The organism is Anabaena sp. 54, from assembly GCF_017355725.1.
Classification (GTDB): domain Bacteria; phylum Cyanobacteriota; class Cyanobacteriia; order Cyanobacteriales; family Nostocaceae; genus Dolichospermum; species Dolichospermum heterosporum.
In genome coordinates this window covers 1-230686 of sequence record NZ_JAAVWA010000003.1, presented here as the reverse complement: position 1 = coordinate 230686, position 230686 = coordinate 1, and the positions used below count along the sequence as shown (strand labels likewise).

At 38.0% G+C, this 230686-nt stretch carries 216 protein-coding genes, 4 tRNA genes and 4 pseudogenes; 117 read left to right on the top strand and 107 right to left on the bottom strand.

Going from position 1 to position 230686, the window contains the following annotated elements:
- Positions 1 to 13: 13 nt before the first annotated feature.
- Positions 14 to 1684 (top strand): energy transducer TonB, encoded by a 1671-nt coding sequence (locus tag HEQ36_RS05615; protein ID WP_168634862.1) that lies wholly within the window; start codon positions 14 to 16, stop codon positions 1682 to 1684.
- A 98-nt stretch (positions 1685 to 1782) separates the two neighbouring features.
- Positions 1783 to 2346 (top strand): YbjN domain-containing protein, encoded by a 564-nt coding sequence (locus HEQ36_RS05610; protein ID WP_168634861.1) that lies wholly within the window; start codon positions 1783 to 1785, stop codon positions 2344 to 2346.
- Between the two features lie 329 nt (positions 2347 to 2675).
- Here the strand turns inward: HEQ36_RS05610 and HEQ36_RS05605 are convergent, their stop codons facing one another.
- From HEQ36_RS05605 to plsX, 4 genes are all read right to left on the bottom strand, one after another.
- The gene (locus HEQ36_RS05605; protein WP_168634860.1) at positions 2676 to 3779 is read right to left on the bottom strand and encodes a fatty acid desaturase; all 1104 of its coding nucleotides are present in this window, start codon (positions 3777 to 3779) and stop codon (positions 2676 to 2678) included.
- Between the two features lie 156 nt (positions 3780 to 3935).
- On the bottom strand, positions 3936 to 4817 hold the full coding sequence (gene fabD, locus HEQ36_RS05600) for an ACP S-malonyltransferase (RefSeq protein WP_168634859.1): 882 nt from the start codon (positions 4815 to 4817) through the stop codon (positions 3936 to 3938).
- 140 nt (positions 4818 to 4957) lie between these two features.
- Positions 4958 to 5959, bottom strand: coding sequence for a beta-ketoacyl-ACP synthase III (locus HEQ36_RS05595; protein WP_168634858.1), 1002 nt, complete (start codon positions 5957 to 5959; stop codon positions 4958 to 4960).
- Between the two features lie 218 nt (positions 5960 to 6177).
- Positions 6178 to 7203: a phosphate acyltransferase PlsX gene (gene plsX / locus HEQ36_RS05590; protein WP_168634857.1), complete on the bottom strand. Its 1026-nt coding sequence runs from the start codon at positions 7201 to 7203 to the stop codon at positions 6178 to 6180.
- A 316-nt stretch (positions 7204 to 7519) separates the two neighbouring features.
- Between plsX and gntT the strand changes: the two genes are divergently transcribed.
- Positions 7520 to 8881, top strand: a complete 1362-nt coding sequence (gntT, locus tag HEQ36_RS05585) for a guanitoxin biosynthesis MATE family efflux transporter GntT (protein WP_168634856.1) — start codon at positions 7520 to 7522, stop codon at positions 8879 to 8881.
- 85 nt (positions 8882 to 8966) lie between these two features.
- Here the strand turns inward: gntT and HEQ36_RS05580 are convergent, their stop codons facing one another.
- On the bottom strand, positions 8967 to 10439 hold the full coding sequence (locus tag HEQ36_RS05580; protein ID WP_168634855.1) for a leucyl aminopeptidase: 1473 nt from the start codon (positions 10437 to 10439) through the stop codon (positions 8967 to 8969).
- 175 nt (positions 10440 to 10614) lie between these two features.
- On the opposite strand from HEQ36_RS05580, the gene HEQ36_RS05575 reads away from it, so the two are divergent.
- The 8 genes from HEQ36_RS05575 to HEQ36_RS05540 all read left to right on the top strand — a co-directional run bounded on the left by HEQ36_RS05575 (position 10615) and on the right by HEQ36_RS05540 (position 16573).
- The gene (locus HEQ36_RS05575; protein WP_039199261.1) at positions 10615 to 11115 is read left to right on the top strand and encodes a thioesterase family protein; all 501 of its coding nucleotides are present in this window, start codon (positions 10615 to 10617) and stop codon (positions 11113 to 11115) included.
- A gap of 53 nt (positions 11116 to 11168) precedes the next feature.
- On the top strand, positions 11169 to 11777 hold the full coding sequence (locus HEQ36_RS05570) for a hypothetical protein (RefSeq protein ID WP_053541216.1): 609 nt from the start codon (positions 11169 to 11171) through the stop codon (positions 11775 to 11777).
- A 457-nt stretch (positions 11778 to 12234) separates the two neighbouring features.
- On the top strand, positions 12235 to 12984 hold the full coding sequence (locus HEQ36_RS05565; protein WP_190384176.1) for a cobalt-precorrin-6A reductase: 750 nt from the start codon (positions 12235 to 12237) through the stop codon (positions 12982 to 12984).
- Between the two features lie 29 nt (positions 12985 to 13013).
- Positions 13014 to 13703, top strand: coding sequence for a Uma2 family endonuclease (locus HEQ36_RS05560; protein ID WP_168634854.1), 690 nt, complete (start codon positions 13014 to 13016; stop codon positions 13701 to 13703).
- Between the two features lie 159 nt (positions 13704 to 13862).
- Complete coding sequence (locus tag HEQ36_RS05555; protein WP_168634853.1) at positions 13863 to 14015, top strand: hypothetical protein; 153 nt, start codon at positions 13863 to 13865, stop codon at positions 14013 to 14015.
- Positions 14016 to 14171: 156 nt separating this feature from the next.
- On the top strand, positions 14172 to 14396 hold the full coding sequence (locus HEQ36_RS05550; RefSeq protein WP_027402256.1) for an alfin: 225 nt from the start codon (positions 14172 to 14174) through the stop codon (positions 14394 to 14396).
- A gap of 130 nt (positions 14397 to 14526) precedes the next feature.
- The gene (locus tag HEQ36_RS05545) at positions 14527 to 15372 is read left to right on the top strand and encodes a DNA adenine methylase (RefSeq protein WP_027402257.1); all 846 of its coding nucleotides are present in this window, start codon (positions 14527 to 14529) and stop codon (positions 15370 to 15372) included.
- Positions 15365 to 16573 (top strand): translation elongation factor, encoded by a 1209-nt coding sequence (locus tag HEQ36_RS05540; protein ID WP_081424169.1) that lies wholly within the window; start codon positions 15365 to 15367, stop codon positions 16571 to 16573. Before HEQ36_RS05545 ends, HEQ36_RS05540 begins: the two co-directional genes overlap by 8 nt.
- A gap of 454 nt (positions 16574 to 17027) precedes the next feature.
- Here HEQ36_RS05540 and HEQ36_RS05535 read toward each other — a convergent pair whose 3' ends face one another.
- Positions 17028 to 19949 (bottom strand): tetratricopeptide repeat protein, encoded by a 2922-nt coding sequence (locus HEQ36_RS05535; protein WP_053538554.1) that lies wholly within the window; start codon positions 19947 to 19949, stop codon positions 17028 to 17030.
- A gap of 13 nt (positions 19950 to 19962) precedes the next feature.
- Positions 19963 to 20622, bottom strand: a complete 660-nt coding sequence (locus tag HEQ36_RS05530; RefSeq protein WP_168634851.1) for a hypothetical protein — start codon at positions 20620 to 20622, stop codon at positions 19963 to 19965.
- Between the two features lie 1070 nt (positions 20623 to 21692).
- Between HEQ36_RS05530 and dnaX the strand changes: the two genes are divergently transcribed.
- Positions 21693 to 24026, top strand: a complete 2334-nt coding sequence (dnaX, locus tag HEQ36_RS05525; RefSeq protein WP_168634850.1) for a DNA polymerase III subunit gamma/tau — start codon at positions 21693 to 21695, stop codon at positions 24024 to 24026.
- 400 nt (positions 24027 to 24426) lie between these two features.
- Here dnaX and HEQ36_RS05520 read toward each other — a convergent pair whose 3' ends face one another.
- Complete coding sequence (locus HEQ36_RS05520) at positions 24427 to 26469, bottom strand: flavin-dependent dehydrogenase (protein WP_290706947.1); 2043 nt, start codon at positions 26467 to 26469, stop codon at positions 24427 to 24429.
- A gap of 809 nt (positions 26470 to 27278) precedes the next feature.
- Here HEQ36_RS05520 and HEQ36_RS05515 point away from each other — a divergent pair.
- The 3 genes from HEQ36_RS05515 to HEQ36_RS05505 all read left to right on the top strand — a co-directional run bounded on the left by HEQ36_RS05515 (position 27279) and on the right by HEQ36_RS05505 (position 36131).
- A complete protein-coding gene (locus tag HEQ36_RS05515; protein WP_039200269.1) occupies positions 27279 to 27512 on the top strand; it encodes a hypothetical protein in 234 nt (77 codons plus the stop codon).
- A gap of 544 nt (positions 27513 to 28056) precedes the next feature.
- Positions 28057 to 35328: a choice-of-anchor I family protein gene (locus tag HEQ36_RS05510; protein WP_290706944.1), complete on the top strand. Its 7272-nt coding sequence runs from the start codon at positions 28057 to 28059 to the stop codon at positions 35326 to 35328.
- A 392-nt stretch (positions 35329 to 35720) separates the two neighbouring features.
- Entirely contained in the window at positions 35721 to 36131 is a 411-nt protein-coding gene (locus tag HEQ36_RS05505; RefSeq protein ID WP_053538561.1) for a hypothetical protein, read from the top strand.
- Between the two features lie 258 nt (positions 36132 to 36389).
- Here the strand turns inward: HEQ36_RS05505 and rsmI are convergent, their stop codons facing one another.
- Positions 36390 to 37244, bottom strand: coding sequence for a 16S rRNA (cytidine(1402)-2'-O)-methyltransferase (gene rsmI, locus HEQ36_RS05500; protein ID WP_168634847.1), 855 nt, complete (start codon positions 37242 to 37244; stop codon positions 36390 to 36392).
- Between the two features lie 372 nt (positions 37245 to 37616).
- Between rsmI and HEQ36_RS05495 the strand changes: the two genes are divergently transcribed.
- The 3 genes from HEQ36_RS05495 to rpsU all read left to right on the top strand — a co-directional run bounded on the left by HEQ36_RS05495 (position 37617) and on the right by rpsU (position 40790).
- On the top strand, positions 37617 to 38465 hold the full coding sequence (locus HEQ36_RS05495) for a sugar kinase (RefSeq protein WP_168634846.1): 849 nt from the start codon (positions 37617 to 37619) through the stop codon (positions 38463 to 38465).
- A 735-nt stretch (positions 38466 to 39200) separates the two neighbouring features.
- A complete protein-coding gene (locus tag HEQ36_RS05490) occupies positions 39201 to 40052 on the top strand; it encodes an inositol monophosphatase family protein (protein ID WP_053538564.1) in 852 nt (283 codons plus the stop codon).
- 540 nt (positions 40053 to 40592) lie between these two features.
- Positions 40593 to 40790 (top strand): 30S ribosomal protein S21, encoded by a 198-nt coding sequence (gene rpsU / locus HEQ36_RS05485; protein ID WP_015078697.1) that lies wholly within the window; start codon positions 40593 to 40595, stop codon positions 40788 to 40790.
- 406 nt (positions 40791 to 41196) lie between these two features.
- Here rpsU and HEQ36_RS05480 read toward each other — a convergent pair whose 3' ends face one another.
- Complete coding sequence (locus tag HEQ36_RS05480; RefSeq protein ID WP_168634845.1) at positions 41197 to 43884, bottom strand: DNA methyltransferase; 2688 nt, start codon at positions 43882 to 43884, stop codon at positions 41197 to 41199.
- A gap of 390 nt (positions 43885 to 44274) precedes the next feature.
- Between HEQ36_RS05480 and HEQ36_RS05475 the strand changes: the two genes are divergently transcribed.
- Entirely contained in the window at positions 44275 to 45015 is a 741-nt protein-coding gene (locus HEQ36_RS05475; protein ID WP_053538565.1) for an SIMPL domain-containing protein, read from the top strand.
- A gap of 146 nt (positions 45016 to 45161) precedes the next feature.
- Here HEQ36_RS05475 and HEQ36_RS05470 read toward each other — a convergent pair whose 3' ends face one another.
- Positions 45162 to 45524, bottom strand: a complete 363-nt coding sequence (locus tag HEQ36_RS05470; protein WP_039200306.1) for a single-stranded DNA-binding protein — start codon at positions 45522 to 45524, stop codon at positions 45162 to 45164.
- A gap of 462 nt (positions 45525 to 45986) precedes the next feature.
- On the opposite strand from HEQ36_RS05470, the gene HEQ36_RS05465 reads away from it, so the two are divergent.
- The gene (locus HEQ36_RS05465) at positions 45987 to 46994 is read left to right on the top strand and encodes a rod shape-determining protein (protein ID WP_027402272.1); all 1008 of its coding nucleotides are present in this window, start codon (positions 45987 to 45989) and stop codon (positions 46992 to 46994) included.
- Between the two features lie 494 nt (positions 46995 to 47488).
- Here the strand turns inward: HEQ36_RS05465 and HEQ36_RS05460 are convergent, their stop codons facing one another.
- Positions 47489 to 47644, bottom strand: coding sequence for a hypothetical protein (locus HEQ36_RS05460; RefSeq protein WP_168634844.1), 156 nt, complete (start codon positions 47642 to 47644; stop codon positions 47489 to 47491).
- Between the two features lie 10 nt (positions 47645 to 47654).
- Here HEQ36_RS05460 and mreC point away from each other — a divergent pair, with 10 nt between their 5' ends.
- The 3 genes from mreC (at position 47655) to HEQ36_RS05445 (ending at position 51606) form a co-directional block, all read left to right on the top strand.
- Positions 47655 to 48443 (top strand): rod shape-determining protein MreC, encoded by a 789-nt coding sequence (gene mreC, locus HEQ36_RS05455; RefSeq protein WP_053538566.1) that lies wholly within the window; start codon positions 47655 to 47657, stop codon positions 48441 to 48443.
- Between the two features lie 836 nt (positions 48444 to 49279).
- On the top strand, positions 49280 to 49801 hold the full coding sequence (locus tag HEQ36_RS05450; protein ID WP_027402274.1) for an NYN domain-containing protein: 522 nt from the start codon (positions 49280 to 49282) through the stop codon (positions 49799 to 49801).
- 212 nt (positions 49802 to 50013) lie between these two features.
- Entirely contained in the window at positions 50014 to 51606 is a 1593-nt protein-coding gene (locus tag HEQ36_RS05445) for a 2-isopropylmalate synthase (protein ID WP_027402275.1), read from the top strand.
- A gap of 233 nt (positions 51607 to 51839) precedes the next feature.
- On the opposite strand, the gene HEQ36_RS05440 is transcribed toward HEQ36_RS05445, so the two are convergent.
- Complete coding sequence (locus HEQ36_RS05440) at positions 51840 to 52262, bottom strand: DUF29 family protein (protein ID WP_027402276.1); 423 nt, start codon at positions 52260 to 52262, stop codon at positions 51840 to 51842.
- Between the two features lie 174 nt (positions 52263 to 52436).
- Here HEQ36_RS05440 and HEQ36_RS05435 point away from each other — a divergent pair, with 174 nt between their 5' ends.
- Positions 52437 to 53849: a cation:proton antiporter gene (locus HEQ36_RS05435; RefSeq protein ID WP_039202542.1), complete on the top strand. Its 1413-nt coding sequence runs from the start codon at positions 52437 to 52439 to the stop codon at positions 53847 to 53849.
- A gap of 239 nt (positions 53850 to 54088) precedes the next feature.
- On the opposite strand, the gene HEQ36_RS05430 is transcribed toward HEQ36_RS05435, so the two are convergent.
- Positions 54089 to 54235, bottom strand: a complete 147-nt coding sequence (locus HEQ36_RS05430) for a hypothetical protein (protein WP_257120684.1) — start codon at positions 54233 to 54235, stop codon at positions 54089 to 54091.
- Positions 54236 to 54269: 34 nt separating this feature from the next.
- Here HEQ36_RS05430 and HEQ36_RS05425 point away from each other — a divergent pair, with 34 nt between their 5' ends.
- From HEQ36_RS05425 to murI, 3 genes are all read left to right on the top strand, one after another.
- The gene (locus tag HEQ36_RS05425) at positions 54270 to 56108 is read left to right on the top strand and encodes an N-acetylmuramoyl-L-alanine amidase (RefSeq protein WP_168634843.1); all 1839 of its coding nucleotides are present in this window, start codon (positions 54270 to 54272) and stop codon (positions 56106 to 56108) included.
- Positions 56109 to 56349: 241 nt separating this feature from the next.
- Positions 56350 to 58215, top strand: a complete 1866-nt coding sequence (locus HEQ36_RS05420; protein WP_053538568.1) for an N-acetylmuramoyl-L-alanine amidase — start codon at positions 56350 to 56352, stop codon at positions 58213 to 58215.
- 396 nt (positions 58216 to 58611) lie between these two features.
- Positions 58612 to 59457: a glutamate racemase gene (gene murI, locus HEQ36_RS05415; protein ID WP_053538569.1), complete on the top strand. Its 846-nt coding sequence runs from the start codon at positions 58612 to 58614 to the stop codon at positions 59455 to 59457.
- Between the two features lie 350 nt (positions 59458 to 59807).
- Here murI and HEQ36_RS05410 read toward each other — a convergent pair whose 3' ends face one another.
- Positions 59808 to 60005, bottom strand: coding sequence for a hypothetical protein (locus tag HEQ36_RS05410; RefSeq protein WP_053538570.1), 198 nt, complete (start codon positions 60003 to 60005; stop codon positions 59808 to 59810).
- An 834-nt stretch (positions 60006 to 60839) separates the two neighbouring features.
- On the opposite strand from HEQ36_RS05410, the gene sds reads away from it, so the two are divergent.
- Positions 60840 to 61811, top strand: coding sequence for a solanesyl diphosphate synthase (gene sds / locus HEQ36_RS05405; protein ID WP_053538571.1), 972 nt, complete (start codon positions 60840 to 60842; stop codon positions 61809 to 61811).
- 186 nt (positions 61812 to 61997) lie between these two features.
- Here the strand turns inward: sds and HEQ36_RS05400 are convergent, their stop codons facing one another.
- Positions 61998 to 62471 carry a hypothetical protein gene (locus HEQ36_RS05400; protein WP_053538572.1) on the bottom strand — a complete coding sequence of 158 codons (474 nt, stop codon included), beginning with the start codon at positions 62469 to 62471 and terminating at the stop codon, positions 61998 to 62000.
- Between the two features lie 213 nt (positions 62472 to 62684).
- On the opposite strand from HEQ36_RS05400, the gene hetZ reads away from it, so the two are divergent.
- The 5 genes from hetZ to gmk all read left to right on the top strand — a co-directional run bounded on the left by hetZ (position 62685) and on the right by gmk (position 69188).
- Positions 62685 to 63872, top strand: coding sequence for a heterocyst differentiation protein HetZ (hetZ, locus tag HEQ36_RS05395; protein ID WP_053538573.1), 1188 nt, complete (start codon positions 62685 to 62687; stop codon positions 63870 to 63872).
- Between the two features lie 194 nt (positions 63873 to 64066).
- Positions 64067 to 64843, top strand: coding sequence for a PatU (locus tag HEQ36_RS05390; protein ID WP_234413338.1), 777 nt, complete (start codon positions 64067 to 64069; stop codon positions 64841 to 64843).
- A gap of 345 nt (positions 64844 to 65188) precedes the next feature.
- Complete coding sequence (locus HEQ36_RS05385; protein ID WP_205748383.1) at positions 65189 to 67510, top strand: DUF3488 and DUF4129 domain-containing transglutaminase family protein; 2322 nt, start codon at positions 65189 to 65191, stop codon at positions 67508 to 67510.
- Positions 67511 to 68059: 549 nt separating this feature from the next.
- Entirely contained in the window at positions 68060 to 68326 is a 267-nt protein-coding gene (gene remA, locus HEQ36_RS05380) for an extracellular matrix/biofilm regulator RemA (protein ID WP_015080662.1), read from the top strand.
- A 265-nt stretch (positions 68327 to 68591) separates the two neighbouring features.
- A complete protein-coding gene (gmk, locus tag HEQ36_RS05375; protein ID WP_053538575.1) occupies positions 68592 to 69188 on the top strand; it encodes a guanylate kinase in 597 nt (198 codons plus the stop codon).
- A 145-nt stretch (positions 69189 to 69333) separates the two neighbouring features.
- Here the strand turns inward: gmk and HEQ36_RS05370 are convergent, their stop codons facing one another.
- The 3 genes from HEQ36_RS05370 to HEQ36_RS05360 all read right to left on the bottom strand — a co-directional run bounded on the left by HEQ36_RS05370 (position 69334) and on the right by HEQ36_RS05360 (position 70645).
- A complete protein-coding gene (locus HEQ36_RS05370; protein WP_039203683.1) occupies positions 69334 to 69798 on the bottom strand; it encodes a photosystem I reaction center subunit XI in 465 nt (154 codons plus the stop codon).
- Between the two features lie 166 nt (positions 69799 to 69964).
- Positions 69965 to 70111, bottom strand: a complete 147-nt coding sequence (psaJ, locus tag HEQ36_RS05365; RefSeq protein ID WP_039203682.1) for a photosystem I reaction center subunit IX — start codon at positions 70109 to 70111, stop codon at positions 69965 to 69967.
- A gap of 39 nt (positions 70112 to 70150) precedes the next feature.
- The gene (locus HEQ36_RS05360; RefSeq protein ID WP_053538576.1) at positions 70151 to 70645 is read right to left on the bottom strand and encodes a Photosystem I reaction center subunit III; all 495 of its coding nucleotides are present in this window, start codon (positions 70643 to 70645) and stop codon (positions 70151 to 70153) included.
- Positions 70646 to 71107: 462 nt separating this feature from the next.
- Here HEQ36_RS05360 and tsaD point away from each other — a divergent pair, with 462 nt between their 5' ends.
- Complete coding sequence (gene tsaD, locus HEQ36_RS05355; protein ID WP_053538577.1) at positions 71108 to 72151, top strand: tRNA (adenosine(37)-N6)-threonylcarbamoyltransferase complex transferase subunit TsaD; 1044 nt, start codon at positions 71108 to 71110, stop codon at positions 72149 to 72151.
- 62 nt (positions 72152 to 72213) lie between these two features.
- Here tsaD and HEQ36_RS05350 read toward each other — a convergent pair whose 3' ends face one another.
- Both HEQ36_RS05350 and HEQ36_RS05345 read right to left on the bottom strand, forming a co-directional pair.
- Positions 72214 to 73104 carry an alpha/beta hydrolase gene (locus HEQ36_RS05350; protein WP_039203158.1) on the bottom strand — a complete coding sequence of 297 codons (891 nt, stop codon included), beginning with the start codon at positions 73102 to 73104 and terminating at the stop codon, positions 72214 to 72216.
- A 199-nt stretch (positions 73105 to 73303) separates the two neighbouring features.
- On the bottom strand, positions 73304 to 74023 hold the full coding sequence (locus HEQ36_RS05345; protein ID WP_027402292.1) for a hypothetical protein: 720 nt from the start codon (positions 74021 to 74023) through the stop codon (positions 73304 to 73306).
- A gap of 393 nt (positions 74024 to 74416) precedes the next feature.
- On the opposite strand from HEQ36_RS05345, the gene HEQ36_RS05340 reads away from it, so the two are divergent.
- The 3 genes from HEQ36_RS05340 to HEQ36_RS05330 all read left to right on the top strand — a co-directional run bounded on the left by HEQ36_RS05340 (position 74417) and on the right by HEQ36_RS05330 (position 76254).
- A complete protein-coding gene (locus tag HEQ36_RS05340; protein WP_039203157.1) occupies positions 74417 to 74944 on the top strand; it encodes a GNAT family N-acetyltransferase in 528 nt (175 codons plus the stop codon).
- A gap of 164 nt (positions 74945 to 75108) precedes the next feature.
- Positions 75109 to 75182, top strand: a tRNA-Pro gene (locus tag HEQ36_RS05335).
- Positions 75183 to 75804: 622 nt separating this feature from the next.
- Positions 75805 to 76254, top strand: a complete 450-nt coding sequence (locus HEQ36_RS05330; RefSeq protein WP_168634842.1) for a thioesterase family protein — start codon at positions 75805 to 75807, stop codon at positions 76252 to 76254.
- 7 nt (positions 76255 to 76261) lie between these two features.
- Here the strand turns inward: HEQ36_RS05330 and HEQ36_RS05325 are convergent, their stop codons facing one another.
- From HEQ36_RS05325 to menA, 3 genes are read right to left on the bottom strand one after another with little or no spacing between them, the layout of a single operon-like run.
- Entirely contained in the window at positions 76262 to 77587 is a 1326-nt protein-coding gene (locus HEQ36_RS05325) for a 2-succinylbenzoate--CoA ligase (protein ID WP_168634841.1), read from the bottom strand.
- Positions 77572 to 78540: an o-succinylbenzoate synthase gene (locus HEQ36_RS05320; RefSeq protein WP_290706927.1), complete on the bottom strand. Its 969-nt coding sequence runs from the start codon at positions 78538 to 78540 to the stop codon at positions 77572 to 77574. Before HEQ36_RS05320 ends, HEQ36_RS05325 begins: the two co-directional genes overlap by 16 nt.
- 60 nt (positions 78541 to 78600) lie before the next feature.
- Positions 78601 to 79500 carry a 2-carboxy-1,4-naphthoquinone phytyltransferase gene (gene menA / locus HEQ36_RS05315; RefSeq protein WP_168634839.1) on the bottom strand — a complete coding sequence of 300 codons (900 nt, stop codon included), beginning with the start codon at positions 79498 to 79500 and terminating at the stop codon, positions 78601 to 78603.
- A 104-nt stretch (positions 79501 to 79604) separates the two neighbouring features.
- On the opposite strand from menA, the gene HEQ36_RS05310 reads away from it, so the two are divergent.
- Both HEQ36_RS05310 and HEQ36_RS05305 read left to right on the top strand, forming a co-directional pair.
- Complete coding sequence (locus HEQ36_RS05310; RefSeq protein WP_168204480.1) at positions 79605 to 79766, top strand: hypothetical protein; 162 nt, start codon at positions 79605 to 79607, stop codon at positions 79764 to 79766.
- A 79-nt stretch (positions 79767 to 79845) separates the two neighbouring features.
- Complete coding sequence (locus HEQ36_RS05305; protein WP_168634838.1) at positions 79846 to 81261, top strand: isochorismate synthase MenF; 1416 nt, start codon at positions 79846 to 79848, stop codon at positions 81259 to 81261.
- Between the two features lie 186 nt (positions 81262 to 81447).
- On the opposite strand, the gene HEQ36_RS05300 is transcribed toward HEQ36_RS05305, so the two are convergent.
- Both HEQ36_RS05300 and HEQ36_RS05295 read right to left on the bottom strand, forming a co-directional pair.
- Positions 81448 to 82773 carry a glutamate-5-semialdehyde dehydrogenase gene (locus HEQ36_RS05300; protein WP_205748382.1) on the bottom strand — a complete coding sequence of 442 codons (1326 nt, stop codon included), beginning with the start codon at positions 82771 to 82773 and terminating at the stop codon, positions 81448 to 81450.
- A 100-nt stretch (positions 82774 to 82873) separates the two neighbouring features.
- Positions 82874 to 83140 (bottom strand): hypothetical protein, encoded by a 267-nt coding sequence (locus HEQ36_RS05295; RefSeq protein WP_015080750.1) that lies wholly within the window; start codon positions 83138 to 83140, stop codon positions 82874 to 82876.
- Positions 83141 to 84434: 1294 nt separating this feature from the next.
- On the opposite strand from HEQ36_RS05295, the gene gvpA (HEQ36_RS05290) reads away from it, so the two are divergent.
- From gvpA (HEQ36_RS05290) to HEQ36_RS05230, 13 genes are all read left to right on the top strand, one after another.
- The gene (gvpA, locus tag HEQ36_RS05290; RefSeq protein ID WP_015080752.1) at positions 84435 to 84650 is read left to right on the top strand and encodes a gas vesicle structural protein GvpA; all 216 of its coding nucleotides are present in this window, start codon (positions 84435 to 84437) and stop codon (positions 84648 to 84650) included.
- Between the two features lie 105 nt (positions 84651 to 84755).
- Positions 84756 to 84971: a gas vesicle structural protein GvpA gene (gvpA, locus tag HEQ36_RS05285; RefSeq protein ID WP_015080752.1), complete on the top strand. Its 216-nt coding sequence runs from the start codon at positions 84756 to 84758 to the stop codon at positions 84969 to 84971.
- Between the two features lie 101 nt (positions 84972 to 85072).
- A complete protein-coding gene (gene gvpA / locus HEQ36_RS05280) occupies positions 85073 to 85288 on the top strand; it encodes a gas vesicle structural protein GvpA (protein WP_015080752.1) in 216 nt (71 codons plus the stop codon).
- A 101-nt stretch (positions 85289 to 85389) separates the two neighbouring features.
- Complete coding sequence (gvpA, locus tag HEQ36_RS05275; RefSeq protein WP_015080752.1) at positions 85390 to 85605, top strand: gas vesicle structural protein GvpA; 216 nt, start codon at positions 85390 to 85392, stop codon at positions 85603 to 85605.
- 105 nt (positions 85606 to 85710) lie between these two features.
- A complete protein-coding gene (gene gvpA / locus HEQ36_RS05270; RefSeq protein ID WP_015080752.1) occupies positions 85711 to 85926 on the top strand; it encodes a gas vesicle structural protein GvpA in 216 nt (71 codons plus the stop codon).
- A 105-nt stretch (positions 85927 to 86031) separates the two neighbouring features.
- Positions 86032 to 86247, top strand: coding sequence for a gas vesicle structural protein GvpA (gene gvpA / locus HEQ36_RS05265; RefSeq protein ID WP_015080752.1), 216 nt, complete (start codon positions 86032 to 86034; stop codon positions 86245 to 86247).
- A gap of 105 nt (positions 86248 to 86352) precedes the next feature.
- The gene (gene gvpA, locus HEQ36_RS05260) at positions 86353 to 86568 is read left to right on the top strand and encodes a gas vesicle structural protein GvpA (protein ID WP_015080752.1); all 216 of its coding nucleotides are present in this window, start codon (positions 86353 to 86355) and stop codon (positions 86566 to 86568) included.
- Positions 86569 to 86758: 190 nt separating this feature from the next.
- On the top strand, positions 86759 to 87340 hold the full coding sequence (gene gvpC, locus HEQ36_RS05255; protein WP_168634837.1) for a gas vesicle protein GvpC: 582 nt from the start codon (positions 86759 to 86761) through the stop codon (positions 87338 to 87340).
- Positions 87341 to 87637: 297 nt separating this feature from the next.
- Positions 87638 to 88645, top strand: a complete 1008-nt coding sequence (gvpN, locus tag HEQ36_RS05250) for a gas vesicle protein GvpN (protein WP_168634836.1) — start codon at positions 87638 to 87640, stop codon at positions 88643 to 88645.
- A 204-nt stretch (positions 88646 to 88849) separates the two neighbouring features.
- A complete protein-coding gene (gene gvpJ, locus HEQ36_RS05245; RefSeq protein WP_290706916.1) occupies positions 88850 to 89533 on the top strand; it encodes a gas vesicle protein in 684 nt (227 codons plus the stop codon).
- A 95-nt stretch (positions 89534 to 89628) separates the two neighbouring features.
- Entirely contained in the window at positions 89629 to 90096 is a 468-nt protein-coding gene (locus tag HEQ36_RS05240; protein ID WP_039203149.1) for a gas vesicle protein K, read from the top strand.
- Positions 90097 to 90142: 46 nt separating this feature from the next.
- On the top strand, positions 90143 to 90880 hold the full coding sequence (locus HEQ36_RS05235) for a GvpL/GvpF family gas vesicle protein (protein WP_168634835.1): 738 nt from the start codon (positions 90143 to 90145) through the stop codon (positions 90878 to 90880).
- A gap of 11 nt (positions 90881 to 90891) precedes the next feature.
- Positions 90892 to 91251, top strand: coding sequence for a gas vesicle protein GvpG (locus tag HEQ36_RS05230; RefSeq protein ID WP_053538588.1), 360 nt, complete (start codon positions 90892 to 90894; stop codon positions 91249 to 91251).
- 396 nt (positions 91252 to 91647) lie between these two features.
- On the opposite strand, the gene HEQ36_RS05225 is transcribed toward HEQ36_RS05230, so the two are convergent.
- A complete protein-coding gene (locus HEQ36_RS05225) occupies positions 91648 to 92058 on the bottom strand; it encodes a gas vesicle protein (protein WP_325064569.1) in 411 nt (136 codons plus the stop codon).
- Between the two features lie 55 nt (positions 92059 to 92113).
- Between HEQ36_RS05225 and HEQ36_RS05220 the strand changes: the two genes are divergently transcribed.
- The 8 genes from HEQ36_RS05220 (at position 92114) to HEQ36_RS05190 (ending at position 102723) form a co-directional block, all read left to right on the top strand.
- Positions 92114 to 92794 (top strand): GvpL/GvpF family gas vesicle protein, encoded by a 681-nt coding sequence (locus HEQ36_RS05220; protein WP_053538589.1) that lies wholly within the window; start codon positions 92114 to 92116, stop codon positions 92792 to 92794.
- 236 nt (positions 92795 to 93030) lie between these two features.
- A complete protein-coding gene (locus tag HEQ36_RS25990; RefSeq protein ID WP_367272398.1) occupies positions 93031 to 93147 on the top strand; it encodes a transposase in 117 nt (38 codons plus the stop codon).
- A 170-nt stretch (positions 93148 to 93317) separates the two neighbouring features.
- Complete coding sequence (locus HEQ36_RS05215; RefSeq protein ID WP_205748381.1) at positions 93318 to 95195, top strand: ArsA family ATPase; 1878 nt, start codon at positions 93318 to 93320, stop codon at positions 95193 to 95195.
- 58 nt (positions 95196 to 95253) lie between these two features.
- The gene (locus HEQ36_RS05210) at positions 95254 to 97107 is read left to right on the top strand and encodes an AAA family ATPase (RefSeq protein WP_168634834.1); all 1854 of its coding nucleotides are present in this window, start codon (positions 95254 to 95256) and stop codon (positions 97105 to 97107) included.
- A gap of 284 nt (positions 97108 to 97391) precedes the next feature.
- Positions 97392 to 98033: an FGGY-family carbohydrate kinase gene (locus HEQ36_RS05205; RefSeq protein WP_053538592.1), complete on the top strand. Its 642-nt coding sequence runs from the start codon at positions 97392 to 97394 to the stop codon at positions 98031 to 98033.
- A gap of 69 nt (positions 98034 to 98102) precedes the next feature.
- Positions 98103 to 101981 (top strand): hypothetical protein, encoded by a 3879-nt coding sequence (locus HEQ36_RS05200; RefSeq protein ID WP_053538593.1) that lies wholly within the window; start codon positions 98103 to 98105, stop codon positions 101979 to 101981.
- Positions 101982 to 102169: 188 nt separating this feature from the next.
- Complete coding sequence (locus HEQ36_RS05195) at positions 102170 to 102394, top strand: DUF433 domain-containing protein (RefSeq protein ID WP_053538594.1); 225 nt, start codon at positions 102170 to 102172, stop codon at positions 102392 to 102394.
- Positions 102391 to 102723, top strand: a complete 333-nt coding sequence (locus tag HEQ36_RS05190; RefSeq protein ID WP_053538595.1) for a DUF5615 family PIN-like protein — start codon at positions 102391 to 102393, stop codon at positions 102721 to 102723. Before HEQ36_RS05195 ends, HEQ36_RS05190 begins: the two co-directional genes overlap by 4 nt.
- A gap of 61 nt (positions 102724 to 102784) precedes the next feature.
- Here HEQ36_RS05190 and HEQ36_RS05185 read toward each other — a convergent pair whose 3' ends face one another.
- The 4 genes and pseudogenes from HEQ36_RS05185 to HEQ36_RS05170 all read right to left on the bottom strand — a co-directional run bounded on the left by HEQ36_RS05185 (position 102785) and on the right by HEQ36_RS05170 (position 106424).
- Complete coding sequence (locus HEQ36_RS05185; RefSeq protein ID WP_053538596.1) at positions 102785 to 104323, bottom strand: NAD(P)/FAD-dependent oxidoreductase; 1539 nt, start codon at positions 104321 to 104323, stop codon at positions 102785 to 102787.
- Between the two features lie 317 nt (positions 104324 to 104640).
- Positions 104641 to 105005, bottom strand: a pseudogene (locus HEQ36_RS05180) (ISNCY family transposase); the annotation flags it as partial.
- A gap of 29 nt (positions 105006 to 105034) precedes the next feature.
- On the bottom strand, positions 105035 to 105835 hold the full coding sequence (gene mazG, locus HEQ36_RS05175; protein ID WP_168634833.1) for a nucleoside triphosphate pyrophosphohydrolase: 801 nt from the start codon (positions 105833 to 105835) through the stop codon (positions 105035 to 105037).
- Positions 105836 to 105839: 4 nt separating this feature from the next.
- The gene (locus tag HEQ36_RS05170) at positions 105840 to 106424 is read right to left on the bottom strand and encodes a metal-binding protein (RefSeq protein WP_168634832.1); all 585 of its coding nucleotides are present in this window, start codon (positions 106422 to 106424) and stop codon (positions 105840 to 105842) included.
- 156 nt (positions 106425 to 106580) lie between these two features.
- Here HEQ36_RS05170 and HEQ36_RS05165 point away from each other — a divergent pair.
- Positions 106581 to 106653: transfer RNA gene (locus tag HEQ36_RS05165), tRNA-Val, on the top strand.
- Positions 106654 to 107000: 347 nt separating this feature from the next.
- Complete coding sequence (locus tag HEQ36_RS05160) at positions 107001 to 107177, top strand: hypothetical protein (protein ID WP_199308373.1); 177 nt, start codon at positions 107001 to 107003, stop codon at positions 107175 to 107177.
- Between the two features lie 57 nt (positions 107178 to 107234).
- Here HEQ36_RS05160 and HEQ36_RS05155 read toward each other — a convergent pair whose 3' ends face one another.
- The 4 genes from HEQ36_RS05155 to cas8a1 form a co-directional block, all read right to left on the bottom strand.
- Complete coding sequence (locus HEQ36_RS05155; protein WP_053538600.1) at positions 107235 to 107819, bottom strand: Uma2 family endonuclease; 585 nt, start codon at positions 107817 to 107819, stop codon at positions 107235 to 107237.
- Positions 107820 to 107928: 109 nt separating this feature from the next.
- The gene (locus tag HEQ36_RS05150) at positions 107929 to 108876 is read right to left on the bottom strand and encodes a Fic family protein (RefSeq protein ID WP_168635494.1); all 948 of its coding nucleotides are present in this window, start codon (positions 108874 to 108876) and stop codon (positions 107929 to 107931) included.
- Between the two features lie 461 nt (positions 108877 to 109337).
- Positions 109338 to 109823: a CRISPR-associated protein Cas5 gene (gene cas5 / locus HEQ36_RS05145; RefSeq protein ID WP_233455364.1), complete on the bottom strand. Its 486-nt coding sequence runs from the start codon at positions 109821 to 109823 to the stop codon at positions 109338 to 109340.
- Positions 109820 to 110638, bottom strand: a complete 819-nt coding sequence (gene cas8a1 / locus HEQ36_RS05140; RefSeq protein ID WP_053538601.1) for a CRISPR-associated protein Cas8a1/Csx13 — start codon at positions 110636 to 110638, stop codon at positions 109820 to 109822. Before cas8a1 ends, cas5 begins: the two co-directional genes overlap by 4 nt.
- 344 nt (positions 110639 to 110982) lie before the next feature.
- On the opposite strand from cas8a1, the gene HEQ36_RS05135 reads away from it, so the two are divergent.
- Entirely contained in the window at positions 110983 to 111153 is a 171-nt protein-coding gene (locus HEQ36_RS05135; protein ID WP_053538602.1) for a ssl1498 family light-harvesting-like protein, read from the top strand.
- Between the two features lie 337 nt (positions 111154 to 111490).
- Here the strand turns inward: HEQ36_RS05135 and HEQ36_RS05130 are convergent, their stop codons facing one another.
- From HEQ36_RS05130 to pgsA, 3 genes are read right to left on the bottom strand one after another with little or no spacing between them, the layout of a single operon-like run.
- Positions 111491 to 111616, bottom strand: coding sequence for a hypothetical protein (locus HEQ36_RS05130; protein WP_257720897.1), 126 nt, complete (start codon positions 111614 to 111616; stop codon positions 111491 to 111493).
- 4 nt (positions 111617 to 111620) lie between these two features.
- Positions 111621 to 112898, bottom strand: coding sequence for an AAA family ATPase (locus tag HEQ36_RS05125; protein WP_168634830.1), 1278 nt, complete (start codon positions 112896 to 112898; stop codon positions 111621 to 111623).
- Positions 112899 to 112919: 21 nt separating this feature from the next.
- The gene (pgsA, locus tag HEQ36_RS05120) at positions 112920 to 113432 is read right to left on the bottom strand and encodes a CDP-diacylglycerol--glycerol-3-phosphate 3-phosphatidyltransferase (protein WP_027402315.1); all 513 of its coding nucleotides are present in this window, start codon (positions 113430 to 113432) and stop codon (positions 112920 to 112922) included.
- 268 nt (positions 113433 to 113700) lie between these two features.
- On the opposite strand from pgsA, the gene HEQ36_RS25985 reads away from it, so the two are divergent.
- From HEQ36_RS25985 to HEQ36_RS05105, 3 genes are all read left to right on the top strand, one after another.
- A complete protein-coding gene (locus tag HEQ36_RS25985; protein WP_053541223.1) occupies positions 113701 to 113901 on the top strand; it encodes a hypothetical protein in 201 nt (66 codons plus the stop codon).
- Positions 113902 to 114128: 227 nt separating this feature from the next.
- Positions 114129 to 115103: a tRNA epoxyqueuosine(34) reductase QueG gene (gene queG, locus HEQ36_RS05110; RefSeq protein ID WP_168634829.1), complete on the top strand. Its 975-nt coding sequence runs from the start codon at positions 114129 to 114131 to the stop codon at positions 115101 to 115103.
- The gene (locus HEQ36_RS05105) at positions 115078 to 115713 is read left to right on the top strand and encodes an HAD-IA family hydrolase (RefSeq protein WP_053538604.1); all 636 of its coding nucleotides are present in this window, start codon (positions 115078 to 115080) and stop codon (positions 115711 to 115713) included. The genes queG and HEQ36_RS05105 overlap by 26 nt, the downstream gene beginning before the upstream one ends.
- Before the next feature lie 512 nt (positions 115714 to 116225).
- Here HEQ36_RS05105 and recA read toward each other — a convergent pair.
- Entirely contained in the window at positions 116226 to 117302 is a 1077-nt protein-coding gene (gene recA / locus HEQ36_RS05100; protein ID WP_053538605.1) for a recombinase RecA, read from the bottom strand.
- 245 nt (positions 117303 to 117547) lie between these two features.
- On the opposite strand from recA, the gene HEQ36_RS05095 reads away from it, so the two are divergent.
- Together HEQ36_RS05095 and HEQ36_RS05090 are read left to right on the top strand one after the other, a co-directional pair.
- On the top strand, positions 117548 to 117913 hold the full coding sequence (locus tag HEQ36_RS05095; protein WP_168634828.1) for a DUF1818 family protein: 366 nt from the start codon (positions 117548 to 117550) through the stop codon (positions 117911 to 117913).
- Between the two features lie 122 nt (positions 117914 to 118035).
- Positions 118036 to 118109 (top strand) — tRNA-Pro (locus HEQ36_RS05090).
- Positions 118110 to 118795: 686 nt separating this feature from the next.
- On the opposite strand, the gene rpiA is transcribed toward HEQ36_RS05090, so the two are convergent.
- The 4 genes from rpiA to HEQ36_RS05070 all read right to left on the bottom strand — a co-directional run bounded on the left by rpiA (position 118796) and on the right by HEQ36_RS05070 (position 122086).
- Positions 118796 to 119506: a ribose-5-phosphate isomerase RpiA gene (rpiA, locus tag HEQ36_RS05085; protein ID WP_027402347.1), complete on the bottom strand. Its 711-nt coding sequence runs from the start codon at positions 119504 to 119506 to the stop codon at positions 118796 to 118798.
- Positions 119507 to 119670: 164 nt separating this feature from the next.
- On the bottom strand, positions 119671 to 120132 hold the full coding sequence (locus HEQ36_RS05080) for a tetratricopeptide repeat protein (RefSeq protein WP_053538607.1): 462 nt from the start codon (positions 120130 to 120132) through the stop codon (positions 119671 to 119673).
- A gap of 4 nt (positions 120133 to 120136) precedes the next feature.
- A complete protein-coding gene (locus HEQ36_RS05075) occupies positions 120137 to 121078 on the bottom strand; it encodes a homogentisate phytyltransferase (RefSeq protein ID WP_168634827.1) in 942 nt (313 codons plus the stop codon).
- A 165-nt stretch (positions 121079 to 121243) separates the two neighbouring features.
- Positions 121244 to 122086: a methyltransferase domain-containing protein gene (locus tag HEQ36_RS05070; RefSeq protein WP_041458679.1), complete on the bottom strand. Its 843-nt coding sequence runs from the start codon at positions 122084 to 122086 to the stop codon at positions 121244 to 121246.
- Between the two features lie 282 nt (positions 122087 to 122368).
- On the opposite strand from HEQ36_RS05070, the gene HEQ36_RS05065 reads away from it, so the two are divergent.
- Together HEQ36_RS05065 and HEQ36_RS05060 are read left to right on the top strand one after the other, a co-directional pair.
- Positions 122369 to 123724 (top strand): TrkH family potassium uptake protein, encoded by a 1356-nt coding sequence (locus HEQ36_RS05065; protein ID WP_027402351.1) that lies wholly within the window; start codon positions 122369 to 122371, stop codon positions 123722 to 123724.
- Between the two features lie 194 nt (positions 123725 to 123918).
- On the top strand, positions 123919 to 124614 hold the full coding sequence (locus HEQ36_RS05060) for a TrkA family potassium uptake protein (protein ID WP_027402359.1): 696 nt from the start codon (positions 123919 to 123921) through the stop codon (positions 124612 to 124614).
- 130 nt (positions 124615 to 124744) lie between these two features.
- Here the strand turns inward: HEQ36_RS05060 and HEQ36_RS05055 are convergent, their stop codons facing one another.
- Together HEQ36_RS05055 and queA are read right to left on the bottom strand one after the other, a co-directional pair.
- Positions 124745 to 125809: a tetratricopeptide repeat protein gene (locus tag HEQ36_RS05055; RefSeq protein WP_053538611.1), complete on the bottom strand. Its 1065-nt coding sequence runs from the start codon at positions 125807 to 125809 to the stop codon at positions 124745 to 124747.
- Between the two features lie 277 nt (positions 125810 to 126086).
- Complete coding sequence (gene queA, locus HEQ36_RS05050; RefSeq protein WP_053538612.1) at positions 126087 to 127223, bottom strand: tRNA preQ1(34) S-adenosylmethionine ribosyltransferase-isomerase QueA; 1137 nt, start codon at positions 127221 to 127223, stop codon at positions 126087 to 126089.
- A gap of 274 nt (positions 127224 to 127497) precedes the next feature.
- Here queA and HEQ36_RS05045 point away from each other — a divergent pair, with 274 nt between their 5' ends.
- On the top strand, positions 127498 to 127887 hold the full coding sequence (locus tag HEQ36_RS05045) for a hypothetical protein (protein WP_027402361.1): 390 nt from the start codon (positions 127498 to 127500) through the stop codon (positions 127885 to 127887).
- Between the two features lie 52 nt (positions 127888 to 127939).
- Here HEQ36_RS05045 and HEQ36_RS05040 read toward each other — a convergent pair whose 3' ends face one another.
- A complete protein-coding gene (locus HEQ36_RS05040) occupies positions 127940 to 128380 on the bottom strand; it encodes a YraN family protein (RefSeq protein ID WP_168634826.1) in 441 nt (146 codons plus the stop codon).
- 14 nt (positions 128381 to 128394) lie between these two features.
- On the opposite strand from HEQ36_RS05040, the gene HEQ36_RS05035 reads away from it, so the two are divergent.
- A complete protein-coding gene (locus tag HEQ36_RS05035; protein ID WP_168634825.1) occupies positions 128395 to 128898 on the top strand; it encodes a pentapeptide repeat-containing protein in 504 nt (167 codons plus the stop codon).
- Between the two features lie 56 nt (positions 128899 to 128954).
- On the opposite strand, the gene HEQ36_RS05030 is transcribed toward HEQ36_RS05035, so the two are convergent.
- Positions 128955 to 129566 carry a Uma2 family endonuclease gene (locus HEQ36_RS05030; RefSeq protein ID WP_168634824.1) on the bottom strand — a complete coding sequence of 204 codons (612 nt, stop codon included), beginning with the start codon at positions 129564 to 129566 and terminating at the stop codon, positions 128955 to 128957.
- A gap of 329 nt (positions 129567 to 129895) precedes the next feature.
- On the opposite strand from HEQ36_RS05030, the gene HEQ36_RS05025 reads away from it, so the two are divergent.
- Together HEQ36_RS05025 and HEQ36_RS05020 are read left to right on the top strand one after the other, a co-directional pair.
- A complete protein-coding gene (locus HEQ36_RS05025) occupies positions 129896 to 130786 on the top strand; it encodes a DUF4922 domain-containing protein (protein ID WP_168634823.1) in 891 nt (296 codons plus the stop codon).
- 74 nt (positions 130787 to 130860) lie between these two features.
- Complete coding sequence (locus HEQ36_RS05020; protein WP_053538615.1) at positions 130861 to 132219, top strand: cysteine desulfurase-like protein; 1359 nt, start codon at positions 130861 to 130863, stop codon at positions 132217 to 132219.
- 90 nt (positions 132220 to 132309) lie between these two features.
- Here HEQ36_RS05020 and HEQ36_RS05015 read toward each other — a convergent pair whose 3' ends face one another.
- Positions 132310 to 134583 carry a bifunctional (p)ppGpp synthetase/guanosine-3',5'-bis(diphosphate) 3'-pyrophosphohydrolase gene (locus HEQ36_RS05015; protein WP_168634822.1) on the bottom strand — a complete coding sequence of 758 codons (2274 nt, stop codon included), beginning with the start codon at positions 134581 to 134583 and terminating at the stop codon, positions 132310 to 132312.
- A gap of 291 nt (positions 134584 to 134874) precedes the next feature.
- On the opposite strand from HEQ36_RS05015, the gene patD reads away from it, so the two are divergent.
- Positions 134875 to 135231, top strand: coding sequence for a heterocyst frequency control protein PatD (gene patD / locus HEQ36_RS05010; protein ID WP_168634821.1), 357 nt, complete (start codon positions 134875 to 134877; stop codon positions 135229 to 135231).
- A 310-nt stretch (positions 135232 to 135541) separates the two neighbouring features.
- The gene (locus HEQ36_RS05005) at positions 135542 to 135724 is read left to right on the top strand and encodes a hypothetical protein (protein ID WP_168634703.1); all 183 of its coding nucleotides are present in this window, start codon (positions 135542 to 135544) and stop codon (positions 135722 to 135724) included.
- 156 nt (positions 135725 to 135880) lie between these two features.
- Here HEQ36_RS05005 and HEQ36_RS05000 read toward each other — a convergent pair whose 3' ends face one another.
- On the bottom strand, positions 135881 to 136768 hold the full coding sequence (locus HEQ36_RS05000) for an IS982 family transposase (RefSeq protein ID WP_168634808.1): 888 nt from the start codon (positions 136766 to 136768) through the stop codon (positions 135881 to 135883).
- Positions 136769 to 137064: 296 nt separating this feature from the next.
- On the opposite strand from HEQ36_RS05000, the gene HEQ36_RS04995 reads away from it, so the two are divergent.
- From HEQ36_RS04995 to trxA, 3 genes are all read left to right on the top strand, one after another.
- Positions 137065 to 137811 (top strand): tetratricopeptide repeat protein, encoded by a 747-nt coding sequence (locus HEQ36_RS04995; RefSeq protein WP_168634820.1) that lies wholly within the window; start codon positions 137065 to 137067, stop codon positions 137809 to 137811.
- Between the two features lie 290 nt (positions 137812 to 138101).
- Positions 138102 to 139349 (top strand): hypothetical protein, encoded by a 1248-nt coding sequence (locus HEQ36_RS04990; RefSeq protein ID WP_168634819.1) that lies wholly within the window; start codon positions 138102 to 138104, stop codon positions 139347 to 139349.
- Between the two features lie 167 nt (positions 139350 to 139516).
- On the top strand, positions 139517 to 139846 hold the full coding sequence (gene trxA / locus HEQ36_RS04985; protein WP_168634818.1) for a thioredoxin: 330 nt from the start codon (positions 139517 to 139519) through the stop codon (positions 139844 to 139846).
- A 12-nt stretch (positions 139847 to 139858) separates the two neighbouring features.
- On the opposite strand, the gene HEQ36_RS04980 is transcribed toward trxA, so the two are convergent.
- From HEQ36_RS04980 to serS, 12 genes are all read right to left on the bottom strand, one after another.
- On the bottom strand, positions 139859 to 141358 hold the full coding sequence (locus tag HEQ36_RS04980; RefSeq protein ID WP_168634817.1) for a family 10 glycosylhydrolase: 1500 nt from the start codon (positions 141356 to 141358) through the stop codon (positions 139859 to 139861).
- Positions 141359 to 141390: 32 nt separating this feature from the next.
- Entirely contained in the window at positions 141391 to 141570 is a 180-nt protein-coding gene (locus HEQ36_RS04975; RefSeq protein WP_053538620.1) for a hypothetical protein, read from the bottom strand.
- Between the two features lie 75 nt (positions 141571 to 141645).
- Positions 141646 to 141810, bottom strand: a complete 165-nt coding sequence (locus tag HEQ36_RS04970; RefSeq protein ID WP_168634702.1) for a hypothetical protein — start codon at positions 141808 to 141810, stop codon at positions 141646 to 141648.
- A 409-nt stretch (positions 141811 to 142219) separates the two neighbouring features.
- Complete coding sequence (locus tag HEQ36_RS04965; protein ID WP_168634816.1) at positions 142220 to 142621, bottom strand: PIN domain-containing protein; 402 nt, start codon at positions 142619 to 142621, stop codon at positions 142220 to 142222.
- Positions 142609 to 142830, bottom strand: a complete 222-nt coding sequence (locus HEQ36_RS04960) for a hypothetical protein (protein WP_053538623.1) — start codon at positions 142828 to 142830, stop codon at positions 142609 to 142611. The genes HEQ36_RS04965 and HEQ36_RS04960 overlap by 13 nt, the downstream gene beginning before the upstream one ends.
- A 334-nt stretch (positions 142831 to 143164) precedes the next feature.
- Positions 143165 to 143566: a type II toxin-antitoxin system VapC family toxin gene (locus HEQ36_RS04955; protein ID WP_168634815.1), complete on the bottom strand. Its 402-nt coding sequence runs from the start codon at positions 143564 to 143566 to the stop codon at positions 143165 to 143167.
- Complete coding sequence (locus HEQ36_RS04950) at positions 143567 to 143794, bottom strand: antitoxin (protein WP_168634814.1); 228 nt, start codon at positions 143792 to 143794, stop codon at positions 143567 to 143569.
- Positions 143795 to 144070: 276 nt separating this feature from the next.
- Positions 144071 to 144292 carry a type II toxin-antitoxin system HicB family antitoxin gene (locus HEQ36_RS04945; RefSeq protein ID WP_148759970.1) on the bottom strand — a complete coding sequence of 74 codons (222 nt, stop codon included), beginning with the start codon at positions 144290 to 144292 and terminating at the stop codon, positions 144071 to 144073.
- A 240-nt stretch (positions 144293 to 144532) separates the two neighbouring features.
- The gene (locus tag HEQ36_RS04940) at positions 144533 to 144700 is read right to left on the bottom strand and encodes a hypothetical protein (protein ID WP_168466228.1); all 168 of its coding nucleotides are present in this window, start codon (positions 144698 to 144700) and stop codon (positions 144533 to 144535) included.
- Positions 144701 to 144703: 3 nt separating this feature from the next.
- Positions 144704 to 145177, bottom strand: coding sequence for a type II toxin-antitoxin system VapC family toxin (locus tag HEQ36_RS04935; RefSeq protein ID WP_168634813.1), 474 nt, complete (start codon positions 145175 to 145177; stop codon positions 144704 to 144706).
- 698 nt (positions 145178 to 145875) lie between these two features.
- A complete protein-coding gene (locus tag HEQ36_RS04930) occupies positions 145876 to 146793 on the bottom strand; it encodes a hypothetical protein (RefSeq protein WP_053538626.1) in 918 nt (305 codons plus the stop codon).
- A 144-nt stretch (positions 146794 to 146937) separates the two neighbouring features.
- Positions 146938 to 148218, bottom strand: coding sequence for a serine--tRNA ligase (gene serS, locus HEQ36_RS04925; RefSeq protein ID WP_053538627.1), 1281 nt, complete (start codon positions 148216 to 148218; stop codon positions 146938 to 146940).
- A 219-nt stretch (positions 148219 to 148437) separates the two neighbouring features.
- Here serS and HEQ36_RS04920 point away from each other — a divergent pair, with 219 nt between their 5' ends.
- Positions 148438 to 149022, top strand: coding sequence for a Uma2 family endonuclease (locus HEQ36_RS04920; protein WP_053538628.1), 585 nt, complete (start codon positions 148438 to 148440; stop codon positions 149020 to 149022).
- A gap of 20 nt (positions 149023 to 149042) precedes the next feature.
- On the opposite strand, the gene HEQ36_RS04915 is transcribed toward HEQ36_RS04920, so the two are convergent.
- Positions 149043 to 149615 (bottom strand): DUF3611 family protein, encoded by a 573-nt coding sequence (locus HEQ36_RS04915; RefSeq protein WP_053538629.1) that lies wholly within the window; start codon positions 149613 to 149615, stop codon positions 149043 to 149045.
- Positions 149616 to 149736: 121 nt separating this feature from the next.
- Between HEQ36_RS04915 and HEQ36_RS04910 the strand changes: the two genes are divergently transcribed.
- The gene (locus tag HEQ36_RS04910; protein ID WP_053538630.1) at positions 149737 to 150270 is read left to right on the top strand and encodes a cofactor assembly of complex C subunit B; all 534 of its coding nucleotides are present in this window, start codon (positions 149737 to 149739) and stop codon (positions 150268 to 150270) included.
- 429 nt (positions 150271 to 150699) lie between these two features.
- Here the strand turns inward: HEQ36_RS04910 and HEQ36_RS04905 are convergent, their stop codons facing one another.
- Entirely contained in the window at positions 150700 to 151023 is a 324-nt protein-coding gene (locus tag HEQ36_RS04905) for a DUF3155 domain-containing protein (RefSeq protein WP_053541224.1), read from the bottom strand.
- Between the two features lie 367 nt (positions 151024 to 151390).
- Here HEQ36_RS04905 and HEQ36_RS04900 point away from each other — a divergent pair, with 367 nt between their 5' ends.
- Positions 151391 to 152746: a sensor histidine kinase KdpD gene (locus HEQ36_RS04900; protein ID WP_168634812.1), complete on the top strand. Its 1356-nt coding sequence runs from the start codon at positions 151391 to 151393 to the stop codon at positions 152744 to 152746.
- Between the two features lie 494 nt (positions 152747 to 153240).
- On the opposite strand, the gene HEQ36_RS04895 is transcribed toward HEQ36_RS04900, so the two are convergent.
- The 4 genes from HEQ36_RS04895 to HEQ36_RS04880 form a co-directional block, all read right to left on the bottom strand.
- Entirely contained in the window at positions 153241 to 153924 is a 684-nt protein-coding gene (locus HEQ36_RS04895) for a conjugal transfer protein TrbI (RefSeq protein WP_168634811.1), read from the bottom strand.
- A gap of 1653 nt (positions 153925 to 155577) precedes the next feature.
- Positions 155578 to 156981: a UDP-N-acetylmuramoyl-L-alanine--D-glutamate ligase gene (gene murD / locus HEQ36_RS04890; protein WP_168634810.1), complete on the bottom strand. Its 1404-nt coding sequence runs from the start codon at positions 156979 to 156981 to the stop codon at positions 155578 to 155580.
- Positions 156982 to 157061: 80 nt separating this feature from the next.
- Positions 157062 to 159212 (bottom strand): glycine--tRNA ligase subunit beta, encoded by a 2151-nt coding sequence (gene glyS, locus HEQ36_RS04885; RefSeq protein WP_168634809.1) that lies wholly within the window; start codon positions 159210 to 159212, stop codon positions 157062 to 157064.
- A gap of 633 nt (positions 159213 to 159845) precedes the next feature.
- Positions 159846 to 160733 carry an IS982 family transposase gene (locus HEQ36_RS04880; protein WP_168634808.1) on the bottom strand — a complete coding sequence of 296 codons (888 nt, stop codon included), beginning with the start codon at positions 160731 to 160733 and terminating at the stop codon, positions 159846 to 159848.
- A 525-nt stretch (positions 160734 to 161258) separates the two neighbouring features.
- Between HEQ36_RS04880 and HEQ36_RS04875 the strand changes: the two genes are divergently transcribed.
- The 3 genes from HEQ36_RS04875 to HEQ36_RS04865 all read left to right on the top strand — a co-directional run bounded on the left by HEQ36_RS04875 (position 161259) and on the right by HEQ36_RS04865 (position 164603).
- A complete protein-coding gene (locus tag HEQ36_RS04875) occupies positions 161259 to 161516 on the top strand; it encodes a type IV pilin-like G/H family protein (protein WP_325064583.1) in 258 nt (85 codons plus the stop codon).
- A 181-nt stretch (positions 161517 to 161697) separates the two neighbouring features.
- Positions 161698 to 162249 (top strand): type IV pilin-like G/H family protein, encoded by a 552-nt coding sequence (locus tag HEQ36_RS04870; RefSeq protein WP_168634806.1) that lies wholly within the window; start codon positions 161698 to 161700, stop codon positions 162247 to 162249.
- Positions 162250 to 162380: 131 nt separating this feature from the next.
- Positions 162381 to 164603 (top strand): O-linked N-acetylglucosamine transferase, SPINDLY family protein, encoded by a 2223-nt coding sequence (locus HEQ36_RS04865; RefSeq protein WP_168634805.1) that lies wholly within the window; start codon positions 162381 to 162383, stop codon positions 164601 to 164603.
- Positions 164604 to 164670: 67 nt separating this feature from the next.
- Here HEQ36_RS04865 and HEQ36_RS04860 read toward each other — a convergent pair whose 3' ends face one another.
- The 8 genes and pseudogenes from HEQ36_RS04860 to HEQ36_RS04825 all read right to left on the bottom strand — a co-directional run.
- Positions 164671 to 165330 carry a methyltransferase domain-containing protein gene (locus HEQ36_RS04860; RefSeq protein WP_290707030.1) on the bottom strand — a complete coding sequence of 220 codons (660 nt, stop codon included), beginning with the start codon at positions 165328 to 165330 and terminating at the stop codon, positions 164671 to 164673.
- 141 nt (positions 165331 to 165471) lie between these two features.
- On the bottom strand, positions 165472 to 171402 hold the full coding sequence (locus tag HEQ36_RS04855) for an FkbM family methyltransferase (RefSeq protein WP_168634804.1): 5931 nt from the start codon (positions 171400 to 171402) through the stop codon (positions 165472 to 165474).
- 332 nt (positions 171403 to 171734) lie between these two features.
- A complete protein-coding gene (locus tag HEQ36_RS04850) occupies positions 171735 to 172343 on the bottom strand; it encodes a hypothetical protein (RefSeq protein WP_168634803.1) in 609 nt (202 codons plus the stop codon).
- A gap of 169 nt (positions 172344 to 172512) precedes the next feature.
- Complete coding sequence (locus HEQ36_RS04845; RefSeq protein WP_168634802.1) at positions 172513 to 172905, bottom strand: M48 family metallopeptidase; 393 nt, start codon at positions 172903 to 172905, stop codon at positions 172513 to 172515.
- 429 nt (positions 172906 to 173334) lie between these two features.
- Positions 173335 to 174243 (bottom strand): annotated as a pseudogene (locus HEQ36_RS04840) (alpha-amylase family glycosyl hydrolase); the annotation flags it as partial.
- Between the two features lie 164 nt (positions 174244 to 174407).
- A complete protein-coding gene (locus tag HEQ36_RS04835; protein ID WP_290602942.1) occupies positions 174408 to 175394 on the bottom strand; it encodes an ISH3 family transposase in 987 nt (328 codons plus the stop codon).
- 393 nt (positions 175395 to 175787) lie between these two features.
- Positions 175788 to 175985, bottom strand: a pseudogene (locus HEQ36_RS04830) (alpha-amylase); the annotation flags it as partial.
- A gap of 430 nt (positions 175986 to 176415) precedes the next feature.
- Positions 176416 to 176796 (bottom strand): annotated as a pseudogene (locus HEQ36_RS04825) (alpha-amylase family glycosyl hydrolase); the annotation flags it as partial.
- A 257-nt stretch (positions 176797 to 177053) separates the two neighbouring features.
- Between HEQ36_RS04825 and smc the strand changes: the two are divergent.
- The 5 genes from smc (at position 177054) to HEQ36_RS04800 (ending at position 182592) form a co-directional block, all read left to right on the top strand.
- Complete coding sequence (smc, locus tag HEQ36_RS04820) at positions 177054 to 180683, top strand: chromosome segregation protein SMC (RefSeq protein WP_168634800.1); 3630 nt, start codon at positions 177054 to 177056, stop codon at positions 180681 to 180683.
- Between the two features lie 104 nt (positions 180684 to 180787).
- Positions 180788 to 181321, top strand: a complete 534-nt coding sequence (locus tag HEQ36_RS04815; RefSeq protein WP_168634799.1) for a HEPN family nuclease — start codon at positions 180788 to 180790, stop codon at positions 181319 to 181321.
- 92 nt (positions 181322 to 181413) lie between these two features.
- Positions 181414 to 181767: a hypothetical protein gene (locus HEQ36_RS04810; protein ID WP_168634798.1), complete on the top strand. Its 354-nt coding sequence runs from the start codon at positions 181414 to 181416 to the stop codon at positions 181765 to 181767.
- Positions 181768 to 181966: 199 nt separating this feature from the next.
- Positions 181967 to 182188: a hypothetical protein gene (locus HEQ36_RS04805; protein WP_015080101.1), complete on the top strand. Its 222-nt coding sequence runs from the start codon at positions 181967 to 181969 to the stop codon at positions 182186 to 182188.
- Positions 182188 to 182592, top strand: a complete 405-nt coding sequence (locus tag HEQ36_RS04800) for a type II toxin-antitoxin system VapC family toxin (protein WP_168634797.1) — start codon at positions 182188 to 182190, stop codon at positions 182590 to 182592. Before HEQ36_RS04805 ends, HEQ36_RS04800 begins: the two co-directional genes overlap by 1 nt.
- 172 nt (positions 182593 to 182764) lie before the next feature.
- On the opposite strand, the gene HEQ36_RS04795 is transcribed toward HEQ36_RS04800, so the two are convergent.
- Positions 182765 to 182953 carry a hypothetical protein gene (locus HEQ36_RS04795; RefSeq protein ID WP_168634796.1) on the bottom strand — a complete coding sequence of 63 codons (189 nt, stop codon included), beginning with the start codon at positions 182951 to 182953 and terminating at the stop codon, positions 182765 to 182767.
- Between HEQ36_RS04795 and HEQ36_RS04790 the strand changes: the two genes are divergently transcribed.
- From HEQ36_RS04790 to HEQ36_RS04765, 6 genes are all read left to right on the top strand, one after another.
- A complete protein-coding gene (locus HEQ36_RS04790) occupies positions 182948 to 183199 on the top strand; it encodes a UPF0175 family protein (RefSeq protein ID WP_168634795.1) in 252 nt (83 codons plus the stop codon). The two genes, HEQ36_RS04795 and HEQ36_RS04790, sit on opposite strands and share 6 nt — an antisense overlap.
- Positions 183196 to 183708, top strand: coding sequence for a DUF3368 domain-containing protein (locus HEQ36_RS04785; protein ID WP_168634794.1), 513 nt, complete (start codon positions 183196 to 183198; stop codon positions 183706 to 183708). Before HEQ36_RS04790 ends, HEQ36_RS04785 begins: the two co-directional genes overlap by 4 nt.
- Before the next feature lie 227 nt (positions 183709 to 183935).
- The gene (locus HEQ36_RS04780; RefSeq protein ID WP_168634793.1) at positions 183936 to 184268 is read left to right on the top strand and encodes a DUF6883 domain-containing protein; all 333 of its coding nucleotides are present in this window, start codon (positions 183936 to 183938) and stop codon (positions 184266 to 184268) included.
- A 17-nt stretch (positions 184269 to 184285) separates the two neighbouring features.
- Positions 184286 to 184531: a DUF4926 domain-containing protein gene (locus HEQ36_RS04775; protein ID WP_168635490.1), complete on the top strand. Its 246-nt coding sequence runs from the start codon at positions 184286 to 184288 to the stop codon at positions 184529 to 184531.
- 781 nt (positions 184532 to 185312) lie between these two features.
- Positions 185313 to 185549 (top strand): DUF433 domain-containing protein, encoded by a 237-nt coding sequence (locus HEQ36_RS04770; protein WP_015080100.1) that lies wholly within the window; start codon positions 185313 to 185315, stop codon positions 185547 to 185549.
- Positions 185546 to 185896, top strand: coding sequence for a DUF5615 family PIN-like protein (locus tag HEQ36_RS04765; protein ID WP_168634792.1), 351 nt, complete (start codon positions 185546 to 185548; stop codon positions 185894 to 185896). Before HEQ36_RS04770 ends, HEQ36_RS04765 begins: the two co-directional genes overlap by 4 nt.
- A gap of 250 nt (positions 185897 to 186146) precedes the next feature.
- Here HEQ36_RS04765 and HEQ36_RS04760 read toward each other — a convergent pair whose 3' ends face one another.
- The 4 genes from HEQ36_RS04760 to HEQ36_RS04745 form a co-directional block, all read right to left on the bottom strand.
- Entirely contained in the window at positions 186147 to 186326 is a 180-nt protein-coding gene (locus HEQ36_RS04760; protein WP_168634791.1) for a hypothetical protein, read from the bottom strand.
- Between the two features lie 230 nt (positions 186327 to 186556).
- Positions 186557 to 186961 (bottom strand): type II toxin-antitoxin system VapC family toxin, encoded by a 405-nt coding sequence (locus tag HEQ36_RS04755; RefSeq protein WP_015080096.1) that lies wholly within the window; start codon positions 186959 to 186961, stop codon positions 186557 to 186559.
- Between the two features lie 7 nt (positions 186962 to 186968).
- Positions 186969 to 187265: a hypothetical protein gene (locus HEQ36_RS04750; RefSeq protein WP_027402408.1), complete on the bottom strand. Its 297-nt coding sequence runs from the start codon at positions 187263 to 187265 to the stop codon at positions 186969 to 186971.
- A gap of 127 nt (positions 187266 to 187392) precedes the next feature.
- On the bottom strand, positions 187393 to 187659 hold the full coding sequence (locus tag HEQ36_RS04745) for a hypothetical protein (protein WP_168634790.1): 267 nt from the start codon (positions 187657 to 187659) through the stop codon (positions 187393 to 187395).
- Positions 187660 to 187671: 12 nt separating this feature from the next.
- Here HEQ36_RS04745 and HEQ36_RS04740 point away from each other — a divergent pair, with 12 nt between their 5' ends.
- The 7 genes from HEQ36_RS04740 to HEQ36_RS04710 all read left to right on the top strand — a co-directional run bounded on the left by HEQ36_RS04740 (position 187672) and on the right by HEQ36_RS04710 (position 192718).
- Entirely contained in the window at positions 187672 to 188721 is a 1050-nt protein-coding gene (locus HEQ36_RS04740; protein ID WP_053538655.1) for an ATP/GTP-binding protein, read from the top strand.
- A gap of 2 nt (positions 188722 to 188723) precedes the next feature.
- Positions 188724 to 189233: a hypothetical protein gene (locus tag HEQ36_RS04735; protein WP_168634789.1), complete on the top strand. Its 510-nt coding sequence runs from the start codon at positions 188724 to 188726 to the stop codon at positions 189231 to 189233.
- A gap of 400 nt (positions 189234 to 189633) precedes the next feature.
- A complete protein-coding gene (locus HEQ36_RS04730; RefSeq protein WP_053538656.1) occupies positions 189634 to 190842 on the top strand; it encodes an AAA family ATPase in 1209 nt (402 codons plus the stop codon).
- Complete coding sequence (locus tag HEQ36_RS04725) at positions 190836 to 191471, top strand: DUF4276 family protein (RefSeq protein ID WP_168634788.1); 636 nt, start codon at positions 190836 to 190838, stop codon at positions 191469 to 191471. Before HEQ36_RS04730 ends, HEQ36_RS04725 begins: the two co-directional genes overlap by 7 nt.
- A gap of 314 nt (positions 191472 to 191785) precedes the next feature.
- The gene (locus tag HEQ36_RS04720) at positions 191786 to 192007 is read left to right on the top strand and encodes a hypothetical protein (protein ID WP_015080101.1); all 222 of its coding nucleotides are present in this window, start codon (positions 191786 to 191788) and stop codon (positions 192005 to 192007) included.
- Entirely contained in the window at positions 192007 to 192417 is a 411-nt protein-coding gene (locus HEQ36_RS04715; protein ID WP_053538659.1) for a type II toxin-antitoxin system VapC family toxin, read from the top strand. The genes HEQ36_RS04720 and HEQ36_RS04715 overlap by 1 nt, the downstream gene beginning before the upstream one ends.
- 139 nt (positions 192418 to 192556) lie before the next feature.
- The gene (locus tag HEQ36_RS04710) at positions 192557 to 192718 is read left to right on the top strand and encodes a hypothetical protein (protein WP_233455362.1); all 162 of its coding nucleotides are present in this window, start codon (positions 192557 to 192559) and stop codon (positions 192716 to 192718) included.
- Between the two features lie 99 nt (positions 192719 to 192817).
- Here HEQ36_RS04710 and HEQ36_RS04705 read toward each other — a convergent pair whose 3' ends face one another.
- The gene (locus HEQ36_RS04705; RefSeq protein ID WP_053538660.1) at positions 192818 to 193684 is read right to left on the bottom strand and encodes a DUF2382 domain-containing protein; all 867 of its coding nucleotides are present in this window, start codon (positions 193682 to 193684) and stop codon (positions 192818 to 192820) included.
- Positions 193685 to 194153: 469 nt separating this feature from the next.
- On the opposite strand from HEQ36_RS04705, the gene HEQ36_RS04700 reads away from it, so the two are divergent.
- Positions 194154 to 195143 (top strand): PRC-barrel domain-containing protein, encoded by a 990-nt coding sequence (locus HEQ36_RS04700; protein ID WP_168634787.1) that lies wholly within the window; start codon positions 194154 to 194156, stop codon positions 195141 to 195143.
- 79 nt (positions 195144 to 195222) lie between these two features.
- On the opposite strand, the gene HEQ36_RS04695 is transcribed toward HEQ36_RS04700, so the two are convergent.
- From HEQ36_RS04695 to alr, 5 genes are all read right to left on the bottom strand, one after another.
- Positions 195223 to 196716 carry a hypothetical protein gene (locus HEQ36_RS04695; protein ID WP_168634786.1) on the bottom strand — a complete coding sequence of 498 codons (1494 nt, stop codon included), beginning with the start codon at positions 196714 to 196716 and terminating at the stop codon, positions 195223 to 195225.
- A 10-nt stretch (positions 196717 to 196726) separates the two neighbouring features.
- Positions 196727 to 198118, bottom strand: a complete 1392-nt coding sequence (locus HEQ36_RS04690; RefSeq protein ID WP_205748379.1) for an AAA family ATPase — start codon at positions 198116 to 198118, stop codon at positions 196727 to 196729.
- Positions 198119 to 198121: 3 nt separating this feature from the next.
- Complete coding sequence (locus tag HEQ36_RS04685) at positions 198122 to 198553, bottom strand: HEPN domain-containing protein (protein WP_168634785.1); 432 nt, start codon at positions 198551 to 198553, stop codon at positions 198122 to 198124.
- 324 nt (positions 198554 to 198877) lie between these two features.
- Positions 198878 to 198959 (bottom strand) — tRNA-Leu (locus HEQ36_RS04680).
- Positions 198960 to 199069: 110 nt separating this feature from the next.
- Positions 199070 to 200257, bottom strand: coding sequence for an alanine racemase (gene alr, locus HEQ36_RS04675; RefSeq protein WP_168634784.1), 1188 nt, complete (start codon positions 200255 to 200257; stop codon positions 199070 to 199072).
- Between the two features lie 490 nt (positions 200258 to 200747).
- Here alr and HEQ36_RS04670 point away from each other — a divergent pair, with 490 nt between their 5' ends.
- The 3 genes from HEQ36_RS04670 (at position 200748) to HEQ36_RS04660 (ending at position 203531) form a co-directional block, all read left to right on the top strand.
- Complete coding sequence (locus HEQ36_RS04670; protein ID WP_039203468.1) at positions 200748 to 201245, top strand: HNH endonuclease; 498 nt, start codon at positions 200748 to 200750, stop codon at positions 201243 to 201245.
- Between the two features lie 786 nt (positions 201246 to 202031).
- The gene (locus HEQ36_RS04665; RefSeq protein WP_053538665.1) at positions 202032 to 203315 is read left to right on the top strand and encodes a bifunctional oligoribonuclease/PAP phosphatase NrnA; all 1284 of its coding nucleotides are present in this window, start codon (positions 202032 to 202034) and stop codon (positions 203313 to 203315) included.
- 15 nt (positions 203316 to 203330) lie between these two features.
- Positions 203331 to 203531: a hypothetical protein gene (locus HEQ36_RS04660; protein ID WP_168634701.1), complete on the top strand. Its 201-nt coding sequence runs from the start codon at positions 203331 to 203333 to the stop codon at positions 203529 to 203531.
- Positions 203532 to 203957: 426 nt separating this feature from the next.
- Here HEQ36_RS04660 and HEQ36_RS04655 read toward each other — a convergent pair whose 3' ends face one another.
- The 9 genes from HEQ36_RS04655 to HEQ36_RS04615 all read right to left on the bottom strand — a co-directional run bounded on the left by HEQ36_RS04655 (position 203958) and on the right by HEQ36_RS04615 (position 207669).
- Positions 203958 to 204299 carry a hypothetical protein gene (locus tag HEQ36_RS04655; RefSeq protein WP_053538666.1) on the bottom strand — a complete coding sequence of 114 codons (342 nt, stop codon included), beginning with the start codon at positions 204297 to 204299 and terminating at the stop codon, positions 203958 to 203960.
- Between the two features lie 23 nt (positions 204300 to 204322).
- The gene (locus HEQ36_RS04650; protein ID WP_081424179.1) at positions 204323 to 204709 is read right to left on the bottom strand and encodes a papain fold toxin domain-containing protein; all 387 of its coding nucleotides are present in this window, start codon (positions 204707 to 204709) and stop codon (positions 204323 to 204325) included.
- Positions 204710 to 205027: 318 nt separating this feature from the next.
- Positions 205028 to 205246: a type II toxin-antitoxin system HicA family toxin gene (locus HEQ36_RS04645; RefSeq protein WP_053538668.1), complete on the bottom strand. Its 219-nt coding sequence runs from the start codon at positions 205244 to 205246 to the stop codon at positions 205028 to 205030.
- Positions 205247 to 205465, bottom strand: coding sequence for a type II toxin-antitoxin system HicB family antitoxin (locus tag HEQ36_RS04640; RefSeq protein WP_053538669.1), 219 nt, complete (start codon positions 205463 to 205465; stop codon positions 205247 to 205249). It abuts the gene before it with no gap.
- A 50-nt stretch (positions 205466 to 205515) separates the two neighbouring features.
- Positions 205516 to 205779: a type II toxin-antitoxin system ParD family antitoxin gene (locus HEQ36_RS04635; RefSeq protein WP_053538670.1), complete on the bottom strand. Its 264-nt coding sequence runs from the start codon at positions 205777 to 205779 to the stop codon at positions 205516 to 205518.
- A 586-nt stretch (positions 205780 to 206365) separates the two neighbouring features.
- Positions 206366 to 206923 (bottom strand): hypothetical protein, encoded by a 558-nt coding sequence (locus HEQ36_RS04630; RefSeq protein ID WP_053538671.1) that lies wholly within the window; start codon positions 206921 to 206923, stop codon positions 206366 to 206368.
- Positions 206923 to 207342, bottom strand: a complete 420-nt coding sequence (locus HEQ36_RS04625) for a hypothetical protein (RefSeq protein ID WP_233455361.1) — start codon at positions 207340 to 207342, stop codon at positions 206923 to 206925. The genes HEQ36_RS04630 and HEQ36_RS04625 overlap by 1 nt, the downstream gene beginning before the upstream one ends.
- Entirely contained in the window at positions 207323 to 207466 is a 144-nt protein-coding gene (locus tag HEQ36_RS04620) for a type II toxin-antitoxin system PemK/MazF family toxin (RefSeq protein WP_233455360.1), read from the bottom strand. The genes HEQ36_RS04625 and HEQ36_RS04620 overlap by 20 nt, the downstream gene beginning before the upstream one ends.
- Positions 207448 to 207669, bottom strand: a complete 222-nt coding sequence (locus HEQ36_RS04615; protein WP_053538672.1) for a ribbon-helix-helix domain-containing protein — start codon at positions 207667 to 207669, stop codon at positions 207448 to 207450. Before HEQ36_RS04615 ends, HEQ36_RS04620 begins: the two co-directional genes overlap by 19 nt.
- Positions 207670 to 208277: 608 nt before the next feature.
- Between HEQ36_RS04615 and HEQ36_RS04610 the strand changes: the two genes are divergently transcribed.
- Entirely contained in the window at positions 208278 to 208589 is a 312-nt protein-coding gene (locus tag HEQ36_RS04610; protein WP_053541228.1) for a hypothetical protein, read from the top strand.
- On the top strand, positions 208583 to 208957 hold the full coding sequence (locus tag HEQ36_RS04605) for a type II toxin-antitoxin system PemK/MazF family toxin (protein ID WP_053538673.1): 375 nt from the start codon (positions 208583 to 208585) through the stop codon (positions 208955 to 208957). Before HEQ36_RS04610 ends, HEQ36_RS04605 begins: the two co-directional genes overlap by 7 nt.
- 270 nt (positions 208958 to 209227) lie before the next feature.
- Here HEQ36_RS04605 and HEQ36_RS04600 read toward each other — a convergent pair whose 3' ends face one another.
- The 7 genes from HEQ36_RS04600 to HEQ36_RS04570 form a co-directional block, all read right to left on the bottom strand.
- Positions 209228 to 209821, bottom strand: coding sequence for a Uma2 family endonuclease (locus tag HEQ36_RS04600; RefSeq protein WP_053538674.1), 594 nt, complete (start codon positions 209819 to 209821; stop codon positions 209228 to 209230).
- A gap of 256 nt (positions 209822 to 210077) precedes the next feature.
- Complete coding sequence (locus tag HEQ36_RS04595; protein WP_053538675.1) at positions 210078 to 211205, bottom strand: hypothetical protein; 1128 nt, start codon at positions 211203 to 211205, stop codon at positions 210078 to 210080.
- 9 nt (positions 211206 to 211214) lie between these two features.
- Complete coding sequence (locus HEQ36_RS04590) at positions 211215 to 212384, bottom strand: hypothetical protein (protein ID WP_053538676.1); 1170 nt, start codon at positions 212382 to 212384, stop codon at positions 211215 to 211217.
- Between the two features lie 182 nt (positions 212385 to 212566).
- Complete coding sequence (locus HEQ36_RS04585; RefSeq protein WP_168634783.1) at positions 212567 to 212731, bottom strand: hypothetical protein; 165 nt, start codon at positions 212729 to 212731, stop codon at positions 212567 to 212569.
- 1066 nt (positions 212732 to 213797) lie between these two features.
- Positions 213798 to 214772, bottom strand: a complete 975-nt coding sequence (locus HEQ36_RS04580) for a protein rep (protein ID WP_168634782.1) — start codon at positions 214770 to 214772, stop codon at positions 213798 to 213800.
- A gap of 62 nt (positions 214773 to 214834) precedes the next feature.
- Positions 214835 to 215224, bottom strand: coding sequence for a GxxExxY protein (locus tag HEQ36_RS04575; protein WP_148765473.1), 390 nt, complete (start codon positions 215222 to 215224; stop codon positions 214835 to 214837).
- An 87-nt stretch (positions 215225 to 215311) separates the two neighbouring features.
- On the bottom strand, positions 215312 to 217525 hold the full coding sequence (locus HEQ36_RS04570) for a phosphoketolase (RefSeq protein WP_168634781.1): 2214 nt from the start codon (positions 217523 to 217525) through the stop codon (positions 215312 to 215314).
- 309 nt (positions 217526 to 217834) lie between these two features.
- Between HEQ36_RS04570 and HEQ36_RS04565 the strand changes: the two genes are divergently transcribed.
- From HEQ36_RS04565 to folP, 8 genes are all read left to right on the top strand, one after another.
- On the top strand, positions 217835 to 219217 hold the full coding sequence (locus HEQ36_RS04565; protein ID WP_168634780.1) for a cytochrome P450: 1383 nt from the start codon (positions 217835 to 217837) through the stop codon (positions 219215 to 219217).
- A gap of 280 nt (positions 219218 to 219497) precedes the next feature.
- Complete coding sequence (gene crtO / locus HEQ36_RS04560; protein ID WP_168634779.1) at positions 219498 to 221192, top strand: beta-carotene ketolase CrtO; 1695 nt, start codon at positions 219498 to 219500, stop codon at positions 221190 to 221192.
- Between the two features lie 166 nt (positions 221193 to 221358).
- On the top strand, positions 221359 to 222642 hold the full coding sequence (locus tag HEQ36_RS04555) for an AAA family ATPase (protein WP_168634778.1): 1284 nt from the start codon (positions 221359 to 221361) through the stop codon (positions 222640 to 222642).
- Positions 222643 to 222647: 5 nt separating this feature from the next.
- Positions 222648 to 223085 (top strand): hypothetical protein, encoded by a 438-nt coding sequence (locus tag HEQ36_RS04550; RefSeq protein WP_168634777.1) that lies wholly within the window; start codon positions 222648 to 222650, stop codon positions 223083 to 223085.
- A 118-nt stretch (positions 223086 to 223203) separates the two neighbouring features.
- Entirely contained in the window at positions 223204 to 223608 is a 405-nt protein-coding gene (locus HEQ36_RS04545; protein ID WP_168634776.1) for a hypothetical protein, read from the top strand.
- Between the two features lie 6 nt (positions 223609 to 223614).
- A complete protein-coding gene (locus tag HEQ36_RS04540) occupies positions 223615 to 224040 on the top strand; it encodes an HNH endonuclease signature motif containing protein (RefSeq protein ID WP_053538682.1) in 426 nt (141 codons plus the stop codon).
- 179 nt (positions 224041 to 224219) lie between these two features.
- Positions 224220 to 224945 carry a triose-phosphate isomerase gene (gene tpiA, locus HEQ36_RS04535; RefSeq protein ID WP_168635488.1) on the top strand — a complete coding sequence of 242 codons (726 nt, stop codon included), beginning with the start codon at positions 224220 to 224222 and terminating at the stop codon, positions 224943 to 224945.
- A 47-nt stretch (positions 224946 to 224992) separates the two neighbouring features.
- Positions 224993 to 225850: a dihydropteroate synthase gene (gene folP, locus HEQ36_RS04530; RefSeq protein ID WP_168634775.1), complete on the top strand. Its 858-nt coding sequence runs from the start codon at positions 224993 to 224995 to the stop codon at positions 225848 to 225850.
- A gap of 55 nt (positions 225851 to 225905) precedes the next feature.
- On the opposite strand, the gene HEQ36_RS04525 is transcribed toward folP, so the two are convergent.
- From HEQ36_RS04525 to hisB, 5 genes are all read right to left on the bottom strand, one after another.
- Positions 225906 to 226784 carry an SPFH domain-containing protein gene (locus HEQ36_RS04525; RefSeq protein ID WP_168634774.1) on the bottom strand — a complete coding sequence of 293 codons (879 nt, stop codon included), beginning with the start codon at positions 226782 to 226784 and terminating at the stop codon, positions 225906 to 225908.
- Positions 226785 to 227043: 259 nt separating this feature from the next.
- Positions 227044 to 228480 (bottom strand): polysaccharide biosynthesis/export family protein, encoded by a 1437-nt coding sequence (locus HEQ36_RS04520; protein WP_168634773.1) that lies wholly within the window; start codon positions 228478 to 228480, stop codon positions 227044 to 227046.
- Positions 228473 to 228754: a hypothetical protein gene (locus tag HEQ36_RS04515; protein WP_168465998.1), complete on the bottom strand. Its 282-nt coding sequence runs from the start codon at positions 228752 to 228754 to the stop codon at positions 228473 to 228475. The genes HEQ36_RS04520 and HEQ36_RS04515 overlap by 8 nt, the downstream gene beginning before the upstream one ends.
- Before the next feature lie 119 nt (positions 228755 to 228873).
- The gene (locus HEQ36_RS04510) at positions 228874 to 229857 is read right to left on the bottom strand and encodes an ABC transporter ATP-binding protein (RefSeq protein ID WP_039201786.1); all 984 of its coding nucleotides are present in this window, start codon (positions 229855 to 229857) and stop codon (positions 228874 to 228876) included.
- Between the two features lie 65 nt (positions 229858 to 229922).
- A complete protein-coding gene (hisB, locus tag HEQ36_RS04505; RefSeq protein WP_168634772.1) occupies positions 229923 to 230528 on the bottom strand; it encodes an imidazoleglycerol-phosphate dehydratase HisB in 606 nt (201 codons plus the stop codon).
- Positions 230529 to 230686: the final 158 nt, after the last annotated feature.

Here is a 230686-nt window from a genome sequence, read left to right as displayed (position 1 = left end):
CTAATCATAAAATATGAGTTTATCAGGCATTACTATAGAACAGCGCGAAAAAGAGGCTGAAGCCTTAAAGACTTTCCTGATCTTTAGTTTTATTGGCTCACTAGCATTACATACTGGACTATTAGCTTTAGCTATTAATAAGTTTTTCTTCAAAGTACCTGAAGTTACAAATGAACCAATTGAAGTAACAATTTTGGAAACTCTCCCTCAGAAAATAATCCAACCACCAGTAGAGATCAAATCCCTAGCAAAAATAAATTCTGGTGGTGGAAATGAAGGCGGCGAAGTTTCTATACCAACAAAAACAACCATTAGTAAAATCAAGTCTTCTGTTGCCCCTGTAAGCACACAGCCTCAACCAAAAACCACTAATAACCTGATTAGTAAACAATCCCCAATACTCACGCCTCCTAAAAGTGCAATCATCCCAAATTCTCTAAAAAATAACTCTATAGAAAATACAACTCCTGAACCGACAATAGCAACAATCCCAACAGAAACCAAACCAATCCAAAAATTAGATGAAACTTCAAATACCCTAGCGTCTACTGAACCTCAAGCGGAAACAAAACCTACGGAAATCCCATTATTAAAGTCAGAAATTCAACCTAATATTAGTTCTAATAATATCCCCAGCAACTCCACGAATTTTACACCTGTTTCGCAGAATAGAAAGATTTTCAGTAATTTAGGTAATCAGCGCTGGAGAGATATTTTAGGTAAAGATTCCGGTAATGGTGTGGGAAGCAATTCCGATAATAGTGTGGGAAGCAATTCCGGTAATGGTGTGGGAAATAATTCCGGTAATGGTATTGGAAATAGTTCTGGTAATGGTATTGGAAATAGTTCCGGTAATGGTGTAGGAAACAATTCTGGTAATGGTGTAGAAAACACAGCAAAGCCAGAAAATAAACCAGTAGCTACCGCACCCAAACCTCCCATCGAAAATAGTTCTAAATTGAATCGTGCGGATTGTCTACAGTGTCAAATTAAGTATCCAGAGAGAGCCAGACGGCGGGGTGCAGAAGGAAATCCAGAAGTTTCTATTGATACTGATGATAAGGGTAATGTTACGAGAGTGCGGTTAATCCGTTCCAGTGGTGATAGTGAACTGGATGAAGCTGCTCAAAAAGCTGCTCAAGAGTGGAAATTAACACCCACAGAAGCAGGAAGAGAAGGAGTAAGAGCCTCGGTTAACTTTGCTATTAAAGGATCACAGCGTCACCGTAAACTTCAAGAACGCCAAATAGAAAAACAGCGAGAAGCCATTAATAAAAAACCGGAACAAGAAGCTGCTGCTTCCACTTCGATAGAATCACGTCAACGCAATCGCAGAAAAACGAATGTTATTATTACCGATATTCCATCCGAAAATATAACTAGACAGAGACAAGAATCTGCACCCTCCAAAAGTAAACCAGTTTCACTACCCCGTCAGTCTATTGAACCTGAACAACCCAAGCAAACAGAAGAATCTCCAGCCCGTCGCCGTTCAGTTCAGCCCGTAAAATCTGACACGAGTAATCAATCGGACGAAGGTAGAACCGAAAGAATACAAAAAAGTCAGAGACGCTTAACAGAAGTCCTCCGTCGTCGTCAAAAGTCTGCTGATTCACCACCAGCAGAATCTCCCGCACCACTAGAACCTGCGACTACATCACCAACTGAGTCTAAAAGTCAATAGTGCTAAGATTAGCACCCGACAACAGATTTTTAGTGTGAAACTTGGGTAAGTCCTATGCCAAAAAGCGTTACTCTAGATGATAAAGTTCAAAAATAATTATGACACCGGAAGACATAGCGGGTACGTTAACAGAGTTATTTAGTGCTGAAGTTGTAAAATCTATCGCTCCTGGTTCTTGGCAAGTAGAAACTGCTGATTTTCGGTTGTTGGTGCTGCTTTCAGAAGATAATACCTGGTTGCGGATATTATTGCCAATTATGCCTTTACAAGAAGCTGCAGCCTTTATGACACAGTTTCTAGAGGCTAATTTTGATGATACTCAGGAAACACGATATGCTGTTTATGATGATGTAATTTGGGGAGTATTTCAACATAATAGTGGCACTTTGACTAATGGAGATTTTGCTAATGCGATCGCTCGTCTGATTTCATTATATCAAGCTGGTGTTCATGATGTTTTCAATAATTTAGTAGAAACTCGTATCCGCGAAATTATTAAAGCCGCAAAACAACAGGGACAATCCTTAGAAGCCACTATGCAAAATCTAGACCGTTTTTATGCCGAAGGATTATTAGGAGATATTGACCAAAATGCTCAGGGAAGAGAAAAAGTTTTGGCAGCTTGGCAAAGACAATTAGAACGTCTTTGGATGGAGATGTAATCGAGTTGACGGGGAAAGTCTCTACATTACTTCTCCATAGGTTCTGATTGAATTTGAGGCGTTGCTGAATCGAGGTATGAAATTCCCAAATTGAACCTTTAAAACTCAAACCTCAGTGCGTCTTTGCGCCTTTGCGTGAAACTAAAATTCATACCCTTAATCAGCAACGCCGAATTTGACTATATAAGTAGTGAGACATAATTAATTACACAATGTCATTGCGTAAGCGTTGCGTGGCGTTAGCCATATGGAACGAAGTGAAATGAAGCAATTGCAAGGGTTGTGATTGCTTCCCTTCGCTCGCAATGACTGTAAATATTTTTGTCCAATTACTTATCGCTGAGATTTATCCCTAAGATTGGACAGTTTACAAATTTATTTCCAGACCAATCTGTGAAAGTATGATCATTTTTGTAATGTCTGGGTGTTTCCATCATTAATTCCCAGGCTTTTCCCGCATTTAATAAGTTAAATCTTTCAGGGTAATATGTTTGTAATAGTTCTTGCACCATTGGCGCATAATCTGAATTTATGCCGGGGAAAATGTGATGTTCTGTATGGTAAGAAAAGTTTAAATGTAAGACATCAAATAGTTTCGGAACTCGAATAGAGAGACTATTAATGAGAGGATCATTTACATTGGTCATGCGGCACAACATATGATTGGTATAGATATAAAATATCAGCCCCGCATAGCCTATCCAAATAGGCAAGAAGTAGCTAAGAAGTAGTTTAATGGGGTGGAACTCCAGGTAACTTAAGATGGTGGTATGGATGGCGATAATCATGAGTAATTCTACAGCGATCGCCCGTTGTTCTTTCCCACTAACTGTAAAAGCCACTACAGGATACTTAGACTTACCATTATTGAATAATAAAACTGAGGTCAAATTCCGAAATGTGTGGACGCCCCAAGCATGACTCATTCCTATAAACAATAAAATAGGATTTACCTCAGATGACGGCACAAAAGCATTCTGAATCCATTTACCCCAATTTTTAGGTTGATTATCTAAATAATTACGATCTGGATCTTCCAAAGAATTTGTTTTATTATGATGTTCTCGATTGTGTACTGCTTTCCATAAAGTTGGCGGCATCCATAACATTGTGAATCCCAATAAGCTAATTATTTGTCTCAACCAAGGATTCGTAACTGTGCGGCTGTGAAGGAAATTGTGGGTACTAAAAAGCAAAACAATCACACTATTAGCCATCACTAATGCTAATGGTAAATACAGCCAAAGAAAATACCAATTCCAGTCATCAAGATGATTGGCAATTCCCCAACCTAAAATCATAATTGCTAGATTAATTAAGAGAATCCAGAGTTTATTGATATCAGGTAAAAATGCTTCTGTCGGCAGTAAAGGACGCAACTTTTTAGCATACTCTGCTTGCGTCATCCAAGCTTTTTGTTCAAGTGTATTCATGAATATTTTTAGTTTTGTTTGCAGGTTGATTAAGACTTTGCGAAAATATTTCATCCGACGTAAAGTCTAAAGGTTGTAAATTTACAAAGGGCAACCAATGAGGAGAGAAAAATTCATCAATTCCAGACTTTTGCAGCAATTTGGTGTTTTCTTCACCTATTCAGGTAACTCAGCAGCATTACGAATATTTTGTAAAATTAAACTAGGTGCAGTTCGTTTAACTAACCCAGTTAATACGTTTCCAGGACCAATTTCTACAACTTTCTCAATGCCATCTTCTACTAATTGCAAACAAATTTCTCGCCAGCGGACAGAACCAGTCATTTGTTGGGAAAGACGCTGTTTTAAAGTTTCCGCTGCCACTGCTGGAATTGGATCTACATTAGATGAAACTGGAACATTTGCTGACTGAAAAATCACTGAATCCAGAACTTCTTGAAATTCCATTGCGGCTGCTTTCATTAAATGGGAATGAAATGCACCCGAAACCTTTAAGGGGATGGCCCGTTTAGCTTTAACTTGTGAAATGACAGTCTGTACAGCGTCTGGAGTTCCAGAAATAACAACTTGGAGAGGACTGTTATCATTTGCTAAAACTACATCAGGTGTGGCGCTAATAACTTTTTCTAATTCTTCTCGGTCAAAGTTCATTAATGCTGCCATCATTCCCCCAGCAGCACTATCCATTAATTCTGCCCGTCGTTTTACCAAGTGTAATCCAGCCGACCATTCAAAGACACCAGCGACATAAAGGGCTATATATTCGCCTAAACTATGACCTGTAACTACGTCTGGTTGCTGTCCTTTTTCCCGCAAAATATCAGCAATAATACTTTCGATTACATATAAACTAGGCTGGGTATAAAGTGTTCTTGATAAGGTGTCAATATCACTTTGACATATATCTATTACAGACCAACCCAAAATTTCCTCAGCTTGAATAAATTTTTCTTCGGCAGATGGTAGAGTTAACAAGTCTATTCCCATTCCCAATGCTTGAGAACCTTGTCCGGGAAACACCCATGCAGTTTTAGTCATTTGTTATTAGTCGGTGGTCAGTTGTTAGTTGTTAGTTGTTAGTTGTTAGTTATTAGTTGTTAGTTGTTAGTTGTCAGTTGTCATTGATTATTAGTATTAATTTTCTACTTTTGACTTTTGACTTTTGACTTTTGAATTATCTATCTTCCCCATTGAAAAATGGCTGCCCCCCAGGAAAGACCTGCACCAAAACCAGATGTGGCAATGATATCATTAGGTTTAATTTTCCCGGCTCGCACTGCTTCATCTAAAGCCAGGGGGATAGATGCAGCGGAGGTGTTACCATAGTCGGCGACATTGCTGATAATTTTATGTTTGGGAATCTCTAAGCGTTCAGCAACGGAATTGATAATCCTTTGATTTGCTTGATGTAATACTAGCCAATCTATATTTTCAACTTTGAGATTAGCTGCAAATAGGGCTTTGTCTATCACTTCTGGAACTTTTTGCACAGCGAAGCGGTAGACTTCTTTACCGTTCATGGTAATAGGATGATATTTGCCTGTAGATACGTGAATATCTGGCGCTAATTCTGTGCTAGAGGCGTTATAGGCTAGGTTGAGACAATTGTTTTGAGAACCGTCGCTTTTGAGGCAAAATCCTAATAGGCGATCGCTTTTATTAGCCTGTAATACCACCGCCCCAGCCCCATCACCAAATAACACACAACTGCGTCTATCTTGCCAATCTACCCATCGAGAGAGGATATCAGCCCCAATTAAGAGTACATTTTGATAAACACCTGTTCTGAGGTATTGGGCGGCTGTGACTAAACCAAAGACAAAGCCAGAACAGGCAGCAGTTAAGTCAAAGGCAACTGCTTTGGTAGCACCTAATTCACCTTGAACACGGCAAGCACTTCCAAACAGGTCATCAGGAGTGGATGTGGCTAATAAAATTAAATCTATGTCTGCTGCTGTGATCCCGGCGGCAGTAATAGCCTGCCGACTAGCCGCAGTGGCTAATGATGTCAGTGAGTCAGGGGGCAATGCTAACCGTCTTTGACGAATTCCTGTTCTTGAGGCAATCCACTCATCTGATGTTTCTACCAGTTGAGTTAATTCTTGGTTATGTAAACAAGTTGCTGGGACTGCTGAACCACTACCTGTAATCGCTATACCACTGTTGAAAAAATTTGGCACTTCTTTTTTCCTCAATTGTCAAGTGTCATTTCTAAATTGTCAGTTGTCTTGTTTGTAAGCATTAATAACGAGTACCAATGACAATCCCAATTTTAGATTTGAGATCAAGAATTTCAGATTTATAAAAGTATTTATGAATCTAAAATCCGCAATCTAAAATTGGATGACAAATGACAAATAGTTGTTAACGTAGTATCTCCACGTTGAAGAAATAATAGCTAACTACTTTCATTTTGGAGAATTTGATATTGGGATTGGAGTCTTTCTAGCACCTGATTATCTACGGCTTCTTTAGCCATGCGAATGGCACTAAAAATAGATGGTGCTTGGGAACTACCATGACCAATAAAACAAATACCGCTGACACCCAGAAGCAAAGCTCCTCCGTGTTCAGCATGATCCATGCGTTGTTTAACGCGCTTCAGATTAGGTTTTAAAATCGCTGTACCGATTTGACCGTGTATCCCTTGGGGTAATTCTTCTCGAAGAATTTGTAGAATTACGCCCCCAACTGCTTCGGCAAATTTTAATAAAATATTACCCACAAAGCCGTCGCAAACAATCACATCAAATTCACCAGATAATACATCACGCCCTTCAGCATTACCAGTAAAATTAATTTGAGTATTTTCCCGTAACAATTGGTGGGCGCGGAGAGCTACTTCGTTACCTTTAGTATCTTCTTCGCCAATATTCAATAAACCTATCTTGGGATTGTCGGTTCCCAAAACATACTGACTGTAAATTGAACCCATAACTGCAAACTGCTCTAAAAATTTAGGGCGACAGTCTACATTAGCACCAACATCCAGGATCATTACTGGCTTGCCGGCTTTGATGGTGGGGAATACTGTGCCAATTGCTGGGCGGTCAATTCCCGGTAATCTGCCTAATCGCAGCAAAGCTGATGCCATAGCTGCCCCAGAGTGTCCAGCAGAAAATACAGCATCTGCCTGTTGATTTTTGACTAAATCCATCGCTATGTTGATGGAAGATTTCCGCTTGCGTCTAACTGCGTTGAGAGGATCTTCATCCATAGCGATCGTTTCCTCGGCAGGAACAATCTCCAAATCCGCCATAGTTGTCTTTGGCGGCATTACAGCCTCGATTTGTTGGGGATCTCCAACCAGTAATATTTTTACACCCAATTCTTCTCGCGCCCGCAGTGCGCCGGCGACGATTTCAGCGGGTGCATGATCTCCCCCCATTGCGTCAATTGCGATCCTTACACCAGTCGATCCCATTGCTCAGAGCTTATAGAAACCTTACAAATTTTATCAGATTGCAATACTTAAAAATTCAGAATTCTCAAAAAAGCATAAGAAAATCTATTTTTTCTGCAACTAAGAGAATTCAGGAGCTTGCATTAATTGAAATATAACGATACCTAATTAAGCATATAGGTATTTTGAATAGGACTGAGAACGGTCAGGTTAAAGCTTTTTTATGCTCTTTTACCGTTCACCGGAAAATATGTGAATGAACTACCCCTTGCTAATTACTATAAAGGCGTTTTCTAGATGATAATAAACTGAAATTATAGCAGACCAAACAACAAAAATGAGATTTACATTTACAGTCCCCAGTAACTACAATTTTTTAGGCAGATTTTACCGACTGGCAAGCATCAGCGTGCTTGCAAATATGATGGTTCCTTTGGCTGGTTTGGTAGATATTGCTTTTTTAGGGCATTTAACAGATATTCGACATTTAGCAGGAGTAATTTTAGCCACTATTCTGTTTGATTATCTTTATCGAGTCTTAAAATTCATGCGTTCTAGCACTAATGCTATTACTGCTCAAGCTGTTGGTCAAAATGATGATAAAGCCGTAATTTTAGCTGGTTTACGGAGTGGTTTAATTGCTTTACTAGTGGGGTTAATTATTGTTTTATTGCAATATCCTTTACAAAAAATTGGTTTTTTCATTTTGAGTGGTTCTTCAGATATTGAATCTGCTGGAGTTGATTATTTTTATGCGCGAATTTGGGGCGCACCTGCTGTCCTCCTCAATTTTGTTTTATTTGGTTGGTTTTTAGGTAGAGAAATGAATTGGGTGATGCTATTAATGTCAATTGTCGGTAATGGTTCTAATGTATTGTTAGATTATTTGATGATTTCTAAATGGGGTTGGGCAAGTGTAGGGGCAGGTTTAGCAACAGCATTAAGCCAGTATTTAGCTTTAATCGTGGGTTTAATATGGATGTTTTTTACTATTCCTTGGCAAGCTGTACCAGCAGCCATTCAAGAATTATTTGATTGGGTAGCTTTAAAGGAAACTTTTGCATTAAAAGGTAATATTTTGATTCGGTTTTTAGTATTAGTTTCTGTCTATTCTATTTTTACTAATTTAAGTGCAACCATGGGAACAACTGTTTTAGCGCAAAATGGTTTATTACTCCAAATTGCTCTTTTGAGTCAGTTTACAATTCAAGGGGTAGGAGTAACAATGCAAACCCTGACAGCGAATTTTAAAAGCAAAGGCAATACTCAACAGATCATCCCTTTATTAATAGTTTCTTTAGTGACTAGTGTGGTGATTGCATTAGGTTTTGCCGGGACATCTATTTTCTTCCCTGATCAGGTATTTGGATTATTAACTAATCACACAGAAGTGAATCAAGAGATTAATCAATATACCATTTGGTTACTGCCTATTTTAGTAGTTACTGCTATTACTTTTATGCTAGAAGGTTATTTTATTGGCTTAAAGGAAAGTGCAACTTTACGGAATGCGGTATTATTATCTTTTATAGTAGGTTTTATGCCCTTACTAATTGCAGCTTGGTATTTTCATAATAATCATTTATTGTGGTCTACTTTATTGTCTTACATGACAAGTAATATGATTTTATTAGGTGTATCTGTACCCCAAACATTTAAAGATAAAAGTTCAGAAAATCAGCCATTAATTTCCAGTTGATATAAGACTCCCATTTGTTTTTTCAGATCCCCGACTTCTCGAAGAAGTCGGGGATCTTGTCTTGTCCAGATTAGAGGAAATTAAATTAACTCAAAACCCAGCTAACCAGTGTTCTCACACCAAAACCAGTTGCACCGGCACCATTGTAGCCATGTTCCTTATCAGCCCAAACTGGTCCGGCAATATCTAAATGCGCCCAAGGGGTATCTTTAACAAACTGTTTGAGGAACAAAGCCGCAGTAATAGAACCGCCATAACGGGGTCCGGTATTTTTCATGTCGGCAATACCAGATTTAAGTCCGTCAAAATATTTGTCTTCCATTGGCATCCGCCAAATTTTCTCACCAGCACTATCAGCGGCTGTTTGCAGTTGGGAAGCTACCGCATCATCTGGTGTAAATAAACCAGCGATATCTTCGCCCAAAGCCACCACACAAGCACCTGTAAGGGTAGCTAAATCAACGATCGCATCTACACCCAATTTATCAGCATAAACCAAGGCATCAGCCAAGGTTAACCGCCCTTCAGCATCGGTGTTATTAACTTCGATTGTTTTGCCATTTGATGCAGTTAAGATGTCTCCAGGGTGCATAGCCTTACCGCTAATCATGTTTTCAGTAACGGCGGAGATAAAGTGAACTTCTACATCTGGTTTTAACTGCCCAATGGCTTTGGCTGCACCTAAAGTTGCGGCTGCACCACCCATATCCATTTTCATGGTTTCAATGCCGCTACCAGCCCCTTTAATGTTCAATCCACCGGAATCAAAAGTTACACCTTTTCCGATAATTGCCAGTTTCCGCTTAGGTGTACCGGCTGGTTTATAGATGAGGTGAATGAATTTTGGTGGTAAATCAGAAGCTTGGGCAACTCCCAAAAATGCTCCCATACCGAGGTTTTCACATTCTTCCTGTTCGAGAATTTCCAGTTCTAACCCGTATTCGTGAGCGATCGCTTGAGCAGTTTCTGCCATAGTAATAGATGTAACCGCATTCGCTGGGGCTGCTACCAACTGTCTTGCCAAAATCACACCAGAAACAATTTGATTAGCACGGGTAATAGCCGCCTCTTGTCCAGCTAAACCAAGTAAATCAATGGTTTCGATCTGGGGATTTTTATCTTCTGGCTCGGATTTAAAGCGAATATCTTGGTAAAGTGCCAATTCTATGCCCTCAGTTAGTGCTTGGGCTGTGGTGGCTGGGTCATTATTCCACAGTGGTAAACTGATGCCCAAAGTCTTGGTTTTTTGCTTTTTGGCGGTTTTGGCTATAGTCGCGGCTACACGGCGTAAACTGTCTAATTTTAGTGCGTCTGGTTTCCCTAAACCAACCACAATCACCTTCTTCACTGGACCAGTCCCACCTAAACGAATGACAACGGTGCTATTTGCCTTACCTGTAAACTCTTCCTCGGCAATTACTTCTTTTAAAATTCCCGCAAATTTATCATTTAAGTTGACCAGATCACCAGTTAACTCCACTGCATCTTCAAATAGACCAAAGGCTAAAGTATCACCAGTCCAATCTAATAATCCTGTATTTGTAAGTTGAATCGTCATTTTTGTAATTTCTGTCTATCTTGCTTCATGTACCAGTATTGCTCAAATTTTCCGAATCATGGGCGTTTCACGCAACGTCTTGACAATCTGGTAAGATGAAAAATAGTTGACAAATATCCAATTTACAAAGTTTTATCGGTTTTTTAGCCATCCGTTGCTTGTAAAAATTATTCCTATGCCTAAAGAAATCAATCAGCCCCAATTACCACCCACCAGCGCTATTGACAGTGTGACTAATGTTGCATTTGAAAATTGGTTTGAATATCCAGTTCGGGCCCAACCTCACCACACTGATTACGCAGGTATAGTTTGGCATGGTACTTATTTAACATGGATGGAAGAAGCACGGGTAGAATGCTTACGCTCTATAGGCATTGAATTTGCTGATTTAGTAGCTTTAGGTTGTGATTTACCTGTTGTAGAATTGTCAATTCGTTATCATCAGTCGGTGAAATTAGGAATGCCAGTCCTAGTAAGAACACGGATGGCTGAGGTAACGGGAGTGCGAATGAACTGGGACTACACCCTTGTTTCTCCTGATGGTCAGGATTTATATATTACTGCTCTGGTAACGTTAGTAGCTTTGGATCGAGAAAAAGGTAAAATTATGCGTCAGTTACCACCCGCGTTTCAAGATGCTTTGGCGAAAATTTCCGGTTCTCGGAAGATTAGGTAATGGAAACTGGGAACTATAATAAAAAAACTTTTCCAGCAACCCATAGTCTTAATATGTCTAAATCAGTAAAAATATCTGATCATTTAACACAAAAGGTTCGAGAAAAAGAGAAAGAGAAAGAGGAACAACTAATTAATGAACTTAGACTTTTATTAAAAACCTTGATTTATCAGGAAGAAGTTACAATTAAAGCCATCATAGATTGTCTTTATGATGTTGGTTCAACTAATTTTATAAATCATAAGCTGCATTTTGGAACTCTCAATAAGACTCTAAAATTTATGACTAAAATGTCGAAGCCAGTATTTAAAATCCTGGCTTGGCAATGGTTTAATAAAAATTGTCCTGAGTTAATTACTAAATGGCTGGAAAGTAAGGTGACATTTGCCAGAGTGGAAGAAACGAAGATAGAGGTGATGGTAGATAATGAAAATCTCAGTTTAGCTTCTATGTCTCAACTTCCAGAAGAAAATCAAGCTAATCAGGTAAAACATCTGCATTTCCAGGTGAAATTGTTAACAGGTATTTTAGTTGTAGTTTTAACTATCTTTTCCGGTAGTTTTATTTGGTTGAATTATTCATTAAAGTTATCGCATTTGCAAACTGTAGAAAAACTCCAAAATCAAGTTAAAATCCTAGAATCTGGTGTCAATAGACATTAGTAAGTAGGTGGGTGTTAAAAATTGTCGTTGGGGCAAGGGAACAGGGAACTCTTAACAGGGAACAGGGAACAGGAAGAGAGTTTTGAGTGATTTTACTTTTCTTCACATACCTTTAAATTTTTCTGTTCACCTACTTAATTAAAAATGAATAAACATACAGCACTTTGTAGTGTTATGAAGTACAAGAACCCCACCCCCAACCCCCTCCCCGCAAGCGATGAGGGGGCTAAGATGTACCTTATATGATTAGAAATCGCTGTAATTTGTCTGTACACGATAGCCACGCAACCAAGGATGGGACTAGTACCGCAAAGCGGAAGTCAAAAGTCAAAATGAAGACAGTATAGGCTTTTAGAGGATTTAGAATGGTTGGTTTATTTACGCCGTTTTGTACTAGGATGTATTTCATTCAAGTGCAAACTTCGTAGAAATCTAAAATCCAAAATCCAAAATTGATATGTTGCGGGTTTTAATTCTCGGTGGAATTGGTGATGCAGTGGAATTGGCTGCTAAGGTAGCAAATATTCCTGGTATTGAGGCGATCGCTTCTTTAGCCGGTCGAACTCGTAAACCTGCTAATCTTGTTGGTAATGTGCGGATTGGCGGTTTTGGTGGTGTCCCAGGATTGGTTGGTTATTTGCGAGAAATGCAAATTGATATATTAATTGATGCTACTCATCCTTTCGCTAATCAGATTTCTGAAAATGCCGCCGCAGCGACACAGGAAATAGGTATTCCGCGATTAATGGTAATTCGTCCACCTTGGGAAAAATTAGGAGATGATTGCTGGTTAGAAGTAGAAAATAATCTCGCTGCTGCTGCTGTGTTAGCAAATCAAGCTAAACGAGTATTTTTAACAATTGGTAGACAAGAAATTGCGACTTTTGCAAATTCACAGGGAATTTGGTTTTTAATGCGGATGATTGATCCACCAAATACTGATGTTATCATTCCACCTGGATTAATTTTATGCGATCGCGGTCCCTTTACTTTAGAAAACGAACAGGAAATTTTACTCAAATATAATATAGATACCATTGTTAGTAAAAATAGCGGTGGTAGTGCCACCTATCCCAAAATTATCGCTGCTAGGAAACTCGGAATTAAGGTTGTGATGGTAAATCGTCCACCTGTACCCCCAGGAGAACAAGTTCCAGACGTGGATAGTGCGTGCAAATGGTTGTTTGACAAGTTGGATATTTTATAAAATTAAGGTAATTAATGGAGGGACGCAACATGGTGATTAAGAAACCAGATATTAACAATACTCAAAATCTGATTTTACCTTTAGAAAGTGGCGATCGCCTATCACGCCACGAATTTGAACGTCGTTATACAGAAAGTCTCCATGTTAAAAAAGCCGAATTAATCGAAGGAGTAGTTTACGTGGCATCACCCTTACGCTTTCAACGTCATGCAGAACCCCATGCAAAACTGGTAATTTGGTTAGGGAATTATCAAATTGCTACACCCGGTGTCAAGTTAGGTATTGAACCCACAATTAGATTAGATCAAGATAACGAACCCCAACCCGATGGAATTCTATTCATTGATCAAAGTTTAGGAGGAAAGTCCCGCATTACAGCAGATGACTATATTGAAGGTTCACCAGAATTAGTTGCCGAAATTGCTGCTAGTAGTGCAGCTTATGATTTGCATGATAAAAAAAAGGCTTATCGTCGCAACGGTATTCAAGAATATATTGTTTGGCAAAGTTTAGAAAAAAAACTAAATTGGTTTCAATTACATGAAAGTGAATATATCTCTCTTGAACCCGATGCTAATGGTGTTATCAAAAGTCAAGTTATGCCAGGTTTATGGTTAGCAGTGCCAGCATTATTGTCAGGTGACATGACTCAGGTTTTAGCAGTTTTACAAGCCGGATTAAATTCACCTGAACACGCGGAATTTTTACAAAATAGATAATTGGTGATTGGGAATATAGCAGATTGTAAATTAATGAGGCTTCCGTGAGCGTCAACCGATAATATTCGATGGCAGAAAGTGTTAGTAAAAGCTTTACGATCTTGGGATATATGGAATACAAGTAACACTTACGAACGAGGAAATTATTTATTTTTTAATATGCCTTTATACTCAAATAATACTGAATGGCAATTAATTGATGTGAGTGACAATGAAACTGAATTTCATATTTTAGGTGTTTTACCTGGATTGATTCAACTACCTTACCCTCCATCACATAAATCAACAGCTACTAGTGTGTTAATTCTGTGAATCCTTTACCCGTAAGACTTCTGGCAAGTTCCGTGTCAGAAATATTTGCGGATTTAAGGTTTCAGGCTTTCAGGGATTCTTTTTTCTATCACACTTTCTGCATGAAGGAAATTTCTGGTTTGTCTGTCAAAATTAACACACTAAACAGCTACTCCTGTGATTAATTATCAACCTACTGTTGAAGAAAGATATGATTGGACACTTGAATTTGCTAGACGACTTGATGCTTGGTTAGCTGCTATTATTTTATATGCTGTTAGCTTATATCAACAAGAAGATAAACTTCAAGTTTTTAATATAATAAATTCGATGGACTCCATATCTGATGTATGTATTGATTGGGAATTTGATCAACATGAATGTCAATTAAACTGGGAATAATCCAATAATTCTCAAAAATCCAGATTTTTCCAAAAAATATAGTATAATCTGGATTCTAGACGAAAATATCAATTATATAGTACAATAGTATCAATAAGCTATTGTCACTTAATAATTTACAGGTCATAAAATGGTATCAGTTAATCCGTTAGTCAAACCCTTTGTAAAGTGGGCAGGAGGAAAAAGACAGCTTGTGCCGACAATTCTAGCCAATCACCTGCCTAAAAATTATAATCTTCAAACCTACTACGAGCCTTTTATTGGTGGTGGTGCGCTTTTGTTTAGTTTGCAACCTAAAAAAGCTGTCATTAATGACAGTAATGCTGAATTGATAAATTGTTACAAAATAATTAAAAATTCTTTAGATGAACTAATTGAGGATTTAAAAAATCACAAAAATAATGAATATTATTATTATGATATTAGAGACTGGGATCGAGAAAAGAATTTCAAGTCTAAAACAGAAGTTCAACGAGCATCCAGGATTATTTTCTTAAATAAAACTTGTTATAATGGGTTGTTTAGAGTTAATTCTCAAGGTCAATTTAATGTACCTTTTGGCAAATATAAAAATCCAAATATTTTAGATATAGCTGTTTTAAAAGCAGTTAATAAATATTTAAATGAAAATCAAGTTAGAATATTAAACTCTGATTTTCAAGAAGCTGTTAAAGATGCCAAACGAGGAGATTTTATATATCTCGATCCTCCTTATGATCCAGTTTCCGAAACTGCTTCTTTTACTGGCTACGATGTTAACGGTTTCAATAAACAGGAACAGAGAAGATTAAAAGAGGTATTTGATGATCTAAACAGTAGGGGTTGTCATATTTTACTAAGTAATGCTTGTACAGAATTTATCGAAGACCTCTATAAAGATTATCTGCACACAAAAATCTCAGCTATAAGAGCGATAAATTGTAATGGTAAAAAAAGAGGTAAAGTGGATGAGATTTTAGTAAAAAACTATGAGTGATAAAAATACTAAAAATGATATTGCTTGGGAAGCACTATTTGAAAAATACTCTATTTTGGAAAAAATAAATGAAATAGGATACTTTGAGATAGAGTCCAATAGTATTAATGAATTCAGAGAAAGTAGGTTAATGGCAAAGTTTGATCATTATCATACTTTGCCTAAAATCTTTAAACAACATAAGCTGTCTATATTACCTATTTCCAGAAATAAATATATAATAGGCAGATTTGATACTTATTTAAATGTTGATTATGACGCTTGTTTAGAACCTACTCCTGTTGATTTTCCTTCCAGTATAGAAAGTATAGATTATTGTAATCTCTTTTCAGAAAGTGCAGCTTTAAGTTGTGCTTTCAATATAGATATTATAGATGATTTAATTAATAGTAATGGAGAAGTTTTTAAACAAACTGTTTATGGTCGAATGTCTACAGGTAAGTTTAATTTTTTTATAAAAGATAAAGTAGATAATAAACAGTATCAAATTGAAGTTGATAACTCTCAGTGTGAAATAGATGCAGGGTTTGAGAGTGAAAATTATTTTGTATTAGTGGAAGCTAAATTATATGATGTGGATAATTTTTTAATTAGGCAGCTTTATTATCCATATCAACTATGGTCTAATAAAATTAGAACAAAAGAGGTAATTCCAGTTTTAATGACTTACTCTAATTCTAGTAATATATTTAGCTTCTTTATATACAAATTTGAGAATTTATTAGATTACAATTCTATAAAGTTAGTAGAGCAAAAAAATTATGTTATAGCACCCGAAATAATAACTCATGATGATGTATCTGAAGTATTTAAATCTATTACGATAGCCCCTGAACCAACAGATATTCCATTTCCACAAGCAAATACATTTGCAAGAATTATAGATTTACTAACAATTTTGTTAAATAAAGAGCTTACAAAGGAAGAGATTACAGCAAATTATCAATTTAATCAACGACAGACTACTTATTATACTGATGCTGCTAGATATCTTGGATTTGTTGAAAAATATAAAGACATAAATACTAAAGAAATCAACTTTAAGTTAAGTGATGAAAGCACAGATTATTTAAAAAAAAGGCATAAAATAAAAATATTATATTTTATTAGAAAAATTTTACAATATCAGGTTTTTTATAAAACTTCTAGCACAGTTAGACGATGGATAGCATGGATATTAAGTATGATTTCTGATGAGTAAATTAGATATAGAGGTGTAAGATAATAGCCTATCCCTCTTAAAGTTTAAATCCCACATTCCGCACCCCCCAGTGTCACAATCGGTAATTTCGGATTTTTGAATACCTTTGATGATAATTTTGATACAAAATCGTCGAAATCTTAGGTGGCGAACTGCTTGCAGCAGCGCTTCGCTATCGCCAATCTCAAATCCCCAAACGACCATTTTTCGTTGTGTGACAGTTTAGGGTGCGGAAGGTCGGTTAAATATATAAGAGGGATAATTAAAAGACATTACCAATGATGATCATTATCATTAATTGGGAACTTTATTTCTTGGCAGTCCCTTAACAGCGAAACCTAACAAAATCCTTGATAATGTTGGGTTTCGTTCCTCAACCCAACCTACCGTATAATTACTTTTTAGGCTTAACCGAGCAGTATTACCTTAACAGTCAACTGTTAACAATCATCTCTTAATAACTCAGAAAATCCTGAGAAATAGCAAAGGTTTCGCTAATGATTTCTGATGCTAATTGATTCCTATATCGCGCTTCGCTATCAGATTTAAGTAGAGGATAGTCCTGATGACCATTAGAAGATGATTGAGATTGTAAATAAATTCCCATAGCTACACTGGGTAGATAGCTAATATTATAATTTGCCACCTTTGCAGAGGCTACCGAAACAAAAGACAGCTTAAATAAACTGTGCAAAGGTAACTTGTATAGGTCACGGTGAGGAATTAAAATGATTGTCTCTACCCCTTCCAATTCTTGAATAATTGTGGAAATATTCAAGATATTTTGCAACTCTAACAGTTTGGATAGTGTTGCTGACTGTTGCCAATCTGCTAACCATTGTTCAAACTCAATTAAGCGTCTTACTCCCTCTGGAATTGCTTCTATATCTTGGATAGGTGTAAAAAGTAAAATGGGAGATGGGGCTTGATCTTTGATAATGAATGTGTGCAAAGCGGCTGGACTAATATGCCAATAAATTATAGCTGTGGAGGGATTCAGTAATTTTTGAATACCGTGATAATTCCCCGACTGAAGTTGATAATTTAAATCAGGTATTAACCACTGTAAACAATTATTTTTACCCTGTTCAGCGATTTCCCAAGCTTCTACTAGGTCTCCTGTATTTACAGCCAAATCAACTGCTAGTTGTCCTAAACCTATGAATTTTAGTAACAGTTGTTTTTTATTTTCATCAGAACGGGTGGGCTGAGTGAGTAATTGTTGTAATAGTTCAATTCCCCATTTTTGTAGTTCTTGTGCGGTTGTTGTTTCTCCTAAGCAGACAAGGACTTTGGCGAGAAGTTGCAAAATTTCTAAATGGAATTCGGGAAAATCTTCTGGTGTTAGGGTGGATAGTGCCAATTGGTATTCAGACATGGCATGATGCCAATAATCCCGATGTGCAGTTTCTTTTTTGCCTTGCTCGTAATAAGTATTACCAACAGCTATATGTAATCTTCCCCAACCTTCTGGATGAGTATCGGGGCGAAGATATTTTAAACCTTCTTGATAACTGGCTAATTTGCCTTCATAACCGCCTAAGTTCAGGTTGGGATTGGCGGCAGAAATGCTACTAACGATAATTAGTGATGATTGTTGGGGGGTGAGATGACCAGCAGCCGCCCCTCTTCCTAGCCAAGCTTCCCAATAGTCTAGTTTCATTTCCAAGGCACTGTCATAGCAGGAAATGGCTTGAGGGAAACGATCTAGGTAAAATAGGGCTACAGCTTGGTTATACCATGCCGGATGGAAATCGGGTTTGATGGCGATCGCTTGTTGATAGGAGGCGATCGCATCTTCCCGACAACCTAAGTTTTCAAAGGACACACCCCGGTTATACCAAGCTAAATAAAATTCTGGTTGCACAGCCAGAGCTTGATCCCAAGACTCAATCGCTTCTGACCATTGTTTTAAACTAAATAGCACTACCCCCCGGTCTATCCATACTTCATGATAGTTGGGTTCGAGATGGAGAGCTTGGTCGTAACTAGCGATCGCCTCTGCATATTGCTCAACCACAGCTAAAGCTATACCTCGGTAATACCAAGTTTCCGCATCTTGGGGTTCTAAATTCAAGGCTTGATCATAACTATCAATGGCTTCCCCGATCAAACCTAACTTGAGTAATGCCAAGCCTCTGCTAGACCAAGCTGGTTGGTAATTTGGTTGAATAGCGATCGCTTGATCAAAAGAAGCAATAGCCGCATCAAAGTCTCCCAACTCACCGAGAATACCGCCTCGGTTATACCAAACCTTATAGAAATCGGGTTTGAGAGCCAGTGTTTGGTTATAAGCAGCGATCGCCTCTGTAAACCGTTGCAAATAAAACAGTGTCAGCCCCTGATTAAACCAATATTCATAAGCTTGAGGTTGGATTTGACTAGCTCGTTCATACAAATACAAAGCCGCTAATAACTTTCCAGCCTTAGCTTGCTGTAACCCTTCATAAAATAAACTTTCTGCCGGATTAGTAACAACCACTTGTGATCTAGATTGCTGCACAATCTGACCATCACGAATTGCCAATTCCGACGCTAACCGCTGAACAAGATCGTTACTTTGCTCTAACCGCACCACCAACTCATCGAAAGTGGATGCTAACTGCGGTTCTAAATTTACCCAAGGCTCGTGCCAGCTTTTCTCCATTCGAGATTCTGGATCGGCAATTACATCCTCAACATTCTGGGAAAATTCCTGAATTTTATGCTCATAACTCTGATAGTCATTTTCCGTCTTGGCAGTATTGTCAAAAATATCTTCAGCCAAAGACTCATGACTTAACTCTAGAGACTCACCAGTGAATAGATCCTCAACCATTGGGGATTGTGGATGACTCAGAGGTTCCATTTCCTGATATTGCCAGATTTGCTCCCCAAATTGGCGCAGCAATTCTTGACCAGGAGTATCTAACTCCTCCTGTGTAGGGATGGAAATTTCCCACTCCTGTGACTCTTGCGTACTTTCATACTCCTGATTAAGATTGCGCCGCAATAGCTGCATCCCAATGTCATAGGACAAGTTACTAACCTCTCCCATACTCAACTCACCCAGTTTCACCATCCGCTCCGCTAACTGAAGATTCGGTGCGGGAGAAGCTAATAATTTGTCTCCAAATATCAACAGCCAATCTATCCAACGGTCAACAGTAATACGCGGTTCCATCCGCTGTAAATACTTGAATGCCCATTGTTGTCCTCGCGCTTGATGTACTCCTTCTAGGAGTTCGTTAAATAAGGACTCTAGATCCGCATTCGTAAGTTCTGGTGGTTGATCTGCCACCAGATTGCCTTGACTAGACTTGGGATCACTTATCCCAAGACTGCCAAAGGGGTACTGTAAAAATCTGTTAAGCCACTGCAAGAGCCACCTGAACATCTGCCAATTTTTATTATACAGAAGGTTCCTTTGCTTCATTATACTGATTAACCAATACCTGAATAATCTCTTCGGGATTTTGTGTTTCCACTCCTAGTTGTTGGGAGATTTGCTCACATAGGTTCTCATCCTGTTGTAACATCATCAACAGTTCATCTAGGGTAACAGTTTTGTATTCCCCTTCGGATAAATTTTCCTCTGTGTTGGCAGATACTAAGGGATTACTCTCCACTACATCAGGACCGTCATATTCCCAAATTGGTTCTCCTGGATTAAGTGTTAAGACTTTCATGCCTATATCGTAGGACAGATTACTGATTTCCCCAACTCCTAGTTCACCAAGTTGGACTAATCTGGCTGCTAATTCATTATGAGGTTTAGCAGATGCTAATAATCTGTCTCCAAAACGGATTAACCATTCTAACCACTGTTCCGTACTAACACGATGTTCAAGACTATGTAACCATTTTTGCGCCCAAGCTTGTCCCTTGACCTGATGAACCCCTTCTAGTAGTTCTGTAAATAGAAATTCTAAATCTGTATCACTTAGGGGTGGAGCTACTTGTGTGGGGACTTCCTCTCGACTGAGGGTGAGATTTTGTTTACCACCAAACAAGTGCCGAAAAATTTTTTTGAGCCATTGAATTAGCCGCTTGAACATTTGATGCACCATTGATGTTGCCTATTAAAATTTTAGCTTAAACAGTAGAAGCCTCTCACCTACCCGATAGGGAGGTGATGAGATGAATACAATACGCGCGAGTTAAGAATTGACCAACGAGCAAAATTGAGCATAGCGAAATCAGCAATGTTGGTCGATGTTAGCGCAGCGGCACGAAGTGCGGAACGAACACTTTTTTTGTTTTTCTCCAAATATCTGATACAATTCTAGGTGATAGGTGTAACCCAAATTAAATGCTAAAAAGCAGCCTATTACAAAAGTTAAAAATTATCTCCACAAGTCCCTAGGGCATAGGGCTTTAAAGCTCAGTTAATGTCTTCAAAGAAGAGTCCCTGAGAAGCCCACACTCACCTGAGAGGGAGTGTGTGGAGTATGTCACCTGTGGGAGTGACTAAGTAGGTGAACGGAAAAAACCGTAGACGCGGAGCGGCTTCTCGAAGAGTAATATGTAACGAAAAGTAAAGTTGCCCAAAACCTCTTCCCTTGTCATAACGACAATTTTTAACGCCAACCTACTTATACTCAAAACGGTTAAAACTTGGACTTTTTTATAACACAAAGAACAAGTTTAAAGCCTCTCCCTAACCCTCTCCTAAGAGGAGAGGGAAAAGGAATAACATTTAATACTGGAGAGGTTTGGAGGGGGGTTCCATCTTTCTTTAAACTATGAACCGTTTGTAGTATAGTACACAACAGCGTAAGAGACTGTAAATAAAAAATTTTAGATTTTAGATTAAAAAACTTGCTACAAGACCCGTCCTTTAGAGTAAGCCACAAAATAAATGATCCTGTTTTGTCATGCTGAGTGTAGCGTTCGCGGAGCGTGGCGTTAGCCATAGCGAAACGAAGCATCTCTTGAGATTCTTCACTACACTTCGTTTCGTAACGCCTCTGGCACGCTGGGCGAACAGAATGACATTGGGCATTTCTTTTTGTGGAGTTCTCTTAGGGTGAAGTTAATCCAAAATCCAAAATTGTCAATCCAAAATCGAATGCCATGAGTTGTTAGAATGGTAAAACCCTAAAATTTACCTGGGATATACGGATTTAAACCTGTCTCCATGTCTTACGAACCACTGCACCATAAGTATCGGCCAAAGAGCTTCGCTGAACTAGTGGGTCAAGAGGCGATCGCTACTACCCTAACAAACGCCATTCTCTCAGCGAAAATCGCCCCTGCCTATTTGTTCACTGGCCCCAGAGGTACAGGAAAAACTTCCAGTGCGAGAATTCTCGCCAAATCTCTCAATTGTCTCCAAGGCAACCAGCCAACCCCTCAACCCTGCGGCGTTTGTGAAATCTGTCAGGGTATTACTAAAGGCTATTCTACTGATGTTATTGAAATTGACGCTGCTAGTAATACTGGTGTTGATAATATCCGGGAACTGATTGAACGGGCGCAGTTTGCCCCGATGCAGTGCCGTTATAAAGTATATGTGATTGATGAATGTCTAACAGGAGATTCTTTAATTCTCACTAATACCGGACTTGTTCGCATTGACAACCCGAATATTAAAGGACAAAAAGTTCTTAGTTACAATGAATCCTCTAAAAAATGGGAATTTAAAAAAGTTGTCCGTTGGTTAGATCAAGGGGAAAAGCAAACTTTAGTTATCAAAACAACTCACAGAGAAATTAAGTGTACAAGTAATCATTTAATCAGGACTGATCAGGGATGGATAGCAGCCAAAGACGTAAAAGAAGGAATGAAGATACTATCCCCTGTGAATGTGGATGCGGCACGCTCATTTACAAATTTGGAAAAGGTAGAATCTGTTCACCTCGCTGGAGTTGAGCGAGTTTATGATCTGGAAGTTGAGGATAATCATAACTTTGTAGCTAATGGATTACTAGTACATAACTGTCATATGCTAAGTACCGCAGCGTTTAATGCGTTACTTAAAACCCTAGAAGAACCACCCAAGCACGTTGTTTTTGTTCTGGCGACAACAGACCCACAAAGGGTATTACCAACAATTATTTCTCGTTGTCAAAGGTTTGATTTTCGACGGATTCAGTTAGAGGCAATGGTAAAACATTTAACACATATTGCCGATAAAGAAAGTATTAATATTTCCCATAATTCCCTGACTTTAGTGGGACAAATTGCCCAAGGGGGATTAAGAGATGCAGAAAGTTTATTAGATCAATTAGCTTTAGTCGCTGGGGAAGTGACACCGGATAAAGTTTGGGATTTGGTGGGTTCAGTCAGCGAAAAAGACCTATTTGGATTGTTAGAAGCGATCGCTCAAGATCAAGCAGAAATAGTCCTAGACACTACCCGGAAAATCCTCGATAGAGGACGAGAACCCCTAATTATTCTCCAAAATCTCGCCGCTTTTTATCGAGATTTTCTCATCGCTAAAACTGCCCCCAATCGTCAAGATTTAGTGGCTTGTACTCAGTCAACTTGGACATCATTAGTTGAATTTGCCCAAAAATTTGACATCAGTACCATCTTGCTAGGACAACAACACCTGAGAACAGCCGAAGTCCAACTAAAAAACACCACTCAACCCCGGTTATGGTTAGAAGTAACATTACTGGGATTATTACCCAGTGCCAATATTCAAATCCCAACTGCAAATATCCCGCCAAGAATCAATACAACCGCAACCCCAACCTATCCACCCGTTGCTGCACCACCAGCATATCCACCCACAAATCATAATCCATCTGTTAATTTCGCACCACCAACATCAGAACCTCTACCTCCACCACCACCTACCAACTATCAAACAGCAGCAGTACAACCACCAGGAGAAGGTTCACAATACGATTTAACTCAACTTTGGCAACAAGTTCGTGGACATATTCAACAGTTACCCACACAAGCATTACTGGGTCAAATGTGCCATTTAATGGAATTTAATGGTCATACTGCCCGTGTAGGTGTAAAAGCGGTTTGGTATGACAAAGTGAAATCTTATTTACCTATTATCACCACAGCCTTTAGACAAACTTTCCAGCAAGAAATTCAAGTTACTTTAGAAAAAGCTACCACTGCAAACGCCACATCTACCAGAAGAAATCCACCACCACAAACTTCTCCTCCAGTTCAACAACCACCCCAACAAACATATCAACAAACACCAGAACCACAACCCACACCACAACCAGTAGCTACAGTATCCACGCCATCACCTACACCAGTCCAAATTGAGCCTGTTGTTACCAATACAGCACCAGTACAAACTCTTTCTCCGCCACCGGTGTCACCATCTCCATCAAATTGGGATCATGATGGAGTCGTTAAAGCTGCGGAAAGTTTAGCCAAATTCTTTTCGGGAGAAATTATTCGGATGACAGATGACAGTTTCCAACTATCGGACTCTGTTAGTTCCGCAGAAACACCGGAGATATATGAATCCTATGTTGATGATGAATATAATTAAATAAGGAATGTGAATTAAATAAGGTGCAAAAGTAGGGTGTGTTAGCGACAGCGTAACACACCATTCCAGGTTACATCAGAATTGCAGGTTATTAAATTTGCGTTCCTAAGAGAACTCCACAAAAAAATGATCCAATTTTGTGGGATGGGCATCCTTGCCCGTCCTTGATGATTAGCGGGCAATTCGTCCCGCACCACAAGAAATTTTGGGATATTTTTTTGATTGGAAGTCTCTAATAAACCTGTGCTGCATGAGTTGTCATTGCGAGTGAAAGGAAGCAATCTCTTGACAACCGATAAACCACCTAACGCAAAAATCTCTCAAACCCTTATTCCTCTGTGTCCTCTGCGCCTCCGTGGTTCGTTAATCAGGATAATTTATTTCTTGGAAGTCCCTAAAACTAACGCAACACTGGCGGTAATCGTGGTCTACCAGTAGAAATTGCATAGTTAATTACTAACAATTGTAACCATAATCCTGGAAAGCGATTTTCTAACCAAGATTGATTCCATTTTAGGAATTTTGGAAACCATGTCCCCAAAATCAGACTGACTAAAGCATGACGAGCAAAGCTAACATAATTACCCAGCCAACGTAATAAATCTCGCCAACCAGCTAATTGCCAAATCCACAATAATAAAGCCGGATTTTTCAGGGCTGCTTTCAAAGCTAGACGGTTAAAAGTGAACCAATCACAACGATCTTTAATGAAATTATCTGTAACTTCCGGGGTTTCATCTGTTAATAACCCAAAGAAAGTATTCAGCATCGCATTTATCATTTGGGGGGCGATAAATTTGCCCGTGGGAACCATCATTCCCTTAGAAAACAACCACATTACCGCCACATTACTTTGGTAAGCCCGAATTTTATTTAAGTGTTGCTGACTTAATAAATCATGTTTGAGCGCGATATTTAACAGAGTAGTTAATCGGTCTAAATTGCGGACTAAAGAACCAAAACCAGTAAAAACTAGAGGAGACTGCAAAGAAGCAGCATCACCAATGGAAATTAATCTATCAACTGCAATAGTGCGATCGCTGCTATCTACACTAAAATGTCCCGGTATATAGCCAAAAGTGGGTTTCCTCCACACTAATTTATCCAAATCACAACGCCGATACTCTGGCAAAATTGTGAAAAAATCCTCATACATTTCCAACAGAGAACCAGGATTTTGCTCATTCACCTCATGATAGTGAAACAGATAAATCGTCAACTCTTCCCCAACCCCAGGAAACAACTCCCAAATCAATTGTCGTCCCCTAGAAATATCCCCATGACTATAGAGAACATCCCCATATTCAGAATCCCAAACCCCAGGTTCAAAGCCCTTTTCAATCACCGCTCCCACCGTTGGACACACACTATCAAAAGCCCGACCACCATTTAATTGCCAAGCAATCGGTGAAGCCGTTCCCATTGCATCTATCAACAACCTTCCACTCACTTGCCGTTCATTTCCAGTAGGCAAATGTTTGACATTAATAGCAACTTGTGTAGAACTAATATTCACCTGGGAAAACTCCGTTTCGTCCCAAATATCACCACCAGCAGCTTGAAGTTTTTGTCCACATAATGCCAGTAACCTTTCTGAATCTAAAGCTATATTCAGAACAGTAGGAGTATGGAGAACAGGCGATTTTAACTTAACAGGATTATTCCCATCAAAAAACTTATTAAAACCGTCCTTATACTCCCTAGAAATAATTTCTGCTAATTCAGCATTTGTTAACAAACCCAAATTGATTAAACTTTGGATCTCATCACGAGAAATATTCCATTCTCTGTTCATTTTACCAAAAGGTAATCTTTCCACCAATAGCACCTTATAGCCCAATTTAGCCATGACTGCGGCATGAATTGACCCCAAAGCACCACCAATATAAATTAGGTCATACTCAGGACTAGCAGCAGGAGAAAGAACAGGTGATGTTTCCTGGCTATTCCCTTGATAAAATACCACTTGACGGGGCTTTTGCGGATTTCTTACCCCTTCGCGCCACCGTTGTTCCCACCAGTAAGCCCGGTTGAGGTGATATTCCCCATTAGACATTTTCTGAAAATACTTAACAGTTAAGGGATAATAAGGTTCTAGCTCTGCGAAAATTGAATTTTGGGCATCAATGACAGGTAGTTCCGGGTAGCAATTAGGAAAGCGACCTCTAATTTCCTGTGTCAGAGATTGGAGAATACCTCTCTCCCCTGGAAAAGGTTCATCTCCCCAACGGAATACCTTGAGATAAGTTGTTCGCTGCACCGACCACACAAATATAGACAGTTCTACATCACCAGAAGTGGTACTTTGAACCGCGCCTCTCAACCGCAAACCATCTGGGGTAATTAATTTTTGCCCATTTTCAACAACAAAATCTGTTTGTAGCCATTTGCTAACGGATACTGTATCGGGCGTAGGAATTTCTAAATAAAGAAGTTCTTGCATATTTTTCTGATATCTCCTATCAATCTACTCAGTTAGACAGATTAAAAAAAGGCAGAAACTAGGTTAGAATCTGCGCTGATTAACTTCATAAAGATCCCATAAAGAATTTTAGTCAGTAACCCAGCCCTAAAGGGACTGGGCTTGTAAGAGAAATCAAGCAAGCCGTACTGACCAGACCACCCTGAGTTTACTCTCATGGTAGCCGTTATTTGAGTCACGACACCCACCGAATGCGTTGCCCCTTCGGGGTTCAGCAGTCGCTCATGGGGGAAACCCCCAAGACCGCGCTGCTTCACTAGTTCCCTGCTCTGTCATTTGCAATTAAACAGTTTTAAGGTCACTGAAACAGTGTTGCAAGTCTAAAAAGCTCTTATAACAGGTCGTTCGCGCCAGCGTGCCGGAGGCATCTAGCTAACATTACCCCAGAAATGGGAGTTGGTTTCCAGATTCCAATCAAAAATCTGGTTTCAATTTTAATATCCACAGCGGTTAAAATCGCTCGTGTCGCTTCCCTCTCAGCCCTAAAAGGACTGAGTTTCCCACTTACCGCGAGATCTTATAATTTATCAAGTATAAGGACTCAGGATACATAAGGTTTGAGATGGAAGGAAACAGGGAACAGGGAACAGGGGAGAAATTCCATTCTCTATTCTTCAATTTCTTTCTCCTAAACTCCTGATAGCGTGGCGTGGCGTTAGCCATACTCCTGACTCCTGACTGGGCGCAAGCCCTGCGCCCCTACATCCTGACTCCTGACCCCTGAATTCTTATGTTTATTGTTCATATTGTAAATTTCCTAAACCCACGCCATGAATTATCCTATCCCAGACAGTCCCCAAGAAATATCTGCACTCAGAAAACAGCCAGTTGATGAAGAACTAGTTGCTGCGGTAATTGCTGGTGTAGTTAGAGTTGTTCGCGCCCAGGGTCAGTCCTTAGATCAATTAACGACCCAAGTATTAGCGGATGATCAAATGTTAGATAGACAACAAAGACGCTGGTTAAGTCAGTTGGTTACTCAAGCATGGGAAAACTTTCCTTAATACCTACAATATATACTTGAGAAGGTCATAACTAATTGGTTGCTTGCTCCAGTATTAATACTTATTTTTTAGCGCTTTCTACAGAATGCTACGCAAACAAGTTACGTAAAGGTAAGCTATCGTTCCACCTTCAGATATGATCTATTGTGGGAATCAATACCTTGTCCATTTCCTGCTTTGTTGGGTTAAGCGACAGCGCAACCCAACGCATTTGTTGGGTTTTATGCTAATTGCTCCGCGAACGTTTACGTTCCACAACCCAACCTACAAATCAAGGCTTTTTCTAATTTGGACAAGGTATTAGGGAATAAGACCAAATTGATAGAACAAAAATTACTGAAAGTTAGAAAACACAGGGTTAACACATAAGCTGTTATTCTAGTTTTTTAAATTTTCCTTAACCTTTAATTATTTATTCCTTAAATAAATTGGGATAGATTCTCTTTATAGTCAAAAACTTACCCATTTTTTTAGAGATCAAAAAGACTAAAATCTCCGTTGCAGACTAAGTAACAACAAACCTCTAATTGTCAATACAAAAATTATGAATTCAATTCAACTTAACCATATCGGTACTATTAAATTAAGCGGCGCAGAAATTTCTGATTTTGACCCCATATCTCAACGCCTGTTTGTGACTGGAGAATCTGCGAATAAACCTGTTCTCCAAGTAGTGGATGTTTCTGATGCAAATAACCCCACTCAAGTTACTAACATTGATCTTTCTAGCTTAGGTGCAGGAATTCAAAGTGTAGCCGTCAGAAAAGGCATAGGAACTGGAAATAGCATTGTGGCGATCGCTATTTCTGCAAATATAAGTACCGACCCTGGTAAAATTGCTTTTTATGACGCTGTAACTCTCACTAAAATTTCCGAAGTAACAGTAGGTGCTTTACCTGACATGATCACTTTCACTGCGGATGGTAGCAAATTACTTGTCACCAACGAAGGAGAACCCAGTGAAAATTATGCCATTGATCCAGAAGGTTCAATTAGTATTATTGATGTTTCTGGAAACATTGCCAGTTTAGATAACAGTAAAGTTACAACTGCAAATTTCACGGCATTTAATGGGCAAAAAGAAACTTTAACAGCCGCCGGAGTCAGACTTTTTGGGCTTAATGCCACCGTTGCTCAAGATTTAGAACCAGAGTATATTGCAGTTTCTCCCGATGGCAAAACTGCATTTGTTACCCTACAAGAAAATAATGCCTTTGCAGTTCTAGACATTGCTACTGCTAGTATTACTAAAATTGTTCCATTAGGTTTTAAAGATCATAATTTACCAGGAAATGGTCTTGATGCTAGTGATAGAGATGTTAATGGTACTTCTAGTGGTGGAGGTAAAATTAATATTCAAAATTGGCCAATTTTCGGGATGTATCAACCCGATGCAATTAGCTCTTTTCAAATTGCTGATAAGACCTATTATATCACAGCCAATGAAGGAGATGCGCGGATTCGTCCTACAGCAAATGGTACTTTTGGTAATGAAGGATCACTATTTAACGAAGAAGCAAGAGTTTCTAGTTTAAATCTTGATCCTACAGCTTTTCCTAATGCTACTGAGTTGAAAAAACCGGAAAATTTAGGACGTTTAACCGTTACCAATAAACTAGGAGATACCGACGGAGACGGAGACTTTGATAAACTCTATGCTTACGGCACTCGTTCCTTCTCAATTTGGGATGATCAAGGTAAATTAGTATATGACAGTGGCGACCAAATTGAACAAATTCTCAAACAACAAACGCCTACATTCTTTAATGCTAATAATGGTTCAGCCACTGAATTTGATACTCGTTCCGATAATAAAGGACCTGAACCAGAAAGTGCAATTGTTGGCGTAATTAATGGTATTCTTTATGGATTCGTTGGCTTAGAACGGGCTGGCGGTGGGGTGATGGTATATAATCTTAGCAACCCCACTGCACCTCAATTTGTTCAGTATATTAGAACCGAAGGTGATGTCTCTCCTGAAGGCTTAAAATTTATCTCTGCCGAAAATAGTCCCAATTTTCGTCCCATGCTGGCAGTTTCTAATGAAGTTAGTAATACCGTTAGCTTTTATGAAATAGCTTCCCAACCAAAGTTAACGACTTATGAATTTCAAAATCTACCCAAATTAGGCACAACTTCCACCGGACAAGATATACTTTTGGGCGGTTTTTCTGGATTGTATTTCCAAGGTGTAGCAGATAATGGCAATCTCAAATTTGTTACTAATACAGATCGTGGTCCCAATGGTGAACCCACTGGTCAAAATAGACCGTTTTTATTACCCAATTTTCAACCAGAAATAGTCAGTTTTGAACTCAATCAAACGACTAATCAAATCACAATTACCAAAAGAACTGGGTTATTTCGTGAAGATGGTACAACTCCATTAACTGGACTTCCCAATGTCCAAGCTGGGGCTGGTGGAACAGCTTACACTGATGAAATTGGCGTTGATTTAAATGGTCAAATCTTACCTAATGATACTTTAGGGGCTGATGTCGAAGGTATCGTGATTGCACCAAATGGCAACTATTGGCTGGTGGATGAATATCGTCCCGGAATTTACCATTTTGATGTCAATGGGAAGTTACTTGATCGTTTTGTTCCCCAAGGAACAGCAGCAGCCACAGAACCAGATCAACCCGCAGGAACTTTTGGAACTGAGGTATTACCAGCAGTTTATGCCCAAAGACGGGCAAATCGCGGCTTTGAAGCAATAGCACTAGAAGGTAACAAACTATATGCTTTTATTCAAAGTCCAATTGATAATCCCGATAATGGCACTGATACAACCTCCAGAAATTCCCGTAATTTGCGAATTTTGGAATTTGACATAGTTTCTAAACAGGTAACTGGTGAATATCTCTATCTCTTGGATGATATTACAGGCAGTGGTAATGCCAAAACTGATAAAATCGGTGATGCTGTTGCCTTGGGTAATGGTAAATTTGCCGTTGTAGAAAGAGATGATAGAAGTGATAATACTTCCAATAAACTTATCTATCAAATAGATTTAACAACAGCGACTAATATCAATAATCCTGCTAACTTTACTTTGCCAAGTGCTAAGACTATTGAACAATTAAGCCCGGCTGAATTAACTACCGCTGGAATTATTGCTGCTAACAAAACTTTAATTGTTAATGCAGCACAAGTAGGTTACACCGGAGTTGAAAAATTAGAAGGTTTGGCATTAGTTGCCCCCAATATTCTGGCTTTGATTAATGATAATGATTTTAATGTTGCTGGCACAACAATTCCTGAAAAATTAGGCATTATTGAACTAGCAAATAATCTACCTGTTACTATTAGTGGTACTTCTGGAAACGATGTATTATTAGCATCTGCCAGCGGTTATACTCTCCTGGGTTTAGCAGGTAATGACTCCATTGATGGTGTCACAGGAACAGGTGACAATATCCTAGATGGTGGTGAAGGTGATGATGAAATCTTTGCTAAGGAAAATGATACGGCTTTAGGTGGTTCAGGCAATGATCAAATATTCTCCGATGGTCAAGGTAATAATATTTTATCAGGTGGTGAAGGCAATGATCAAATATTCCCTGATCGCAATGACAAAGTATTTGGTGATACTGGTAATGATATCATCTTCTCTGGTCTTGGTGGTAACACCTTAACAGGTGGTGATGGTCAAGATACCTTTTGGTTAGCTAATGCTGCATATCTGCAAAGTCCCAACATAATTACCGATTTTAATCCAGCACAAGATTTATTAAACGTTAATGTTGATGGGTTTAAGGACATAAATCAACTTACACTTTCACCCCAGGGAGATTACACCTTAATTAGTGCGAATAGTAATCCCTTAGCTATTCTGAAGAATTATGAATTACCACAGTTTGCTATCACCTCAGCTTCAGCAACAGAAGGAAATATCATAATTTTCACTGTCACTCGGACAGGAAATAATTCATCTTCACAAAGTGTAACTGTAACTACCTCTATTGCTACAGGTGATACAGCCAGTGATACTGACTTGACTGCAAAAACAGCAACTTTGACTTTTGCACCGGGAGAGACTACTACAACCTTTGCTGTCCAAACAACTCCAGATGTCCTGTTTGAAGGAAATGAGACATTTACTGTCAGTTTAAGCAATCCTACAAATGTATCAATCATTAGTTCTACAAACGCCACAGCCCAGGGAACTATTACTAATGATGACGCTGCACCCATATTTAGCATTGCTACCGCTGAGGCATCAGAAGGAAATGCTATTAACTTTACTGTAACTCGGACAGGAGATGCCCAGGCTCAACAAAGTGTGACTGTAGTTACCTCTATTGCTACAGGTGATACAGCCAGTGATACGGACTTGACTGCAAAAACGGAAACTCTGACTTTTGCACAGGGAGAAACTACTAAAATCTTTGCTGTCCAAACAACTCCAGATGTCCTATTTGAAGACCAAGAAACTTTTACTGCTAGTTTAAGCAATGCTACCAATGGTGCAATCATTAGTTCCACAAATGCCACAGCCAAAGGAACAATTAATAATGATGATGCTGCACCCATATTTAGTATTGCTGCTGCTCAGGCATTAGAAGGAAGTGCAATTAATTTCACTTTGACCCGCACTGGAGATGCTCAAGCTAACCAAACTGTTACCGTATCTACCTCTATTGAGGCACAAAATACAGCAACTGCCAGTGACTTTAGTGGAAATACTCAAACTCTCACATTTGCACAGGGAGAAACGACTAAAACCTTCACAGTTGCCACAATTCAAGATTCCCTTGTGGAAGACAATGAGACTTTCACTGTTAGTTTAAGCAGTCCTACCAATGGTGCAATTATTAGTTCTACAAATGGAATAGCTTTGGGAACTATTACTGACGATGATACACCAGCGGAATTTAGAATTTCGGCGGCTGAAGCGTTGGAAGGAAATGCCATCAATTTCACTGTGACTCGTTCGAGAGATAATCTGATTGCTCAAAGTGTAACTGTAGCCACTTCTATTGCGACAGATGATACAGCTAGTGCAAATGACTTAACTGCAAAAACGGAAACTCTGACATTTGCCACAGGAGAAACTAGCAAAACTTTCACTGTCCAAACAACTCAAGATAGCCTATTTGAAGGCAATGAGACTTTTACTGTTAGTTTAAGCAATCCTAATAATGGTGCGGTTGTCAGTTCTACCAACGCTACAGCGAAGGGAACAATTAATAATGATGACGCTGCACCCATATTTAGTATTGCTGCTGCTTCAGCAACAGAAGGAAGTGCAGTTAATTTCACTGTCACCCGCACAGGAGATGCTCAATCTAACCAAAGTGTCACTGTAGCCACTTCTATTGCGACAGATGATACAGCTAGTGCAAATGACTTAACTGCAAAAACGGAAACTCTGACATTTGCCACAGGAGAAACTAGCAAAACTTTCACTGTCCAAACAACTCAAGATAGCCTATTTGAAGGCAATGAGACTTTTACTGTTAGTTTAAGCAATCCTAATAATGGTGCGGTTGTCAGTTCTACCAACGCTACAGCGAAGGGAACAATTAATAATGATGACGCTGCACCCATATTTAGTATTGCTGCTGCTTCAGCAACAGAAGGAAGTGCAGTTAATTTCACTGTTACCCGCACAGGAGATGCTCAGGCTAACCAAAGTGTCACTGTAGCTACTTCTATTGCGACAGATGATACAGCTAGTGCCAGTGATTTGACTGCAAATACTCAAACAGAAACTCTCACATTTGCCACAGGTGAAACTAGCAAAACCTTTACTGTTCAAACAACTCAAGATAGCCTATTTGAAGGCAATGAGACTTTTACTGTTAGTTTGAGTAATCCTACAAATAGTGCAGTTATCAGTCCTAATAATGGTACAGCGAAAGGGACTATTAATAATGATGATGCTGCACCTATAAACCAAGCTCCCACAAATATTACTCTACAAAATCCAATTACAACCCTTTCTGAAGGGACAAGTACCACAACTAGGCTCAAAGTAGCTGATATTGTTATTACGGATGATGGACTAGGAAGCAATACTATCTCTTTAACAGGTGTAGATGCTGCTAGTTTTGAGGTAGAAGGAACAGTTCTTTACATCAAAAAAGACACAAAGTTGGACTATGAAACCAAGAACAGTTATGGTGTAACAGTCAATGTTGATGATACCACCGTAGGTAATACTCCTGATGTTTTTACCAACTTCACTCTCACGGTAACAGATGTAAATTATGCTCCCGAAGTCAAACCAAATCAAATCTTTAGCTACACTGAAAACAAAACAGCAAATTTCCAAGTAGGAACTGTTTTGGCTACGGATGACATAGCTGTAACAGGTTTTGCGATCGCCAGTGGAAATGATTCTGGTTTCTTTAACATTAATAATCAAGGTATAATCACCCTGACGGACAAGGGAGTGACCAGTGCAGCCAATGACTTTGAACGCAGTCCTAATAGTTTTACATTAGGGATTATTGCTAAAGATGCAGCAGAGGCTACTTCCCAGGTTACGAATGTGACTATTAATGTTACCAATGACCCAACGGATGATAACAAAAAACCAAATCTGCAAAGCTTCACCCAAAGTGGACAAGAAGATCAAATAATAAGTTTTGGTATTGGAGACTTCAAAGACAAGGGTAAATACGGAGACGAAGACAATAATGATTTAATGGCAATTAAGGTAGTAAGTTTACCAACCGCTGGAAGCCTAACCTTTGTGAACGGTCAACAAGTGACTAAAAATCAAGAGATATTAGTTAATGACCTAGCTAATCTGCGATATAATCCCGTTGTTAATGCTAATGGTAATGTTGCCACATTGACAGTAGCAGCGATTGATAATGGTACTCCAAAAGTAGAATCTGATCCTGCTACAATCACAATCAATCTGACTCCGGTAAATGATCCTCCCGTTGCAAAAAATGATCAATTATCTGTCAGTCAAGGAAGTGCGGGAACTATCAACCCTTTAAACAATGATAGTGACCCTGAAGGAGATAGTTTAAAGCTCACCGGCAAAACCGACGGTAAATATGGCAAAGTAGATATCAATGGCAATAATTTGACCTATACGCTGTTAGATGGCAATTATTTGGGCAATGATGTCTTTAGTTACACTGTCTCTGATGGTAGTCTTTCCGCAAGTGCTGATGTTAGGGTGACGGTTACGGGTAAAGCTACAACTGCCACAGTAGCACCAACTCAGCTAATCTCAATTGCTCCTGTTGATAAACTGATTCCCAAGGAAGCAGGTACATTAACTGGTATTGTTGATAAATTGGGCTACGAATTTCCTAATAACTACAACCCATCCCTTGTCAAAAACTCCCTGCAAAATGCCCTAAATCAGACCACCGCAGCTTTTAATAATCTGTTCGGTCTCTATGAGGTGGATGATGTAACGGGGTCTGTAAATGGCATTAAACCCGGGGAAATCGGTTATGCGAAAGCCGCTTTGAGTAAGGTAGTAGATAACTTTATTGTGCGGGTAGGGGGTTCAAGTAGTGGTGCTGCGAGTGATGTCATTGTCAGTGGTGGTAAAATCTATTCTCCCTTTGTAATTGCTAATGGTGGTAACTTCTCCGGTAATCTCCAAGCAGCAATTAATGCTTTCTTTGCTGCGAACCCTAATAATAGCCCAGCTACCGCCCAAAATTACACGACTTTACCTGTAGCCTATTTTAGCTTTGGGGTAGCTAACCCGGACGGTGCGGCTCATTTAAGAAGTTTTGGGAATAATACCTTTGGTTTTGAAGATTTACCTGCGGGTGTGGGGGTAAGTGACTACGATTTTAATGATGCGGTTTTCTCCTTTGGAGCGATAGCGTAAGCACTATTTGATTCTCCGGGTAGGGGTAAGAGACTTCCAATTAAAAAAATATCCCAAAATTTCTTGTGGTGCGGGCATACTTCGACAAGCTCAGTACGAGTCTTGCCCGCTAATCATCAAGGATGGGCAAGAGGCAAGAGTGAAGAGGGTTTGGGCGATTTTACGTTTCTTTACGCAGTTTGGTTTTATTGTGTTCACCTAATTATTCGCATATTCACAATTATTGTCTTTTGTCAAGCAGCACAACAATACCATTTTCTACAACCTTTATCTTGTCTGTTTTTCAGCCATGTTAAGTAAAGATGTGGGTAATGGATAGGTGGAGAGGGGGTAAAATAGTAAAATGACAGGTGTTGCTGTTATTGTCCATAAAACAACTATCACCAAAATATATGACAACCAACCCACCAATTCTCACTTATACTCTGGAAGAAATATTATCTCGTTTGGATCAAAAGATAGAGAAGCAATTTACCGAAGTTAACCAAAAAATGGATCGGCAATTTGCTGAAGTCAATCAAAAAATGGAGAAGCAATTTGCTGAAGTCAATCAAAAACTAGAAATTATTGATGGTAGACTAAATAAACTGGAAATTGGACAGGCAGAATTATCAGGGGAAATTAAAACCCTAGATGGAAAACTATCAGGGGAAATTAAAACCCTAGAAGAAAAAGTTATTGGTATTGATAAAAGACTAGATAACCAAGAATTTATTAATCGTGGAGTTCTAGTAGCAGTGATTATCGCCTTAATCAGTGGAGTAGTCAAACTATTCGGTTTCTTCCCCACTGGTAAAATCTGAAAACCTTAACGGAATAAAATAGTTCCCTGGGAGGTTAGTGTAGCTTTTATTACAAAAAGCCAGTAAAAAGGTGACAGCCAAATATTAGGGTGTGTTAGCGACTAGTAACGCACCATTGGTAAAGACTTTGGGTGTAGTATAGCGATCGCTATATAATATAGTAACGCACCATTTTAAATCATTATCCTGTACATCCTTTCATCCTGGATATCCTGATTCAGTTTGTCCTATTCTAGATCCTGATCATCGTCTCTGTACTTAGCTGCTAAGTTCAATTGTCAAAGCTAGTTGATAGAGATAGCGACGAGATAAACCCGTATCCTTTGCTATCTCACGACTAGCTTGAGAACGAGAAATACCCTGTTTAATCATTGATAATAGTTCGTTTTTTAATTCGGTTTCTGTGAGTTGAGGCTTACTAGGTGGATTTCCAGCTACTAAAAGAGTATATTCTCCCTGGGGTTCTTTGTCTTGGTAATGGGTAATCCCCTCGGCAATTGTTCCCCGCCAAAATTCTTCGTATAATTTCGTCAGTTCTCGTGCTATAACTAGAGAGCGATCGCTTCCCAAGATTGCCCCCAAATCTACTAAAGTATCCCGCAACCGGTGAGGTGATTCATAAAAAACCAAAGTTCGAGATTCACCTTGCAAAGATTCCAAATATTTCTGGCGTTGTTGACTTTTAGCTGGTAAAAAACCATCAAAAATAAACCTATCTGTGGGTAATCCAGCCGCACTCAAAGCCGTAATTACAGCACTTGCACCGGGGATAGGAACAACAGTAATCCCCTCATCAATACAAGCCTTAATTAACTCATATCCTGGGTCAGAAATTCCTGGCATTCCCGCATCACTTACCAAAGCGATCGCTTTTCCAAATTGTAAATGCTCTAATAATTCAGGAATACGACTATTACTATTATGTTCATGGTAACTAACTTGGGGAGTTTTCACTTGAAAATGTTGTAATAATCTGCCTGTGTGGCGTGTATCTTCCGCCGCAATTATATCCACTGCTTGTAAAATTCTCACCGCTCTAAAAGTCATATCTTCTAGATTACCAATGGGTGTAGCGACAATATAAAGTGTTCCTGGTTTTGGTTCAGTTTGCATATTAATTTTGAACACGGATTCAACGGATTAAGGGATTTCACAGATTAGATAATCTTGCATATAATTTAACTTGTTGGTGAATTTTCTTCACTTTTCCAAAAGTATTATTTAACAAGATCTCTAAATTTTCTGGTCAAGGTTCAGTTTGCATATTAATTTTGAACACGGATTCAACGGATTAAGGGATTTCACAGATTAGATAATCTTGCATATAATTTAACTTGTTGGTGAATTTTCTTCACTTTTCCAAAAGTATTATTTAACAAAATCTCTAAACTTTCTGGTCAAGGATCAATATCAGGAAAATTAACATTATATACATCTTTAATTATACATGATATCATCTAGTGAAAATTCAAATGCAAATTAGCAATGAGCAAATCTGGCTTATTTGTCGGTTTAATTACCTTAGATTTCATTTATCTCGCGGATTCTCCCCCCCAAAATAATCAAAAATTAGTTGCCACTGACTATACTATAGCAGCAGGGGGACCCGCAACAAACGCCGCCGTCACCTTCAGTCATTTAAACAACCAATCTACAGTTTTAGGTGTATTGGGTTCGCACCAGATCACACAGCTAATTTGTAGCGATTTAGAGAATTACCAAATTGCAATTATTGACTTAGACCCCTACAGGAAAACACCGCCACCTGTCTCTTCAATTATTGTTACCCAAGGTACAGGTGAAAGAGCGGTAATTTCTATTAATGCCGTTAAAACTCAGGCAAATATTACTTCTATCCCTGCCAATATTTTACAAGATATTGATATTGTATTAATTGACGGACATCAAATGGAGGTCAGCAAAATTATTGCCCAAACTGCTAATATTCAGAATATTCCAGTTGTTATTGATGGTGGTAGCTGGAAACCAGGATTTGCAGAAATATTACCCTTTGTCAATTATGCTATTTGTTCTGCTAATTTCTATCCACCTAACTGCAAAAATCAGGAAGACGTTTTTGCCTATTTGCAAAATTTTAACATTCCTTATATTGCCATTACTGAAGGGGAAAACCCCATTCAATACTTAACTCGTGATCAGTCTGGTGTAGTTAATGTGCCAAAAATACAGCCCGTTGATACACTGGGCGCAGGAGACATTTTTCACGGTGCTTTCTGTCACTACATCCTGGAAACGAATTTTATAGAAGCATTAGCACTAGCTGGAAATACTGCTGCGGAGGCGTGTAAACATTTTGGTACGCGAACTTGGTGAAATTTAAACGTCTAAGTCTAATGCTTAGAGGATGTTTGAAAAGTCTTTAATGTATAAATAAACCCCTCTGGTAAACCTCTCCCCGATGCGGGGAGAGGCTTTGAAACCCCCATTCCCTCCTAGGGACTTCCAAATAAAAAAATACTCAACCACCTAACGCAAAAATCTCTCAAACCCTTATTCCTCTGTGTCCTCTGCGCCTCTGTGGTTCGTTAATCAGGATAATTTATTTCTTGGAAGTCCCCTAGAGAAGGGGGGTTAGGTTTCTGGAGATTATCGGTTTCATCTAATACTTTTCAAACAACCTCTTAGAGGGTGTTTGAAAAGTCATGATTGCTGTATCAAATGTTTTACCCCTCCCTAACCCTCCTCTTATAAAGGCTATCGTGTACACACAAGTTAAATTACCCCCCTTAATCCCCCCTTATCAAGCCCCTTATCAAGGGGGGAAACCGGAATCTTGTCCCCTCCCCAAAGCATCGGGGAGGGTTAGGGTGGGGTAATTTGAGGAATAATAGACATCTCCGAAAATTAAATGTGCGTCGTTTGAAACCCTTGTAGAGACGTTCCATGGAACGTCTCTACAATCTTTACCGGAGAAGTCTAATGGTGATTCGATAACTTGTGTGTACACCGTAGCCTTATAACTGGTATAACTGATGGATATAGACTGAAACTCTCTATAGAATCTCCGCGTCTAAAGACCCGGAGAGTGTCAACCAAATTTGTCCCCAAATGAAAGACTTATCTGAAATATTAACAATTGCACGGAAGGTAGGTTGGGGTGCGGCCAGTCTCCTGAGTTCTTATTATCACGGTACTGCTGACGCACCAAATTTAGATATCCAGTATAAAGACAGCGAACCCGTTACAGTGGCAGACTTAGCCGTTAGTGAATATATCTTGTCACAGTTACAAGCTGCTTTAGGTAATGAAGACTTTGGATATATCAGCGAAGAAACTCATAAATCACAACAGGGAAAAAATCCTGCTGAGTGGGTATGGATTATTGATCCATTAGATGGAACAAGAGATTTTATCAACAAAACCGGAGAATATGCAATTCATATTGCCTTAATTCAAGGAACACAGACAATGTTAGCCGTCGTGGCAGTTCCAGAGGCACAAAAGTTATATTATGCTACTAGAGGTAGTGGAACTTTTATCGAAACTGCAACAGGTTCTTTGCCTGTGCGACTGAACTCCCGTAAAAATATCCAGGATCTAATTTTGGTGGTTAGTCGCTCACACCGCAACGATAGGTTAGAATATCTATTACAGCACCTGCCCTATCAAAATCAAAAAGCAATTGGTAGCGTCGGTTGCAAAATTGCCGCGATACTTGAACAGCAAGCAGATGTTTACATTTCCCTTTCCGGTAAATCCGCACCTAAAGACTGGGATATGGCTGCTCCTGAACTAATCTTGACAGAAGCAGGTGGTAATTTTACCCACTTTGACTGCACGCCATTAGAATATAACACTGGCGACATTCATCAATGGGGGGAATTACTAGCGAGTAATTATCAAAATCATGAGGTACTGTGTCAAGAAGCGCAAAGCATTCTCACACGGTTTACAAAATGAACGCGGTAGCGTTGGGAGCTTCGCGTCTTCAGACCGAAGGGGAAAACGCACAGGGGCTAATTGATTGCCTTCAATATTAGTGATATACTCAAAACGGCTAGAAGCCGGACTTTTTTATCATACAAAGAACAAGTTCAAAGCCTCTCCAGTATTAAATATTATTCCTTTTCCCTCTCCTCTTAGGAGAGTGTCAACGAAACAGTATTTGTCGTGGAGAATTTCCTGACAATGCTGGTGGTTTTGTTGGGAAAATTTGTTCGTTATGGGTTAATATTCTCATGTAGTGCTATACTTGGGGATATCAAAGATTATTTTCGGTTGAGTAAGTCGTTTGAAGATTTTTTTAAATACGTCTCTCCGAATCTAACTCTCTACACTCTCTGGTTTGGGAGTAGTAGTAGCGGCGATCGCTACTAAGTCCAGTAAAAAAAAATTAAAATCTAGAGTATCCAGCAGATACAGTCTCCCGCTAAGCGCTGCTGGAGTATTTTATTTTGACTTTAGTTCTCAAATATTGAATTAAACTACGGAGGAACAGGAATGACACAAGTGGTCTTAGGTGAAAATGAAGGGATTGAATCAGCACTACGAAGATTCAAGCGGGAAGTTTCCAAAGCAGGAATTTTCCAAGATATGCGGAAAAAGCGTCACTTTGAGACACCTTTAGAAAAAGAAAAGCGCAAAGCCATAGCCAGACACAAGCAACGTCGCCAACAACGTTCTCGCTTCAAGCGCTAAATTTTTAGTCATATTGGCTGAAACTGGGAAATCCTGACAGGATTTCCTTTTAGAGAACTCCACAAAAAGTCTCACTACTTAATTGGACAAAAATATTTAGGCGTTGCTGATTTTAGGGATAAAAATAATTTTGCATACGTTCAAGACTCTTGTAGAGACGTTCCATGGAACGTCTCTACCTCCAAAAATCATACGCCAATTCAGCAACGCCAATATTTACAGTCATTGCGAGGGAAGGGAAGCAATCACAACCCTTGCGAACTGCTTGCAGCAGCGCTTCGCTATCGCTTCATTTCACTTCGTTCGATATGGCTAACGCCACGCTTCGCTAACGCAATGACATTGTGTAATTAATTCTGTCTCACTACTTATTTGCCCTTCATTTACCTAAAATGTGCTTTGTATTCTAATTTGGTGAACCCGGTCCAATAATTTTGATTCCCTGTTTTTCTTTTTCGGCTAATTCTAAATTTAATATCAGCAGTTTTTCTAAAATATCATCATTGGCTTGAAAGTTATAAGCTGACATTACCAGTTTATCTAATTGTTGATGCAGTTTATAAAGTTGGCTGCTGGGTTCGTTGAAGAATTTATTATATAATGTGGTGATTCCCCATTGTTTTGTTTCCATTTGTTGAGTGCGATATTGATGTAGTTCTTCTGTTTTGGTGCGGATTTGTTGGACTATTTTTATATCTGCTGTTTGCGGAAATGGGAAGGTTTCAAAACAAGTGTTGTGAGTATAACGTGTTGTCTCTCCAAGAGTTGAACTTTGCGCTTTTACCCAAAGACGATGTACGTTAGATGTGAGAATTCCTAATATATAAAAGTCATCTGATGCTACAACTTTGGTAGAGTTATTAGGTAGCCAGTTTGACAATGAAGGTACAAAAATAAACCATTTTGAGTGAGCAGGAACAGCGAAATAAATTTTTAGAGAAATCAATGCTTGTCTCATTGCTGCATGAGTACGTTTAAACCTCCACCACTTTTCTCTTAAAACAGCTTCACGGTTATTTTCTCTTTCTGGTTTTACAGTAACTCTAACGTGTTCAAAAGGTAGAATATAATCACTAGCTTCCTCTAAACTCATATTTTCAAAGTCAATAACCCACCTACTGGGTTTTCCATTTGGAGCTTTAGTTAAGTCTCCTGCATCTAAAAATAGCTTAATTACTAATTCGTTTTTAGAATTAGATTTTATCCAGCATTGAGCTTGATTTTCTGTGATTATAAATCCCTTTGCATTCGGCTTAACTCCTTCAAAACATCGATCAAGGTTTGATTTTAATTTAACAGCTATTGAAATATCAACGGTTGAGCTTAGAGAGGAACTAATTTGTTTAACTACCTGATTATTTAAATGAAATTTAGATGGTTTTTCATAACACCAATTCACAATACTAACATAAACTTGTGCTTCTCCAGACCAATTTTGAGTTGGAATTGCTTCATGAATATAACCACCGTTTCTAGTGATATAGTCTAAAGAAGCATATCTACTATTTCCCTGACTAATAGAATTAGTACCAACTAAACCTGCTCTACCTTTTCCATTAAGAAATTCATGAGCTAAACGAAACCAATAACCACAAAAATCTACCTGTGATTTAACTTCTGAAAACTTGCTAAAAATACGTTCCGCATATTCATCTCCTAAATCTAAACGAATTCGATTACCACCTAAAAATGGCGGATTTCCAATAATAGCATCAGCTTTTACCCATTCACTAAATAAAGCATCTTGACAAACAATATTATTATCTAAAGTATCCAAAGGTAAAGCAGGTTCAGTTAATTGTAAATTATCAATCGCAATCTTCCGCGCAATCATCAAAGTCACCCGCGCTAATTCCACCGCAAAGGGATTTGTGTCCATTCCATAAAATTGTAAAGGTGTCACCAAACCCATTTGCAATTGTTTATCTGGAGATTTACGCAAAGATTGAATTTTCTCTAATAGCAAGATTTCAATTCTTTTCAATTCCTGATATGCGATATAAAGAAAATTACCCGAACCACAAGCAGGATCTAAAACTCGATAACTTTGTAATTCTATTTGTAGTTTGGAAAGTTCCTTAATTGTCCCAGCTTCCTCAATTCTCTCTTCCCAATAACGGCTAATTGTGGGACGGACAATTTTCATAATATCCACTTCAGAAGTATAATGGATTCCCCTCGCGTGACGTTCTTCCTTATATATACTCCCTTCAAATAAATTCCCAAAAATAGCCGGACGGACTTTACTCCAATTTTCTCGCGCAGACACATCTAAAAAATTTAATTCTTCCCTCGTTAATTCAATTGCATCAATTCGAGAAAATAAACCCCCGTTAAAATAATCTACTCCTTGATAACGTCCCGCTGGGGTTTTTCCGGGTTGATTCATTTCCCGAAATAAACCACCCAAAACATCATAGGAACTTCCCCCTTTCATACAATCTTGGACACAAGAAACAAACATATCACGGGGTAGCAGTTGTCTATCTTCCGCAAACATCGCTAAAACACATTGCAAAATAAACCGCTGTGCTGTTAACTTTTCAATTCCCCTATTTTCTAATTCTAATAATAATTCACCCATGCGACGGGCAGCTTTAACAGTAACTTCTACTTGGTTATTTTGGAATACAGGGGTTTTTTGCCCTAATTCCATAAATGCCAATGCTCCTGACCGTTCTGGCAGTTGTTCAAGAGTAATTTTATCTACAGGTGTATCTAATTGAATATCAAAATCAAAGATCCAAAATTCATCAAAATTACATAAAATCACATATTTAGGACGATTTGGGACTAACCTAGTCCAATAATCAAAAGCTTGGGAATAATGTTTATTTAAATCTTCTCCCCGTTTTTTCATTTCTATTAAAACGCGAGGTTTCCAAACTAAATCAGCAAAGCCAGTTTTTCCGGTTTTACTACTTTTTTTAATTGCTTCTTCGTAAGTCGCACCCGCTTCTAATGCACCTTCATGTCCAAAGGCTCGAAAAAATCGGTCGAGAAATGTTTGTGCTTCTTTGCGTTCTTGTCCGGTGATATGTTGGTGACAAAATTGCACGAATTTAGATAGGGTTTCTGGTGTTGATGATGTCATGGTTGTTTCTGAACAATAATAAGATCCCCGACTTCCATAAGATCCCCGACTTCTTTAAGAAGTCGGGGATCTCAACTTCTCGATATTTACAAAAATATCACTCAATCTCTCAATTGAGTCGCGCAAAAAAGAAGATGTGGGGGTTGACAATTGATTTTAAATTTGTTATCATAAATTTGATAAGGAAGAACTATCATAAAATAATTGCGGTTGGAAGGAAACCCAACACATAATTTTTACCGTTACAAAAAATGTAACCAGGTTCGATATAAGTTTAAGCAGTGTGAAACTATAAGTATGGAAATTACACCTTCGGTGTGAAAATATTTTGGTGGCTGTTAATAACAGTTACCCCAGAATTAATAGGTTTTTAGAGGAGTGTTAAGGAAGATGTCTATCACTGTTTTATCTAATTATCGGTTTCCAACCCGGAATTTTGGGAAAATATTATCTTTGAGTATATTTCTCAGTGCGATTTTTATGTTACCTGCATCAGCACAAGAAAAATTATGGCGAACTTTAACCGTGAGTGGAAGGGGAGTAGAAACAATTTCGACAACTTTATCTCAAGTTAGTTTGGGTGTAGAAGTTCAAGGAAAAACGGCGGAAGATGCCCAAAAAGAAGCGGCACGCAGATCATCGGCTGTGGTGGCTTTATTAAAAAAACGCAATGTTGAAAAATTGACAACTACAGGAATTCGCCTCAACCCAGTATATAGCTACAGTAATAATGTTCAACGCATTACTGGTTATGCTGCTAGTAATACAGTGAGCTTCCGCATTCCTACAGATAAAGCCGGAACTTTATTGGATGATGCGGTGAAAGTTGGAGCGACACAAATTAATGGTATAAGTTTTATTGCTAGTGATGAGGCGATCGCCAGCGCCCAAAAACAAGCCTTAAAAAAAGCTACCCAGGATGCACAAGAACAAGCGGAAACGGTTCTTAGCACCTTAAAATTAGAGCAAAAAGACATTATCAGTATTCAAATTAATGGTGCAACCCCACCACCGCCACCGATGCTATATCGGGCTGAAGCTGCTAAAGCCAATTTCGCAGATGCTTCTACTCCCATAGTTGCGGGGGAACAAGAAGTACAAGCATCAGTAACATTGCAAATTAGCTATTAGTCAATTTAAGCCCCGGCGACTAGAAGTCACGGCTACACAAACAAAGTCCGCCTGCGCGGACTAAGGAAAAATCAAGGATTTGAAACCCACGCACCATCTGGGTTTTGCCTGTGTAGACGCGGTTTCTAACCGCCCGTTTAATTAAATTAGAAATTATCTGGGGACATATCAGACATCCCACCTTCACCATCACGCTTAGAACCTAATAATTCTAGTTGTTCAACATTAATAACTGGACTAGAACGCGCAACTCCACTTTGGCGATCGCTCCAAGTATCAAATCGCAAAGAACCTTTAACCCCAATTAAACCACCTTTACGGACGTAATTACCCGCAACTTCTGCAGTTTTTCCCCAAAGTTCTAGATTAAACCAGTCTGGTTTATCATTGTTGCGTGATCTTCTATTTACAGCTAGAGTCAATCTACATTTAACTGTACCTGACTCAAAATATTTCATATCTGGATCACCACCGACACGACCAACAAGAGTGACAACATTAATGCTCATGGTTTTTATTTCCTAGTATTTTTGTATTCTATTACTCCGGATTCTATAATAACTAATTGTGAAATGATTAAAAATATGTTAGAATCGCCACAGTCAACCCCAAAAAAATTCAAAAAATACCTTATAGCTAAAAAAAATTATACGGTTATACTGAGTAACCTTGAGAAGATAGAAGTTAAGATTCATGAAACTAAACTCAAGATTGACAAAAACTAAATAAAAAAATAGTCTAGTCTACTGGAGTCAGGGAACCGAATATCATGGCATCATTATAGCAGTATGCACTTGAATGAAATACATCATAGCTTATTGCTCGCTTGCGAGGAGTGGGTCGGGGTTCTTGTATATCACCCAATCGAGAACCGCTATATTAACTCTTATGTTTGTAGTCAGAAGTAGTGTAAATAGGGGGCATAGAGAAGCGTGGGTCTTTTCAATTTAAATTTTCGTCCATCCTGGGATATGGGTATCGACCTCGGTACAGCCAATACCCTAGTTTATGTATCTGGTAAAGGGATTGTCCTGCAAGAACCTTCCGTCGTTGCCATTGATCAAAATCTGAAAGTGGCACTGGCAGTGGGGGAAGAGGCTAAAAAAATGCTCGGACGCACACCGGGGAACGTCGTTGCTCTGCGTCCCCTGCGCGACGGTGTGATCGCTGACTTTGATACGGCTGAGTTGATGTTAAAAAGCTTTATTCAGCGGGTAAATGAAGGGAGATCCCTGATGTTGCCCCGCATTGTCATTGGTATCCCCAGTGGTGTCACTGGAGTAGAAAGACGGGCTGTCATGGATGCAGCTACCCAAGCCGGCGCTAGAGAAGTATATTTGATTGATGAGCCAGTTGCAGCAGCAATTGGTGCAGGACTGCCAGTGGCAGAACCTACTGGTAACATGATTATTGACATCGGTGGGGGGACAACAGAAGTAGCGGTATTAAGTCTTCAAGGAACAGTAATCAGCGAATCAGTCCGCATTGCTGGAGATGAGTTAACTGAAGCCATTGCCCAGTATATGAAGAAGGTTCATAATCTGGTAATTGGTGAACGCACGGCAGAAGATATTAAGATTAAAATAGGTTCTGCTTATCCGACCGCAGACGATAGTGATAGTGTAATGGAAGTTCGAGGCTTACATTTACTGTCTGGTTTACCCAGAACTGTAACCATCAAAGGACCAGAAATCCGGGAAAGTATGGTAGAGCCTCTAGCGGTAATTATCGAAGCAGTTAGGCGAACACTAGAACGGACACCGCCAGAACTGGCAGCAGACATTATTGATCGTGGTATCATGTTGGCAGGGGGTGGTGCGTTGCTCAAAGGTCTGGATACATTGATTAGTCATGAGACTGGTCTTGTTACCCATATAGCCGCCGACCCTTTAAGCTGTGTAGTGCTGGGAACTGGTCGCGTATTAGAAAACTTCAAGCAATTGGAGAGAGTATTTAGCGGGCGTTCTCGCAATATGTAGTAACTTAAGTTGCTAGTTATTTTGTTGAGGCTGGTAATTGGTAATAGGTAATTGGTAATAAAAGCTCTGGTTTCATCCTTTAATCCTGGATATCCTGATTCTGACAATTTACCTAACTGGCAACTTATATTAGTAGTAGTTATACTCAAAACCTTTGGGACATGGACTTTTGTAAAATCACGAAAAACCCTATATTTGTAGAGGTTTAGTAATGCTCATTGGTGTCAACTTAAGCTACAGATGGCTTATTTGTTTGGCTGACAGACCCACCCTGAAATGATAGCGTCTATCATTCCCCGGCAGGCTACGGGTTTTACGTTAAGTTGACACTATTAAGCTCTTGCTTTACCCCTCCCGGAGAATCAAATAATTAAGCCGTCTTGGGTATAGTAAGTTAGGAATATATGGGTTCTGTATTTATTCATACAGCAGGAGTCATAAGTCAGGATTAAAACTGGCTTTGTGCATAGGCCTTAATTGAGATTTTGTACCTCCTAACTACGCCGTCTGATGTAACTATAGAACCCATTATTTTCAACACAAGTACACAGGAGTTGATTTCCAGATTTGCGGATGGCGATCGCTATAGGCATCACTAAAAAGTTACCAAACCATGTCCCTACAACTCCTAAATAATTTATAAAATACATATAGGTTATTATGTTTACTTTAAAACGCTGGTGGGAATACAAAGGATTACAAATAGGATTATTAGCCTTAGTTGTAGGTAGTTCCTGGACACTCAGAGAGACAAAAGGAGCATTGTTACGGGAGATTTACCAAGGAATCACCAGCCCATTACAGATGCTACAGTCAGGAGCAATTCCTGAACAAAATATTAAAGATGCAAGATTTTTAGAATTACAAACTCGCATCGTTGATTTAGAAAGCCAAAATCAGAAATTAAAAAATTTACTGGGCTATGTAGAGAAACAAACCTTGCCTCAGAAACCAACTATAGCACGGGTGGTAGGACGCAGTGCAGATCATTGGTGGCAACAGGTGATTTTGAATCGGGGGACTGCATCAGGCATTCAAGAAGGTTCTATTGTCAAAGCCGATGGTGGATTGGTAGGTTTAGTAGATAGTGTGACAACTAATACTAGCAGTGTATTGTTAATAAGTGATTTAAAAAGTCAAGTAGGCGTAACTATCAACCGCACATCAGCTAAAGGAGTTTTACAAGGTGATGCTTCCACTGAAGGTGTGTTAGAGTTCTATGAAAAAGTCCCTAATGTTAAAATAGGAGACTTAGTATCTACCTCTACTTATAGTCAGAAGTTCCCGGCTGGTTTAGCCATAGGGAAAATTAAATCCTTAGATCTAAAGAAACTTCCAGCCTCAATCGCTAAAGTAGAGTTATTTCCGTCAATTAGGTACTTAGATTGGGTAACTGTTTATCCTCAGTCAGACAAACAATATTTAGAAACTCCGAATGTGACTAAGTAGGTGGGCGTTAAAAATTGTCGTTGGGGCAAGGGAACAGGGAACTCTTAACTGGGAACAGGAAGAGAGTTTTGAGTGATTTTACTTTTCTTCACATACCTTTAAATTTTTCTGTTCACCTACTTAAATGATGAATATGCAACCTACCTCTGTCATAACGTTGTCATAAAAATTTATAAGAAAATAGGCTAAAAACCCTTGGGGGCAAGTTTTGGAGCGTGGCGGAAAAACTTAACTAATTGGACAAAAATATTTACAGTCATTGCGAGCGAAGGGAAGCAATCACAACCCTTGGAATTGCTTCATTTCACTTCGTTCCATATGGCTAACGCAACGCTTACGCAATGACATTGTGTAATTAATTTTGTCCCACTACTTAACTGTTCTTCCCTCCCCTACCCCCCCTACCCCCCCTACCCTATTTAGGGTATCCTAGAGGCGTATCCTCAATGGTCTTCTCTTGAAGTATTGATAATTCTCTTAAATTATTCCTACAGTTGAGGGAAGAATCTATTGATGAAGATTTAACTACCCAAAATCCTATACTGTACCTCTTTAGGAGTAAAATTGGATATTATCTAGTTCAGAATCCTGTTACTAGGTCAATTTTATTGCTAAATTTTGATCAGATAACATATTTACAACTCTCAGAGGTGAAACCAGTTAAATAATTCGGTTCTCTACTTGGATATTTTGTCCAAATTTTGGCTTTAAAAGAGGTAAGATAATGGCTATACATAATTATGTACCTCAAAGATGTTAGCGAAATTACCAGTTGATAATTGCTATAATCTATTCTTCCCTCTAACATTCTTATCTATTATTAGGTGTAAATTTTTATGGGTTCTCCAATGAATCGTCTGTCTATTTTTGTAGACGGAAACAATATGTTCTATGCTCAACAAAAAAATGGTTGGTTTTTTGACCCCCGGCGCGTTTTAGAATATTTCAAATACGAACAGTCAGACACTACATTAATCAATGCCTTCTGGTACACTGGATTAAAAGACCCTCAAGACCAACGAGGTTTTCGAGATGCCCTTATCAGCTTGGGATATACAGTCCGCACGAAAATTCTCAAAGAGTATTATGATGACGCTTCGGGTCGTTACTCTCAAAAAGCGAATTTAGATATTGAAATTGTCGTTGATATGTTTAATACGGTAGATCAATATGACAGAGTTGTATTATTTAGCGGAGATGGTGATTTTGAAAGGGCTATCGAATTATTACGCTCCAAGAATACTCATATTACGGTAGTATCAACTGAGGGCATGATTGCTAGAGAATTACGTAATGCTACTGATAGATATATAGACTTGAATGATATTAGAGATAGAATAGAAAAAACTGATGGTTAACTTAACTTAGCTTAGTATTTATTCACAAATCTCAAAGTTAAAAACTCTGATTTCAGAGTTCCAGTTATTTTATCAAGCAAGAATTTAGGAATTAGAAGTCGGTGATGATTATAAATTCTCTAGGACTGACAAATCAAACCACATTTGATTAATTCTAATTCCCTAATGTTCTTTTATTCAGCCCACTCTCAAAACTCACAGAGGTTAAGCTAATGAGCAAGCAAACCGATAGAATTATCATCTTTGACACCACATTGCGTGATGGAGAACAGTGTCCTGGAGCAACTCTCAACATAGACGAAAAGCTAGTTATTGCTAAACAACTAGCACGCTTAGGAGTAGATATTATTGAGGCTGGCTTTGCTTTTGCTAGTCCTGGAGATTTTGAAGCAGTGAGCAAAATTGCCCAAACTGTGGGGACAGAAAATGGTCCGGTAATTTGTAGTTTGGCTAGAGCCAAACATGATGATATCAAAGCGGCTGCGGAGGCTATCAAACCTGCTGCTAAAGGGAGAATTCACACTTTTATTGCTACCTCTGATATTCACCTGCAATATAAGTTAAAGAAGACTAGACCAGAAGTGGTGGCGATCGCTGAAGAAATGGTAGCCTATGCCAAAAGCTTCACCGATGATATCGAATTCTCTCCTGAAGATGCGGGACGCTCTGATCCAGAATTTTTGTATGAAGTTTTGGAAAGAGCGATCGCTGCTGGAGCTACAACTGTTAATATTCCTGATACCGTAGGATACACCACCCCCAGCGAATTTGGGGCAATCATTAAAGGCATTACTGAAAATGTCCCCAACATTGACAAAGCCATTATTTCCGTTCACGGACACAATGATTTAGGTTTAGCTGTTGCTAACTTTTTAGAAGCTGTCAAAAATGGCGCTCGTCAACTAGAGTGTACCATCAATGGCATTGGCGAAAGAGCCGGCAATGCAGCTTTAGAAGAGTTGGTAATGGCTTTGCACGTCCGGAGACAATATTTTAATCCCTTTTTGGGACGGGCTGAAAATTCCGAAGCATCACTCACCAATATTGACACCAAACAAATCTATAAAACCTCGCGTTTGGTTTCCAATTTAACGGGAATGTTGGTGCAACCAAATAAAGCTATTGTCGGTGCAAACGCTTTTGCCCATGAATCTGGAATTCATCAAGATGGGGTATTGAAAAACAAACTCACTTATGAGATTATGGATGCTCAATTAATTGGTTTATCAGACAACCAAATAGTATTGGGTAAACATTCTGGCAGAAATGCCTTTCGTACCCGCTTGAAAGAATTGGGCTTTGAACCATCAGAAACAGAACTGAACAAAGCCTTCGTCAAATTCAAAGAAGTAGCAGACAAAAAGAAAGAAATCTCTGATTGGGATTTGGAAGCTATTGTCAACGACGAAATCCAACAAGCACCAGAGTTATTCCGGGTAGAGTTGGTACAGGTTTCCTGCGGTAGTAATACTCAACCCACTGCTACAGTAACACTCCGCACTCCCGACGGAGAAGAATTAACTGATGCAGCCATTGGTACTGGTCCTGTAGATGCGGTGTACAAAGCCATCAATCGGGTAGTGAATGTACCGAATGAATTGATTGAGTTTTCCGTACAATCTGTCACTGGAGGAATTGACGCTTTAGGAGAAGTAACAATTCGCCTCCGCCATGAATCCCGTGTATTTTCTGGTCATGCAGCCAACACAGATATTATTGTAGCATCGGCTCAGGCTTACGTAAATGCACTAAATAGATTGTTTTCAGCCTTACAACAGGAAGTGAAGGAAGAAGTCACAGCATAGGCACATATATATCTAGATCCCCGACTTCTTTGAGAAGTCGGGGTTCTTTTTAGGAACTACGGTCAGAAACGGTAAGTTCTACCGAGATTGCCTGTGGAGCGGGCAAACAAGATTGGAAGTCATTCTAAGACCGCGATGAAGCAGGAAATAAACACTAAGATTATCGCTGTCCAGATGTGTCTAGACTTTGGTAATTTTGGGTAAGTTTTATAGAACGGATCTGTGAATCTTGACTACTTTTGAATTAATTCCAGCGACTGAGATAAAACTTCTTGTTCATTGACCATAGCTGCTAATTCTTCTGTTTCATAACGTCCCTCATAAGCTTCTAGCGCCGCTCTTTTTAGTGCTACTTGATATCCTTGTTGGAGAATTTCCATTAATTCTCTTTGATTCAAGTAAACACCACCAGATTTGCGGCGCTTGTTAATTTTATTGATTTCCCGCACTGCATTTTCTATGGAAAGTTCCCAAGAACGGGTAGAACGTTTTTCGGCTTTTTGTTTGATTAGATGAATCAGTAGAATTACGCCATAACTATCAATTTTATTGATTTTATCACTGAGGCTCATTTCTTCTAATTCATCCACTAATAGTAAAGCTTCATTGATTTTTCCTTGTTCTAGGAGTTGTCTAATTTCTAAGAGTTCTTCCATATTAGATTTTTCGCTGTATATGAATCATTTATTTCTGTTTTAGCTGATCTTCTTCGCTAGTACCCTCTAAATTCTAAACTTAAGACCATCTAAAAGAAAAACCCCTACATTAGTTAATTAGAAATTCCTGCCAGAAAAAGGGTAAAAATAAAGAAATTGTTATTCACATAACCAATGCAGCTTATCAGTGCAACTGTTCCCATATTAGCCACAGCCACAGAAACCGCAGACAGTTCTATGGTATTAGCCGCTGTGCTATTAAGCTTAGTCGTAATTTACTTTGCCAGCAAAGTTGGGGGAGAATTAGCCAACAAAGTCGGTTTACCCGCAGTTTTAGGTGAACTTGTCGGGGGTGTAATTATCGGTGTCTCCGTACTTCATCTGTTAGTATTCCCAGAAGGTGGTACAGACGCTTCTAATTCCTTAATCATGACCTTCTTGCAACTCACCGCTGGGTTAACCCCAGAAGCCACACCCCAGGTGTTTGCAGCGCAATCCGAGGTGGTTTCGGTTTTATCAGAATTGGGTGTAATTATCCTTCTGTTTGAAATTGGCTTAGAATCCAACCTCAAAGACCTCATGGCTGTTGGTGTTCAAGCCTTCGTAGTGGCTACAGTTGGGGTAATAGTCCCCTTTGCAGCGGGTACAGTGGGATTAATGACCATATTTGGTATCACCGCTATTCCCGCAATTTTCGCCGGTGCAGCTTTGACAGCAACTAGTATTGGAATTACGTCCAAAGTGCTTTCCGAATTAGGACGGTTGAACTCCAAAGAAGGGCAAATTATTCTTGGTGCAGCCGTTATTGATGATGTCTTGGGAATTATCGTCCTGGCGGTAGTTGCCAGTTTAGCCAAAGATGGTGTAGTTGATGTCGGTAACGTCGTTTATTTGATTATTAGTGCGAGCGCTTTTTTAATTGGGGCAATAGTTTTTGGTAATGTCTTTAATAAATCATTTGTAGCGATCGCCGATCAACTCAAAACCAGAGGCGAATTAGTCATCCCCGCCTTCATTTTTGCCATAATCATGGCTTACTTCGCCTCTGTCATCCATTTAGAAGCCATTCTTGGGGCTTTTGCCGCCGGGTTAGTTCTCGAAGAAACCGACAAACGCAAAGAACTCCAAAAGCAAGTTATCCCCATTGCTGATATGTTAGTTCCCGTCTTCTTCGTCACAGTCGGTGCAAAAACTGATTTAGGAGTCTTAAATCCAGCCATTCCCACCAATCAAGAAGCCTTAATCATGGCAACTTTCCTGATTACAGTTGCCATCATCGGTAAAGTAGTGACAGGCTTAACAGTATTTGGTCAACCGGGGATTAACCGCTTGGCTATTGGTGTGGGGATGATTCCCAGAGGTGAAGTTGGCTTAGTATTTGCTGGTGTCGGTGCAGCTAGTGGTGTCCTCTCAAAACCATTAGGAGCAGCAATTATTATGATGGTTATTATTACCACATTCATCGCTCCTCCCCTGTTGAGATTTGTATTTCCAGAATCAAACGCCGCCACAAATTTAGACAGCAATTCTGGCAAAACATTAGCAGTAGAAATACCACCATCTCTCATCACCACAAAAGATGATTAGTAATTTGAATTTCACCTCAAATTCTGCTGTAAATCCCACAGAAGATAGTTGAAAATTTTCTCTGCTGTGGTTTCCACATTTACTATATAAGGAGGTTGGAAGAAACTTCTCTCATCCAATCTCCGTCTTCTGTAATCTTGAAACACTCTAATTTTAAAATGGTTATTATTTCTACCTTTAATTAAATTTACTTTTGGTTTTCTTTTGGTTTTATAAAACTTTCCTTGTTTCCCATTCTATTAGCCTTGATAATGTTCTGTATTCCTATTTTTTTTCAGACCAGTTTTTACAGATTGAAGATTTTTGTAGTAATTATAGAGAATACCCCGCCAAACTATGTCATTAATTGACAGTGGTGGGTGTTTTTTGTATGTGTTTATATTCATTATTAATTATTAATTCAGCTAAGGAGAAAAAACCGTGAAAATACAATGGTTAATACCTACTACCTTTGGTACTGTACTGATGCTATCATCGCCAACTTTAGCCGCAAAATTAGAATCTTGGCGATTTGATCGTCATCAAAATCTATTAGAAATTAATACAAATGGTGCTGTCAAACCACAAGCACAATTAGTTTTTAATCCCACTCGCTTAGTCATTGATTTACCAGGTGTTAAATTTGGACGTTCCCAATTAACTCAACAAATAGGCGGAGGAATTCGGGAAATTCGCATTGGTCAATTTGATGAAAAAACAACAAGAATAGTTTTAGAAATAAATCCTGGTTATACTCTAGATCCTCAACAAGTAAAATTTGTCGGTAAAAGTGCTAATCGCTGGACAGTGAAATTACCAAAATTAGAACTTGATGCTAACTCAACAGCTAATAATACTAATAATAATTACAATCTAGTCGGCATAGACTCCCAGACGAAACCTGAATTTTCACCAATTACTAGAACTGCCAGCAGTAATAAAGGTACAATTCAACTCGAAAATTTGCAAATTACTGGTGATGGCTTTTTTATCCGCACTAATGGCGGTAATCCTCAAACTAAAATCATGAGAAGCCGTGATAAAAACACAGTATTTATTGACATTCTTAGTGCAACTTTATCACCCAATTTAACACAAGGAAATTTGGCAGTTAATAAACACGGTGTGGACAATATTGGATTTACCCAATTGCAAACAACACCAACATCTGTCCGCATGACGTTAAAAGTAGATGTAAATAGTCCTGACTGGCAAGTAACCTCCAGTAGCAGCGGTTTAATCATCCTTCCCTCCAGGGGAATGATAAATGCACCTGAAAATGAGAATTTTCCCCCTACCAGAAACAATAACGGCTCAATTTCGACAATTGAATCTATAGAACTTACTGACAATGGCACACAATTATTAATTAAAGCCGACCAAGTTATATCCGCTACCACAGGTTGGGATAAAAGTTCTGGTTTGTTCCGTATCACCATTCCCAATGCCAAATTAGCCACCGAAGTCAAAGGCCCTACTTTTGATGCTAATAGTCCTATTATCAAGCTCCGTCTGCAACCACAACCGCCAAATACTGTAGTTATCTTGATTCAACCTGCATCAGGTGTTACACTAGGTGTACCCAATCAAGTGGGAGATAAACTTCTGGTTCTAAAACTGCAACGATATCGTCAGATTAGACCACCCATGAATTTGCCCCCTTTATTACCACCCAGACAACAACTACCTGACCTCAAACCCAGACAACCACGAATTACCCCAAGGCGCGACCTTCGTAAAGGCAAAATAGTAGTTATAATTGACCCCGGACATGGTGGTAAAGACTCAGGGGCAATTGGTATCGGTGGGGTCCAGGAAAAAAATGTTATTTTACCAATTGGGAAAAGGATTGCAGAAGTTTTGGAACGAAACGGTATCCAAGTAATTATGACGCGAGACTCTGACTATTTTGTAACTCTACCAGGACGAGTGACAATGGCACAACAGGCCAATGCTGATGTGTTTGTCAGTATCCACGCTAATTCAGCCGGTGAGAGTCGTCCAGAAGTTAGTGGCTTAGAGACTTATCATTACGATAGTGGTTTAACACTCGCTCAAATTGTCCACAGTAAAATTCTGCAAAGTCTTAATGTCAGAGATAGGAAAGTGCGGAAAGCTAGATTTTATGTTCTTCGCAAAACTTCTATGCCCTCAATTTTAGTAGAAACCGGTTTCTTAACTGGTAGAGACGATGCTGCCAAACTGAGAACTTCAGCTTATCAAAATCAAATGGCCGATGCGATCGCCCAAGGCATACTTCAGTATTTAAAATCAAGATAAATAGTCACTCTTATCACCTGTTATCTGATTTATTACCAATGCTAGAGAAATGAACTTGTTGACTAAATGGTAATACTAAACCGATTGTATGCTACAATCCTACGCCATTAGCCGTGTCTTACTACCAACACCAAAATCTTTTACTTGCACAAAGTTAAATTTGCAGCGGTGATGGTCTGAAGATTACCCCATAAGTCGAGATATTGACAAATCCCATCAATAGGAATCAGGAGAAAGGATTGTGAAACTACATTGGTTAATACCTAGCACTTTTGGAACGGTCTTCATCCTATCTTCGCCCGCTTTTGCCGCGAAATTAGAATCTTGGCGGTTTGATACTAATCAAAACCACTTAGAAATCAACACATCTAGCCCAGTCCAACCCCAAGCCCAACTCATTTTTAACCCCACACGCTTAGTAATTGACTTACCAGGAACAGAACTTGGTCGTCCGTCCGTAACCCAACAAATTGGCAGCAAAATCCGCACTATTCGCGTCGGTCAATTTGATGACCAAACAACACGCTTAGTGATCGAACTAGCCCCTGGTTACACCTTCAACCCCAAGCAAGTTAAATTTGTTCCCACCAATGGCAAACGTTGGATAGTAGAATTACCACAACCAGAAATTGCTTCTGGGCAAACTGGAGAACCATCATTACCCCCAACATCCGATAAATCATCTGAACCAACAATAGACCCCAGAAGTATTTACAACGTAGTCACTACCAACCGAATTACTCCATCTAATCGAGAAACCATCCCAGGGGTAGTGCAAATTGATAAATTGCGAGTTACAAGAGATGGGTTTTTTATTAGTACCAGTGGTGGAAATCCTCAACTGCAAATCAATCGCAGTCAAGATAATCGCTCTGTTAATATTGATATCATTGGCGCAGCCCTATCACCAAATATGGGACAACGGAATCTAGTGATTAATCACTATGGAGTCCGTCGTGTCCAATTTAGCCAACTGTCCAGCAGTCCATCTGCTGTTCGCATGACCTTACAGTTAGATAGTGCCAGTCCCAATTGGCAAGCATTAGCTAGTGGTGACAGTGGTTTTGTCGTCATCCCAGATCGTTTAGCTAAATTACCTGAGAATAACCAATCATCCGCACCATCACCGAGTGATTCCCCCGCAATTATTCAATCTGTAGAACTCGGTGGCAATGGCACACAATTATTAATTAGAGCAGACCAAGCCATATCTGCCACCACCGGCTGGGATAGAAGCTCAGGTCTATTTCGCATTACCATTACCAATGCTAAATTAGCTAATCAGGTCCAAGGTCCGGATTTTACTAACAATAGCCCGATTCTTAAAGTCCGTCTCCAACCCCAGTCTGACAATACCGTAATTGTTCTTGTTCAACCTGCATCTGGCGTTAGCTTTGGCGCACTAAGTCAAGTTACGTCTCAATTATTGGCGCTACAATTACAAACTAATCTCCGCGCTCAACGTCCTCCAATTATACCACCTGGATTTCCTGGATCACAAGATCCTCCAGGTTCTAGTACACCACCTCCGCAAACAAGACCTCAGCCCCGTCTACCAGTTCCTAATGGCAAAGTTTTAGTAGTTATTGATCCTGGACATGGTGGTAAAGATTCTGGCGCTCCTGGACTGGGTGGTTTACTAGAAAAGGATGTTGTTCTACCCATTAGTACCAAACTGGCAACAATTTTAGAACAAAATGGTATCCAAGTTGTCCTCACGCGAGATGCTGACTTTTTTGTGGAACTGCAAGGAAGGGTGGATATAGCCAAGCGTGTTAATGCAACTTTATTTGTCAGTATTCATGCTAATTCTGTGGATAATCGGTCTGATGTTAATGGTTTAGAAGTCTATTATTACGACAGTGGTTATGCTTTAGCTGATACTGTGCGACAAGCCATTCTCCAAAATATTAGTACCCTCAAGAATCGAGGCACTCGTAAAGCTAGATTTTATGTGCTGAGAAAAAATACTATGCCTGCTATTTTAGTAGAAACAGGCTATATGACTGGTCGGGAAGATAATCCCCGTTTAGGATCACCAGAATACCAAAGTCGTATGGCTGAGGGCATAGCTAGTGGTATTCTGAATTATTTAAAACAAAGATAATTATCGTCAGTTGTTCTTTGTCAGTTGTTCTTTGTTTTTTCTTGACTACTGACCACTGACCACTGACTACTAACCACAAGAGGAACGCGGTAGCGTTGGGAGCTTCGGGTCTTCAGTCCGAAGGGGAAAACGCACACGGGCGAATTGATTGCCTTCAATATTCGTGATACAATTAAATTGTCACTAAAGACATAAAAAGCTACCGCGGGACTCTCGGAAAGTTACGCTTGTCAGATATGATTTCGCCCGCCAGGGCAAACGAAATCAGGGCAAGAACCCAAATATTTAAGGAACCCTGCCTGAAACTGGGATAACTGAGGGATATAGACTGAAACTCTCTATAGAATCTCCGCGTCTTTAGACCGGAGAGTGTCAAAATCAAAATTAATATTTGCTGTGTATTCATCTTCTATTTTTGATACTTTTTCCCCCCAAGAACCTCAACGCGCTCCGATTGGGGTATTTGACAGTGGAGTTGGTGGACTAACCGTATTGCGACAAATTTATCAACAACTTCCCAATGAATCAATTATTTATGTAGGGGACACAGCCCGTCTTCCTTATGGTATTCGTTCCCAAGCAGAAATACTACAATTTGTCCGAGAAATCCTCCATTGGATGCAGCAGCAACGGGTGAAAATGGCAATTATGGCTTGTAACACCAGTTCGGCTCTGGCATTAGATATAGTCCGTCAAGAGTTTAATTTCCCGATTTTAGGGGTGATTCTACCAGGTGCAAAGGCAGCAGTCCAACAAGGACAACGGATTGGTGTCATTGCTACTCCAGCTACGGCTCAAAGCAACGCCTATCGTCAAGCCATTTTAGAAATTCAATCTAATGTCCAAGTCTGGCAAGTCAGTTGCCCAGAATTTGTCCCACTCATTGAACAAAATCGTATTCACGACCCCTATACCATTGAAATAGCCAAAACTTATCTAGAACCTTTGATTCAGAAAGAAATAGATACTTTAGTTTATGGTTGTACCCATTATCCCCATTTGTCGCCCATCTTGCGATCGCTCCTTCCCCAGCAAGTCAAGCTAATTGACCCAGCAGTTCATGTCGCCGCCGCTTGCTCTCAAGAATTAGATATACTAGGGATCAAGAATACTCATCCACCAATGCCTACCCGCTTCGCTGTCAGCGGTTGTTCCCAGCAATTTACCCAATCTAGCTTACAATGGTTAGGCTATACTCCAATGGTAGAACAAGTATGTTTTGCTGATACCGTCCTCTCTTAAAGCCCAGAAGTAGGGCCTGCGCCCAAAAACTATTAGTCTGTCAACCCGAAAATGACGGGTGAAGGCAAGCAGGGGGAGAAGAGAGGTAGGGGAGGTAGGGGGGGTAGGGGAGGTAGGGGAGGTAGGGGAGGTAGGGGAGGGAAGAACAGAAGTTTTTTCCGATCATTACCCGTCAAAATAAATTTGACAGACCACTAGTCAGAAGCAAACAAAGATATTTATCTCCTCTTTACCCTACTACAACACGGCGTAAACAAACCATTCTAAATCATCAAAAAGCCTATGCTGTCTTCGTTTTGACTTTTGACTTTTGACTTCCGCCTTGCGGTACTGCTCCCTACAAGTTGCTTTCATTGACTATTGACAGCTTGAGTTACATTTGTAGTTAATTCCCGTTGCTGCTTATATTTATCCTGTCCAGAATCAGATCCGCTTTGAGAAACATTTCTTTTGCTTGCTCGCTTTGCTAAAGCCAATAACAAATATACACTAAACAAATAGCCAGCAGCTAAAGTAAATATCATCATAGGCATATTTCTGTAAATCATTGTTCCACCATCTTTAATTACTAGGGAATATAAAATTGCATACAGAACCAGCAGAACTCAATTAATCAAGCACACCTTGATAAATGTAGTTAGCTATACAAAACATTCCAGGCGAAAACTAATTTTCTCTGGTCAATCAATTTATTTTCTTTAATATCAACTTTCCCAGGCTATACATCCGACAGCAGCAATTTTGCTCGGCAGCAAACTCTAACCGCGCTTATCAGCAGTCTACCCAGCCTGTGTTATTGACCTCACACCAATTTAAATAAATGTACGCTAAGACTCAACGTGCGTTGAATACGTTGAGTTAGTTCCATAACTGGAAAAGCACAATTCAACTCAAAAGGCATGGTTATTGCCTAGAATTTAGGGATTATTCCTATTTTCTCTTTGGCGACGAGTTATTTTATACTCACAACGCTATCACGTAAAATCACTGAATGATGGTTTTACGCTGGAAGTGAATAATCTGAAAAACTTAATATCTCTAGGTATTAGCCTAACACAGCCAACCTGAATTTGAAGCTAATTTCTGGACTAAATTTAAAAATTTTTCATTGCTAACCGTCAACTTGAAGTTACCGTCAATGTGTGTTATTTTATTGACATCAAAGTTTTCGTTACTACGCAATTTATTAATTAACAAATTTAGCAAGAACTATTTAACCTTAAGATAGCCTCCGATTATAACACATTCATAATCTAATGTGTGAATAACGCAATAGATATTAAAAATCATCTTGCTGAAGGAAAACTTTGCGCTGACACTGGGTTATCTTAAAATTAAAGAATATGTAAACTTTCGTAACCTAAGTCAGAGTCCGCCCATCCATGACCCCAGCCACCTCCCTGTTTACCCCTGTGGAAGCAGACCTGCAAATACTAGCAGATAACCTTAAACAGCTAGTTGGAAATCGCCACCCCATTCTCTATGCCGCAGCCGAACATTTATTCGGTGCTGGGGGGAAGCGAATCAGACCTGCAATAGTGCTACTTATATCGCGGGCAACCATGCTCGAAGAAGATATTACCCCGCGTCACCGACGACTGGCAGAAATTACAGAAATGATTCACACAGCCAGTCTAGTCCATGATGATGTAGTAGATGAATCAAATGTTCGTCGCGGTGTACCGACTGTACATAGTTTGTTTGGTAATCGCATTGCTGTGCTTGCAGGGGATTTTCTCTTTGCACAATCGTCTTGGTATTTAGCAAATCTAAATAATTTGGATGTTGTTAAACTGCTTTCTGAAGTAATTATGGACTTAGCCGCTGGAGAAATCCAACAAGGGTTAAATCGTTTTGATGCTAGTCTTTCTACAGAAACGTACCTGCAAAAAAGCTATTACAAAACAGCCTCATTAATTGCCAACAGTTCTAAGGCTGCTGGATTAATTAGTGAAACATCCCTAGAAACTGCCGAACACTTGTACAGTTATGGTCGCCATCTAGGTCTTTCCTTTCAAATAGTAGATGATATTCTTGATTTCACCAGTTCAACAGACACCCTGGGTAAACCAGCGGGTTCTGACCTCAAAAGTGGCAACCTGACAGCACCAGTTTTATTTGCTTTAGAAGAAAAACCCTACTTAGAAGTCCTGATTGAACGAGAGTTTGCCCAGGCAGGGGATTTAGAGCAAGCACTGGCACTAGTCCATGATAGTAGAGGTATCCAAAGGGCGAGAGAATTAGCTGCTCACCATGCTAGGTTAGCCACCGAGTCTATTGGTGTTTTAGAACCATCAGCATCACGTGAAGCACTGATGAATTTGACCGACTATGTACTAAGTCGGCTCTACTAAAAAAAAGTTAAGGCGATTTAAGCAGGACTTACGCAACTGGAACATTGGTAGGGTGCGTCAGATATCAACAATCTGTTTATTTGCAGGATTTATACAGTCTGACGCACCCTACAACTACTAAGCAAAATTGAGGGCGATTTAAGATTTGGGATTGTGGATATTAAATTTCCTAAATCCCAAATTTAGTTAGGCAATATTGGGAGGAACTGTTTTTTGGGCTTTAAATTGCTGTAATTGTTGCTGGATCAGCTTTTCTAGCTCAGAACGCCGCACTTCTACAGTATTGGTTAAATTTCCTGGTGTTTCTATAAAAACTATGCTGTGTACTGGTTTCAAAGCTACCAATTGGAATAAAATTTGAGTAACATCCATGAGGGTTGGCAGCAAGTGAGGGTCACGCCCAGCATCTGAGATTAGGGAAACATCTTGTATGGTAGGGAAAGCGTAAATAACTTGCTTTTCTATTCCTGGATTTGCGCGATTGCTCAATGTAGTTAAAACCCAATCTTGCTCAGAATTTTGGAGAATAAAGTATTGGTAGTGGTTTAACTTTTGGGCAATGGCGACTAATACAGGGGCGATTGATACCATAATCTTTGGTGTCACGCCATCCTGGGGTGCATTGTCTATCAGCAATTGAATTTGTGCTTCTAAATCCATCATGATTTGTAAATGACTTTTGGATAATGGCTAAAACATGAGCAAGAAAATATCCCACTAAATTGGGATTTGTCAAGTTCAATCTGCTTATGCCACATATCCTCACTGTAAATTGGTTTGCGTTTGACTTGTACACAACAACCATGAAACTATTATCCAAAGTCTAACAAGTCGTGTCCAAAGTATGTTAGGGTCTTTTTGAGAACTGGGACTATGAATTCAACAGCAATCGCAACTAATCAGGGGAAAATTTCTATCAGCGTGGAGGTCATCTTTCAATTCCTATTTAGGGAACTTCAACAGTCAACTAAGGCTTCGGAGCAAAATTGTCACGATGTGTCGGTGAGAATTACTAACGAAGTTCTGCGAATTTGCAATGAAAGTAAACGCATTCAAACTTCCGGGTCTGTAGAAAGTTCAGCCATGAGCCTAGCTAAACATCGGTTACAACAGTGTATTCGATACTATCAGTTAGGTTCAAGTCGTGGAAGGATAGAATTACACAGCACACTGAGTGCTATTGTTTATCGTTATATTAATCCCCCTCACAAGCAATTAAGCTATCAAGGGCGGTTGACTATCATTGAAGATTTTCTCCAGAGTTTTTATTTGGAGGCTTTAAATGCTTTTAGAAGGGAAAACCAATTAGCTCCGACCTATCGCCCCCAGACTCTTTTAGAATTGGGAGAATACATGGCATTTACCGAACGATATGGTAAACGTCGGATTCCACTCCCCGGAAGGCAGCAACAGCTAATTATTTTGCGGGCGCAAACTTTTTCCAAGCAACAGCCTTTAGAAACAAGTGTAGATATAGAACAGGCATCAGAGGGTGGTAGTGGTGAGTTTGACGGTTCTTGGGAAGAACCAGCTATCCATCAATTGCGCTCGGCTATGGCTATGCAGCCCGAACCAGAAGAAGATACCCTGCGCTCGGTTGTGATTACTGAATTAATAGATTATTTAGAAGAAAAAGAACAATCTGACTGTGCTGATTACTTTGCTTTGCGTCTTCAAGATTTATCAGCACCAGAGATTGAGTCAATTTTAGGTTTAACATCTCGGCAGCGTGATTACTTACAGCAACGGTTTAAATATCATTTAATTCGGTTTGCTCTTTTACATCGTTGGGAATTGGTTCATGAGTGGTTGGAAGTTTCTTTACCCACTAATTTGGGTTTAACTCCGATTCAATGGAAAACTTATCTGGCACAACTAGATGATAAACAAAAGTCTATCTTAGATTTGAAGCAGCAAGGAAAACCTGACGAGCAAATATCTAAGATATTAGGCCTGTCAATGGCACAATTACAGAAACGTTGGTTGAAGATTTTAGAACAAGCTTGGGAAATTCGGAATTCTTTAGTGTCCGGATCTAGTGCATCTACCCATGAATGGTGACTTGTGAATCTTCACAAAATGATCAACTTGCTTGGGTATTGAAAAATCATAACTTCAACACTTACGGGTATAGCTTGTTATAATGTGAGGAAATTGACGGGGTAGATATTCATTTCAAGATGGTAGCCAAATTATTGGTGAACTCAGATTGATAAGAAAAGCCCCAAACCTTTCAATTGGGAGAAATTCCTACTGTGCAAGAACGTTTTCAAGCTATTCTTAAACGTCGTTTACAAGACCAAGTAGAAAAAAATCCGCCGTTGTTCCCTTGGGAAACACAATCAATGGAGTATCCCGACTGTGTAGAAGAACAATCTCTGGGTTTAGTTCCTGTTTGGGGGTGGACTGTCCACCAATCTAAGCTAAATTTGCCTATTCCTTTGCCTGAAAAAGTTTTTTGGCAATTGCTAGAAAAATGTCAGGTGTTATTGACATCTTCTTTACCTCTGGGAGCTAAGTTAGTTCAGGTGGTAGAAAGTATGTTCCCTACAGATGCTCAAGCTATTAATGATTTGGCTGGGTTAGTCCTGAGAAGCTCTTATCGTTCTGCTGATACTTTGACAGCTACGGCTGATGTTGAGAGTGATTATTTTGATTTATTGCCACGTCAACAAATGGCTTTGTCTTTAATGGCAGCCAAGCAGTTGTTGGAAAATTTAACTTTGCCAATTTCATTGACTCAGCCACTGGTAGAGAAACAATGGCTCACTACGGTGGGGACTTTGAGTATTCGAGTAGAATTACGGAATTTAGGTAAATTCATCAAGTTGACGGTTCAGGGTGAATTACCTACGCCGGGGATTTTACAACTCCAGGGTAATGATACTCAAGAATTTGTGAAATCTGAGACTTCAGAAATACCAGTTGTAGAGTTACAAATTGATAGAAATCAGCCAATTTATACTTTGGCAGTGGAGTTCCCTGAATTAGATCAACAGCCTTTGTTGTTGGCTATTCAGGTGAAAATCTAAGGTAATATTGCCTATCTAGGAGTTAGATGGGAGCAATAGACATCTCTAAAAAAGATGCTAGAGACATTCTATGGAACGTCTCTACAAGGGTTTCAGGTCAAGCATCTTTAATTTCTGGAGATGTCTAATGGCAACTAATGGATCATAATCTTGCTGAATTTCCTGGTTTTAAAACTTAGTTCTCTTTGCAATCAACAAGATCAATTCAATATTTAGCTATGAGCGGGATACTTGTACTCTCAGGGAGTCTGAAGCTAGGATAGGGGGGAAGTTGAAAACGAGATGATAGTTTTCTACCTAGTATAGTATCCGCAGCGTCTACATCATAGCTTTGCTTATTTGAAAATGTTTAATTTGTCTAGGATTAATCGGTTTTGGCGTTTACCGTTAGGTAAGCAGTGGCAACCAACTAGAGGAAAATCGCCAGTCAAAGAAGTGGAAGATTCGATTCCTTTGCGAGCGCTAGTGATGGTACTGGTAATTTTGGGGATTGTGGCTACGGATATTGCTGGTGAGACTCAATTTAGTCTGTGGACTGTTCCACTGACTGTGGTGGGAACGTGGTGGAGTTATTACCGTCGTCGTGATTCTAATATTCCGATCCAGTTTTGTATTGCGATTGGAATGTTGTTGGCTTTGGGGGCTTTTTTTGGGCGGTTTATTGGTAATTGGAATGATACTCGGCTAAGTTTGGCGGAGTTATTGATTCAATTGCAAGTATTACATAGCTTTGATACGCCTCGGCGGAAGGATTTGGGCTATTCGATTGTAATTGGGTTGATTTTGGTGGGTGTGGCGGCGACTTTGAGCCAAACTATGGCTTTTGCGCCTGTGTTGCTGTTGTTTTTAGCGATCGCTCTCCCCACTTTAGTGCTGGATTACCGATCTCGTCTAGGGTTCAAGCCATCAACTTCGGAAAAATCTGCCAAAAAGAATAATCCTAATTTCAATTTTAAGGTTCTAATTTTAAATTTTTTGGTGATTGTGGCTTTGGGACTGGGGATTTTCGCTATTTTGCCTCGGTTTCCTGGTTATCAACTGAGGTCTTTTCCTGTAAGTGCGCCGCTGAAAGTCCCAGATAATTTTACAGGCAGGAGTATTATTAATCCCGGTTATGTCCGTGAAGGTAAGGGTAATGGTCAAGGTAGTGGTAATGATAGTGGTAGAGGCTCAGGAAGGGCTGGTGAACCAGGAAAATTAGATAATAATTTTTATTACGGTTTTAATAGCGAGATGAACCAAAATCTGCGGGGAGAGATGAAACCCAAGGTGGTGATGCGGGTGCGATCGCAAGCTGAAGGTTTTTGGCGCGTTCTAGCCTTTGACAATTACACAGGCAAAGGTTGGAATATTTCCCGTAATGATCAAGTTACCACTCTCAGACAATCACCTTGGACTGCCCGGATTTCTATTGATCCTCCACCATTCACGACTCTCACCAAAGAGGTGGTGCAAACTTACAATTTGGTGTCGGAATTGCCTAACCTGATTCCAGCGATGTCCTATCCCAAAGGCTTGTATTTTCCCACTCCAGCCATAGCCATTGATCAGGAAGATGGTTTACGTGCGCCAGTGCAGTTGTCAGAAGGGCTAACATATACAGTTGTTTCAGATGTCCCTTACCGCGATCGCTCTTTATTGGTTAAAGCCTCAACTAAATACCCAACTAATATTAAACAGTATTATCTGCAAATCCCACCAAAAATTGCCGATAAAGTCCGAAAACGAACCGAAGAAGCACTGGCTAGTTATGATCAACAAAGGGTTTCCCGTTCTCCAGGGACTAAAAGCCTAGATTCGGCTTACGAAAAAGCTCTTTATTTAGCCCAGTATGTCAAACAAAATTACACCCTACCCACCAATCCCTTGGACTTGCCTTATTTGGATGAAAAGGATGATTTAGTAGAAAGCTTTTTATTCAAAAATAAAGGTGGTTATCCCGACCATTTTTCCACTGTATTAACGATTATGCTACGTTCTGTAGGTATTCCATCACGGCTAGTGGCGGGATTTGCCCCAGGAGAATTTAATCCGTTTACGGGGATGTATGTTGTCCGCAATACAGATGCCTATGCGATGACAGAAGTTTATTTCCCCAAGTATGGCTGGTTTACCTTTGATCCAATTCCTGGACATCCTTTGATTCCCCCTTCTATCGAAGAAGATCAAACTTTTAGTGTGCTGCGTCAATTTTGGAATTGGATAGCTGGTTGGTTACCTTCACCAATTACAGCTATTTTAAATACTGTGTTTGGGACGATATTTAGCTGGTTATTCCAAGGGGTAGCTTGGTTCTTAAGTTTATTTACTAAAGGTTGGTTAGGAATATTAACCGGCTTAATCGTGGGGACAATCGCCGCTTTCTTCGCTTGGCTGGGTTGGGGACAATGGCGGAAGTGGCTTAACTTGCGTTGGTTAAAGAAATTACCGCCTATGGAAAGACTGTACCAACAAATGCTACAATGGACTGCCAACAAGGGTTTAGGTAAGCATCCTAGTCAAACACCCCTAGAATATGCCCAGCTTGCATACCAACACCATTCTCCAGAAATAGCTGAGGTGATAGATGAAATCTGTCATGCTTATGTGAGTTGGCGTTATGGTGGACATACTCCCAACTACCAGCAATTACAACAAAAATGGCAAGCATTAAAGACTTCCAAATAAAAAAATAAATAAGTTGGCGTTAAACAATGAATATATGTAACGAAATGTAAATTCAACAAATACCCTATAAATATGTTATTTCAGGGTTTTTACCCACATTTAGCATAAGTAAATATACTCAAAGTATTTTTAAGGGCAGGTTAAGTAGTGAGACAGAATTAATTACACAATGTCATTGCGTTAGCGCAGCGTGGCGTTAGCCATATGGAACGAAGTGAAACGAAGCAATTCCAAGGGTTGTGATTGCTTCCCTTCGCTCGCAATGACTGTAAATATTTTTGTCCAATTACTTATTTTGTCTCCGATATGATTTTTTATCTTAAAATACCTGCTGAATGTGGGGTGCATAGGTTCTGTCCCTACAATTCTGCATATATCATAGGGAATATTTTTAGGAGATTTAGCGGATAATACAGCTAAAAAAAGCATTAATTATGAAAAAACTCTGGCTAACGTGGTTTAAATCGTTGTAACTACCATTCTTTAGCGATAACATGGGAATAAGTTTACTACGAGCTTTTCATTTTTCGTTTAGCTGAAATCTTTTTTATGGAAATTCAATTAATCAATATCGGTTTTGGTAATATCGTCTCTGCCAACAGAGTCGTTGCCATCGTTAGTCCAGAATCTGCTCCCATTAAACGGATTATTACCGATGCTAGGGATAGAGGTCAATTAGTTGATGCTACCTATGGAAGACGGACTAGGGCAGTGATTATTACTGATTCTAGTCATGTTATTCTCTCCGCGATTCAGCCAGAAACAGTAGCCAATCGGTTTGTCATTTCTCGTGATCATCATGTTGTAGATAATTAATCATCGGCATAATTATCAACCCAATTCTATTTGTACCATATCGGCTGTAGGATATGAATAGACTGGATTTCTGTCACCAGTGCTACAAATTCTTTAGTCTTGATGCTATTTTGAAGAGTGAGGATGAGAAATACTGGCGCAAAAGCTTATACCACAGGTATTTAACCATCTCAAGTCCCAAGTTCAAAATGGTATTAGTTATTTTAGTCGCTAACACAAGACTAAGGAATCATTTGTATTTATTAATTCACTCTTTTCACGGATAATGCAAGTCTTACCTACCCATAATGGTGCAAATACGAAAGAATGTCTGCCTCTGGGCAAACTAATTGTTTTAACCGGTCCGAGTGGAGTCGGCAAAGGTACATTAATGAATGAAATTCTCCGGCGTTATCCAGAATTGCATTATTCAGTATCTGCAACGACTCGTTCTCCCCGTCCGGGAGAAATCAATGGTAAAAACTATCACTTTATTAGTCGGAGTCAGTTTGAACAGTTAGTTACTCAAGGCGAATTTTTAGAATGGGCAGAATTTGCTGGTAACTGTTATGGTACGCCCCGTGAGGCTGTGCTGAATCACGTTCAAGCTGGTAAGTTGGTGGTGCTAGAAATTGAGTTAGCAGGAGCAAGACAAATTCGTCATACCTTTCCTAGCGCTCTCAGTATCTTTATTTTACCACCTTCATTTGCAGAATTAGAAAAGCGGATACGCGGGCGCGGACAAGATGCGGAAGAGGCTATTTCTCTTCGTTTGCAACGTGCTGAAGAGGAAATTGTCGCTGCTAACGAATTTGATATAAAAATTATCAATGATGATTTTGAGCAAGCTGTAAAGGAAATAGAGAAGGCGATTTTTGAATAAATATCTGGTAATGGGTAATGGGTAATGGGTGATTGGTAAACAAATTCTCCCTCTTGCCTGTTCCCTCTTGCCTCTTGCCTCTTGCCTCTTCCCTAAATGGGTAATAGCCCAAATTAGCAACTATTACCCATTACCAGTCATCAAATTAACCCAATAAACCTTGGATTAATCCAGAATTACCTGTCAAGAAGAACGCAACTACTGCGCCACCGATACCACCAATTAAGAAAGCGCTGGCAAAATTATTCCAGCTTTCCTTAGAGTTGAAAGCATCAACAGGAGGATTGGGTACAGCAACACTAGCAAGAGCTTTATCAGGATTGCTATTAGCGTATAAAGATAGACAAGCAGTTAAAATTACAACCAAGCCAATACTGCCCAGTAAACCAGCTAAGTTAGCATTAGGGGCATTGCGTAAGGGACCTAACTTATCGAAAGGTCCAAATAACAAATAACCATGAGCCATACCAACTTCTAAACCACGTCTAAAAGGATTTAGACCGGGGCGATAAGCTGGTAAATTGCTAATAAACCACTTCACCAAAGGGGCGGAATTGATGGGGGTTTCTAGGTCGCCTTTTTGTGGGTCACGTCCTGCTGCTATTGCCATAACTATTGTTCGATTCCTTGAATCACTGTTGTTAGTTTTTTAAGGCATGAAACCCGTAAATTATAGTTAAGATTACGAGTTTCATACATTATTTAAGATTGTTTATTGCTAAACAATCCAGAAGAGAAAGCTAATTTACTTAGCTTTTCCTAACCGTGTTTTCAACCTATAGGGGGTGGAAAAGTAGGTCGGGGAAGAAGCGGTTAAATTCAATCAAAATCCCGGCTGTGATTGTTAGCCAGATTGTAGCCGCAACGGGGGCAGTAGAGATGAATGTCAGCAAGTAGTTGGTTTCGTCGCCTTTTTCAGCCATGAATTTAGTCTCCAGAATGAATAAGTGAAAACAAATGAATTAACGTGGCGAAACGGTAATTTCTGAATCCTTCGCTGTTAATTCGCCGGAGAGCAATTCTTTGATTGCTGCTGCTGGCCAAGCAAAACCGGAGGTGATGATAGGTAGGGCAAGACCCAAATCAATTTGGATTTCTTTTTGCTCCGCATTTGATTCTTTTTGGATTGCTTGGAGATAAGCACGGCCTACCCAACCAATCCAACCAGCAATGTAGAGGAAGAGAATACTAGGGATTAAAAAATCACCAGCATGATCAAGACGGCCATCTACAATCAAGTGGGGATAACCTTCTGGTCCACAGAGTGCCTGAGAATAACGTTCAAACCGCTTTTTACCTGATTCGGGGTCAGGGGTGGTGTTACGGGCATTTAGTGCTAGCTCTTGAAAGGCGGGAGAGTCTTTACAAGGAACAAGATTTGCGCCTAGTGCTTTAGCTTCAGGAGCAAAATTGAACCAAAGAGTCATCACCAAAAGCAAAGCAAACAATCGTCTCATGGAGTTGTTTCCTTTTATTACAAAACGAGAAGTTTCTTGTACAAAACGAAGCGGCTTGTACAGTCTTTATTTTAGATAACTAGGAAGTCATCATACTCTTGGCTGGGGACTGAGTAAAGTTGAAGTCAATAAAAGTTAAAGCTTCTCAATCAAAAGATAGGGAAAAGGGCAGGGGGCAGGGGGCAGGGGGCAGGGAGTAGGGAGTAGGGGAGTAGGGGAGTAGGGGAGTAGGGGAGTAGGGGAGATATGAGAGAATGTATATATTCCCTTGCCTTTTGCCTTTTGCCTCTTGCCTCTTGCCCCTTGCCTCTTGCCTCTTGCCTCTTGCCCCTTGCCTCTTGCCTCTTGCCTCTTGCCTCTTGCCTCTTGCCTCTTGCCTCTTGCCCCCCTTGCCTCTTGCCTCTTGCCTGTTCCCTGTTCCCTATTCCCTATTCCCTATTCCCTATTCCCTATTAATCTACTATGACAACCGTTTTGGCTATTGAAACCAGTTGTGATGAAACTGCTGTGGCAATTATTAAGAATCGTGAAGTATGTAGCAGTATTGTTGCTTCACAAATTCCTGTTCATCAACAATATGGTGGGGTAGTGCCAGAGGTGGCTTCACGTCAGCATTTAGAAACGCTGAATTATGAAATAGAGCAAGCGATCGCATCTAGTCACTTAGATTGGAGTCAGATTGATGGAATAGCTGCCACCTGTGCGCCTGGACTGGTAGGAGCGTTGCTGGTAGGATTAACGGCTGCTAAAACTCTGGCAATTGTCCATGATTTGCCTTTTTTAGGGGTGCATCACCTGGAAGGTCATATTTACGCGACTTACTTGAGTGAGCCAAGTTTAAATCCTCCCTTTCTTAGCTTACTTGTTTCTGGAGGTCATACAAGCTTGATTTATGTGAAAGATTATGGTATCTACGAAACCTTGGGAGAAACCCGTGATGATGCGGCGGGTGAGGCTTTTGATAAAGTGGCGCGGTTGTTAAAACTGGGTTATCCCGGTGGACCAATAATTGATAAACTGGCACAAACTGGCAATCCCCAAGCTTTTACATTACCGGAAGGAAAAATTTCTTTACCTGGTGGGGGTTATCATCCTTATGATTGTAGTTTTAGCGGATTGAAGACAGCAGTATTACGTTTAGTGCAGCAGTTAGAGAAAGAGGGCAAAGAAGTACCAATAGCGGATGTAGTGGCTAGTTTTCAGGATACTGTAGCGCGATCGCTCACCAAAAGGGCGATCGCCTGCGCTCGTAACTATAGACTAGATACCATTACCGTAGGTGGTGGTGTAGCTGCTAATAGTGGACTGAGAAAGCATTTACAAGCAGCAGCCAACAAACATAACATCCGGGTTTTATTCCCCCCCTTAAAATTTTGTACCGACAACGCCGCCATGATTGGCTGTGCCGCCGCCGAACATCTATCGCTTGGGAGAACATCACCCCTCACATTAGGAGTGCATTCCCGGCTCTCACTGAACCAAGTCATGCAATTATACGAAAATTAGTTCAGGAGGTAGGGGCGCAGGGCCTGCGCCCATTCAGGAGTTCAGGAGAAAGAAGAATTTTCTTAATGACCAATGACCAATGACCGAATATGTTCAGCTACGGCTTCTGGTTGCTCCAACATAGCCAGATGACCACAATCGGGAATTTCAATCACATTATCGCCCACGTATTGAAAAAGCCAATGAAAACTTGCTAAATGGCGGACATACTTAGGTTCCATCACCTTATCGTCAGCACCAGCTAAAAAATAGACTGGCTGTTTTAATTTGGATACTAATTGGGGTAGACAGTTAATTTCTTCTTCCGTAGTAGAGTCGAGAAGAGTTCCCAAAGCAGCTTCAGGGTCAGCAATAATAAAATCAATCAGTCGTTGACGCGCCCAATATCGGTCTAGAGGACGCAACACACTAGCTTTAGTAAACAACAAATCAATCCAAGGCATTTGTGAAAGCCAACGGGGACGAACCTGTAAAAATTTTTGCCCAGTGGCGCGAAATTGCTCAAAAGCTTCCTTCAGATAAATCCCACCACCGGCATTAATACAAATCACACCTTGAACACAATCAGGTAGTTGAGCCGCCGTCCATAGAGCAATAGTACCACCTAAGGAATGACCAACTAACCAAGCACTAGAAATATTCAGGTGTTGGAGAAGCACAGCCAAATCCTGAGCATAAGCATATGGAGAGTGCATAGAATCCAAAGACAAACTAACCATACTAGAGTCTGTAGCAGCCAGTTCTATATCTGATGTCACCTGAGACTGCGATTCGCCAAAACCTCGTAAATCATAAGATAAACACTGCAAATCTACCGATAAACGAGAAATCACAGGTTGCCAATATACGCTACTATTTAGCCAACCGTGGATAAATACTAAAGTATGGGGGCATGATGTGGGAGCAGTTAGCTCATAAGTATGTGGAACGCCTAAGATTTCTATTGTTGCCATAATTAAATATCGTACCCTCAAGGGTGGGTGCGACTCAATACAACTCAACACGAACAGAGAACCAAAAATTCAAAAATTAAAATTTTGAATTAAGCAGATGGACGTTAAATAAACAAAATGTGTAAATAAAAGTACAATTACCTAAAACCTCTTGCCTTGTCATAACAACAATTTTTAACGCCAACCTACTGAGCTAATTTTATTGATTAAGTAATCTATGTTTCACTCCTTCCGCGATTTTGTGACCTAAATATTCAGGAATGAGACTTTCATTCGGACCTAACAAATAAAGAATTAGTCGAGTCCGTCCGCGCCAAACTAGTAAATTGGCGTTAACCACCAGCAGGTCTTCTTGCCAGATAGCGTACATCACTTTATAGAATAATCCAGGTTGATTATCAGCTTCAATTACTAAAGCCGGAAGATGAAAAACAGGATCAACATAGAAATCAGTTTGTACCTGTTCCAAACCAGCATCAAGATTAAATTCTACAGCCAGCATTTCTTCTACCTCAAATGTGCCTGCTAACGCCTCACGAATGGCACGACAAACATTTTCAGCAGTTTTTTCAGTCAGTGCTTTATTGCCACGAGATACCAGTAATTTAATAAAAACCAGCATTGGTGGTCGAATTTGACCATATAAACTTAGACCGTGAATAGTTAAACCATAAGCTGCTAGGACACCAAAAATATCGCTCAAGAGGAAAGATTGATTGCGGTAGGCAAAATGAAGGGCGCTTTTGCTCCCTTCTGGCTTCATCTCAATAACAGCCCGTTTAGTTTTATAAAGACGGTATGCTAGGCGTAAATTTTGAAGTTGAATCTCACTGCTAACAAATTGCTCATAGAATTGGGGAAACGCCCGATTAAAGCGTTTCAGGAGTTCTAGAGTTGAAGATTTTAAACCAGAAGCCATTTTTGCGGGTAGGACTTGCTTGTTTTGTACAAACTGGGACAGGGGAGAAGAGAGGCAGGGGGGCAGGGGAGGGAAGAACAGAAGTTTTTTCCGATCATTACCCGTCAAAATAAATTTGACAGACCACTAGTCACGAAAATGAGAAAGATACTTGAATTTCGGAAAATTTTTGCCTTTGGTTCAGTTTTATGGAGTAGTGTCAAAACAAAATGCTAGAGTTGAGAGTGATTGGGAAGAAACACTTGATAACTAGCTGTGAGTATTGCAAATCGCTAAACCGCGTAGAATGTTTCTAGTGAATTAGCCGGCAATAATCATAGTGATGTTAAATGTGAATCAACACTTTTTAAAAGTGGAAACCAATTTTAGTCATACTACCCGAACTGCATTGGCATGGGTTTTTGGAAAACTTGGTTTAGCACTCCTGAATCTTTAGCGACAAATAAAAACACTGCTGTTAATGAGCATACAGCGGAAGTTGATGGTAATTCTAGTGTAGGTAAGGATCAAATCGTTTTCAGTACGGAAAGAGATATTGACCTTTATGAACTTGAAGAACTCTGTGATGCAGTTGGCTGGTCACGTCGCCCTCTTAGAAAAGTAAAAAAAGCTATTGAGCATAGTTTTCTCGTAGCCTCTATGTGGCAAGTGCGAGGAAACAAAAAGCGTTTGATTGGTTTTGCCCGTGCTACATCAGATCATGCTTTTAATGCCACTATTTGGGATGTAGTCGTTCATCCTGATTTTCAAAGTAGAGGACTAGGTAAGGCATTAATGAAATATGTCCTCAAAAAACTCAGGAGTGAAGAAATTAGTAATGTCACTCTTTTTGCCGACCCTCATGTTGTAGATTTCTATAAGACGATGGGCTTTATGTCAGATCCTGAAGGTATAAAAGGAATGTTTTGGTATCCTCAGTGATCAAGGTGGCTGGGGTGTGGGGATTAGGGAATTGAGGATATTTCCCTAAATCTGATTTTTCTGGATCATTTGGGTTTGCATTTATTATTTTTTGTGATATGATAGTCGAGATGAACCAAAAATACATGATTCGGTTCGTGTGGAGTTTGGTTTTGATGGCTTTACGGGATGTAGCGCAGCTTGGTAGCGCGCCTGCTTTGGGAGCAGGATGCCGCAGGTTCGAATCCTGTCATCCCGACTTATGCGTAGTTATACTTGGTAATAACATTCCTATGATACTACTACACTGCGGCTTAAGGGACTTCCAATTAAAAAAATACCCAAAAATTTCTTGTGGTGCGGGCATCTTGCCTGCTAATCATCAAGGACAGGCAGGATGCCCATCCCACAAAATTGGGTAATTTATTTTTTGGTGTTCCCTAAGTGAATAAACCATTTTCAAGCCTTGTAATCAATCAAATTTTCGGAGCTTTTAATAGTCATATTATTTACACCAGGCTGTACTAGTAGATTCTGACCATGAAAAATTCAGAAAGTAGGGGCGCAGGGTCTGCGCCCAGAAACGATTCATCAATAACAGCATGAAATTTATTTACCTCAACCCGTAATAGCTAAGCTGTTACGCAGCTAAATTTAATATTTTGCAGCCTAGAGTCCTTGTAGTAAGGCTTTTAGGCAAAAAAAGCAAATGCGTAACAGCTTATTAAGAATGGTTACTTTATTTGCGCCATGCTGTACTAGGACTTACGCATTGACAAAAAACATTATCTATCGGTTCTGAGATCATGGGATTTTTATTAAAAGTTAATATGAAGTAAAATGATATGTAATAGCAGATTTTAATTCAGGACATCTTTGTAATGGCTTTTACGTATTACCACACTGTAAGATTTCAAGATACTGATGCGGCTGGAGTCGTTTATTTTGCTAACATTTTGAGAATTTGTCATGAAGCTTATGAGGTTTCATTAGCAGCTTCTGGTATTAATCTTAAATCATTTTTTACTAATCCATCTGTAGCTTTTCCTATTGTTCATGCAAATGTAGATTTTTTTCGTCCTATGTATTGTGGTGACAATTTAGTAATTAGTTTGTTACCGGAAAAAATAGGTTCGGATAAGTTTGAAATTACCTATGAAATGACAGGAGATGAAGCAATGGTTGCTAAGGCAATTACTAGGCACGTTTGTATTGATGCTAGCAGTAAAATTAAGCAGGAATTACCAGATTATATGAATCATTGGTTAGAAACGAACCACAGAGACGCAGAGGGCGCAGAGAGAAGAAGGTCGAGGGAGGAGGTTATGTAATTTTCCATTAGTTAGTTTTTATAAATTCTGCGGCGATTTGTTGGAGTTGTTGACGGTTGATTTTACCTTGGGTGTTACGGGGTAGGTTTGGTAGGGAAATCCAATGTTTGGGAATTTTGAATTTACTCAGTTGATTTTTTATTTGGGTTTGAATTTCTCTGGGGGAGATATTTCTATCTTTGGGAATATAAATGGCTGTTAATGCTTGTCCCCAATGTTTATCAGTTATACCAATTACACAGACATCTATTACCATGTTTGTTTTTCTAATCGCTGATTCAATTTCTGTGGGGTAAACATTTTCTCCACCTGTAATGATTTTGTCGCTATTCCGTCCAATAATATGTAAGTAGCCTTGATTGTCTAAAAAACCAATATCATCAACTACAAAGTTATCTCTATTTTCCCACATTTGGGGATAATAACCTAATGCTAAAGATTGACTTTGAATATTTATATTTCCTGGTTGATTATCAATGATGATTTTAGCATGGGGGAGAATTTTCCCACTATTAAATTTACCTTGTAAAAATTCATCAGGTTTAAGAGTTGCTATTTGAGAAGCGGTTTCTGTCATGCCATAGGTAGGTGCTAATCTAATCTGATGATATCTTGCTTTTTCTAATAATTCATCCCAAGGTGGCGCACCTCCTAACAGAACTGTAGAAAATTTGGATAGCCATTGGGTTAATTCGGGATTTTGGAGAAGTTTTTGTAATTGGGTGGGAACTAAAGATATAAAAAAATCGGCTGGGTTAATATTTGGTAGTTGAGAAGTTTCTAATTTTTTAGATGAGGTAATTACTAATTTACCTCCTGTTGTGAAGGAACGCATAAATTGCATTAATCCACTCACATGATATAATGGTAATACACAAAATGAATTAACTGAATTGATTTGAAAATATTCTGTAAATCCTTGCACTGAAGTAGTTAATGTTTGCCATGTATGAATAGCAAATTTAATCTTTCCTGATGAACCACCTGTAGGAATCATGATAGTATTAGTAATTGGTAATTCATAATTGATAATTGGTGATTTTGAAAAATTATGATCTATTCCTAAAACTATATCTGGTTGCACTAAATTAAAGACTTGTTCCCATTCCGCTTGACTCCAATCTGGGTTACAGAGAAAAACCGGACATTTAGCCGCACAAGCTGCAATAAAACTGGCTAAAAATCTCACTGGTGATCTTTCTGCAATAATAATTTTTGGGGTTGATAACTGAGTTAATTTTAAATATAATTCTGTGGCTATTTGTGGTAATTCTTGGCTATGATCACAAATTAGCCAATCATAATTTTGTATATTATCTAAAAGGTTTTCCATAGACTTTCTAGCCAGTTTGATTCTTGTGGTTGAAAAAAGTGGTTAATTCCAAAACCAACAGCGCGGTTATTACCAGATAATTCTGCTGCTAATTGTAATGCAGCTTGTCTCCCAATTTCGGTTTCAAATACCGATGAAAATACAACATCAATTTGATGTTTTTTACAAAACTCTTTTAACCGAAATGGTGAACCGAATATCCCCGGTTTAATCACGAAAATTCCCCGCCAACCTTGTTGAAAACATAATTCTAATTGGTGAAGATTGGCGATAGATTCATCTAAGGCTATTGTTGTAAAATATGAATTACTTAATTCTTGCATTTCTCTAAATTTATCTACAGGTAAAGGTTGTTCGATAAATTCAATTTTGGATGAGAATTGATCACACTTCTTTAACCATAATTCAGCTTCTTGATAAGTAAGTCCCCCATTAGCATCTAAACGCAATTTTGCTGAAGTTGGTAAACTGGAAATTAGTAAATCAAATATTTCTAATTCTTGATTTATCTCATCAACACCAATTTTCCATTTAAAGGTTTTATATCCTTGTTCCCATAAATTACCCCATTGATTTAAAGCTAATTTTCCCGCTGATAATAAGCCGCTGTAGGTGAGATTAAAATTAGTAGCTTTTTCCATAACCAAAGCAGATTCAAAAGCAAATTGACAGGCTGGTAAATTATCTGGAATCGCTAAAATTATCTCTTGAGTAATTGCTTTTGGAAGTTGATAACAAAAATCTAAAGCTTGTTTGATAGTTTCTGAACCAAACCAAGAAATGGGAGAAATCTCCCCCCAACTAACATTATTTTTTGCATCAATCAAGCGAATAATGATACATTCGCGGGTTTCCCAAACCCCATGATTAGTAATAATGGGATTTGTGAATTTTTGACTAAAGTAACGGAAGGAAAATTGATAAACCATGAAGGACTTCCAAATAAAAAACATTCAAACTCTCATTCCTCTGTGTCCTCTGTGCCTCTGTGGTTCGTTTATTCTTAATGTGCCTTAACCAAGAATAAATCCTAAACCCAAAAATAAGCAACTCACAAACTGAACTCTGATAGCGATGAATTTAGAATTGCTGACTTTATCTGGTTGGTTGTGATTTTCTAAAACATGACGACATAATTTCACCGCAAAAGGTAAACTCAGAAAACTAAGTAATGTCCAAATTGGGAAAATATTCAAAATCACAAATAACAAAATTAGAGGATAAATACTCGCAGTAAAACCCACTAAAACCTTTGCACCAGTGTGAGTTCCTAGACGCACAATAGGAGATTTCTTTCCTGCGGCTATGTCATCTACAACTTGATGAAAATGGGAACAAAATAACACTAAACTGGTAACAATGCCCAAAATTACCGAAGCTGCTAAATTGGTCATAGACCAGGTTTGAGTTTGACTATAATAAGCCGCACTCATACCCAAAGGACCAAAGGCAAAAAAGCAGAGAATTTCCCCTAAACCTTGGTATCCTAGACGGAAAGGGGGACCTTGGTACATATAGCCCAAACAGCAGCATAAGAGGATTATAGCAATAACTGTGGGGTCTTTTTGCAAAATAGCGATCGCTATTATTCCCAACAAACCCAAACCTAAACACAGGTTTCCTATCCAAAACATTAAGGTTTTGTTACCAGTTAAATTCACCAATGAATGATGTTTATTCTGATCAATTCCTGTTTCGGCATCAAAGACATCATTACTAATATTTTCCCAAGCTAAAATCAAAATTGCCGCAGCAATAAACAAGGAGAATATTATGGGATTAAAAATCTTTATTTCCCTAAATGCTACCGCCGAACCTACCCAAATTGGCATAATAGCAACACTGTACATTGGCGGTTTAATAGCCGCCATCCATAATTTAGCTTGAGGTGGTGAAATCTGAGTTGAAGTCATCAGTTGTGATTAATTAAATTACCAGAACTTTAGTTATCAGTTAAATTTTATAATTTTGCATGATACTTGACTAGCTATTTTAGATTTAGGATTGTTGATCACGTATGGGTACAATCAATCTAAAATTGTTTAACTTTGGTAAATTACCAAAAAATGCTAGTTTTATGATTATAGGCGAATATCCTGCCATGAAACCTGCTATCTTGCCGCCAAAACAGGATAAACCCCATAATCAAGCTAAGTTTATGCTGGTTAATGGTGACTGAATTATGTTACCTATAAAAATACCACCATGATTTATTACATTTTAGGAAGATAACTTAATAAAAATTAACTTATACATCCATGACAATTTCACCATGTCGCAGCCACACCTTTGTAGACTACAAATACCTTAATCAATTACTATTAGAGATTCAGGAAAATTGCCGTCGCCATAATTATAGTAAAATTGTGAGTATTCCCCTAGAAATTGGCTTAGTTGATCCTTTGCTGGTTTTTGATCAATTTAATCAGAAAAATACCATAAACTTTTATTTTGAAAATAAAAGTAATGGTGAAGCAATAGCAGCAATTGATACTTTAGATAAAATAGAAATTTCTGGTAAAGATAGGTTTACAAAATCAGAAGAATTTATTAAAAATTGTCTGAAAAATATAATTCCTATTTCTCACGAAAATCAGACTTTTTCCCTACCTCGATTTTTTTGTACTTTCAGTTTTTTTGATCAGCATAAAAAAGTAGATTGTCCATTTCCTTCTGCTACGGTTTTCCTACCTTGTTGGCAAATAGCTTTAAAAAATAATTGCTGCACATTAGTAATGAATACAATTATCAATTCTAGGATTAATATTACCAAAATATTAGATAATTTACAACGCCATTTAGAAATTATTAGATCTTTGCATACCCATTCTCTAAATATTGATAAATTTCCCTTAAACTTATATAAAAAAATCACTAATAACGGTGAAAAATTTAAAACTTCTGTTTCCTCAGTTTTAGAAATAATTCATGCTAACCAGTTAAGAAAAATTGTTTTAGCTGATATCTTAGATGTCAGTGCTAATCATGATTTTAACTTATTACAATCTTTAAATAATCTCCGCCAAATACATCCTAATTGCAATGTATTTTCCACCAGTAATGGTCAAGGACAAAACTTTATTGGTGCTAGTCCAGAACGATTAATTAGTATTCACAAACGACAGTTAATTACTGATGCTTTGGCAGGTTCTGCACCGAGGGGAAAAACTCCCACAGAAGATGCTACAAATGCTAGCAATTTAGTTAACAGTACCAAAGAAAAACACGAACATAAACTGGTTCTAGATTTTATTACTCAACATTTATCTCAACTGGGTTTATTCCCCCAAGTTTTAGCCCCTAGACTGCGACAATTATCTAATATTCAGCATTTATGGACACCAATTAGCGCAGTAGTTCCTAATAATATTCATCCTCTACAAATAGTTGCTAAACTCCATCCTACTCCAGCAGTTGCCGGCGCAGCGCGAGATATTGCTTGTGCAGAAATTCGCCGTTATGAAAATTTTGAAAGGGGTTTATATGCAGCCCCTTTAGGTTGGGTAGACGGAGAAGGAAATTGTGAATTTATTGTGGGGATTCGTTCGGCTTTAATTGATGGTAATTATGCCAGACTGTATGCAGGTGCGGGTATTGTTGCTGGTTCAGATCCTCAAAAGGAATTTGCCGAAGTGCAACTTAAACTACAAGCTTTATTAAAAGCCTTGGTTTAAAGACTTTCCCTCGTTCCTAGACTCCGGCTAGGAATGCCAGCTATGAGGCTCTGCCTCCCGTCAAATATATTTCCTTGTACTCCGACTAGGAATGCCAGCTATGAGGCTCTGCCTCCTCTATCACTAGCGGCAGAGCCGCAATTCAGCATTCCCAGTCAGAGACTGGGAACGAGATTAATAATATGATTACAAATCACGGTGACTAAATGATTTTGCGTTTGCACCTGTGTAGGTTTTCACAATATGTCCATTCCCAGACATTTGATATTTATATGTGATTAAACCTTCTAACCCAACTGGTCCACGAGGTGGCATTTGTTGGGTACTAATTCCCACTTCAGCACCAAATCCATAACGGAAACCATCAGCAAAACGAGTAGAACAATTATGATAAACTCCCGCTGCATTGACTAAGCCTTGAAATGTTTCTGCGGCTGTAATATCTTCAGTAATAATTGCTTCTGTGTGCCGAGAACCATAATTTTCAATATGGGATATTGCTTCATTTAAAGAATCAACAATTTTAATGGCTAAAATTAAATCGCTGTATTCTGTTTGCCAGTCTATTTCTGTCGCTGTGGCAATATCAGATAAAATTTGTATAGTCCGTTCATCACCTTTTAATTCTACATTTTGTGCTTGTAAAGCTGTGGCAACTTGGGGGAGAAATTCGGCAGCAATGCTACTATGAACTAGCAAAGTTTCAATGGCATTACAAGCAGCGGGATATTGAATTTTAGAATCTACAGTAATACTAATAGCTTTGGCAATATCAGCGGCTTGATCTACATAAAGATGACAAATGCCATCAGCATGACCTAATACGGGAATGCGGGTATTATCTTGGACAAATTTCACAAAAGCATTAGAACCTCTAGGAATAATTAAATCTACATATTTATCTAATTGCAAAAGTTCTAATATTTCTTCTCTGGTGGTTAACAATTGCACCGCATCAGGATTAACTGCTGTGTGAGATAATCCTTGTTTAATGGCTTTAACTATGGCTGTACAAGAATGTAAAGCTTCTTTACCACCTTTGAGAATGACACCATTACCGGATTTAATTGCTAAGGAAACTATTTGAATTGCGGCTTCGGGACGGGCTTCAAAAATGATGCCTAAAACGCCTAAAGGACAGGTAATGCGTTTGAGAATTAAACCAGTGTCAATTTCTCGATGAATTTGGACTTTACCAATAGGATCTTCTAGTTTACCAACATCTCGCACACCAGCGATCGCATCCCTTAATTTATGTTCATCTAACTGCAACCGTTTATAAAGGGGTTTAGCGATTCCTGCCGCTGTTGCTGCGTGACAATCAGCCAGGTTTGCTTGGAGAATATCATCCTTTGCCAATTCTAAAGCTTGAGCGATCGCTTCAATAGTTTGATTTTTGGCCTCAGAGGAGAGAACTGCCAGCTTACTAGCAGCTTGACGGGTTTGTTGAGCGATAGCTTCGCTGGTAGTAGGCATCGCAGATAGAGGAGAAATAATTTTGAAATTAGTCATAAGAATACCTGGTAAGTGGGAAACCTTTGAGGAAAAAATTAGCTGAAACAGCTAATTTTTGACCCTATTTTTTGAAATTCACTAAATCGAGTCTAGACACTTAACCTTCTTGAACTCGACGTTCAAATTCTTCGGAAGTTTTGCCAATTACATCTAAGGCTGAGGGATAGATATCATTATGCTCCTGTTTCAGCCAGCCTAAGAGATTGGCAATCTGAGCATTCCGTAAATCTAAATCAGTCTGAAAAATGATTGAAGTCGCCATCGCTTCAGCATATTGACGTGGATGACCTTGCTGCACAAAAACATCCACCAAAGCGGCTAAAGCTGTCTGTGGAATATTAACAGGAGTCCCTTCTGTAGACATAATTTCTGAAAAAAATAAAATTCACAGGCCATTTTAATTTAAACCACGTTCAAGATGAAACCTGTAGTTTATCGAATTACCCCACCCCGGTTTTGCTAAAGCAAAACCTACCCTCCCCTTACCAACTACCGTGTACACACAAATCATCAGATCCCCCTAAATCCCCCTTTCCAAGGGGGACTTCAAGAAAATTTCCCCCCTTTTTAAGGGGGGCTAGGGGGGATCAAAACCCTGTTAGGCAACTTGATCAGACTTCTGTGTACACCGTAGCCTTACCAAGGGAAGGGGTTTTAAACTGACAAAAACTTCACTTTAGGTTTCAAGATGGATGAGGTAAGTACCTGGATAGAATTAATTACTATTATTTATTTACCAATCCTTTGTCCATTAAGGATTTCAGTCCAAATATTTGTGTAATTAATTTTGTCTCATTACTTGTATCTACAGGAATTTGATTGGAGTAGCCATCACGAACTAGTTTACTTTTCGTTACATAAGATACTGCGTTTTCTCCTGCTCATCTATTATTGAGTATTAATACTTACTTGTGTAGCTTTTTTTTATTAAAACAATTTGTAAAAGTTCACGTAATTTAGGCTGTATATATAAAAATCCAGTTTGATCTTTAAAAGGAAAGGATACGTAGGGTGTGTTAGCGACATTCCAAAGCACCATTATCAAAGATTTTATGCGTTCAAGATTCCATCTGATCACGCTAAAATACTTAGTTTTGTATGGCCACGTATGCTATGAAAAATACAATAGTAATCATATGGAAAATACAATAGTAATCCTATGGAAAATATAATGATAATCATAGAAAAAATACAATAGTAGTCATATAGACAAAATATATAATGTGCTTTTTAGATATTTCAAGGTAATTTTTAATGGATAATTTTACCACTTAGGATTTGCTAATAGATCCTAGAGTGGCGTTAAATGTTATACATGAAACCCTTGCACAGTAATAATTTTACGGATATTAAATAATAATAATAATAATCATATGCAATAAACAAGCGTTATTCTATAAATTCATTACTGCGTAACTTTCTTAGCAGTCTCTAAGTTTGAAAAAATATTATGCTATCCAGATTTTGTACGTATTGATGATTTAGCATGATGTATATTTTCACTTAATTTCATTTTTCTCTCATTTTCTGTGACTCATAAACTTTACATTTCTTGACGGAATTTTACTTTACATCATAAAAATTAGATGATAGTTTGTTTAAGGGTTAAGCAATTACTTAACCGATAGTCATAAAACTAACAACAAGGAATTAAAAAAATGGCAGTTGAAAAAACCAATTCTTCCTCCAGCTTGGCAGAAGTTATTGATAGAATCCTCGACAAAGGTATCGTAATTGACGCTTGGGTTCGTGTTTCCTTAGTTGGTATCGAACTACTAGCAATTGAAGCTCGGATCGTTATCGCTTCCGTTGAAACCTACTTGAAGTATGCTGAAGCAGTTGGTTTGACCCAATCAGCAGCAGTACCTGCTTAATTTAATTAAGCAAGTTACCAAGTAGGAGAATAACCATGACTCATATTTATAGTTATTCTCCTCATTTCCCAAGTTTCCGACAACAAATCACAAGGAATTAAAAAAATGGCAGTTGAAAAAACCAATTCTTCCTCCAGCTTGGCAGAAGTTATTGATAGAATCCTCGACAAAGGTATCGTAATTGACGCTTGGGTTCGTGTTTCCTTAGTTGGTATCGAATTACTAGCAATTGAAGCTCGGATCGTTATCGCTTCCGTTGAAACCTACTTGAAGTATGCTGAAGCAGTTGGTTTAACCCAATCAGCAGCAGTACCTGCTTAATCTAAGCAAGTTACCAAGTAGGAGAATAACCATGACTCATATTTATAGTTATTCTCCTCATTTCCCAAGTTTCCGACAACAAATAACAAGGAATTAAAAAAATGGCAGTTGAAAAAACCAATTCTTCCTCCAGCTTGGCAGAAGTTATTGATAGAATCCTCGACAAAGGTATCGTAATTGACGCTTGGGTTCGTGTTTCCTTAGTTGGTATCGAACTACTAGCAATTGAAGCTCGGATCGTTATCGCTTCCGTTGAAACCTACTTGAAGTATGCTGAAGCAGTTGGTTTAACCCAATCAGCAGCAGTACCTGCTTAATCTAAGCAAGTTACCAAGTAGGAGAATAACCATGACTCATATTTATAGTTATTCTCCTCATTTCCCAAGTTTCCGACAACAAATCACAAGGAATTAAAAAAATGGCAGTTGAAAAAACCAATTCTTCCTCCAGCTTGGCAGAAGTTATTGATAGAATCCTCGACAAAGGTATCGTAATTGACGCTTGGGTTCGTGTTTCCTTAGTTGGTATCGAATTACTAGCAATTGAAGCTCGGATCGTTATCGCTTCCGTTGAAACCTACTTGAAGTATGCTGAAGCAGTTGGTTTGACCCAATCAGCAGCAGTACCTGCTTAATTTAATTAAGCAAGTTACCAAGTAGGAGAATAACCATGACTCATATTTATAGTTATTCTCCTCATTTCCCAAGTTTCCGACAACAAATCACAAGGAATTAAAAAAATGGCAGTTGAAAAAACCAATTCTTCCTCCAGCTTGGCAGAAGTTATTGATAGAATCCTCGACAAAGGTATCGTAATTGACGCTTGGGTTCGTGTTTCCTTAGTTGGTATCGAATTACTAGCAATTGAAGCTCGGATCGTTATCGCTTCCGTTGAAACCTACTTGAAGTATGCTGAAGCAGTTGGTTTGACCCAATCAGCAGCAGTACCTGCTTAATTTAATTAAGCAAGTTACCAAGTAGGAGAATAACCATGACTCATATTTATAGTTATTCTCCTCATTTCCCAAGTTTCCGACAACAAATCACAAGGAATTAAAAAAATGGCAGTTGAAAAAACCAATTCTTCCTCCAGCTTGGCAGAAGTTATTGATAGAATCCTCGACAAAGGTATCGTAATTGACGCTTGGGTTCGTGTTTCCTTAGTTGGTATCGAACTACTAGCAATTGAAGCTCGGATCGTTATCGCTTCCGTTGAAACCTACTTGAAGTATGCTGAAGCAGTTGGTTTGACCCAATCAGCAGCAGTACCTGCTTAATTTAATTAAGCAAGTTACCAAGTAGGAGAATAACCATGACTCATATTTATAGTTATTCTCCTCATTTCCCAAGTTTCCGACAACAAATAACAAGGAATTAAAAAAATGGCAGTTGAAAAAACCAATTCTTCCTCCAGCTTGGCAGAAGTTATTGATAGAATCCTCGACAAAGGTATCGTAATTGACGCTTGGGTTCGTGTTTCCTTAGTTGGTATCGAATTACTAGCAATTGAAGCTCGGATCGTTATCGCTTCCGTTGAAACCTACTTGAAGTATGCTGAAGCAGTTGGTTTAACCCAATCAGCAGCAGTACCTGCTTAATTTAATTAAGCTCCATAATATCAGGATTAATTAATCCTGATATTGGTTCTGCTTTTTTTAATTATCTAGATATTTGGAAATCAACGCTTCTCAAAGGATATTACAAAAAAGTACGAATCCTTATAATGTAGTACCTGGAGAAGCAATTTCTGTTAGGTCTGGGCTAATTTACTATTTTTTGGAGAACTTCATGATTTCTTTAATGGCAAAAATCCGGCAAGAACATCAGTCAATAGCAGAGAAAGTGGCTGAACTATCTCTTGAGACCAGAGAATTCTTGTCCGTCACGACAGCGAAAAGACAAGAGCAAGCTGAAAAACAAGCTCAAGAACTGCAAGCATTCTACAAGGATCTTCAGGAAACAAGTCAGCAGTTTTTATCAGAAACAGCCCAAGCCAGAATTGCTCAAGCTGAAAAACAAGCTCAAGAACTGTTAGCATTCCACAAAGAACTTCAAGAAACAAGTCAGCAGTTTTTATCAGAAACAGCCCAAGCCAGAATTGCTCAAGCTGAAAAACAAGCTCAAGAACTGTTAGCATTTTATCAAGAAGTTCGGGAAACAAGTCAGCAGTTTTTATCAGAAACAGCCCAAGCCAGAATTGCTCAAGCTGAAAAACAAGCTCAAGAACTGTTAGCATTCCACAAAGAACTTCAAGAAACAAGTCAGCAGTTTTTATCAGCAACAGCCGACGCAAGAACTGCTCAAGCTAAGGAACAGAAGGAATCTCTCCTGAAATTCCGTCAGGATTTGTTTGTGAGTATCTTTGGTTAATAAATACTCTCATTACCTGTAGTCCATTTGTTGGACAATGGGGCTACATAATAAAACCCCCTGATATTCCAGTTGCAAGACTGGTAAGACAAGGGGGCGATTAATAAAATTCAACAACAATGACTCTTGGCGTGAAGCTTCGGTTGTCTATATTTATACTCCGTATTCGTTAACATAGAAAATCTGTCTAGCATTAACGTTGATACTCTTATTAAACTAGGCTTCGTGCTTCATATACAAACCCAAGTTTGGCAATAATATCCGCACAAACATAAACTTTTTTACCATCTTTAAATTATGACTACTACCAAGGTTAATCATAAAAGAGCCGTTCTTCGTCTTCGTCCAGGGCAGTTTGTCGTCACACCTGCTATCGAGCGAGTCGCAATTCGGGCGCTACGTTATCTCAAATCGGGGTTTCCTGTTCACTTACGCGGACCAGCCGGCACAGGGAAAACAACCCTAGCCATGCACTTGGCTAACTGTCTGGACAGACCAGTCATGTTACTGTTTGGAGATGACCAGTTTAAGAGTTCGGACCTGATTGGTAGTGAATCTGGTTACACTCACAAAAAGGTACTAGACAACTATATCCATAGTGTTGTTAAACTCGAGGACGAATTTAAGCAAAATTGGGTTGATTCCCGATTAACCTTAGCTTGTCGTGAAGGTTTCACCTTAGTTTATGATGAATTTAACCGTTCACGACCTGAAGTTAATAACGTCCTGCTGTCAGCATTAGAAGAAAAAATTCTTAGTCTTCCTCCTAGCAGCAATCAGCCAGAATACTTGAGTGTTAATCCTCAATTTCGGGTGATTTTTACATCGAATCCAGAAGAGTATGCGGGAGTTCACTCAACCCAAGATGCTTTGATGGATAGATTGGTAACTATTAGTATGCCAGAACCAGATGAAATCACTCAAACAGAGATATTAATTCAGAAAACAAATATAGATCGAGAATCTGCTAACTTCATCGTGCGGTTAGTTAAGTCATTTCGTGTAGCTACCGGCGCGGAGAAAACTTCCGGCTTACGGTCTTGTTTAATGATTGCTAAGGTCTGTGCTGATAATAATATTCCGGTGACAACAGAAAGTTTAGATTTTCCAGATATTGCTATAGATATTCTGTTCAACCGCTCTCATTTATCTATGAGCGAATCCACAAACATTTTCTTGGAGTTACTAGAGAAATTCTCAGCCGAAGAACTGGAAATATTAAATAATAGAGTCACAGGAGACAATGATTTTCTGATTGACAATTCCCAATTTTTATCCCAACAATTAGCTGGTCAACCAAATTAGCTTAGAAAGTAGAAGCCTCTCACCTACCCGACCGGGAGGTGATGCGATCAATGCGGGCGAGTCACTACTTGATGCAAAAAAAGTTAATTTTTGCCAAATAATAATCAATGCTTTGTTTTCTTTAGAGCAGGAATTTTTAGTCTGTAAAATCAGATATGAGTCCTATACCATTCAAGAGTTGAATTATTTCTGACTTCTACCCCAATGCTGCCAACACGTCCTCAGACTAACTCAAGTCGAACTATTAACACATCTACCCAAGGTTCGACTTTAGCGGACATTCTCGAAAGGGTTTTAGATAAGGGTATTGTGATTGCTGGCGATATTTCTATATCTATCGCATCCACCGAACTTGTACATATTCGGATTCGCTTGTTAATTTCCTCTGTGGATAAAGCCAAGGAAATGGGCATCAATTGGTGGGAAAGCGATCCTTATCTCAGCACTAAGGCTCAACGTTTGGTTGAAGAAAATCAACAACTTCAGCATCGTCTAGAGAGTCTAGAGGCAAAGCTAAATTCACTGACATCTTCTAGTGTGAAAGAGGAAATCCCCTTAGCAGCAGATGTTAAAGATGATTTGTATCAAACCAGTGCAAAAATTCCATCACCTGTAGATACACCAATTGAAGTTCTAGATTTTCAGGCTCAATCCAGTGGGGGAACTCCACCATATTTAAATACATCAATGGAAATTCTCGATTTCCAGGCTCAAACCAGTGAAGAAAGTTCATCACCTGTAGGTTCAACCGTGGAAATTCTCGATTTTCAGGCTCAAACCAGTGAAGAAAGTTCATCACCTGTAGGTTCAACCGTGGAAATTCTCGATTTTCAAGCTCAAACCAGTGAAGAAAGTTCATCATCCGTAGATCCAGCGATTGATGTCTAACCTAAACTATCCAGGCTTGAAGTATCTGAAACTCTTGAAACTTTAATAATCAAATTGCATCAAAGACATTTAAAACTTTAGGTTGCATCATAAAAATGGTTTGCACTCCCGCTGAAAACTTCAACAATTCACTGACCATTGCTTCTAAACCCAAGAATGAAGCGGGTTTAGCTCCTTTACTTTTGACTGTATTGGAATTGGTGCGTCAGTTGATGGAAGCTCAAGTAATTCGGCGCATGGAAGAGGATTTACTGAGTGAACCTGACTTAGAACGGGCAGCAGACAGTCTGCAAAAGTTAGAAGAACAAATCTTACATTTGTGTGAGATGTTTGAGGTTGACCCGGCAGATTTGAATATAAATTTGGGGGAGATTGGGACTCTTTTACCATCTTCCGGTTCTTATTATCCAGGTCAACCCAGTAGTCGTCCTTCTGTATTAGAGCTATTAGATCGACTTTTAAATACTGGAATTGTTGTAGATGGTGAGATAGATTTAGGTATCGCTCAAATCGATCTTATTCACGCTAAATTACGTTTAGTTTTGACATCAAAACCAATGTAATCCCAATTTATCAATCATAAATTTAGGTTTAATTTATTCACGGCTTATGAGTATTCCTCTTTATTTGTACGGCATTTTTCCAAATACAATTCCTGAAACTCTTGAGCTTGAAGGATTGGATAAGCAACCTGTTCATAGTCAAGTAGTTGATGAGTTTTGTTTCTTATATTCAGAGGCTCGTCAAGAAAAATATTTGGCTTCTCGCCGTAATTTGTTAACTCATGAAAAAGTTTTAGAACAAACAATGCATGCGGGTTTTCGTGTTCTTCTCCCCCTGCGGTTTGGATTAGTGGTTAAAGATTGGGAAACCATCATGAGTCAATTGATTAATCCCCATAAAGATCAATTGAATCAATTGTTTCAAAAATTGGCAGGCAAAAGAGAGGTAAGCATTAAAATTTTCTGGGATGCTAAAGCGGAATTACAAACCATGATGGAGTCTCATCAGGATTTGAAGCAGCAGCGCGACAACATGGAAGGCAAAAAGTTGAGTATGGAGGAAGTCATCCAAATTGGACAATTAATTGAAATTAATCTTCTAGCCCGCAAACAAGCTGTAATTGAAGTTTTCTCTCAGGAGCTAAATCCTTTCGCTCAGGAGATTGTAGTCAGTGACCCTATGACGGAAGAAATGATTTACAATGCAGCCTTTTTGATTCCTTGGGAAAGTGAATCTGAATTTAGCGAACGTGTTGAAGTGATTGATCAGAAATTTGGCGATCGCTTACGTATTCGCTACAACAATTTTACTGCTCCCTACACATTTGCCCAGCTTGATTCATAGGAGTTATTACGATGCTGACGAAACTGTTACTACTGCCCATCATGGGTCCTCTGAATGGAGTTGTCTGGATTGCAGAGCAAATCCAAGAGCGGACTAACACTGAATTTGATGCCCAAGAAAATTTGCATAAACAATTATTAAGCTTGCAACTTTCCTTTGATATTGGCGAAATTGGTGAGGAAGAATTCGAGATTCAAGAAGAAGAGATTCTTTTAAAAATTCAAGCCTTAGAAGAGGAAGCACGCTTGGAACTAGAAGCTGAACAAGAGGAAGCACGCTTAGAATTAGAAGCTGAACAGGAAGACTTTGAATATCCACCTGAATTCACAGCAGAAGTTAATAAGGATCAACATCTCGTCTTGTTACCTTAGGATTGATGGGCGCAAGTAAGCCACCTCTTTTTATCTTCAAAACCCTTAGAAAACGGTAATTGGGAATTATCCTATAGGAATCCTATTTGATTGTTGAAAAATTGAGAAAGTCCAAGCCTTTCCTGATCGGTGTTACAATCTAAGTATATTGAGTAAAATTCAAATAGGATGGCTATATAACTAGTACCGCAGGGCGGAAGTCAAAAGTCAAAAGTCAAAAGTCAAAACTAATATACAGTAGGCTTTTTAGCGATTAAGAATGGTTGGTTTATTTACGCCGTGCTGTAATAGTACAATGTTTAGATGAAGTTTAAGTTTATCATAAAAAACCCGCTTTCGCGGGTCAAATGTGGAAAATGTGTTCATATTTTGCCAAATTTATCAAGATTTGAGATATTAATATTCAACCTCAAAAGTTTGGTAATTATTCGACTCAACAAAAATATTTGAACGCACTATATTTTGAGCAGTATTTGAGTGAGGTTGACGCAATTTATGAATCGTTTTTTCTGTCGCTTCTATCTGTTCATTGAGGATATCTAAGCGTTGTTGAAGTAAACCCATTCGTTCTTTAATAGAATACATATCTCGCTGAATACGTTGTTTCTCCGTCACCATTTTATAAAGATCCAATTGACTTGATGCATCAGACTTAGGCCGAGGCATTGTGCTAATTTTAGCTCTGCTAATACTGCGATTACTAATTGTTTTCATGAAAAATACCTGAATATTTTTTATCATTATAACCAAGTTTTTGTAATTGTAAATCCCCAAATTATCTGGAAAAAATTTATCTCTTACTTCCATGAATATGAACTTTAGGTACTTCGTAACAGCAAATATTTTTATCTAGGTGAAATATATGGAATTAGAAAATCTCTACACTTATGCTTTTTTGGAAATACCTAGCTCTCCCTTGATTTTGCCACAGGGTGCTGCTAATCAAGTAGTGCTAATTAATGGTACTGAACTTGCGGCTATTGTCGAGCCGGGGATATTTTTAGAATCATTCCAAAATAATGATGAAAAAATTATCCAAATGGCTTTACATCATGATCGAGTAATTTGTGAACTTTTTCAACAGATTACAGTTTTACCCTTGCGGTTTGGAACTTATTTTACTTCTACAAATAATCTGCTAACCCATTTAAAATCCCATGAAAAAGAATATCAGAATAAGCTAGAAAAGATCAATGGTAAAAACGAATTTACTTTAAAATTGATCCCACGAATGATAGAAGAAATAGTACCATCTGAAGGGGGAGGTAAGGATTATTTCTTAGCTAAAAAGCAACGCTATCAAAACCAAAACAACTTTAGTATTGCTCAAGCAGCAGAAAAACAAAATCTTATTGATTTAATCACCAAAGTTAATCAATTACCCGTTGTTGTTCAAGAACAAGAGGAACAAATACAGATTTACCTCTTAGTTAGTTGTCAAGATAAGACCTTACTTTTAGAACAGTTTTTAACCTGGCAGAAAGCTTGTCCAAAGTGGGATCTACTTTTAGGAGATTGTCTTCCTCCTTACCACTTTATTTAGTGATTATTTATTAAGTAAGTCGGCGCAAAGAAACCAAACTATGTAAAGATAAGTAAATACGGAAAATAAATCTACTGAGGTGATTAAAATATGGGCGCTCGTTTAAGGGTATTTTTAACTCGTGAGCAAGATAAAACCCTGTTTGAACCTAAGAACAAGGGATTTGCCGCAAAAAGTCAAAGATACAGCCGAGGTAATTAGGTTAAATTCAGATAGTTGGTATGTAGAAAAAATAGCTGCTCATTTATATCTTCTTTCTGCCCAAATATTGCTCTGAAATGAATCCAATGGAATTGGAATGGCAGCATCTCAAAAAAGATGAACTATCGGGACAAATGTTTGAGGACGAGTAATACGATTGCTTATGCCGTAATGAATGGGGTTAAAGCCAGGGGAGAAAAAGCACAATACAGTACAAAACGTATTAAATTCAACAAACATACTCCTGCTTAACTTTTCCTTACATAGTTATAAACTTTTCCGCCGACCTACTTAGTCTTTTCGTTAATTTTTTAACTTTATTATGAACCAGTACGACTCACTTAATTTGGTCATGTTTAGCGGCAAAGGTGGAGTTGGCAAAACTACCACTTCTTGCAGTTTTGCTCGTTATTGGGCAAAACAGTTCCCAGAAGAAACAATTTTGTTACTTTCTACAGATCCGGCACATTCTTTAGGAGATGTATTACTGGCAGAAGTGAAAGATTATGCTTCACCATTAACAGATTTGCCTAATTTGAGTGTTCAGGCTTTAGATGCTGAAAAACTGCTATTAGAATTTAAGGCCAAATATAGCGAATTTTTAGAACTACTGGTTGAGCGGGGAAGTCTAGCAGACGGACAAGATTTAGCCCCAGTTTGGGATTTGAACTGGCCTGGTTTAAATGAATTAATGGGGTTACTAGAAATCCAACGTCTACTGTCTGAAAAAAAAGTAGATCGCATAGTAGTTGATATGGCTCCTTCTGGTCATACCTTAAACCTATTGCGATTGAAAGATTTCTTAGATGTGATTTTAAATTCATTAGAGTTATTCCAGAAAAAGCATCAGGTGATCACAGAAACTTTGACCAGAAAAAACTATACTCTTGATGAAGTTGATGACTTTTTGGCTGATCTAAAATTTCAATTAGCAGAAGGGAGACGACTGCTACAGGATAATCAATTTACAGGTTGTATAGTTGTCGCCATTTCCGAACCTATGTGTTTTGCCGAAACCGAGCGATTCATAGAAAGTTTAAAAAACCTAGATGTTCCCTATGCGGGAATAATAATCAATCGAATTTTGGCAAATTCAGATACAGAGCTAGACCGCTATGCAGAACAGCAAAACTTCATCAATAAATTCCTAAAAATTTCCCCAAAAAAACCCGTTTTCATAGTACCACAACAGCAATTCCCACCTTTAGGAGGGTTAGCATTAGATAATCTAGCAGGACAAATTCAAAATATTGATCAAGTGGAACTCGCTTCTCCACCACCAATTCAATGGCCGACTAAAATTCTACCTAGCTTTACTGATTTTGTAGCTGAAGGCTGTCAATTGATTGTTGTCGGTGGCAAAGGAGGAGTTGGTAAAACCACAGTGTCAGCAGCCATGGCCTGGGCTTTTGCTAATCGTTATCCTGATAAAAACATTCGCGTAATTTCCATAGATCCTGCTCATTCCTTGGGAGATGCTTTTGGTGAAAAATTAGGACATGAACCAAAATTATTAGCTCCCAATTTAAGTGGACAGGAAATTAATGCTGAGAAAATATTAGATCAATTTCGTGCCGATTATCTTTGGGAATTGGCGGATATGATTAGTGGTGAAGGAACAGAAGCAGACGCAACAATAAATATTGCCTATCTTCCAGAGGCTTGGCGGCAGATTATGTCTCAAGCTTTACCAGGTATTGATGAGATGCTATCTCTAATCACCATCATGGATTTATTAGACAGCAACCAGCAAGATTTGATTATTCTAGATACAGCGCCCACAGGTCATCTTCTGCAATTTTTGGAAATGCCAACTGCATTAGGAGATTGGTTATCTTGGATATTTAAGTTATGGATGAAATATCAGAATGTCTTGGGTCGAGTTGATTTCATTGGGCGGTTGCGAAGTCTGCGCCAACAAGTGGTTAAAGCTCAGAAGAAATTAAAAAACCCAAAGCATACCCAATTTGTGGGTGTAATTCAGGGAGAAGCGGCAATTATTGCTGAACATATTCGCTTAACAGAATCTCTAAAAACCATAGGAATTCAACAGCGTTATGTGGTACAAAATCGCTACACTCAAGATGTAGAGATTGAGAGCAGCTTGTTTTCACAACAAACAATTGTTCGCTTACCTAAGTTACCCAGATCTGTCGAACCTATTGCCAGAATTCAAGGTGCCGCCAATCTTTTATTTTAAGTGGATAATGTAGCCAAGAAAAAATGGTTTTTTTAGAGTCAATTTTTGGAGGAATCTGATGAGTGATTTATTCAAGGGATTTGAGCAGTTACTAGAACTAGTAAAAACTCTGGAAGAAAAAGCAGAAAACGGAGAAATCAAGACCAATGTCCAGTTTAACTCCCGACCCCTAAGCAGTATTCCCAGAACAGGAAATATCCCACGTACCAGTAATATGGGGGTTAATATGGGTAACATGGGTAATGACGTGGGTACAAGTCGGATGAACACTCAATCCCCCCCAGCTTCTGGTGCAGGTCCATCAGATCCAGTCGTCCACCCCGATCCTACTTCAGGTATTGCTCTCAAAGATATCGGTGGACTGAGCGAAATTCTTAAAGAACTCAAGGAACTGATTGCTATTCCTTTAAAACGCCCTGACCTACTGGCTAAATTAGGACTAGAACCCACCCATGGCGTATTATTAGTTGGTCCGCCAGGAACGGGCAAAACCCTCACCGCCCGGGCTTTAGCTGAAGAACTGGGCGTTAACTACATTGCCATTGTTGGTCCAGAAGTCATCAGTAAATATTACGGTGAAGCGGAACAAAGACTGCGCGGTATCTTTGAAAAAGCCGCCAAAAATGCTCCCTGTATTATTTTTATTGATGAAATTGATAGCCTCGCCCCAGACCGTAGTGCCGTAGAAGGGGAAGTTGAAAAGCGTCTGGTTGCCCAATTATTAGGCTTGATGGATGGTTTTTCCCATAGCCCAGGGGTGATTGTTCTCGCGGCTACAAACCGCCCTGACCACCTTGACCCAGCCCTGCGACGACCGGGAAGATTTGACCGAGAAGTGCAGTTTCGCATTCCTGACATCAACGGCCGCAAAGAAATTCTGCAAATTCTCACCCGCCCCATGCCCTTGGATAATACGGTTGACCTGGATTTTATCGCCGAGCGGGCGGTGGGATTTGTGGGGGCTGATTTGAAGGCCGTTTGTCAAAAAGCCGCTTATACCGCCCTCCGTCGTCAAGTTCCTTCCATAGAAGTGGAAGCTCCAGAAAACATGACGGTTAATCAAACTGATTTTTTACAAGGGCTAAAGGAAATCAAGCCGGCTGTACTTCGCAGCGTTGAAGTTGAAGTTCCTCAAGTGGCGTGGGACGATATTGGTGGTTTAGAAACGATTAAACAAACCTTGCGAGAATCAGTAGAAGGGGCGTTGCTTTATCCAGAACTTTACCTCCAAACCAAAGCCGTAGCTCCCAAGGGGATTTTGCTATGGGGACCACCGGGAACTGGCAAAACTCTATTAGCAAAGGCTGTGGCTTCCCAGGCCAGGGCTAATTTTATTGGTGTCAATGGACCAGAGTTGCTTACCCGTTGGGTAGGTGCTAGTGAGCAAGCGGTACGGGAATTATTTGCTAAGGCGCGACAAGCAGAACCCTGTGTCATATTCATTGATGAAATTGATACCTTAGCTCCAGCACGGGGAACTTACAGCGGTGATTCTGGTGTGAGTAACCGGGTAGTGGGGCAATTACTTACTGAGTTGGATGGTGTAGAGGCTGGTGCAAGTATTCTGGTCATTGGGGCTACAAACCGTCCTGATGCTCTTGATTCTGCTTTATTACGGGCAGGAAGGTTGGATTTACAACTTAAGGTAGATTTACCTGATTTAGCTAGTCGTTTAGATATTTTGCAAGTGTATACTCAGGGACGACCATTGTTAGATGTAAATTTAACCTATTGGTCTGAAGTCACAGAAGGCTGGAATGGCGCTGATTTAGTATTGCTGTGCAATCAAGCTGCTGTGGAAGCTATTCGCCGTTTCCGAGGGCAAGGACAGACAAATCCGGCTGATATCAGAATTACTAATGATGATTTTGAATATTCTCATCAGGTTTTAGTCAGTCAACGTCATGCTTAGTTAGATTCTCACTGTTACCCCTGTCCGTAAGCAATTTGGCCGGGGGTCACAAAACATAGAAAAGTAAGTGCAATGGCCATACTACTGGTAATTGTTTTCAGCGTCGCTGCAACTGGATAGAATCGTTATGAATTGATTTAGCGATCGCTTTACAGCAGTTTCCGATATTATGGGGTAAAGACACCTTTTTGATTTGGCATTTAACAGGTGGTACAGAAGGCGGTTTGCATATCACTGATGTTACCAACCCACCTTCCGCACCCTAAACTGTCACACAAGGAAAAATGGTCGTTTGGGGATTTGAGATTGGCGAACTGCTTGCAGCAGCGCTTCGCTATCGCCACCTAAGATTCCAACAATTTTGTATCAAAATTATCATCAAAGGTATTCAAAAATCCGAAATTACCGATTGTGAAACTGGGGGGTGCGGAATGTCGGTTACAGATAACGGTGGTGTTTATTTTGTCCCTGCTTTTTCTGGGTTATTTGCACCCTATTGGCGCAATGATGCTAGGGGTGTAATTGTAGGTATGACTAGCTACACAAATAAAGGTCATATTGCCCGTGCGGTGTTAGAAGCTACAGCATGGCAGACTCGTGAAGTTTTGGATGCGATGAGAGAAGACGCGCAGGTAAATTTAACCGATTTGAAGGTAGATGGTGGGATGGTGTACAACAACCTGTTGATGCAGTTTCAAAGTGATGTGTTGGGTGTGCCTGTGATTCGTCCCCAGGTAGCAGAAACTACAGCTTTAGGGGCAGCTTATGCTGCTGGGTTGGCGACTGGTTTCTGGAGTAGTCTGGAGGAGTTGTCTGAGAATTGGCTTTTAGATCAGACTTGGGAAGCGAAGATGGATGCTGTGGAGAGGGAAGGTTGTTATCGGTTGTGGAAGAAAGCTGTTAGTAGGACTTTTGATTGGGTATAATTAACTAATGCAAAATCTACAATACGTAAATTTATACTTTTCACAAACTTACACACAGCCTAAAATAGTATGATTTTCAATATCTCTCCATCTCAGATTGAAAGCTTGGATAGCAAAGAGCTTGTAGAACTGCTGAAAAAATTGCTACACGCCGAAGCACAAAGTTCTGGTATTTGTTTACGAGGAGTTTCAGTACCCCTTCAGATTACTGTTCCTGATGGAGGAGAAGATGCACGAATTTCATGGACAGGAGGGTGTGAAAAAACAAATTATCTAACATCTAGATTTTGCATATTTCAATCAAAAGCTACTAAATTGGGAAAAACAGGCTGGAAAAAAGAGGTTTGGACAAAGCCCAGTCAAAAAAAGGATGCCAAACGAGAACTTAATAATGCTTTAAAAACAACCATTAATGAAAATGGCTCTTACATCGGATTTACCTCTGAAATTTTTATTGGAACTAAAAAAGATGATCTAATTACAGCTATTAAGGAGGGTATTCAAGAGGCTGGGGCTGATCCTGCTCAGTTAAAGACTATTGATGTTTATGATGCAAATAAGATTAAAGACTGGGTATCACAATATCCAGCAATCGCAGTTTGGCTTAACGAAAAACAATCTGGACTTACTTTAAAAAATTTTCAAACAATTAAAAGATTAGGAAAAAAAGTTGATATAGCCTCAATTCCAAAGATTGAAGACAAAGCCAACCGTTTTATAATTGGAACGAAGAATAGCGATAACTCACTTACTTTCGAGAAAGTAAAAGAACGAATTATAGATTACTTAGCTGATTCTAGAAAATCAATCAGAATTATTGGATCATCGGGTGTAGGAAAAACTCGGTTTGTGTATGAGGTGTTTAGAGATGAAACTACTACAGCGAAAAACTCATTAGCAATATCTGCAATTTATTGTGATTTTAGTGGCATTGGCAATCAGATTCTTGAAATAGCCCGGAGTCTTTTAGATGGTGAAAATTCTGCTCTCATGATTGTGGATGAATGTCCGCGTGATATTGCTATTAAGCTTGGTGAAATTATAACAACTGAAGGTAGTAACCTTAAAATCATAACAATTGGTAATGATAATCAACCTATAGAAAAAGATAGTTGCCTCAATATTTCCGTTACTCCTGCTGATGAAACTCTTATTAAAGGCATTATTCAGCAGCGATATCCAAAAGCTGATGACTCAGATATTAACTTTATTAAAGATTTAAGTGGTGGATATCCACGAATTGCAGTATTAGCTACAGATAACTATTCAGAGGGATCGCCAATTCTAAAATCTGTAGAAGATGTTGTAGAGCGCATTCTTACAAGTTGTGGCATAAATCGAGCCGAACAAGTTAGAGCAATTGAGTGTCTTGCGCTATTCAAGCAATTAGGTGCGGATGAAAATATCAGTGATGAGATTGACTTTGTTGGTGAAAATTTAGCCAGACAAACTGGTGATGAGATGTATGAACATTTAGCTTATGCAGCAAAACAAAATCTTGTAGATCATTTTGGTTGTTATTTTATAGCTAAACCTCTTCCCATAGCAGTTTTCCTTGGAACAAGAAGGTTAGATTTACTGCGTGTAAACACAATCCTTAAATTTATAGAAATTGCATCTCCAACATTACGTGCATCTTTTTTAAGTCAATGGCGTTATTTCGATGATTCAAAAACAGCCGCTACAGTTGCTCAAAGGCTTTTAGCAAGAGATGGGTGGTGTGGTTCACGAGAACATTTGAAAACTGAGCTTGGTTCACAATGCCTAAATGCCATAGTACACATCGATCCTGATGGTGTAGCTAATGTTATTCATTATCTATATAAAGATTTATCTATAGATGATTTGAAGGAAGCCATAACGAGAAAGCATGATTTTTTCCAAATTTTAGCAAAACTTGTTTTGCGAAAAAGATATTTTTACATAGCAGCACCACTACTCATGCGGTTAGCTGTGATTGAAGATAATACTTATTCAAATGATGCAGGTAAACGGTTTAAACAACTTTTTCAATTACATCTCAGTGAAACTGAAGCTGAACCTGATGAAAGGTTTGCAATTATAGATCAAGGACTATCATCAGGTGACGAAAGAATCATATCAGTTTGTATTGACGCACTGGAAAATACCCTTAAACGAAATTATTTTTCTGGGTCAGGGATCTCTTATCAAATGGGAAGCAAACCTGTTCCTGAAGAATGGAAACCAAAAGTATGGGGTGAAATTTTTTATTTTCACAGAAATGGTCTTCAAAAGCTAGATTATATACGCTCACAGTATACAAAATTCTCGATTCAGTGTGAAAACATTATTGCCAAAGCCATTCGGTCACTTATTTGTGAAAATCTCTTAGATGATATTGAACAAATTTTAGCCAAAATTACTAAAGAAAAACAAATTTGGCTTGATGCTATTAAGGGAATTAGCGATTGGTTATATTTTGACAGCACGAAAGCACCAGAAGAATTTTTACAAAAAGTTAGGAAGCTTTATGATAAGCTAATACCAACTGATCCAATTCAGAAAGCACTTCTCTATACAAAATTTTGGCACTCACATCTTCGCAATCCTGATATAAAATACGATCAGGAAAATAGGTCTACTAATGATTTTGAATATGCTGACAGAAAAGCAAAAGAAGTTGCTGCTGAAATTGCAGTAGACAAAGAACTTACAGATCGTGCCATCCGAATAATGATTAGGGAAGAACTGAACAATGTGTTTCCATTTGCTCATGAGTTGGCCATGAAATTGGAAGATCCAGTACAATCTTTTCAGTTAGCAATCAATGAATTTGAAATATCTTCTGATGGGAAAGGAATAAATTTTTTAAGAGCATTACTTTCTGGGATTGATAAAAGAGATACTGAATTTGCAAATAAGTGCATTCATATTGCTCGTAATTGTGATGCCCTAAAGCATGAAATAAGTAATATTTATAGGTCTGTTGATATCTCTGTTGGTAGACTAAATGAAATTATTCAAAGAATAAGAGATGGGAGTATTCCCGTAACAGAATGTGTCTATTTTTCTTATGGACAAGCACTAAGCCAACTTAATTCTGAAGATATTTTTAGTTTAATTGATGAATTATCTTCTAATCACGGTTCGGAAGGTGTGTGGGTATCTCTTGAAATTATTTCTATGTACCAACATAATAAAGATATTCTTGACAGGCAACTCGCCAAACGGATTAAAGAAATTATTACTTCAAAGGAACTTTTTGAAAAAATAAGGTCAGCTACTACAGATGGATATTTATTTGAAGAGCTTGTTTTATTGATGCAAAAACATTATGGTATAGATGACGAATTCGCCATTGGACTTAGTAATCAAGTAGTAAGGTTATGCAAAGTTGAAGAGTATCAAATTTTCTCTGCGCTAGAAAAATATTGTAGAAATATCATTGAATTATTAGTGAAAGAGAAACCGATCTTACTGTGGAATAATTTATCACATTTCTTTGAAATTGCAACTCCATCAGAGATTTATCGCTTAGAAGCTATTATTAGGCCACAACAAGATGCTTTTGATGTAAATTCTCGTAATGTAGGATTTAATTATAAAGAAGGCATACTATTCGGTATTTCTGATTCTATATTTAGAGAATGGGCTAAAGTTAATCCGGAAATTCGTGCATCCTTCCTATGTATTTTCTATCCTATGCTTGAAATAGACGATCAAGGTAATCATAGATGGCATCCAGCTTTAGAAAAATTGACTCATGAATTTGGTGCTTCTAAGGAATTTCGCCAAGCTTTAGCACCTCGTCTCTTTCCTAATATATGGTCAGGGTCTAGAATCCCATACCTTGGAATTTATTTAACACCTTTGGAAACATGGTTTAATCATCCAGTACCTGAAATGTCCGTTTGGTCAAAAGATATGTATTATTTCCTAGAAAGAGAAATAGTCAGTGAACGTAAGCGAGAAGGAAAAAATTCATAGTATGGTTGCTATTTTTGCAGATACGCTTGAGTGAAAAATTGCTGTGAGTGTCACCCAAAGGGTGTTAGCAAAGCGATCATCGCTCACCTTTTCCTTTCTCTCTCAATAAGCGATCGCTACCTTAAGACTAATTTGCCATGATTTACCCTAAAATTATATAGACCAAAGATTAAACATCAGGAAAAATCATGAATTATCAAGACATTATTACCATTGAACCTGGAAAACGCAGTGGAAAACCTTGCATTCGAGGAATGCGGATCACTGTGTACGACATTTTAGAATATTTAGCAGGTGGGATGACAGAAGCCGAAATTCTGGAAGATTTTTCAGAACTGACATCTGAAGATATTAAAGCTTGTCTTTCTTTTGCTGCTGACCGAGAGAAAAAGTTATTTGTTGCATCTTTATGAAACTGCTATTAGACGAGAATTTATCAGATCGGATTGTTGATAAAATTATTGATCTGTATCCTGATTCTCAGCACGTTAAGACTTTAGGACTTATAAATACTGATGATGCTATTATTTGGGAATTCGCCAAAATGAATAGTTTTGTGATTATTTCCAAAGATTCTGACTTTCATCAACGTAGTTTACTTTATGGTCATCCACCTAAATTTATTTATCTGCGTATTGGTAATAGTCCCACATCAAAGATTGTGCAGATTTTGAGAGATAATTTGTCCACAATTACCCAATTTGATAGTAGTGACACGGAAAGTATTTTGGTATTAACTTAATTAAACTCCCAGATATTGGAGGTTTATATTTTCTGATATACAAATCATGCGTAAAGATATTTTAACCAAAAGTCTCTGAAATATATTGTAAATGTTTCTGTACCGGAGCGATCGCATTAGCAACAATCATCCCACTAGCAGCCACAGCCGGCAACCCAATCCCCGGAAAAGTCGAATCTCCACAACATAACAACCCCGACAAAGGTGTATTCCCACCAGGAAATAAACCCTTCCCTGCCGCTATAGCAGGTCCATAACTACCATGATGACGACGCAAAAATCGCCCATGAGTAAGGGGAGTACCTACCAAACTAACTTCGCAACGGGAACGAATATCAGGAATAATTCTTTCCAAAGCTTGCCACATCACCTCCGCACGTTCTTGTTTTAACAACGCATATTCTTCGCTATTGCGTTCCTTTCCTTGCCAAATAGCATAAGGTTCATTACCAGGAGTATAAACGTGAATTACGTGCTTACCCACTGGTGCTAAAGACGAATCAAGAACTGAAGGAATAGATACAACTACCACATTTTGCGGTGCAGTTACGCCTTTGTCCCAATCGTTAACGACAATGTAGTGAATACCTAGATTCTCAGGTAATCCTGCTGCATCAATACCTAAATGCAGGTGCATAAAACTATCACATTCAGGAGTTGCTTGTTGCTTTTCTACATACCGTTTAGGTAAAGCACCTTCAGGAATGAGTTTGAGGGTATCCCAAACAGAAGCATTAGAAACAACAGCTTTACTGGCTCGGATTTCTTGACCACTCCGCAGACGTACCCCGACAGCACGGTTATTTTCTACTAAAACTTGCTCCACATGAGCATTCAAAACTAACTTACCACCATGTTTATTCAACCCCCGTACCAGTGCATCAACTAATGCACCACTTCCCCCAATCGGATAATCTAACTGCACATGAGGACGATACCAATCTGCAAACATGAAAGCCACTTCTGCGGCTATTGTCCCATCTGCGGGTAATCCAGATAACAAAAAGCAAAGTAAATCTAACCAGTTGCGAATAAAAGGGTCTGTGATTACACCATCAATAATATTAGAAAAAGACCCTGTTAATTTGATGACGTTAGCGGCCTGTTGCAGTAAAGCTGGGGCAAATTTACCCATAGTTAACACCGCACCTAAATCATAGCGCAAGGCAGAGGGTGGGAGAGCAGTGGCACTCTTACCTAAAGGTGTCATAATTTCCTGGAGTTTGCGCCATTGTGCTACAGCTTTATCTCCCCGCAGTTGTTGCAATATTTCACAGAATTGGTCAGCACCAACTTGAGCATCAAAGTAGCCTTCTGGTAAATAACAACCCCAGGTATTGTAATTGACGCAGGGTAAATCTTCGCCAATGGCATCTAAAACTTGACGTAAGGGATTAGGTGAAGGGCTATAGGATAAACCAGAATATAAAGAGGGTCCAGACTCAAACTTGTAGCCATTGCGTTCAAAAGCATGAGCCGCACCACCGGCAATGGAGTGGCTTTCTACTACTGTGACATCAATTCCATAGCGTGCCAAGAGTGCAGCACAACTCAATCCGCCAATACCGCTACCAATTACGACTACTTCTGTGTTACTCATAAAGAATGCTTGATGACTGGGCTTTTTCAAAAATCATAGATAATGGATTTATTCTCAATTCTCGTCAACTTTGGTTAGCAGTAGGTTAGCTGGAAAAATTCAAATCATGTAACGGTATGTAAGGTTGATTCAATCCGTTATTGTTGTTGAGTTTTAGCAATTTTACAAAACCCAATATATTTGGATTTTATCACACGAACCTATTTACCTATTGATGATTCATGTCAACAAGAATAAAAATTTTATCCATTTGAATGTGTTTTCATAAAAAATTACAATTTTACTTTTGTTATATCTGGCTTTATTTTAGCATTTTAGTCATCTCCTAAAAGGGTTGCAGCATAACCATACTTATTTTGATGATTCTTATTTAACCATCTTTTAACAGCCGCATTTTCACAATCTTGTTTTTGATGTCCATCTTGTTTTTTAATAAATTCTGGTTCTAAATTAATTACTTTACTTGTTTTTGATTAGGAGAAACTACAATGGGTGTGACACAGCCATGAAAATAAGTTGTAGTTCCATTTCGATGATTACGAAAATTACAATGAGGGCAACTAATTTTCTTAGATGAGAAATATTCTGTCCCATCTAAAGCGATTAAAATTTCTTCATCTAAGTAGACAAACTTTTTCAAAACTCCATTTTTATTTAACCATTCATAGACCTCTTGAAAAGTCATAAAGAATATTTAAATTCACCTGATGTCTAATGACCAAGTTGAGCTTTAGCCTGTTGCCACAGGGCATCTAATTCTTCTAAACTATAATCTGTCAACGGACGTTCAATTACATCTTCCATTTTTTGCAACCTTTGAATAAATCGCTGACTTGTCCCTTGTAAACCCGCACTAGGATCAAGTTTATGCCATCTGGCAATTTGAATAATGGCAAATAGTAAATCACCTAATTCGGATTCTTGTCTTTCTTTAGTTTCTTCAGCTAAAGCTTGTTGAAATTCCCCCAACTCTTCATGAAATTTGCCCCAAACTTCATCTACATTGTTCCACTCAAAACCAACCTTAGCCGCCTTTTCAGATATCTTCATAGCTGCATTTAATGGCGGAAGACTGCGACGATAACGATTCAATTTATCACTGAGTTTTTGCTCTTCTACAGTTTCTCCTTTTTCCGCTGCTTTGATGGTTTCCCAATTTTTGTGTACCTCTTCCATATTTGCCACAGTCACATCAGCAAATACATGAGGATGACGACGTATTAACTTTTGAGAAATACCCTCAGCGATTTCTTGCAGAGAAAAATCACCCGTTTCACTGGCAATTTGCGCCTGTAATACTACCTGTAATAATAAATCACCTAATTCTTCAGAAATAGCCTTTTTATCCCCGGTTTGAATTGCGTCTACCACCTCATAGGCTTCTTCAATCACATAGGGAGTTAGACTTGATGGGGTTTGTGCTAAATCCCAAGGACAACCATCAGGCGATCGCAATTTCGCCACCACATTTATTAACTCTTGTAACGCCTCTAAAGTCTGATTAATTTCCATCTTTTTACCGCTTTTTGACACTGCGACGACCGGGGCTAACTTTACGTTTCTTAATTTTGCCACGAGGGAGTAAACCTTGAATACCCTGTTTTTGAAAGCGCTTATAACCAGAAACAGTCCAATCACTGCAAGAATGGCTCATTGCACCGAGTTCACAGCCGACAAAGAGGGCAAAAAATTCTCCATAATACATATAGATGGTCTTCCCCACAGTTCCCCACAGTTCCCCCCAGTTCCAAGCCACATTTCCCAACTTGGCGAAAATCATCACAACCACAATCGCCACCAACGCCAAAAAAGTCGTCAGATACACCACCCGTAAAGTTGTGCCAATAATCGGACCGTGAGATAAAAAAGAGCGATGTCGCAGACTTTTTTGATAAGGTAGCCAAATCCACCGCAGCAACCCCCACCGCTGGAATTGACGGGAGTAAATATCTAAATCAGGACCAAACATCAGCCCCCCAAACATAAACCCACCCGCCACCAACAAAGTCATATTACTGCTGTGAGTGGAACCCAGCGTTACACCCGCCACCACAGGCATAGACCAAATAGTAATGCGATCGTGCGTTTGACCAGAGGGCATCTTAGGAAAATTAAAAATATAAAATTAACAGTGAAATCCTGAGTCAGTATAGCTCAATTCCATTCCCATCAGCCTTTTCCATCGAGCAAAAAAATTTTTCTCAAAAGACTTGCAAAATTTAGAAAAGCTATGCTATATTAATTGAGTGAAAGAAACGGGCGGTTAGCTCAGTTGGTAGAGCGCCTGCCTTACAAGCAGGATGTCATCAGTTCGAGTCTGGTACTGCCCATTTTAAAAAATCTACTCTTGTATAGGAGTTTGTGACCTTACCCATAATTTTACCGCGACGGCAAGCTTATGCTTCCAACACAATCCGGCAGAGTTATGGGTTTAGTTTTTGAAGCTAATAGGTAGGGCTTGCTGAATAAACCTACAACCCAGACGCATGAAGAGTTTTATCTGTATGAAAGATAAATGAGGTGCAAGGAAAGTGTGATCATAAGTAGTGAGACAGAATTAATTCCACAATGTCATTGCGTAAGCGTTGCGTGGCGTTAGCCATATGGAACGAAGTGAAATGAAGCAATCGCAAGGGTTGTCATTGCTTCCCTTCGCTCTCAATGACTGTAAATATTTTTGTCCAATTACTTAGCATCAAAAATCGTTCAATTTTCCAGACTTGATATTACTTCTAAGTACAATCCGATTGAGCATCGGCTGTTTCCACATCTAAGTCGGGCTTGTAAAGGTGTTATTTTCGACAGTGTTAACACTGTTGCTAATGCTAAACCACAACAACATTTAGAATTGTAAGTTATTTAATCCACATTCCTTAATAGATAATAGGTAATTAGTTAGGTAATGCTTTTATTATTCCCCATTCTCTGGTTCAAGATTTAAACCGCGATAGATTTGTTCAAGGGGAAAGTTAAGATTAATGCTTTTAAGTTGGATGGTGTCACCTGGTTTGTAGTTGATAATTAACCAGTCTCCTGCATCATTTTTGTGATAAAGGTCAATTTCCATACTGGTGGAACTGACTAGCAGATAATCTATTAAAGCTGAGTTATTTTGATACATTCTAAATTTACCACCTCTGTCATAGGCTTCGGTACTTTTGGAAAGAACTTCAACAATTAAGCAGGGGTAGGTAATATATTGGGTGCTGGTTTTGTCCCGTTCGTCGCAGGTGACGCTAACATCTGGGTAGGTGTAGTTATTAGTGCCAACAATCTTAACTTTGATATCAGAATTTCCAGTGATACAGCCTGTATTTTCTAGGTGGCTGTCAAACATGGCAGTAAAGCGGATGGCGATACGACCATGATTGATGCTACCGCCGCTCATGGCGTAAACTTGACCGTTGATATATTCATGTTTTTCTAGTTGCTGTTCTTCCCATGCAAAGTATTCTTCGGGGGTTAGGTGGGGGTTGTTGTCTTTAGCGGCAATCATTTTCTTTATAATTGGTAATGGCTAATACTTTTATTTTATCCTGTTCCCTGTTCCCTGTTCCCTGTTCCCTGACCACACAAGTAAATATGGCTAACGCCACGCTTCGCTATCAGGAATCAAACCGGATTCCTATATTATCAATAAAATCAGTAATTTCCTGATAAAAAACCTGCCCCTTTTCCCTGCTACTCCTAGCAGTCACCAATAACCTTAAAGTTTCCACCAACGAACTGATAGCAGAATCACAAACCAAACCAAAAAGCTGACCTAAATCATCTTGGTTTTGTTGTCCATAAGCCAAAGCATTAATATAATCATTGCGAATTTGATTATTAATTACCACAATGGGATACCCTGCACGAATTAAGAGTAAATTCATTAATAATCTAGCCGTTCTACCATTTCCATCTCGAAAAGGATGGATCAAGACAAAACGATAATGAGCCATTGCAGCATATTCTACAGGATGGAGCGTTAAAGCAGCATCTGAATTGAGCCAGTTTACAAAATCTGCCATTAATTGAGACAGTAAATAATGGGGAGGGTAAAGATAATTTGTTCCTGCTGCCATTACATCCAGAGTCCGATAACAACCCGCTTCATCAGGGTTAATTTTTCTCAGAATTAGATTGTGAATTTGTTTAATTTCCCATTCATTAATTTCTGTATCTTTTTGGGCGAAACTCTCAATATAGTCAATCGCCTCTTTATGTCCAATCACCTCTAAATGTTCATCGAGAGTCTTGCCCCCAATTGTAATTCCTTTAGTTAACACTAACTCGGTTTCACTTTGAGTTAAAGTATTCCCTTCAATGGCATTAGAGTTATAAGTAAAGCGGACATCATACAGCTTTTTGAGTTCCGCGATCATTGTTGTGTCAAAGGGTCTAAAGTCATCTAGCCAAACTTTTAGCTTGTCTATTTGCTCTAATTTAAGTTGATAATTCATACTCACATATTTACTCATTAAAGCAGTTAAGGAAAAATCTTTTTTTTGACTTAAACCAATTACCTGTTGAATAAACTGCTGGTAAAGTTGAGAGGAAGATACTAGCATAGGGTAATGGGTAATGGGTAATACTTTTATTCTATTCGCCACTCCCTAAAACGGTGCTTCAATCCCCAACTCCTCACAAAATCCCCGAATCAGGTGATCTGTCTCCACCATATTGAGATCAATCTCTCGGATCTCCCTCGTTATATACCTTTAAATTTTTCTGTTCACCTACTTAGGACATAGCAAGGGACTAGGCATGGAAAAGTTATACTACAGCAAGAATTTATGCGATCGCAGTCAGTAATTTTATCTCGATATTTGAGCAACGCCTAACAGCATCAAGCCACGAATCACTAATAACTGAGGTTTCAACTTGGAGATTGAATCATCGTCCACGCCAAATCAGGAGGTGGTAAACTTGGTAATTCCTCAATCCGATACCTCAAAAATCGGGTATTTCTTGACCCCATATGATCAACCCAATAGGGTAAGGTTAACCTACCTCTATTATCCCTAATTATCTATTGTCTCACCCCTTTTAGATAATCTTCCGAAACAATTTTGAGCGTTTTAATCAACTGGTCACTTTCTCCGAAAAATAAACAACCAAACCGTTTTACTCTGTCAGGATGGTCAAACGCTAACTGTATCCTCTCCCTTAAACTTGGTTGTATCTTCTCCTCATCAGAACGAACCCAAATTAAACACTTGAGATTAGACGAAATTTCTTGATAACAGGGAATAACATTCTCTGGATGGCTAAAATCAGTATTCTTAAACCCTCTCATTTGACGCAAAATTTGTGACTTTTTGGGACTAGATAACATAGCGATCGCCAATTCTACCCCACAGTGGCGATAGACATCCGTTTCCCCTACCAAAGATAACAACATCCCATACACTGTTGCTGGAGGAGGCACAGGATAGGTTTTTCCCATTTCCCTTGCATGGGATTCCCTAAAAGTCGCAAATGGAACATCCAAATAGAGAATTAATGGCGCAATCATTTTGATTTTTCTAACCCCAAGTCTCTTTTAATGACTGTTTTCAAGGCTTCAATCAGTTCATTTCGATTACGATAAATATGCGCCTTCTTAAAAGGGGAATTATCAAAATTATCCAATTGCTGTAAATCCTTAACAATTGCTCCCCCAATCCATAATGTACTGGGGTCAATCTGTCCGCATTCCACTTCATCTATAAACTCTTGTGTAAATTTTGCTGCCTTACTTTGAGGATCGCAATATTCAAAACAATAGGAAATATATGAAGCAAAATGAGTTGTCCGTTGAAATACCAAACTATCGGGACAGAAAGGATACATTTCTTCTAGTTGTTGATTGTTTAGTAATGAACTATCATCAATAATGGTGGGTTTATCCTTGGGTTTATAACTAGCGATCGCTAACAATGACCAAATTATTAATTCTTGCCAAGGTGTTTTTTTAATGAGTAGTGAAATTTCTTCTTGATGCTGATTAAAATACTTATTTAATCCCCCTCTTACTAAAAAATCAGACAAATATTCCTTAAATGACAAGTCATCATAACAATAATTTAGTTCTGCCCTTAATCGTTCAACCTTCTTCTTAATTGGAGGGTCTTTTCCTGCCTCTACTTTGGCATACATTTTAGCAAAGGTTCCTTTCATTGCTTGCTGAAATACCTTAATAAAAATAAGATGCTGCTTATCTTCTTCACTATTCTCTGCCATTATGATGAATCCTTCTCGATTGAAAAACAACTGGTTAAATAAATATCCTTGTAAATCCTCTATTACCAATTTTTCCCAAAAATCAGACCACCAAGGGATTCCTTTCACTAAATTATCAGCAATCAGGGAGCGAATCGGATTAACTTTAATAAAAATTTGCTTAGGTTAATTGATAAAAATTTTGACCTATATGAAAAGCTTGACCCGCTAAATAAGGATATCTTCTCTGATTCCAGATACAGCGATTTCCAATCATATAAGGTACATCTTAGCCCCCTCATCGCTTGCGGAGAGGGGGTTGGGGGTGGGGTTCTTCTTCCGGGTTTGATGACAATTTGCTGTAAGTGGGTCTTATCAGTAGCATCTATTATTTTTTTGTCAAGTTCTATTGACACTTTGTAACAATCTTGTTATATTAGTTTACATAAAGTAACAAACCAAAGAAAAAAATTATGTATACCACAACGGATGAAAAAGGCATTCTTAACAACTACGCCAAAGAACCAAAACTTTACCACGCAGAATTTCCTAGTAAGGCACAACAAAATAAGTATGCTTTTCAAGGCGCAGTAGCAATATTACTTTTAACTTCTATAGTTCTAATTACTTTGGGGGTTAGCTAAAATTTCCCGCTTCGGTATTTGTATCTAATCGTCATTCAAATTTTCTCCTAATCAACCCTGGTCAGTTTCGCCAGGGTTTTTTGTATTGTATTTTAATCCATATTCGTGATACAATCAGACTGTCAGCAAAGACATTAAAAACCTACCGGGGGACTCTCGGAAAGTTACGCTTGTCAGAGATGATTCTGCCAGTAATGGCAAACAGGATCAGGGCAAGAACCCAAATATTTATTTAAGGAACCCTGCCTGAAGCTGGGATAACTGAGAGATATAGACTGAAACTCTCTATAGAATCCCCGCGTCTTTGGACCGGGGAGTGTCAATGCCATTTCTTGCTTTACTGCCCACTTAAACGTCGAAGCTGATCTCGAAAATAACAGAAGCTTAATGATTGATTATTATCAATGTCCATAAAAGGAGTAGTTTTGCCGGAAACATCCTCAACTAATATCTCAAAGTACATATATTCACCTTGCGTCCAAGTAGTCACTGTACCAAAGTCCACCCAGGGGCAACCCTTCAGAAACAAGATTATTAATCAGAGGATCTTCACTAGCCCGCTTAATTTTAGCAAATCCATCTTCGCCCTTTTCTAATATCCAAACTTCTTCAGGTTCAAGGGCATCTACAAAATATGGTTGATGTGTTGTCACAAATATTTGTGATCCACCTTTTTGACCTGTAGTGTGTTCTCGAAATTCTCTAGCTAGAGTTTCTAAAAGTTTATGATAAAGTCCATTTTCTGGTTCTTCGATACACAAAAATGGTGGTGGTGATGGATCTTCCAACATCAGAAGATACGCAAATACTTTGAGTGTACCATCTGACATTTGTTGAGAGTAAAATGGGTCTTGAAACCCTTTGTCATTGAAACATAAAAGCAGTCTTCCATCTGGACTTGGGGAAGTGCTAATCTTGTTGACACCGGGAATTTTGTTGGCTATTTTTTCCAGTATGGATTGAAACTTTTTTGGATGTTCTCTTTCCATAAACTGAACTACATTACCTAAATTATCTCCATGAGTATTTAAATGCTTTTGTGGTCCAGCTAGAGGTAAACTGCGGGCAGCATCTGGTGTAAAATAGCTTAAATACCATCCTTCAATAAATCTTCTAAACATAGAAATTCGGGGATGTTGTTTAAGTGAACCTAAAGTAGCAATTCCCAGTTTTCGCTTATCGTCAAGTTCAACTACTTCGGTTTCTTTGCTTTCTTTTTCTGCTTCACCCCTTTGGATTTTATCCATTAAATCTGACACATCAAAATCATCTTGTTTGCCTTCTTGTTCACCTTTCCATGCGATTCCTCTGCCTTCATTGAGAATTAAAAAAGAAAAAGGTTGTCCCTTACCTTGTCCTTTTCTGCGTTGTCTGAGTCTCTCTTTTTTTACATAAGGTCTTCGAGATGAGTCAATATCTATTGCTAATTCATAAGTAATTGGTCGGGCATTACCATCTTCTTTATAATAGATTTCAAACTCAATACTTCCCTGTTGTCCTTGAGAGAGAATTTTCTCAAAGCCACCACGACCATGAGCATAACAAGCTTCTTCTACTCCATTTTTTAAGCAATCGGCAAGAAAACCAAAAGTGTCGAAAATGGTACTTTTTCCCACACCATTCTTACCAATAACGGCTGTCATTGGTGTTAATGGCTTGGCAGTTTGTGTGTTCCATAATTTCCCCAAAGTGATATCACGAATAACTCTGTAATTTCTAACTCTAAAGCCTTCTATCTTCGACATTTAATTTGCTCTACTTTGATTTTACTCGCTAATTTTTTGAGGAATTAGATAAATAACTCCTGAAACAATTGTCAATATTACAGATATCCAAAAGGTAATTAAAACCGGAGTTTGCCAAGTTGGTGATAAGGGGGCAATTAGTAAAGATATGGCAATGATTTGACTCACTGTTTTCAGTTTACCCCAAATATTTGCCCCGGTGATGGTGGTTTGATTAACTCGCCAACCGGCGATCGCTAATTCCCGTGCTAAAATTATGAACACTGCCCAAGCTGGGATTTTTCCTAATTCTACTAATACTAATAATGGTGCAAGTACCAATAATTTATCTACTAAAGGATCAAGAAATTTACCTAATTCGCTAATTTGGTTGAGTTTTCTGGCTAAATATCCATCTAACCAATCAGTTAAAGCCGCAATTAAAAATATAGTTAAACATATCCATTTGGCTTCATTTGTGGGATTATATAAACCATAAAGTAAAAAAGGTATTCCCAGCAATCGAGAAAAAGTAATCCAGTTAGGTAGAGTCATCACAATTTAAAATTACAAACCAACACTAATTATATAGGTTAGGTACTAATATCCCCCAACATGGGATACGTTATCAAGATATGTAACTCTGAAGCTTGAAAGTGTTGATTATATGCGTGCTATGCTGATAGTGGTGCAGCACTTATCCCCCAACTTTAAAAGCGTGATGAAAGAGTTACTGGAAAGACGCACCCGAATTACACTTACCAAGTGTTGTTGTAAAATTTATTTACAAAATAAAAACACCCACATTAGAGAGGAATTGATGGTGGAACAAAAAATTAACTGTGCTGAAGCCTGTGTCAACGGGTGTGTTTTAGGTGATCAATGTCCCAATATTGAGTATCGAGAATCAGCTTCAAAATTCATCGAAGAAACTTCTTTAGACAAAATGCTAGAAATAGCTGAAGAAAGATTGCGGAAAAAAATGACAGAACCCCCAAAATGGGTGTTTCCAGAAGATTCTTAAAGGGAATTTTGAGTAAGAAGTTATTGAAATCAGTTAAAATAGTGGGTTAACAACAGATAACCCACTCAAAATATTAGTAGGTTAGCATTGAAAATTGTTGTTTTGGGAAGGCAAGAGGCAAGAGGCAAGAGTGAAGAAGCTTTGGGCGATTTTACTTTTCTTTACACACTTTGGTTTTATTGTGTTCACCTACTTTACCATCGTCATAAAATCAATAATAGTTAAAAATGAATGAATATATCTCAATAGACAGCGCAGCAGTCAAAGCAAAAGCCAAAGAATTGGGATTTCACGAAGTAGGGATTGCTGCTGTCGGTGATTTAGAGACGACAGAGACAGAAAAATTGCAAGCTTGGTTAAAAATGGGTTATCACGCCGACATGGAATGGATGAAAAATCCCAAGCGTCAGGATATTAATTTAGTGATGCCAGAAGTGCGATCGCTCATATCTGTAGCCTTAAATTATTATACCCCCCATCAACGTCCCCAGGGGGATGAATATGGCAAAATTTCCCGTTATGCTTGGGGTCGAGATTATCATAAAGTCATCCACAAAAAGCTCAAAGAACTAGCCAATTGGCTAGAATCCCTGGGCGAAAATGTCAAAGCCCGTTATTATGCAGATACAGGGCCAGTCCAAGATAAAGTTTGGGCGCAAAAAGCCGGCATTGGTTGGATTGCTAAAAACGGGAATGTGATTACCAGAAAATACGGTTCTTGGGTGTTCTTGGCAGAAATATTAACCAATCTGCAACTAGAAAGCGATCGCCCATCCACCCAACATTGTGGCACCTGTACTCGTTGTTTGCAAGCCTGTCCGACAGGTGCAATTACCGAACCCTTTATCGTGGATGCTAATCGCTGCATTGCCTATCATACCATTGAAAACCGCGCCGAAGAACTACCAGCAGACATCACACCCAATTTACAAGGATGGATCGCAGGTTGCGATATTTGTCAAGATATTTGTCCTTGGAATCAGCGATTTGCTCAAGCAACTAATGTCAAGGATTTTCAACCCTATCCTGGAAACTTAGCTCCCAAGCTGGTAGAATTAGCCCAAATATCCAATGAGGAGTGGGATAAAAGATTCACAGCATCAGCCTTGCGACGCATTAAACCAGAAATGTTACGACGTAATGCTCGCGCTAATCTTGATAAATCCAGGCATAATAATGACCCAGAAAGTAATAATTTTTGATTTCGATGGGACGATTGCTGATACAGTGGATGCTCTTGTAACTATTGCCAATCGTTTAGCCTTGGAATTTGGATATGTGCCGATTAATTCGCAAGAACTAGTCCTATTGAGAAATTTAACAGCCAAAGAAATTATTAAATATTCTGGTGTTTCCCTATTCAAAATTCCTTTTATGGTTAAAAAAGTAAAAGGAGAATTAAAACATAAAATCCCAGAATTAAAACCTATTGAGGGAATTAATACCGCATTAATAGAACTCCACAATCAAGGTTATCAACTGGGAATTATTACCTCTAACTCTCAAGAAAACGTCAATCAATTTCTTAAATGTCATAACTTAGATTATTTGTTTGACTTTATTTATTCAGGAGTAACTATTTTTGGTAAAACCACAATTATTAATAATGTGTTGCGACAAAAACATTTCAACCCTGAAGCAGTAATTTATGTCGGTGATGAAACTAGAGACATAGAATCTGCTAAAAAAGCCAATATCAAAGTTATTGCTGTCAGTTGGGGTTTTAATTCTTCCGAAGCCCTCAGCAAACAAAACCCAGATTTTTTAATTCATCATCCCAGTGAATTATTGGCTGTAATTAAAAGCTGTTAAGGGAACTCCAAAAAATAAATCATAAGACCTTGTATACTAAGAAACTCTCTAGTACCGTGCAGTTTAAGTGAATGAACCATTTTCAAGCCTTGTAATCAATCAAATTTTCGGAGCTTTTAATAGTCATATTATTTACGCCAACCTGTACTAGTAGATTCTGACCATGAAAAATTCAGAAAGTAGGGGCGCAGGGTCTGCGCCAAAAAACGATTCATCAATAAGACCATGAAATTTATTTACCCCAACCCATAATGGCTATTAAGAATGGTTGCTTTATTTGCACCATGCTGTACTAGACTAAGTAGGTGAACAGAAAAATTTAAAGGTATATAACGGTATGTAAAGTTGTCTCAATGCGAGATTCTGATTGGGTTTCAGCCATTTTACAAAACGCAATACCCCTCATTTTTATTTTGTTTACCTACTTAATTGAAGCCTCTGAATATATTTTCAAACTTGAATAAACTTAAAAAAGGCGTAGAGACAATTTATTGAATTGTCCCTAATGTTGTTTATTCCTCTTCTAACTCAATCTCTTCTTCCTCCTCAACATCATGGGGTTGAACTACAGAATTAGCAGAAACTACAGCCCCTTTATCGAGTTTTTCCAGAACCTGTTCTTTAATTTTGGCAGCAAATTCTGGTTTTTCTTCTAAATACTTAATCGCGTTATCTCTACCTTGGGAAATATTTTCACCACTGTAGCTATACCAAGCACCTTTACGAAGAAGAACACCAGTTTCTTCGGCTATATCCACTAAACAACCAATGGTAGAAACTCCTTTGCCAAAGATAATGTCAAATTCGGCAATTCTAAAAGGTGGTGCAACTTTATTTTTCGCTACTTTGACTTTGACCCGGTTGCCAAATTCATCAGTTCCTTTTTTTAAAGTTTGAATTCTGCGAATATCCAAGCGCACGGAAGCGTAAAATTTCAGCGCATTACCACCCGTTGTAGTTTCTGGACTACCATAGGTGACACCGATTTTTTGCCGCAACTGGTTAATAAAAATAACTGTGCATCCAGATTTACCAATATTACCAGTAATTTTCCGTAGGGCTTGACTCATTAACCGAGCTTGTAAACCTACGTGAATATCCCCCATATCCCCTTCAATTTCAGCGCGGGGAACTAAAGCGGCAACGGAGTCAATAACAACAATATCAACAGCCGCAGAACGCACAAGTTGGTCAACTATTTCTAATGCTGATTCACCATTGTCTGGTTGAGAAACAAGTAAGTTATCAATATCTACACCCAATGCAGCGGCGTAGGTAGGGTCTAATGCGTGTTCAGCGTCTACAAATGCCGCTATACCACCATTTCTTTGCACTTCTGCGAGGGCATGGAGGGCAATAGTAGTTTTACCAGAACTTTCTGGTCCGTAGATTTCGATTACCCGTCCTTTGGGTAAACCACCACCCAAGGCTAAATCTAGAGTGAGCGCCCCGGTGGATATTGTTTCTACCTTCATCCGGGTGGCATCACCTAAGCGCATAATTGCTCCCTTTCCGAAACTGCGCTCAATTTGTCCCAGGACGATATTTAACGCTTTTTGCTTGCCAGAAGTCTCAGTATTAGCTGCCATTTTTGCCTCTAAGTATAGGATTTTCCAAAATTACTGGACAGGAGTTTTAATAGAACGGATATACTATCCTAACCGGAAAGTGTGCCAATTAGGAATGTTTACAAAATTATGTTTGCCAAGATCCTAAGGCGATCGCTGAAAAATTATAGCATTTTAGATTTAAGATTGTGAAAGACTAACTGTATCGGTAAAGCCAACTGGTATAATTTCCACAATTAATAGCAGCAGTTTGAGCATAAATCAGTATGGAACGAGTCATCAAAAGCGGCACTGGTTGGCGCATAGGCTGGAATCCAGATGCACCAGAATTTAAAGGCTTAGTCGGCACAGAAGATTGGGCAATAGAATTAACCGAAGCAGAATTAAACGAATTTTGTCGTCTATTTAATCAGCTTGCGGATACCATGAAGCATCTAACTACAGAATTAATGGATGAGGAAAAAATTGCCTGTGAAGCCGAAAGTGATTTATTATGGATGGAGGTGGAAGGTTATGCTCATGCCTACAATCTGCGCTTCATCCTCAATACAGGACGGGGGACAGAAGGTAAATGGGAGGCTTCAGCCGTAGCTGAATTGTTGCCAGCCGTCGGAATGTTAAAAGTTTTTTGAATCACCCCTTGCTATTTTTCTTGATCTTGTGATATATTTAGGAGAGTGACTTAATTAATTTTAGATTCATACATTTGGAATCATCCCCACGCCAAAAGTCTAAAATCTCAAGTTCACATTTACGGGACGTAGCGCAGCTTGGTAGCGCGCCACTTTGGGGTAGTGGAGGTCTAGGGTTCAAATCCCTACGTTCCGATTGACGGAAACTTTCAATTAGAGAACTGCACAGAATGATTTCTATTAGGACTTACGCATTTACAAAGTCCTTAATGGTGCTTTGGGAATAGCCAGAGTGATCAGGGCTATTTCATTCTAAACATAATCCGCCCAGAACTATGGCTTACGCTACGCTATCAGACAAAAAATTGCGATCGCTCTTCCTCTAGTTTTTTATAATTATATGTGTAAATTTATACTGATCTCAAGTTGGGAAAAAGGTAATGAGAAAAGAGTTCCTTTTCTTCCTCCTTTTTCCTAACTCGTAATTTACAGCAAATTGTCATCAAACCCGGAACAAGAACCCCAAACCCAACCCCCTCCCCGCAAGCGATGAGAGGGCTAAGAGAACTCCACAAAAAAATGATCCAATTTTGTGGGATGGGCATCCTTGCCCGTCCTTGATGATTAGCGGGCAATTCGTCCCGCACCACAAGAAATTTTGGGATATTTTTTTGATTGGAAGTCTCTAATAAACCTGTGCTGCATGAGTTGTCATTGCGAGTGAAAGGAAGCAATCTCTTGACAACCGATAAACCACCTAACGCAAAAATCTCTCAAACCCTTATTCCTCTGTGTCCTCTGCGCCTCCGTGGTTCGTTAATCAGGATAATTTATTTCTCATCACCTACCCGATAGGGAGGTGAGAGGCTTCTACTGTTTAAGCTAAAGTTGTCTAACTACAGGTTTACCATCAATAACTTCACCTACAAGAACGATATCTGCACAATTGACGAAAATGCCATTTTCCAGAACACCGGGGATATTATTCAGTGTTTTTTCCAAGTTTACAGGGTCATCAATGCTATCGAAGGTGACATCTAAAACCATGTTACCTTGGTCAGTGATTACAGGTCCTGCTTTTCTCACACCCATGCGTAGTTCTGGCTTACCACCAAGTGCTTTAATGGCATTTGTAACGGGGGTAATAGCCATAGGGATAACTTCAACTGGTACAGCGAAACTAGAACCTAAGCGGGCTACTAATTTACCACCATCAACGACAACAATAAATTGCTTTGCTAGGTAATCTACAACTTTTTCGCGGGTATGTGCAGCACCACCGCCCTTAATCAAGTTTTTATGAGGATCTACTTCATCTGCCCCGTCTATAGCGATATCAATATGGTCTACAGCGTCTAAAGTGGTGAGAGGAACGCCATACTCTTTTGCTAATACTTCTGATTGAAATGAGGTGGGGATACCGACAATATCTTTGAGTTCACCTGATTTGAGGCGTTCTCCTAAATATTGAATTGTGTAAGCTGTGGTTGAACCTGTCCCCAAACCAACTATGGAACCTGATTTTACCAAATTGGCGGCGGCTTTGCCAACTTCTTGCTTCATCAATTTAACTGGATCTGCTGGTATGGACATTCTTTAACTCCTGAAAAATCAATTAAACGGTTCACTCATCTTACCAGAACACCCGGATTTCTTCCTACTGCCTATTTCTTCAAATACAAGTATCAGGGCAAACACGGGGAGATAAGTCAGATCCCCGACTTCTTTAAGAAGTCGGGGATCTTGTTGTTAAAAAATCACAGGTTAGACATTTTATCTAACAAAAGGCTGACCTTTTTCGCCCTTTCTGGTTGACGCTGTTTCTGCAATAATTCTTTCGCTTGAAGTAAATTAGCTTTAGCTTCTACTTCCTGTTGTTCCTGCATGAGAATATTTGCTAAACGTAAATAAGCATCGGGATTTTTAGGACTGCTATCAATTACTTCACAGAATAATGCTTTTGCTTCGGCAATTTGTCCTTTCTGATTTAAAATATCCCCTAATAACAAACGTACCATATCATTTGTAGAGTTGATGGCAATAACCTTTCTCAAAACTATTTCGGCATTTTCAAAATCTTTGGCTTGATAAAAATTGATGCCTTTCTGAAATAAGTTAGAGGTAATCAATGTTTTGATACTCAAATAACCAAGAATGGCAAGACCAAAAATAACTACAGAAATGGCTATCAGATCAGAAGTAGGAAATGTTTCTAACATGAGTTTAAGCTAATAAACAGGAGACGGGAAAAATTAGGTATTCAATGAAAAACAATTTCCAGATAAATTGATAGAAATTAGTAATGGCTTGTTTATCTTGTAAATCAACTCCTGCACCTTGCCACCACATGACAATTAAAGCTACGGTATGGGTGATTAAGATGAAGATAGTGTTGACTTCCGCAAGATGGAATAACGCTACTAAAATCATGCCGAGATAACAGATTGTTAATACCCAAAGTGCAAGATTAAATACTTTTTGTTGTCCGAGTTGGAGGGTGAAAGTTGTGATATTGTAAAATCTATCTCCTTCCATATCAGGAATATCTTTGAAGATAGCGATCGCAAATGTAAATACCAAGATAAACACAGTTAAAGCCCAAACTGCACCCGGAATCCCTTGGCTTCTTTGCAATACCCAACTAAAATGCAGAAACAAACCTAAATTAACAATTGTTCCCCGCACCGAAAAAATACACAAAGCAGCCCAAAATGGAAACTGTTTTAACCGAATTGGTGGTAAAGAATAAGCCGTACCAATTGCTAAACTTATCGTTACCATACCCATTAAAAATGGTCCCGTTAGCCATGCTAAAGCCAAAGCCACAATACCAGTAATAATAACAATTAATTGTCCTTGTCCCCTGGTAAATTCTCCCGACGCTAAAGGTAAATCAGGCTTATTGATTTTATCAATGTCAATATCTTCCAATTGATTCAAACCAACAATATAAATATTGCCACTTATGCAAGCAACCCATGTTGCTAAAATCTGACTAATATGCAAACTAGAAAAATTTGTTGAAGTGACACCCAGGGTAATTAAATATAAACCCAAAACACTCAAAGTTGTTCCCATAATTGTATGGGGACGGGAAAACTTCCAAAAAGAATAAAACCAACTTCCTGGAAAAATAGCAGAACTTTGTTTATAAAATTGATTCATTTTTTGCTCTTTTTTGTTCGTAAGCACCTAAAGGAATTGAACTTATACCATTTCTTTATGAAACTGCGCCGAATTTCCTAACCTTATCTTTTTCTTCTCTGTGTCCTCTGTGCCTCTGTGGTTCGTTTATCCTTAAATTGAGTACATCTTTAAACAGAATTGGACTTACTTTGTTCCCCGTAATAATCCAAACCGAACCAATCCAGTTTCATAACCTCGACGCATTAAACCTAAAGATAATGCCCCCTGAATTGTAGTCCAACCAGCCATTAATAAACCGATAAATGCTTGGGGTGTAAATGCCGAATCAATGACAACATTCCAAAAAGGAGCAACTGCGGTTGACCAATCAGCCGTGCGAATATTATTTAATGGTAATTGCCAAGCGATCGCTTCATACTCCGCTAAAGAAATCACATAAGGTAAACAATAGACTCGATAAATATCCTCTAAGTGCTTTTGCTCATCCGTTGTTAGTGGTGACTTATCCGTATTCCGATGACACCATGTCACCATAATCAAAGTTCCACCGGGCTTTAACACGCGATAACACTCTTGTAAAAACTTAGTTTTATCTGGCATATGTTCACCGCTTTCCAGTGACCACACCAAATCAAAAGAATTATCATCAAAGGGCATTTCTTGGGCATTGGCAACCATGAACCTAGTCTTTTGACTCAAACTCATTGCCAAAGACCTTTCGGTGGCTCTAGCAGCTTGTACAGGACTCAATGTAATTCCCGTGGCATTGGCCCCAAACTTATCCGCTAAGTATAAAGAACTACCACCAATTCCACAGCCGACATCAAGAATATTTTCAGCACCCTTAACATCTGCCCATTTTAGCAACTCTTCAATTAAATCAATTTGTGCCTGACGGCGTTCTTTTACCTGTTTACCATCTACACCATAATAACCGTGGTGCATATGTTCTCCCCAAATCTGTTCCCACAGACTGGAAGAAGCATCGTAAAATTCCTGAATTTGTTTGTAAAGTATTTGACTCATGAATTTAATAATAATAAAGATGAGAAGAAACTGCAAAAAAAACTTATTCTTAGGCTACCATCTATGTTTTTAATTAGATATAACGGTATGCACTTGAATGAAATACAGTCATAAGCCCCCTCCTCGCTTGCGGGGAGGGGGTTGGGGGTGGGGTTCTTGTATTTCACTCAACCAATAACCGCTATAGGGATATTTTTACGCCAGGGAATAACTCATTAATTCTACCTTGGGAATATATAAAAATAACCTAACTGCATGAAATTTCTTCATTTTTAATCACTTATGACTGTTGCGCGGACAATTTGTTTGGGATTTATTGCTGTCATTCTTTTGGGAGCAATTCTCTTAACAATGCCTTTTTCAACTGGTAACGGTAATTGGAATGACCCAATTGTTGCCCTATTTACTTCAACTTCAGCGGTTTGTGTCACAGGATTAGCAGTGGTAGATACTGGGACTGAATTTTCCTTTCTAGGTCAGTTATTTATTGCTCTATTAGCCCAAATTGGTGGTTTAGGTTATATGACAACTACCACATTTTTAATGTTATTAATTGGCAGAAAATTTGACTTGAGACAAAAAGTAGCAATTCAGCAAGCTTTAGACCGTCCAGGCATGAGTGGTAGCTCTCAAATTATCCGTTCTATTATTGCGACTACCTTGTTGTTTGAACTCACGGGAGTATTTTTATTAATGATAGCTTTTGTTCCCGAAAAAGGTTGGCAAGAAGGAACTTGGTTAGCTATTTTTCACAGTGTCAGTGCTTGGAACAATGCTGGATTTAGTTTATTTAAAGATAATTTAATTGGCTATCAATCTTCTCCTTTAGTGATTATCACAATTGGCTGTTTAATTATCTTTGGAGGTATTGGTTATCAAGTAATTTTGGATATGTATTTGTGGTTGCGAGACAGCTTTACCTATCAAGGTAATCGCCTCGTTAGAAAGACAAGTTGTTTAATATTCTCTCTAGATTTTAAGGTTGCTACTAGCACAACTTTAATATTATTAGTGCTAGGAACAATTGCAATTTTCTTTATAGAAATCAGAAACGATAGCGTCTTTGGGCAATTAAGTTTATCTGATAAAATATTAGCTGCTTGGTTTCAGTCAGTCAGTACCAGAACCGCTGGTTTTAACAGCATTGACATTGGGAAAATGACTAATGCGGGATTATTCATTATGATTGCACTGATGTTTATTGGTGCAAGTCCAGGAGGTACAGGAGGAGGAATCAAAACCACTACTTTACGAGTTCTGACCAGTTGTACAAAGGCAATTCTCCAAGGCAAAGAAGAGGTATTATTATATAATCGTAAAATTGCCATTTCTTTAATTTTAAAAGCTGTGGGGGTGGTGTTCGGTTCATTAGCAACAGTGATTTTTGCCACCATTTTAATTAGTATTACCGACCCCAAATTGGCTTTTATTCAAATTCTTTTTGAAGTAGTATCAGCCTTTGGTACAGTAGGACTTTCCACAGGGATTACAGCTACTCTTTCTACCGCAGCAAAATTAATTTTAATTCTCACCATGTATATTGGTCGCGTTGGTATTTTATTATTGATGTCATCTATACTAGGTGATCCTCGTCCTAGCAGAATTCACTATCCCGAAGAAAATCTCCTTGTTGGATAATTACAGCGGTTTCCGCTCTTATGAGGTGCATCTTAGCCCCCTCATCGCACCCCCCTAAATCCCCCCGCAGCGGGGGGAAGAAAAGGATAAGCTTTTGATACTGGAGGGGGTTAGGGGTGGGGTTCTTGTACCTCATAACATCGGGAAGTGCTGTAGGATTTAGCGAACAACTAACAACTGACAACTGACAAATCATGAACCTTTCATCCTTAAAATTTCTTCGCAGTTTACGTAAAGATAACCACCAATTTGCTGTAATTGGATTAGGTCGTTTTGGTCGTTCTGTTTGTTCAACATTGCATAATTTAGGTTATCAAGTATTAGCTACAGATGTTGATGAAAAACGGGTTTCCGAAGCATTGAATGAAGAAATAGTTGGTCATGCTTTGCAACTCGATTCAACTGAATCAGCAGCCCTGAAAGAAGCCGGAATTTTTGAATTTGATACCGTTATTGTCGCCATTGGTAACTACGTTCAGGAAAGTATTATTACTACCTTAAATGTGAAAGAAGGTGGTGTACCTCACGTAGTTGCAAAAGCCTCTAGTGAAGTTCACCGCAAATTATTACAACGAGTGGGCGCAGATCATGTAGTATTTCCTGAATATGAAGCTGGTTGTGCTTTAGCACGAACACTCACTAAACCGGGAATTTTAGAAAGATTTGATCTTGACCCAGATAACAGTATTGTGGAGTTAATTGTCCCTGATGAATTTCATGGGAAAACTATTGCTGAACTGCAACTGCGTAACCGCTACGGTTTAAATATGTTGGCTGTAAGTCATGATGGTAAATTTATCATTAATCCCGAACCAACTAAACGTTTAGAAAAAGGTTCTGCAATGGTAGTAATTGGTTGTAATAAAGATATTAATCGTTTACCAATATAGGGAATAGGGAATAGGGAATAGGGAATAGGGAACAGGGAATAGGGAATAGGGAACAGGGAACAGGGAATAATAATTTTTCAATGACAAATGACAAATGACAAATGACAAATGATAAATGATAAATGACAAATTATTTTGGATTTGTGATTTGTTTATCTGGTGTCAAATTCGGTAAAGTAGTTTTCTCAGTTGTCGAAGTATTTGCAGGTAAGTCTTCAACAGGGGGAAGATTTGCAGGTGCTTGTTCAACTGGTGGAGTAGTAACTGCCGTTGCGCTACCGGGTTGATTTACAGGCGATTTTTTGGGTGCTAAAATTTGGGCAATTTGTTGGATGATTTGTTCAGTTTTGGCAACTTGCTCAGTATTTCCTGCTGTTACGTACTGTTGACGAGCGCGTCTTAATGCTTGAGCGGATTCCTTAAAGACACCTTGATTATATAAAGCTACTCCTAAGTTATAGTGAGCAGAGGTGTTTTTAGGATTTTGCAGAATTGCTGCTTTATAAATATTAATTGCTTCGGCAATTTTACCTTGATTTACTAAAAGACTACCTAAATTATTGTAAGCTACAGAATTTTCAGGATCTATTTTTAAAACTTCCCGATAGGCGGAAATCGCCGATTCTACTTGACCTTCTTGTTGTTGAACAATTGCTAAGTTGAAATAAGCATTTTCATGATTTCTATCTAAATTAATTGCTTGTTCATAAGCAGAAATAGCATCTTGACGCTGATCTTGTTCATAGAATAAAACCCCCAAATTATAATGAGCATCAGCCAATGTGGGAGTTACCACTAAGGCTTGACGATAAGCTGTAATAGCGGCTTCTTTTTGTCCCTGTTTTTGTAAAGCTACACCCAAATTATAATAAGCTGATCCCAAATTGGGATTTAATCTAATGGCTTCTCCAAATTCTTGGATAGCTAGATCTAAGCGATTTTGTTGTAAAAGAATATTACCTAAATAATTTCGGGCTGCACCAATATTAGGATCTCGCTCTAAGGCTTTACGAAAAGCCATTTCCGAACCTTGATAGTCTTGACGATTATAAAATGTCACTCCCTGTTGAAAAGATATAGCTGCTTCTAAATCTTGGGAAACAACTTCTGCTGCTGATACCTGACTGTTGGGAGAATTAATAATTGCAGGTAAAGTCAAGATTAAAAATGCAGAAGAAGTAGAAAGGATACTCATTAACACTTGCTTGTATGTAGCCCTAGCTATGTTAAAAGACGGATATTTATGGCATTTTTGATACATGACTCACTACCCTTTAGTTATACTGAATCTAATCTAAGTAACTGGGCATAATTAAATATAAGACCTCTCTCCAAACCTCTTCCCTTGCAGGGGAGAGGCTTTGACTCCCCATTCCCTGGTAGGGAAGGGGGCTGGGAGGTTAGGTCTATCTTATATTTTTTAACGCCTACCTACTTATCTAAATTAGATTATCCATCACTTCATCAAAAATTCATAATTGAATACTTTTCCCTTCTGGTAAGATCAACATAGCATCACCGAAAGAGTAGAAGCGGTATTCAGAACTAATTGCTTGCTGGTAAAGATCCAATAATCTTTTTCTACCAATTAAAGCACTAACCAGCATCAATAAACTAGAACGGGGTAAATGAAAATTGGTGATTAACCCCTCCACAACCTGCCATTTATAGCCCGGATAAATAAACAAATTTGTCTTCCCGACAAAGGGCTGTAAATCCCCAGATTGCGCCGCACCTTCCAAAGCTCTTACCGCTGTTGTCCCTACCGCAATAATTCGTCCCCCAGCAGCCTGAGTAGCCCGAATTTGCTCAACGGTATCAGCAGGAACTTCAATCCATTCTTCGTGCATGGCGTGGGTAGTGACATCTTCTACTTCCACTGGGCGGAAAGTACCGATACCAACATGAAGGGTAATAAAGGCTTGATTAATCCCACAATTACGCAGCTTTTCTAGTAATTCCGGTGTAAAATGTAATCCTGCTGTTGGGGCGGCGATCGCTCCCTGTTGAGCTGCATACACCGTCTGATACTGTTCATCAGCCGCAGTAGAAGCCGTAATATAAGGAGGTAGGGGAATCTGTCCAAACTTCCCTAACACCTGCACTAAAGGAACTGCTGGGGGCAAATCAAACTGTAATAATCGCCCCCCAGTTTCTGGATCTGACTCAACAACTGTCGCCCTCAATTCCTGTTTATTCCCATCTCCTCCCGCTGTAAAAATAATCTCACTACCCACCTTAAAGCGCTTTCCAGGCTTCACCAAAGCCAACCAGCAATTATGCCCTCGTTCCTCCAATAGCAACACCTCCACCCCCGCACCTGTATCCTTACAGCCATATAGCCGAGCGGGAATTACCTTTGTATTATTCATAATCAATAAATCACCCGGTTTCAGCAATTCCGACAAATCACGGAAAATGTGATGTAGAGGTGGTATAGTTTTAGCAGTTTCGGGAGAATTTACCACCAATAACTTAGAACTATCTCTAGGAACAGCAGGGTTTTGGGCGATTAGTCCTGGTGGAAGTTCGTAGTCATAACTAGACAACGAACAATCTAAATTAACATTTTGTGTTTTCGCTTTATCTTGTATTATTTGTCGCTTCATATTAATCAAGTAATTGTTAAATTGTTATAATAGTATGCACTTAAATGAGCTACAAAACTTACTGTAACCGCTATACATCACTTTTACTGCCTTTTCTTTCCATCTTCTTCATTCTGACTCCTGACTGGGCGCAGGCCCTGCGCCCCTACCTCCTGACTCCTGAATTATTGGGTAAATCTCCCCATAGAATAACGGGTGCTTTTACCCTACCGGGAACTCCACCCCATTAACGAAGATAGATAGGTAGAACTAAATTGAATCCCATAACACTATGATGGAATACTTGTACTATCTAGGCAATGCCACACTCACCCTGAGAATCGTTCAATACTTACATGGTAGACCACAACTTCCCGTTTCCTTTGTGAGCGTGATTCATCAAATTAATGGTTGGGTAGTCAGAATTAAACTCAAAGAAACAGTCTCAGATCAACAAGATGGTGATTTTCGAGCTTTCTTGAGTGAATTGGGAATTAGCTATCAGCCACCAATGAGAGTCCAAATGGCATTTTGGAGTTTGGAATCTGGACAAACACCCATAGACGTAATGCGTCGTTACCAAGTAGCAGTTGTTTCTCATGGTAGCCCGGAAAGAGAAGAAATTGAAGCATTTAGACAACAGTTTGTTCGAGGTTTAGGGTATTGTCCAGAAACACTCGCTTAAACAATGCTAAATTAAGTGTCACAACGTAAAAATAATTTTGCAATCATGATTATTACTGTTCAAAAGCTGCCTCAATATATTGTAGCAGCTTAAATTCATATCCAGATATAGATAAACGCTCTAAAAATTCTTCGCTAATAATCTTTTTACTTTGTAATTGATAATGAACAAGTGCCACATCGAAGCGACAAGCATAATCAGCTTTTTGTGGATATTCAGCTAAAAATATTTCCGCAGTCCGCCAGATTTTTGCTTGTTTTTGGGGAGTAATGGCATTTTTTCCCCCTTCATCCCAATTACCAGAACTCCGGGTTTTCACTTCAACAAACGCCAGCATTGTGTCTTGATATTGGGCAATAATATCAATTTCTCCCCAACGACAACAAAAGCGCCGCTGCAAAACTTCCCAACCTGTAGATTGTAACCATTTGGCTACTAGGTCTTCACCTATGTTACCAATATCTGCATAATTAAATGGAGAAGGATTAGCCATTAATTAACAATACCATGAATACTAAGCATCCCAATTGGATAAGTATACTCAGTTTATTACTTTGGGTGATGATTTCCACCACAGTCTTAGCAGCTTTTGTCCCTTCTGCTGTAGCACTGGAATATAACAAAGAAATTCTTATCAGTGCTGATTTTTCTGGACGTGATTTAACAGATTCTAGTTTTACTAAAGCAAATCTTCGCTACAGTAATTTTAGTCACTCTAATTTAAGAGGTGTTAGTTTTTTCGCCGCCAATCTAGAATCAGCAAATTTACAGGGAGCAGACCTAACTAATGCTACACTTGATTCAGCGCGGTTAATTAGAGCCGATTTAACCAACGCCATTTTAGAAGGAGCATTTGCAGCTGGTGCCAAATTTGATGGTGCTATAATAGAGGGTGCAGATTTTACCGATGTACTACTGCGTCAAGATGAACAAAAGAAACTATGTATGCTGGCAAAAGGTACTAATCCCGTGACAGGAAGGGAGACAAGAGATACCTTATATTGTTCTTAGATTCAGATCAGATCCCCGACTTCTCAAAGAAGTCGGGGATCTGACGCTTACAGTATTTATATATTTTGTAAAATTTGTGAAAGTGTTAATTTGAGTTCTGGAAATAATGGCGATATAATTAAATCATCACCTCTAAATTGATTAACTATGTATTCATCATCAACTAAAGAATAAATAGAAATAGTTGGTTGTTTAGGATTACCAATAAATCTTTTACCACCGAAAGCACCATAATCAACTATCCAATATTCAGGAATACCCATTGATTCATAATCGTTGGTTTTATGAGTATAATCTGTTTGCCAATTACTGCTAACAATTTCTATCACTAAAGGAACTGAAGCAGCTTGAGTAATGGTTGATTCTTTTTTCCACAAAGGTTCATTAGGTAAGTTAGCAGGATTGAGTAATAAAATATCAGGTGAATAGGCAGATTCAGATTTTGGTGTTTTGATTAATGTTGTTTTAGGTATGAGGTAAGAAAGATTAAGTCTATCTAATTCTCCTGATATCTTACGGGCTAAAAAACCAATTACGAATTCATGATCTCCTACTGGTGGGTTCATTTCTACAATTTCTCCATTGTGTAATTCATAACGTGATCCTGTTTCTGGATAGGATTGGATAAACTCCTCAAAGCTGACTGATTTGGTTAAGGTTTGAACCATGATTCACCTCTTGAATGGTGATAATTTGCTGATTTTAATTATACTATACAATATCTTGTCCATTTTTTGTAGGTCGGGTTAAGCGACAGCGCAACCCGATGCATTTGTTGGGTTATGGCTATGGCTCCTACGTCGCCACTCAAGCTATCGCCACACTTCATGAACGTACCTCAACCCAACATTGGCGTTAAGATAGTAAGAGTTGTTGGGTTTCCTTGCGTCAACCCAACCTACAATAAATGTTTACATAAAGGGAACGTTAGAGCCAAAATTATTGATTTTATGTAACCAATTTATGATATAAAATTGTTAGTTATCTCCTATAAAATATGCACCAGCAAGAAATCCGACTTAAACCCGGTACATTATGGACAAGTCTCAAAAAAACCACCGAACTGGCTTTAAAATCTGGAGCTTTAAAATCTATTCCCACAGAGGTGGAAATTTTTGAACAAGATGGAATCAAGTTTGTTGTCAGAATTTTAGAAAATATCAATCGCAAAAAAGCTGATCAAGAAAAACAAAATCAAAAAACTGCTAAAACTGGTAAAGAATTTAATCCTTTTTTACCTTATGAAGAAGCTTTATTTGTGGCGGATATCTCCCCTACTCACGTTTGTATTTTAAATAAATTCAATGTTGTTGATTATCACTTTTTGATAATTACCCGCGCTTTTGAACCACAGGAAAGCCTACTTACCCTAGAAGATTTTACAGCTATGTGGGCTTGTTTAGCAGAATTTGATGGGTTAGTATTTTATAACGGTGGTAAACTTGCTGGTGCGAGTCAACCACATAAACATTTACAAATTGTCCCTTTTGCAGAAACAGATATTCCCATTTCACCACTTGTAAAAGCCGCAAAATTAGATAATTCCCTGGGAACTATCCCAGAATTTCCCTTTGTACACGCTTCCACTGAAATTAACTTGGGAGAAAGTGCCGAAATAACCTTCAAAAAATATCATACATTACTACAAACATTAGGAATTAAACCCCTAGAAAATAATATCCAATCAGGAGCATATAACCTTTTAATGACACGAGAATGGATGTTAATTGTTCCCCGGAAATTTGAAGAATTTGAATCAATTTCTGTGAACTCATTGGGGTTTGCAGGGGCATTGTTAGTCAAAAATCAACAACAAATGCAACTATTAAAAAATATTAGCCCTATTAACCTTTTAAATCATGTTGCTTTTCCTCTACAACAACATTGAATCTTAGACTACAATATAAATTAATATATTTCTCCCTTTGCGCGAAACAAAAATCATCAAAAAGAGGAAAAATCATGGAATCTCTAGATATAAAATGGATTCGTTCCCAGTTTCCCGCACTCACACAAACAATCAACGGAAAACCAGCAATTTTCTTTGATGGACCCGGTGGCACACAAGTACCCGGTGGTGTACTAGACGCAATTAGTGATTATTTAGTCAGGTCAAATGCTAATGCTCACGGTGCTTTTACTACCAGTATGCGAACCGATGCCTTGATTATTTCTGCCAGGTCGGCGATCGCTGACTTTCTGGGATGCGATCATGATGAAGTAGTATTTGGCGCAAATATGACCACCCTCACCTTCTCCGTGAGTCGCGCTATCGGTAGAGAACTCCAACCCGGTGATGAAATAATTGTTACAGACTTAGACCATGCAGCCAACATTTCTCCCTGGTATGCTTTAGAAGAAAAAGGTGTGATTATTCGGACAGTTAATATTAATATTGCCGACTGTACATTAGATTTAACCGATTTAGAAAAAAAGATAAATTCCCGCACCAAACTAGTAGCAGTAACTTACGCTTCCAACGCCGTCGGCACAATTAATGATATTGCTAAAATAGTTAAAATTGCCCATAGTTTCGGAGCTTTAGTATATGTTGATGCCGTCCATTACGCCCCCCATGCACCAATAAATGTTCATCATTTAGACTGTGATTTTCTCGCCTGTTCCGCCTACAAATTCTTCGCTCCCCATCTAGGAATTCTTTACGGAAAAAGAGAACATTTAACCAGATTTTCCCCTTATAAAGTTAAACCCGCATCAGAAGAAGTCCCTTCCAGATGGGAAACAGGAACATTAAATCATGAAGGTTTAGCAGGATTAGTAGCAGCAATTAATTATTTAGCAAAATTAGGTTGTCATGTTTCCCCAACCTTAGATAACGAATTACTTTCCTCCTTAATAGAAGCCGATAGAGAAGGCTTAACCACCTTCCATTGTCCTCGATTCCTAACCGAAATAGCCCAACCAAACCACAAATTAGCATCAGCCTATCATAGTCGTCGAGCCGCATTATTATCAGCCATGTCAGCCATTCAACAATACGAAAGAGAATTAAGTAAAAAATTGATTTCAGGATTATTAAAAATCCCTGGTTTAACCCTCTATGGAATTACCGAACCCAGCCAATTTACATGGCGCACACCAACAGTATCCATTCGCATGACAGAAAAAACACCAGCAACCATAGCCAAAATATTAGGAGAACAGGGAATATTCGCTTGGTACGGAAACTTCTATGCAACCAACCTCACCGAAAAATTAGACGTAGAAACATCAGGCGGCTTATTACGAATAGGACTAGCCCATTACAACACAGCCGCAGAAATAGATCAACTTCTACAAACCCTCAATGAAATCGCGTAACAACCTTAAATCACAGCCATTTTCATATATTTTCTTCCTTTGCGCCTTTGCGCCTTTGCGTGAGATAATGAAAATAGCTGTAACACCCCACTAACCGCAGTCCTCAGTCTCACAAACACGGCGAATATTGAGAATATCACTCATTTTCTTGAGTTGCACAAATAAATGTTCCAACTGAGAACAATCGCGGACATCAATTCCCAAATCCATCAACGCAGGTTGTCCCAAACAAGTTTTCACTTGAGCATGACGAACATTAATACCCTGATCACTCAAGCGTGACAATACATCTTTCAATACTCCCACCCTGTCCATAGCCTCAATTTGCACATTAACCGGATAAGTATGGGGACGGCTGCGGTTTTCCATAGCCAAATTCCAGCGCACTGGTACTAACCGCTCACACTCAATAGGATCTACATTATGACAGCCTTGGCGGTGGATAGAAATTCCTCTTCCTCGTGTGACTACACCCACAATTGCTTCACCGGGAATGGGGTTACAACAGCCAGCAATATGATGAACCAAACCCTCCATACCAATAATCGGGGAATCACTAGCACGGGAAGTAATTAGTGGGGTATCCCGTGAGGATTTTGGCGTTGGTTCTTTGGGGATAAATGGGACAACATCACTTACCGGTTGTCTAGCTTTCACAACTTCTCGCCAACGGTTCAGCGCTAAATTCGAGGTAATTTCCCCATAACCCAAACCGGCAAGTAAATCTTCCACACTGTGATAATTACATTTTTCGGCGACAGTGTGCATAGCATCTGATTTGAGCAAATTCTCAAAACCAGTTTTCCCCAATTCCTTCTCTAATAAATCCCGTCCTCTGGCGATATTTTCTTCCCGGCGCGATCGCTTGTACCACTGTTTAATTCGATACTTCGCCGCTGAAGTGCTAACAAAATTTAACCAATCCAAACTAGGATGACTATTCTTTTGAGTAATAATGTCCACAATATCGCCATTATGCAAGCGCGTTGACAAAGGCACAATGCGACCATTAACCCGCGCTCCCGCACAGTGGTTTCCCACTTCCGTATGAATCCGATAAGCAAAATCAATACTTGTAGAACCAGGACTTAAAGGAACAACATCCCCCTTTGGGGTGAAGACATAAACATCATCTTCAAATAGATTATCCTTAACACTATCTAAGTATTCCTGAGCATCTTTTAAATCACTTTGCCAATCTAGCAACTGGCGCAACCAAGTAAACTTTTCATCAGAGCCTGTGACGGAAGTATTCTCAGAACCCCCAGTTTCTTTATACTTCCAATGGGCAGCAATTCCGTACTCCGCGATATGGTGCATTTCCAAAGTCCGAATTTGCACCTCCAGCGGGCGACCAGTCAAGCCAATTACCCCCGTATGCAAAGACTGATAATGGTTTGGCTTTGGCAATCCAATGTAGTCCTTGAACCTACCAGGGATAGGACGAAAAGAATCATGAACAACAGCTAAAGCGCGATAGCATTCTTCATTACTTTGGACAATAATTCGCAGCGCCGCCAAGTCGTAAATTTCATGAAATTCCTTTTGCTGCCGCTGCATTTTTTGATAAATGCTATAAAGGTGTTTAGGACGACCGCTAATTTCCAAACAATTAATCCCCGCCTTGAGTAACCGACGGCGTAAAGTATCCGTAGCTTTGAGTAACTTTTCTTCCCGTGCCGTGCGTTTTTCCGCGACACATTGCTGAGTTTCTCGATAAGCCTCTGGTTCTAAATATTTAAATGCTAAATCCTCTAATTCCCACTTAATTTGCCAAATCCCTAAGCGATTCGCCAAAGGTGCAAAAATATCTCGCGTTTCCTGGGCGCTACGTTGACGACTAGCTTCTGACATATATTGGAGAGTCCGCATATTATGCAAACGGTCTGCCAGTTTCACCACAATGACACGAATATCTTGCGCCATAGCCAAAAACATTCGCCGGAAATTTTCCGCCTGACTTTCGGTTTTGCTAGTAAAATTAATTTTCGACAGCTTGGTAACACCTTCTACCAATAACCTGACTTCTGGACCAAACCGTGCTTCTATATCTTCACTTGTAACTTCTGTATCTTCAACTACATCATGAAGTAACCCGGCTGCTATCATAGCAGGACTACCACCTAGTTCACGGAGTATTTCCGCTACAGCAACCGGATGGGCAATATAAGGTTCTCCCGATTTCCGAATTTGACCACCATGTAGTTGATATGCAAACTGAAAAGCCCGACAAATTAAGGCATTACCGTTATACGTTCGGTCTTCCTCCTCTGTAAGTATTGGCGCTGGAGGTGCGATTAAACATTTGTTAAGCCAGTCTGGGAGAACAACATCAACAGGAGGTTTGACGGCTACACTACTCATAAAATAAAAAAGGTAATTTGTGGATAGGTTCAGAGATAAGCAAAAATAACAGCATTTCTATAAATAGATGCTGTTGACTGAAGGTTTAGAGACAAGGTTGGAGAGATGATGTCCTAATTGCCTGTGGTCATCATCCATTGTAGGTTTGTTTCAAACATAATCAAAAACCTATTGACGGTAAATCAAGCCTCCAAATAAAATTTGAGACTTGTGATTTTGAGCAGGAACAATGGAAAGCTTGGGGATATAAGAAAATTTTCTTGACATTAATACTATCTTAACTAGCAACAGATGTCTTTTAATTGTGATAAATATCAGGAATTGGCAACATTTCTAGACGAGTTTCGGACTAATGTAACAGCAGGTAAACTCAATGCTGGGGAGTTACGTCCGCATTTAGCCAAATTACAGGCGTTTTTTAGCCAGCAAATTGTTCCTTTGGTTGATGCTAATTCACGAGAACAATCCTATAAAACCGAAATAAGTAAGCAGTTGCGACTATTGGAAGTAGATATGATGTTTCTCCAAGGAGCAAAGCAATTAACGACATTGCAAGCTAGGTTGAAAACTATTGAAGAACGCATTGATACTTTAATTAGATATTGTCAAGCTATTACTCAACCTACGGAAGCGCAGGAATCAAAGTAGGAATTTGTCTCACGCCATTAGTTACCTTATTTGTTTGGCTTCCACACCCGCCCAGAAATGAATTTCCGGGCTAATAGCTAAAGTTTACTAAAGTAAACTGAGGATTTAGACAATTCTTAGTCATCTTCAGATGACTTTTGCTATTAGACTGGGAATTAATTCCCAGGCGGGCTATGGGTTTTACGTTAAGTTGACACCAATGGTCTCACGCAGAGACGCAGAGGAAGAGTTTGAGAGATGGAATTTTTGCCTCTTGATCGGGAATAATGAAATTATATACCTTGTCACAGTAGAGCAAATTTAAACCAATATGGACTGGACAACACCACTCAAGGCACAACAGACTGATTTTATTCAAAGACTTAAATCTGCTAAATTACTCCATTGTGACGAAAAAGGCCAGCATAGTGAATTAACTGTCATTTCTGGTCAAAGGTTAGACCAATTACGGGATTTTTGCTGGGAAATGGCTGAAAAATATAGACTAACCTGAGTTCGATGTAAATAAAAAGTCTAAAAGTACGTAACAGCAACAGTTCTGTCAATAAGTATTGGTTATTGAGAATTAAAGCCCACGCCAAAAAGTTCTCAAAAAATTAATTTTTTGAAATGTATTTACTATTAGGTAATATTGATATTTAATTGGTAATTAAGCTAATAAAACTGGTAAGGTTTCAATTTCATTTTCATCAAATCTTAAAGAAGGTTTTTTAGGTTGCCAAGTATAAGCTATTATTGCAGCAACAACATTAACCATGAAATTAGTAACACTTCGATGTCGAGAATGAGCAAGTTGTGAAATATTTTTGAGTTGGTCATTAACAGTTTCAATTAAAGAGCGTTTTCGGAGCATTAATTTCTCCTCCAGGGACAAGAGCTTATTCCGCATATTTTTCTTGAAAGGAGTGATTAATTTGAGTCCATTAGACCAAAGTTCAAGCCAGAGTTTTTGAGAAATATATCCTTTGTCTCCAAATATTTTCCCAAATAAGTTCTTAGTCAAAGTGGGAACAGGTTTTCGGTCATCTGTATTTCCAGGAGTAATTTGAAACGCAAGTAACTCTCCTTGATCATTAATAATCAAATGAAGTTTAAACCCAAAATACCAACAAATAGAACTTTTCCCCCAGCCAGCTAAATCTTTAAAGACCTTATTTGTCTTGGCTCTTTTAGAATGACAAATGGGAATAGAGGTACTATCAATAAAACTTATACCTGTATTGAGTCCTTTTCGTGTATTCAGATAATACATCAAGGGAATTAAAGCATTTGGCATTAATTCAACAAATCTTTGATAACTCACTAAATTGGGAAATTCACCTTGGCAATATTTGAAGATATGTTTCAGGTAATAATCTTTAAAATTGCGGTAACTAGAGCGATGAAAATACACAATTATTGTCATAATTTCACTTAGACATAATCGGCTGGGTCTAATTCTTTTTTTTATTTGGGATGGGATAAGTTGAGCTTGAAATATTGGCTCAAAATAGGTACAAAAATCATCAATTTCACAGAAAATAGTTTCTAATTCCATGAGTTATAATCATTAATTTTCTTTAATTAAACCTCTTCTATTGTCCCTAATCTGAGGTACTTTGAGTTTGTATTCAAATAGTATTCGTAATATAAATTTAGATTTTGTTATGAAAATTTACTTAAATCTAGGCTGGTTTCCTATTAATTCTCAATAATTAAGGCTTATTGAGAATATAGGCTCTTTCCAGAAAAGCCTCTAACCCTTTTGAATACTCATTTTTAGCTGGTTTTCTTACATCGAACTCAGGTAGACTAAATTCTCGCGTCGCTATTCGTGATGTTTTTATCAACAATATGAAGGGGAAGTTAGCTGAGGAAGTTGTTAAATCCCGTTTAGCTGATTTTGTCACAGAAGTTGACTATGAAAAGCGCGTTGGTGGTGATGGAAAAGTTGATTTTACCTTAACTGCTGACTCATCAATTGGTATTCAGGTTAAAGCCCGGAATGGCAACTTTGATAAAATTCAATGGTCAATTAGTCAAGAAGAAATTGAAAAAAATGCAGTTCTAGTTTGTATTTTAATTCAAGAGGAAGTTAGCGAAGCTCAGGCTGAATACAATCTGATTTTGGCGGGATTTTTGCCAACAAATATGATTACCTCTGCTGCTGTGGGAATAAATGAATTGCTTTATTCTGGTGGTTTACGCAGCTATTTAGATAATTTGACATCTTCTAAAGCTGACGAATATATGCGCTTGGGTAAAGAGTGTCATGAGAAAAAAGATTATCAAGGTGTTTTTGATTGTTATACTCAAGTATTACAACTGAAACAAAATCATGAAGATGCTTACAAAAAACGTGGATTTGCACGTTCTAAATTAGGAGATAAGCAGGGTGCAATTGATGATTACACTCAGGCTATCAAGATTAATCCCAATTATGTACAGGCCTACTTCAACCGAGGACTTGTCCGTTCTAAATTAGGAGATAAGCAGGGTGCAATTCAAGATCTCCAAACAGCCGCAAATATCTTTAAAAAAGAAGGTAACGAAACAGACTATCAAAGGGCTATGGAACAAATCAGAAAAATTAACAAATAATGAATATAAGTTAAGTTAGGCAGGAAAGATCCCCGACTTCTGAATTAAATTTTTTGTAAATAATGAAGATCATTCAAAGAAGTCGGGGATCTAAATCCGTCGGTTTCATTATCTCCTTCTCTCTTCCTTTGCGCCTCTGCGTCTTTGCGTGAGAAAAAAATATTTAACTTACCCACAAAAAAAATAGAACTAACTAATTAACAAGTATATAAAACTTAACAAAAAAACCACTAAAGTCATAGGAAAATGGTAAATTAATTTCAGTTGTAACTATTCTGAATCCTGTTTATATGTTTACCAGAATCCGCCGGCTTTCAAATCGGTTTTTTAATAACTCTCGGACAGTAAACAACGAACCACTGAATAAAGTGAGTTTAGTTGTCATTATTTTAGTTGATATTTTTATTTTAATTAATGTATTTACGGGTTTAAATAATATTAGTGAATGGCATCTTAGCCCAAATCAAGCTTATCCATGTTATTCTGAATGGAACAATTACAAAACCCAAACTACAAAAAATAAAGATTATGAATTTTTGAGGAGTTCACTACCTTACGGTAGCAATGAGCAAAAAATTCGGCAAACATATCAAGATGTACAAGTTGGACATTTAGGTAAAGTTTCGGAAATCTGTTTGAACTATGGTGAATCTAAAGATAAACTGAATAATCCTCAAAATCAGAAAATTATCACCACGATAAATCAGACTCAAGATAAAATTAGTCGTCTTGAACAAGCAAATGCTACCATTCGTCAGCAATATGATTCAACATTATCAGAAAAAATTGCCGGTCAGTCTTCAGGTAATTCTATTAATCAGGTTCGCGCTGAAAAAGCTAAACAGGAATTAACACAAAATAATCAGAAAATTGCCAACTTAAAACAGGAAATTGCTAATCTGCAAAATCAACTGCTGACAAAACCTGAAAGTGTTAATTTCTTGTCTTTTGTCAAAGATGAAACTAAATTTAATCAAGTTGAACAAGGCTATAAAGATGCTTCCTTTTGGTATCCTAGCATTCAATTAGTTTTTCAGGCTATCTTTTTAATTCCACTTATTCTGATGGCATTATTAGTTAATAATTTCAGTCAACGGAAAGGATATGGATTAATAGGATTAATTAGCTGGCATTTGCTAGTGATATTTCTCATTCCGCTAATTTTGAAAATATTTGAATTTCTGCAAATTGGTGTAATATTTAAATTCTTGTTTGATATTATTAGTTTTCTGTTTGGTGGGCTAGTTTTCCTAATTAGTTATGTTTATATTTTGCTAATTCCCTTAGTTGGTTTTGGCATGATTAAATTCTTCCAAACCGTTGTCTTTAATCATAGAATTCAAGCAGCTAACAGAATTCAAAAATCCCGCTGTATTCGGTGTGCTAGAAAAATTCGTCCTCAAGATAGCCACTGTCCCCACTGCGGTTATTATCAATATGTTGAATGCCATAATTGTCATGAGTTAACTTATAAAGAATTACCTTATTGTCATCATTGTGGTGCTGATCAAAATTCTCCTAATTTAGGGGTAAATTAACACTTTAAGAAAGTAGAGAAATTTCGACGCAAGTGAGGTATAATGGGCAATAATTAAACGCAGATGGCAGAAGATAGACGCAGATAAACGCAGATAATTTGGTTTTCCTGCTCTCCTCTTTTATTCGATATTATTAAGTTATTGATTGAAATCTAGGCCAATAATTTATGTCATCTATTACCAATGTCACTGAAGCTACATTTAAACAAGAAGTGCTAGAAAGTCAAACTCCTGTTTTAGTTGATTTTTGGGCCCCTTGGTGCGGTCCTTGTAAAATGCTGTCTCCTGTAGTAGAAGAAGTGGCTGCGGAATATGAAGGACAGGTAAAAGTGGTAAAGTTGAATGCTGATCAAAATCCTACTGTTGCTAGTCATTACGGGATTCGCAGTATTCCTACTTTGATGATATTTAAGGGGGGACGACAAATTAAAACAGTTGTTGGTGCTGTTCCTAAAACTACATTAGCTACTACATTAGATAAGTATGTTGATTCGTAGTTACAGCATTGTTCACCGAACATTGCAAGCTTTCCGTTCTCCGTCATGTTCAGGATGTTGCCAAGAATAAGCAAAATGGCTAACACCCTTAATTTGAGGAGATAATTGGCGGAGGGCTTGCATTTGTACTTCTAATGGGGGACGATTGCTAATTGATTCTCCCCACTTCCCAGCTAAAGCCGGAATCACTTTTGTACCTGGTTGCGCCATTTTTAAAACTTGTTGAACTTGCGCCACAATGCAATTAGCATTCCCGCAATTTGCATAGGACATGGGATGCCATTCTAGGGTACTGGGGAACTTATCCCAAGGTTGCAAGCGGGAATCATACCCCTGTCCTAAAGCTTGATTACCTTCGGGAAAAAATACTGCTCCCGCGGGAATACCTTTTTGTTTGGCTGGGTAACTTGCTAAAGCTACAAAATCTAAGATACCTTGCATAGCATGAGCAACGGAGAGTAACCACAAATCCAATTGCAAAACCCGCTGTTTTTCTGCTGGAGAAGGTAAGGATTTCTGCTTTTTGGGGGGAATACGCCCTTCCCATAAGGGTTCATCTTCTTGAGGATAGCGTTTATCAATTTCTGCTATGTCGCCAGCGCTGACATATCCTTTGGTTAAAAAACGACGAATTAATTCTAATCCTTTGGCATTTTTGGCGCGACTAAATAGGACTTCTTGGGTGGCTGGAGTAAATAGCCAGAGGTCATGAACTTTGGTAGCAATCGAGTCAATGCCGGTCTGACGAGGATAACGAACATAATCGAAGAGAATACCATCTGGACGACGGCGGATAACCTGTTGTACCATACGGTAGTAATCTGTTTTTGCTTGGGTGTTGTAGGGATCAATGAAGACTTGGGAACTATCTTCTACTACGGATAAGCTGGTTTGATTTTTGCCATTACGAGCGATCGCATTTTGTCTATCTGCACGTTGAGCATAGGTGTAACCGAAGTTAGTCGTAAACATCCAAGTATAAACCTTTAAACCCCGTTGTTGCCCTTTTTTAATTGCTAATGCTAATAAATCAAATTTTTCTGCACCAGGAAGGCGAACTACAGCAGGCCAAACTGTAGAATTAGTTGCGGCGGGTAATAACACTTGTCCATCATAAAATACTTCTAAATAAACTTGGTTATAGCCTTGGTTGACAATTCGATCCATAATTTGATCAACTGCTCCCGGCTGGATATCACAGGGATACAGGCGCAACCAAATAGCCTGAGTTTGCGGCCAAGTCTGACTACGACAGGTTTTTAATTCTTGTGTATGCTGTTTGAGTAATTTCTGATAGCGACTTGCCGCCTCTTTATTGCCTTTAAAAGCCAATAAACGTAAGTTTTCTTTTTCTTGAGTTGCTTTTGATGATACCCAACAATCCTGTCTGTTCTGAGCAATGGCTGGTTTTGTAGCTAGATTGAGAATCAATAAGCAATTAGTAATAATTACAGTAAATAAACCTTGCCAAGATAAAACTACACTTAAAAATTTCCAGTTGAAATCAGACATAAGAGAACTCCACAAAAAAGATGATCCAATAACTATGCTGGTTTAGCAAAAATTTCCACAAACCATTTTTTGAGATCAGGAAGGTGGTGAATCTGTGTTTCCAGTTCTTCCATAGCTGAAGTTGTGAGTTTAACACCTGTGGAATAGACTTTTTCTAACAACGTGACAACCGGGTTTTTACCCTTAAATGTGAGGGTTTGAGCGAAATTCATTTTAAATTACTTGCAGCTAATTTTTTAGCATCTTTCTGAGATTGTTTAGTATAAACTAATTTCCAATTTACCACTCTAATTCCCCATCACATTCTGCAATTGGTGCAGATGATGTTCAATTGGGCGATCTTCTAATACAATAACAGCGTTATATTCTCCCATTGGTATATCTACAGGAGAATTGACTAATAATTTGCCATCATTTGTTATAGTTACTTTTATGTCTAAGTAGGTGAACACAATAAAACCAAACTGTGTAAAGAAACGTAAAATCGCCCAAACCCTCTTCACTCTTGCCTATTGCCTCTTGCCTTTTGCCTTGCCATAACGACAATTTTCAACGCCAACCTACTTAGTGTTTTCATAGTTCACTTAATTAGTAAATGATCATGTTAATTATACCAAATTTGTCTGATAGCGTAGAGTGGTGCAACCCATATCAGGATGTCCACGATTTGAGGATGTACAGGATGATTTTTTAATATTAATCTACATCTTCAGCAATTGCACTAATTCAAATATCCCACAATATCAAACTCAAATATAATCCTGTTAATCCTTTAATCCTGGTTATCCTGATTCTGACAGTTAAATTTCAATAAAAAACGGTGCGTTATATTTCATTAACGCACACTATAAGATGAGCGAACTATTTCATCAAATAATTATTGAGTTCAGGATATTGAGAAAAGAAACCATCAATACTGGCTAATTTTGCTTGATATTCTAATGTAGTAGCAATAATTAAACGGTCAAATGGATCTTTGTGAACAGGAGATAAATTCACAGCACGACAAGCAATTTCCGGAGTCAAGGGAAATAATGTAATACCTGCTGGTGCTAATGCTTCCTGAAACCATTGATTAGTAGCACAAGGTAATTCTAGTCTTCTTCGTTGTTGTGCAAGTGCTATTTTATAACAGGAGATAACACAAATACTTACCTCGTCAGCCGTTTCAATAAATTCTCTCCAGTGAGTAGGAAATTTATCAAATTGTTGATTAATAAACCAGAACCAAATATGAGTATCAAGAATTATTATTTGAGACATTCCCACTCTTCTTCATTCACAATAGGACTAACAATATCACCCAATGTTTTACCTTTACCAGCAATAGAAGCAGGAGGAGTACGGCGTTTTTTTGATGGTAAGTTTTCTTGTAGTATAGTGATAATCACACGAGCAGAATTAACTTGAGGTTGTTCTGACAACCATGTTAATTGGCCATTTTCATAAATTGCTTCGTAACTTTTTAGCATAATAATTTGATGATGAATGATGGTTATATTTTATTATAGTTTAAACAATCGCATTTTGTCAGAATCAGGATGTCCAGGATTTGAGGATGTACAGGATGTTTTTTTAATATTGGTCTACATTTTCAGAAATTGCATTTTGTCTGAATCAGGATGTCCAGGGTTTGAGGATGTACAGGATAATTTTCTAATATTAATCTACATCTTCAGAAATTGCACTAATTCCAATATTCCACAATATCAATATCAAATATAATCCTGTTAATCCTTTAATCCTGGTTATCCTGATTCTGACAGTTAAATATTAATAGAAAACGGTGCGTTACATTTCATTAACTTACTCTGCCCAATTTTCTAACGAGAGTTTAGGAATGCGAGAAAATTCGCGGATATTGTTAGTAACGAGAGTAACACCTAAGCTCATTGCATGAGCAGCAATTAACATATCCATTGGTCCAATTACAAGCCCTTTTCTTTCTAAATCACTTCTAATACATCCATAAATTACTGCTGCATTTTGACTAAATTCAATAATTTCTAAAGGAAGTAAAAACTGCATGAGGGCATTTTTATTTTTCTCTTGTTGCTGACTTTTATAAACTCCATATTCTAATTCAGCAACGGTAATGGAAGAAATGCCAATATCAGAAATTGACAAGGTTTGAAATCGTGCTATAACTTTTTCTGGTTTTTGCCTAATCAGATAAATACAGATATTAGTATCGAGAAGATATTGCATTTAAAACTCCTCTCTTTTATCAATAGGAAGTTGATCTCTAGTGGTCATAAAATCATCAGAAAATTGATCTAAACTATTAATTAGAGTTTGCCAAGGATTATCTTTACTAATAAGAATAATGGCATTACCAATTTTTTTAACATAGACTTCAGTACCTGTCATTTTAAAATCTGTTGGTAATATTACCATTTGATGAGTACCGTCACTGCTAAGTTTGGCTGTATTCATGATTATTTCCTCTAATTCATGTTAGTTGTTTATGCTTTAATTGTAGCTAAAAATTGTCTGAATCAGGATGTACAGGATGTTTTTTTAATATTTATCTACATTTTCAGAAGTTGCATTTTGTCAGAATCAGGATGTCCAGGATTTGAGGATGTACAGGATGTTTTTTTTACATTAATCTAGATCTTCAGAAATTGCGCTAATTCAAATATCCCACAATATCAAACTCAAATACAATCCTGTTAATCCTTTAATCGGTGGAAATCCTGATTCTAAAATTTATACGCTACTTAGAGCTTTCACTTTTGCAATAGCACCTTCAATATCTGGCAATTTTTGACCATGTTTTTCGGCTGTTTCTAACCATAAGTTTCGCACAATTATCAATTCTTGTAAGGTTTCTTCTAAAGTTTCACCCTGTGCTAAACATCCTTTTAATGCTGGAATTTCTGCTACAAAACCGCCTTCTTCACAAGGATAAACAACTATGGGATAATTCATGATTACTCTCCTTCTATTAATTCTAATACTCGTTTAACATAAACTTATTTTACCCGATTATTATGAACTGGAATTACTTAGAAATTGCGCTAATTTAAATATCCCAGAATATCAATATCAAATACAATCCTGTTAATCTTTTAATCGGTGGATATCCTGATATGGCTTGCGCCACGCTATCAGACAGTTAAATATTAATAGAAAAAGGTGCATCATCTTGTATTAATGCACCATACAAAATTAGCGTGAGAGAACTACTTTCTTCAATGGAAGAGAAATAATCTTTCTTCCACTTGTTGCTTGTTGTTTTCTTAAATCAGCACAAATAGCAGCCAAATCATAATTAAATGACTTAGCTTGTTCATCTCTTATTTTGCGAATTTCTGCCAAAACTTCATCATTCCACATAAATTATTCTCCTAACATTTCATAAGGTGTACATATTGTTGGCAATTCATAACCTAAACTATCAGCAATCTGTGAGAGTTTTTTCTGAATATAGGGGTTAGCAATGTGCTTACAATTCCATGTTAACAGATAATCCAATCCATAGACGGTAGCTGTAGCAATGTGAACAGTATCATAAGCAGCACTGGGTGGTAAATTACTTTGTTTTTGGAATTCCTGTGCTAAATTTTGTACTGATTCTGTGATATCAAGTAAAGGAAAGTTATTTAAAACTTCTAGTCTTTTATTCACCATTTCTGCATCACCTTTTGCTACTTCTTGCAATACCAGTGGAGAAATGTAAATAGTAAAGGAGTTTCGCTGAGTGTCCCACCAGTCTCTTGTTAATTCTGCATTAGCAGCAACTATCAAATTTTTACTAGGTCTTGCTGTTAAATAACCAATAATACTTGTTTCTATGTATATTGTTTTGGTCATATTATTAAAGTGTGATTACTTTGCTAAATTTACTATACTGTATTCTGTTAATCCTTTTTGTCTGAATCAGGATGCACAGGATTTGAGGATTTACAGGATGTTTTTTTAATATTCATCTACATTTTCAGAAATTGCATTTTGTCTGAATCAGGATGTCCAGGATTTGAGGATGTACAGGATGTTTTTTTAATATTCATCTACATTTTCTGAAATTGCATTTTGTCTGAATCAGGATGTCCAGGATTTGAGGATGTACAGGATGTTTTTTTAATATTCATCTACATTTTCTGAAATTGCATTTTGTCTGAATCAGGATGTCCAGGATTTGAGGATTTACAGGATGTTTTTTAAAATTAATCTGCATTTTCTGAAATTGCGCTAATTCAAATATTCCATAATATCAAACTCAAATATAATCCTGTTAATCCTTTAATCCTAGATATCCTGATTCAGACAGTTAATTTTCTTGTCTGAATCAGGATGCTCAGGATTTGAGGATGTACAGGATGTTTTTTAATATTCATCTACATTTTCAGAAATTGCACTAATTCAAATATTCCACAATATCAATATCAAATATAATCCTGTTAATCCTTTAATCCTGGATATCCTGATTCAGACAGTTAAATTTTAATAAAAAACGGTGCATTACATTTCATTAACGCACCCTACCAGATGAGCGATCAAGATTAGATAATCTAGCATCTAAGCCTATCTCTAAAAGAAACACGAATTTTATCCAAAAGTTCTTCATACTCACATTTGTATCTAAGATTACGTTCGATTTGCCGCCTTGCTTGACTCGAAGAGATTCGATATAAATCTTCTTCATTGCGTATGTCTATAAGACGAATCTTTCCAAGTCTGAAGTTACCAAATACATTTAATATTTCCCGAAGCCTCATATATTCTTCTTCTTCAAAGAATATCGCACTTTCATCTAATTTTAAGAGTATTTCGTTCAACAGTTGAGAGAAATTCATAATATTATTTTCGCTTGCTCCTTTCCACAATTCCTCTCCCGCTAACCGGAGTAATTGGAGTTTTCTCCATATATTCCAATACGATTGGAGTCTAGCTGAAGGATAGCTATCTGGATGAGAAGAAGAAATATTTAACTGGTCTTGGAAATAGTTAAGTTGCTCTGCTAGAGGTAATGAACCATTGAAGATAGCTATATTTCCACCAGCATTTAAGGAGTTCGCATCAATAGATCCAGGGACATTTGGTAAAATAGAATGAATAGAATTACGATATTTATCGTTTTGTAAGTGAGTGCCTATAAGATCAACATCACCTTCAGCTTCAACATCCTCTAGATCAATACCTTGACCAGTGCTTTCCTCTGCACGAAAACGACCTTTCTTACTTTTCATGCGTCTGCCTCTAATTCCACCTTGATGCTTCGCTTTATTAGAACTTTCTGATTTGAGGCTTAACCAATATCCAACTAACAAGCCTAAAGTTGCAAATATAGCCATCCACCAAATCGTCTGATTATTAAACTTTTCACCAATAGTGCGTTGCTGAATAGCAGCGGCAATTAGGTTAAAAATGACATTAATAAAAGCACCAACGAAAAGACCGAGTATTGAGTAGATATACTGTTTTTGCATAAGCTTATGCTCAGAATAAAATTTACAGTTACTTTACTAAAGTTAGTATACTGCTAGGGTATCAACTTATAATATATTCTAAAAATATGCTTTATCAAAACCCATGTAGAGACGCACCCCAAACGCCTCTACAAAACCCCTAAATCACAAAACCTCCCTACCCAAATAAACCTGCAAAACGTCCGGTACTTTAATCGTCCCGTCAGCTTGCTGATAATTCTCCAAAATCGCCGCCATAGTCCTACCCACAGCCAAACCAGAACCATTTAAAGTATGTACAAACTGCGTTCCTTTCTTACCAGTTTCCTTAAACCGAATATCCGCCCTTCTCGCTTGAAAATCAACACAATTAGAACAACTAGAAATCTCTCGATACTTCCCAGCAGAAGGCAACCACACCTCTAAATCATAAGTTTTTGTTGCAGAAAAACCTAAATCAGCAGTACATAAATTAATCACCCGATAAGGCAATTTCAAAGCCTGTAAAATACTCTCTGCACTGACTAGCAACGTCTCCAATTCATCAAAAGAATTTTCCGGTTTTACTAACTTCACCAACTCAACTTTATTGAATTGATGTAACCGAATTAAACCCCGCATATCCCGTCCATAACTTCCCGCTTCCCGCCGAAAACATGGCGTATATGCAGTATGATAAATTGGTAATTCTTCCCCGTTGATAATGTCCCCTCGATACAAATTAGTTACCGGAACTTCTGCGGTGGGAATTAACCATAAATCATCTTCTGCACATTTAAAACTATCCTCTGCAAACTTGGGTAATTGTCCAGTTCCCGTTAAAGAATCTGTATTTACTAATAACGGTGGACTAACTTCTATATAGCCATTTTCAATATGTTTAGAAAGCATAAACTGAATTAATGCTCTTTCTAAACCTGCACCCGCACCTATCAAACTCACAAACCGAGTTTGGGCAATTTTTACCGCTCTTTCAAAGTTCAAAATTCCCAACTTTTCGCCGATTTCCCAATGGGGGACAATGTTGGGATTTTCGGGTTTATATTCATCTCCCCATGTTTTCACTTCTTGGTTATCATCTTCACTTGTACCAATGGGGGTAGAATCACTGGGAAGGTTAGGAAGTGCTAAGAGTAATTGATGAATTTGCGCTTTTAACTCTTTTTCCTGGGGTTCTAATCCGCTTAATGTGATTTTGAGGCTGTTTCCTTCATCCTTTAAAGCCAGAATTTCTGCATCTTGAGGATTAACACCAGATTTTACCTTGTGTCCCACCAGTTTACCAATTTCATTACTCCGGGCTTGGAGTTCATTGCGTTTTACTTCCAATTCCCGTTGTTGTTGACTCAAATCTAAGATAGGCTGAATCTCGTATTTACCACTACGAGTATTCAACTTTTCTTGTACTAATTGGGGATTTTCTCTAATTTGTTTAATATCCAGCATTGGTGAATTTCGTTAAGTTTTGTCAATTATACTTGATTGAGATAATTAATCGTAAGGGCTTAACAATGCTAAACCCTATATACTAATGCCACCTTTCTCATCTGCGTTTATCTGCGTTTATCTGCGTTTAATTATGATCAGTGGTAAATTTACCAAATATAGTTGATAATTAGTTCAGATACTCTTCTCCATTACCTAAGCGTTAAGGAGTTTTCAGCAATGATGACAACTCAATCAGTTATTTTAAATATCAAAAATGTAGAGTTAAGTGATGATCAATTTTATCAACTATGTCAAATCAATGAAGATTGGAAACTTGAACAAACAGCTAAAGGAGAATTAATAATTATGCCTCCAGTTGGTGCAATTAGTGGTAATAGAGAATCAGAGTTTAATGCAGATGTTGTGATTTGGAATCGTCAAACTAAACTCGGAAAAGTATTTAGTTCTTCCACTGTTTTTACTCTACCTAATGGTGGTAAACGTTCTCCTGATGTGGCTTGGATTGCTAATGAACGTTGGGATTCTTTAAGCATTCAAGAAAAAGAGAAATTTGCTAAAATTTGTCCTGATTTTGTCATAGAATTGCGTTCTCGTACAGATTCTTTGAGTCAATTACAGGAGAAAATGCAGGAGTATTTTAATAGTGGTTTACGTTTAGGTTGGTTAATTGATCCTCAAAATCAACAAGTAGAAATTTACCGTCAAAATCAGTCTGTAGAAATAGTATCATTACCGACAAGTTTATCGGGAGAAAATGTTTTACCAGGATTTATTTTAGAATTACCTGTTTTCAAAGATTAGGATACCACAACCACTGTCAATTATGGTTTATTAATCCGATTCATTAACCACAAAGATGCTAATAAACCTGCAAAATGCGCTGATACAGTATTTGTATTTGCCTGGACTATGAGCATATCTAAACCGCTAATAATCCGAGTTGGGTCAAATAATTGAGTAGTTACTGCTTGAGGAGATATAGACCTAGCTACTAGTGTACCAACGATCGCTTGCGCTCCCAATAAAGTGACTAATATTCCCCCTAAATTTATCCATAGACCTAAACGTAATACCTGCACAGTTTCCACCTTACGAGGGCGATTAGTGGGATTAGGGGATTCTAATTTCTTGCCAATTCTAGTGTAGCGATAAGCTAAGTAAATACCAGCACCCAACAGAAGTATGCCACAAATTGCTAAAAACACGCCAAAGCCCGTTCCTGGATTGTTACTGGGGCTACCTGCTTTTTGACTAAAAATGCCAAATAACAAGACAATTATTCCAGAAATTACACCTAATACCAACTGAATCCATAAACTAATCCAACCTGCTAGGCGAAATTGTTGGGCTATAGCCCGGAGGTTAGATGATGGTGTTTCGGAGTTTTGCGTCATATAAAAATTAAAACTTAAAAATTAAGAACAACTTCCGTTTGTTGTTTGTTAGCTGTTACCTATTTCCAGAATAATTGATAATGGGTTAAGTCTACTGAAAATTTCAGACGTAAAATTAGTTATGAATTCTACTGTTTCTCAATCTACGTTCCTCTTAACTTTTCTGTTATCAGTTGGATTATTTTTCTTTATACGCGCTTCGACCAAGGATCGTACAGAAATGATGCAATTGACTTCAGAACAGGATGAAAATACATTAATGGCTGCATTAAAGGAGTATTTTCGCTCTCGTGCTTATCGAGTTTCAGCGGTAGATACTGCTAAAAATCAAGTCACTTTTGAAGGATTGGTTAGCCCTAGCTGGTTTCTAGCTATATTTTTGACTATATTAGCAGCCGTAGGTTTGGGTTGTTTGGCGTTGGTTCTATCAATGCTTTTGCCCGATTTTGGCCAATTTTTTCTATTAATAATCCTGTTTTCGCCTTTAAGTGGATTATTGTACTGGAAAAAATCTGGAAGACTTGAGAAGGTGTCACTCAAGATGGAAAATATCCCAAGTGGGCAAAACTTCTCAAGTACAATCACTGTAACTGCCCATAGAGATGAACTGGCTGAGTTACAAAGGGCATTACAGCTAAAGACACTTGACACTTGATTAATTGTTGGGGGTGAAAACTAGCATTATGTAGGCTTCTGACTCAAGTTTTGAGTAAATCAGCAGTAGGGAAATCTTCCTGATGCTTGGTATGTCATGAGGAAAAATTTAAATTGGCGGACAGAGCTTGATAGTAGTCCAAATTAGTGAGAGCATAAATAAATAATTCATACTTCATTTTTTGGATGACCTTGGCTCTGTCGCTATTCTCTTTTGTATAAGCTGATAACAAACTGATTCATCTAATCTATTACAGATTAATGAGGAATTAATTATCCCATGACTTGAGAGAATGTATTTAAACTCTACTGGCAAATTCAACCAAAAAATTAAAAGAAATGGAATTTTTGAACAAACCAGTCATAATTGCCAGTTAATTATTCACAGAGTCAGAAGTCACATTTACAAGATATGATAGTCATTTGTTGTTTAGTTACTAGCCACAGCAACAGACACAGTTTGTGGTGCTGTTGGTGATTCTAAAATCCTGAGACTAGGGAACAAGAAATGATTCTCTTCTACGTATTGAGCGCCAAACAGACCTTTTTCCGCCCAGAAATATCGGTCTGTTGTATGTTCATTGCGTTTTACTAGTAGCAGCGCAGGTGGCGTGATACCTTCAGCTTGAATGAACTTTCTTGCTGCTGTCACAGGTTTATCTTCGCCACTTTCAATGCTGTACTGAGGGATATGCTCAAGTATGCGCCGTCCTTCCTGCCTACGACGACTCTTCCGCTTGCGTCTCCTTGCCAACCTATTGTCCTCCTGTTTCAAGCTATAGACTGTAGTTATGGCTACAAAATCCGTCGTCATTATATAAGTTCTATCTTAAAAGATCAATAGTTTTTAATGTTTTGATACAACTAGGGTAAAACTGTCAAAAATGAAGACTTAAAAATTAAAAAAATTGCTGACTTTTCAGCTATTGTTTCCCTACCAATCATCCATTACCAGACTAAACTAGATAGCTAGAAGCCTTAGTAACGTTATGTACTTGAATAAAATGCGAAAATTAGGTCGAAAGCTATAGGGGTAAGGCATAAGCTAAACCCCTACCAATTCCTTCTTTCCTTCTTCTTCTGACTTGGTGACTTATTCTTCCTCCTAGATTCCTGAACTCATGCTAATGTCTGCCAGTTCTGATTTTCTTGCTCTATGTCGAGAGCAAATGGCTCTGCTAACCCAAGGGATGGGAGCGGGCTTTAGCGTTGTTTATTTGACACAAGAACTAGTAGAAAAATCTACAGCAGAGGCACGACTAATTCCAGTAATGGTGTATCCAGAGACTATAGCATTAAATCCTAGTGATGAATATAGTGATGTGGGGGAAGGTCATCCTGTAAGGTTAGCTAATGTTTTAGCATTACCCAATCAGCAAATGAGATTGTTAAAACCGACTCCAATATCCTCCCATGAATCAGCGGAATCGGCAGCAACAGGAAAACAAAATTTACACGATGCACAAGATGAATACTGGCTGAGTCATAACCAAATTGTTTTACCTTTGATTCATGAAGGCGTGATGATGGGGTTATTGGTGACGGCGAGAGAAGATAGGGAATGGAATGAACGAGAGGAACGGGAAATTGAACGCATTGCTAAGACTTTAGCGATCGCTTGCATTTTAGACCAGCGCCAGTCATGGTTACAACATCAACTCCAGCAGGAACAAATTCTCCAAGAGAGACAACGGGATTTATTAGATAATCTTTTACATCAATTTCGTAACCCCTTAACTGCTATCCGCACCTTTGGGAAATTACTATTTAAGCGGATGCTCCCGGTTGATCCTAATCGGGAAGTAGCCACCAGTATAGTCCGGGAGAGCGATCGCTTACAAGAACTATTAAAACAATTTGATCAAGTAATTGATTTAAATACAGCAGATTCAGAACCTTTACCTCTACCAGAATCAAAAGTAGTTATTAACGCAAATGTCCAAAAAGCAGCTAAACCTGCGTTATTATTGCCCGGAACAGGGGAACAATTAACTAATCGTTTCTTAGTAGATTTATTAGCACCTTTATTAATATCTGCCCAAGCGATCGCTCAAGAACGAAATCTACAATTAATCACAGAAATTTCTCCTCACCTACCCCTAGCGAGGGTGAATGAAAAAGCCTTAGGAGAAGTTTTGAGTAATATCCTTGATAACGCTTTAAAATATACACCACCTGGAGGTAAAATCTTAGTACAATGTGGGCAACAAAAAGGAAATTTACAAGGTATTGCTATTAGTGATACAGGTCCAGGTATTCCTCCAGAGGACTTAGAACATCTAGGAGAAAGACATTACCGGGGTGTACAGGCAAAAACAGAAATTCCGGGAACTGGCTTAGGAATTGCCATTGCTAAACAGTTAATAGTAGAAATGCAGGGAAACATCGAGGTTTTTAGTCCAGCCATTAACTCAATTATCACATTACCAAATACCCCAGGAACTACATTTATAATTTGGTTGCAATCTGTTGGCTAAAATAGGGAATAAATAAATAGACTTAAAAATTTCAGGCGTTGCTGATAGCCTGCGTAGCGTAGCCATATTGAGGTATGCATTGGTGTCAACTTAAGCTCAAATCCCTACCACATCTCGTTCCTAGTCTCTGACTAGGAATGCAGTTGATGAGGCTCTGCCTCTAATATTATTGAAGGCAGAGCCTTCTAGAATTCATTCCCAGTCTCTGACTGGGAATGAGATGACTTGAGTTCTTTGCGGGATAGAGGTTTTACGTTAAGTTGACACCAATGTGAGGTATGAAATTCCCAAATTGAACCTTTAAAACTCAAACCTCAGTGCGTCTTCGCGCCTTTGCGTGAGACTAAAATTTATTTATATTATGAAATTCACAACTTCAAAACTATTACAGCACTTTGTGGTGTTATGAAGTACAAGAACCCCGCCCCCAAACCCTCCCCGCAAGCGAGGAGGGGACTATGATGTATTTCATTCCAGTGCATACCGCTATAAGTTTATTGACGAGTTATGACTAAATTTGAAGTCAGGGTAATATCTAAATCTTGTTCTGGTCTTAACACAAAAACATCAGCTTTTGGTTTTCGCAATAGTACACTAGCTAAAGCCCCCGCTGCTGCACCACCTACGGGTTCTAAAACTTCAATTTTCTTGTTACCAGTCACCAAAGAAATCAGAGTAGCAGCACCCGCACCAATAGCCGCATCTGTTAATATTTGTCCAGTGCTTGATCCTTTGGTAATTGTTTCTGTTTGGGTGATGGTTTTAGAGTTAGCATAAATCTGTTGTCGTTGTCCAGAGGGAAATACTAATTCCCTGGCTACAAAGCGGACACCTTGCCGGTTATTATTAGTAGGTGCCCCATTTAATCTTACTGGTTGTAATTCTCCAATAACTTCAGTATTAGCAGGAATTAAAATATTTCTGTTTTTATCAGTAACATTGTCAGCTATTTTCAGAGTTAGAGCCAATGTTTCACCCGGTTTGACGATAACCTTCTCTTTTTCGTAGGTAACAGGTAAAGTGACATTAGCGGGGATACTAATTGTCCGCGATTGATTGAGATTAAATCCTTGGGCAAAAACAGGGTTAAATGATAGCATGGGGATGGCTGTACCTGTTGTAATGGCTATAGCCATGAGTGCAGCGGTGCTAGATTGCCAATGGATAGAACGACTCATGATAGGATTGCCAATAATATGTAATATGTATGGTGACGTGGACTAGCTAGGATAGTTTCTGGACAATTGTTAAGTAGGTGGGCGTTAAAAATTGTCGTTGGGGCAAGGGAACAGGGAACAGGGAACAGGGAACAGGGAACAGGGAACAGGAAGAGAGTTTTGAGTGATTTTACTTTTCTTCACATACCTTTAAATTTTTCTGTTCACCTACTTAATTAGGGCTTGCTAAATAAAGCTAAAACCATTTATTAATAAGAGTTTCACGGATTTTCATCACAAAGAAGTGCCAGGTTTTGGCTGATTGTGTCTCAAAATAGGTGCATTTTTCTTTGTCAGATTTGGAAAATTGAGGATGTCCAGACAGTTGAAACTGTTCCCAGTTAAGAGTTATACTATGTACTTGTGAGATTTAAACTTTTGCCAAATGACAAAGAACCCAGATGTGTAGGGGTAAAGCAAGAGCTTCATTGGTGTCAACTTAACGTAAAATATCTACCCCGCAAAGAACCCAGATCATCTCATTCCCAGTCTCTGACTGGGAATGAATTCTAGAAGGCTCTGCCTTCAATGATATGAGAGGCAGAGCCTCATCAACTGCATTCCTAGTCAGAGACTAGGAACGAGATGTGGTAGGGATTTGAGCTTAAGTCGAAAAAGCGAACTGCTTGCAGCAGCGCTTCGCTATCGCACAATTATAATATGCTCTTAGTTTTATCCTAGATGCTGTTTATCAGATATATTATTCATAATGGCTGTATGATAAGTTTAAATTATAGAAAATCAATAATACTTTTGATATTTATAACTTTTAGCAATTTGCCTTTAGATTTTCTTAATAATTAATTGAGAATCTTTTCTATTTATCAACGAGGTTGCTATACTTTCAGCGATTTGCTATAATTTCAGAGAATTTCATAATTGGCTTACTATTGTCAATTTTGGATCTTTCAGAAGATGTTAGTCTCAAACCCTTTATTGACAGTAGTTTCAGAAATTAATTTCCCAGGCTAATACAAAACTTTACAAAATTAATAGCTATTCCCTCAACAATTTTAGCCATGAATTTGCTCAGAAATGATCTAATTTGAGCGATCGCAAAAATTTCCTATTGACAAATTGACAAAAAAGTGATATTCAACCTGTCAATGTTATTAATTTTAGTGATATTTAGGACTTACGCACGAGTTACGGAATAATGAACCACAGAGAACACAGAGAACACAGAGAACACAGAGAAATGAGGGTTTGAGGAATATTTTGCGTAAGTCCTGATATTAAATCAACATGAATTAAGTAGGTGAACACAATAAAACCAAACTGTGTAAAGAAATGTAAAATCGCCCAAACCCTCTTCACTCTTGCCTCTTGCCTCTTGCCTTTTGCCTTGCCATAACGACAATTTTCAACACCAACCTACTTAAAGTTTACTCAAAAATTTCCGGGTTATTTAGTCATCTTCAGATGACTTCTGCTATTAGACTGGGAATTCATTCCCAGGCGGGCTACAGGTTTTACCTTAAGTTGACACCAATGAAGCTCTTGCTTTACCCCTACACATCTGGGCTTTTTGTCATTTGGCAAAAGTTTAAATCTCACCCGTGTTTAGTATACATCAATTTGATTGATGTTGGGTTGCGCTTTGCTTAACCCAACCTACGGTACTAGATATTTTTGGCACAATTGCCGAAAGTCTTCACCCCGCATTTCAAAGTTGGGATATTGGTCAAAACTAGCGCAAGCTGGAGATAATAATACTACAGAGGCTTGATATTTTTTGGCTAATTCCGCAGATAAGGATACGGCGTTTGCCATTGTTTCAACTATGTGATAATTGCTATATCCCATCTCTTGCAGCCGTTTAGAAAATGCTGGTGCTGCGTTACCTATGAGTAAAACGGCGGCGGCTTTGGCTTGAATTTGGGCTAACCAAGTGGTATCATCCCCGGCTTTGGCTTCGCCACCAGCAATTAAAATGGCGGGACTATGGACAGATGCTAATCCTACTTCGGCTGCGTCGTAGTTGGTGGCTTTGCTATCGTTAATAAAATCAATTCCTTGCCAATTGCAAATATGTTCTAAACGGTGGGGAACGCCAGAGAATTCACGCACAGCTTGAGAAATAGCGGTAATATCTATACCTGCTAATCTAGCAGCGGCGACGGACATGAGCAGATTTTGCTGGTTATGTTCCCCTACCATTCGCAATGCAGATACCTCTACAATGGGTTGTGGTGTGGGGGTAATTTTTTCCATTACCCAGCCATTTTCTATATAAAAGCCTTTTTCGCCGATTAAGAATTTTTCACCTTTAACGGTTGTCCAATAGGCATTTGGCCAATGAGTTAATCCTAATTTGCTCAAATAAGTATCATCACCATTAAATATTTGAATTTGGGAGTTATGTAATAATTTGGCTTTGATATTATAGTAATTTTCTAATGTTTTGTGTCGGGCTAAATGATCTGGGGTGAAGGTTGTCCAAATCCCAATGCGGGGCGCTAAAGTTACGGAAGATTCGATTTGATAACTACTAAGTTCACCAATTATCCAATCAACGGAACTTTTGTCTGTATTCCCTCTTGCCTCTTGCCTCTTGCCTCTTGCCTGTATTGCTACCTCACAAGCAGCATGACCAATGTTACCACAGGCGGGGGCGTTCAATCCCGCTGTTTGGAAAATGGCAGCAGTTAAAGCGGTGGTGGTAGTTTTACCATTTGTCCCGGTGATTGCTACCCAAGGAATATCTTGCAAATATCGCCAAGCTAGTTCCATTTCGCCAATAGTTTCTATGCCTAATTCTCGCGCTTTGGCTAAAATAGGAATATCCCAAGGAACTCCGGGACTGAAAACTATTAATTTGGATATATCAGAGTTGGTGAATTCTGGTTTGTGTCCTAATTTGACGGTGATGTGTTCGCTGGCGAGTTGTTGTTGTTGTTCGAGGAGGGTTGGGGAGGTGCTACTATCGCAAAGTTCAACCTCCCAGCCTTCCTGTTTCAACAATCTTGCCGCAGCAACACCGGATTTTCCGAATCCAATAATTAACGCTTCTGGCATAGACTATGTAGCATCCCTGGTTAAGCTTCACTATAGTAGCGTTAATTGGCAAAAATTACACCAATTTTTGTTGCGTTATGCTACAAATTTTTGACTATCGCGCCAAAGTCCGCCAATACACGGGCGTGATTTCGCAGTAATCCCAGTAAATTTAAGCGATTTTGCTTAATATCGGGATTTGCGTCCATAACTAAAACGCTGTCTTCACCATCAAAAAATGTACTGACGGTGGGGGCAATTTTTGCTAGTGCGGTTACTAATAGTTGGTAATCCCGGTTTTGTTGTGCTGCTTGGGTTTGAGGAACTAATTCAAGTAAGGCGTTATAAAATGCAGATTCGGATTTTTTCTGGAACAGTTGGGGATTAATTAAAGACTGTGGTTCTAGGGTTTGAAAGTCTAGATTTCCCTGGGCTGCTAACCGGGTGGAACGGTTGACGGTTTCGTAGATTTTATCTAATGTACCATCTTTGCGGATTTGTTGTAAATAGAGAGCGCGATCGCGGACATCTAATAAATCCGTTAATGCTCGTTCTGTGTATTCAGGATCATTTTCTCCCAAAACTGCATTTACCAAATCGTAATCTATCTGTTTTTCATCTTGTAATAAGGTGCGAATCCGTTGCAGGAAAAATTCTTGCAAGGTTTTAATTAAGGATTTGGCATCTTTGTTAAAAGTTGTAGCGAAATCTGTGGCGATTTCTTCTAAAAGGGTTGATAAATTAATTTGTAAATTCGCCAACCAGGTAATATTAACAATCGCATTTGCTGCGCGACGCAATGCAAAAGGATCTGATGAACCTGTGGGAATTAAACCTAAACCAAAAATACTCACTAAAGTATCTAATCTATCAGCTAAACCGACAATTTGACCTGTGAGAGTTTGGGGAAAAATATCATCAGCATTTCTGGGTAAATAATGCTCAAAGATGGCTTTTGCAACTTCTGGATTTTCGCCATTAGCTAAGGCGTATTTTTCGCCCATAATTCCCTGTAATTCTGGAAATTCATAGACCATTTGTGTGACTAAATCGGCTTTACAAAGTAACGCGGCTCTTTGTATATTCTGGGTTTGGTCTGGATTTAATTGTAATTGAGTGGTAATTCTTTCGGCATTTTTAACTATTCTGGCGATTTTGGCACGAACTGAACCTAAATCTTCTTGAAAGGTGACTTTTTCTAATTGGGGTAAGTAGCTTTCTAAGGGTTTGGCTAAATCAGCTTCATAGAAAAATCTGCCGTCTGCTAACCGCGCTCGAATTACTCTGGCATTACCGACAGCAATAATATCAGATTTGGCAGGATCTCCGTTACTAATGGTGATAAAGTTGGGTAATAATTCCTGGCAATCAGCATTTTTGAAGACGGGAAAATAACGCTGATGACTTACCATGACTTCGGTAATTACTTCTTTTGGTAAATTGAGAAATTCCTCTTCAAATTGGCCGATAACTGCTGTGGGATATTCAACTAAATTGACAACTTCTGCTAGTAAGTCGGGGTAAATTGGGGTATATCCGCCTAATTTTTCGGCTGCTGCTTTCACTTGATTTGTGATGATTTCGGCTCGGTCTTCTGGGAGTACATTTACATAGCCAGAAGCCAAGGTTTTGACATATTCTGTAGCGTGGTCAATGCTGACGGGTTGGGGGTGTAAGACTCTATGGGTGCGAGAAAGGCTATCGCTTTTAACAACTTTTGCCCCATTTTCTAATTGTAGTGGTAAAATTTCCCCATCTAACAATGTGACTAAGGTGCGAATTGGGCGCGAAAATCGTCCGTCACCATGTCCCCAGCGCATTAACCGCTTGCCTTCTAAGTTCCAGACCCATTGGGGGACAAGTTCGGTTAAAATATCGGCGATGGGACGACCGGGAATTTGTTTGTTGACAAAGACGAAATCGCCTTTTTCTGTGGGACGAATTTCTAAAGCGGAAATATCTACACCTTGCTTACTCGCAAAACCAATGGCGGCTTTAGTGGGTTGTCCATCTTTAAAAGCTGCTTGTGCGGGTGGTCCTTTGATTTCTTCTTCTCGGTCTGCTTGCTGGGAAGGTAAACCTGTAATCAGAACTGCTAACCGGCGGGGTGTTCCATAGACTTCGACAACCGCTTCGGGGAGATTGTGGGTTTTGAGACTTTCGGGAATGCGCGATCGCCATTGTACAATAGCATCACTCAAAAAACCTGCGGGTAATTCTTCTGTACCGACCTCTAATAAAAATGCTGGCATAAGATCCTGTTTTTAAGTTGGTGTGGCTTAATATTAGTCAATTCCAGCATTGTACGCCAGTTCCGACTCTTGAGGAAAATCTAAGAGGGTGGTTGAAAAGTCATGATTGCTGTATCAAATGTTAATTACTTAAGCAGTGAGACAGAATTAATTACACAATGTCATTGCGTTAGCGAAGCTTGGCGTTAGCCATATGTAACGAAGTGAAATGAAGCAATCGCAAGGGTCGTGATTGCTTCCCTTCGCTCGCAATGACTGTAAATTGTCATTGCGTTAGCGAAGCTTGGCGTTAGCCATATGGAACGAAGTGAAATGAAGCAATCGCAAGGGTCGTGATTGCTTCCCTTCGCTCGCAATGACTGTAAATTGTCATTGCGTTAGCGTTGCGTGGCGTTAGCCATATGGAACGAAGTAAAATGAAGCAATTACAAGGGTCGTGATTGCTTCCCTTCGCTCGCAATGACTGTAAATACCTGAGTTCGATGTAAATAAAAAGTCTAAAAGTACGTAACAGCAACAGTTCTGTCAATAAGTATTGGTTATTGAGAATTAAAGCCCACGCCAAAAAGTTCTCAAAAAATTAATTTTTTGAAATGTATTTACTATTAGGTAATATTGATATTTAATTGGTAATTAAGCTAATAAAACTGGTAAGGTTTCAATTTCATTTTCATCAAATCTTAAAGAAGGTTTTTTAGGTTGCCAAGTATAAGCTATTATTGCAGCAACAACATTAACCATGAAATTAGTAACACTTCGATGTCGAGAATGAGCAAGTTGTGAAATATTTTTGAGTTGGTCATTAACAGTTTCAATTAAAGAGCGTTTTCGGAGCATTAATTTCTCCTCCAGGGACAAGAGCTTATTCCGCATATTTTTCTTGAAAGGAGTGATTAATTTGAGTCCATTAGACCAAAGTTCAAGCCAGAGTTTTTGAGAAATATATCCTTTGTCTCCAAATATTTTCCCAAATAAGTTCTTAGTCAAAGTGGGAACAGGTTTTCGGTCATCTGTATTTCCAGGAGTAATTTGAAACGCAAGTAACTCTCCTTGATCATTAATAATCAAATGAAGTTTAAACCCAAAATACCAACAAATAGAACTTTTCCCCCAGCCAGCTAAATCTTTAAAGACCTTATTTGTCTTGGCTCTTTTAGAATGACAAATGGGAATAGAGGTACTATCAATAAAACTTATACCTGTATTGAGTCCTTTTCGTGTATTCAGATAATACATCAAGGGAATTAAAGCATTTGGCATTAATTCAACAAATCTTTGATAACTCACTAAATTGGGAAATTCACCTTGGCAATATTTGAAGATATGTTTCAGGTAATAATCTTTAAAATTGCGGTAACTAGAGCGATGAAAATACACAATTATTGTCATAATTTCACTTAGACATAATCGGCTGGGTCTAATTCTTTTTTTTATTTGGGATGGGATAAGTTGAGCTTGAAATATTGGCTCAAAATAGGTACAAAAATCATCAATTTCACAGAAAATAGTTTCTAATTCCATGAGTTATAATCATTAATTTTCTTTAATTAAACCTCTTCTATTGTCCCTAATCTGAGGTACTTTGAGTTTGTATTCAAATAGTATTCGTAATATAAATTTAGATTTTGTTATGAAAATTTACTTAAATCTAGGCTGGTTTCCTATTAATTCTCAATAATTAAGGCTTATTGAGAATATAGGCTCTTTCCAGAAAAGCCTCTAACCCTTTTGAATACTCATTTTTAGCTGGTTTTCTTACATCGAACTCAGGTATCATTGCTTTATTTGTACACGATCTGTTTATAGTATAGCATAAAGAGGAAACAGATAGGAGACAAGATGAAGACTGAATACATAAGAATTAGAACGACACCGCGCAGATCCCATAAACTAAAGTTATTAGCCGAACAAAAAGAATATTCTGTAACGAGACTGATAGAAGATTGGATAGACAGTCTGCCAGATCCCGTGTCAAGGCAGGATAAATCCTGCAACTAGCCTTCATCCCTTGGCTAAAGCACAGATGTAGCTTCCTAAGTCAGCTACATCTTCAAGGGTTTTCGGCATTTACCTTATAAAATCAATATTGCTCCTAGTAACACAGTGGTGACAAATAACGGTATATCCAGGAAACCAGCGTTGAAATCCTATGCAGGAGTCCCCTATTTAAATACGATTCTCAGCCCAGATGGTACTATTGGATCAGTTACCATCACTATTTTATGTGAAAGTCTTGCTGCTGGTGAAGGGACCGAGCAAACAATGAATTTAGCCTCTTGTCCCACTGGTTGGATACCTTTATAAATGCCAACGGTTGGATTGATTGAATAAACATAATCAGATGAAATCATCTGTATGTAAGCTTTCTAATCCATTTTTATATCTAGGAAAAAATATTTTTCGGTGGGGTGATATGAAATTGATCAGAACTGGGTAAGTTATTTGCATAAAGAAACAAACAACACTCCGACCAGGGAAAACTACTATGAAAACTGAACTGAAAGCCAAATTCTTGCAACACCTTCTTGGTAAAAAGAAAGATGATCAAGGTTTCACCCTGATTGAATTGTTAGTTGTTATCATCATCATCGGTATTCTGTCCGCTATTGCCCTACCTTCCTTCTTGAACCAAGCTAAGAAAGCTAAACAGTCTGAAGCTAAAACCTACGTTGGTTCTCTGAACAGAGGTCAGCAGGCTTACATGACCGAAAATGACAAATTTAGTTCGGTCATCTCAGATTTAGGAGTTGGTATTTCAGAAACAACTGCTAATTATAGTTATGCGACAGCAGCAACTAATGATACAACTACTGCAACCAATACCCGTGCTTTGTCTAAGTCAACACTAGTAGCATCTACTAGCGGATTGAAGAATTATGCTGGTTTAGTCTTTTTAGCGACTGTAGGAGGTAATAATGAACTTACTAGTAAAGGCTTTTTGTGCGAATCAGCAAAAGTCAATGAAGGTACTACCTCTGCTATTGATACGGCTGGTAAAACAGAGTGTGATGGAACTACTTGGAAACAAATTAAATAATTCAAATTAATCTACTCAGTTATTATCAATCCTTCTTTTCACAAAAGAGGGATTTTATTTTTTCTTCTATTTCCCTTAAGAATCTATTATTATAAGTAATTATATTCTCCTATAATTGTGAGATGAATAAAATGCAACCTTCAATCAATAAACATAGCTGGCAAAAACAAGCTGAAGAATATCTTATTGCAGAGAATTATCAGGAAGCTGCTGAACTGTATGAACAAGCTATTATCCAAGAACCAGAAAACAGATTAAATTACTGGTATTTGGGATTAATGTTGTTGTTGCAAGGTCAAGAAGTAGAAGCACAAATGACCTGGTTAACTGTGTTATCAGAAGCAGAAGAACAGGAAATTTACACTCAAGAACTTATTGATATTTTAAATCAAGAAGCTCAACGTCGGGTAAATATTCCCGACCATCACACATCTATAGCTATCTGTCAACATATTCGAGAGATTGTACCTGAAAATATTAACAATTTATGTAATTTATTGCTACTTTCACTCAAGGTAGAATCTTTTGATAAAATTGATGATTACTTATCACAAATAATTGAGTTATTAGCTGAGTTTCAAGTTCACAATCAGGATTTACTATTAGAAACTATCGGTCAATTATTGCCTTATACTAATAAACACGAGTTGATATTTAACTTTGTGAAAGTTGCTTTGGATAACTCTCCTGATACTGCTCAAATAGTAGATGTTTTGATAAGAGAATCAATTAACATCTCCTTTTTCAAAAAAGATCCTAAATTAGCAATAAGATTTGTAGAGCTTTGTTTGAATTTTTATCCTGACAATATAGATATTCTAACTCATATATCTTATTTGTATCAAGACTTAGGGCAATATTTGAAAGGGGTGGAAACAGCTAAATATTGTTATGAAATCTCCACGAATATTGCTGAAAAATTAGCAGCTAATTATTTAGTGATTAGAAGTTTAATGACTGCCAGTGGACATTATTGGTATGAAGCTAGAGAAAGATTAAATCTTCAGAGACTATTAGCCCAAGAATTAATTACAAACCCGCCGGAAAATCTTGATGAAGCAACTAATACAAAATTATCTATGTCTTTTTTCTTCTTTCCTTATCTTGAAGATAATCCTGGAAAAAACCGTTATCTGCAAAATATGGTGACGAAGTTTGTGCAAACTAATTTTGTGAATCATCATCAAGACTTAATACAAGATTATCCTAAATTATTTGCCAATCGGAAGCAAAAGGCTCGCACTCATAAAAAATATCTCAACATAGGGTATATATCTCACTGCTTTAAGCAACATTCTGTAGGCTGGTTATGCCGATGGCTGTTTAAGTATCATGATTCAGAAAGGTTTAAAATACATTTGTATTCCCTTGATGACCGTAGTAAGGAAATTTCTGGGTTTACAAAATATAATTTTGCTAGTCGAGTGGCAACATTTTCGCAAGTTGCTTTAAATGATGCACCATATATTTGGGAGGAAATCCAAAAAGATGAGATTGATATTTTAGTAGATTTAGATAGTTTAACTCTAGATTATATTTCTGAAATAATGTCAATTAAATCTGCACCCATTCAAGTAACATGGCTAGGTTGGGACGCTTCAGGATTGCCATCTATTGATTATTTTATTGCTGATCCTTATGTATTACCTGAATCAGCACAGGATTATTACAGTGAAAAAATTTGGAGATTACCCCAAACCTATATTGCTGTTGATGGGTTTGAGGTAGATGTACCCAGTTTAAGACGAGAAGATTTAGATATTCCTGGAGATGCAATTGTATATTTAATGAATCAAAAGGGGTATAAAAGACATCCAGATCATTTACGATTACAGATGAAAATTCTCCAACAAGTTCCTAATAGTTATCTTTTGGTTAAAGGTGCAGCAGATGTAGAATCTTCAAAAAGTTTCTTTGAGGACATGGCACAGGAAGAAGGAGCAGATTTTTCGCATATTATATTTTTGAATGCTGTAGCTTCCGAATTTATTCACCGTGCTAATTTGACTATTGCCGATGTGGTACTGGATACCTATCCTTATAATGGAGCAACAACAACTATGGAAACTCTATGGATGGGTATTCCTATAGTTACCAGAGTGGGAGAGCAGTTTGCCGCCCGTAACAGTTATACAATGATGCTGAATGCGGGTATTACAGAAGGTATTGCTTGGACTGCTGATGAGTATGTAGAGTGGGGTGTCAGGTTGGGTAAGGATGAAAAACTTAGACAACAGATATCTTGGAAACTAAGACAGTCAAGACATACAGCACCTCTCTGGAATGCCAAGCAATTTACTCGTGAGATGGAAAATGCTTATGAGCAGATGTGGCAGAAGTATATTGATAGTTAAGATTAGTTAATAAGTTGAGGTTGGATAATGATTACAAAATCCAACCTTCTGAAACTGTGCTAGTTTTTCACTTTCTGATAATCAAACCAAAACAAGTACAGGGATATCCATCTACAGTCAGTTTTAAGTGTCCACCTTGATTTATATCATTCCAAGTATCTTTGGATAGCCAACCTTCTCCAACTGAGTAAGGAGGTATATCAATAAACCGATCTAAGGGTTTATTCCCAACATTAAAATCTAACTCAGCTACTTGATATCCCTGATTTTTTAATCTTTTAGCAATTTCTTCAAAATGGCGATTTTGAAAAATAACAGTCGGCCAATTATCTATAGTTTCTGGCTCATTGGTATAGTTATATTCAGTAGTGTGAACCGCTATTCCACCTGGTTTTAAAACCTTGAGAGAGTTTTCGATAAAGTCAAGACCCTTGTTTATAGAACCTAGATGTTCTAATGCACAGACAGACCAACAAAAATCATATTTGTTATGCAACTCATCAGGAATATCATTCATATCAACATACTTTAAGCTGACATTTTCCTTAAATGTGTCTTGATTTACTATATCAGGATAAAATACCTGTTCTAGCATATCAGTATGCTGATCAGTTTCCATCCATCCCATACCCTTGACCTGATCAGGATGTAAATCTGTTACTGTTATTTTCCAACCCATTGAGGCAAATAAAGAAGGTAAGGGTTCTTGACCACAGCCAAATCCTATACCAGTTAGATTCCTAGCAGTTCCAAAGTGGTAACATATAGCTTGAGGAACATAGCATAATTCCCATATTTTTCTGTGATAAATAGGATTAATTTTTAATTGTTGACACCAGTATTTAAGCCATTTACTTTCTAAATCTTCTTAAGTAGTTGGTTTAGATTTAAGATTAGTCGGTTGAAAAGTTGAGTTTTCATCTATAGTTAAGTTACTTGCTGCTAAATCTCGTGCTAGTTGATAACCAAGATTTTTAATATTTAAACGAATTGATTTCATATCACGAAGAACTAGATTCAATTCGTTAATATTAGGTTGTCCATTTTTGGATAACTGTAGTAATGATTGTATTGCAGGAAGAACCAGATTCAAATCATTATTATTCAATTCCTCAGTATTAGATCGTCCATGCTTAGGTAGTTCTCTTATTGATTGTTTTGTAGGTATCTCCTTAATTAAACTATCTATTAGTTGATAAGTTTTTAGATGAGTAACTGGTGCAACTGGTGCTTCCTCTACAGCCTGTTTATCTTCATTATCCAAAACTATTCTACCATGAACAAAAGGTAATAAAGATTGCCATTGGAGATAACCTAACTTATCTAATAGAGATATACTTATGGTATCACTGATGTCTAAATCTTCCATTAACAAGTTCATAGCTACACTAGATAGGAAAATCTCTGCATCTTCAGCAGTAATATTACCCTTATGGATAATCAGATTAATTTTCTCATTTTCAGGATGAGTTGCTAAGGACTGAATTACTTGTTGTAACTCAAATCCTAATTCATCTTCTGGTTTTGTCCAATCTGGAAATATAATTAAATTAATCTCTCTGAATTGTATAGTTTGTTCTAGATTTTGTAAGAGATAATTTCTAAATAATTCCTGGAATAAATTACCCATTTTAGTTGAGTAAGAGCGACTATCTAAGAAGCTAGGATTGTTTGCCATAGCTGCTTTAATTTCGTCGCTTTTTTGCTGCCGTAATTTAGGATTCTTACCTAATGCAACTGCTAATTGTATATAAGATTCTTCACTATTTGCTACTAAATCTGATATTTTTAATTCTCGCAGTAATGATGCTCCCTTTTTAGATCGGGATGATTCTCCTTGCCTAACAACAGTTGGTAATCCCGCTTGTAAAGGATCTAGTAATGATGTCATACCAGAGTAAGGGTAGGCATCTAAATATATATCAGCCATTTTTAGTCTTTGTTCTACATCACCACGATTGGGTGCTGATTCCAGAATAATTAACCTATCTTCATCCAGACCATATTTAGCAAAGGTCTTCACTATGCGCTTCCAGAAAGTAATTTTAGGATAGAAGGATGACCAATTAGGGTTAAATGGATACAGCAATAAAACGGAATTAGGTACATTAGCAAGTATCTTTGCCCAGGTTTCTTCTAATTCTGGAATAATTTTGTTGTAATTTGCTCCAGAGATATAAACAATGGTGTTTTCATTAATAGCTAAATCAGACCGACTGATAAGCTCTGTATGAAGGGTTTGTGCTTCAGTGGCAAAATCAAAACATTGAGGAGGACAATCTAATTTAATGAGAGTTTCCGTATATTGATCTTGAGCATTATATTCGGGTTCGGATAGTTTGCTAGAAATATAGTAGTCAATATGACGCATCCCAGTGCTGACAGGAGAGTTAGCATCTAGTATTTGTATTCTCGCAAGGCGATGTAATGCTAAAATTGTAATGGGATGAGTTACAAATGTAAGATTTGTTCCCACAAAAAGGATGTCTAAATCGGCTTCTCTAATTCTTTCTATTTGTTTATCTAACTCTCTTGGTATTTCAATAACCTTGTCCGCATGGCCAAAACAATATCTTTCTAACCGATGATTATTGGTGTTTAGGGTAAATAGAATTACTTCAAATAAGTCTCTATTTAAGTTTTTATACACTGGTAATGTAGCAAAAATTTCTGTTTGTGGGTTAAAATGAAGTGATATAATACCCAAACGAATTTTGTTTCTTTCTAGAGAGCGTTCAGAAAAATCATATTCAAGTGGATCTTCAAATTGTTGTGATATTACTAATTGCATTATATCTGCCCGTTTAGCATAGATATCTTTTAAATTTTTATCAGTAAAATACAAAGATCCAAAGTTAGCTAGGGATGTAAAATAATTACCAACACTAATCCAAAAATCTGAGTTAGGATATCTGGTTATATTTTCGTAAATGTTATTAACTAAACTTGTAATGTATTCGTAGTAATTATCAGGTTCTCCAATTTTCTGAAAACACAGTGCCTTTTGTAAGGCATATTGCAAATAACCTTGCAGTAACCAATGAGGAATAATGTTTAAATCATAATTTAATGGTAATTCATAAGGACGATAGTATAACATTAATACTAATAGGTTACGAATTGCTTCTAAGCTATCTGAATGTTGGTTAGCTAATATTTCAGTGAGAAAATTGTTATCAATATCAAGTAAAGATTCATATTGAATACTACTGCTAACAAGCATTTGATGGGCTTCACCAATTGTACTTGTATATAATTTTTCTAACTGATTTACGTCTATTCCCATCAAATACTCAGCTATTTCTTTTCTTAGATTAGACAATTCTTCTGTTACAAATGAGAATGAGTCTAGTTGCGCTAAGTTTGAATTTGATAGTTTATATTTTTCAGTGACATCATATATACACTTTGTTAAAACCAATGTGTTTATACTATCATGTTCTAAATTAATACTATTTTGAGTTGAGACTAAATTACATTGATTGGTCTGCTCAACAATTTCATTGTAATTAGTGATGGCTTGATTATTTTCATTTTCTAAATGAATTATGGAAGTAATATGAGGTATTAAGGTTTGCCATTGAAGTTTATTGAATTTACCTATTAGAGAAATTTTTAATTGTTTACTCGCATCTAAATTTTCATGCAATAACAAATTCATTTTCACACTAGACAAGAATGCTTTGGCATTTTCTATATCAATTCCAGTTGTGTCTATCAGTAAAGTAGTTTCTATACTTTCAGCATTAATAGCAACACTTTTAATTACCTCTTTTAGTTCTGAAGCTATTAACTCTTCTGCTTGTGACCAGTTAGGAAAAATAAGATGATTTATTTTTCTTAAATCTAATCGCAATAATGTTGTATTCAGTAAAACTGATCTAACTGTGTCGGCCATTTTTTGCCAAGAGAATTGTTTGATTTGTTTGAATCCTGCTGCAATTAATGGTCTGCGAACACTAAGTTTTTGTATTTCAGAAAGAGCATTAGCCATTCCCTCAATGTCATCATCATTGACATAGATAGCTGCCTCTCCTGCTGCTTCTAGAATTGAAGCATTAGGACAGGTAATTACCGGACAACCACAGGACATAGCCTCTATTATGGGTAAACCAAAACCCTCATACTTAGATGGATAAACCAGTGCAATTGCGCCTGAATAGGCAATAGCTAATTCTTCGTCTTCTAATTCTAATAAATGAACTTGACTATCTTTAGTATATGTTTGGAAATCTATATGGGATAAATCCTTAGTTCCTGTGCAAACAATATCAAATTCATGTTTATTCTCAAGTTGAGCAAATGCCTGGAAGAATAAAAGAATGTTTTTGTACTCATCATTGCTAGAACCAATTAATAAAAAATAAGGCTTCTGTATTTTATATTCGCTCTTAAATTCGCTAATTTCTTCTATTGAAGCCAAGTTGAAAAATTTATCATCAACCCCAGTATTGGCAATAACTACAGAGTCTAAAGATATATCTGTAAAATATCTAACTAAATCTCTTGCTGTGTTTTCAGAGATGGCAACATAAGCTGATGCTTGTTCAATGGCAGTGTGTTTTTCCCTCCACATGGGTATATCTAAATCCAATCCTATAAGTTCAGGAATCATATCATACGCTAGAAAGACAGAAGGTGTGTTAAGTGGTGTCGTGTAGTAAGAAGAAATAAATACTTCCACTCCTTCTTTATCACATAGTTCCTGCAACATTTTTTTGTCACCATCAGTATCGTTGTAGTTATAACCTGCTACATTAAGATATCTGATTCCTGTGATTTGAGGAGCAGTGCCATCTCTATCTAGCACTAAAATATAATCAGAGAAATCAGTTTTAGACCATGCTTCTAATAGACTTTGCCAAACTCTGGATATTCCTGATTTACGTATTTGAAAAAAGACACCATCAATTAAGATGTTACGATGAGGTAGAGTTTTAGCTTTTTCTGCTGCCAATTCATAAATTTTGATAGTGTCTTGAATATATCGCTCCCAACTAAATTTCTGAGCCTGTTTAAGAGATTTTTGTGCTAAATTTTCTCGATATTCTGGTTCAGAATATAGTTTAAATATGGCATTACAAAGGCCAGTTTCATCATGAGGATCTAGCATAATTCCAGCGTCTCCAACTACTTCAGGTAAGGAAGAAGTATTGGAGGTTATGACTGGAGTTCCACATTGCAAGGCTTCTAATGGGGGTAAACCAAAACCTTCATATATAGATAGATAAGCAAATGCTAATGCACCTGAATATAAAGGTGCTAAATCCTCATCGGGAACATAACCAGTAACAATAATTCTATGTTTTAATCCTTCAGCATTATCTATCTCTGTCAAAATTTCCTTATATCCCCGAACCTTTGTACCTATCAATACCAGATTAAGATCATCAATATTTGTGTTTTTAATCAATTTGACAAAACACCGAATCACATGAGCTATATTTTTTCTTGGCTCTAAGTTTGATAGAGTTAATATATAAGGTTGATTTGGTATTTGGTATTTTTGTTTTGTTTTAGTAAGTAATTCTTGTTGATTACAAGGATAAAATCTTTCTTTATCAGCAGCTAGATATGTAACTAAAACTTGAGAATTGTCAAATTCTTGTTTGTAATTTACAAGGTCTTGTTTTGTAAATTGGGAAATACAAGAAACGAAATCATGTTTATCTATCTCTTTTATAGTTTTTTCTATACGGGTTGCATTTGCATATCCTGGCACAATAAGAGGAATTAAATCATAAAGCGTCACTATCCTTACAGGAAAGTTAGGTAGTGGGTTATCATGAGTAGAGTGATATATATCTATATTTTTGTTTTCTAGTTCTGAGACAAAATAAAGTTTCTTACCCAAAGCATTTTTATTTATATAGACCTGACAAGGATAAAATACTTCAGGAAGACTTGTACATAAATAAACCTCACATAGAGGTGATTTTAACAGTCCTTTTAAAAGGTTTTCCGTAACTCTATATATTCCCGTTCTCGCCCAGCTAAATCTCGTACCTAAACCCAGTATAGAAACTTCTAAAGCTATTTTAATTTTAGTATCATTACTTGACTCAGATGAATATTCATTATTATCTAAATTTGCATATTGATTTGACAGTAATCTGTGATCTATGTACTGATCTAAAATATTAACTGGAAAAGAGAAATATTTTGCTAAACTGTTAGATTCTTCTGTTATGTAATAATCATTAATTCCATCAAAGAAAACTTTTTGATAACCCTTTTTATTCAGAAAATCAAAAATATGATCTTCACGACGAATATTGGTGTTGGGTATAGTTGACTCTATTACTAATATTGTTGGTCTGAATTTTTCCCAGTCAGCACCTAAAATAACCTGCTCTTCTAATCCTTCAACATCTATTTTAAGAAAATCAATTTCTTGATTAACATATTGTTCACAAATAGACGCTAAAGTTTTGACAGAGATAGTATGTTGATAAACTTCTAAATCATTTTCTTGAGCAATTTTATAAGCTATTTCTTTATTTAAAGTGGAGTTACCTGGTCTGCCCACCACTTCAAAAAGATTGAGAATTCCTTCTGAATCACTTAAAGCAATATTCAAGTTAATATCTTTCGGGCGTTCCTGCCTCAACAGTTTGTAGTATAACTGCATTGGTTCTATATTGATTCCTGTCCATCCACGATCATAAAAAGCTTTTGTAACTGAATCAGAAGTTGGATGGAAAGCTCCTACATCTATATAAAAACCTTCTAGCTTGTCTTTAAATACACGGTTTAGTAAAACATCTTCAAAATTCTGAGCATAAGAAATAAATAGCATTGTTGCGTTCCTCTAATTTACATTAATTAATTTTTTTACTCTAGTGGTGTCTAATTTTTATTAGATTACTTAATTAGACAATATCAATTTTTGTGTTTTAATTGTCTAGCGATCGCTCTTCCTCTGCGTTATATCTGTCAAAACATTCTTATAATCCTCTCTATCTGGATACATCTTAACCAACCTCTCCATCAGTGCGATCGCTTGCTTAACCCCCCCTAATTACCTCTACATCTAGATAGTACCCACAATCCCGGAAAATCTATCATCTTATAGACACGCGGACGTTTATTTTCATAAATATTTACAATTAACATGAAAAAGTTAAAAACTCAATAAATAACCTGTTCAAAACTATTACTAAATATAAAGTTTAACGCCTCCATCAGTGCTTGTAAATCCTCTAATACATAATATTTAACATTCTTAACAAACTCCATTTCTTGCAAAACTGCAAATTCCCATAACTTACCATTAGAAACTATACCAAATAACCGACTATTTTGATTACCATTCATTTTTTGTGCAGCAATCAGTTCCGCTAAACATTGTCCCCAACCTTCTTCAAAGTTATCTTTTTTAGCTTCCACTATAATTAGATAAGGCTTCTCCAAAATAATTTTACCCCTAGAAGAACGTTGAGCAACCATATAGTCAGGAACCCCTGATAAATTCTCATCATAATTTAAAGGTTGATGACTCCAAAGTAATAATTTACTAGCATATTGTCGCCATACTTCTACAAGAACTGGGTAAATAATGCTTTCACAAATAGCATATTCTGAATTAAAAACAACTCCTTCTTCTAGGATAAAATCTAATCTACTCTTAAAATACGGATCAGTTTCCATAGGTACTTGTTCAATGAAATTTTTTTCTTTGTAAGTGAGTGGAAATTCCTGTAAAACATCAGCAATGCTTTTGTATTTATTAAAAGACATAATTTTCCCTCTGGGTAAAGTTGCTTTCCACACCCGCCAGAGAATAAATTCCCTGTCTCATAGCTCAAGTCCGTTAAAACGGACTAATAAATCTTGCCTTTTGCCTTGCCATAACGACAATTTTCAACGCCAACCTACTTAAACAATTCAAACAATTCTGATATCGCTCTTACTTTTCCCTCATTTTCTTCTTTACATCTGCCAGCACAGTTTTATAATCCTCTCTATCTGGATGTAATTTTATTAACTTCTCAATTAGGGCAATCCCCCCCTGATTATCCCCAGACCTTAACCGCATAATGGACAATCTCTCAAGCGCCACTTGATTATTCGGTTCACGTTGTAAAACCAACTCATAACCCTTAATCTGTGTCTGTAAATCATTCCCAACGGTTTGAACTACTGCTTGCTTAGGTTTTTCCCAAGACTGTTTGATGGCATTAACCCCGCCGAACAGTATTGAACCACCAAATGAAATAAGTCCAATATATGTAACAATTCTTTTCTTTTGCTCAATCTGCTTACCGCGCCGAACCAAATAATCATCACTAGAGTTAGTCATGTGTCAAAAATTGCTGTTGTCTTAATAGCAGCATTACCCCTACTATGATTAGATTACCCATAAGTAGCAAAAAAATATCAATCATCATCTCGTTCCCAGTCTCTGACTGGGAATGAATTCTAGAAGGCTCTGCCTTCAATGATATTAGAGGCAAAGCCTCACCAACTGCATTCCTAGTCAGAGACTAGGAACGAGATGTGGTGGAAATTTTCAACTCGTTCCCAGTCTCTGACTGGGAATGAATTCTAGAAGGCTCTGCCTTCAATGATATTAGAGGCAGAGCCTCATCAACTGCATTCCTAGTCAGAGACTAGGAACGAGATGTGGTGGGGATTTTCAACTCGTTCCCAGTCTCTGACTGGGAATGAATTCTAGAAGGCTCTGCCTTCAATGATATTAGAGGCAGAGCCTCATCAACTGCATTCCTAGTCAGAGACTAGGAACGAGATGTGGTGGGGATTTGAGATTAACGCAAATCAAGCCGCTACGGGGAGGAATAGTTAAAGAAACATTGTTATCCTTCCATGTAATTTCCCCATTGCCAAATAAAACTTGATGTGGTTGATTTGGCAAATTAGGACAATCTATATTCACTGTGATAGATTCAGTTCCCACATTCACAGCAATAATTAATTCTTCACTTTCTAGAGTTCGGGCAAATACATAAACTGTTCCTACTGCATAAAGAACTTGATAACTACCAATTCGCAAAGCCGGGTGATTTTGACGAATAGAAATTAATTGTTTGTGAGTATTTAAAATGTCTTGATTCCAATCAGATTCTAGGGGGAAAACACGGCGACAATCTGGATCTATGCCTCCAGGTAAACCAACTTCATCACCATAATAAATACTAGGCGCACCGGGAAAAGTAAATAACAACAGATTACATAATTCTACACTTGCTTGATCACCATCGGCAATACTAATTAATCTGGCTGTATCATGGCTACTGAGGACGTTTAATTGAGTTAGTTGAATTTCCCAAGGATATAACTCTAAAAGGCTGTGAATTTTGGCTGCATAACCAGCCGCATCTAGGGCAGGATAGGGATAATAACTCTGAGATTCTACTAATTCTAATACAATGCGATCGCCTACTGCAAAGGCAATGGCAGCCTCATTAAATAAATAATTCAATACCCCATCAAATTGCGTCCCATCAAGCCATTCACGGGCATCTGTCCAAACCTCACCGACAATATAAGCATGAGGATTAATACCTTTGACTCGTTGGCGAAATTCCTGCCAAAAACCCGAAGTTTTAATTTCATAAGGTACATCTAACCGCCAACCATCAATGCCAAATTCCAGCCAATATTCGGCAATTTTCATGATCAGTAAACCAAAAAGTTTTTCCCAAAAAGCGATTCCTATAAAACACTGATGCTATCATCAAACAATCAGTAATATAAAATACTTTTTAATTCCCAGTGTTCTAACCAGTAGATATCATATAGATAACAATTACTTATGATTGGCTGGGTAATAATTTCTTGACGCTAACCGGATGGAATATAAATGCTTTCAACGACTTGATATTTCCTCTGTAGGGCTTGAGATAAAAAAGCTAACATCTGTTTGAGTGTGAAAAGTGTGCGATAAATTAATCGACTACCCTTCCTTTTACGGCTGATTTTGAGCCATAGTAGATTCACCCAGATATTAACTAGAAGAAAGGATATTCCAATGAATAGTAATCTCAAAACTGGATTTTTGTTATTCGTCTTAATTCGACAAATATTTTTCAGACGATAACTAGTTTCAATGCCAAATCTTTTTCGATAATCTTGATAGATATAATTTAAATTTGTTTTGACCTTATAAGCAAGATAAACAAAGTATTGAACTCCATGCTTTTTATGCTTTCCCTTTCTATATTTACAGACAATCCATAAATCAAATGTGACGAAATCATCTTTGTCTCTTGTAATGGTATAGGTAGTTTTATAACTTTTTTTACCCTTGAGAAATTGTTTGATTCCTCCTTTTTTTCCAGTCTTGATAGCAGGCATAAGAAAGGGGATATCTAATGCCTGTAACCATCTAATTACAGGAGTATTAAAAAATCCTCTATCCAAGTAGAGTTTTTTTACATTTATTTTGAGGGGTTCAAGTTCTGCTAATAAATAAGTAATTAAAGCCACACTAGTATCTAATTGGCGAACACCTCTTATTGCCAGAGTTACACGCTTATTATTACTAATAACGTATAAAGTGGCATAGGCGTAAAATGAATTAGTACCAGATTTAGCTTCACTTCGATATATGTAGGGTAATTCTGACGGTGTTGGTTTACCATAATAACAAATTAAATTTAAATCAATCGCTATTTTTAAACACCCCTTTTTTAATCCTAAAGGAATTCGACTTTTTAATGCTTGATTTATTTGCGCTTCTAATTCCTCAAAATTATTAATTTTATTGAGATGATATCTAATATCATTAGCTGTCGGAATATTTTTTAACAATTTAGCTGTGTTTTCAATACTGTCTCCAGTGCTGGCTGCTTTAACCAGAATCTCGAATAAAGTTTGTTGGTCACAGGCTCCTTGCGTTTCAATCGAAAAATTTTCTACTAAACACTGAATAACCTGCGTCTTGGGTTTCTGAGTCGGTTAAAACGAGTTCTTCTGTAGATTCGCCCTGCGTGGCTTTTGTTAGAGATGAAACAGTCAATTTTTTCAACCAATATGCTACACACTACATTCATCATTTCATATTTTGACCCAGTGCAAATTACTATAACTATTTCTTATGTATTTAGTATTTTATATCACATAAATGTCTATCGTATTTTGTTGTTGATGCCTGCTTCGTCTGTAGCAATAGCGTTAGCATTCCGTAAAAATCGCTCTTTGGGAAAAACTTTTTGGTTTACTGATGATATACTCCTTCACATCTGGATGATCATGATTAAAGGTTGGTAAAGAGCGAATCCCCGCCCAATCATCATAGTTAGCAGGTAAATTACCATCATAAGGGGCAAGCGGCCAATCTTGAATTTTAAACCAATTTACCCAAGGAGAATTAGAACCATTTTCTAACACATCATGGAAAAAGAAAAAGCCTCGACTAGAGTCAGTAACTCAGCCCTAAAGGGACTGAGCTTGTAAGAAATTGCAAGCTGTACTGACCAGTCTAAGTCTTCACCGACTACGTTTTTTGAGTCACGACACCCCGGAATGCGTAGCTAGTTCCCTGCTCTGTCATTTGCAATTAAACAGTTTTAAAGTCACTGAAACAGTGTTGCAAGTCTAAAAAGCTCTTAAAACATTGACGAAGCTAACATTACCCCAGAAATGGGAGGCTCTTCGGAGCAACACATTATGCGTACAGAGTTGGGAATTTTGAATCGGTAATTGTCCCGTTGAAAGTACATTACAAAAGTACACCGAATTTACCAACTCCAAGGCGGTAATGAAAAAATATTCAAGGCGGTTAAAACCGCACGAGTCGTTTCCCTCTCAGCACTGAAGTGTCTGAGTTTCCCACTTACCGGGTATTTTTATGATTAAATACGCCATCAAGAACTATTTTCATATTGCGGGCGTGGGCAGCATCTATTAATACTCGCAAAGCCTGATTACCCCCCAACATCGGATCAACCTGGTAATAATCATGGGTATGATAACGATGATTACTAGCAGATTGAAAAATGGGTGTAAAGTAAATTGCATTCACCCCTAAACTTTGGATATAGTCTAATTCTTCCAGCACCCCCCATAAATCACCACCTTTGTAACCTTGGAGAGTAGGTGGTGCATCCCAGGCTTCCAAATTGCTATTATTTAAGAAACTGTCACGGGAACGTTGACTTCTGGCAAATCTATCAGGAAAGATTTGATAGAAAACCGCGTGTTTAACCCAATCTGGCGTTTGAATTTCCATAAATACATCTATGAGCAACTTAACATATAGCAATTTTAAACCAGATGTAAACAACCCCCTTGTATTTCCCTCTGTGTCCTCTGTGTCTCTGTGGTTCGTTTAAAATATATTGTCGCCATACATTTAGAGTATGACCAATTAAATACCCAGAACCCACAGCATATCAATTACCAAATTTCCCCTCTTTCCTAGTCACGAAAGGATAAATAATTGGTACACTTGTTTACTTAACCTCTTTTCCAGTTAACCAGTGACTCATGGTATACGTCAAGCGCGTTGAACTTACCAATTTTAAATCCTTCGGTGGGACTACTGCTGTTCCTCTCCTACCGGGGTGTACCGTCATATCTGGTCCTAATGGTTCTGGGAAATCAAATATTCTAGATGCGTTGTTGTTTTGTTTGGGACTGGCTAGTTCTAAGGGTATGCGGGCGGAACGTTTACCGGATTTGGTGAATAATGCTCAAAAACATAAGGGGCGTTCGGCGCTGGAAGCTAGTGTAACTGTGACTTTTGATATTTCAGATATCTTACGCAGAGGCGCAGAGGCGCAGAGGGAGGAGGTGGGGGAAGTGGGGGAAGTGGGGGAAGTGGGGGAAAATCCAAAGTCTAAAATCCAAAATCCAAAATCCTCTGAGTGGAGTGTGACTCGGCGGTTGCGGGTGTCTCAGCAGGGGGGGTATACGTCGAATTATTATATTAATGGTGTGGCTTGTACTCTGTCTGAGTTACATGAGGATTTGGAGGAACTGCGGATTTATCCTGAAGGGTATAATGTAGTATTGCAGGGGGATGTGACGAGTATTATCTCGATGAATGCGCGGGAACGTCGGGAAATTATTGATGAGTTGGCTGGGGTGGCGACTTATGATCGGAAAATTGTCCAAGCTAAGTCTACTTTAGATGAGGTGAAGGATAAGGAGGATAGTTGTCGGATTATTCAAACTGAGTTAAGTGTACAATGCGATCGCCTATCTCAAGATAAGGCTAAGGCGGAAAAGTATCAATTATTGCGAATTGAATTTATCCAAAAACAATCCTGGGAAGCGGTGTTATCTTGGCGTTCTCTCCAAGCACAGCAGGAAAGGCTGGTTGCACAAGTTCAAGAGGGCGATCGCAATTTCAGTGATTTTACTACTCAGTTAAATACAACTAATTCTCAAATTGATCAAAAAACTACTGAATTAGATCAACTCAATCTCCGGGTAAAGGCTTTGGGGGAAGAGGAACTTCTTTCTGTTCAGTCTAATCTCGCTACTCAGGAAGCGGAACGGAAACAACTCCAACGTCAACAACGGGAGTTAGAAACATCTATTCAAGAATCTACAAAGCGATTAAATCAAACTTATCAAGAAATTCAACAATATCAACTTGCTTTAGAGGAAGCTAAGAAAAGTCATAATGTAGAGACGTTTCATGTAACGTCTCTACAATCAGAGCGTGACGTTGCACAACAAAATTTAGAATCCTCTCGTCAAGCTGCTGCGGAAATTGCCTCAGCTTCGGAAGCTTGGGTACAACAACAAACAGCTTTGAATCGGCAAATTGAATCTTTGTTGCATACTCTTGAACCCCAACGCACTGAACAAGCACAATTACAGGAACGGAATACTCAATTACAACAACTCATTTCTGAACAATCTCAGTTAATTGCCAGTTTAGAACCGGAATTAACCGCAAAACAAGCTGAATGTGCGCGTCTGGAAACGGAATTTAATGCTTCTACCCAACCTATTCAAAATTTAGCTGAAAATCTCGCTGCGACAGAACAAGAGTTACAAATTCAACAAGATACCCAAAAGCGACTTTTACAAGAACAACGGGACAAACAACGTCAATTAGATAAATTAGAGGCACAGACGCAAGCGCAACAGGAAATCCAAGGAACACAAGCCAGTAAAGTAATTTTACAGTCAGAAATGCCCGGTTTGTGCGGTTTGGTAGTGCAATTGGGTAAGGTTGAACATAAACATCAATTGGCATTAGAAATGGCTGCTGGTGGACGTTTAGGGCATATTGTGGTTGAAGATGATAGTGTGGCATCAGCGGGAATTGAACTGTTAAAACAAAAACGGGCAGGAAGGGCAACTTTTTTACCTTTAAATAAAATTAAAGTACCTAAGTTTACCCAAGATGCAACTCTGCGTTTAGCTGATGGTTTTGTTAATTATGCGGTAAATTTGGTAGAATGCGATCGCCGTTATCATGATGTATTTGCCTATGTTTTTGGTGCAACGGTAGTATTTGCGACTCTTGCCCAAGCTCGGAAAAATATGGGACTATATCGCATAGTCACCTTACAAGGGGAATTATTAGAAACTAGCGGAGCAATGACTGGGGGTAGTAGTAGTCAACGTTCATCTTTACGCTTTGATAACGGTGAAGCCGGGGAATCTCAGGAAGTCGCTAATTTGAAATCTCGCTTAATAGATATTGACCGGATTTTAGAACGTTGTGGAGAAGCAATTTCTAATTTAGGAACTCGCACTAAAACATTAACTTTAGAATTAACCGAAGCACGTCAAGGACGGAGAGAACAACAATTATATTTAGAACAGTTAAAGAAAGAGATTAAGAGTTTAACAACGCAGTTAGAAAATACTCGTTCTCAACTTTCCCAAAATACCCAAAAATTCACATCTGCACAATCCCGGTTAGAAATTTTAAATCGGGAATTACCAGAACAAGAAACTCAATTACAACAATTGCGACATACTTTAGCTGAGTTGGAATCTTCCCAAACCCCTAGCGAATGGCAACAAATCCAAGCTATCATTAAAACCCAAGAACAGGAATTACAACAACGGGAAACAGCGTTAAGAGATGTTCAACAACAATTAAAAAACTTAGAAAATCAACAACAGCGTTTACAAGAAAAAATAGAAGAATCTCAAACCAGAGTTATTCAATATCAACAAGAAGAAACGACAGGAAAACAGCAACAAACAACAGTTAATAGTCAAGTGGTCGAATTGAGTAATTTGATTACTGCAATGCAAGCTAATTTGCGAAAATTAGAAGAGAATTTAGGGGAAGAGAAAAAGAACCGAGATACAGCGGAAACCGAATTGCGATCGCTCTTATTGCGTCAACAACAATTACAATGGGAAATTGAGAAACTGCAAGAAACTCAACAAAAACGCCGGGAAGACTTAACAGCACTGCAAAACCAATTGCGAGATTTAGGTGCAGAATTACCCAGTCCCCTCCCAGAAGTTCCCAATAAAGTTGATTTAGAAGACTTGCAAAAAGAATTGCGGAGTTTAGGCAAACGCTTACAGGCAATGGAACCTGTAAATATGTTAGCTTTGGAAGAATACGATAAAGTCCAAGGTCGTCTTCAAGAACTCACCGAAAAATTAGAGACTTTGGAAGGGGAACGGACAGAGTTATTATTAAGAATTGAAAACTTTACCACCCTCCGTCAAAAAGCATTTAAAGAAGCCTTCGACGCAGTTAATGAGAATTTCCAATCAATTTTTGCTATCCTTTCCGATGGTGACGGTTATTTACAACTAGATAATCCCGAAGATCCTTTTAACAGTGGCTTAAACCTAGTCGCACACCCGAAAGGAAAACCCGTCCAACGGCTTGCTTCTATGTCAGGGGGAGAGAAATCCTTAACTGCATTAAGTTTTATATTTTCCCTGCAACGTTATCGTCCTTCTCCATTTTACGCCTTTGATGAAGTGGATATGTTTTTAGACGGGTCAAATGTGGAACGATTAGCAAGAATGATTAAGCAACAGGCAGAACAGGCACAGTTTATAGTTGTGAGTTTGCGCCGTCCGATGATAGAATCAGCACAGCGGACAATTGGGGTGACTCAGGCTAGAGGTGCTTATACTCAAGTTTTGGGTATTAAGTTACAATCATCTGACCATTGAATTAGTCCGCAGAATTGCGTAAGATATATAATTGTGAAGCGATCGCCTACTAGTTAGCTATCCAACTTTAAACCAACTGATTAACTATCGAGCCAAGACGCAAAATGATAACTCACGCAGATAATCTAATACTTCAGGCTTACTACACCACGGTCTTAATCGTTGAGTTAAAAAACAATGAGTTCATGGAAAGTGGCTTTTATCAAAACATGACGTTCGGGCAGCCTGTAATAAAAGAGGAACTCAAAAAGATAGGCGTTGATAACCAGGGATCAGCCTTAATGGCGCTATATGCGATGCTTGTCATTCCAAGAGAAATTCTGTATGACAATTACTCAGCAGAATACGTAAAGCTTAACGATTTCCTCAACGAGGTTGTAACCAATACGGTTACGAGCTACCCTTCCGATTCATTGAAAGTAGATTTTATTAGACATATTCGAAATTCGGTAGCGCATGCACAAGTTGAGTTTGAGCCCAATGACTATGTTCTCTTCCAAGATCGAGACGACAGGCGCGGTTATGAATTTGAAACACGGTTGCCTTTGAAATCCTTTGGTACGTTCATTGGGCGTTGTGAGGCTTTAATAGGGCGTTTTATATCTGACCGTAAAAGTGAAATAAACAATCAAGGCTAATACTAAAGAATGTGAATTAAATTTAGAGCAGACAATATTGTGATATTTTAGTTTTGAGTTGAGGGCGATCGCTTGTAGTTTGGATTTATGAAGTGCGATCGCTTGTAGGTTGGATTAATAAAGTGCGATCGCTTGTTGGTTGGATTGATAAAGTGCGATCGCTTGTAGGTTGGATTAATTCAGTGCGATCGCTTGTAGGTTGGATTAATTCAGTGCGATCGCTTGTAGGTTGGATTAATTCAGTGCGATCGCTCGTAGGTTGGATTGATAAGGTGCGATCGCTCGTAGGTTGGATTGATAAGGTGCGATCGCTCGTAGGTTGGATTTATGAAGTGCGATCGCTTGTAGTTTGGATTGATAAAGTGCGATCGCTCGTAGATTGGATTGATAAGGTGCGATCGCTCGTAGATTGGATTGATAAGGTGCGATCGTTTATAATATACTGAACAGACAACATATACAGCGGTTTCCGCTCTTATGAGGTACATCTTAGCCCCCTCATCGCTTGCGGGGAGGGGGTTGGGGGTGGGGTTTTTGTACCTCATAACACCGGGAAGTGCTGTATTAAACAACGATTCAAGTATAGGAGCTATCTATGTTGTTACAAGAACTTAAAGAACAGATATTCAAAAGAGGTAAATAGTTATGCAAAGTATGAGAGTGCGATCGCTAATTGGTAAAAATGGACTTTTACAAATTCAATTACCCGAAACAACAGAAGGAACGGAATTAGATATTATTCTTGTTTATGAATCAGCATCACCAACAAAAACAACAACAAAATTGAGTGATTTTTATGGTTGTATTCAAGATGAAACATTTATCAGACATCCACAGCCAGAACAAGCAGAAAGAGAGCTATTTTGATGATTTATCTGCTAGACACTAATGCCTGTATTATTTATCTCAAGGGCAAAAACTTTCATTTAAAACAAAAGCTGGATAATATACCGCTTTCAGAAATAGCTGTTTGTTCAGTTGTGAAGGGCGAATTATTTTACGGATCAATTCGTAGTGCTAACCCAGAGCGTAATCTGATGTTACAGCAAGAATTTTTGAGTCAATTTGTGTCTTTGCCATTTGATGATCAGTCTGCTCTAATTTTCGGAGAAATTTGCGCCCAACTTGCTGCTAACGGAACACCTATCGGGGCTTACGATTTACAAATTGCTGCTATTGCTTTAGCGAATAATTTGATCTTAGTTACACATAATACTAAAGAATTTTCACGCATTCCCCAACTACAATTAGAAGACTGGGAAATAGAGTAATTTATCTCAAAAAATCAATTAAATTAACTTAATCAAAACTTACGCAGATAAAGTTAGACTCACATTCTACACTTCTTAACATTTAGTTCATAGGTTTTACTAATCTATCTCTTGTAATCTTTTATCTGAAAGCATTATAGCTCTCAGTGCGATCGCTCATAGGTTAGATTGATCAAGTGCGATCGCTCGTAGTTTGGATTGATAAAGTGCGATCGCTTATCTGGTTCGGTTGATGAAGTGCGATAGCGAAGCGCTCCGTAGGAATCGCTTGTAGGTTAGATTGATAAAGTGCGATAGCGAAGCGCTCCGCAGGAATCGCAATTAAAATTAGAAGTGACTGTGTGAGGACAACTTGATGCAAATTACCCTGAACCTACCTGATAGCCTCAGTAAAACTGAAACTTTTAACCAGAGTGAATGGCTTCAGGAAATAGCCATTGCCCTATTCCAGCAGCAGCGGATTTCCCTCAGCCGCGCCAGCAAAATTGCTGGAATAGAGATAATGAACTTTCAAAAGCTGCTGGCAGATCGGAATATTTGTGTCCATTACGATGTGGAAGACTTTGAGCAAGATGTTCAACACCTGCGGAGTCGAGGCTGGCTATGATTGTTGTCAGTGATACTTCTGCTCTCTCGAATCTTGCCCTTGTTGATCATCTTGGGTTGCTAGAAGCTATTTACCATAAGGTTATCATTCCTGACGTGGTTGCCAGCGAATTGGTAGCCGCCAGCAATCCTACTATTTCAGCTATTCTCCAACTGGACTGGATTCAAACCCAATTCCTTAACAACTCCCAACTTGCTAACCAGCTTCAACAGGAACGCGGACTTGATGCTGGAGAAGCAAATGCTATAGCCTTGGCACTTGAGCTACAAGCCGATGATTTGCTCATTGATGAACGCTTGGGACGGCAAGAAGCTCTCCGGCTTGGGATACCTATTATTGGCATTCTGGGTATTCTGCTTGTTGCTAAACAAAGAAGTCTTATCCCTCAAGTTCAACCTGTCATGGATGCTTTGATCAACCGGGCTGGTTTTCGCATCAGTCCCCGGCTATATCAGCGGATCTTATCTCTTTCTCAAGAACCTTTACTTGTTAGTTTACCCGTAGGTTAGATTGATAAAATGCGATAGCGAAGCGCGACCTAGGAATCGTTTGTAGGTTGGATTGATAAATGGCGATAGCGAAGCGCGACCTAATAATCGCTTGTTGGGTTGTAATTAAGTAAAGTAAAGCTTCTTATGACAACAGTTTGCTATAATCAAGTTGTTGGATCGGAACAATTGTTTATTGTGGTGAATTTAGTGTGGGATAAGTTTCTAAAGTTACTGTAATCAGATACATGAAAATTCCAAATAGTGATATTGCAGTAATTGAGCCATCCAAACTAACTGAGTATTTACTGAATACTGAGCATAGGCGTGGTGGTTCAAAAGCAAAGTTATTAATCCAATTTGGCTATTCTCCTGATAACTGGCAACAATTAGAAGAAGATATCCGCAAGTTTCATTTAACCGTAGAGGTTAATGTAGTCAAAGAAACTCCGTATGGTATCAGATATGAAATCAGCACCAATTTACTAACTCCTATCAACAGATTGCTTCTTATTAAGACAGTCTGGCAAATAGATACTGGCACAGACTTTCCTCGTTTGATCACCTTAGTTCCCGATTAACAACATTGGAGGCTGCGATGAATTTTCCCCTTTATTCAGACATAATTTTACTGCATGATCTTCCTGGAGAAGGTTTATACGCTGGTGATGTTGGAACTATAGTTGAGCAACATCATGTAATTGGGCTAGAAACAGGCTACAGTGTCGAGTTTTTTAATATGCTTGGTAATACTGTAGCAATAGCAACATTGTCAGCAAGCTCACTTCGTTTGCCTAATAACGCTGATAGACCCGCAGTAAGACCTATGGCTATTTCTGCATAAAGAGATCTAATAATTGATAAAGTGCGATAGCGAAGCGCGACCTAGGAATCGCTTGTAGTTTGGATTGATAAAGTGCGATAGCGAAGCGCTCCGCAGGAATCGCTTGTAGGTTGAATTGACCAAGTGCGATCGCTCATAGGTTAGATTGATAAAGTGCGATAGCGAAGCGCGACCTAGGAATCGCTTGTAGGTTGGATTGATAAAGTGCGATAGCGAAGCGCGACCTAGGAATCGCGCAACGCTGACTTTCAGTTCGCTTTTTTCTATTGTCATAGAACTCGAAAAATCAAGTACAATTAATTTAGCGCCAACATAACATCTAATATCGTCAGTAACTCAGCCCTAAAGGGACTGAGCTTGTAAGAAATTGCAAGTTGTACTGACCAGTCTAAGTCTTCACTGACTACGTTTTTTGAGTCACGACACCCACCGAATGCGTAGCTAGTTCCCTGCTCTGTCATTTGCAATTAAACAGTTTTAAAGTCACTGAAACAGTGTTGCAAGTCTAAAAAGCTCTTAAAACATTGACGAAGCTAACATTACCCCAGAAATGGGAGGCTCTTCGGAGCAACACATTATGCGTACAGAGTTGGGAATTTTGAATCGGTAATTGTCCCGTTGAAAGTACATTACAAAAGTACACCGAATTTACCAACTCCAAGGCGGTAATGAAAAAATATTCAAGGCGGTTAAAACCGTGGTCAGTGAGCTTGTCGAACTGCACGAGTCGTTTCCCTCTCAGCACTGAAGTGTCTGAGTTTCCCACTTACCGGGTATTTTTATGAATAACCTTCTATTAAATAGAATAACAATTAACCATGATATTTGTCATGGTAAACCCTGTATTCGCGGATTGCGCTATCCGGTGGAAATGATCTTAGAACTTTTGAGTTCAGGCATGAATATTGATGATATTTTAGAAGATTATGATGATTTAGAATACGAAGACATTTTAGCAGTTCTCAGCTTTGCTACTCGACTCACTCAAGTTAAAAGTATTCTCCAATTAGTTTCATGAAATTTTTGATTGATGCTCAATTACCAATGCGAATTGTCAATTTATTAGAGAACTTAGGTTGTGATGTTATACATACCAAAAATCTTCCTTTAAAAAATGCAACTCCAGATTCGGAAATCAACAAACTATCAATCCTGGAACAGAGAATTGTTATTACCAAAGATAAAGATTTTTTAGATTCTTTTTTAATCAAACAAGAGCCTTACAAACTACTACTAATAACCACAGGTAATATTAGTCACAAACAAATTGAACAACTTTTTCTACAAAATATTACTCAAATAATCGAATTGTTTTTGACCTATGATTTTTTAGAAATGACTAGAGATAGTTTGATTATTCATTAGTGCGAGTTCGCCTGTTGGGGAAGCGTAATCAGCGATCGCTTGTAGGTTGGATTGATAAAGTGCGTAAGCGTTGCGCTCCGCAGGAATCGCTTGTAGGTTGGATTGATAAATTGCGATAGCGAAGCGCTCCGCAGGAATCGCTCGTAGGTTAGATTGATAAAGTGCGATAGCGAAGCGCTCCGCAGGAATCGTTTGTAGATTGGATTGATAAAGTGCGTAAGCGTTGCGCTCCGCAGGAATCGCTTGTAGGTTAGATTGATAAAGTGCGTAAGCGTTGCGCTCCGCAGGAATCGCTTGTCGGTTGGATTGATAAAGTGCGATAGCGAAGCGCTCCGTAGGAATCGCTCGTAGGTTGAATTGATAAAGTGCGATCGCTTTTAGTTTGGATTGATAAAGTGCGATAGCGAAGCGCTCCGTAGGAATCGCTCACAGGTTAGATTGATAAAGTGCGAGTTCGCCACTTAGAGACTTCCAAGAAATAAATTATCCTAAGAAACGAACCACAGAGGCACAGAGTACACAGAGAGAGAATTTCTGCATCAGTTTTGGGACATTTTTTTATTTGGAAGTCTCTTACACCCTGACCAAATGCGAAAAACCCAATAACAGCTTAACCAAACCTACAGTTTTAAATACATCAGCCAAAAAATAATTTAATCATCATAATTCTACCCAATTCTCTAAACTTAAACCCTCAACTCTGGCCAAATCACTATCATTAGAAACCACAATTAAATCTTTAAGAATAGCAGTAGCAGCGATTAAAACATCTTCAGTTTGAATTGGTACACCCCTTAATCTCAAATTAGCATGAATTTGAGCAGCTTTTTCTAAAATTGCTAAATCATCTAAGAAAATAATCGGATATTCTTGACAAAATTCCTCAAATCTTGCTCTTTGTTTTGGTGCATCAACCGCTAAAAAACCTCGCCTAATTTCAAAATAGGTGATACAACTAATAAAAATCTTTTCTTCCTTAGACTCACTAATTGTAATCTTGTGAAGAATTTGGGAATTTTGTTTGAGTGCTAAAGAAACAATATTAGTATCTAATAAATAATTCATAAATTTTCTATTTTCTTTTAACTGCATCATCAAAAATTGCCATTTGTTCAGGAGTAAAATCCTCTCCTATTTTAGCCAAAAGGTGTAGAGCCATGATACCACTACAACGCTTTTTAAGACTTTCTTCTGATATCTGACTAAATTCTTCTAAAGAAAAGTTTTCTTTAAATACTTTTACTAAATCTTGAACCATTTTCGTATAATTTAGATCCTCTTTAAATAAAGGACGTTCTTCCATTAAAATAGCAACAACATTCTCAATTCTCTTAATTATTGATTCTTGTTTCATATCAGTTGATAACATAATTATTACCTCACTAAATAGTCTTTATGTCCATTATATCAAGTTTGTGAACTTTTGGGAATTATTTATACTAACACTTTTAAATCACCAATGAGTCCCCAAAAGTTTGTAGCGACTGTTTTGAATGTCAAGCGATAGCGAAGCACTCCGCAGGAATCGCTCGTAGGTTAGATTGATAAAGTGCGATAGCGAAGCGCGACCTAGGAATCGCTTGTAGGTTAGATTGATAAAGTGCGATAGCGAAGCGCGACCTAGGAATCGCTTGTAGGTTAGATTGACCAAGTGCGATAGCGAAGCGCGACCTAGGAATCGCTTGTAGGTTAGGTTGACCAAGTGCGATTGCTTGTTGGTTGATATAATCTGTGCGATTAGTACAGAATATTAGTGTAAACATTTAAAATAATCTATGCTAAATAATCTAAATATTAAAAACTTCACAGTTTTTCCTAGTGCAAATCTCCAATTCTCTAAACATCTGAATGTAATAGTTGGAGAAAACGGATCGGGTAAGACACATCTTCTTAAAGTTGCTTATTCAGCGCTTGCAACCAGTTGGGAAGAAAGCCGCAAACCAACAAGTAGTACACCAACAAAAGCTTTAATGCAAACTCGTCTAGCAGACAAGCTTATCAATGTTTTTCGTCCAGAATCTCTTGGGCGACTCGCTAGAAGAAAGCAAGGACGTGAGAGATGTGACATTAAACTCTTGTTTGAAGATAAAAAGTTCAATTTTGAATTTAGCTTTTCTACGAATAGTAAAACAGAAGTGCTTATAGAGCAAGTTCCAAAGGGTTGGCTTGACACTTCACCAGCTTATATCCCAACTCGTGAATTGCTGAGTATTTTTCCAAACTTTATTTCCGTTTACGAAGGCCATTACCTTGAATTTGAAGAGACTTGGCGAGACACTTGTATACTTCTAGGCTATCCTTTGCAGAGAGGGACTAAGGAGAAAAGAATTCAAGAATTGTTAGCTCCGCTTGAAACATCAATGGGTGGCTCAATCGAGCTAGATAAGAATGGACGCTTTTATTTGAAGAATGAGCGCGGTCGCTTTGAGATGCCACTTATTGCAGAAGGCCAGCGTAAATTAGCAATGCTGGCGCGTTTAATTGCAACTGGGGTATTAATGGACAAAGGTTTTCTATTTTGGGATGAGCCTGAAGCAAATCTCAATCCACTTCTGATAAAACAAGTAGCTCAAAGCATTGTGAGCCTAAGTAAAATAGGGATTCAAGTATTTATTGCCACTCATAGTTTATTCCTGTTGCGTGAGCTTGAAATATTAATGACTGATCAGCAAAATATTGAACTCAACTCACGATTCTTTGGTTTGCACTTTTCAGATGACGGTGTTGTAGTCAACCAAGGAGATACGATTGACGAAATTGGCGATATTACAACACTGGACGAAGAGCTTGCTCAATCTGATCGCTTTATCAGTAGTGGGGTTTGAGTGTGATAAACATCCAGGTTGATAGCTTGATATTTACCTTTCCCGATTCATGGAAAGTTTGCAAGTACGATGAATGGGCTTTTTATCGTCACCAGTTCTCTAAGATGTCGCCTGGAATTAAAGCAGTTGATCTTCTCGCAATTGAGAGTCAGGTGATATGGTTAATTGAAGCCAAGGACTATAGACAGCATCCTCGGACTAAAACCATAGATTTAGCAGATGAAGTAGTGCAAAAAGTCTTGTATACCCTTGCGGCTATGTTACCTGCCAAGATTCACGCATCAGACATATCCGAAAGTAATTTTGCTGGGGAAATTTTGAAAGGGCAACAGTTGCGTGTTGTTTTGCATCTTGAGCAACCAGTAAAAACTTCAAAGTTATTTCCACGTGCTATTGACCCTTCAAAGGTACAGCTTAAATTGAGAAGTCTAATCAAACCAATTGATCCGCATCCAAAAGTCGTTGAGTCTAACCAGATGCAAGGGTTAAAGTGGACAGTGACGGAACTATGAATACTTAATTTTAATCTCCGCGTCTAATCTAAATAGATGGTAATGGCTAACACTGTTTTGGTACGAACCGCAAAGACTGTTTCTTAGATTCCCAAAAGGCTTTTGTCAGTTTGCCATTTACACCTTGACTAAGTGTGATAGCGAAGCGCTCCGTAGGAATCGCTCACAGGTTAAATTGATAAAGTGCGATAGCGAAGCGCTCCGTAGGAATCGCTTGTTGGGTGGTGTTAGTGCGATCGTTTGTAGGTTAGATTGATAAAGTGCGATCGCCAATTGATTTTAAGTTTAATCAGCGAACTGACAAGTCAGCGATTGCGCGATCGCAAAACATAAATAATTGTGTATTCCTTACCCAAAATATTAGCAACAATATAGTTTTATTTAATATTAGGAGAAGTAAATGGAAGGTAAAAGATTTATTCATAAAATCAAATTACAAAACTTTCTTTCTTATGGAAGTGAAGGTGAAGAAATTGAATTACAACCGCTAAATGTGTTAATTGGTGCTAATACATCTGGGAAATCTAATTTAATTGAAGCTATTGGAATTTTAAAAGCAACACCGACAGATTTACCTGTGCCTTTTCGTAAAAGTGGAGGTATTAATGAGTTTTTATGGAAAGGTAACAAAGATACTCCGATAGCAGAAATTAAAATTACTGTTGATTATCCTCAAAAATCAGAGTCACTTTTACTTGATTATACGCTTAGTTTTACCACATATGATCAAAAATTTGATTTAGTAGATGAATTTATCGAACCAGAAACGGCAAAAGAAGGTTTTCAATTTTATTATCTTAACAATTATAATGGATTTCGTTCTTTTACAGTAAGAGATAAAGATCCATTGTCAGGACAGGAAAGACGAAGTGAACAACTTTTGGAACTACATTCAATTAAATCAGATCAATCAGTTTTATCTGAAATAAAAGATCCAAGTAGATATCCAGAAATTTCCTATCTAAGTACGGAGTTTTCTAAAATTAGTTTATATCGTTCCTGGCAAATGGGACGAGATTCAGAACTAAGAAAAGCTCAAAAAGCTGATTTACCCCAACATCCTTTATTAGAAGATGGCAGTAATTTTGGTTTATTTATAAAAGATTTACAATACAAAGGATTAAGTAGAAAACTTATTGAATATCTCAAAAAATTTTATGAAACAGCAGAAGACTTAGATGTAAGAATATATGGTGGTACAGTACAACTATTTATTCGGGAAGAAGATGTAATTCAACCAATTTCTGCAACTCGTTTATCTGATGGAACATTGCGATATTTGTTTTTAATGGCGTTACTTTTAGATCCTACTCCACCACCACTAATTTGTATTGAAGAACCGGAGTTAGGTTTACATCCAGATATTTTACCGACTATTGCAGAATTATTAATAGAAGCATCTCAGAGAACTCAATTAATTGTCACAACTCATTCTGATGCTTTGGTTTCTGCGTTGAGTGAATATCCTGAATCTGTCGTAGTTTGTGAAAGAGATAATACAGGAACTCATTTAAGGAGACTTAAACCAGATAAACTCAAAGACTGGTTAGAAAATTATACTTTAGGTGATTTGTGGCGGATGGGTGAAATAGGTGGAAACAGATGGTAAAAGAGATTAGAATTTATATAAAAGGTGGTGGAGATTCCAAAAATCAGAGATCTTCACTTAGAAAAGGATTTAGTAAGTTTTTTTTAAAATTAGTAAAGGAAGCAACAACCAAAAACATTAAATGGAATATCATTATGTGTGGTACTCGGAATAATGCTTTCCGTGATTTCAAAAATGCTTTAAAATCTCATCCTGATGCTTTTAATGTATTATTAGTTGATGCTGAAGCACCTGTAAATAAAAAATCTCCTTGGGAACATTTAAAATTTAGAGATAATTGGGATAAACCAACAGAAGTTGATGATGATAATTGTCATTTAATGGTACAAACAATGGAAGCTTGGTTTATTGCTGATTTTGCAACGCTGAAAAAATTTTATGGCCAAGGTTTTAAAGAAAATGCTATTCCCAAAAATGCTAATGTGGAAACTATTGCAAAAGATAATTTAGAACCTACTCTCAAAACTGCGACTGGTAGAACTACTAAGGGAGAATATCACAAAATAAAACACGCCTCTGAACTATTAGAATCATTAGATGTAACTCAGGTTCGTCAAGCTTCTCCTTATTGCGATCGCTTATTTAATACTCTAAAATCAAGAATTGAATATTTACAGGATGAATCATAACCTAGTAATTGCTCCTCTTGTGCGATAGCGAAGCGCGACCTAGGAATCGCTCATAGGTTAGATTGATAAAGTGCGATTGCTTGTTGGGTGGTGTTAGGAAGTGCGATAGCGAAGCGCGACCTAGGAATCGCTTGTAGGTGGATTGATAAGGTGCGATAGCGAAGCGCGACCTAGGAATCGCTCAAATTAGACTTATAAAGCAAGATCGTTTATAATATACTGAATAGACAACATTAGACAACCATTCCAGCATAGGAGCTATCTATGTTGTTACAAGAACTTAAAGAACAGATATTCAAAAGAGGTAAATAGTTATGCAAAGTATGAGAGTGCGATCGCTAATTGGTAAAAATGGACTTTTACAAATTCAATTACCCGAAACAACAGAAGGAACGGAATTAGATATTATTCTTGTTTATGAATCAGCATCACCAACAAAAACAACAACAAAATTGAGTGATTTTTATGGTTGTATTCAAGATGAAACATTTATCAGACATCCACAGCCAGAACAAGCAGAAAGAGAGCTATTTTGATGATTTATCTGCTAGACACTAATGCCTGTATTATTTATCTCAAGGGCAAAAACTTTCATTTAAAACAAAAGCTGGATAATATCCCACTTTCAGAAATTGCTGTTTGTTCAGTTGTGAAGGGTGAATTATTTTACGGATCAATTCGTAGTGCTAACCCAGAGCGTAATCTGACGTTACAGCAAGGATTTTTGAGTCAATTTGTGTCTTTGCCATTTGATGACCAGTCTGCTCTAATTTTCGGAGAGATTCGCGCCCAACTTGCTGCTAACGGAACACCTATTGGAGCTTACGATTTACAAATTGCGGCTATTGCTTTAGCGAATAATTTGATATTAGTTACCCATAATACTAAAGAATTTTCACGCATTCCCCAACTACAATTGGAAGACTGGGAAATAGATATTTTGTAATCTTTTAACTATAAGCATTACAGCTATCAATGCGATAGCGAAGCGCGACCTAGGAATCGCCAATCTTGTAGGGTGCGTTAATGCAGTGTAACACACCTAAAATATAAGCTAAAATGAAGTAGCTTACAATCTACCGTGTATGAGTGAATCTGTCTATATTGAAACCAGTATTTTAGGCTACCTTACTGCTCGACCAAGCAGAGACATTATTGTGGCGGCTAATATTGAGATAACGAGGGAGTGGTGGAATACACGGCGCAGTGACTTTCAACTGTACTCATCCCAAGCAGATCAGCATTGATTTTGGATACGAATTGCCGATTCTTTGTACACCCTATGAACTTCTAGGAGGTTGATTATGTTTCATGATGAGATTGTGGAAGTGCTGTTTCGAGGTTTCTTAGTTTCTTCTCTCAGTTACTCGTTGATCATTCCGAGTCACGTCTAATTCTTCACGACGAATAGTATCTTCCGCTTCAACTGTATCCTGTTCAACTATTTTCTTGATTTTTACTCCTCCTTCACCTAAATCAGCTTCAGTTAGTGATACAGTTTTAACACCCGTTTCTGCATCAGTGTGTTCAATGACTATACGTTCTCTTTGCACAGGTACAGAAACTGTTACCATTTCAGTATATGATTGCTTACTAACAGTTACTTCTCCTGTCTTCACACGAGATTTATTAGCTACTAAACGTTCTTCATATAGTTTCAGGTTTTGGTGATCCTGCTCATTCACATTGTAAAGATTTGGTTCTTCCTCATACCTATATGTATTCCGTTCAACAGGAACAGCAGGAGTAACTATTGTGCGCTCATGAGAAACTAGTGGAGAATCTACAGCTATCGGCGACTCTAGCGGTGTTGATGACTCTAAAGGCGCTTGTCCTCTTGGTCTACGATAAACTCCCCGCACCCGTTCCTCATAGTCGTAATCAATTTCTTGCAAATCTTTAAAATCTGGTAAATTTTCTACCTGCTGCTTTGTCAGCTTATTCGCGTATACCCGACGTTTATCATAGTCAATTCGGGAACGTCCAATTGGTAACAATACTTGTCTACCAAAAAACCAAAACCCTGTGTCCACAACTAAATAACGCAAACGCCCTGAATCATCTACCAATATGTATTTAATAGTGCCAACTTTATCATCATCTATGTCTGAATAGACATCAAAATGCTTAATCTTTTCAACTTCACTGCCATCCAACCCTGGACTATCATAGTTAGAGTCAGCAGTAAAGTCTTCAATTTTGTATAAAGCCATATTCATTTAGCTCCAAACAGCTATACTTATAATTTTAAAAATAAAATTTTTTACTTCTTCTTTCTAAAGAAGGATATTAATATCAATAAATCTTGCTGTTCTGGTGGAAATGTATTATCAGGATATCCAGCCACAATTACGAAGTTGATATGTTTTTAAATGGGCCAAACGGGGAATGATTAGCTAGAATGATCAGACAACAGGCGGAACAAGCTTTATAATTGTGAGTTTGCGCCGTCCGATGATAGAATCAATCAGCCCAACGCACAATTGGCGTAACTCAAGCCAGAGGCGCGGATACTCAAGTTTTGAGTATTAAGTTAGGTAACAGGGAACAGGGAACAGGAAAAAAGTTTACCAATGACAACTGACAACTGACAACTGACAAATTTCTGTTAAAAATAGACATATACATAAACCAGATTCGAGATTGCCTACGGCACGCTACGCGAACAGGACGACCTATAGAATGACTTCAGAACAAATAGTTAGACGTTCAGATATATTAAACACTCAGGTAATCACCCGCGACAACGGTAAGCGGTTAGGTATCGTGAGTCAGATTTGGGTTGATGTTGATCAAAGAGAGGTTGTGGCAATAAGTTTGCGAGACAGCCTGATATCTATTTCTAGTTTGCCCCGCAATATGTATCTCAACAGCATCAACCAAATCGGTGATGTCATCTTAGTTGATAACGAGGATGTCATCGAAGATGTAGAAGTGGAGATTCTCAGTAACCTGATGAACTGGGAAGTAATCACCGAAACAGGTGAAGTTTTAGGCAAAGTAAGAGGCTTTAAATTTAATGGCGAAACGGGTAAAATATACTCTATCGTCATTGCCTCCTTGGGATTACCGCAAATTCCCGACCAATTTTTGAGTACCTATGAACTATCCATTGATGAAGTAGTCAGCACCGGACCTAGTCGGTTAATTGTGTTTGAAGGTGCTGAAGAAAGAGTAAACCAGTTAACCGTGGGCGTTTTAGAACGGCTGGGAATTGGTAAAGCCCCTTGGGAAAGAGATGCAGAAGAAGAATTTGGCTATAGCGCCCCTCGGACAGTTGCACCCAGTAATCAATTACCTAGTGGTGTTCCTCTCCAACCACCTCGTCCTAAAGTCCGCATTCCTGAACCCATAGCCCAAGAAGAGGAATGGACGGAAGACTATATAGAAGAAGAAAGACCCCAGCGTCAGGTGATGAAAGCCCGTTCCTACGAGTCAATTCAGTATGAAGAAGACGAAGAAGATAACTGGAGTGATGCAACGGTAAGAGATAGTTATCAGGAAGCCCCCAGAGCCGAAGCCAAACCTGCCAAAAAGACTTACGCTGACCAGTATGATGACTATGATGATGATCTAGACGGTGATGCCTGGGATGATGCACCAAAGCCTGTAAATATTCCCAAAAAGGTCAAGGAACGACAAGTGGAATACGAAGAAGAAGGCGGATATTAAGTTTTGCTAACCCCCTCTACTACAGGTAGGGGGGGTTATTTTTTTGGCAGTTGCTCTCTACATGAGTTTCAATGTTATGCTACTTGGGACGTTGAAGCCCACCTTTCCGTTTAACTTTAAATCCATACATATATATTTCAGGCATATTAATTCTTCCATCAGAACGACTTTCTACAATTCCCAGTTGAAGTAAATATTTCAAAATTTCTTCAGGGTTAATCACAGGTGGTTGCTTTTCGGGTTTTTCGCTCCAGTTAGTAGATTCTACTGCTTCTAAAAACCTGTCTTTCTCTACTGGAACTACAAGTTCAGCTAAACTTGTTTTAAGGGATTCTAACCAAGGATACTCCTCTTGAGTTAATTCTATAATTCGCGCTTTTGAAGTATCTATTAAAGCCCCCTGTAAATCAGAGGGTTGCAAAAGTACCATATTTTGTTCAACAGTCGAGTGCTGTTGTATTCTCAGTTCTGCGGCTAAAACAAATAACTTGAGAAAAGAACGCGGTGCAATTCGACCATCAGCATCCTGAAGGTGATTGGGAATCCAGCGATAGGTAATTCCTTTTTTAGCATTAGCACCCATATACTTACCAATCATTCTTTCGATTAGTTCTTCAAATAATTTTTCATTTGATGTTACACTCCAGCCCAAACCAGTTTTATTTTCAGTAATTAACTCTGGGATATTTTGCAAATATTCTGTCATTTCAGATCCAGCGTTTGCAAGTCGTTTGACCAAAAGTTGGTAAAGCCATGAAGTTTTCCATTCCAATCGAACTTGATGGCCTTGCAGTTTAGAAGCATCAGGAAAATTCAAAAAATCCTCTCGAAATAGATCAGTACGCAAAAAGATTTTAGGTCGTATTCTATCCCAACGTCGCCATCGATCAAGCCACAAAGCTAAAAGTTGACGTATTGGACTTGCTAAGGCAGTATAGGAAACCACTAATCTATCTAATTCATCATAAGTAACGAATAACCAATCATCTGTTTCAATAAGTTTTTGATCTAATTTATCTAAGACAGAATTTAATTTTTCAAGATTTTGATTGACAATAGGTTGCCAAGTTGATAAAAGAGATAAATCATCTCTCAGAAGATTAACTATTTCTGGCTCTATTCGTTCAATTAGAAAATCTTTGAACTTAAAATCTTCTTGCTGTAATAACACGCCTAAAATTAAACCAATCCAGAAGCTACGCCATTCAATATTTGTAGCTTTATCCATTTGCTTTTCTACACTTTCTGGTGCTGGAAATTGCTTTTTGTCCTTGCAAAAGCCAGCTACCCATGTTGTTTTACTCAAGGTGGGTAAGGATCTAATTCCCAAGCTTTCAACTAAAGCTGCTCGTCCTGAAGGAATTGCTAGTAAACGGAATAATTCAGTTTTTCCTACTCCTCTTCCTCCTAATATTAATAATATATTCGGTTCTAAAGCATGACGATAATCTGCTATGGGTAAAAAGTTTTTTAAGAATGTTTCATGATCATTACTTTCATGTTCAGCAATTCCCTTACCAGGGGCGATATTCGCTATTAATTCTAGTAATTTGTGTTTATTAATTTCAGACATAGGTTTTAATCTAATTATTTTTTTGAAATTCACGCCCAAAAAGATTACATAACTTTTCTGCAATCTCCTTATAAGGAGAATTAGTCATGATTTCTGAAAGCTGTGATAGTCGAGTGGATTCTTCTGGAGTTGAGTTGCGAGAAAATAGAGCTATGTCCCCCCGTAGACTCTCCTGATAAGGTACAACTAGAGGAAAAAATGGTTCATCTCTATTATTAGTGTCAGGGACAGTTTCATCTTCAGAGTAATAGTTTTCTTGAAAAACGCTGTAGGCTTGTTCCCGAAATTCTTGCAATTCTGTTTCTCTTCCTGAGATTCCTATTGCTGGAGCCATCGAATGTACAAGAATCAACGGTAAACGTTCATCAACTCCAGGACTTGCTAAATGTCGAATAACATGAGTTAGTCCAGCCCAACTTTGGCGTGATTGAGTGCCAAATATCACTGCTGCATGGGAGAGTTTAGCGATCGCTAATCCACCAATATCATGAAACCCAGCCCGCGCATCCATTAGAATAAAATCTAAAGGTCTGACTGCACTTTCCAATTCTTTTAACATACTTACCATTGTACTTTCCAGTTCACCATTTACAAGGTTCTGAAAATCTAATCTAGCTAATTTTTCCAAATAATTTTTATCTACTGTTCCAGCCGGAAGTAATTGTATACTCTCACCATTATCATCTAGCAAAATCCGTTCATTAATGCTGATCAAATGAGTACGCAGTTTCCAATCTTGTTCTTGAATTTTCTTTTCCAATAAATAATCAATTACACCTGGATTATTTGAGTTGTCTGGTGAAAAAATTGTAGCCAATCCTGGCGCTTCTAAATCAAGATCAACAATAGCAACTCTATGACCATTACGGGCTAAAGTCAAGGCAGTTGCAACTAGACTACTGGTTCGTCCCACACCTCCTTTAAAGGAGAAAAAGGATATTATCGCAGGTTTCCTATGATCTTGATAAACTACTGTCTCTGGCCAAGGTGGTGTACCTACGTTATTATCTGTCCATGCCTGTTTAGCAATGTGGCGCTCAAGAATATACCAGCGAGGTTTCAATCCATTATCCCAAGATGCAAAAACTCTTTCATCCTTGATAGTTTTAATTAAAGATTGGTAAGCATCGTTATTTCTTCGTGGTAGCCAAATATCATTCCCATAATACTTTCCAAGTTTTGTAGATAAAAGGGTCTTAAGGTCAGTGGTTTCTAATTCTTCAATGGTATTATTTTCTAATGGGGTATTATTTTCTAATGATTCAAGAAAAATTCTAATCTTTCCGTTAACGTCACGAATAATAGTTACGGAATCAAGTTTACGTCCAAGTGTATTTACAATGCTTTCGTCATTAAAGCATTCGCGTACTTTATCAAAGGTTTCACTAAAACTGATCATCATTTCTTAAATATCTTTGCTGAGAATTGAGCCGTCTAACACTAATTTGGAGATTATTTCTCGGTAAATTTCTTCCGCACGTTGAACAGCAGTTGTTGCGTCAGCTTCAGTCCAATGTCCAGATTTGAAATATCTCCTCATTGGATGATCTTTAGCGAGAACAGTACCAACTATTCGTGAAGCCGGTAGTTGTTTATCCAAAACGGGGTAGATAACCCGTAAGCGTTCCATTAACCTTCCATCAAGTTCAGCGAGGTTATGGTTATATTTTTTTGCCGCATCTTGATCATGCTTAAAGTTTTGCTCAACAAGTACCTTGAAACAACATTCCACAACATAACCTGCTAGGTAAACGGCATTGTCCCATCGTTGCTCTCCCAAAAGAATTTGGGCATCCTGTAGATGCCTACCTGCTGAATTAGAAAATGAATCTTGCATTGTTTACTACAAATTGCTGTATAATAGGCACAAGTTTTCAAAACCTAACCTAAAATATATCATTAACAATACCTTAGCCAAATTACGAGGGTGAGATGATAATGCTTTAACCACAAACTCCCGTTTTTCGCTAGGCTGAAGATGAAAGATTAAATGATGGGTTAGTAGCTAAAATTACTGATATTATCCCTAAATTGTTCATAAATGCGAACTGCTTGCAGCAGTGCTTCGTGATCGCCCCAGAAAGGAATCACAGTTTGTCAATGACGACATATAATTAATCGCTGCACAAAATCACCATTAACTGAACTATCTGTTTAAAAGTGCGGATAAAAGGACTTGAACCTTCACTCCTTTCGGAACTAGAACCTAAATCTAGCGCGTCTGCCAATTTCGCCATATCCGCATTAATAACTTATGTTAGCACAACAAATTATTTATGGCAATAGGCAAAAGAGTCAAAATTTTAAATTAGGGTATGGGGGATTGGTGATATTTTCCCATGTCCCTAATTATCTACATCACAGCTACACGAGGTAGACGATGTTTGAAACCACAGAGAATTTCCCAAGAAATGGTATTGAGGCAGTTTGCCCAATCATCAGCGGATATTTGCTCTTTTCCCTGTTCTCCTAGCAAAGTGACTATTTCCCCTTCTTGCAAATCGGGAATGGAACTCACATCTAACATAATTTGGTCCATTGTAATTGCGCCAATTTGCGGTATGCGCTGCCCACGGATTAACACCTGCATTTGGTTAGAAAGACTACGGGGAACTCCGTCGGCATAACCAATACCAACTACAGCCAGACGCATTTCTTTAGAAGCAATAAAATGATGTCCATAACTAACTCCAGTCCCTGCGGCTATGGTTTTAACTTGGGTAACTCTGGCTTTGAGTTGTAAAACCGGTTGCAGTTTGATTTGATTTTGTAAATGAGTGGCAGGATAAAGACCATAAATAGCTAAACCCACCCGCACCATGTCATAGTGCAGTTCTGGATTTGTCAAGGTAGCGGCGGAATTTGCTAAATGCAAGCTGGGAATTTTTATCCCTTTAGCTTTGATGTGTGCAGTTGCTTCTTCAAATCTTCTATGCTGTTCTTTCATCACTGTGGCATCAAGACTATCGGCAGTTGCTAGATGAGAATAGATACTGGCAATATCTAAATGGGGTAATCCCTGTACTAACTGGACAAAATCTGCGGCTTGTTGCCAATTAGTACCTAATCTAGACATTCCTGTATCCAACTTAATATGTACGGGTAAAGAGGAATTATGGTTAATAGTTTCTAAGGTGTTAGAAAATTCTAAAGCTTGTTTAGGGCTACATAGTGTGGGCTGAAGTTGCCAATGGGCGATCGCCTGAATTTGTTCTGGTGTGTTGGTTGCCCCTAAAATCAGAATTGGGGCTTGAATACCATCTTCTCGTAATTGAATACCTTCGGGAACTGTTGCCACACCTAACCAACTAGCACCCGCCTCCAAAGCAGTCCTCGCAACTGTCACCGCCCCATGTCCATAGGCATCAGCTTTGACAACTGCCATTAATTGGGTACATGGTGATAAAAACTTGACCAACTGCTTGACGTTATGAGACAAAGCCCCTAAATCAATTTCTACCCAAGCCCGCTGAGAAAACCAAGCATAAGCATCACATTCCTGATTGTCGGCAAAAATCGGGGTTTGCTTGCGACTTAACATTACACTTTACTCCTATCACACCACCGAAAAGCTGCTCACATCCCCTAGTACCGTAGGGCGTTCGTCAAGAGCCAAAAGTTAAAAGTCAAAACGAAGACAGTATAGGCTTTTGAACGATTTAGAATGGTTGGGTTATTTACGCCGCAGTGTACTAGAAGCCATATCACTTTAATCAGGAAGTTTAACTTTGATCCGGCGATTTATACAAGATAGTAGTATGAGCAATAATTAGTGTATCCGCACACTCAAAAATCTTTTGATTATTAGAAAATAGTTCTTCCTTATCAAGTCTACGATAACAGATATAAAATCAAATGTCAACCCCTAAATACTCCTTTATGGCGATTTTTTTGGCAAATTCAGATCCCCGACTTCTTCAAGAAGTCGGGGATCTTTCTTAGTTCAGGACAAAAGTATAAATTATTCTCATATCCCCAGCGGGGTGTATTTGTGTTAATATATGTAAAACTAATACCTTGAGCGCAGATTCATGAGGAAGGTTTTAGTCCTGAACGCCTCTTACGAACCGCTCAACATCACCAGTTGGCGACGTGCCACCGTGTTGTTGATTAAAGGCAAGGCTGAACGCTTAGAATACAACGGTAAATTCCTTTACTCGGATTTTCCGATGCCAACCGTAATTCGGTTGCGTCATTATGTCCGTGTTCCTTATATGGAAATTCCGCTGACTCGGAGAAATATCTTGCATCGTGATAGCCATACTTGTCAATACTGTGGTCACACAGGAGACGGCTTAACTCTCGATCATGTCATGCCAAGATCACGAGGGGGTGAAGACACTTGGGAAAATATTGTCACGGCTTGTGTCCGCTGCAATATCAAAAAAGGCTGTCGTACACCGCAAGAGGCGCGAATGCCCTTGCGTCATTTACCCCGTCAACCTTACAGTAGTCTCTACTTTGAGGTGACAAAGCATCTTAAAAGTGGAATGCACCAGGAGTGGCAAAAGTATGTCATAGGTCTTTGACATCCCACATAATTAACTACAAAAACTCAGGACAAAATTCACCTGTAGATATATCTGATTGACCAAACTGGGTCAATGATAGTGACTACAAGCAGGTGTTTCACTTGGTTTTGTCCAGCACTTACTACAGCTTGTGGCAAGTTTCCACTAAGCTGATATTTTCATGACCGCAGTATCCGATTACCTTAATTTCCAGAGGTGGCGCGTTATCTTCTAAAAAAACGATATATAGATAGATTTTGTTCTTAACTGATAATTTGTTACAATTATGAGTAGATGATTTGCCACCAGGAAATTGAGATATCAATTTAGACACAGGACATCAATAGTAGCACAAGTCAAATAAATATTCAAGATAATTATCAAATTTTTTCATAAAAATCTGCATATTTGTTTAGACAAAGTCACAAATTATGAAATTGTATATAACACAAGAGGTACAGCATACTTGACTTTCAACATTTTTGTAGCACTTTAAGTAGGTTAGCATTGAAAATCGTCGTTATGGCAAGGCAAGAGGCACTCATGCAAGAGGCAAGAGTGAAGAGGGTTTGGGCGATTTTACTTTTCTTTACACAGATTGGTTTTATTATGTTCACCTACTTAGTTGGATGCAATAGATCCTCATCTCATGCTATTGACAGAAATAAACCGCTTTACACAGTGCCAAAGGAATTAATCTTAGATTTTGCCAAGTTTCATGTAGCTTTATCAGCGCACTACTACTTGGATTGTATCTGAATGGATAACCCTATCTTCCCCGCTTAGAAATACAGTTAGTTACTTATGTACGTGAATTATCCACCTTCTCAATTTGAAAGTTTATCATTGACCACAGATCCCCATCCAGAGGAATTAGAAATAGAGAAAGAGGTAATTGAACTTCCACCGTTAAACCGGACTTCCTTACCATCCTCTAATGGTGATGGAGGTATCTATTTAGTCCAGCGTGGCAATTCTCTAGCATCTCAAAAATCAGAGGAGTTACAGAAGACGCTGCTTGCACATCGTCATGAACGTCAGTTGGTGATTTTACAAGATTTTCCTGATCCTGATGCTCTTTCTTGTGCTTGGTCTTACCAATTAATTGCCCAACAGTATGATATCAAGTGTGATATTGTTTACGCGGGAACTTTAAGTCATCAGGAAAATATTGCTTTAGTTAAGCTCACTAATTTACCTGCTCAACGTTGGACAATACAAACTTTAAAAAATAAAAATTTGTCATGCTATCAAGGGTTTGTGTTAATTGACAACCAGGGAACTACGTCTCAATTATTACCAGCCATCCAACAAGCTGGAATTCCCCTGATAGTGCTGGTGGATCATCATAGTTTACAAGGAGAACTCAAGTCAGAATTTGTTGATGTTCGTCCTTATGTGCGAGCTACAGCGACAATTTTTACTCAATACTTACAAGCAGGATTATTAACTTTAGATAATAGCATTAGCCAGCACGTTAAATGTGCTACAGCTTTAATGCACGGGTTACGCTCAGATACAAATCGGTTGATGCAGGCACAGGAAGAAGATTTTATGGCTGCTGGGTATTTGAGCAGGTTTTATGATGCTCAGTTACTAAATGCTATTTTGCAAGCAAATCGTTCTAAGCGGGTAATGGATGTGATCGAGCGATCGCTTAAAAACCGCATCGTTCAAAATAACTTTTCTATAGCTGGTGTTGGTTATTTGCGCTATGATGACCGGGATGCAATTCCCCAAGCGGCTGATTTTCTCGTTACTGAGGAAAATGTGCATACAGCAGTAGTTTATGGAATTGTTCATGATGAAGATGACGAATTAGAAGTAGTGATAGGATCTCTGAGAACCACCAAACTGACGTTAGATCCTGATGAATTTATTAAAGAAGCCTTTGGACAAGATAGTGCTGGGCGATTTTTTGGTGGTGGGAGGACGGGTGCTGGAGGCTTTGAAATTCCGATGGGTTTCTTATCTGGTGGTAATGAAAATTCAGCTTATGCCAAAATCAAATGGGAAGTTTTCGACGCACAAATTAAACAGAAACTATTGAAATTGGTAAATCCTAGAGATAATCCAATTCAGTCTTAAAACAAATTCAAAGACTTGATTAATTTAGGATTTAGCAATGCTGATTGGTGTGAACTTAAGCTACAGATAGCTTATTTGTTTGGCTGGCAGACCCGCCTGGAACTGAATTTCCAGGCTAATATCAAAGAACAGTTGAAACAAGGAGCTATTAAAAGAGCAGAACGTGATTTAGGATTAGTTAAAGAGTGGTTTAATTTGGAAGAAGAAGCGTGTTAAGTAAGGGAAAAATTATCTATCCTCAGCGTGGTGAAATCTACTTGGTTAATTTTGATCCAACTATAGGTTCCCCAAATCAAAAAAAACACGACCAGCTTTAATTTTGCAGAATGACGTTTCTAATCAATATAGTCCGATAACTTTCATAATGTGATTTCGCTGAATCTTCTTTTCAAGATTTTTCTATCATATCAATAATCAATCTTAGAAGTCGGGGATGTAAAGATGTAAATCAGGTGAGGTAAATGTTTCGGTGGTGTATCTGTGATGGTTCTATTGTCTTTTCTTATTTACATGATAGTTGGCAATGGTTGGGTGAGATAATGTGAACAGATACAGGGTTTTTAGGTTATAATTTACTGTTATTAATGATGGGTATTGCTGGGTTTCCTTGTGTCAACCCAACCTACGCATTAATTTTTATTTTCATGAAACTAGTTCATCAATTTTTGCTGTTTCGTGATTTTTCTGATTTTGATAAAATTCTTCAAACAAAGTAAAAAATCTATCTACTGCGCTTTTTTCATCGGCTGAATGGAAAAGAAGAATACTTGACCATAATTGACCTGTTTCTACATTGAATTTGTGTCTTATCCATTGTAAAAAAGTTTGAAATTCTGTTTCTTCTGCTGTTAAGGGAATACCAATTTCTCGACGGGCAAAATAGTATCCATCTAAAAATGCTTGGAGGCTAAAAATAGAGTTTTTACCTAAATACATTGCAGGTCTTTTTTTGATCTTTTGCAGCAATTTGTAAAGATTATCCATATTTAACTCACTAAATTTCTAGGTTAAAAGTAAGTTTCTGTGATTTGAAACTCTAATCCTGCATCTAATATAGGTGAATAGAGATTCTGTATCCAGTTTAATCGGGTAATGCCTTGATGGTGAATATTGTCAAAAACAAGTTCTCCGTCATTTATCTCTATTATAACACCTTCATGATGACCAGTGGTAGCAATCAATTCTCCAATACTATCATCATAAATTCTGCCATAAATTGGATCTTGAGAATTTGTATTTATTTTAATATGCTTACCATGAATACTTTGTCTGATTAAAAATTCTTTGATTGCTCTAGCACAGGGTATACAATCAAATATTCCGTAACTACTGGCAATTGCTATAATTTGTTGATAGATGATATCCTCTTTATTCAAAATCACTCCCGTTGTCAAATTTTAATATTTCTACCCTGATTACTATTGATTGATAGTTAAGGGAGTATTAAGCTATTCTTTACATTTTAAACTAGAAGAAGCACAAAATAGGATTTGATTTAGTTCGGGTGATAATTATCAGGTGAGGTGAATATTTACACGATCTGCTTGCAGCAGTGCTAGTTCCCTCCGGGACGCACTCGCGTTCGCTATCGCCCCAGTAATCCCTAGTAATGGTTGAGTAAGATAATGTAAACAGATACAGGGTAGGGTTTTTGGGCTGTAATAAGTGCGTTATTAATAGTGGGTTATTTTGTTGTTAACCCACTGAAAATATTACTTATTTCCTAAAAATTCATCTACGGTAATTCCTGCTTGTCTAATTAAACTTCTGAGTAACCCTGGTGCTAGTTCTTTATGATTGGGAACTGATAAAATAGGTTTTGATTCGTGCCACAGTATGATATGACTTCCGGTTTGATGATCTACAGCATAGCCAAATTTTTCAAAGATTTTGACTGTTTGTTTACCGGAAATATTTGATAAGCGTCCCATTTATACTACTACTTCCCCTACAAAAGATTGAGATTCTTTGGTTACATAGGGTTTCCCATGTTTTTCTAATACGTGAAGATAGCCTTTGATAGCATCTTTGATATTTTCAATTGCTTCATCTAAGCTTTTACCTTGACTGACACAACCAGGAAGTTCTGGTACTTCAGCAACGTAACCTAGATATTCTGAATCATAAGTGAATATTACTTGAAATTTCATAGCATTTTTTTGGGAGGTGTTTTTTTAATTTAATACATCATACATCATGGCTAAATTGCACTTTGACGTTTGTTAGTTTTTTCACGAACTGCTTGACGAATATCTTCCCAATCTTGTGCAGTCATTTCTGTTGCATTTCCTGAGTTTAATCCTTCTAAAAGCATGGTTTGTAATCGTTCGTTGGCTCTGAGTTTTTGGTCTTGTCGCACTAATTCCCGAAAATATTCACTAACGCTGCTGTAACCTCCTTGCGCTACCTGTTCTTCTATATAATCGCGCATAGTGTCAGGTAAGGAAATATTCATACTTTTCATAATCTGACTTCCTAAATCTACTTTTTTATATCATGGCAGTTTTTGTCATTTTCTGCCATTATAATCAAGATAAGTATTTATATTTAGTAGTTATAGTAGCCAAAGATCCCCGACTTCTTTTCAAGATTTTTCTATCATATCCATAATTAATCTTAGAAGTCGGGGATCTAAATCAGGTGAGGTGAATATTTCCAGGTGTATCTGTGATGGTTCTATTGTCTTCTCTTATTTACATGATATTTGGTGATGCTTGAGTGAGATAATGTAAACAGATACAGGGTAAGGTTTTCAGGTGCGAACTGCTTGCAGCAGCGCTTCGCTAATCCCTAGTAATAGTTGGGTGAAATAATGTAAACAGATACAGAGTAAGGTTTTCAGGTGCGAACTGCTTGCAGCAGCGCTTCGCTATCGCTCTACTAATCCCTAGTAATGCTTGAGTGAGATAACGTAAACATATACAGGGTAAGGTTTTCGGACTGCGATCGCTGGTGATGGTTGGGTGAGATGATGTGTGTGAACAGATACAGAGTTTTCGGGTTGTAATAAGTGCGTTATTAGATGAATAGAAATTCTAGATCCAGTTAGATTAATTAATAGCAACAGAAGGCTCAATAACTGATGACAAGAAACCCTTGATTTTTTGTATTAATGGATGTTGTTGCAATATCTTAATTTCATCATCATTTAGATTTCTAAGTATTGTGTCATTGAGTGAGTGTTTTTTACCTAAGATTGCCTCTAAAAATTCTTTAGGGTTACTTTGAGCAAATTGCCATTCTAAATCATTAAATGGATCTTTTCTTTTTGCTATTTTTTCAATTAATGATTTATCCTGTAAAAATATGGATTCTATTTCTGGAACTGCTAGAGAAACTTGAAAAGGAATACCAGATGATGCTTGATTTAATACATAATTAATTAAATCTTGCTTTTCAAATACTTGAGATTCGTTATTTGTATCTGCATCTATGACAAGAGCAACTGGTGTTTTTCGAGTAGCAAGCAGTGAACTAGCTAAAGAACGCGCTCTATAAGAACTTGCACCAGCTATAAATTTGATGTCTTGAATCAAATTTTTTGGTAGTAATTTCTGTAAAATTACTATATCTCTATCTCTTTCTGTAAGAATGTATGCTAGTGTCATTAGAAACTCTCCGTTGTAACGTCGTAATTGGGGATACATTTTTGAACACAAACACGATATTTTTTGACTAGAAATTCACATACACATTTATTTTCTAGTGAATATTCAATTTCTTCTCCTCCCCATAATAGAATAGTTTGAGGAGCGACAAACCCAGTTAAAGTTACTGTGGCTTCTGTAAATCCAGTTCGACTAAATACGCTACCAATCGCTGTTGCCGGTCTTCGTAGTAATTGATTTCGTAATTTAGCTATGGGTCCAATATTAACCTCTTCAGTTGTATCTTTACATTCTATCAGGCAGGCTAGGCTGTTTGTATATACTACTCCATCAATTTGTTCTACTATTTTACCTTGAATTGTCACAGTATAAGGCCAAGCTATATCAGCACCATCAAGTTCAAATGCACGTAAAACCAAATATTCTAGTGACTTTGCTGCGTTGGTTGTTAAACAAAGTCCCAGAAATTATCAGTGCTGGACGAGTTTTTTGAATTTCTGTACCTACAGATGGATCAAATGTTACTATCCAGATGCTTCCCATTCGGTAATCGCTATGTTTTGCCATTCACTTTCCCAACCTAATTCTAATTCATCAACCAAAGCACAAGCTGCGGCTAGTGCTTCATCTTGTTGTTTTTCTTGCCATTGTTTCAAGAGATTTTCAATCAACGCACTACGGTTTTCAACTTTTTGGTCAATGTAATTTAGTAGTTCCTCTGGCAATGAAATTGAGATTTTAGCCATATCCTACCCACAGTCATACTATAAGTAGTATAGCTTAATTTGATATTTTTAGTCTAGTAGTTTGTAAATATAGGATTTGATTTAGTTTGGGTGATAATTCTCAGATGAGGTGAATATTTACACAATCGCCCCAGTAATCCCTAGTGATGATTAGATGAGATAATGTGAACAGATACAGGCTTTTTGGGCTGCGAACTGCTTGCAGCAGCGCTAGTTCCCTCCGGGACGCACTCGCGAACGCTATCGCCCCAGTAATCCCTAGTAACGCTTGAGTGAGATAACGTAAACAGATACAGGGTAAGGTTTTCGGACTGCGAACTGCTTGCAGCAGCGCTAGTTCCCTCCGGGACGCACTCGCGAACGCTATCGCTCCACTAATCCCTAGTAATGCTTGAGTGAGATAACGTAAACATTACAGGGTAAGGTTTTCAGGTGCGAACTGCTTGCAGCAGCACTAGTTCCCTCCGGGACGCACTCGCGTTCGCTATCGCTCTACTAATCCCTAGTAATACTTGAGTGAGATAATGTAAACAGATACAGGGTTTTTATAGACTAATTCGCCATCGTTTGATATAATGTAGAACGACAATCACATCATGATAAAAGCCATGTCACAAACTGGATTAAATCTATTCATTCCGATAGAGTTACTGATTGATTCCTTAAATGCGCTAAGTTTATCAGAAAAACGAAAGATTTCACAACTTCTTAATGAAGCGATCGCTGATAATGAGGAGGAAAATTGGCAAGAAGATGAAGAAACTAAAAAAGAAATTCAATTAGTCCGTGATGAATATGCGAATGGTAGTTATAGTAAATTTAATATCAAAGAACAGTTAAAACAAGGAGCTATTAAAAGAGCAGAACGTGATTTAGGATTAGTTGAAGAGTGGTTTAATTTGGAAGAGGAAGCGTGTTAAGTAAGGGAAAAATAATCTATCCCCAGCGTGGTGAAATCTACTTGGTTAATTTTGATCCAACTATAGGTTCAGAAATCAAAAAAACACGCCCAGCTTTAATTTTGCAGAATGACGTTTCTAATCAATATAGTCCTATAACTATTGTAGCTGCTATTACTTCTCAGTTTACAGAACCTTTGTATCCTACTGAAGTGCTAATTAAAGTACCAGAAGGAGGTTTACAGGTTGATTCTGTTGCACTTCTTAATCAAATTCGTTCTATTGATAAACAACGATTAATTAAACGGTTGGGTATTCTAGAATCAGTCACAATGGAACAGGTAGATAGAGCAATTCAGATTAGTTTGGGTTTAGTGAATTTAATATAAATGAATATTTCCAGGTGTATCTGTCATGGTTCTATTGTCTTCTCTTATTTACATGATCTGCTTGCAGCAGCGCTTCGCTATCGCCCCATTAATCCCTAGTAATGGTTAAGTGAGATAATGTGAACAGATACAGGGTTTTTCAACTGCGGATCGCCCCAATAATCGCTGGTGATAGTTCGGTGAGATGATGTGAGGTTTTTGGGTTGTAATTTAGGGTTATTAATGGTGGGTATTGTTGGGTTTCCTTGTGTCAACCCAAACTAAAAACTACTACTTCTTAATACCTTTAATAAATGCTGTTCTTGCATCAATAATGTAAGGCATTAAAACACAACTTGCCAATAAATCTATATCTAAATCTGGCAATAATTCACTTTGGTTAATTTGCTCATAGTTATCATTTTTGAGATGATATAGAGAGAATTGATTATTTTCCCAAAACCAGACTTCGGTAATATTAAACCTTTTATATTTTTCTAGTTTGTCAATACTGCCACTGGTAATATTAACCTCAATTGCTAAATCTGGATTTGCTTTTTTTTCTCCGATATAATAAGATTCATCAGGTTCAAATGAAGCACTTTTTTCTTTTGCGCGACGAGTAGCACTGCCTACTGGAATAAAGTTTATACCTTTTTCAAAAAAGTATAATGCTAAGAATATAGCAATTACACTTTTAATAGTTTCGTGTTGTTCACCAAGTGTCATAAATTCAATGCACCCATCAAGATAAGTTATCCGCAAACCTGCTGCATCTGCGGTTAAGGTTTCTATTGTTTCAAATTCCTCCCAAGTGTAATAACCAGGTAGAAGAAATCGCTGTTCGGAAATTGTGGTAGTTTTGTCTAGGATTTGGAGAGTCATAGTAATTTTATGGTTATGACTTTAATCTTGATTATAACTCATGGTCGGGTGATAATTCTCAGGTGAGGTGAATCTTTCCAGGTGTATCTGTCATGCTTCTGCGATCGCTCCACTAATCCCCAGTAATGGTTGAGTGAGATAACGTAAACAGATACAGGGTAAGGTTTTCAGGTGCGATCGCTCTACTAATCCCTGGTGATGGTTGAGTGAGATAATGTGAACAGATACTGTACTTACTAATTTAAACCTACAAAATCTAAATACTTATTTCTTCGTAATTTAAAATTATTTTAATGACAATATTTTCAAATTCTTTATTAATTTCTGCGATTTTTGGTAAATCCTTCTCTGGCAATTTTCTAAACTTATGAACTATTAAACTTCTAACAGCGTACAAAGCTAAAGCCAAGCTATCTTTTTTCTCACTATTAAATGCTACAAGTAAGTCATTACAATAAAGAAGTAGATTGGTTTTAGTATTTCCATCAAAATGTTTTTCTAAAGTAGCTATTAATTTAGATATTCTTTCTTTTTCACTAGAAATAGATGCTATTGATTCCTTAAGTTCATATATATTTTTATCTGTATTGTTATGGAAATTAGTGATTGTATCTGAAAAACTTTTTTCAAAAATTATCTCTATAATTAGTTCAATTACTTGGTAAAGAAGATAAAACCGAACCAAAGGATGTTCCTCTGTTTTTAACAAACTTTTGAAAAGTCTATGTAGATAAACTTCTCCTTGTAAATAGGATGAATTTCTCTGAAGTATTAATCTAGTATCACCAGGAGATTGAAAATTAGCTCTACTATTAATTTCTTTAAAATTATCAATAGGTTGACAGTAGTAATAACTATATGAATATAAAGAAGTAAGGTAATTATCAATATGAAAATTATCAAGTTTTTGAATTTGAGTATTAGATAAAACTAATATTATTATATCATCTCCGTAAAATTCTGTTAATCTATAACTGTCTGTAGTCTGGAGATATGGAGTAAAAGTTTCATACTGTTCTCGATTTATTAGTAATTTGAGAAATGCAACATAGGCATATTTTAAAAAATGAGAATTACCTACATATTTATGTTCATTAGATACAAGAGATTGAATAGGAAACATCCAACCAATTCTCTCATTAATGTCTTTTTCATAAGCCTGAAAAATGTTATTTTCACTATTTAAAATCCATGACTTAAATATGAACAATGAGTAATCTTCAGGTTTATAATCATTGTAGGGAGTTAAAACATAATCAATATAGACCTTAGTGCCACTTGAATCAGAAAGCTCAAAATGATATTCATCATCATTAAAAGTTGATGTAACTTCTGTTAACAAATATGTTGTATTTGAAACTTCATCTATAATTTTGAGAGACATATAAAAACTTTACTCATTTAATTTGTATCTTTTATAACTAGATTCTATTGATTCATCTATTAATAAAAATGAGTCACTTGCAGAGCTAAATAATTCTCTAAACAAGTAATAAAAATACATTCTTTGAGAGTTGCCTATTTTTTTGGCAGTTTTACTGATTTCATCTAATTTTCTAATTAACTCGTCAAGAAAGTTGTAGTCATCTTTGCTAGGTTTAATATCTGCAATACCTCTATTTATATCATCAAATGAATTAATGAGATTTTTATCTTTCAAAAAACCTACGGCAGCACCAAAACCTGTCATTACTTGTGATTTAGAAAATATTTTATCTACGCTAGAACCAAACGGCTTACCCGATAATATGATTTCTTCATTATTACAATTCCAATCACCTGCTAATTCATGTATTTTTTTAACCAAATTATTATATGTTATGAGGTAATTTTGAAATAGATCATTATCTTGATTTTCTAGAGCAAGCTTTTCTAAACTTTTTATACTTTCAAGCAAGTCTCTTCTATCCAAACTAGACTCATCCCTAAGAATATAAGAAGTGAAACCATCTATTACATCATTAAATCTGTATTCGCCAATTTGATGCGGAGTTTCTTCCTCAACTTCTCTAAGTAATCTTATTCCTCCAGGAATATTTTCATCGAGATAATTTGAATAAAGTATTTCTATTTGATGCCTCACCGACATAGGTGATTGACCCGTATTAAGTGTCAGCATTCTGTACAATATACCTATTTTGTTAAGACCTAAATAAATTTCAAATCTTAACTTATGATCATAAAAATTTCTTTTATTTTCATCATTTTCAAAATCTAACTCTTTTTCTACATCGAGTAAAGTGTATGTTCTTTGTAATCCATCAAGAATGATTAATTTATTTTTATGGTTATTTATATAATTGAGAGATTCATTATCATCTTCATAATTAATTTCTATATTTTCATTACCGAGTGCTAAAACTAGGGGAGGTATAGTACATCCTACTTTTAAATCTTTCTTGAGTAGGTTATATATTGACGAATATGATCTTAATCTTTTTCTTTGAAAAGGATTATTTTGAAGAATAATTTTAGCTATTTCTAAATATTCAGAAATAGAAATTTCTGTCAGAATATTGTATGCTTTTATTCTGTTATCGAAGATTTGAGAAAGTATTTTCATGAAAATTAACAGCAATAAATTTTATAGTCTTATAATAGTCTTAAATTAATGGATCAAGACAAAACTAAATGTAAAGAAAAATAAAGTAAAATTCTTTACCATACGCTCAACCGCAAATGTACACTCTAAAAATATAAGATATTGCGTACATCTGCGGTTAAAATCTTAATGCACCAACACGATCACAGCGATCGCTCTAAACATCCTAGTAATGCTTGAGTGAGATAATGTAAACAGATGCAGAGTAAGGTTTTCAGATGCGATCGCCCATTAATCCCTAGTAATGGTTGAGTGAGATAACGTAAACAGATACAGGGTAAGCTTTTCAGGTGCGATCGCCCCAGCAATCCCTAGTAATGCTTGAGTGAGATAATGTAAACAGATACAGGGTAAGGTTTTCAGGTGCGATCGCTCTAGTAATCCCTAGTAATGGTTGAGTGAGATAATGTAAACAGATACAGAGTAAGGTTTTCAGGTGCGAACTGCTTGCAGCAGCGCTTCGCTATCGCCCCATTAATCCCTAGTAATGCTTGAGTGAGATAATGTAAACAGATACAGAGTAAGGTTTTCAGGTGCGAACTGCTTGCAGTAGCGCTTCGCTATCGCTCCACTAATCCCTAGTAATGCTTGAGTGAGATAACGTAAATAGATACAGGGTAAGCTTTTCAGGTACGATCGCTCTACTAATCCCTAGTAATGGTTGAGTGAGATAATGTAAACAGATACAGGGTAAGCTTTTCAGGTGCGAACTGCTTGCAGCAGCGCTTCGCTATCGCCCTAAACATCCCTAGTAATAGTTGAGTGAGATAATGTGAATAGATACAGGGTTTTTGGGTTGTAATAAGTGCGTTATTAATATTGTTGGGTTTCCTTGTCTGAGCCTAACCTATTTCTATCAAACTAGCGACTTATTTCAATTTTATTAATCTTTATAGTAGTTATTTCCTGGTTTAAATTGAAGGTGATACTAAGTTCTTCTAATTTTTAGGTGGCTTGAGTACATACATATAATAGATATACTTTACCTACCTTTTACCTGGAGTTTAGTATTATTCTTCTTTCTCACACACTACATAGCAAATAACTATTCTTCTCTTATGTTCCACAAAATAACTTCTTTATTGAGTTTACTAATAATTCTTGTTTGTCTTTCTACTCCTGTTATGAATAATAAATATCACTCTATTTCTATGCAGGAGGTCATAATTAAAGTTTCTCTTATCTTATTAAGCAATTCTAAGAAACATCATTAGTAAGTCTTTAGGTAAGTATATAGAGTATAATTAAACGCTGATTAACACAGATTTACACAGATGGTTTTTTATTTTATCAGACTGGGATAGCTACATTTAAAATTTGCTATAATTCTCTTGCTGATTAACTTTTACTACTTTTCTCTTGTCTTTGATGTTACTATAATATATATTTATGTAACTTTTTATCCCATCGGAACAATAAACTATTCTCCTTAACCTCATCTATCTCTTCACTTTCACCAATGAGGTCTTGATTTTTCTCTTCTAATTCTCGCATATAATGTCTGAGAACTCCCCCAACTGCGATCGCTCTAGTTTTGTGTAGTTGACGGGTTAACTCTAAAAACCATTCCCTATCAGCCACTAAATCAGCTTCTTTCACCTGATATTTCAGAATTTCAGGAATTAACACTTTTGGATCATGGTGTTTTTTAATCGCTCTTATATCAACTACTGGCTGATAATTCACCCTTAAACACTGCTGCCATAATGATACCCATTTAGCTTGAGAAATATAACCATGACTGAAATATGAAGGTTGTACCATCGCTAAAAGGTGTATATGTGGGTGTGCTGATATTCCATCTTTACCTTTGGTGACTTCTATAGACTTTACCCAACCTTTAGCTGGCCATGCTTTTAACTCTGACAAACGTTTAAAAGCTTTGTTTATTTCATCTAAGGTTTCTCTGAGTTCTTCAATGTTGCAATTTCTTACCGTCAGAGTGATAAACAACCAACGGTATTTAGGGTAATCTGTGACAACTTGAGGGAGAATCTGATAAGCTTTTGCTTTCCACATCATAGAACGTCGCCACTGACAAACTGGACAGTGACGCACTCGACAAAATCGCGCATTTGTTAATTTTAACTTGAGAATATCTGCTGATTCTTCTGGAATTAAGCGAAACTCTAGCCACTCAGAACAGCTTTTCAAACGCCAAGCATATTCATTGAAATGATCTTCACCTGCTTGAGCGTAAAATTCAGCAACTTTATCAGCATTAATTCGATGCTTTTCCCAAGTTTTACCTATAGGATCAACATCTGTTAAATTTGGTGTATTTTGACTTTGTTGATATTTCTCTGGAGAAGAAAAATTAAAGCTTTTATCTGAGGTTTGAGCAGACACAAATTTATGGAACTCCCCTAATTATGAGAAACGCGGATGAACGCGGATAAACGCAGATGGGTTTAGAAATTACGAACAACACGCTTTATCTCTACTTTGGGATTCCCAAAATTAATTAATAGACATAGAGTAAGTCCAGAGGCTTTAAGATAATTCATACATTGGGCAAAATTCTTACTATCTAGTGCTGTTACTGCCTTTAACTCCACAATAATAGCATTTTCTACCAACAAATCAGCCCTATAATTACCCACAACTATACCGTCATACAAGACTTCCAGTATTTTTTGCTGCTCAACCAACAAACCAGTTTTCCGTAACTCATGCACCAGCGCATTTTCATAAACCTGCTCCAAAAAACCAACCCCCAAAGTATTACCAACCTTAAAAGCACATCCAATAATCTGCTCCGTAATCCCATTCAACTCCAATCTGCGTTCATCAGCGTTCATCTGTGTTCCCTCCAATAAAAAAATCAGCAAATGTACGCAACCCAACGCCAAAACATCCGCGTTAATCTGCGTACATCTGCGTTCTAATTAATGCACCAACTCAATAGCCCGCTTAGTCAACGCCTCCGCAGTCAAGCCATTAAAAGCCATCAACTCACCCGCACTAGCCGTAGTTTCCCCACGCTTCCAGGCAAAAGAATCACGCTGAGAATTACTGCGTAACATGATAGGTTCTAACATCGCCCCAGCGCCACCTGTCACACCAATTAAGGCATCTCCACCAAACAATTGCTCAAAATCGGCATCACTTAAAAAACCGTTATCAGGTTCAGAACAAGTATCCCAAGCAGTATCATGAGGACGATATAAACGACGAGGATTGATAATAGAAACAATCTTCACACCAATACCTTCAGTTTCTAAAAAAGCCGCCGCTTCAAACACAGGAATTAAAGTCAAATCGCCAATTACAGCAAATACAACAGTCTTCCCACCAGCCACTTCATGTAATAACACCGCACCATCAATTAAGCCTTTTTCAGTTTGGGCAAAGGTGCTACGAATTGGCAAAGGAGACTTACTAGCAGTAATCACAATGCCCTTATTTTTTGTTTGCAAAGCCCAGTCATAACAGACTTGAATACTGTTAGCATCTGGGGGAAATAATGGGAAGACATTTCCCGTTCTCATCAAAGAAGCAAAATAAGCTTCAATTTCTGGTCTTTGGTGAGTCCAACCGTTGCGTCCTTGTTCTAAAGCCCCCGCAGTAAATAATGTAATTGTTGAAGGTGTTTTGCGGCGTAATTCTGCCATTGCTTGGGTGACAGTTTGCCAAATTGGTAAACCATTGATAGCAAAAGATTCATAGGAACACCACAAAGTTCTCGCCCCCATTAAGGATAATCCAGCCGCTAAACCAGCACAAGCATCTTCGCTCAAAGGTTCGTAAACTTGCCCAGATGGGGCTTGATGATAGGTGTCATCGGTGGTGGGGTGAATGATTTTTAATGCCTCATTAATATTACCAATTCCTGAAGCGGCGTTACCATCAGCGTTAGTCACAAGGAAGTTTTTATCTTTATTTCCTACTACTCCCACCAGCTTACCCATGACAGTTGTAGAAACTTGGGGAACTGCGCCAACTTGATATTCTACTAATGGTAATTCGCCAATTTCTGCTAAAGGTAATTCAAATTCTGTGACTACTGTTTTCGCAGCCGGACCACCTCCAGCCCGTTCGGCATTTGTCCGCACAATTTGCCATGCTGGGGCTGATAATGCCCGTTTTTGTAAGGCGCTGACGATATGGGGCGCGGTTAAAGTATCTTGAGGATAGAGGTTGTGTGATTTTGCCCCTAAAGCGTGAACCCCAGCCCCTTTGAGTTGTTTGATAATAAATACTGTTAATTTTCCGCCAAGTGCTGAACGGGCGGCTTTATCCATACCTACTAATACCGCTTTGGTAAATTCTAGGCGCTTGGCAAAGGAAAATACCGTACTATCAACATATTCACCTGCTTGGTTTTGGTCGTCAAAATCTTTGGCGTTGACTAATACGACTTCGGCAAAACCGTTACCTTGCCAATAGGCAATCATCTCTGCGTTGGTTTTCAGAGATACCATGCTGTGGTGTTCTTGGCTGTAACCGTTCCACACTAATATGGGCAAGAAGTTGGTAGCGGTGGGGTAAGCGGTGTTAAAATGTGCCATTGCACTCATGATATAGGGTTCACCCAGTCCCCCGTCTCCCAGGGTGAAGGGGAAGAGTTTATCACGGTGCAACAGGGCTGCGGCCATGGCGAAATGTTGTCCTTGTCCCAGGGGGCCAGCCGGTGCGAGAATGCCGGGAATGTAGCCGGATAGGTGTCCTAATAATCCATGCTTTTCTCGAAAGCGATCGCCCAATTGTTGTACTGTAGAAATGCCCATGTCTTCTAAGGAACGGTCTAAGAACATGGCGCTATAGAAACCAGGGGCGTGATGTCCTACTTCGGTGATAATGTTTTTATGTCCCAGCATGACCAAAGCTGCATAAGCCTCCGCTTGGCTGGCAAAACCGCCGGGATGGCCAGAAGCCTTACTAGCACTGATGTGTAGGGTGAGGTAGCGCAGGGCATCAGCGGCGAGTAAGGTTTGATATACTGCTGTTGTATCTGTTGGGGATGCGATCGCCCTCTTGCCCGATTCTATCACGGGAGTTGCCCCATAAGTTTCAAAATCTGGCAATGCTTCCCCAAAATATTGTATCCCTTCACAAAAATTTGGAACTGCGGAAGCTGCCTTTGTCGTAATTACTGTCATGTTGAGTACCTGAATAAAATCGGAAAAACTTGAGTTTCTGGTTTAATGTAACCAAGATTTTACATCTTTGAGGATCTAATAGTTAATTGCTTTTTCGCAATATCACCATAAGTAGCTTAAATACTCATCTCACATGATTACTTGTTTTTCCTTTCATGTCATTAAATCAGTATACGTAGGGGTTTAGCAGTGCTAAACCCCTACACATCTAGTTTTTTTGATAATCTTGTGAAAATTCAAATCTCAAGGGTTTATAGTTGAAGTTGAGTTATTGTGTAATTAATTGTGTAATCAAAATAGGAGAAAATTATGCAACTACTACCAGGACCAAAAGCACCAGCCACTATTCAAGTTTTAAACTGGATATTCAGACCCATGAGTTATTTGACAGAATGCGCCAAGACTTATGGTGATTTATTCACTTTAAAATTGCAAAGTAATTTACCACCAATGTTATTTGTTCATTCTCCTGAAGCAATGCAGCAGGTGTTAAGTAATGATCAAAAAGACTTGGAAGCACCAGGAGATTTAAACAGTATTTTTCAATATTTACTGGGCAAAAATTCTGTCATTAGTCTTAGTGGTAAAGCACATCAACGTCAACGTCAATTAATTATGCCTCCTTTTCACGGGGAAAGAATGCGAACTTATGCAGAATTAATTGAGAATATTACCACAAAAGTTTTTAATCAACAACCAAAAAATCAATCTTTTAATATTAGGAACATTACCCAAGATATCACTCTTCAGGTAATGATGGAAGCTGTTTTTGGCATTTATGAAGGAGAACGAGCAGAAAAACTTAAACATTTACTTTGTGAAATTTTAGAACAGGGTAGCAGTCCTTGGAGAGTTGCTTTTCTCTATCTTCCCAAATTGAAAGAAATCATAGGAATTTCTGAAATTTGGAAAAGACAAATGAAGAAACAGGAAAAAGCTGATCAACTCATTTATCAGGAAATTCAAGAAAGAAGAGAAAATTTTGATCCTAATCGCACAGATATTCTTAATTTACTTATGTCTGCTCAAGATGAAAACGGTCAACCTATGACTGATGCAGAATTAAGAGATGAATTGATGACTTTATTAGTCGCAGGTCATGAAACTACAGCCACAGCTATTTCTTGGGCTTTTTACTGGATTCATAAACTCCCGGAAGTTCGAGAAAAGCTATTAGTCGAATTGGATAGTTTAGGAGAAAATCCTGATTATAGCACCATCTTTAAATTACCATATTTAACTGCTGTCTGTAATGAAACATTAAGGATTTATCCTGTAGGAATGCTAACTTTTCCTAGAAAAGTAAAAACACCTATTTCTCTTTGTGGTTATCAACTTGAAGCAGGTACAATTATTATGGGTTCAATTTATTTAACTCATCAACGGGAAGATATTTATCCTCAACCCGAAAAATTCAACCCAGAACGCTTTTTAGAAAAACAATTTTCTCCCTATGAATTTCTACCTTTTGGTGGTGGGGCAAGACGTTGTATCGGTTTAGCATTTGCCCAAATGGAAATGAAATTAATATTAGCTAAAGTTCTGAAAACATGGTCAATGAAATTAGTTAATACCGATGAAATTAAACCACAAAGACGGGGTTTAGTTACAGGCCCAAATGGTCCGATAAATTTAGAAATTCAGAATCTTCGTCAACCAAAATCTGTAAACTTAGAAACAGTCACAGTTTAACAGCAATAATTTCTCAAACAAGATCCCTGATTTATTGAATAAATTGGGGATCTATAGTAATCCTAAATAAGACGTATTTGTATAACCTGCCGTAAACATACATCTCTTCCTTCTCTACCTCTGCGCTCTCTGTGCCTCTGTGGTTCGTTCTCCGACAACCACTCAAATAGGATTGCTATATTATTGTAACTAATCTCCACTAAAATTTTACCTAATTTACTTGCAATTTGCCGTAAATATTAATAATATAAAAAAGCCAGGTTTCTATGTCATAAGAGATATGCAAGAATACGACGTTATCATCATCGGTGCTGGACACAACGGTTTAGTTTGTGCAGCTTATTTACTCAAAGCAGGTTATAGCGTCTTACTACTAGAAAAACGTCCTGTTCCCGGTGGTGCAGCCACAACAGAAGAATGTATCCCAGACAAAGCACCAGGTTTTAAATTTAACTTGTGTGCCATTGACCATGAATTTATTCATTTGGGTCCAGTAGTAGAAGAATTAGAACTGACAAAATATGGCTTAGAATATCTAGAATGTGACCCAGTTGTATTTTGTCCTCACCCCGACGGTAAATATTTCTTAGCACATAAATCATTAGAAAAAACCTGTGCAGAAATCGCTCGTTACAATGAAAGAGATGCTAAAAAATATGCCGAGTTTACAAATTATTGGCAACGGGCAATTAACGCCATGATTCCCATGTTTAATGCCCCACCCAAATCAATTATAGATATTTTCGGTAACTACAATCTGCAACAAGTTAAAGATTTATTTTCTGTAGTTGGTTCTCCCGCCAAAAGTTTTGATTTTGTGCGAACAATGTTAAACAGCGCCGAAGATATTCTTAATGAATGGTTTGATGAAGAATTTCTCAAAGCTCCCCTATCTAGATTAGCATCAGAATTAGGTGCGCCACCTTCTCAAAAAAACCTGGCAATTGGGGTGATGATGATGGCTATGCGTCATAATCCTGGAATGGCTAGACCTCGCGGCGGTACAGGTGCATTGGTGCAAGCCTTGGTGAAATTAGTTAAGAGTAAAGGTGGGGTAATTCTCACAGACCAGCACGTAGAAAAGATTTTAATTAATGATGCTAAAGCCGAGGGTGTGCGGGTGGCAGGTGGTAAAGAATATCGAGCTAAACAGGGAGTAATTTCTAATATTGATGCTCAAAGATTATTCTTACAAATGACAGAAAAAAGTGATATTGATGCCGTTGATCCTGATTTATGGGAAAGGTTAGAACGCCGCATTATCAACAATAATGAAACTATCCTCAAAATAGATTTAGCATTAGATGAACCCTTGCATTTTTCTCATCATGATCATAAAGATGAATATCTCATTGGTTCAATTCTCATTGCTGATTCTATGAATCATGTAGAACAGGCTCATAGTAAATGTACATTAGGCGAAATTCCCGATTCTGATCCCTCCATGTATCTCGTCATGCCTAGCGCCCTTGACCCCAGTTTAGCACCACCTGGAAAACATACTTTATGGATTGAATTTTTTGCACCTTATCAAATTGCTAATGCAAAAGGTACAGGTTTAAAAGGAACAGGTTGGACTGATGAATTGAAAAATCAAGTTGCAGATAGAGTAATTGACAAATTAGCAACTTATGCCCCCAATGTGAAAAAAGCAACTATCGCTAGAAGAGTAGAAAGTCCAGCGGAATTAGGAGAAAGATTAGGAGCATATAAAGGAAATTATTATCATATTGATATGACAATGGATCAAATGATATTTTTCCGACCTTTACCCGAATTAGCTAATTATAAAACTCCCATTGATAATCTCTTTTTAACAGGCGCAGGAACACATCCCGGCGGTTCAATTTCCGGGATGCCAGGACGCAATTGTGCGAGGATCTTTTTGCAAAATAAGCAACCCTTCACTCAAGCTTTAAAAGATGCTGGAAACTCGATTAAGTCTACAGTTGGTTCTGTATTTGGGATGAATTAGAGAATACAGATGTAGGGTGCGTTACGCTGCGCTAACGCACCAATTTTTAAAATACATTAAAAACTCCTATTGATTCTGATTTCAAATTTCTCAAATATCGTGTACAATGTACTGATGACTTATTTTTCTAGTCATACATTTGTATTACTGATATTATATTGCACTTATGGAAAAACTGACAGTAAAAAACTTTTTAAATATCAAAGATATTGAATTTAATTTATCCAAGATAAATATTATTATTGGGCAACAGGCTAGTGGTAAAAGCATACTTGCTAAATTAGTTTATTTCTTTAAAGATTTTTTCATTAAATATCGTTCTTCAATCCAGAATAAGCAAAAAAAAGCAGAATTTGATAAAAGTATAATTACAACGTTTAAAATTATATTCCCTGAATATTCTTGGAAAAATCAGGAGTTTCAAATTTTATATGAATTTAATAGTTATTCCGTAGCTTTAAATAACCAAAAATCAGATGATAAGAAGTCTAAATTATCTTTGATATATTCTGAACATTTAGTTAAAGTTCGCAGAAAAATCTTAAGCGAATATAACAAAAAAACCATTGAATATGCAGAAAATAACCCTGAGAAAATAATTGAAGAATACTACAACACAATTTTTAGTAAATATGTTCTGAGAGATGTTAATAGTCTTGACTTGATAACTTTCATCCCTGCTGGAAGATCGTTTTTTGCTAACTTACAAAATAATATTTTTTCCTTTTTATCAGAAAATATACTCATAGATTATTTTCTAAAAGAATTTGGTTCAGCTTATGAAAGAGTAAAAAATTTGTATCATGTTAGAAAATTTATTCATCAATTAAAGCCAAGTGATTCAATTGATGAATTAATTAATCAGATAATAGTTGGTAATTATTCCTATGAAAAAGATCAGGACTGGATATTATACACTAACGAAACAAACAAAAATAGAAGGACTAATTTATCACATTCATCCTCTGGACAGCAAGAGGCTCTACCTATGACACTTATATTAGCTATTTTGCCTTTTATTAGCTCAACAACACGCCTTTTCATTATAGAAGAACCAGAAGCACATTTATTTCCTACATCACAAAAACATATTGTAAGTTTAATAAGCCAGGTTTTTAATACAACTGAAAAAAAGCATAAATTCTTCATTACTACTCACAGTCCTTACATATTAACTGCTTTTAATAACTTAATTCAAGCAGGTAACACTCTGAAAGCATTAAGAGAGAAACCTGAACAAAATGATTTACTAAAAGATTTATTTAAAATAGTTCCAGAAAATCAAACACTAGATATTAATGATGTTGCTGCTTACACCATCAAAAATGGTATGATTGAAAGTTTGATAAATGAAGAAAATAACTTGATTGATACAAATATCATTGATGACGTATCCAACGAATTTAGTCAAGTGTTTGAAAAATTAATAGAACTTGAATTTGGAGAATAACATCTGTGGATTTAGATAAATGTTCCGAAAAAATCAACTATAAAAATATATTAATAGAAGAAAAGAAAAGTAGTAAAATAATTTTTGCTAATGAAAATTTAATAGAAGTCACTAAAGTTCAAGTAGATGACTGTTTAGATATTCAAGGAGTTAAATGTGATTGGTTACTAATTATTAATGAACCTTATATCGAAATTTATATAGAATTAAAAGGTTCTGACGTAGAACACGCTTTTGACCAAATTGAAAATACTATTAAAATTGTCTCAAAAAATTATAAAACAGTCCTCAAATATTGCTATATAATCACAACTAGATGCCCTATAAACTCAGCACAAATTCAAGTTAAAGCAAAATCATTTAAAAGTAAATATAATGCAGTGCTAAAAGTTAAAAAAACAGGATCTAATGAAAGTTTTAATACGTTCATTGTAGATAAATAAATGTATTATTTATGATATTGTATACTATCACATGGAAATCTAGGATTCAGATTTCAAGAGATTAATAATTGAAATGAAGTAAAATAATCAATATAAAATAAACCCTAACCTTCACCCTATGCCCACTGAAACAGTAACTCTCCAAATCCCAGAAATTATCTATCAGCGATTAGTTAATACTGCTAATGCTATTCAACGTCCCTTAGAAGAAGTAATGCTTCATGCTTTGCAAGTTGGTAGTCCACCAGCTTGGGATGATGTCCCGGAAGAATTTCAAGCTGAAATTGCCGCATTAGATAAGCTAGATGACAATACTCTTTGGCAAATTGCCAATAGTCGAAAAACAGCAGATGATATGGACAGATATAACATCCTGCTTGATCATAACTCTAGGGGTATACTTACAGAAGTAGAAAAATTAGAGTTGATGTCACTTCGACATGAGGCTGATTTATTTATGTTATGTAAAGCCCAAGCAGCAGTATTACTCAGTTGGCGAGGGTATCGTTTATCAAATTCTTAAATTGTTGTGTCTACATATATTTCTGAAAGTTTAAGACAAAAAATCATAGAAAGGGATAAATCACGTTGCTGTTATTGCTTGACATCTGAAGCAAATAGCGGTATTCCTATGACTTATGATCATATTCACCCAGTTTCTAAGGGTGGAGAAACAACTTTTGAAAATCTTTGTTTAGCTTGTCGTTCATGCAACGAATTCAAAAGTGATGCAGTTGAATCTATAGATCCTTTGAGTGGTGAAACTATACAACTTTTTAACCCTCGTCAACAGAAATGGACTGACCATTTTGGATGGAGCGCTGATGGTACAAGATTAGAAGGTATAAATGCTATTGGTCGGACTACAATAGTTAAGCTACGAATCAATAATCCAGTAATTCTGATTGCTCGAAAGCGTTGGGTAATTAGTGGTTGGCATCCTCCTCTTGATTGATAGCATATAAACAAATAACTTATAAAGCATCTCATTTATTATAAAGACCAACACTTTTGCCTATATTCCTACTGACTACCGTTTCTGTAGCCCGATAAATTCTGCTTCGTGAATAGTCCTAAAAAAGTAGTACATTAAAAAGTGCATCTAGTAACATTAAAATTTTGATTAAATCACCTGTGCGGAAAATCGTTATTGCTGGTAACTGGAAAATGTTCAAAACCCAGGCAGAATCCGCAGAATTTTTAAGCGGATTTTTGCCTCACCTGGAGGAAACCCCCTCAGAACGAGAAGTGGTATTATTTCCTCCCTTCACAGACCTAAGCCTGGTGTCTAAATCTTTGCATGGTAGCCGTGTAAATTTGGGCGCACAAAACGTCCACTGGGAAGAACATGGAGCATATACAGGCGAAATTTCCGCCCCCATGCTCACTGAAATCGGTGTGCGTTTTGTCATTGTTGGACACAGTGAAAGACGGCAATTCTTTGGAGAAACTGACGTAACTGTCAATCTCCGTCTTAAAGCCGCCCAAAAGCATGGACTCACACCCATTCTCTGCGTTGGGGAAACTAAACAACAACGAGACGCAGGGGAAACAGAATCAATAATTAGCAACCAATTAAAAAAAGACTTGGTAGATATTGATCAAACTCACCTAATTATTGCTTATGAACCAATTTGGGCAATTGGTACTGGTGATACCTGTGAATCCAAGGAAGCAAATCGGGTAATTGGCTTAATTCGCAGTCAATTAACTAATCCCCTAGTTCCTATCCAATATGGCGGTTCAGTCAACCCGAATAATATTGATGAAATTATGGCACAACCAGAAATTGACGGCGCTCTCGTTGGTGGCGCTAGTCTAAAAGCTGATAGTTTTGCCAGAATTGTCAACTATCAATAATGGGGATTGGGGATTGGGGATACATCAATTAAAAGTTAAAAAATTTCATGTCTAACAACTTAACTATCCGAGATCACTGTTTTACCTGGGGAAAGCGGACTTATCTCATGGGAATTTTGAATGTCACCCCGGATAGTTTTAGTGATGGTGGTAAATTTAACACCACCTCAGCGGCTTTAACCCAGGCAGAAGCAATGGTTTCGGCTGGTGCTGATATTATTGATATTGGTGGACAATCAACCCGTCCAGGGGCAGAACAAATATCCCTAGAAGCAGAACTTGAGCGGGTGCTATCTGTCTTGGAGTTGCTACGTCCAGTTATTGATATTCCTATTTCTATAGATACAACTAGAGCAGAAGTAGCCAAAGCCGCAATTACCGCTGGAGCAGATATAGTTAATGATATTTCTGCTGGTACATTTGACCCCCAAATGTTGCCAACTGTTGCTAGTTTAAATGTGCCGATTGTGTTAATGCACATCCGAGGAAAACCCCAAACTATGCAAAAATGTACTGATTATGAAGATTTAATTGCTGATATTTATAAATTTTTATCTGAGCAAATTACAAAGGCTACACTTTTGGGAATTGACCCAAATAAAATAATTATTGATCCTGGTATTGGTTTCGCTAAAAACCATGACCAGAATTTAGAAATTTTTCGCTGTTTAGAATCACTAAAAACACTTAATTCTCCAATTTTGGTGGGAGCATCTCGTAAAAGTTTTATTGGTAATATTCTTAATCAACCAGATCCAACATTACGGGTTTGGGGAACAGCCGCAGCTTGTTGTGCGGCTATTTTTAATGGTGCAGATATTCTCCGAGTCCACGATGTTCGAGAAATGCAAGAAGTTACTCTGGTAGCAGATGCTATTTTTCGTGATAGCGCAGCGTGGCGTTAGCCATAGGTTAGGAGGTAGGGGCGCGGGGCTCGCGCCCAGTTAATGGTGTCAAGCTCTAATTAGATCCATTCCCATTACCTTTACCATTGCCATTACCCTTTCCATTAGTGGGATTTTTACCATGATTTTCTTGTACTGAATCAGAAATCAATTCCTGAAACATTTCTGTTGAGTTAGCAGGATCTACAAAGACAATTTTGGCATTATTGCTTTCACCCAGTTTTTGACTAGCATCTACATAATCTTGGGCAACAAGATACCTTAAAATATCTTTACTTTCGGGGTGAGAACGCAAGGCTTCAGCAATTATTTCTATTGATGTTCTAGTTCCTTCCGCTCGTTTAACTGCTGCTTGTCGTTCTCCTTCTGCTGCTTCTATTGCTGCCTTTTTTTTAATTTGTGCTGTTTGTTGTTCTTGCATTGACTTGCGTACAGCTTCTGGTGGGGTGATACTTTGAATATCTAAACGGATAATTTCAATTCCCCATGCGGATGTAATTGGATTTAATACACCTAATATGCTTCCGTCCATCTCGTCTCTGGACATATTAGTATCCTCTAAGGAATTTTGAGCGATATTTTCCCGAAGGGTGGTTGTGGCTAAGTTAGCTAAAGCTGTTTCTAAGTCATCAATAGCATAAAAGCTTTTTTCAATGTCTTTGATCCGCCAGTAAAGAATTGCATCAACTTCTAAGTAAACTCCGTCTTTAGTAATTACATTTTGCGGTTTTATATCTAATAACTGCTCTCTGGTTGTATTCTCCATCACAACTTGATCGAGAATGGGAACTATGAAACTTAGTCCAGGATTTAGTTTGCGATGATACCGCCCCAAGCGTTCAACTAAGGCGACATCTCCTTGATTTACCATCTTTGCAGATGCGAAGGCATAACCTACTAGAGCTAAAAATATGATAAAAATTATTGGGTCCATTCAGTTATTCTCCTCTTTCGGCTTCGGGCAGAATTGATTGTTAGGGTGATGGCTGGCATTAACTGTAAATTAAAATGGGTTAATTGCGTAATTTCCCGATTGTTAACTATAAAAATGATAAACCTGCGATCGCATTATAGGCGATCGCTACACCTCTAATCATGAGTTGCCGAAAAAAATAACCTAAGATGTATAATAATTATGTTTTGGGTCTAGATTTTTTGAGTGGAAACCTAGAAAACCAACCTTTCGACTTAAACTAAAATCCAGTAGTAAATAGTCTGATAATCCCCAAGATAGTACCTAAAGGACCGGCTACAGTATTAACTCTATCACCAGTTTTAGCTAACCCGTTGCGATCAACTACGACAACATCATTGTTGCGAAGGATCGGATTGGTTTCCTCATTAATTCCCTTAGATAAATCCACTTTAATTGGACGTTTAGTAACTGTACCATTGGTATTGAGGCGAATTAATTCTACAGTTCCTTTACTGGCTCTACTATCATTAAAACCACCAGCGGCTAATAATGCCTGATTTAAAGAGCTATTTGGTTGTAATCTTACCGCCCCTGCTCTTTTGACTTCACCCACTACACCCACTTCAATAGTATTTGGGGACAAAGTTGTTGTTGCTAATTGGGTAGATTCAGCGGCACTAATATCCGTAGCTGTAGGAATGATGATAGTATCGCCATCTTGCACCACTATGTCTTGATTGATATCACCGCTTTGTAGTAATTCCCATAGGTTAATATCTATAGTTTGTTCCGTACCAGTTCGGGTAGGACGGCGTAATTTAATCTTCCGAACATCCGCAATGGACGTAATTCCCCCTGCTAGTTGTAAGCTCCGCATGACAGTGGGTAAACCACCACCAGCACCACCACCCTCTGCCCCACCGGCATTTCCAGCAGTAACAAGATAAGAACCAGGACGGTAAACTTGACCAATTACCACCACTGTGCGGGGTGAACTTTGACTAGCGGCAAAGTTAGCTGCAAATAAATTCCGGGCTTCAGCCACATTCAAACTGGCAGCAGTGGGGACAATTATGGTGTCTCCATCTCGTAAGGTAATCTCCTGAGATATTCTACCTGTTTGCGTCAATTCCTTTAAATTTAGGGAAACTGTCTGCTCTCCAGAACGTCCTACCTTGCGGCGTAATTGTACTTGAGTTACATCTGCTGCTAGTGTCACACCTTGAGCGCTGGTCAGGGCAGCTAATACTGTTGGATATTGGACACCGGGGTTATTTCCTGCTCCCCCTTCCAAGCTGAGGGTATAAGCACCCGGTCTTGTTACTTCCCCAGCAACAAACACATTAATGGGACGGGGTGATAATAAGTTGACGGAAATGAGCGGACGTTTGAGAAAGCGAGCATATCTTCTGGCGATTGTATCAGCAGCTTGTTCTGTGGTTAAGCCCGAAACGGGGATACTACCAATTAAAGGCATATTAATTGAACCACCAGGAGGAACTTGATATTCACCCGTATATTCTGGTACTTCAAATACATTGACACGGATGCGATCGCCGCCGCCTAATAAATAATCTGTAGCGATACTGGGTGTTGATTTTACTGGCTGTTTTTGCGCTAAACTCACCGATGGCAAAGTGATATTCACTGTTGTTAACAATGCTAAACCCATAGTTGAGTGGGTGAGAAATTTACACAAATCTTTATTAAGCATATTTACCTGAGAATTGAAAATGACGATATTTAGAGTTATTCGGAAACATTTTAACATCGAGTATACTGAAGAATCCTAGTGACTCAACAATTTTATTTTCTAATAAATCTTTAGTTTTCCGGACATAAATAATTTGTTGCGTAAGGAATTTGATTTTAAATCTTCTCTGAATGTTAGGAAATATTTTCAGTGCTTTTTGCAAGTTACGGTTCCTCGCTGATAACAATTTTCGTCCTATGTCAACAACTAATTCATCCGCTGATGGTACAGTCATAACACTAAATTTATCAGGAATTATTAACACATAAGTAACTGACTTTTAGAATCATCAAATAATTCGCAAAAATTACTACTTATGGGTGATTTATCTCTCTTATTTTCTACCTGTTTGTACTAATTAAGCGGATGATTTCGGATTTGAATTTGATGGATAAAAAACTCTTCTAGAGATTGACGTGACAGATTCATAGTGATAACTTTTCCCCCCATTAACCTCAAACTAGACAGAAAATCATAATAATCTTCTTGGAGTATACCCTGCCAAGAACCATCAGACCTAAATTCTAAATTACCTATCCATTTTCTCAAGATTTCCCCGTCTCCGCCTTGACCTTTAACATGATAGGTGTTTTGATTACCTAAAAGTTCATTGAGAGAACCGCAACAGATTAATTCTCCTTGATCAAGAATAGCCACGCGATCGCAAATTTGTTCCACTTCACTCAATACATGACTATTAAAAAATATGGTTTTACCAGATGCTTTCAAAGCAAGAATAATTTCTCGCATTTGGTAACGCCCCAGAGGATCAAGTCCAGACATAGGTTCATCCAAAAAAACTAAATCTGGATCATTGATTAACGCCTGAGCCATACACACGCGCTGAAGCATTCCCTTAGAATAGCGCCGCATTTGCTTTTTACGAGCATCGGCTTGGGATAATCCCACTAATTCCAACAATTGGGGAATGCGTTGACGTTGTAACTTTTGGGGAATTTGAAATAAACCCGCTGTTAATTGCAAAAATTCCCAACCGCTCAGATATTCGTATAAATAGGAATTTTCTGGGAGGTAGCCAATATGCTGCTTGACTTTAGCGTTGCCTATGGGTTTACCTAACAATAATCCCCTTCCAGATGTAGGGCGGATAATTCCCAACAATAATTTTAACAACGTGGTTTTACCCGCACCATTAGGACCCAACAGACCAAAGGTTTCTCCTGGGTACACTTGTAAAGAACAGTTTTTGAGCGATACAACCTTTTGATTGAGCCAAAACCCCGTGCGATAGACTTTTCGCAATTCAGAAGTCAGGACTACAGGTTGTTTATCTAGGGGATTTTGCTGAGAATCGGGGTTGTCTACAACAGAATTCATAGCGATGAAACTACCAACTACTGACTATTTAGAGCTAACTACAGATTAACCGATGCTGAGGATTTTCATAACACACCTTTAGAACTAGGAATTGTTTCTGCCCGCCGGGGATCAATTTCCACCGCTATTCGCATGGCTCTAGCAAAAGCTTTGAATGTGGCTTCAATAATATGATGGGAATTAATTCCATCCAATTGGCGAATATGTAACGTCATTTGGCTATGATTCACCAACGCCACAAAAAACTCCCGCACTAACTGGGTATCATAAGTTCCCACCCGTTGAGTAGGAATTTCTAAACCATAACTGAGATGAGGTCTACCAGAAAAGTCTAAAGCAACTTGTACCAAAGCTTCATCTAAAGGCGCAAGAAAATTCCCAAACCGGACAATTCCCTTTTTATTACCCAAAGCTTGGAATAAAGCTTGTCCCAAGGTAATCCCCACATCTTCGTTAGTATGGTGATCATCAATTTCCCAATCACCTTTAGCTTGAATGTCCAAATCAAAAAGCCCATGAGAAGCGATTTGATGGAGCATATGATCTAAAAAAGGAATACCTGTAGAAACTTTACATATCCCTGTACCATCCAGATTGATAGTAACGTGAACATCTGTTTCACCAGTAGTGCGGTGAACTGAAGCTATCCGATGAGTTTGTTTATTAGTCATTTGTCAGTTGTCAGTTGTTAGTTGTTAGTTGTCAGTTGTCAGTTGTCAGTTGTCATTGGAAAAATTCTTTCTCCCCACATCCCCCACATCCCCCACATCCCCCACATCCCCCACATCCCCCACATCCCCCACATCCCCCACATCCCCCACATCCCCCA

Excerpts from the sequence above, each read along its gene's own strand:
- HEQ36_RS05615 (WP_168634862.1), top strand. The coding sequence starts at position 14 with ATGAGTTTATCAGGCATTACTATAGAACAGCGCGAAAAAGAGGCTGAA.
- HEQ36_RS05610 (WP_168634861.1), top strand. The coding sequence starts at position 1,783 with ATGACACCGGAAGACATAGCGGGTACGTTAACAGAGTTATTTAGTGCT.
- HEQ36_RS05605 (WP_168634860.1), bottom strand. The coding sequence starts at position 3,779 with ATGAATACACTTGAACAAAAAGCTTGGATGACGCAAGCAGAGTATGCT.
- fabD (WP_168634859.1), bottom strand. The coding sequence starts at position 4,817 with ATGACTAAAACTGCATGGGTGTTTCCCGGACAAGGTTCTCAAGCATTG.
- plsX (WP_168634857.1), bottom strand. The coding sequence starts at position 7,203 with ATGGGATCGACTGGTGTAAGGATCGCAATTGACGCAATGGGGGGAGAT.
- gntT (WP_168634856.1), top strand. The coding sequence starts at position 7,520 with ATGAGATTTACATTTACAGTCCCCAGTAACTACAATTTTTTAGGCAGA.
- HEQ36_RS05580 (WP_168634855.1), bottom strand. The coding sequence starts at position 10,439 with ATGACGATTCAACTTACAAATACAGGATTATTAGATTGGACTGGTGAT.
- HEQ36_RS05575 (WP_039199261.1), top strand. The coding sequence starts at position 10,615 with ATGCCTAAAGAAATCAATCAGCCCCAATTACCACCCACCAGCGCTATT.
- HEQ36_RS05570 (WP_053541216.1), top strand. The coding sequence starts at position 11,169 with ATGTCTAAATCAGTAAAAATATCTGATCATTTAACACAAAAGGTTCGA.
- HEQ36_RS05565 (WP_190384176.1), top strand. The coding sequence starts at position 12,235 with ATGTTGCGGGTTTTAATTCTCGGTGGAATTGGTGATGCAGTGGAATTG.
- HEQ36_RS05560 (WP_168634854.1), top strand. The coding sequence starts at position 13,014 with ATGGTGATTAAGAAACCAGATATTAACAATACTCAAAATCTGATTTTA.
- HEQ36_RS05555 (WP_168634853.1), top strand. The coding sequence starts at position 13,863 with ATGCCTTTATACTCAAATAATACTGAATGGCAATTAATTGATGTGAGT.
- HEQ36_RS05545 (WP_027402257.1), top strand. The coding sequence starts at position 14,527 with ATGGTATCAGTTAATCCGTTAGTCAAACCCTTTGTAAAGTGGGCAGGA.
- HEQ36_RS05540 (WP_081424169.1), top strand. The coding sequence starts at position 15,365 with ATGAGTGATAAAAATACTAAAAATGATATTGCTTGGGAAGCACTATTT.
- HEQ36_RS05535 (WP_053538554.1), bottom strand. The coding sequence starts at position 19,949 with ATGTTCAGGTGGCTCTTGCAGTGGCTTAACAGATTTTTACAGTACCCC.
- HEQ36_RS05530 (WP_168634851.1), bottom strand. The coding sequence starts at position 20,622 with ATGGTGCATCAAATGTTCAAGCGGCTAATTCAATGGCTCAAAAAAATT.
- dnaX (WP_168634850.1), top strand. The coding sequence starts at position 21,693 with ATGTCTTACGAACCACTGCACCATAAGTATCGGCCAAAGAGCTTCGCT.
- HEQ36_RS05520 (WP_290706947.1), bottom strand. The coding sequence starts at position 26,469 with ATGCAAGAACTTCTTTATTTAGAAATTCCTACGCCCGATACAGTATCC.
- HEQ36_RS05515 (WP_039200269.1), top strand. The coding sequence starts at position 27,279 with ATGAATTATCCTATCCCAGACAGTCCCCAAGAAATATCTGCACTCAGA.
- HEQ36_RS05510 (WP_290706944.1), top strand. The coding sequence starts at position 28,057 with ATGAATTCAATTCAACTTAACCATATCGGTACTATTAAATTAAGCGGC.
- HEQ36_RS05505 (WP_053538561.1), top strand. The coding sequence starts at position 35,721 with ATGACAACCAACCCACCAATTCTCACTTATACTCTGGAAGAAATATTA.
- rsmI (WP_168634847.1), bottom strand. The coding sequence starts at position 37,244 with ATGCAAACTGAACCAAAACCAGGAACACTTTATATTGTCGCTACACCC.
- HEQ36_RS05495 (WP_168634846.1), top strand. The coding sequence starts at position 37,617 with ATGAGCAAATCTGGCTTATTTGTCGGTTTAATTACCTTAGATTTCATT.
- HEQ36_RS05490 (WP_053538564.1), top strand. The coding sequence starts at position 39,201 with ATGAAAGACTTATCTGAAATATTAACAATTGCACGGAAGGTAGGTTGG.
- rpsU (WP_015078697.1), top strand. The coding sequence starts at position 40,593 with ATGACACAAGTGGTCTTAGGTGAAAATGAAGGGATTGAATCAGCACTA.
- HEQ36_RS05480 (WP_168634845.1), bottom strand. The coding sequence starts at position 43,884 with ATGACATCATCAACACCAGAAACCCTATCTAAATTCGTGCAATTTTGT.
- HEQ36_RS05475 (WP_053538565.1), top strand. The coding sequence starts at position 44,275 with ATGTCTATCACTGTTTTATCTAATTATCGGTTTCCAACCCGGAATTTT.
- HEQ36_RS05470 (WP_039200306.1), bottom strand. The coding sequence starts at position 45,524 with ATGAGCATTAATGTTGTCACTCTTGTTGGTCGTGTCGGTGGTGATCCA.
- HEQ36_RS05465 (WP_027402272.1), top strand. The coding sequence starts at position 45,987 with ATGGGTATCGACCTCGGTACAGCCAATACCCTAGTTTATGTATCTGGT.
- HEQ36_RS05460 (WP_168634844.1), bottom strand. The coding sequence starts at position 47,644 with ATGTATTTTATAAATTATTTAGGAGTTGTAGGGACATGGTTTGGTAAC.
- mreC (WP_053538566.1), top strand. The coding sequence starts at position 47,655 with ATGTTTACTTTAAAACGCTGGTGGGAATACAAAGGATTACAAATAGGA.
- HEQ36_RS05450 (WP_027402274.1), top strand. The coding sequence starts at position 49,280 with ATGGGTTCTCCAATGAATCGTCTGTCTATTTTTGTAGACGGAAACAAT.
- HEQ36_RS05445 (WP_027402275.1), top strand. The coding sequence starts at position 50,014 with ATGAGCAAGCAAACCGATAGAATTATCATCTTTGACACCACATTGCGT.
- HEQ36_RS05440 (WP_027402276.1), bottom strand. The coding sequence starts at position 52,262 with ATGGAAGAACTCTTAGAAATTAGACAACTCCTAGAACAAGGAAAAATC.
- HEQ36_RS05435 (WP_039202542.1), top strand. The coding sequence starts at position 52,437 with ATGCAGCTTATCAGTGCAACTGTTCCCATATTAGCCACAGCCACAGAA.
- HEQ36_RS05430 (WP_257120684.1), bottom strand. The coding sequence starts at position 54,235 with ATGAATATAAACACATACAAAAAACACCCACCACTGTCAATTAATGAC.
- HEQ36_RS05410 (WP_053538570.1), bottom strand. The coding sequence starts at position 60,005 with ATGATTTACAGAAATATGCCTATGATGATATTTACTTTAGCTGCTGGC.
- sds (WP_053538571.1), top strand. The coding sequence starts at position 60,840 with ATGACCCCAGCCACCTCCCTGTTTACCCCTGTGGAAGCAGACCTGCAA.
- HEQ36_RS05400 (WP_053538572.1), bottom strand. The coding sequence starts at position 62,471 with ATGGATTTAGAAGCACAAATTCAATTGCTGATAGACAATGCACCCCAG.
- hetZ (WP_053538573.1), top strand. The coding sequence starts at position 62,685 with ATGAATTCAACAGCAATCGCAACTAATCAGGGGAAAATTTCTATCAGC.
- HEQ36_RS05385 (WP_205748383.1), top strand. The coding sequence starts at position 65,189 with ATGTTTAATTTGTCTAGGATTAATCGGTTTTGGCGTTTACCGTTAGGT.
- remA (WP_015080662.1), top strand. The coding sequence starts at position 68,060 with ATGGAAATTCAATTAATCAATATCGGTTTTGGTAATATCGTCTCTGCC.
- gmk (WP_053538575.1), top strand. The coding sequence starts at position 68,592 with ATGCAAGTCTTACCTACCCATAATGGTGCAAATACGAAAGAATGTCTG.
- HEQ36_RS05370 (WP_039203683.1), bottom strand. The coding sequence starts at position 69,798 with ATGGCAATAGCAGCAGGACGTGACCCACAAAAAGGCGACCTAGAAACC.
- psaJ (WP_039203682.1), bottom strand. The coding sequence starts at position 70,111 with ATGGCTGAAAAAGGCGACGAAACCAACTACTTGCTGACATTCATCTCT.
- HEQ36_RS05360 (WP_053538576.1), bottom strand. The coding sequence starts at position 70,645 with ATGAGACGATTGTTTGCTTTGCTTTTGGTGATGACTCTTTGGTTCAAT.
- tsaD (WP_053538577.1), top strand. The coding sequence starts at position 71,108 with ATGACAACCGTTTTGGCTATTGAAACCAGTTGTGATGAAACTGCTGTG.
- HEQ36_RS05350 (WP_039203158.1), bottom strand. The coding sequence starts at position 73,104 with ATGGCAACAATAGAAATCTTAGGCGTTCCACATACTTATGAGCTAACT.
- HEQ36_RS05345 (WP_027402292.1), bottom strand. The coding sequence starts at position 74,023 with ATGGCTTCTGGTTTAAAATCTTCAACTCTAGAACTCCTGAAACGCTTT.
- HEQ36_RS05340 (WP_039203157.1), top strand. The coding sequence starts at position 74,417 with ATGGGTTTTTGGAAAACTTGGTTTAGCACTCCTGAATCTTTAGCGACA.
- HEQ36_RS05330 (WP_168634842.1), top strand. The coding sequence starts at position 75,805 with ATGGCTTTTACGTATTACCACACTGTAAGATTTCAAGATACTGATGCG.
- HEQ36_RS05325 (WP_168634841.1), bottom strand. The coding sequence starts at position 77,587 with ATGGAAAACCTTTTAGATAATATACAAAATTATGATTGGCTAATTTGT.
- HEQ36_RS05320 (WP_290706927.1), bottom strand. The coding sequence starts at position 78,540 with ATGTTTTTTATTTGGAAGTCCTTCATGGTTTATCAATTTTCCTTCCGT.
- menA (WP_168634839.1), bottom strand. The coding sequence starts at position 79,500 with ATGACTTCAACTCAGATTTCACCACCTCAAGCTAAATTATGGATGGCG.
- HEQ36_RS05310 (WP_168204480.1), top strand. The coding sequence starts at position 79,605 with ATGGGTACAATCAATCTAAAATTGTTTAACTTTGGTAAATTACCAAAA.
- HEQ36_RS05305 (WP_168634838.1), top strand. The coding sequence starts at position 79,846 with ATGACAATTTCACCATGTCGCAGCCACACCTTTGTAGACTACAAATAC.
- HEQ36_RS05300 (WP_205748382.1), bottom strand. The coding sequence starts at position 82,773 with ATGACTAATTTCAAAATTATTTCTCCTCTATCTGCGATGCCTACTACC.
- HEQ36_RS05295 (WP_015080750.1), bottom strand. The coding sequence starts at position 83,140 with ATGTCTACAGAAGGGACTCCTGTTAATATTCCACAGACAGCTTTAGCC.
- gvpA (WP_015080752.1), top strand. The coding sequence starts at position 84,435 with ATGGCAGTTGAAAAAACCAATTCTTCCTCCAGCTTGGCAGAAGTTATT.
- gvpA (WP_015080752.1), top strand. The coding sequence starts at position 84,756 with ATGGCAGTTGAAAAAACCAATTCTTCCTCCAGCTTGGCAGAAGTTATT.
- gvpA (WP_015080752.1), top strand. The coding sequence starts at position 85,073 with ATGGCAGTTGAAAAAACCAATTCTTCCTCCAGCTTGGCAGAAGTTATT.
- gvpA (WP_015080752.1), top strand. The coding sequence starts at position 85,390 with ATGGCAGTTGAAAAAACCAATTCTTCCTCCAGCTTGGCAGAAGTTATT.
- gvpA (WP_015080752.1), top strand. The coding sequence starts at position 85,711 with ATGGCAGTTGAAAAAACCAATTCTTCCTCCAGCTTGGCAGAAGTTATT.
- gvpA (WP_015080752.1), top strand. The coding sequence starts at position 86,032 with ATGGCAGTTGAAAAAACCAATTCTTCCTCCAGCTTGGCAGAAGTTATT.
- gvpA (WP_015080752.1), top strand. The coding sequence starts at position 86,353 with ATGGCAGTTGAAAAAACCAATTCTTCCTCCAGCTTGGCAGAAGTTATT.
- gvpC (WP_168634837.1), top strand. The coding sequence starts at position 86,759 with ATGATTTCTTTAATGGCAAAAATCCGGCAAGAACATCAGTCAATAGCA.
- gvpN (WP_168634836.1), top strand. The coding sequence starts at position 87,638 with ATGACTACTACCAAGGTTAATCATAAAAGAGCCGTTCTTCGTCTTCGT.
- gvpJ (WP_290706916.1), top strand. The coding sequence starts at position 88,850 with ATGCTGCCAACACGTCCTCAGACTAACTCAAGTCGAACTATTAACACA.
- HEQ36_RS05240 (WP_039203149.1), top strand. The coding sequence starts at position 89,629 with ATGGTTTGCACTCCCGCTGAAAACTTCAACAATTCACTGACCATTGCT.
- HEQ36_RS05235 (WP_168634835.1), top strand. The coding sequence starts at position 90,143 with ATGAGTATTCCTCTTTATTTGTACGGCATTTTTCCAAATACAATTCCT.
- HEQ36_RS05230 (WP_053538588.1), top strand. The coding sequence starts at position 90,892 with ATGCTGACGAAACTGTTACTACTGCCCATCATGGGTCCTCTGAATGGA.
- HEQ36_RS05225 (WP_325064569.1), bottom strand. The coding sequence starts at position 92,058 with ATGGAAGTAAGAGATAAATTTTTTCCAGATAATTTGGGGATTTACAAT.
- HEQ36_RS05220 (WP_053538589.1), top strand. The coding sequence starts at position 92,114 with ATGGAATTAGAAAATCTCTACACTTATGCTTTTTTGGAAATACCTAGC.
- HEQ36_RS05215 (WP_205748381.1), top strand. The coding sequence starts at position 93,318 with ATGAACCAGTACGACTCACTTAATTTGGTCATGTTTAGCGGCAAAGGT.
- HEQ36_RS05210 (WP_168634834.1), top strand. The coding sequence starts at position 95,254 with ATGAGTGATTTATTCAAGGGATTTGAGCAGTTACTAGAACTAGTAAAA.
- HEQ36_RS05205 (WP_053538592.1), top strand. The coding sequence starts at position 97,392 with ATGGTCGTTTGGGGATTTGAGATTGGCGAACTGCTTGCAGCAGCGCTT.
- HEQ36_RS05200 (WP_053538593.1), top strand. The coding sequence starts at position 98,103 with ATGATTTTCAATATCTCTCCATCTCAGATTGAAAGCTTGGATAGCAAA.
- HEQ36_RS05195 (WP_053538594.1), top strand. The coding sequence starts at position 102,170 with ATGAATTATCAAGACATTATTACCATTGAACCTGGAAAACGCAGTGGA.
- HEQ36_RS05190 (WP_053538595.1), top strand. The coding sequence starts at position 102,391 with ATGAAACTGCTATTAGACGAGAATTTATCAGATCGGATTGTTGATAAA.
- HEQ36_RS05185 (WP_053538596.1), bottom strand. The coding sequence starts at position 104,323 with ATGAGTAACACAGAAGTAGTCGTAATTGGTAGCGGTATTGGCGGATTG.
- mazG (WP_168634833.1), bottom strand. The coding sequence starts at position 105,835 with ATGGAAATTAATCAGACTTTAGAGGCGTTACAAGAGTTAATAAATGTG.
- HEQ36_RS05170 (WP_168634832.1), bottom strand. The coding sequence starts at position 106,424 with ATGCCCTCTGGTCAAACGCACGATCGCATTACTATTTGGTCTATGCCT.
- HEQ36_RS05155 (WP_053538600.1), bottom strand. The coding sequence starts at position 107,819 with ATGATTGCCGCTAAAGACAACAACCCCCACCTAACCCCCGAAGAATAC.
- HEQ36_RS05150 (WP_168635494.1), bottom strand. The coding sequence starts at position 108,876 with ATGCTAGTATCTTCCTCTCAACTTTACCAGCAGTTTATTCAACAGGTA.
- cas5 (WP_233455364.1), bottom strand. The coding sequence starts at position 109,823 with ATGATTGCGCCATTAATTCTCTATTTGGATGTTCCATTTGCGACTTTT.
- HEQ36_RS05135 (WP_053538602.1), top strand. The coding sequence starts at position 110,983 with ATGTATACCACAACGGATGAAAAAGGCATTCTTAACAACTACGCCAAA.
- HEQ36_RS05130 (WP_257720897.1), bottom strand. The coding sequence starts at position 111,616 with ATGTACTTTGAGATATTAGTTGAGGATGTTTCCGGCAAAACTACTCCT.
- HEQ36_RS05125 (WP_168634830.1), bottom strand. The coding sequence starts at position 112,898 with ATGTCGAAGATAGAAGGCTTTAGAGTTAGAAATTACAGAGTTATTCGT.
- pgsA (WP_027402315.1), bottom strand. The coding sequence starts at position 113,432 with ATGACTCTACCTAACTGGATTACTTTTTCTCGATTGCTGGGAATACCT.
- queG (WP_168634829.1), top strand. The coding sequence starts at position 114,129 with ATGAATGAATATATCTCAATAGACAGCGCAGCAGTCAAAGCAAAAGCC.
- HEQ36_RS05105 (WP_053538604.1), top strand. The coding sequence starts at position 115,078 with ATGACCCAGAAAGTAATAATTTTTGATTTCGATGGGACGATTGCTGAT.
- recA (WP_053538605.1), bottom strand. The coding sequence starts at position 117,302 with ATGGCAGCTAATACTGAGACTTCTGGCAAGCAAAAAGCGTTAAATATC.
- HEQ36_RS05095 (WP_168634828.1), top strand. The coding sequence starts at position 117,548 with ATGGAACGAGTCATCAAAAGCGGCACTGGTTGGCGCATAGGCTGGAAT.
- rpiA (WP_027402347.1), bottom strand. The coding sequence starts at position 119,506 with ATGTCCATACCAGCAGATCCAGTTAAATTGATGAAGCAAGAAGTTGGC.
- HEQ36_RS05080 (WP_053538607.1), bottom strand. The coding sequence starts at position 120,132 with ATGTTAGAAACATTTCCTACTTCTGATCTGATAGCCATTTCTGTAGTT.
- HEQ36_RS05075 (WP_168634827.1), bottom strand. The coding sequence starts at position 121,078 with ATGAATCAATTTTATAAACAAAGTTCTGCTATTTTTCCAGGAAGTTGG.
- HEQ36_RS05070 (WP_041458679.1), bottom strand. The coding sequence starts at position 122,086 with ATGAGTCAAATACTTTACAAACAAATTCAGGAATTTTACGATGCTTCT.
- HEQ36_RS05065 (WP_027402351.1), top strand. The coding sequence starts at position 122,369 with ATGACTGTTGCGCGGACAATTTGTTTGGGATTTATTGCTGTCATTCTT.
- HEQ36_RS05060 (WP_027402359.1), top strand. The coding sequence starts at position 123,919 with ATGAACCTTTCATCCTTAAAATTTCTTCGCAGTTTACGTAAAGATAAC.
- HEQ36_RS05055 (WP_053538611.1), bottom strand. The coding sequence starts at position 125,809 with ATGAGTATCCTTTCTACTTCTTCTGCATTTTTAATCTTGACTTTACCT.
- queA (WP_053538612.1), bottom strand. The coding sequence starts at position 127,223 with ATGAAGCGACAAATAATACAAGATAAAGCGAAAACACAAAATGTTAAT.
- HEQ36_RS05045 (WP_027402361.1), top strand. The coding sequence starts at position 127,498 with ATGGAATACTTGTACTATCTAGGCAATGCCACACTCACCCTGAGAATC.
- HEQ36_RS05040 (WP_168634826.1), bottom strand. The coding sequence starts at position 128,380 with ATGGCTAATCCTTCTCCATTTAATTATGCAGATATTGGTAACATAGGT.
- HEQ36_RS05035 (WP_168634825.1), top strand. The coding sequence starts at position 128,395 with ATGAATACTAAGCATCCCAATTGGATAAGTATACTCAGTTTATTACTT.
- HEQ36_RS05030 (WP_168634824.1), bottom strand. The coding sequence starts at position 129,566 with ATGGTTCAAACCTTAACCAAATCAGTCAGCTTTGAGGAGTTTATCCAA.
- HEQ36_RS05025 (WP_168634823.1), top strand. The coding sequence starts at position 129,896 with ATGCACCAGCAAGAAATCCGACTTAAACCCGGTACATTATGGACAAGT.
- HEQ36_RS05020 (WP_053538615.1), top strand. The coding sequence starts at position 130,861 with ATGGAATCTCTAGATATAAAATGGATTCGTTCCCAGTTTCCCGCACTC.
- HEQ36_RS05015 (WP_168634822.1), bottom strand. The coding sequence starts at position 134,583 with ATGAGTAGTGTAGCCGTCAAACCTCCTGTTGATGTTGTTCTCCCAGAC.
- patD (WP_168634821.1), top strand. The coding sequence starts at position 134,875 with ATGTCTTTTAATTGTGATAAATATCAGGAATTGGCAACATTTCTAGAC.
- HEQ36_RS05005 (WP_168634703.1), top strand. The coding sequence starts at position 135,542 with ATGGACTGGACAACACCACTCAAGGCACAACAGACTGATTTTATTCAA.
- HEQ36_RS05000 (WP_168634808.1), bottom strand. The coding sequence starts at position 136,768 with ATGGAATTAGAAACTATTTTCTGTGAAATTGATGATTTTTGTACCTAT.
- HEQ36_RS04995 (WP_168634820.1), top strand. The coding sequence starts at position 137,065 with ATGAAGGGGAAGTTAGCTGAGGAAGTTGTTAAATCCCGTTTAGCTGAT.
- HEQ36_RS04990 (WP_168634819.1), top strand. The coding sequence starts at position 138,102 with ATGTTTACCAGAATCCGCCGGCTTTCAAATCGGTTTTTTAATAACTCT.
- trxA (WP_168634818.1), top strand. The coding sequence starts at position 139,517 with ATGTCATCTATTACCAATGTCACTGAAGCTACATTTAAACAAGAAGTG.
- HEQ36_RS04980 (WP_168634817.1), bottom strand. The coding sequence starts at position 141,358 with ATGTCTGATTTCAACTGGAAATTTTTAAGTGTAGTTTTATCTTGGCAA.
- HEQ36_RS04975 (WP_053538620.1), bottom strand. The coding sequence starts at position 141,570 with ATGAATTTCGCTCAAACCCTCACATTTAAGGGTAAAAACCCGGTTGTC.
- HEQ36_RS04965 (WP_168634816.1), bottom strand. The coding sequence starts at position 142,621 with ATGTCTCAAATAATAATTCTTGATACTCATATTTGGTTCTGGTTTATT.
- HEQ36_RS04960 (WP_053538623.1), bottom strand. The coding sequence starts at position 142,830 with ATGCTAAAAAGTTACGAAGCAATTTATGAAAATGGCCAATTAACATGG.
- HEQ36_RS04955 (WP_168634815.1), bottom strand. The coding sequence starts at position 143,566 with ATGCAATATCTTCTCGATACTAATATCTGTATTTATCTGATTAGGCAA.
- HEQ36_RS04950 (WP_168634814.1), bottom strand. The coding sequence starts at position 143,794 with ATGAATACAGCCAAACTTAGCAGTGACGGTACTCATCAAATGGTAATA.
- HEQ36_RS04945 (WP_148759970.1), bottom strand. The coding sequence starts at position 144,292 with ATGAATTATCCCATAGTTGTTTATCCTTGTGAAGAAGGCGGTTTTGTA.
- HEQ36_RS04940 (WP_168466228.1), bottom strand. The coding sequence starts at position 144,700 with ATGTGGAATGATGAAGTTTTGGCAGAAATTCGCAAAATAAGAGATGAA.
- HEQ36_RS04935 (WP_168634813.1), bottom strand. The coding sequence starts at position 145,177 with ATGACCAAAACAATATACATAGAAACAAGTATTATTGGTTATTTAACA.
- HEQ36_RS04930 (WP_053538626.1), bottom strand. The coding sequence starts at position 146,793 with ATGCAAAAACAGTATATCTACTCAATACTCGGTCTTTTCGTTGGTGCT.
- serS (WP_053538627.1), bottom strand. The coding sequence starts at position 148,218 with ATGCTGGATATTAAACAAATTAGAGAAAATCCCCAATTAGTACAAGAA.
- HEQ36_RS04920 (WP_053538628.1), top strand. The coding sequence starts at position 148,438 with ATGATGACAACTCAATCAGTTATTTTAAATATCAAAAATGTAGAGTTA.
- HEQ36_RS04915 (WP_053538629.1), bottom strand. The coding sequence starts at position 149,615 with ATGACGCAAAACTCCGAAACACCATCATCTAACCTCCGGGCTATAGCC.
- HEQ36_RS04910 (WP_053538630.1), top strand. The coding sequence starts at position 149,737 with ATGAATTCTACTGTTTCTCAATCTACGTTCCTCTTAACTTTTCTGTTA.
- HEQ36_RS04900 (WP_168634812.1), top strand. The coding sequence starts at position 151,391 with ATGCTAATGTCTGCCAGTTCTGATTTTCTTGCTCTATGTCGAGAGCAA.
- HEQ36_RS04895 (WP_168634811.1), bottom strand. The coding sequence starts at position 153,924 with ATGAGTCGTTCTATCCATTGGCAATCTAGCACCGCTGCACTCATGGCT.
- murD (WP_168634810.1), bottom strand. The coding sequence starts at position 156,981 with ATGCCAGAAGCGTTAATTATTGGATTCGGAAAATCCGGTGTTGCTGCG.
- glyS (WP_168634809.1), bottom strand. The coding sequence starts at position 159,212 with ATGCCAGCATTTTTATTAGAGGTCGGTACAGAAGAATTACCCGCAGGT.
- HEQ36_RS04880 (WP_168634808.1), bottom strand. The coding sequence starts at position 160,733 with ATGGAATTAGAAACTATTTTCTGTGAAATTGATGATTTTTGTACCTAT.
- HEQ36_RS04870 (WP_168634806.1), top strand. The coding sequence starts at position 161,698 with ATGAAAACTGAACTGAAAGCCAAATTCTTGCAACACCTTCTTGGTAAA.
- HEQ36_RS04865 (WP_168634805.1), top strand. The coding sequence starts at position 162,381 with ATGCAACCTTCAATCAATAAACATAGCTGGCAAAAACAAGCTGAAGAA.
- HEQ36_RS04855 (WP_168634804.1), bottom strand. The coding sequence starts at position 171,402 with ATGCTATTTATTTCTTATGCTCAGAATTTTGAAGATGTTTTACTAAAC.
- HEQ36_RS04850 (WP_168634803.1), bottom strand. The coding sequence starts at position 172,343 with ATGTCTTTTAATAAATACAAAAGCATTGCTGATGTTTTACAGGAATTT.
- HEQ36_RS04845 (WP_168634802.1), bottom strand. The coding sequence starts at position 172,905 with ATGACTAACTCTAGTGATGATTATTTGGTTCGGCGCGGTAAGCAGATT.
- smc (WP_168634800.1), top strand. The coding sequence starts at position 177,054 with ATGGTATACGTCAAGCGCGTTGAACTTACCAATTTTAAATCCTTCGGT.
- HEQ36_RS04815 (WP_168634799.1), top strand. The coding sequence starts at position 180,788 with ATGATAACTCACGCAGATAATCTAATACTTCAGGCTTACTACACCACG.
- HEQ36_RS04805 (WP_015080101.1), top strand. The coding sequence starts at position 181,967 with ATGCAAAGTATGAGAGTGCGATCGCTAATTGGTAAAAATGGACTTTTA.
- HEQ36_RS04800 (WP_168634797.1), top strand. The coding sequence starts at position 182,188 with ATGATTTATCTGCTAGACACTAATGCCTGTATTATTTATCTCAAGGGC.
- HEQ36_RS04790 (WP_168634795.1), top strand. The coding sequence starts at position 182,948 with ATGCAAATTACCCTGAACCTACCTGATAGCCTCAGTAAAACTGAAACT.
- HEQ36_RS04785 (WP_168634794.1), top strand. The coding sequence starts at position 183,196 with ATGATTGTTGTCAGTGATACTTCTGCTCTCTCGAATCTTGCCCTTGTT.
- HEQ36_RS04780 (WP_168634793.1), top strand. The coding sequence starts at position 183,936 with ATGAAAATTCCAAATAGTGATATTGCAGTAATTGAGCCATCCAAACTA.
- HEQ36_RS04775 (WP_168635490.1), top strand. The coding sequence starts at position 184,286 with ATGAATTTTCCCCTTTATTCAGACATAATTTTACTGCATGATCTTCCT.
- HEQ36_RS04770 (WP_015080100.1), top strand. The coding sequence starts at position 185,313 with ATGAATAACCTTCTATTAAATAGAATAACAATTAACCATGATATTTGT.
- HEQ36_RS04765 (WP_168634792.1), top strand. The coding sequence starts at position 185,546 with ATGAAATTTTTGATTGATGCTCAATTACCAATGCGAATTGTCAATTTA.
- HEQ36_RS04755 (WP_015080096.1), bottom strand. The coding sequence starts at position 186,961 with ATGAATTATTTATTAGATACTAATATTGTTTCTTTAGCACTCAAACAA.
- HEQ36_RS04750 (WP_027402408.1), bottom strand. The coding sequence starts at position 187,265 with ATGTTATCAACTGATATGAAACAAGAATCAATAATTAAGAGAATTGAG.
- HEQ36_RS04745 (WP_168634790.1), bottom strand. The coding sequence starts at position 187,659 with ATGTTTACACTAATATTCTGTACTAATCGCACAGATTATATCAACCAA.
- HEQ36_RS04740 (WP_053538655.1), top strand. The coding sequence starts at position 187,672 with ATGCTAAATAATCTAAATATTAAAAACTTCACAGTTTTTCCTAGTGCA.
- HEQ36_RS04730 (WP_053538656.1), top strand. The coding sequence starts at position 189,634 with ATGGAAGGTAAAAGATTTATTCATAAAATCAAATTACAAAACTTTCTT.
- HEQ36_RS04725 (WP_168634788.1), top strand. The coding sequence starts at position 190,836 with ATGGTAAAAGAGATTAGAATTTATATAAAAGGTGGTGGAGATTCCAAA.
- HEQ36_RS04720 (WP_015080101.1), top strand. The coding sequence starts at position 191,786 with ATGCAAAGTATGAGAGTGCGATCGCTAATTGGTAAAAATGGACTTTTA.
- HEQ36_RS04715 (WP_053538659.1), top strand. The coding sequence starts at position 192,007 with ATGATTTATCTGCTAGACACTAATGCCTGTATTATTTATCTCAAGGGC.
- HEQ36_RS04710 (WP_233455362.1), top strand. The coding sequence starts at position 192,557 with ATGAGTGAATCTGTCTATATTGAAACCAGTATTTTAGGCTACCTTACT.
- HEQ36_RS04705 (WP_053538660.1), bottom strand. The coding sequence starts at position 193,684 with ATGGCTTTATACAAAATTGAAGACTTTACTGCTGACTCTAACTATGAT.
- HEQ36_RS04700 (WP_168634787.1), top strand. The coding sequence starts at position 194,154 with ATGACTTCAGAACAAATAGTTAGACGTTCAGATATATTAAACACTCAG.
- HEQ36_RS04695 (WP_168634786.1), bottom strand. The coding sequence starts at position 196,716 with ATGTCTGAAATTAATAAACACAAATTACTAGAATTAATAGCGAATATC.
- HEQ36_RS04690 (WP_205748379.1), bottom strand. The coding sequence starts at position 198,118 with ATGATGATCAGTTTTAGTGAAACCTTTGATAAAGTACGCGAATGCTTT.
- HEQ36_RS04685 (WP_168634785.1), bottom strand. The coding sequence starts at position 198,553 with ATGCAAGATTCATTTTCTAATTCAGCAGGTAGGCATCTACAGGATGCC.
- alr (WP_168634784.1), bottom strand. The coding sequence starts at position 200,257 with ATGTTAAGTCGCAAGCAAACCCCGATTTTTGCCGACAATCAGGAATGT.
- HEQ36_RS04670 (WP_039203468.1), top strand. The coding sequence starts at position 200,748 with ATGAGGAAGGTTTTAGTCCTGAACGCCTCTTACGAACCGCTCAACATC.
- HEQ36_RS04665 (WP_053538665.1), top strand. The coding sequence starts at position 202,032 with ATGTACGTGAATTATCCACCTTCTCAATTTGAAAGTTTATCATTGACC.
- HEQ36_RS04655 (WP_053538666.1), bottom strand. The coding sequence starts at position 204,299 with ATGGATAATCTTTACAAATTGCTGCAAAAGATCAAAAAAAGACCTGCA.
- HEQ36_RS04645 (WP_053538668.1), bottom strand. The coding sequence starts at position 205,246 with ATGGGACGCTTATCAAATATTTCCGGTAAACAAACAGTCAAAATCTTT.
- HEQ36_RS04640 (WP_053538669.1), bottom strand. The coding sequence starts at position 205,465 with ATGAAATTTCAAGTAATATTCACTTATGATTCAGAATATCTAGGTTAC.
- HEQ36_RS04635 (WP_053538670.1), bottom strand. The coding sequence starts at position 205,779 with ATGAAAAGTATGAATATTTCCTTACCTGACACTATGCGCGATTATATA.
- HEQ36_RS04630 (WP_053538671.1), bottom strand. The coding sequence starts at position 206,923 with ATGACACTAGCATACATTCTTACAGAAAGAGATAGAGATATAGTAATT.
- HEQ36_RS04620 (WP_233455360.1), bottom strand. The coding sequence starts at position 207,466 with ATGGGAAGCATCTGGATAGTAACATTTGATCCATCTGTAGGTACAGAA.
- HEQ36_RS04615 (WP_053538672.1), bottom strand. The coding sequence starts at position 207,669 with ATGGCTAAAATCTCAATTTCATTGCCAGAGGAACTACTAAATTACATT.
- HEQ36_RS04610 (WP_053541228.1), top strand. The coding sequence starts at position 208,278 with ATGTCACAAACTGGATTAAATCTATTCATTCCGATAGAGTTACTGATT.
- HEQ36_RS04600 (WP_053538674.1), bottom strand. The coding sequence starts at position 209,821 with ATGACTCTCCAAATCCTAGACAAAACTACCACAATTTCCGAACAGCGA.
- HEQ36_RS04595 (WP_053538675.1), bottom strand. The coding sequence starts at position 211,205 with ATGTCTCTCAAAATTATAGATGAAGTTTCAAATACAACATATTTGTTA.
- HEQ36_RS04590 (WP_053538676.1), bottom strand. The coding sequence starts at position 212,384 with ATGAAAATACTTTCTCAAATCTTCGATAACAGAATAAAAGCATACAAT.
- HEQ36_RS04575 (WP_148765473.1), bottom strand. The coding sequence starts at position 215,224 with ATGAACGCTGATGAACGCAGATTGGAGTTGAATGGGATTACGGAGCAG.
- HEQ36_RS04570 (WP_168634781.1), bottom strand. The coding sequence starts at position 217,525 with ATGACAGTAATTACGACAAAGGCAGCTTCCGCAGTTCCAAATTTTTGT.
- HEQ36_RS04565 (WP_168634780.1), top strand. The coding sequence starts at position 217,835 with ATGCAACTACTACCAGGACCAAAAGCACCAGCCACTATTCAAGTTTTA.
- crtO (WP_168634779.1), top strand. The coding sequence starts at position 219,498 with ATGCAAGAATACGACGTTATCATCATCGGTGCTGGACACAACGGTTTA.
- HEQ36_RS04555 (WP_168634778.1), top strand. The coding sequence starts at position 221,359 with ATGGAAAAACTGACAGTAAAAAACTTTTTAAATATCAAAGATATTGAA.
- HEQ36_RS04545 (WP_168634776.1), top strand. The coding sequence starts at position 223,204 with ATGCCCACTGAAACAGTAACTCTCCAAATCCCAGAAATTATCTATCAG.
- folP (WP_168634775.1), top strand. The coding sequence starts at position 224,993 with ATGTCTAACAACTTAACTATCCGAGATCACTGTTTTACCTGGGGAAAG.
- HEQ36_RS04525 (WP_168634774.1), bottom strand. The coding sequence starts at position 226,784 with ATGGACCCAATAATTTTTATCATATTTTTAGCTCTAGTAGGTTATGCC.
- HEQ36_RS04520 (WP_168634773.1), bottom strand. The coding sequence starts at position 228,480 with ATGCTTAATAAAGATTTGTGTAAATTTCTCACCCACTCAACTATGGGT.
- HEQ36_RS04515 (WP_168465998.1), bottom strand. The coding sequence starts at position 228,754 with ATGACTGTACCATCAGCGGATGAATTAGTTGTTGACATAGGACGAAAA.
- HEQ36_RS04510 (WP_039201786.1), bottom strand. The coding sequence starts at position 229,857 with ATGAATTCTGTTGTAGACAACCCCGATTCTCAGCAAAATCCCCTAGAT.
- hisB (WP_168634772.1), bottom strand. The coding sequence starts at position 230,528 with ATGACTAATAAACAAACTCATCGGATAGCTTCAGTTCACCGCACTACT.